This window comes from Vreelandella sulfidaeris Esulfide1, from assembly GCF_054072535.1.
The window spans coordinates 1548053-1778738 of sequence record NZ_CM133364.1; the positions used below are offsets into that span (position 1 = coordinate 1548053).

Genomic DNA, 230686 nt, shown 5'->3' on the forward strand with positions numbered 1-230686 from the left:
GAAAGCCACTGAACAGCTCACTAGCATGGAAATGATCGGTGTTGATCCGTTGCGCCGCGTGGTGGCCCCAAGGCTGTGGGCAGGGTTCGTGTCCCTTCCCATACTAACGGTGGGGTTCAGTGTGGTAGGTATCTGGGGAGGCTATTTGGTGGGCGTCGAGTGGCTGGGTGTGTTTGAGGGATCCTACTGGAGCAACATGCAGGCCAATGTGGCGTTTATCAACGATGTTGGTAACGGCATGATCAAAAGCGCGGTGTTTGCGCTGGTGGTGACCTGGATCGCCGTCTTCCAAGGCTATGATCTGGTGCCGACGTCGGAAGGAATATCGCGTGCTACGACGCGGACGGTGGTGTATTCGTCGCTTGCAGTTCTGGGGCTTGATTTTATGTTGACTGCCGTCATGTTTGGCGGCCTTTAATGGGTGGAGCAGTTTCATGAAACGCAGTAAAACCATGGAGTTCGGTGTTGGTCTGTTTATGATCGCTGGCATCTTGGGGCTGGTATTTCTCGGCTTGCGTGTTAGCGGACTCACGCTCTCTGCGCCCGCACAGTCATTTGAGCTAGAGGCCAACTTTGCCAATATCGGCGGTTTGAAGCCACGTGCCCGAGTCACCATGGCTGGCGTGACGGTGGGGCGGGTAGAAGCGATTGAGCTAGACACTGAATGGTACGATGCGCGGGTGGTACTGAGTCTCGATAGTGAGCTGGAAGGCCAGCTTTCAAGAGACTCAATTGCCTCTATTCTAACGGCGGGGCTGTTAGGCGAGCAGTACATCGGTTTAAGTGTGGGTGGGGACCCCGATATGCTGGAAGATGGCGATACGATTCGTGATACCCAGTCGGCGCTGGTGTTGGAAGAACTTATTCAGCAATTTGTGTCCAATATGGCAAGTAATTAATGTTGCAAATAACGAAGCATTCATCCAGTGCATTAACGTGTACGGGTAGGGAGATACGGTTATGAATGGAATTAAATCAATGCTGGGTCGCTGGTTAGTGGTTGTGGCAGCAACAATGGTAATGCTAGCGCCATTGCAATTACATGCGCAGTCTCAATCGCCAGAGGCGTTGGTTCGCGATAATGTTGAATCGCTGATGGCTGATCTTGAAGGTCGCAAAGATTATTACGCCAATAACCTAGGTGAGCTTGAAGCATTAGTGGACCGCAATCTCGACCAGGTGGCGGATTTTCGTTACATCGGCGCCAGCGTGATGGGTAACTATTTCCGCAATGCTACGCCCGAACAGCGCAGCCGTTTTGCCGATGTGTTTCGTCAAACCTTAATTGACACTTATACCCGTGGGCTGGTGACATTTGATTATGACGAGTTGCGGGTATTGGATGCCCAGCAGACTCAGCGCTACGACGATCAAGCGAGCGTCGCCATGGAAGTGGTCGCTAATAATGGGCAAGTATACCCCGTGAGCTATAGTCTACGGCTTTCAGACGGCGAATGGCGGGTTGTTAATGTGATCGTCAATGGCATTAACCTTGGCCTGACGTTCCGCAATCAGTTTGACCAAGCTATGCGCGATAATAATCGCGACTATGACGCTGTTATCAATGGTTGGTCGCCCGAGGTAGGTGTTGAAGAGCTAGAGCAGGGAGGCGATGCGTGATAGCGCTGTTTTCAGACCCTAGCGTTACCGTTAATGTAGAAGACGCAACATTAATGGTAGTGGGCGATGTTGATGTAACGCTGGCGGCCGATTTGGCCGCCAGTGGCGTTAAATGGCTCAAGCATACCGAACTAACCGCAATTAGTTTCGACTTTAGTCGCGTCGAAAGAGCTAGTAGCGTTGCCATCAGCGTACTGTTTGAATGGTTGCGCATCTGTCAACAACGCGCTATTCAGGTTCAAACTATCCACTTTTCAGCACCGCTTCGCCGACTTGCCTCATTGGCTGAGTTGGATGATTTGATTGAGCAACCCGCGGCTACCATGGTTGTTTGACGGAGTGGCATCGCCAAGCGCGCTGCTTTTCTTTATTATGTCGACCCAATTACGCTCATTAATAAAGATGACCACCAAAGGAGTTTTGTGCCATGCAACCCAACGAGGTAAAAGCACTGCTTGAATCCCGTATCGACGGATGCCAGTTCTATATCCAGGGTGAAGGCTGTAACTTTCAGGTGATTGCGGTTGGCGATGCCTTTGAAGGTCTCTCTCCAGTCAAGCGTCAGCAGCTTGTCTACGCTGCCCTGAGTGACGAGATCGCCTCCGGTGCACTCCACGCTATTAGCATCAAAACGTTTACTCCGGCGCAGTGGCAAACTGCGCCGGAAAACGTCCAATAACGGTTGCTCCATGGATAAATTAATCATTACCGGCAACGGATCGGTAGACGGTGAAGTGTGGGTGAGTGGGGCCAAAAATGCAGCGCTGCCTATTCTATGTGCCAGCCTGCTGGCCGATGGCCCTGTAGTGATTGGTAATTTGCCTCACTTGCAGGATATTACCACCACCCTGGAATTGTTGGGTCGCATGGGTGTTGAGCCGGTAATGGGAGAAAAGCTGAGTATACAGCTAGATGGCTCCCAGGTTACCCAGTGCCATGCGCCTTACGAACTGGTCAAAAAGATGCGGGCTTCCATCCTGGTGCTGGGGCCTTTGCTTGCCCATTTTGGTAAGGCCGATGTATCGCTACCCGGCGGCTGCGCCATTGGCTCACGCCCTGTGGATTTGCATATTCGTGGCCTAGAAGCCATGGGCGCGGAAATCCGAGTTGAGGCTGGCTATATACGGGCCCGCGTGGATGGCCGCCTAAAAGGGGCGACCATCTACTTCGATACCGTGACGGTGACGGGTACCGAAAATCTGCTGATGGCCGCGACGTTGGCCGATGGCAAAACTGTTTTGGAAAATGCTGCCCGCGAGCCGGAAATCGTCGACTTGGCAGAGTGCTTGATCAAAATGGGTGCCAACATCAGCGGGCATGGAACAGATACCATCACGATTGAGGGTGTCGAAAAACTGCACGGCTGCGAACATGATGTAATGCCTGATCGTATCGAGACGGGTACGTTCTTAGTGGCAGCTGCCATGACCGGGGGGCGAGTGAAGGTCAAGCGTACCCGCGCGGACATCTTGGACGCAGTGATTGCCAAACTGGAAGAAGCGGGGGCCGATGTCACCAGCGGCGATGACTGGATTGCTTTGGATATGCACGGTAAGCGACCAAAAGCGGTGAATATTCGCACCGCGCCATATCCTGCTTTCCCTACCGATATGCAGGCCCAGTTCGTGGCGATGAATGCAGTGGCTGTGGGGCACTCACGGGTGGTTGAAACCATCTTTGAGAACCGTTTTATGCACGTTCAAGAGCTTAACCGTATGGGCGCCAATATTGTTCTGGAAGGGAACACTGCCTTGATTGACGGGGTTGAAAAGCTTTCCGGCGCGCCGGTGATGGCGACCGACCTACGGGCCTCTGCCTCGTTGGTCATTGCAGCGATGATGGCCGAGGGCGAAACGTTGGTGGATCGCATCTACCACATTGATCGTGGCTATGAATGTATCGAAGAAAAACTACAGTTGCTGGGTGCGCGTATTCGCCGTATTCCCGGCTAAGCCCTGCTATAACGCTCGCTTACTATTATTTCTGCATGCTACTGGCGCTTGCATGCTATTAACCATTGGCCTAAACGATGAGTAAGCAACTGATTTTAGCCCTCTCGAAGGGTCGTATTCTGGAAGAAACGCTGCCTCTATTAGCCGATGCGGGGATTACCCCCGCAGAGGATCTAAGCAAAAGCCGTAAGCTGCTATTTGATACTAACTTGCCAGACGTAAAGCTGGTGGTTATTCGTGCAACTGACGTGCCCACCTATGTGCAGCTAGGCGCTGCCGATGTAGGTATTGCTGGTAAAGATGTACTGCTTGAACACGGGGCCGAAGGGCTTTATGAACCGCTAGATCTTGAGATTGCTCGCTGCAAGCTGATGACGGCGGGCGTCACCGGCCAACTGCCTGCGCGTGCGCGACGCCGGGTAGCTACCAAGTTTGTGAATGTGGCGCGTCGTTATTACGCCGAACAGGGCATCCAGGCCGAGGTGATTAAACTCTATGGTGCTATGGAGTTGGCGCCGTTAATGAATTTAGCCGACGAGATTGTCGATATTGTTGATACCGGCAATACCTTACGGGCGAATGGCATGGAGCCGCGTGAGCTTATTGCCCATATCAGCACCCGGTTGGTGGTAAATAAAGCGGCCATGACCATGAAGCATGAGCGTATCAAACCACTACTGGCCCGCTTGGATAGCGCCGTTAAGCAGCGTCAGAGACAGCTTGCCGAATGATAGGAGGTGACCTATGAGCGATCCCAAAAGCGAACAACGTGCTGCCACGGTTTCGCGCTTGTCGACAAGCGATGCCACTTTCCATCATCAGCTCGATGCGCTGTTAGATTGGGAAGGTGTTTCGGATAAGGCGGTTCAGGCGCGTGTAGAAGAGATTCTTGCCAGCGTTAAGCAGCGCGGTGATGCAGCAGTCATTGAGGCTACCAACCGCTTTGATCGGCTCTCAGCGACCTCCATGAAAGAACTGCAGCTAACACCTGAGCAGTTAAAGCAAGCGTTTGAGAACTTGCCTTCCGAACAGCGTGAAGCGCTCTCCAGCGCCGCTGAGCGCATTAAGCGCTACCACGAACGTCAAAAGCCTAGCTCCTGGCAATACGAAGAGGCTGACGGCACGGTGCTGGGGCAGAAAGTTACGCCACTGGATCGCGCGGGTATTTATGTCCCGGGTGGTAAAGCGGCTTACCCTTCATCGGTATTGATGAATGCGATTCCTGCGCACGTGGCCGGTGTTCGTGAAATCGTGATGGTCGTGCCTACCCCTGATGGCATATTAAATGAATTGGTGCTGGCTGCGGCACATTTAGCCGGCGTCGATTACGTTTTCACTATCGGTGGCGCCCAGGCGGTCGCTGCGCTTGCTTATGGCACTGAGAGTGTTCCTCGTGTCGATAAGATAGTGGGGCCGGGTAATATTTATGTGGCCACCGCAAAGCGTGCGGTGTTTGGCCAAGTGGGGATCGATATGATTGCCGGGCCTTCAGAAATTATGGTGGTTTCTGATGGGCAGACCGATCCAGACTGGCTGGCAATGGATTTGTTCTCGCAAGCCGAACACGACGAAGATGCCCAAGCGATTCTGGTTAGCTGGGATGCTGAACACCTGGATGCCATTGAGGCGGCGATTGAGCGGCTGCTTCCAACGTTAGAGCGCGAAGAAATCGTGCGTGAGTCGCTGCAAGCGCGGGGTGCCTTGATCCATTGCCAGGATATTCAAGAAGCCATTACGCTGATTAATCATATCGCCCCCGAGCACCTGGAGCTTTCGGTCGCTGCCCCAGAAACATGGGTAGACGATATCCGACACGCAGGTGCGATCTTTATGGGACGTTACACTGCCGAAGCGCTTGGTGATTACTGTGCGGGTCCCAATCACGTTTTGCCTACCTCTGGCACGGCGCGCTTCTCTTCACCGCTGGGCGTTTACGATTTCCAAAAGCGCTCTTCCATTATTCACTGCTCTGCGGACGGTGCTTCTGAGTTGGGTAAGATCGCTTCGATATTGGCGCGGGGAGAGTCGTTAACCGCTCACGCCCGCTCAGCCGAGTACCGTATTCGAGACTAAAGAAGCCCGTGTGGTTTACACCGTGCCAACGCGCCGTGACGCATTCAGGTCGTGACGCATTCAGGATGCTAGCGATGTGTTCGTCGTAATATATTGTTAGTCGTACTATGAATCGCGTTGGCCGGATATATTTTCATTAATCGGAATAGCGGGAAGCGGGCGTTCGCCAACTTCTAGCGTCATTTCCATGCGCTCACCGCTACGTACAATGGTTAGCGGGAGTGATGTGCCCGGCGGTATGGAGGCAATTTCACTCATTGTGGAGCGAGCATCTAAAATTGGCTGTCCGTCGACGGCAAGGAGTACATCCCCCGGTTCCAGCCCTGCTTGTGCCGCTGGGCCGCCGCTCACGACACCTGCAACGATGACGCCTTGGGGTGTTTGCAAGCCAAAGGACGCCGCCAGTTCTCGTGACAGCGCCTGTGCTTCAATGCCTAACCAGCCGCGAATGACCCGCCCCTGTGTGACCAGTTCATCGAGTATGCTGTGAGCAAGGTTGGCGGGGATCGCAAACCCAATGCCCTGAGAGCCTCCCGAGCGCGAGAAGATCGCGGTATTAATGCCGACCAAAGCGCCCTCTGGGTTGACCAGCGCGCCCCCGGAGTTACCTGGGTTGATAGCGGCATCCGTTTGAATAAAATCTTCGTAGGCGTTAAGCCCGAGATGATTGCGCCCTGTGGCACTAATAATCCCCATGGTGACTGTCTGGCCGACACCGAAAGGATTGCCAATGGCAAGCGCTACGTCACCCACTGCTACATCGGCTGAGTCCGTCAGTTCAATGACAGGCAAGTCGTCCAGTGCAATCCTCAGTACAGCCAAATCACTTTCAGGGTCAGTGCCGATCACTTCGGCAAGCGTTTCCCGCCCATCACGCAAAGCGACCTGGATTTCATCGGCGCCATTGATGACATGGTGGTTGGTCAGTACGTACCCGTCCTCGCTGACAATAACACCAGAGCCCAGGCTGGAGAGCATGCGTTGATGGGTGGTGGCATCATCCCCCTGGCTATTGAAAAATTGCTGGAAAAAGGGATCTGACATCAACGGGTGTTGGTCGCGCTCAACAATACGTGAAGAATAAATATTAACCACTGCAGGGGCGGCTTGCTCCACTGCCCGTGAGTAACTCACTGGCCCCTGGTGACGAGATAGTGGCGCTGCCTGATGTATTTCAGGTTCAGGGCGGTTAGGGACTGGCTCTACTGCTGTCGGCACCGAAGAAACAAGGGGAGCAGGTGCCTGAGTTGGTGAACTGCTAAATGGATTGGGCAATTCCTCTGGGAGTGCAAGCAAGATTAATACAGCAAGCAGCACGCCAGCAATAACGGGCCAGAGGTAAGGCAACACATAGCGTCGCATGCAATAAGTTCCTTGGCAGGTCGATCACGTGTTCGCGATAAAAAGCAGCGAGTTTTACAATGGTTTTATGGTAACACTTTCTTAGCATGTTCCTCACGGGTGCAGTTAAATCAATAAAGGAGTCAATATGATCTGTCGTGACCAGCTAGTAGCGGCCTGTGACCATCAACTGCGTGCTGCACAGTTTAAAGATTTTACCGTTAACGGTTTACAGGTGTCGGGTAGTGAGCAGGTGAAACGTGTGATGACGGGCGTTACTGCCTGTCAGGCGCTACTGGATGAAGCGGTCGCCTGGCAGGCGGACATGGTGCTGGTGCATCACGGCTATTTTTGGAAAAACGAGCCTGTTGCGATTACTGGCATGAAGCAGAAGCGGATCAAAACATTGCTGGATAACAACATCAGTCTATTGGCGTATCATTTGCCTTTGGACGCCCACGCTGAAATGGGTAATAACGCTGAGCTGGCCAGGCGGCTGGGGTGGAAAGTAGAGGGTTGCCTGGATGGTGAGCTGGGTGAAGGGTTGTTGTGGTCGGGGCGATTAGCCCAGCCGCTCTCAGTCAAAGCATTGGGCGAACAAATTGCGCACACGTTACAACGCCAGCCGTTGATCATTGAGGCGCCGCAGGTAGGGGATATCGAGCGCATCGCGTGGTGTACCGGCGGCGCGCAAGACATGATTACTGCTGCCTTTGAAGCGGGTGCGCAGGCGTTCGTATCGGGCGAAATATCGGAGCGAACCACACATTTAGCGCGCGAAATGGGTATTCACTATATTGCCGCAGGGCACCATGCTACTGAGCGTTATGGAGTTCAGGCATTGGGAGAGTGGTTAAGCGATGAGTACGATGTTGAGCACCGCTTCGTAGACATTGATAACCCAGCCTAAGTCTAAAGAAGGGGCCCCGAGTTGCCGTTGAGGATTTATGGGCAGCTATTCGGGGCTGGGTTTGTCAGTTTCAATCGGTCAATTTCAATCAGTGCTAGTAGCGTGGGGGCTGGGGTGTTGCCGCCTCGTGGCTTTTCAAGCCAAAGTCTTCGGATAATGTGCCGCCCTTGCCATCAGCGTAGTCGCGGGGCATGGCGGGGGGGCTGGTACTTTCTGTTGCCTGCTGTTCTGGCGTGGAATTGATGCCGGAAAGATCAAGGCTGGGCTGAATGGCTGCATCGCGAATATTCCATTCTGCTGCATCTTCCTTGAGCTGAAGTTCCAGTTGGCTCGCTTCCTCGCGTATGTTGTTAAGTCGCTGGTAAATACCATTTAAATGACTGCCCACGCTACTCTTCATTTCGGCAATTTGGTGTTCGCGCTCGAGTAGCTTTTGGCGCATGGAAGCAGCCTCACGCTGGCTCTTGCTGAGTAAGCGATAAGCGACCATTCCAACGATCAAACCGACGATGAAGCCGATCACGGCAAAAAATATTGGTGAGCTTGCGTCCACAGTGTTCCCCCTGGCGCCTTAATAAACAGTTAGGCTGCATTAACTAGCAGCTTAAGAATCGAATCAGGTTGCCATTATAGGCGTCAGTCAGCCGGTTGGGTCAATCCGCTCATGCGCTTAGAAGTCTCTCCGGGTATAATCACAGGCTAATCTTAGCTGTCAGTGGTTATGCTGGCTGCTGCCTTACAGGCTGTAGGAGGCGAGTGCATGTCATCAATATCTGCGGGTAGGGCAGCGTCAAAATCGCGCCCTGCATCGCCTATGGAGCGCTATCAAGCGGACTTGGAGCGCGATGATTTTCAATATGACCCGGCGCAGGAGTTGGCGGTAAAGCATCTACAGCGACTTTACGATGAGCTTGTTTCCGCGCCGACGCCAATGCCCAAGGCATTGGTCGCTAATAAAGGTCTAAAGGCCAAAATGGCGGGGTTAATCGGCAAAAAGGCGTCATCAACTGATGAGCCTGTCGTGCCTCGGGTTAAAGGGCTCTATTTTTGGGGTGGGGTGGGGCGTGGAAAGACCTACTTAGTTGATACGTTTTATGAAGCATTGCCCTTCCCCGATAAAATGCGCACGCATTTTCATCGTTTTATGCAGCGCGTCCATAATGAATTGACCCACTATAAAGGTGAAAAGAATCCATTAACGCTAATAGCCAGCAAGTTCGCTACTGAGGCACGGGTAATCTGCTTTGATGAGTTTTTTGTCAAGGATATTACCGATGCAATGATCCTTGCCAACTTGTTGGAAGCGTTGTTTGAGCGTGGGGTGGTGCTGGTAGCCACTTCAAATATCGTGCCTGATGATTTATACAAAGAGGGGCTTCAGCGTACCCGCTTTTTGCCCGCCATTGAGCTTGTAAACCGCCACTGTGAAGTGGTTAACGTTGACTCGGGTGTTGATTACCGACTACGCGCATTAGAGCGTGCTGCGATCTTCTACTCGCCACTGGATGAGGCGGCAGAGCAGGAGTTGTCAAGGAGCTTTCGAGCCATAGCGGGGAATGAAGGCGAGGCGGAGGCGTCGCTAGAAGTGAATCACCGAGTGCTTAAAACACACCGCCTGCATGACGATGTTGCTTGGTTTGAATTTCTGGAGCTCTGCGATGGACCGCGTAGTCAGAATGACTATATTGAGCTAGCCAGGGAATTTCATACTGTGCTGGTTTCTAACGTCAGTCGTATGGATGCCAAAAAAGATGATCAGGCGCGTCGGTTCATCAATATGGTGGACGAGTTTTATGACCGCGGCGTCAAGCTGCTAATGTCAGCGGAAGTGCCAATTGAGCAACTCTATAGCGGTGGAAGGCTGACGTTTGAGTTCCAGCGTACCCTCTCGCGTCTGCAAGAAATGCAATCGCAGGAGTACCTTGCGTTGGCGCATAAGCCTTAGGATTTGTGTCTTTAAAAATTGACCAGCGGGATGGCTAAGAAAAATCTCGATACGGCTTAACTTGTCAGTATCTTTACTGTAGAATGCCGCCTCGCTGCATGTTGCTAGCGTAAGCTTGCAACCAAAAAGAATAGGGATGGTGCTTCGCCGTACAACGGTGTAAGTCACCCAATACATTTAATCTGGTGATTTCATCCATGAAGACGTTCAGTGCTAAGCCGCAGTCCGTCCAGCGCGACTGGTATGTAGTCGACGCTACGGACAAAACGCTCGGTCGTCTGGCAACCGAGATTGCTCGCCGCTTGCGTGGTAAGCATAAGCCCGAATTTACCCCTCACGTTGATACTGGCGATTACATCGTCGTGATCAACGCAGAGAAAGTCCATGTAACTGGTAACAAGGCGAAGGCTAAAACCTACTACCGCCACACAGGTTACCCGGGCGGTCTGCGCTCAATGACATTCGACAAGATGCTTGATCATGCGCCCGAGCGTATCATTGAGTCTGCCGTTAAAGGCATGTTGCCGAAAGGTCCTTTGGGCCGTGCCATGTACACTAAATTGAAAGTGTACGCTGGCGCCGAGCATCCGCATGCTGCCCAACAGCCGCTTGAACTGAACATCTGAGGAAATCTTCGCCATGACACAGCAGTATTACGGTACCGGGCGCCGCAAGACTTCCACCGCTCGCGTGTTTATGAAGCCGGGCTCTGGCAAAATTACTGTCAACAACCAAGACCTCGACCTCTACTTTGGTCGCGTTACCGGTCGCATGGTTGTTCGCCAGCCGCTTGAGTTGACTGAAACGCTAAGCCAGTTCGATATCTTCGTGACTGTCGCTGGCGGCGGCGGCTCTTCTCAAGCAGGCGCTATTCGCCACGGTATTACCCGTGCCCTGATGAACTACAACGAAGATCTACGTCCTTCGCTACGTGCCGCTGGCTACGTAACACGTGACGCACGTCAAGTTGAGCGTAAGAAAGTCGGTCTGCGTAAAGCACGCCGTCGTCCGCAGTTCTCTAAGCGTTAATTTTTTACGCTATGCGGCAAAACGCCCAGGTCACCGACCTGGGCGTTTTTTTATTGGAATATCAAAAAATTATATCGCTTGTACCACCATGGTCACGGGCGGTAGTTCTTGTGCATGACGCTTTGTTTTTTTACCATAGAGCGTATTTAATATTCGTCGCCGCAAGACGCCTTTGCGGCGGAACGGGTAAGCTGATGGGAGAAACCTTAAATGGCAGATAACGGCGTAAACAAAGGCCGACGCCGTTTCCTCGTAGGCGCCACCTCCGTTGTGGGTGCGGTAGGTGCTGTCGGGGTTGCGGTCCCCTTTGTGGCTTCTTGGCAGCCTAGTGCCAGGGCAAGAGCGGCGGGTGCTCCCGTTCAAGCGGATATATCCAAGCTTGAGCCTGGGCAGCGGATGACCGTCGAATGGCGGGGACGTCCAATTTGGATTATCCATCGTACACCTGAGATGATCGAGCGCACTGAGTCGCTAAGCGATGAGCAATTGGCTGATCCTAATTCGGAGGTGCCACAGCAACCCGCTTATATCGAGGGTGAGCTACGCTCCATTAGACCCGAAATTGGGGTGCTGATCGGTATTTGTACGCATCTAGGCTGTTCGCCGCTATTCCGGCCAGAGCCTGACGCTGAGGGTGTTGGCGTTGAAAACTGGCCGGGGGGCTTCTTTTGCCCTTGCCACGGTTCTCGCTTTGACTTGGCTGGTCGCGTGTTCACTAATGTTCCTGCGCCGACTAACCTTGAGGTGCCACCCTATCGCTTCGAAAATGATGACATCATTATCGTTGGCGAAGATGAGGAGACTGCCTAATGGGTAATCCGATTAAAGCCAAGGCGGAAAAAGGCGGCTTCATGCGGTGGGTGGATGACCGCTTTCCTGCGACACAGATGTGGGAAGACCACATATCCAAGTACTACGCGCCGAAAAATTTCAATTTTTGGTACTTCTTTGGCTCATTAGCGATGCTAGCGTTGGTTAACCAGATCCTGACTGGGGTTTGGCTAACGATGAGTTTTAATCCCTCAGCAGAAGGTGCTTTCGACTCAGTCGAATACATCATGCGTGATGTGGAGTGGGGGTGGCTGATTCGCTATATGCATACGACAGGCGCCTCTGCTTTCTTTGTCGTTATTTATCTGCATATGTTCCGTGGTCTTTTGTACGGTTCTTACAAAGCCCCGCGCGAACTGGTGTGGATCTTCGGCATGGCCATCTACCTGGCGCTGATGGCAGAAGCCTTTATGGGCTACCTTCTGCCATGGGGACAAATGTCCTATTGGGGTGCCCAGGTCATTATCTCGCTGTTTTCCGCTATTCCTGCAATCGGCCCCGACCTGGCACAGTGGGTGCGCGGTGACTTCCTGATTTCAGGCATTACCCTGAACCGTTTCTTTGCGCTGCATGTCGTTGCGCTGCCGATCGTTATTCTAGCGCTCGTGGTGCTGCATATTATTGCGTTGCATGAAGTGGGTTCCAACAACCCCGACGGTATCGATATCAAACAGAAAAAGGATGAAACCGGTAAGCCATTAGACGGTATTCCTTTCCACCCTTACTACACGGTTAAAGACATTGTCGGTGTAGCGGTGTTTCTGTTTGTCTTCTGCGTGGTGGTGTTCTATTTCCCTGAAGGTGGTGGCTACTTTATTGAGAAGCCCAACTTCGAACCAGCGAACCCGCTGCAAACACCTGATCATATTGCGCCCGTGTGGTACTTCACACCGTTCTACGCGATCCTCCGAGCGATCACCTTCTCGGTGTTTGGTCTGGACGCCAAGTTCCTGGGTGTTGTGTTTATGGGTGGCGCTATTGCGGTGTTATTCGTGCTGCCTTGGCTGGATCGTAGCCCTGTGCGATCAATGCGTTATAAAGGCTGGATCTCGAAAATCATGCTGCTGCTATTTGCTATCAGCTTCGTTATTCTCGGTATTTTAGGTGTATTGCCATCCACTGCAGGGCGAACCATTCTGGCGCAAGTATGCACCGTCATTTATTTCGCCTTCTTTGTCTTGATGCCTGTCTACACCAAGCTGGAGAAGACTAAACCCGTTCCGGAAAGGGTGACTGGCTAATGAAAAAGTATCTATTTGGACTCCTTTTCGCGTTAGCGCCAGTAACAGCGATGGCTGCAGGAGGCGCAAGTGTGCCTCACTCGATGGATCCTGATCTGCAAGATCAGGCCTCGCTGCAAAATGGTATGAAACTCTATGTTAACTATTGCATGGGTTGCCACTCGCTAGAGCATCAGCGCTTTTCGCGAGCGGCGGAGGACTTGGGAATTCCTCAGGATTTGGTTGAAGAAAATCTCATTTTTTCGCCAGATTTGGCCTATAACGACCAGATGCATAATGCCATGGATAGCGGCAATGCAGAAAGCTGGTTTGGCGCGCCACCACCAGACTTAACGCTAGAAGCGCGTCTGCGTGGAACTGACTGGATTTATTCCTATTTGCTCGGTTTCTATAAGGATCCGAGCCGTCCAACGGGCGTTAACAACACGGTGTTTGATTTGGTAGCGATGCCTAACGTGTTGGAGCCTCTGCAAGGTGTACAAGAGTTGGTGTGCGCTGAAACTGACCATCCAGTAGAAGGACAAGAGCCGGATGCGTTATCAGGTAAGTACCAGTCTTGTAACGTGCTGCAAGTGACCGAGCCGGGTCGGCTCGAGCCTGCTGAGTTTGAGGAGGCGATGTATGATCTTACCAACTTCCTGGCTTACGTAGGCGAGCCTTCCAAGCTTCAGGCTCAAGCGTTGGCGCCTAAAGTGCTGATCTTTATATTTATTTTTGGTGTGATTGCTTACCTGCTCAAGCGTGAGTACTGGCGAGATATCCACTAATTAGCAGCTGCTGATGGTCAGTAAGGCGCACGGCGTAAGCCGTGCGCCTTTTGCTTGTTAGCATGGCAATAAAGCAAAGCAAGCTAGCTTCCCCTAAGGGAGTGCTGGCGTGTTATTATCCAAGATTGTTTTGATGTGAGGATGCTTTCATGGGTGTTGTGGCCAAGCGGTCGTCGATGATCTTTTACTCAGGTAGTGATGATCATTTCAGTCATCGTGTGCGCATTGTGTTGGCCGAGAAGGGGGTTGCCGTCGATATTGTCGATGTTCTCGACGAAAAACCACCGGAAGAGCTGGCAGACCTCAACCCGTACAACAGTGTGCCTACGCTGTTAGATCGTGACTTAGTGCTGTACGAGTCTAAGGTCATGATGGAGTACTTGGATGAGCGTTTCCCTCATCCTCCGCTATTGCCTGTTTATCCAGTAGCGCGTGCACAAAGTCGCTTATGGATGCATCGCATTGAGCGTGAGTGGTGTCCAATGGTCGATCAGATCCGTAGCGGTGGAAAGAAAGAGGCGGACAAGGCGCGTAAAGAGCTGCGCGAAAGCCTGATTGGTATATCGCCTATTTTTGAAGACATGCCTTACTTCATGAGCGAAGAGTTTACGCTGGTGGATTGCTGTTTAGCGCCTGTTCTTTGGCGTTTGCCAGAACTCAACATTGAGCTACCTGAAAAACAGGTGAAGCCGTTGTTGGCATACATGTCACGAGTATTCGAGCGTGAAGCGTTTAAGGCATCTTTAAGCGAGCGTGAAAAAGAGATGCGCGCTTGAATTCATTCGGCTCCTTTGTGCTTGATAAAGGCTGGGAGCCTTACTTGTAAGGAGGAGGGAGTCTAGATGAAATCGAGTCGACCCTATCTCGCCCGAGCACTCTATGAGTGGTTGTTGGATAATGAGTTAACGCCTTACCTAGTCGTTGATGCTACCTTGCCAGGTGTAGAGGTGCCTCGCCAGTTCGTTCAGAATGGCCAGATTGTCTTGAACGTGGCGCCGACAGCCGTTCGCGATCTATTCATGGAGAATCAGGCAATAGGCTTTAATGCGCGCTTTGGCGGGCAGCCGATGCAGGTGATGATTCCGACGCCGGCCTTGATTGCTATCTATGCCCGGGAAAATGGCGCTGGAATGGTCTTTGGCCAGGAGCCCGAGCTGAGTGACGGGGCCGAGACTTTTGGGGATGTGGAAGACGAGGAGAGTCCCTCTAGCAAGCCAGAGTTATCGCTTACTGAGCCTGTTACCGAAAAGAGCAATGATCAATCTGAAACGCCAACGGCAGGGTCTGAAAAAGAGGCTCAGTCGAAGGGCAAGGCGAAGAAGAAGCCAACCCTGCGAGTTGTAAAGTAACGAGCCAGAGTGTTCAGTAAAAGCCTCGCTTATTAAGCGAGGCTTTTTTTATAGCGGCTGGAACGTGGTGGGGCGGGGTTGCTTAATCAAGGTAGTCAAATACTTTGACGATCCGTTGTACGCCGCCCACGCCGGAGGCTGCGTTGACGATTCTGTCAGCCTCTTCACGGGTAACGCGACCCATCAAATATACGCTGGCGTTTTCGGTGGTGACTTTGATTTTGGAGGAGTCGATGCGGTCATTGGTGGCCAAGTGGCTAATGACGTTAGTGGTTAGCCAGGTGTCAGTTAAGCGCTGACTGGCCGGTAGGCGGGCGGCAATGGTGAGTTCGTTATGAACTTCATTGACCCCACGCAAGCTTTCGGTGACTTCTTCTGCCATGGTGCGTAGCTCTTCACTGGGTACTTGACCTACCAGTAGTACAACACCGTCAAATGCATGAGCACGAATACGGGCGTCGCCCAGTCGCGCATCGGCACGCTCAAGTGCGTCATCAACTTCACGCTCAATGGTGGCGTCAATGGCTTCAACGTCGTCGCTACGTTGGGCATAGTTTGACTGATTGGAGGCTGAGTTGTTGGCGCAGCCACTGATAAAGAGTACCGCGCAAAGCGCAACGGCCATGAAGCCGCGAGAGGGAAGACGTTGGGTCATCGGTATGACTCCTTGGTGCTGGCAGTTAAATCATTGAGTGAAAAGCGTTCAGGTAAAGATAGTGTTCATGGCAGCGCAAAGAAGCGTTGTAGGACTTTTAAGCGCTGCCAAACAGTTGTTCGTCAATAAGATCGCATAAGCAGTGAATCACCAGCAAGTGAACTTCCTGAATGCGCGCTGTTGAGGTGGCAGGGACGCGGATCTCACAGTCATCCTGGCCTAGGAGAGATGCCATATCTCCACCGTCGCGGCCGGTTAGGGCGACCACGGTCATGTCGCGGTCATGCGCAGCTTGAATAGCTTGCACAATATTGCCCGAATTGCCGCTGGTGGAAATAGCCAGTAATACATCTCCCGGCTGCCCCAAGGCGCGGATTTGTTTTGAGAATACCTCATTATAGCTATAGTCGTTAGCAATTGAGGTTAGCGTAGAGGTATCGGTGGTGAGCGCCAACGCAGGCAGGCTTGGCCGTTCACGTTCGAAGCGATTGAGTAGCTCAGAAGAAAAGTGTTGGCTATCTCCAGCACTACCACCGTTACCGCAGGTAAGAATTTTTCCTTCGCTAACAAGGCACTGCACCATCATTTGGCTTGCTACTTCAATAAAAGGCGGAAGTACTTCGCTGGCATAAGTTTTGGTATCGATGCTGGCGTTAAAGTGGCCGAGTATACGAGCTTGAAAGTCCATCAGGGCTTCCCGGTTATAGAATCAAAAGGCATCAAAAGCAGCTTTCGCCCAGTTAAATTCGAGATTGGGCAGCTTGCCAGTAATCGCCAGGATATCAAAGCGGCAAGGCGATGAAAGTCCATTGCGGGCGATATAGAGTCTTGCTGCGCGCACCAAGCGTTGCTGCTTCTGGTAAGTGACGGTTTCCAGTGGATGGCCATAGCGCGTTGTGGTGCGATATTTGACCTCGATAAAGACGAGAATATCGCCATCTCGCATTACCAAGTCAAGCTCACCCCCTTTCACGTAATGGTTTTGTGTAATAAGGATGAGCCCTTGTTGGGCTAACCATTGAGCGGCAATTTGCTCAATGGCAGCGCCACGTGCCCGGGCGGTGTGGGCATTATTCGTCACTGTCATTCAGATTAGGGATTAAAATAGGTGACGGAACGCCGTTCTGGAATTTTGCCCAGGGTAGCTCGCGGTGAATGCGCCCATCATCGCTTAAGTAAAGCGTTCCGGTGCTGCCCTTAAGGCCGTTCATTGCGCCCAGGTTGGAAAAGCGAGTGGCCAGTTCATAGGCATCTACGCCCATTGCCATTAGTCGAAACATGGAGGCGTCGGACTCGTCGCGTAAGGTCTGGTAAGTTGATGCAAAGGGAAGGGCTTCTTCGCCACCAACAGCAGCATCGGGAATCTGCCAAGGAATATCCATAAACACGACGTCGTTTAAATCTTGGTCAAGGCGAGTTTGCAGGCGCCCTTCATGCAAATGTGACGTGGCGTAGATAGGCAGGTTGGGGGCGTAGTAATAGTCCATAGTCGGCGGTACTTGACGCGCATATTCCGGCAAGGCTAGCAGGAAAAGAGCATCAATATTGCTTAGGCGTGCGCGCTCACCACTAACGTTGAGGGCGGTCTGGACGGCGTTAGAAACAGAGCTATCCGGGTTGTAGCGTACGGCGTTGGTGATTTCACCGCCCTGGCTCTGCCACTCATTCCAGAAGGCTTCGCCTACACGTCGGCCCCAATCGTTATCCGGGACCATCATGGACATTTGGCGATGACCGTCCTGCCAGGCGCGGCGAGCAGCTTGACGCGCCTCGTCTTCAGCTGAAAGGCCGTACTGGAAGAGGCGCTGTGCTTGGTTGCTGTCGCTGCTACCGTAGTTTAACGCCAGTGTCGGGAGGGGCACGCTGTCGCGCTGCTCGAGTTGGGTGACTTGGTCCTTATCGAGTGGGCCAATAATTAATTGAGAGTTCATCTGCTGAGCGCGATCATAGAGCTCATCTAATGTGTAGCGTGAAGCGTCCAGGAAGCTTAACTCGACATTGCCACCTTTGACTTCGTGGTGCTGACGCATGGCGGTAGCGATGGTGTTGGCTACACTGCTTAGCGGGCCAGATTCTGGTAAGGCAACGACGATACGACGTACTGTCTGACCTTCAAGTTCGGGTAGCGCAATGCTAACCGCGCTAGGCTGATCAAGCGCTTCGCGGGCCCAGCGCTGGCGTTCTGCCAACGTTTTTTGCTGATTAGCCTGCATCGGTAGCTCGTCGTCAAGCACCTGAGTAGCACGTAGCACTGCACGCGGTTCATTTAAGGCGCGGGCAAGTTCAGAGAGCAGTAAGGCCCAGCGCACACGATCCGCTTCAGATAGCAAGCTCTCCTCAATTCCATCGGCGGTTTCGAAGGCTCTATCACGCTCACCTTGCCGGGCTAGAATATTGGCCGCTTCCAGACGCGTTTTAGCGGCTTGCTCTGGTGCTTGCTGTTCTGCTTGGCTAAGCAGTTGCCCGGGGTCTTCAGCAGGCACGCGATCCACTACGCTGGGCGGTTGCATTGCACAGCCAACAACGAGAAATGCCATGAGGGTAGTGGCGAGTAAGCCACGTAATGACTGTTTCATGTATCCTTCCTTAAAGTTTCCATTTGCGTTGTAGCTGCTTATCAATGATTGCCGAGGCTTCTGTGAAAGCATAGCGCACCGGCAGAGCAGGTCATCAACGAACCAAAAGTCATCAACGAATCGAGAGTCAACAATGACAGACCATAATCCGGGCACATTGTACGTGGTTGCCACGCCAATTGGGAATTTGGATGACTTAACCGCACGTGCTGCTCGGGTCTTAGGGCAAGTAACACGGGTTGCCGCTGAAGATACCCGTCATAGCGGCCGTCTGTTGGCGCACTTAGGGCTAAATAAGCCCATGCTCTCTTTACACGAGCACAATGAAGCGCGCCGTGTGGATACCTTGGACAGCTATCTCACCGCAGGTGAAGATATTGCCTTGATTAGCGACGCAGGAACACCGTTGATTAGCGATCCTGGATTTGTGCTGGTACGCGAATTGAGGGCGCGCAATCGCCATATCGTGCCTATTCCTGGTCCTTGTGCGCTGATCACTGCGCTGTCGGGCGCAGGGTTGCCCACCGACCGGTTTGTCTTTGCTGGCTTTTTGCCCGCAAAGCCTGGCGCTCGACGTCAAGCGCTAGATGGTTGGAAAACCCGTGAAGAGACGCTGGTTTTTTACGAATCGCCTCACCGTATCGTGCACACTCTCGAGGCGTTGCAGGAGCAAATGGCCGATCGCGATGTGGTGTTGGCACGAGAGCTAACCAAAACGTTTGAAACATTTCTGCATGGCACGCCTGCATCGTTACTTGAACAGTTAACCGCTGACCCTAACCAAGCGCGTGGTGAATTCGTGGTGATTGTTGCCGGAGCCCCACCGGTTGAGCAGGGTGAACACCAGGATATATCAGCGGAGGCTTTGTTAGAGGCGCTGCTGGCAGAGGGCGTGGGCGTTAAGCAGAGTGCTGCGATTGCAGCGCGAATACTCGGTGGACGCAAGCAAGCTTGGTATGCTCGTTTGCAAGCAATTAAAGGCGAGCATTGAGGCAAGTCGAGGGCGCTGGTATGCTTGCCGCCGGAGTTGGCCAGACAGTCGCCGCTAATGCCCCTCAAAAGGCATTGGGGGAGGAAAGTCCGGGCTCCATAGGGCAGAGTGCCAGGTAACGCCTGGGCGGTGTGAGCCGACGGAAAGTGCAGCAGAGAGTAGACCGCCTAAGCCCCTGAAATAAACCTCAGAGGCCGGTAAGGGTGAAAGGGTGCGGTAAGAGCGCACCGCGCGCCTGGTAACAGTGCGTGGCATGGTAAACCCCACTCGGAGCAAGACCAAATAGGGACCCAATGGCGTGGCCCGCGCTGGGTCCGGGTAGGTTGCTTGAGCGCTGTGGTAACGCAGCGCCTAGAGGAATGGCTGTCCACGACAGAACCCGGCTTATCGGCCGACTCCCCCATATCCATATTAGGGCGTGCCTGCACGCCCTTCATTACCTTATCTCTAACATCTTGTGTGAGAAAAAAATGCCTTCTCCTGACGCTGAACAGGTTGCTTCCCGCTTTCACCATACCAGCGTACTACTGGAGGGTGCTGTTGATGCCCTGGTTCACGATGGTCAGGGCATCTATTTAGACGGTACTTTTGGGAGAGGGGGGCACTCTCGGGTAATTCTTGACCGTCTTAGTGAGCAGGGTCAGCTACTCGCCATGGATCGCGATCCGCAAGCCATTGCCGCCGCCGCTGAAATTAACGATCCACGTTTTCAAATCACCCAGCGTGAATTTGCCCAGCTTGGCGAGTTTGCCCGTGAGCAAGGCGTATTCGGAAAGCTCTCCGGCGTGCTGCTGGATGTCGGCGTTTCCTCCCCTCAGCTTGATGATCCCGAGCGTGGCTTCAGCTTTATGCGCGATGGCCCGCTGGATATGCGCATGGATCCTACGCAGGGGCAAAGTGTGGCTGATTTCCTGGCCCGGGCCAGTGAAGCGGATATCGCCTATGTGTTTAAAACCTACGGCGAAGAGCGCTATGCCAAGCGTTTAGCTCGGGCGGTAGTGACTCGCCGAGTTGAGAAGCCATTCACCCATACGGTGGATTTAGCCGAGGTGCTGAAAGTGGCCCACCCGGCGTGGGAAAAGGGCCGTCACCCAGCAACCAAAGCGTTCCAGGGGCTGCGCATCTTCGTCAATAGCGAACTTGAGCAGTTAGATAGCGCACTTGAAGCCGCACTTGAGGCGTTGGCTCCCGGTGGTCACCTGGTGGTGATCAGTTTTCATTCATTGGAAGATCGCCGGGTGAAGCGCTTTATTCGTCATCATGTCCGTGGTGATACTGATCTTCCCCGCGGCGTGCCCATTCGTGACGATCAATTGAATCGACGTCTTGAGGCGCTAGGCAAGGGGATGCGGCCAAGCGACGATGAAGTGGATGCGAATCCTCGTGCACGAAGCGCCGTCATGCGGGCTGCACGCAAACGGATGTAAATGAAATCATGAGCATGGATCGGATTGAGCAGTGGGCAACCACGTTACGCGCCGAATGGCCTTTCAAGTTGCGTCTGCGAGCCTGGCCTTTGGTTATTACGCTGCTTTTTTTACTTTGCATGGTTTCTGGTCTAGGTGTGGTCGTCACGACGCATATGACGAGGGTTCAATTTGCTCAGTTACAACAGCTAGAGCAAGAGGAGAATCAGCTGCAAACGGAATGGGGGCAACTGCTGCTTGAAGAGGGCGCATGGTCAACGCCTGCCCGTGTCGAGAAAATTGCCACTGAGCGCCTGGGCATGCGTATCCCCGATGTGCACGATGTTGAGGTAATTCAGCCATGAGAAGCGAGCGTCGAGGAGGTACCTCGCGTCAGGCGCCAATTGCGCCTCCTCTTGGCGGCGGGCGTTTCATGTTTATTTTATTCGCGATCGGTTTGGCCTCCATTATCTTGATTGGCCGCATTACGCTTCTACAAGTCATTGATCGCCCCTTTCTACAAAGTCAGGGGGATGCACGTACCCTTCGCCATGAAGCAATCCCGGCTCACCGCGGCATGATCACGGACCGCAATGGTGAGCCGCTAGCCATTTCTACCCCGGTGGTCACGCTCTGGGCCAATCCGCAAGAGCTACCTCAGGATGCTATCCAGCGCGTTATGTTAGCTCAAGCGCTAGGGATGACGCTAAACGATTTTGAGGCGCGGGTAGCACGCTTTAGCGAGCATGAGTTTATGTACCTGCGCCGTCAGATGACCCCAGCAGCTGCCCAACAGATTCTCGATTTGCGCACGCCCGGCGTTTATCCGCAGCGCGAATATAAGCGCTACTATCCCGCCGGTGAAGTGGCCGCGCAATTATTAGGGGTCACCAACGTTGACGATATCGGTCAAGAAGGTTTGGAGCTCTCCTACCAGCCCTATTTAGCAGGTCACCCAGGACAGCGACGCGTTATTAAAGATCGCCGTGGTCGCTTGGTACGTGAGCTTGGCGTCATTAACGAAGCCCAACCAGGGGGCGAGCTAACACTGGCAATTGATCAGCGCATTCAGTATATGGCGTACCGCGAACTGCGCGCGGCGGTTGCAGAAAATGAAGCTGACGGCGGTGTGCTGGTGATGATGGATGCTCGCACGGGAGAGGTGTTGGCAATGGCTAACTTGCCTTCCTATAACCCCAATAACCGAGCCGGGTTGGATCCACGCGGGCTACGCAATCAAGCGCTGGTAGATGTGTTTGAGCCGGGGTCGGTAATGAAGCCGTTAGCCATGGCAGCTATTTTGGAGAGCGGCGTTGTTGACCGGGACGTAATTGTCGATACATCGCCCGGTTGGATGCGACTAGATCAGTTCACGATCCGCGATTTTCGAAATTACGGCGAACTGGATTTAGCGGGTATTTTAGAGAAGTCGTCGAATATCGGTATGTCGCGTTTGGCACTGCAGCTAAGCGAGACGGCGATTTGGGAAAAGTATAACCAGTTAGGATTAGGGCAGGCGCCGGGTACCGGCTTCCCTGGCGAATCAACGGGTAGCTTACCGGCACCGGTGCGCTGGTCACGCAGCGAGCGGGCTGCGCTTTCTTATGGCTACGGATTGTCAGTGTCAGCGGTTCAACTGGCGAGTGCTTACACGGCGTTAGCCAATGAGGGTGTGCGTTTACCCCCTTCTCTACTTCGCCTTTCTGAGCCTCCTCAAGGCATTCCTGCGATATCGCCTACTGTGGCTAATGATCTGCTCAATATTTTAGAAACCTCGGTAGCGGCCTATACCGGCGGACGTCGGGCCCGAGTAGAAGGCTATCGCGTGGGTGGAAAGACGGGCACGGTGCGTAAAACAGGCCAGCAAGGCTATACCACCGATGCCTACCGCAGTGTTTTTGCGGGCATCGCGCCCATTTCTGATCCGCGTATCGTCACGGTGGTAATGATAGATCACCCTAAAGCGGGTGAGTTTTATGGCGGCGCTGTCGCGGCACCGGTTTTCTCTAGTGTGACGGGGAATGCTTTACGCTTGTTGGACGTTCCGCCGGATCACGAGGCAGAGTAACTATCAAAGGAGATTGCATGACGCTGAGTCCTGGCGATGTGTTAATGGCGCTCGCCCAAGTCTGGCCCCATTCACCGCTACCCGAGGAGCTGCCTAAGCTGCCGGACCAGGTACGCATTGAAATGAATTCCCGTAAGCTCATGAAGGGAGACATTTTTGTAGCAGTGCCAGGTAGCCAGCGTGACGGGCGCGATTTCATTGAGCAAGCGCTTGATGCTGGCGCTTCGCTTGTTTTAGCGCAGGGGGCCGATAGTGATGTGCGGCTTGAAGGGCGTGTGCTGCAACTGCCGCACCTGTCAGTGCGCTTAGGGGAGTTAGGACGTGCACTGTTTAAAGTGCCGACTGATCTGTCAGTCATTGCGGTGACCGGTACCAATGGCAAAAGCTCGGTCACTCACTACATTGCGGCTTTGAGTGAAGCGCTGGGAGTGCCGACAGGCCTTATTGGCACGCTTGGAGTAGGTCGCCCTGGCGCGTTGAGTGACAGTGGCTTGACTACGCCAGGGCCCCTGGCGCTTCAAGCGGCATTGGGGGAGTTGGCACAGCAGGGCGTACGATGTGTTGCCCTTGAGGCCTCTTCCCATGCCCTGGACCAGCACCGTTTGGACGCGGTCAACATAAATGTGGGTGTATTTACCAACCTGACCCGTGATCATTTGGATTACCACGGCAGTATGGCTGCGTATGCTGCATCGAAAGCAAAACTGTTTCGCCGCACTGAGCTAACCCTGGCCGTAGTGAATGGCGATGATCCCCTCGCGCGCTTAATGCTCGCAGGGTGCACGAGCAATGTTCGCGTGCTGGCCACTGGCCAAGACGAAGCCGTGACGTTGCGGGTGCTCGATTGGCAAGCCTTTGAGCAGGGACAACAGGCAATGATTGCGACCCCTGAAGGCGAGAAAATGCTCAGTCTAAATCTAATGGGACGCTTTAATTTAGATAACGTACTGCTGGCGTTGGCCGTGCTGTATGGGTTAGGCAAGCCGCTTGATGCGCTCTTTGCCGCAGCCTCCTCCCTTGCGCCAGTGCCGGGCCGGATGGAGCGCCATGGTGATGCCAACACGCCCAGCGTTGTTGTGGACTATGCGCATACGCCGAATGCTCTTCATAGCGCACTCCAAGCGCTGCGCGCCCACTTAGGTGATGCAGGTAAGCTGTGGTGTATATTTGGTTGTGGTGGTGAACGCGATACGGGCAAACGAGCCGAAATGGCCAATGCTGCTGAACAGTTGGCGGATTATATCGTGGTCACTGACGACAACCCTCGACACGAGTCCGCTGAGCAAATTCGCCAGCAGATTTTGGCAGGTTTCTCAACGAAGGTGGAGCCTATGGAAATCGGTGATCGTCGCGAGGCCTTAGCAACGGTTATTCAAAAGGCGTCTGCGCAAGATGTGGTTTTGATCGCTGGGAAAGGCCATGAAAACTATCAGGAAATACAGGGGGTACGCCACCCCTATGCCGATAGCGAAGAGATCCAGCGTGCCTTTGCCCTGCGGAGTGCCCAGTAATGCATTGGACACTCGGTCAGCTCGCCTCAGTGCTGGGCATTGATGCGCCTGCTGAGAAGGGGCAACTGGTAGTCAGTTCAGTCGTGACCGATAGCCGCAAGATTGAGCCTGGCTGCCTGTTTGTTGCCCTTAAAGGCCCCAATTTTGATGGTCATAACTTTGTTGCGCGCGCAAATGAGCTCGGCGCAGTGGCGGCCTTGGTTGACGCCCCCGTTGCTAATGACCTGCCCCAGTTGGTATGCCCCGATACACGCTTGGCCTTAGGACTGCTTGCTGGCGCGCACCGCCGCACATGGCAAGGCCCGCTGGTAGCGGTCACCGGCAATAGCGGCAAGACGACGGTTAAAGAGATGTGTGCCGCATTGCTAGCGCCTTTGGGCAATGTATTGGCCACTCAAGGTAACCTGAATAACGACTTTGGCGCGCCGCTGACCTTATTGCGATTGCGACCACATCATCAAGCCGCTGTCATCGAACTGGGCGCTAACCATTTAGGTGAGATTGCCTGGACGGCGCCGTTGGCCCAGCCTGATATCGCCATTATCACCAACGTAACCGGTGCTCATGTGGGCGAGTTTGGTGGCATGGGCCAGATCGCCCAGGCGAAAAGTGAACTGCTGGCCGGGCTGGGTGAGCAGGGTACGGCCGTTCTGAATAGAGATGACCACTATTACTCGTTTTGGGCTGCTCGCGCAGCTCCACGGCGGGTCGTGAGCTTTGGTTTTCACCCCCAGGCGGATGTGAGTGCCTCAGCGCTTTCCTGTGATCCGCAAGGGCGGTATGCTTTCACGCTATTACAGCATGGCCGTGCCTTGGGCCAGTTGCGTTTGCCGCTACTAGGTAAGCACAATGTCAGTAATGCGCTGGCAGCCGCTGCGGCGGCGTTAACACTGGGCGTGCCAGCAGAAGAAATCATTACACGCTTGCAGTCGTTGCAAACGCTGGCAGGAAGGTTGGCTGTGGTGCCTGGTTTGCGTAACGCCATCGTATTGGATGACACTTACAATGCCAATCCAGGGGCGGTTAAGGCGGCGCTGGATACCTTGGCCAGTTTTCCTCCACCACGCTGGTGCGCGCTAGGCGCGATGGGCGAGCTGGGGGAAGCATCGATTGCGCTACACGCTGATATCGGTCGTTATGCTGCTGAGCTGGGTATCGATGAGCTACTGACGCTGGGCGATGCTGCACGCGCTGCTAGCGAGGCCTTTGGTCGTGGGCTGCATTTTAACGATCACGAGGCGCTAACGCGTCATGTCACTAATACTTTGCCGCCGGACACCACCTTGCTGGTGAAAGGATCGCGCAGTGCCGGCATGGAACATGTCGTTAATGCACTGCGTTCGGATGAAATAAGGTAAACGCCGTTCATGTTACTCCACTTGGCGAATTTTCTGTCGCAGTACCAGTCTGATTTTCAGGTAGTTAACTATTTAACGCTGCGCGTGATTTTAGGTGCCCTTACCTCGTTAATGCTTTGTTTGTGGTTAGGGCCATGGATGATTCGACGTCTGGTCGAGGGCCAAATCGGCCAATCCGTGCGTGACGATGGACCTCAGTCTCATCTTTCCAAGGCGGGCACTCCGACCATGGGCGGGGCGATGATTTTGTTGGCCATCGCCATAAGCACTTTGTTATGGGGGGACTTAACCAACCTTTATATCTGGGTGGTGTTGGGTGTCACACTAGGTTTTGGTGCCATCGGTTGGGTCGATGACTATCGAAAGGTGGTGGAGAAAAATCCCCGCGGTCTACCCGCTCGATGGAAGTATTTTTGGCAATCAGTCGTTGGCCTGGGGGCAGCTGTATTGCTCTATCTAACGGCCTCCACGCCGGTTGAAACCAGCTTGCTGGTGCCGCTGTTTAAAGAGGTGGCTCTACCACTGGGCGTTTTCTATATCGTGCTTACTTACTTTGTCATTGTAGGTAGCTCCAATGCGGTTAATCTAACCGATGGGTTAGATGGTTTGGCCATTATGCCCACAGTACTCGTGGCCATGGGCCTGTCGGTCTTTGCTTACGCGAGTGGTAATACCGTTTTCGCCGCGTATCTGCATATTCCGTTTATTGCCGGAACCGGTGAATTGGCAGTGTTCTGCGCCACAATTGCCGGTGCGGGGCTTGGTTTTTTATGGTTTAACACCTATCCCGCTCAGGTCTTTATGGGCGATGTGGGTGCCTTGGCGCTAGGCGCTGCGCTGGGCGTAGTGGCGGTGATCGTACGTCAGGAAATCGTGCTGTTTATCATGGGCGGTATTTTTGTCATGGAGACCGTGTCGGTCATCCTTCAGGTGGGTTCCTATAAGCTCACCGGGCGACGCATTTTTCGTATGGCGCCTTTGCACCACCACTATGAATTAAAAGGCTGGCCAGAACCACGGGTGATCGTGCGTTTTTGGATTATTACCGTGGTGCTGGTACTGCTCGGTCTCGCAACGCTCAAAGTTCGTTAATCATATGGCCAAGACTTCGCCTAGTGATCATTGGCATGATGCGAGAGGGAGCCTGTGATGGTTCGAGTAGCTAAAAGATTGACGCTGGTCGTTGGGTTGGGCGTGTCTGGCCGTGCTATTTGTCGGCATTTAAGTCGATTGAATGTCCCTTACATGGTGGCGGACACGCGTACTGAACCACCGGGATTAGACGACTTCCGATCGGCTCATCCTGGTATTGCGATCCACTGCGGTTCGCTTACATCGCTTGATCTGAGCGATGTAGAAGAGGTGGTGATTAGCCCTGGACTTGACCCGCGAATGCCGGGATTAGCGGCGTTGGCGGATCAGCTTAATCCTCGCACAGGCGAGCCCAGGGTAGTGGGCGAAATAGCGTTGTTTGTTCGTGCCACAAACACGCCGATAGCCGCTATCACCGGTTCTAATGCAAAGTCGACTGTGACCACGCTGCTCGGTGAAATGGCGGCGGCCGCAGGCGTGAATGCAGCCGTTGGCGGTAATCTGGGCACCCCTGCGCTGGACCTGCTGGCCAGCCACCCGGATGCCGCACTGTATATTCTTGAGCTATCGAGCTTTCAGCTTGAAATGACGCCCCACCTGAATGCCCGTTGTGCTGCCTTTCTGAACTTGTCGGAAGATCACCTTGATCGCCATGGCGATATGCACGGCTATCGCGCTGCAAAACAGCGTATATTTATCGGTGCTCGTCACGCCGTTGTGAATGCAGATGACTCTTCCACTTGGCCTGATTACCCCGTGGAGCAGGTGGATTACTTTTCGCATCGTGCGCCGGAAGCGGGTGAGTGGGGGTTAGCGCTTCACCAGGATAAGCTGACTTTGATGCAAGGTGCCCAGCCTTGGCTTGCTATTGATGCGCTAAAAATCACCGGGCAACATAACTACGTCAATGCCTTGGCCGCCTTGGCGATGGGGGAGGCATTGGGGTTTGCGGCAGCATCCATGTGCGTAGCGCTGCGTGACTTCAAAGGGCTGGCACACCGCAGCGAAGTGATTGCATGTATCAATGGAGTCACCTGGGTCAACGACACCAAGGGCACCAATGTAGGGGCTACGCTGGCGGCCATTAATGGCATTGGCGCAACGTTGAAAGGACGCTTAATTTTATTGGCAGGCGGGGTTGGCAAGGGGGCAGACTTTGCGCCGTTGGCAAAGCCTTTAACAGCGTGCGCGCGTCATGTGCTGCTGTTCGGGCTTGATGCTTCGCGAATAGCCGCGGCGCTGCATGGGCAAGTAGTAACTCAGCAAGTGGACGATCTAACCCAGGCCATGCAGGTAGCTTCTGAGCTAGCCCAGCCGGGAGACTGTGTGCTGCTGTCACCCGCCTGTGCGAGTCTGGACCAGTTTGCCAATTACCAAGAGCGCGGCGAGGTGTTTCGTCGCTGGGTGCAAGATAAGGCCCAGTCTGTTGCCGGGGGAGCGTTATGAGTCGACTGCAGCGTTTGCGTAATAAGCTTACAACACGTGATCTCCCTTGTGATGTATGGTTAATAATGGCAGCGATTGCCCTGGCGGGCTTGGGATGGGTAATGGTAAGTTCAGCATCGATCGGCTTGCTGGAAGATACCTACCACTACTCACGCCAACATGGCATCTTTCTTGTGCTCGCTATTTTGGCCTGTGTTTTTATGCTCTGCGTGCCGCTTGAAGTTTGGCGACAGAATGCAGCGCTGATACTGCTAGCCACTATTTTTCTGTTGGTATTGGTGCTTATTATTGGTCAGGAAATTAATGGCAGTAAGCGCTGGATAGCGCTGCCGGGGCCCTTGCCTAGTTTACAAGTCTCTGAATTTGCCAAAATAGGGCTGATTTTTTATATGGCGGCATTTATGTCGCGATTCACCTATGACCTGCGTCGCCGTGCGTTCAGTATGTGGCGTCCATTGGCAGTGCTGGCTGTTCCAGCAGGGCTGCTGTTTTTAGCACCTGATTTCGGTGGCATGGTGGTCTTTACCGTTTGCGTCATCGGTATGCTGATGATGAGCGGCGCATCGCTTTTTTTACTGGTAGGCAGCGGAGCGTTACTTGGTTCTGGGGCGGTAATGATGGTGGTGATTGAGCCCTATCGATTAGCACGGTGGACCAGTTTTCTTGATCCCTGGGCTGACCAGTTCGCGACAGGCTACCAGTTAACCCAGGCGTTAATTGCCTTTGGGCGGGGGCATGTGACGGGCACCGGCCTGGGCAACAGTGTACAGAAATTGCATTACCTGCCTGAGGCGCATACCGACTTTATCTTTGCGGTAATCGCTGAGGAGCTGGGTATGATTGGCGCGATAATGGTCGTGCTGCTATTTACCCTGTTTATTGCACGCGCCATGTGGGTAGGGCGCAAAGCTGAACTGGCAGGACACCTTTTTGGCGCTTACGTAAGCTATGGCATTGGTTTTGTTGTGGCCGCACAAGCGTTTATTAATATGGCGGTTAGCTCCGGCCTGTTACCCACGAAAGGGTTAACTTTGCCATTAATGAGCTACGGTGGCTCTAGCTTGCTAGTCACTGGAGTCATGGTGGGATTGCTGCTGCGTACAGATGCTGAAACCCGTCATCGGCCCCGGCGTGCATCTACCCCGTATAAATCGCGCTATGAACCGCGTTTATCCTAATGTTATGCCGCTGGGTGTTATCAGGAGTTTGATGTGACGACTAACGTTAGGCGGCGAGTGCTAATCATGGCAGGTGGCACCGGCGGCCATGTTTTCCCAGCGCTTTCGCTCGCCAAAGCATTGCAGGCACAGCGGGTTAACGTCGAGTGGCTAGGCAGCCCTAGAGGAATTGAAAACCGCTTGGTGCCTGAAGCGGGCATACCATTGCATACCATTGCAATTAGCGGTTTGCGTGGTAATGGAATGGCGGGCTGGCTAAAGGCACCGTTAAATCTTAGCCGTGCTATCTTGCAGGCGCGCGCTGTCATTCGCGAATTCAGGCCTCAAGTGGTGGTCGGCTTGGGCGGCTTCGCTAGTGGCCCCGGCGGGTTGGCTGCATGGCTGTCAGGCGTTCCTCTGGTTATTCATGAGCAGAATGCCGTTGCAGGGCTCACTAATCGCGTTTTATCCCGGCTGGCCAAGCGTACCTATGCTGCCTTCCCAGAAGCATTTGGGGCGCGGGCCGAGGTGATTGGCAATCCAGTACGTGACGATATTGCTGCCTTAGGGAGTACGCCGCGAGATGCCGAAACGCTCTCTATTCGGCCTCTTCGCCTATTAGTGGTGGGTGGCTCGCTCGGCGCGGTTGCATTGAACGAGCGTTTAGCGCCTGCACTTGCGACACTGCCTGTTGAACAGCGCCCACAGGTGCGCCATCAGGCGGGTAAGGATCGAGACGGGATTACAGCTGAAAATTATCAGCAGCATGGCGTGAGTGCGGAGGTTATCCCTTTTATTGACGATATGGCCGCTGCATACGAATGGGCCGATTTAGTAGTATGTCGCTCCGGCGCGCTCACTGTCGCGGAGTTAGCGGCGGCTGCTAAGCCAGCACTGCTGGTGCCATTCCCTTTTGCAGTCGATGATCATCAACGTATCAATGCGCAAGTGTTAGTGAAGGCGGGTGCTGCGAAGTGTGTTATTCAGTCTGAGCTAACCGAAGAGCGTTTAAGCGAATTTTTAAATGAATTGCTCGTCCCCAACACCCTGGCTGCGATGGCGGCAAATGCACGTCAGGCCGCGCATTTAGATGCAACTGAGCGCTTGGCTGAGGGATGTTTGGCGATGATGCCGTTAGGAGACCCTGTGTGACCGATACAGATAAAACCATGACAACCCCAAGTGTTACTGCCATTGGCCCTGGTATGCGTCGAATTCGACGTATTCATTTTGTCGGTGTCGGTGGCGCAGGGATGTGTGGAATCGCAGAAGTATTGGCAAACCAGGGATACGCCGTCAGCGGTAGTGACATGAAAAACTCTTCCGTCGTAGAGCGGTTGCGTCGGTGCGGTGTATGCGTGGCGATCGGCCATGCCGAAGCTAACGTTGAAAGCGCTGATGTAGTGGTAGTGTCTAGCGCCATTGATGAGAAAAACCCGGAAATACGTTGGGCGCATGAGCATCGTGTACCGGTTGTGCGTCGGGCTGAAATGCTTGCTGAGTTGATGCGATTTCGACATGGCATTGCCGTGGCGGGCACTCATGGAAAAACCACGACGACTAGCTTGACCGCGACTCTCCTGGCAGAAGGGGGATTAGACCCAACCTTTGTTATCGGCGGCAAGTTAACCAGTGCCGGCGCTAATGCCCGTTTGGGGGAGGGGGACTATCTTGTTGCCGAAGCTGATGAGTCCGATGCTTCGTTTTTGCACCTACAGCCCATGGTGTCGATTGTTACTAATATTGATGCTGACCATATGGCGACCTATGGCGGTGACTTCGAGCGGCTAAAAAGTACCTTTATCGAATTTCTGCACAATTTACCGTTTTATGGTCTCGCGGTGCTGTGTATTGATGATCCCCACGTACGCGTGCTGTGTGAGCAGGTAAAGCGACAGTTTGTTACCTATGGGTTTGATAGCGATGCTGATTATCGCATTGTTGATTTTACCCAGCGCGGGGGTGAGGTGTCGTTTACTGCGTTACGCCCAGGTGGCGCTGAACCTCTCGCGGTGCGCTTAGCTATGCCAGGTCGCCATAATGCCTTGAATGCGATGGCAGCGATTGTCGTAGCGACGGATGCAGGCGTTAGCGATAGGGCTATTTTAAGCGGGCTGGTGGGTTTTGCAGGCGTAGGTCGCCGCTTCCAGGTGCATGGTCATTTCCCTGCACCAAAAGGGGGGGGCGACATTATGCTGGTGGATGACTACGGTCATCACCCGCGTGAAGTTGACATGGTTATCCAGGCGATTCGTGCGGGATGGCCCGACCGTCGTCTAGTCATGCTTTATCAGCCTCATCGCTACAGCCGTACTCGCGATCTATACGAGGACTTTGTACGGGTGCTTTCTCAAGTCGATACGTTAATACTGCTTGATGTTTACAGTGCCGGTGAAACGGTTATTCCTGGCGCTGAGGGTAGAACCCTGGCGGGATCTATTCGTCAGCGCGGTGAAGTCGACCCACTCTTTGTCGAACATAAAAGTGAGTTACCTGTGCTGTTAGCCAATGTGTTACGTCCCGATGATATTTTAATTACCCAGGGCGCTGGCGATGTAGGTGGTATTTCTCTGAGCTTGGCACAGGCACAGCTAGCGATGAACGAGGTGGTACTGTGAGCGCTGAAGTAGCAACAAACGTATCCTTTGAAAACGTCGTGGTGGTTTACGGCGGGACGTCTGCTGAGCGCGAGGTATCGCTTAAAAGCGGTGCTGCAGTGCTTGAGGCGCTTCAGCGTAAAGGCGTCAATGCCTCTGGCTATGACCCTAGAGACAATGGTTTGGTCGGTTTAGAACAGTTGGCTCCTTCTGTGGTCTTTGTGGCACTGCATGGACGAGGCGGCGAAGACGGTACGCTGCAGGGAGCGCTGGAGCTGCTCGATATTGCTTATACCGGCAGTGGCGTGCTTGCTTCGGCGCTAGGGATGGATAAGCAGCGCACCAAACAGGTATGGAGCGCCGTTGGCTTGCCGACACCTGAAAGTATTATGTTGGATGAAGCGGCGGACTGGTCAGCCGTGGTGGCGCAGCTTGGCTTGCCGCTGATCGTGAAACCCGTGCATGAAGGCTCTACGCTGGGTATTAGCATTGTAAAAAGTCAGGCGGCGCTTGAGGCGGCGTATCGTGAGGCGGCGCAGTTTGATGCGCGTGTGATGGCGGAGCGATTTATAGTAGGCGAGGAGTATACGGTCGCGCTGCTTGGTGATCAGGTGTTGCCTGCGATCCGTGTTGAAGTGCCTGGCGGTTTTTATGACTACGAAGCCAAATATATTGCTAACACCACTCAGTACCACTTGCCGTGTGGCTTGTCTTCCGAGCATGAAGCAGAGCTGGCCGTACTCTGTCAGCAGGCATTTGCGGCTATTGGTGGGGCAGGGTGGGGTAGAGTTGATGTCATGCGCGATAACGATGGACGCTTTTGGCTGCTAGAAGTCAATACAGTCCCTGGTATGACCGATCATAGCCTAGTGCCCCAGTCGGCGGCACATGCGGGCATATCCTTCGACGATCTAGTGTTAAAAATACTGCAAACCGCAGGCGGGCAGTAATCGCTATGGCGCGTTTGTTATGAAGGGTGCCTTATGAAAAGGCGTAATGCTTGGCTGGGTATTCTCTTGCTTGCTTTGCTAATGGGGGCAGGCAGTCGTGCCCTTTGGCTGTGGTTAGACCGCCCGATTGAGCGGGTGTCGATTCGTGGTGAATGGGAATACGTAAGTGCCGATTACCTACGTACTCAGTTAGCGCCATTAGTGGTCAACGCCACTTGGCTTTCGGCAGACCTTGGTGAGTTGCGCGACCGAGCGCTACAGGTGGGCTGGTTGAATGAAGTACGTATTTCCCGTGAATGGCCTAATGCACTTGTGTTTGAACTAGTAGAGCAGCAGCCCGTCGCGCGCTGGAATGATGATTTCTTGCTTAATCCTGAAGGCGAGCCTTTCGCATTTGCGCCATTAGCATCCCCCTCTGGTTTGCCTGACTTGGCAGGTCCCAACGGTAGCAGTGAAGAAGTGTTAAACTATTATCATCGACTAAAACTTCACTTTGAACAGTTATCGCTTGATCTTACTCAACTTCGTTTAGAACCACGCGGAGCGTGGCGGCTGCAATTAAATGAAGGTGCTTGGGTGATGTTAGGGCGACGGCAGCATGAGGTTCGCTTGGCACGTTTATCGGCCTCATGGCAACGCGAGCTGTATACCCTTAGCGAGCAAATCCGCTATATTGACCTGCGTTACCCTAATGGGGTCGCTGTTGCTTGGCATGGAGAAAGTGAATTTGCAGTGCAAGATGAGTAACTCTTCTATTACTTGAAGCAAATAAGGTGTAAAAGTAAGTGGTTGCCATCGTTGAAAAAGCTAATAATGGGCTTTAAATTGCTTTCCCGGCCCATTATTGTGGGTTTGTAGTAGTCGTATTGAAGCTGTTGTTTCTATACTATGGGTTAGTCGCGGGTTAAATGGTTTTTAATTTTGGCTATTTGTACTTGGCGAATGTCTCGGTAATAGCACTGATTATTTTGGGTAGCACGTTTTCAATGTTAAGCGTTGGATTAAACGTCACCCTATTTATAGTTACTTTTAACAATGACGCAAGGAGATTTCCCGACTCATGGCAGGCTCACCTAACGCATCCAATATGGTGGTCGGGCTGGACATTGGAACGTCCAAGGTCGTCGCGATAGTCGGTCAACCTACCGATGACGGCGGAATTGAAATTGCCGGTATTGGCTCGCATCCTTCGCGGGGTATGAAGCGCGGCGTCGTGATCAATATTGAATCAACAGTGCAGTCAATCCAGCGAGCTGTTGAAGAAGCCGAGTTGATGGCTGGCTGTGATATTCACTCGGTATATGTGGGTGTGGCCGGTAGCCATATTAGTTCAATGAACTCGGATGGCGTAGTGGCCATCAAAGAACGCGAAGTCACTCCCTCCGATATTGAACGAGTTATTGATTCGGCACGTGCGCGTGCTATTTCTGAAGGGCAGCGTGTGTTACATGTGCTGCCTCAGGAGTTCTCAATCGATGCTCAAGGCGGCATTCGCGAGCCGCTAGGTATGTCCGGTGTGCGTTTGGAAGCCCAGGTGCATTTGGTGACAGCTGCCTCAAACGCAGTGCAAAATATTGAAAAGTGCGTGCGCCGCTGTGGATTGGAGGTTGATGCTATTATTTTGGAGCAGCTTGCTTCAAGTATGGCTGTTCTAACTGAAGATGAGCGTGAGCTGGGTGTCTGTATGGTAGATATTGGTGGTGGCACCACGGATATGGCCATTTTCAGCGAAGGCGCGATTCGCCACACGGCAGTTATCCCTATCGCCGGTGACCAGGTCACTAACGATATTGCGATGGCATTGCGTACACCAACGCAGCACGCTGAAGAGATAAAGGTTAAATATGCTTGCGCGCTAACCCATTTAGCGGCAAGTGATGAAATGATCAAAGTGCCTAGTGTAGGCGATCGTCCTGCGCGTGACCTATCACGGCAAGCACTTGCCGAAGTGGTAGAGCCACGCTATGAAGAGCTGTTTACGCTAGTACGTGATGAATTGCGCCGTAGTGGCTATGAAGACATGGTGGCTGCCGGGATAGTGCTTACTGGTGGCACCTCGCGCATGGAAGGTGTTAGCGAATTGGCGGAAGAGATTTTTCATATGCCTGTTCGTATCGCATGTCCGCAGAATGTAAGAGGTTTGGCGGATGTCGTTCGTAACCCAATTTATGCGACGGGCGTTGGTCTGCTGCATTATGCCTTGCAGGAAACGCGTCATGGGCAAGGTCTTAAAAGCCAAGGGGGGGTGGTTGCAGCTCATAAGGGCCGCAATGAGCTTGCCCGGCGTGATATCAAGGAAGACTATTCGGCGCTAGCAAGAATGAAAGGCTGGTTCAAAGGAAATTTCTGACAGGGCCGCAAGCGCGGTTCAGGAGACGGGGCTTATGTTCGAATTGGTAGATAACGCACCCTCGAGCAGTGCGGTCATCAAAGTGGTTGGTGTTGGCGGCGGTGGCGGCAATGCTGTTAACCACATGGTCGAAAGTAATATTGAAGGCGTAGAGTTTATCTGCGCTAACACGGATGCACAGGCGCTTAAGCGTGTGTCGGCGAAAACCGTGTTACAGCTAGGCAGTGAAATTACCAAAGGGTTGGGTGCAGGTGCCAATCCTGAGGTAGGTCGCCAAGCGGCAATGGAAGACCGCGAGCGCATTGCGGAGTTACTGGTCGGCGCCGATATGGTGTTTATCACTGCCGGTATGGGCGGTGGTACAGGCACTGGAGGCGCGCCCGTTGTTGCTCAGGTCGCCAAAGAATTAGGTATTCTAACTGTCGCAGTCGTCACGCGTCCCTTCCCCTTCGAAGGGCCGAAGCGTATGCGTGCGGCTGAAGAGGGCATGAAAGAGCTCTCTGAGCACGTCGATTCGTTGATCACTATTCCCAACGAAAAACTGCTGTCGGTGCTGGGCAAAAATGCCACGCTGCTAACGGCGTTTAGCGCTGCTAACGATGTGCTATTGGGAGCGGTTCAAGGGATTGCCGAGCTGATTACCAGCCCCGGTATAATCAACGTCGACTTCGCTGACGTGCGCACCGTTATGTCAGAAATGGGCATGGCGATGATGGGCACCGGCGGGGCGACGGGTGAAAACCGCGCGCGTGAAGCTGCCGAAAAAGCCATTCGCAGCCCGCTACTGGAAGATATCGATCTTCATGGCGCACGCGGCATTCTGGTCAACATCACTGCTGGTCCTGATTTGTCGATCGGCGAGTTCAATGATGTCGGTGCCACCGTACAAGAGTTTGCGTCGCCAGATGCTACCATCGTAGTGGGCACTTCCATTGATATGGAAATGTCCGACGAGTTACGCGTCACGGTTGTTGCTGCAGGCTTAGACGGTAACAAAGCCAAAACGGCCGCACGTGAGCCAGCGCGTCGTTCGGCGGCGGAAACATCATCTGATTATCGCAAGTTGCAGCAACCGACTGTTATGCGTCAGCAGGCGACAGCCCGAGCTGAAGCGCCCGAAGCTGCCGCGAGCCCTCGCCCTGAAAAGCGTCGCGCTACAGAAGCCGATGACTATTTGGATATCCCTGCCTTTCTTCGTCGTCAGGCGGATTGATCCTCTGCATCCGGTTCATGGCTTCAGCGAGCGAGCGTTTATTGGCTAAAACGCTCGTTTGCTGTTAAAGTGAACACTGTTTGATAACTTTTTTCCTACGGTCATCGCCGCCACAAGAGTACGACTACTACCCATGATCAGACAACGCACCCTACAAAACGTCATTCGCGCCACCGGCGTGGGTCTGCATTCTGGCAAAAAAGTCCACTTGGCTTTGCGTCCGGCGCCCGTCAATACGGGGATTGTATTTGTTAGAACCGATCTGGATCCTGTTGTACATGTGCCAGCGCGTGCTGAATTGGTTGAAGATACCAAGCTGTGCACGGCACTGTCATTCAGTGGGGTAAAAGTAGCCACGGTTGAGCACCTAATGTCAGCATTTGCCGGGCTGGGTATTGATAATGCTTATGTAGACATTAGCGAACCTGAAGTACCCATTATGGATGGGAGTGCGAGTCCGTTCGTGTTTTTGATTCAATCGGCGGGTATTTTAGAGCAGGATGCGGCGAAGAAATTCATTCGTATTAAGCATCGCGTAGCGGTTAGTGATGGCGATAAAGAGGCTGTGTTCCTGCCTCACCAAGGATTCAAGGTTTCCTTTGCGATTGATTTTGATCACCCTGTTTTTGACCAGCAAAAACAGACTGCACTGATCGATTTTTCGACCACATCTTTTGTTAAAGAAGTGTCACGGGCACGTACCTTTGGGTTTATGCGTGACTTAGAATTTTTGCGCTCTAATAACCTAGCGTTAGGCGGAAGTTTAGACAACGCCATTGTGGTTGATGATTACCGAATCGTTAACGAAGGTGGTCTTCGCTATGAAGACGAGTTTGTTAAGCATAAAGTTTTGGATGCAATAGGTGATTTGTATCAATTGGGCTATAGCTTGATCGGTGAGTTTCGTGGCGTGAAGTCAGGACACGCCCTGAACAACCAGCTTTGCCGTGAATTGATGGCGCAGCCAGATGCCTACGAAATAGTCACCTTTGAAGAAGAAAAAGCGGTAGCGCCAATTTCTTATGCTGCGCCTGCAATGGCATAGTCTAGGTTTTCATTGGTGATTGGCGCGCTTGTTAAGTAAGCAATTTGCTAACTTGCTAGTACTCTCAGCAGTGTGTCAATATAAATAAAGCATCGCTTAGGCGGTGCTTTATTTTTTATAAGCTATTGATATTTAATAGAAAGTTATTGGCGGAAAAGTATTACTTATTAGATGGCCGGGCATGGGACGCAAGCCGTTCCAGAGCGCGTTTTAGCGCCGGGTTGGTAGTGTCATCCGCACACTCCGCCAGTGTTTTGCCAGCATCTACCGATAGGCTACGTGTGTTGCGTGGTGGTGTCACAATAGGGCGCACTGGACGTACCTTGAAGGTAAATCCGTTTACTCCCTCAAAGCCGGGCAGTTGATGTAGCAGGTCTAAGAGGAGGCGCTGCTCAAAGCGCAACCACGTTAACCAACTGGCTTGGCCGCTAATCAATGTTAATCGACCTTCGCGAAAACCACCGACAAAAATATGTTCACGCATCTCTTCGGGTAGATGAGCACGCAGGTGCCGTTGGGCCTGATCGATTAAACGAGAAAGGCGCATTAACTGATTAATATCACCCGAGTTGGTGAGCAAGCGGGCGATGGGCTGGGCGCGAGAACGCTTAACCTTTATACTCATACGCTTAATTCCTAGGGTGCTGCTGTTTTAGGCACCACTACTAATGATGTCGGCTACCTTTGCCGATGGCTGATTAGTCAACTTTACCACGCTCAGGAGCCGGTCTACAGCATGCCATCTACGCTTGATTGCCAATCAGCTTTGCCACGGCGTCAGCGCCGCTACGGTATAGCGCGTTGGTGGCTGGCGGGTCTGCTAGTGAGCTGCCTTTTACCCGCCAATTTAGGCCCCGCCGATGCTTTTCGCAACGGTGAACGCAGCATCACTATTTGCTTATGGGTGCCCGCGGTTTTACGTGCGCAATCGCACTGGATTGCCAAAAGACGCCGAGCGCTACGTCGCTGGATACAAATACCCCGACGGTTTGCCCCTATACGGCGCCTAAGTAGCTGGCTACCGCCGTTGCCACTGCTAGTTGCTGCGCGAGATGTTTTGACCCAACGCGGCCCGCCCTCCTATCAATTCGGCCATTAATATTGTCCCTACTATGGTAGGAAAAGGCTCGCAGAAAAGGGCCAGCGTAAAGGGCAACGTCCGATAGGACGCTCGTGAATACTTGGATATGTCATGCTTAATAATTTATTACGTAAGGTTGTCGGTTCTAAAAATGATCGCGACGTCAAGCGCATGCACAAAAATGTGCCGCAAATTAACGCGCTAGAGGCAGAATTTGAGGCAATTAGTGATGCTGAATTACAAGGGAAAACGGCTGAGCTGCGCGAGCGTTTAGAAGCTGGTGAGTCCCTTGATGCGCTATTAGCTCCCGCCTTTGCAATCGTTCGTGAGGCCAGTAAGCGCGTCATGGGCATGCGTCACTTTGATGTGCAGATGGTGGGTGGCATGACCTTGCACCGTGGTCGTATCGCTGAAATGAAAACAGGTGAGGGTAAAACACTGGTCGCAACGCTGGCGGTGTACCTGAATGCGCTACCGGGTAAAGGCGTGCACGTGGTTACAGTGAACGACTACCTGGCTCGGCGCGACGCTGAGTGGATGCGTCCGCTGTATGAATTTCTGGGTCTTACTGTTGGCGTCATTTTCTCTGGTCAGACGGGTGAAGAGAAGCGTCATGCGTATAAGTGCGATATTACCTACGGCACCAATAACGAGTTCGGCTTCGATTATCTGCGCGATAACATGGCATTCTCGTTAGAGGATAAAGTGCAGCGTGGCCTACATTTTGCGATTGTTGATGAAGTTGACTCGATTCTTATTGATGAGGCGCGTACGCCGCTGATTATTTCCGGCGCGGTAGACGAAAATACCGACCTCTATAAAGTGGTCAATCAACTGGCCCAGCAGCTTGAGAAAGGCGAAGAAGTTGAAGATGAAGAAGCCACGGTTGTGGGTGACTTTTTAGTCGACGAGAAGCAAAAACAAGTAGAGCTGACGGAGCAGGGGCACAATAAAGTAGAAGAGTTGATGCGCGCTGAAGGGTTGTTGGGCAATGATGAATCGCTCTATGCTGCGCAAAACCTCAATTTGCTTCAGCACATGCACTCGGCACTGCGCGCCCGCTATCTCTATAACCGTGATGTCGACTACATCGTGTCTGACGGTCAGGTGGTGATCGTCGATGAACATACTGGCCGTTCCATGCCAGGGCGCCGCTGGTCGGAAGGTTTACACCAAGCTGTCGAAGCCAAAGAAGGCGTCACGGTACAGCGAGAAAGCCAAACGCTCGCCTCGACCACCTTCCAGAACTATTTCCGTCTGTATGAAAAATTAGCTGGGATGACCGGTACAGCGGACACTGAAGCCTTTGAGTTTCGTCAGATTTACGGCCTCGATGTGGTGGTTATTCCCACCAACCGGCCCTTGGCCCGTAAAGACCTGAATGATTTGGTTTATTTAAGCGCTGAAGAAAAGTACGAAGCGATCATTAAAGATGTCAAAACCGAGACTGAAGCCGGGCGTCCGGTTCTGGTAGGTACTGCCTCTATCGAAACATCGGAGTACCTCGCCAAACTGATGCGTGAGGCAGGCTTAGTATTCAACGTGCTTAACGCTAAGCAGCACCAGAGCGAAGCCGAAATTATTGCCCAGGCCGGCCGTCCAGGGGCGATTACTATCGCCACTAATATGGCTGGTCGGGGTACTGACATTGTACTGGGGGGCAACTGGGAGGCCGAGTCGGCCAAATTGCAAAACCCAAGCCAAGAGCAGATTGATGCGCTAAAAGCTGAATGGCAAGCGCGACATGATGCAGTATTGGCTGCTGGCGGCTTGCATGTAGTGGGGTCTGAACGCCACGAATCCCGGCGTATCGATAATCAGTTGCGTGGCCGTGCCGGCCGGCAGGGCGATCCGGGCTCTACCCGGTTCTTCCTGTCGCTCGAAGATAGCCTGATGCGCCTGTTTGGCTCTGATCGTGTGAAACGCTTGATGCAGGCGTTGGGTCTTGAACACGGTGAAGCCATTGAGCATAAAATGGTTTCCAATGCCGTTGAGCGTGCCCAGAAGAAGGTCGAGGGTCGTAACTTCGATATTCGTAAGCAACTGCTTGAATATGATGATGTTGCCAATGACCAGCGCCGAGTGATCTATGACCAGCGCAACGAGATTCTTGCAGCAGATGATGTCGCAGATGCCGTCATCGGTATCCGCGAGGAGGTGATGGAGACGGCAATAAGTGATTATGTGCCTCCCCAAAGCCTGCCCGAACAGTGGGATCTGCCTGGTTTGGAAGCGCACTTGAAAACGGAGTTCAACCTTGATGTGCCTGTGGTTAAGTGGGCCGCTGAGGATGAACGCTTTAGCGAGGAGCAGTTACGTGAGCGGCTGCAGACAATGCATCGTGAGGCCTATGCAGCGAAAGTGGCGGCTGCAGGCGAGAAACTGATTCGTCGCTTTGAGAAGCAAGTAATGCTGCAAGTGCTGGACACGCGCTGGAAAGAGCATCTCCAGTCGATGGATCATCTCCGCCGAGGTATCCACTTACGTGGTTATGCTCAGAAAAATCCCAAGCAGGAGTACAAGCGTGAGTCGTTTGAGCTCTTCCAGCATTTGCTTGAGCATATTAAAGAAGATGTAACACGGATTCTGAGCCATGTTCAGGTTCGTCAGCCCGAGGAAGTCGATGCGCTTGAGCGTCAACGTCGTGAAGCGCTGGAACGTGAAACCGCTACAGCGGCCAGCCGCCACGACGCCCCAGCCCAGGAGCCATCCGAGAATGATCAAGCAGCACCGGGTATTGATGGGCGCCCGATGCGCCGCGAAGGCCCTAAGGTTGGTCGTAACGACCCCTGTTCTTGTGGCTCGGGTAAAAAATATAAGCAGTGCTGTGGAAAATTAAGCTAACGACGATCATGTCTGAGATGGCATCTGACTAAGCGTCTGCCTACAGGAGAGAATCATGGCGGTGGGAAACATTCCCTTTCCAGAGTTGCCACCCCTTAAGGGGGTGCGCCTTGGGGTTGCAATGGCGGGTATCAAAAAGCCGGATCGCCGTGATGTGGTGGTAATCGAGTTGCCCGATACAGCGACAGTGTCGGGGGTTTTTACCCGTAATGCATTTTGCGCAGCGCCCGTCATAGTGGCGAAACAGCACCTAGAGCAGTGTCGTGCAGAAAATCGTTCGCCACGCTTTTGGCTGATCAATACTGGCAATGCTAACGCGGGCACTGGCAAAGCTGGCTTGCGTGATGCACGAGCAAGCTGCGCTGAGCTGGCCAAACAGGCTGGGGTATCAGTCGAAGACGTGTTGCCGTTTTCAACCGGCGTGATTGGTGAACCGCTGCCGATGGATCGTCTGTTGGCGGGTTTAGCGCCAGCGCTTGGAAACTTGGCCAGCGACGCGGTTGCTTGGCAAGAGGCAGGCCAGGGCATTTTAACCACCGATACTCGCGCTAAAGGCGCCACCGTGACGCTGGAAATTGGTGACCAATCGGTGACTATTAGCGGCATTGCAAAAGGGTCGGGCATGATTAAGCCCAATATGGCGACCATGTTGGGGTTTGTGGTGACCGATGCGATGATAGAAACGCCACTGCTTGACCGACTGTTACGACAAACCGTAGATCGCTCATTTAACTGCATTACGGTAGACAGTGACACCTCGACCAACGACGCATGCATGCTGGCGGCGACCGGCACCGGCCCGAAGATCGTGGATGATGAGCAGATTGCCGTGTTCAGTAACGCCTTGCAGCAGGTAATGACCGAGCTGGCGCAAGCGATTATTCGCGACGCGGAAGGGGCGACCAAGTTCGTCACCCTTCAGGTGGGCGAAGCGAAAAGCCGTCAAGAGGCGTTGGATGTAGCGTTCACGGTCGCTCATTCACCGTTGGTCAAAACAGCGCTTTATGCGTCCGATGCTAATTGGGGGCGTATTTTGGCGGCTGTCGGACGGGCGCCGGTGAGTGATTTCGACGTCAACCGGGTAGTGATAGATCTAGGCGATGTGCGCTTGGTCGAGCACGGTGGGCGCGCTGCCGGCTATACCGAAGCGGCGGGAAGTGCTGTCATGGCGCAGTCAGAAATTACCATACGCATTAACTTGGGGCGGGGCGAAGAAAGTGCCACGGTATGGACGTCGGACCTCTCCCATGACTATGTGTCCATCAACGCGGATTACCGCAGCTAGTCATCGCCCTATCGAGGGCGTCTACTGGCCGTGGTAAAGGGCATACGCAGCGAGATAGCACCGACGCAAGCGATGTAGGTGCGCACACAGTGGATAAAGACGTAATGAGTGTAAAGGTAAAACGACGGGTTCACGTCGCAGCAGCTGCGATTATCAGCGCCGATCAACAGCAAGTACTGATTGCTCGTCGGCCGTCAAACGTTGATCACGGCGGGTTGTGGGAATTTCCCGGTGGCAAGCTGGCTCCTTATGAAACCGGTCTTGAGGGCTTGAAGCGCGAGTTGCACGAAGAATTGGGCATTGAAATCGTTTGCGCCCAGCCACTGATTCGCGTCCATCATGAATATCCAGACAAGCATATTCTGCTCGATGTATGGCAAGTGCACGAGTTTGCCGGTGAGCCGTTTGGGCGTGAAGGACAGGCGGTGCGCTGGGTACCGATGAGTGAGCTCTCAAACTATCCCTTCCCGGCGGCTAACTTACCTATCCTACGGGCGGTAAGGTTACCCACCGAGTATTTGATTACCGGTGAAGAGGCCGATGAGGCGCGTTTTGATGCGTTTCTTGAGCGTGCGTTACGCGAAGACAAGATTCGCTTGGTGCAACTGCGTGCCAAGCAGTTGGATGAGGCTGCTTACCTAGCCCGTGCCCAGCGTGCCCTGAGTCTGTGCCGTGAACACGGTGCACGACTGCTGCTTAATGGCGAGCCTACGCTGCTTGATCGCATTGACGCCGATGGCATTCATTTGACCAGTGAGCGTTTAATGCAGCTTGAACGTCGCCCAATAGCTGAAAACAAGTGGCTTTCTGCATCGACGCATAACCAAACGCAACTGACTCAGGCAGCAGTGTTAGGCTGCGATTTTGTCAGCTTGTCGCCGCTGCGAACCACCCCGTCGCATCCCGAAGTCTCGCCGCTCGGTTGGCATGATTTTCAACAGTTGGTTGAGCGTGCCGGCATGCCGGTATTCGCACTCGGTGGCATGACGCGCTTTGATGCCAATCATGCGCGTGCCGTGGGTGCCCAAGGTATCGCTTCTATTCGCGATTTCTGGAAGTAACACGCCAAGCCAGATCGTATAAAAAGAACGGCATGCAATGAAAAACGCCTGCCTGGGTATTTCCTAGGCAGGCGTTTATTTTCTTGGAGTCACTTTTTTAGGCAAGCTTAGTCACGGTAACGGCGAGTTAAGTCTCCGTAGGCGTCGACTCGGCGATCACGGAGATAGGGCCAGATGCGGCGGGTATTTTCACTGCGCGCCATATCAATCTGTACCACTAACTGCTCTGTTTCTTCGCCCGCATGGGCCAATAACTCCCCTTGAGGTCCGCAAATAAAGCTGCCACCCCAGAACTGAATGCCATCACCAACGCCGGAGTGATCCGCTTCAAAGCCCACCCGGTTGGCCGCGAGCACGGGTAAACCGTTGGCGACGCCGTGGGCGCGCTGAACAATCGTCCAGGCATCTTTCTGGCGTGTTTTTTCTGCGGCATCGTCGTTAGGGTCCCAGCCGATCGCGGTGGGGTAGAGCAGTAAATCGGCACCGGCCAGTGCCATCAAACGGGCAGCTTCGGGATACCACTGATCCCAGCAGACCAAAACTCCAAGTCGGCCTAAAGACGTCTCTATCGGGGTGAAGCCTTCGCCGCGGGCGCTGTCGTGATCGCCTGGCGTAAAGTAAAACTTCTCATAAAAACCCGGATCATCGGGGATGTGCATTTTACGGTATTGCCCAACACGCCCTTCGGCGCCGTCATAAACCACGGCGGTATTGTGGTAGAGACCCGGCGCGCGACGCTCAAATAGCGATCCTACCAGGACAATATCCAACTCTTTGGCGAGTGCCGCGAGGCGTTGACCGGTAGGGCCATCGAGTGGCTCTGCTAAATCAAATAACGCGGGATCTTCGTATTGGCAGAAATAGTGGGTGGCGTGCAGTTCCTGAAGCAGTATCAGTTGGGCGCCTTGCTCAGCAGCACTGCGGATACCTTCTTCGCTTGCTGACAGGCTTTGAGCTTTGTCCGGCCAAGCGGGTTGCTGCACCACACCGACGGTTAGCCTCGAACTAGGTTTAATCGACATAATGGCTCCTTTATTCAGTCAGTATCGCCTGAGCGCTGGGCAGGTGCGCCTTGAGCAAGCGTGCCTTGTGGAAGTTGCATGGTTAAACAGTGCAGGCTGCCGTGTTGGCGAATAACGCTCGTGCACTCAATCGGGATCAGCATATGCTCGGGAAACGCATTTGCTAGCGCATGCAGTGCAGTGACATCCGCCGGGTCGCCGTAAGTAGGGACCAATACGGCCTGGTTGATAATAAGGAAGTTGGCGTAAGTCGCTGGCAGGCGATGACCATCATCCGGATCAAAACAGGCTTGAGGCCAAGGCAACGCGATAAGCCGGTAAGGCTCACCGTTGCGCTGACGAAACGCCTGTAACTCTTGCTCCATGGCCGCCAGTGCCGAATAGTGGGGATCGTTAGGATCATCACAGCGAACGTAGGCAATAGTACTCGGATCACAAAAGCGTGCCAGAGTATCAATATGACTATCGGTGTCATCGCCTTCTAAATGGCCGTTGGACAGCCACAGTACGTGGTCAACCCCGAAATCCTCACCAAGCTGAGCTTCTATCTGTGCTCTGGATAGAGTGGGATTACGGTTGGAGTTAAGCAGGCATGCTTCGGTGGTGAGCAGGGTGCCTTCACCGTCGGTTTCGATACCGCCGCCTTCTAATATCAGGTCTCGTGGGGCCACTGGACATGCCCAAGCCCCTGCATCGGCAAGCCTTTGGGTAAGTTGATTATCGCGCTCTGCGGGAAATTTACCGCCCCAACCGGTAAAGGTGTAATCAAGTATCACCATCTGGCCTTTTTCGTCGATGACACTGATCGGTCCATGGTCTCTCGCCCAGGTGTCATCGGTGGGTGCGACAATAAGCTGCAGCCGTGAAGCGGGTACGCCGTAGGCCTCAAACGTAGCTGCCAAGCGCTGTCGTGTTAGCTCATCGGGCACGCAGATCAACGCCCGCTGAAAACGTGTGGTGGCCATCACGATACGCTCGAGTGTAGCCTCAATACGTGCGAGTAATGGGGCCCAATCGCCGTCATGGCGTGGCCAAGTCAATTGTATGCCGTCTTGCGGATACCATTCGGGTAGCAGACGATAAGTCATAGTTGCCAACGTCATGAACGCCTTTGTTGAATTAAAAACTAAACAACGCTTAGTAAAGAGGACTTTCCCAGAGGAAATTGTAAATCGGCGCAATGTAGGCGGTGGCTGGGCAAGTTGCAAGCGTAACGTTTTAATCTGAACGCTCGCAGTGCCTGGCTGCTCTAATGGCCGTTTGAACATGCAGAGACACTAAAAAAACCGTACCATGAGCGCTTATTAATAAGGAATGACGCCATGCTTGATCGTTTGCCTTTTCTGGTGGGGCTGCGCTACGTGCGCGCTAAACGCCGGAACCACTTTATTTCGTTTATTTCGCTTACCTCGATGCTGGGGTTAATGTTGGGAGTCGCCGTACTTATTCTGGTGTTATCGGTGATGAATGGCTTCGATCATGAGTTGCGTACACGCATTTTAGGCATGGTCCCACACGCCAAAATCGAGTCCCGGGAAGGGATGGTCGAATGGCAGGCATTGGCTGAAGAGTTAATGCAACGCGAGCATGTTATCGGTGCAGCGCCCTTTGTAGAGCAGCAAGGCATGTTCTCTGTAGGTGGGCGTAATCAGGGTGCCATGGTGAACGGCATTAACCCTGATTGGGAAGACCGGGTCTCGATTATAGGCGAGCATATGATCCAAGGCGAGCTCGAGGATCTGGTTCCCGGTGAGTGGCACGTAGTGCTTGGTTCGATGCTAGCGCGAAACTTGGGCGTTGGTGTGGGAGACCGAGTAACGCTATTGGTTCCCGAAGCATCGATAACTCCCGCCGGTGTTTTCCCGCGCTTAAAGCGTTTTACCGTCAGCGGTATTTTCAGCGTCGGTGCTGAGCTGGACGCTAATTTAGCTTATGCCAATATTGAAGATATGCAGACCCTCGCCCGGTTAGGCGATGCGGTGGGTGGGCTTCGCCTGCAGATGGATGATTTGTTTGCCGCTAGTAGCGAAACTCAGTCGATTCTCAATGAGCTTGGTCCTGGGTACCGTGGGAGCGACTGGACATACACGCAAGGCAATCTATTCCAGGCGATTCAAATGGAAAAGCGCATGATTGCGCTGTTGCTCACCGTGATTATCGCCGTGGCGGCCTTTAACATCGTTTCGACATTGGTCATGGTGGTCACTGATAAGCGCGCCGATATCGCCATTCTGCGCACCATCGGCGCTACACCGCGCTCGATTATGGGTATTTTTATTGTTCAAGGGATGGCTATCGGACTGATCGGTATTGCCATTGGTGTGGCGGTAGGGGTGCTGCTAGCACTGACCGTGGCTGATTTGATCGGTTGGGTCGAAGGAACACTGGGCATTCAGTTCTTAGATGCCGGGGTGTATTTCATTAGCGATCTGCCTTCTCGACTGCAGTGGAATGATGTCAGCCGTATCGTCTTGGCTGCCTTTGGTTTGACGTTCCTGTCCACGCTCTATCCCGCTTGGCGGGCGGCAAAGGTTCAGCCAGCGGATGTATTGCGCTATGAATAATGGCTTTAGGAATAAGGATGACATGATGTCTACGAATACGGTGTCTAAAAATACAGTAGAAGCGGCCATCATGCTCGATTGCCAGTCGTTGACACGAACCTACAGCGAAGGCCCCCAGGATCTGACAGTGCTCGACAAGCTCAATTTGCAGGTGCGCGCCGGGGAGCGGGTCGCTATCGTAGGCAGCTCGGGTTCTGGTAAAACGACACTACTCAACCTGCTGGGCGGTCTTGACCGCCCCAGTGAAGGCAGTGTGGTTATCGCCGGTCAGCGACTGTCAGGTTTGAATGAAGCAGCGTTGGGCCGTTTTCGGAACCGCTATATCGGCTTCGTATACCAATTTCACCATTTGTTGGCAGAATTTACCGCACTGGAAAATGCCGCATTACCGTTAATTATTCGTGGCCAATCGAAAAAGGTGGCAGAGCAGCGCGCGATGCAAATACTTGAGCGGGTAGGTATGCAGCCTCGGGCGGATCATAAGCCTGGTGAATTATCGGGAGGGGAGCGCCAGCGAGTGGCGATAGCCCGGGCATTGGTCACCGATCCCAGCTTGGTATTAATGGATGAGCCTACGGGCAACCTTGATCAGACCACCGCAGCGACTATTTTGGCGCTAATGGACGAACTGGCCAAAGAGAGTGCTTGTGCGTTTGTGATTGTAACCCACGATGTAGGCCTTGCTGCTCATCAAGATCGCGTTCTTAAGCTGGATGCAGGTAAATTGGTGGAGCAAATGCCAGCGCTTTGATCATTAGGCTGGGCCTTTAAGCCTCGCCAACAAGCTTAATTGTCGAGTTCTGCTTCGATTTGAGCACGCCGCTGCCGACGTTTCTGGCGGCGGCGTTTCCAATGGTGTGAGACATGCCAGCGCCAAATCAGGCGAACGCCAATATTGGCGACGATGGCGACGATAATGCCCGTTACAAGTGAGCCAATGATGAGTGGCGGCATAATGTCGTGCATCTGTTCGGCCAGCCAGCGTGTCGAAATGCGCGAGGGTGCTTCCCGCACTGGGGCGCCGAGTATGAACGTGCCAATTCGGTAATTGCTGTAAAAAATCAGTGGCATCGTTAGGGGGTTGGTAATCCATACCAAACCTACCGATAGGGCTAAATTGCAGCGCGTTAGGCGAGCACCCAGCGCAGCCACCACCATCTGAAAAGGGATGGGGAGCATGGCACAAAACACGCCCACGCTAAACGCATTCGCAACGCTTCGGCGAGTTAAAAGCCACAAACCCGGGTCGGCAATCAGCGGCGCCATAAACCGTAGCGAGCGCTGTTTCCTGATGGTGTCGGGTTTGGGCATGTAGCGCTGCAGGAACCGGCGCGGCATGGCGGATACTCTTGCCTATCAATGTTGCCCATTATCCATATAGCGTTGCCCTTCGGCTATGCTAGGCCACCAATGAACGTTCGCCAGGGAGGGTCCTATGCGGTTAGGTGTCGCCATGCCGGCTGCTTTAGCGGCTCTCACTGGAGGGGGCTTCGCGTGGTATAGCCACACTGCAGGCATGACATCTAATGCGTTTGGGTGGGTGTTGGTGGCTGCTTTATTTGTCGTCGGCTGGCGGCCACGCCTAGGCGTATGGCTGTTGATTGGTCTATGGGTGTTTGCTGGCGTGCAGCGTGAATGGACGAGCCGTTTACCGGCGGGGTTAAGCGGTGAAGATGTTGTTGTTGAGGCAAGCGTGTTGACCGCCCAGCCAGCAGGGGGCGCAACGCGTCTGCTATTAGCTGTTGATCATTGCCAAGCCCCGGCCCAACGGCCGAGTTGCTCTGCACTCGCTCACGTGCGCATAACCGCTTATGGCGATAATCGATTCCAGCCCGGTGAACAGTGGCGTATGACGCTGCGTTTGCGTCCTCCGAGTGGCTTTGCCAATCCGGGTACATTCGATTATGAGCAATGGCTTTGGCGCGAGGGAATCCATGCGACTGGCTACTTACGCCAGGATCCTCCGCCGGTTCGGCTCTCTTCCTCCGGCCCTTCGCTTCGCCAGCTTGGGCTGGACTTCTTAGATCAACAGGCGTTTGACGAACGCACGAAACGCTGGCTGGCAGCGCTAACGTTAGGGGATAGCGAGCAGCTCACCCAGGATGATTGGTCATTATTGAATGCTACCGGCACTACACACCTGGTCGTAATTTCAGGCTTGCACGTTGGTTTGGTGGCATCGTTTGTACTGATGCTAGCCAAGCTGGGAGCTCGTTTAACGACACCCACCAACTGGCGAATGCGCACCTGGCCATGGTGGTTGGCGGCCATCGCGTGTGTCAGTTATGCCACTCTTGCCGGGATGGCGCCACCGGCTATGCGGGCTATGGTAATGACGCTGATTGGTTTATGGGTGTTGAGTGGTCGACATGCACCGGGGCCATGGCAGGCTTGGTGGCTAGCCATTGCATTGGTACTCATAGTTGATCCAATGGCGCTATGGCGGCCGGGAATGTGGTTGTCATTTTTAGCTGTGGCATGGCTGATTATAATTTGGCAGGGGCGACGGCGCCCTCAGGGAATAAAAGGCTGGTGCTGGGCGCTGGTTAGGTCGCAATTGCTACTAGCACCGTTAATGGCTGCCGCGGTGTTGGTTGCGTTTGGGCGAGTAGCGCCCGCCGCGCCATTGATCAATTTAGTCGCAGTGCCCTGGGTGAGTTCGGTGATGGTACCCACCGCCCTGTTGGGGTGGTTGCTAGCACCGTTCCCCTTTTTAGGTGGGGCTTTTTGGTGGCTATTTGAGGCGTCGCTTAGCGTTTTCCACCTGCTGCTGACGGTCTCTGTACAGCGTTGGCCATTGTGGGAGCCCGACCGGCTGCTGACGATGCCGCTAGCCCTCGCTTTGCTGATGATGTCCTTGAGCTGGGGGCTGCCTAGTGTATTACCAGGATTGAGGCTGGCCTCTACCTTGCTGGTTCTAGCCCTTCCTTTTTGGTCGCTTTCGCCGCCTAGCTTTCGTAGCACGGTGAGCGTTAACGTATATGACGTGGGGCAGGGGCAGTTGATAGAACTGCGCAGTGAGCATTATCGCCTTCTTTACGATACCGGGCCGCAATTTCGCAGTGGCTTTATGCCGCTAGAGACGCTTTGGTCGCCGGGACAGCAGTTTGATCAGGTGATCGTTAGTCACGGCGATAATGACCATGCGGGGGGTGTGGAGGCGTTGCTTGACAACCATTTGGTTAGTCAGTGGACAGCTCCTGCGGGTGAAGCGCTGCCAGTTCCAAGTGTTGCCTGTCAGCGTGGTCAGGCATGGCAGCGTGATGGGGTTAGCTATCGATTCTTATGGCCACCTGCTGGCGAGAATACGCTATCTGCGAATGATCGTTCCTGCGTGTTGGAAGTGAGTGTCGGCGAACAGCGATTGCTGATTACGGGGGATGTGAGTGCCGAGATAGAGCGGCGCTTTCTGCGCGAAGTAGGTTTACCCATTAGTGCGTTGGTGGCAGGTCACCATGGCAGCGACACCAGTTCAGGTATTCAGTTTGTGCGTCATGCTATGCCTAAGCATGTCATATTTAGCGCTGGGCAAAGTAATTCTTTTCAGCACCCAGTGGACGCCGTCGTGCGCCGTTTTCGTCAGCAAGGGAGCTGTTTATGGAGCACGGCACAGGATGGAGCGCTGCGTTTTAGTCTAGGCGCAGCCGATTCCATTGAAATCAAAACGACGCGACAACTGCCAGGACAACGTAACCGGTGTTGAAGCGTGGCGCCATAAGGTAGAATTCAGCGCACTGCACACTATTGCCAGGAGCGCGTGTGACTGATTCAGGTTGGGTTATCTACAAACGGTTGTTGGGTTATGTAAAGCCGCATTGGCGTGCCTTTGGGCTGGCGGTGGTGGGGTTTGTGGTCTATGCCGCGTCGAGTACCGCTCTGGCGGAAATGATGAAGCGTCTTATTGACGGCATTCAAAACCCAGACGCAGCCTTTCGGTTATTGCTGCCATTATTTGTGATTATTATGTTCTCTGCCCGAGGGTTGGGTACTTTTCTAAGCACTTATTTTATGGCCTATGTGGGCCGTTATGTCATTCATACTCTGCGCTGCGATGTGTTTGCCCATCTTCTCCATCTGCCCGGCCGGTTTTTTGACCACCACTCTAGCGGTCAGCTGGTATCACGAGTGACCTATCATGTTGAGCAAGTAGCCGGGGCTGCCACCAAGGCGGTAACGATTATTCTTCGTGAAGGTCTGTTTGTGGTCGGGTTAGTGCTTTATCTACTCTGGACCAACTGGTTGTTAACGCTGCTTTTTTTGGGCGTGACTCCGATTATTGCCGTGGTAGTGAGCTATGTTAGTAAACGCTTTAGGCGGATCTCCAAGCGCATTCAGCACTCTATGGGCGATGTCACCCATATTGCGTCGGAAGCGTTGTCTGGCTATAGAGTGGTACGCACTCATGGTGCTGAAGACTATGAAAAACAGCGCTTTGAGAAGGTGAGTGAAGAAAACCGTCGCCAAAGTATGAAAGAGGCGATGACACGAGCAGTCAGCTCTCCAGTGATTCTGATGCTCGTAGCCATTTCCATGGCGTTATTGGTATGGCTGGCAATGGCGCCTTCGTTAATGGCGAGTATGACGCCCGGGGAGTTTGTCGCCTTTATTACCGCTGCAGCACTAATGATTAAGCCGGTGCGTCAATTAACCGAAATTAATGGTGAAATCCAGAAAGGATTGGCGGCAGCAACAGAGCTTTTCGGGCTGCTTGATACAACGCCTGAGCAGGACAATGGCAAGCGCATCGCAAGCCGCTTAAGCGGCGAAGTGGTCATTGACCAAGTAAGCTTCCGCTATGCCGACGAACAGCCCAACGTGCTGCATGATATTAACTTGCGCTTGGCGCCGGGGGAGCTGGTGGCGATAGTTGGCCGCTCGGGAAGTGGAAAATCCACCCTGGTCAGTCTGTTGCCGCGTTTCTACCGGCCTAGCCAAGGTCGTATCACCATTGATGGTATCAATATCGATGAGTATGCCCTGGGTCCGCTGCGCCAACAGATTGCATTAGTGTCACAGCAAGTGACGCTATTTAACGCCTCAATTGCCGATAACATTGCCTACGGGATCGCCAATCCTGATCTCGAGGCTGTTAAAGCGGCGGCTAAAGCCGCCTATGCGCATGAATTTATCGACAAGCTTCCCAATGGCTATGCCACTACTGTGGGCGAAAACGGCGTGATGCTCTCGGGTGGGCAGCGCCAGCGACTGGCGATTGCTCGGGCCATCTTTAAAGACGCACCGTTGTTGGTGCTAGATGAAGCCACTTCGGCGCTGGACACCGAATCAGAGCGGTATATTCAAAAAGCCCTAGAGCGCGTCTGTGAAGGACGGACCACGCTGGTTATTGCTCACCGCCTGTCAACTATCGAACGCGCTGACCGCATCATCGTGATGGACCAAGGGCGAATTATCGAAGAGGGCACACACCAGGCGTTGTTGGATGCGGACGGCGCCTATGCGGCGCTATACCAGCTCCAGTTTCAAGAAGCGCTATGACCGGGATAACGCGAAACCTGTCAAAAAGAGCGGGGGCAGAGAGAACTTTGTCAGCACGCTGGCTTAAAGGCGCTTATCAGGGCAGCCGCTGGCTGTTGCCGCTGAAACCCTTGGGCGCACTTTACCAATGCATCATGGCGCGAAGAGAGCAGGCATACCGAAGCGGCAATAAGGCAATCTGGAAGGCGCCGGTGCCGGTTATCGTGGTGGGTAATATTACCCTCGGTGGCACAGGTAAATCGCCGCTGGTAGCGTGGTTGGCTCGTTGGTTGGTGGCGCAAGGCTGGTCGCCGGGTATCGTGACTCGCGGTTATGGCGGTAAAGCGTCCAGTTACCCATTATTTGTTACCGCCAGCACCAACGTGTCCGAAAGTGGCGATGAGCCGCTAATGCTGGCACAGCAAACGGGGTTACCCGTGGTGGCGGACCCCAAGCGTGTGCGCGGTGTTCAGGCGTTAGTAGAGGCGGGGTGCGATATTATTCTCAGCGATGACGGCTTGCAGCACTTGGCGTTGTCCCGTGATATAGAATTGTTAGTCGTGGATGGTGCCCGAGGTCTTGGTAACGGACACTGCTTACCTGCAGGACCGCTAAGAGAGTCGCCTAATCGGCTCCATCGAGTCGATGCCGTAGTCGTCAATGGCGATTTACAGCACGCGTTGCCTGTCACTTCTGCAACATTTATGCAGTTAGCACCGCAGTGCTGGCGCCGCTTGAAAGATGGCGTGCGTTTTCCCCTTGTGCCTCTGCCGTTTACGCTGCCGGTGCATGCAGTAGCGGGTATTGGAAACCCTGAGCGCTTTTTTCGCACGCTTTCTACATTGGGTATCAAGGGCGACTGGCATCCACTAGCGGATCACCAGCAGTACGGTGCTGACGCGCTAAACTTTGCAGAGCCTCGCCCAGTGATTATGACCGCCAAAGACGCCGTTAAGTGTAACGCCCTGGCGCCGCCCGATAGCTGGGTACTAGAGGTAGAAGCGGCCCTTCCACCTGAGTTTGAGTATTGGCTGGCAGCGCGGCTGTCAGCAATTTCCTAAAGGAGATACCGCATGGATAAGGAACTACTGGCAATGCTGGTTTGCCCGTTGTGTAACGGTAAGCTGAAATACGACCGCGAGGCTCAAGAACTGCGTTGTCACTACGATGGCTTAGCCTACCCCATTCAAGAGGGCATTCCTGTCATGTTACCGGAAGAGGCCCGCGCGATGGATGCCGATGAAAAGCTGCCTAGCTCTCCGGGGCGCTCACCAGGACGTTCTCCAGGTCACATCGGAGACGCTTGATGGATTTCCCAGACTCCATGGCGTCTGTTCCCACGGTGCCTGACTTTACGGTAGTCGTGCCCGCTCGCTACGGCTCCACCCGGTTGCCCGGCAAGCCACTGCTTGAGATTGCTGGGGAACCGATGGTCGCTCACGTATGGCGACGCGCTTGTCAAAGCCACGCTAGCCGAGTCGTAGTGGCGACAGACGATAGCCGCATTCGTGATGCTATGTTGCCTTACGGCGCCGAAGTGATCATGACCCGAGATGATCACCCATCGGGCACTGACCGTTTAGCTGAAGTAGCCGACATTCTGACGTTGGCGAATGATGCGCTGTTGGTCAATGTCCAGGGCGACGAACCACTGATCCCGCCCGCCTTGATTGATCAAGTAGCCCTGCGCCTAGCCGATGATCCCGAGGCTTCGATAGCGACGCTAGCGGAACCTATTAATAATGTTGAAACATTGTTTAACCCCAACGTGGTCAAGGTGGTGCGCTCCTTGCAAGGTCGAGCGTTGTATTTCTCCCGTGCACCGATTCCTTGGGATCGCGAACAGTTCAAAGAGCCACCCACGTTACTGGCGACCGATGCCTGGCTGAGACATATTGGTTTATATGCTTACAGGGCCGGTTTTCTGGCAGCCTACCGCGATTGGCCAGCCTCAAGCCTTGAGCAACTTGAGCAACTTGAGCAATTGCGTGCATTACAGAATGGCCACACTATTCAAGTGGCGTTGGCCTGCGAAGTAAATCCCGCTGGCGTCGATACCGCCGAAGATTTAGCGCGTGTGCGGGCGCTACTGGCTCAGCCCAGTCGTTAAAGGACTCAAGGAGCGCCGCTGTGAAAGTGTTATTTGTATGTTTGGGAAATATTTGCCGCTCACCCACCGCCGAAGGTGTTTTCCGTCGCGCTGTCGAGCAAGCGGGGATGGCCGATGATATTGAGATAGACTCCTGTGGCGTTGGCAGCTGGCATGTGGGCAAAGCACCGGACGCACGGGCTCAACAGGCTGCACTATGTCGTGGTATCGATTTAAGCAGCCTATGTGCTCGTCAGCTAAGCGAGCAGGATTTTGCTGAGTATGATTACGTGCTGGGCATGGATCAGGATAATGTACGTGCCATTCGCGGCCTAAAACCCGCTAACAGCCAAGCCTACGTTGGTCTGTTTTTGGATTTTGCCGGTACGCCGGGTGCTGAGGTGCCGGATCCCTACTATGGCGGTGAAGAAGGTTTTGAAAACGTTTTGAATTTAATCGAAGCTGCATCAGCAGGGCTCGTTCAACACCTTAAGCGTGAGCGCTGAGGTGGCGGCTTTGAATCTGCAAACCGATGTTGATCTAACGCTTGCCAACACACTGCGGCTACCCTGCAAGGCCGAGCATTTTGCGGCGCCAGCTACCTTATCAGCGCTGCGCGCTTTACTCGCTCAGGCACGCCAGCAGGGATGGCCTACCACGATACTCGGCGGTGGCAGCAATGTACTGCTGCCTGATCAGTTGCCGGGCTTGGTAGTGCGGCCAGCGTTGGATCAATGGTGGCTGACCGCTCAACAAAGATATTCAAAGGACCATGTGTTTGTCCACGTGGGTGCTGGGGTTAATTGGCACACTTTGGTAATGGCAACTGCTGAACGAGGGCTATGGGGAATTGAAAATCTAGCGTTGATTCCTGGTAGCTGCGGGGCAGCGCCGGTGCAAAATATAGGCGCCTATGGCGCTGAGCTTGCCGATACGCTGCAAGCGGTGCAGGTAATGGAGCTTGCAACAGGACGTGTCGATTGGCTTGACGCCCAGCAATGCAAGCTGGGGTACCGCGACAGTATCTTTAAACGCGAGCTGGCTGATAGGGTGGTGATCACCCAATTGGTGTTGCGTTTGTCGCGCACGCCAGCTCCGCAGCTCGGTTACGGTGATCTTGCTGAGCGACTATCCAATTCACCTACACCGCTAGCAGTCGCCAACGCGGTATGTGCCATTCGGCGCGAGAAGCTGCCTGATCCTGAGTTGCTTGCCAACGCAGGGAGTTTTTTCAAGAACCCGCTGGTGGAGGATCAGCAGGTGACGCGACTGCTGCGTCGGTATCCCACGATGCCTCACTTTCCCCAGGGAAAAGGGCAAACAAAGCTGGCGGCGGGTTGGTTAATTGACCAGTGTGGCTTGAAAGGAATGCAGGATGGCGTCTTTGGTGTGCACCAGCATCAAGCGCTGGTGCTGGTACATTTTGGCGGTGGTGATCGCCATGGCTTGCTGAAAACAGCGAACTATATCGTTGACCAGGTTGCATCACGCTTTGGCGTTCGGCTGGAGCCCGAGCCGCGGTTAGTTAATCCGTAGCTATATTGGCCGCTTCTGCTGTTGTTTAAAATGCGCCTGCTAAAAGACAAAATCCCCGCATAAGCGGGGATTTTGCTATTCAACACATGCAACACACGTGCCCGAATTACTCTGAGTAGGTGTCTTGCTGTGCCTGCTTACGTTTCTCACGCGGGTCATTGTGGGCCCGGGTGCGACGCCGCCGCGGTTTAGGCGCGTCTTCAGTTACTGCGTCTTCAGCAGGCGCTTCACTGGCGATCGGCTGAGCGAGCTGAGGCGCTGCTTCGGTAGCAGGGGCTTCAGTCATTATCCGTTCGTCGCTACTCTTTTCAGTGCTGTTTTCTTCAGCACTATTCTCTTTAGTACTACTCTCATCAGTACTATTTTCTTCAGTGCTATTCAGTTCACCGCTGCCTTCTTTAGCGCTGCTTTCTTCGTCGTTACTCTCTTTGACATTCTTTGGCTCATCGCCTTTTTCCGCTGCTTCTTGCTTCGGCTCGCTGTTGGAGAGTTCTTCAACCGAAGGAGCCGCGGCGACGCTCTTAGAATCGCTTGGGGTTGCTGATTCCTGGTGAGCTTCCTGAGCGTTTGCGGGTGTTTCGGGCTGACGCTCTTCGTTACTTTGATAAGTATCCTCAGCATCCAAAGCAGCCGGGGAAGCGGCCTCATCGATACTCGCCGCAGGATCCACAATGTTGCCCGCAGGCGGCTCGATGGCTTCAGGTGTTACCGACTCGCTATCACTGACTGGTGGTTGGCTATCGGAAACCTGATCAGTTGCTGCTGGCTCTGTCTTCGCTTCAGATAGCAGAGTCTTAGGCTCGTTCTCTTCGGAATCAGCCTCAGTTGACCCAGTGGTTGGCGTTTCCATTGGCTCATCGTTAGCTGTTGATTCCGGTTCGCTGGGCTTTGAAACGGCCTCTTTTTCCACGTCGGTGGCAACCGCTGTCTCGGGCGCTACTTTAGGCTGACGGCGCTGATGCGTCGACTTACTTGCCTTTGCGTTGTCTGCCACAGGCCGGTCTGCCGTTGTGGCGTTGTCCGCTTTTTCAGACGTTTCTGAAGGGCTCGTTATGTCAGCACTGTTAGGTACGTTGGCATTCGGAGCTTCATCAGCAGACACTTCACTCGGCTGTGTTACGGCTTCTGGTGCCTCACTCGGTGCTTCGGCTTGCAGTTTTAACTGCTCAGCTTCTGCCTGAGGATTGATAGCCTGGGTACGTGTGCGGTTACGGGGGTTGTTACGCGTACGCTTTGGCTTGCCGTCGTCTTTGGCCTCAGTATTATTGACCGCTTCATTACGCTGATTGTCACGGCTGCTATCGCGGCGCGGTTCTTTTTGCGCTGCGTTTTTGCCCTCTTTTTCTTTCGCCGAACTGTCTTTGCTAGCGTTATCTTTAGCAGAGCTATCCGTCTGCGTCTCTTTGCGAGGCACTTTATTGGCCGGCTCTTGCCCGTTGGCATCGTCTTGCTGAGGATGACGGCGACGGTTACGGGTGCGGCTAGGGCCACTGCGTTTGTCGTTACTGTCCTCATTGGCAGCACGCTGAGTGGTGTTGCGCTGATCGCTCTTCTGTTCGGTTTTTTGCTCCGATTGAGGACTATTGTCACTGCGAGCGTTACGGCTGGTGGTTTCGCCGCGTTCGCTGCGTGATGGTTTCTGCCGCGACTCATTGCTGCGCTGATTGGTTTTGCGCTCGCTTGGCTTACGGGGCGCGGGCGTTTCTGCCTTCGGGGCAGGCGCAGGCTCGGCACTGCTTTCGTCGCTGCCTAATAGCTTGGCGAAACCTCGAATAAAGCGGCCGATGACGCTGGGTTGTTCACTGGTCGCCGGTGTTGCTTTCGCCGCAGGCGCTGAGGTCGCGGCAGGTGCTTTCTCTTCGGTTTGCAGCGATGCTGGTGCAGGCGCGTTGTGCGTAACGCTTTTAACGGCGGCTTCGGCACGCTGAGCAGGAGGCACAAAACTAGGCGTTGGCTCTTTGCCTACTTCGGTATCGGTGGAGAGTTCAAAGCTTGAAAGGCTTTGGGTGTCATCTTCGTCCAGATGATCGTCGCGCAGACGCTGAACATCGTAGTGCGGCGTGTCCATATCAGGGTTGGGCAGCAGTACGACGCGCACACCCTGGCGAGATTCTAGATCTGCCAGCACGCTACGTTTTTCGTTAAGCAGGTAAGTCGCTACCGGTACCGGCAGGATGGCGCGGATCTGCGCGCTATTCTCTTTCATGGCCTCTTCTTCAATCAGGCGCATGATGGAGAGAGAGAGAGAACGCACATCGCGAATGGTGCCCTGGCCATTACAGCGGGGGCAGACCACGCCGCTGGTTTCACCCAGAGAGGGGCGCAGACGCTGGCGAGACATTTCCATCAAGCCAAAGCGTGAGATACGGCCAATTTGTACCCTAGCGCGATCCAATTTAAGCGCATCGCGCATGCGGTTTTCAACTTCACGCTGGTTGCGCGCTGGCCCCATGTCGATGAAGTCGATCACGACTAAGCCGCCGATATCGCGCAGGCGCAGCTGGCGTGCGATCTCATCGGCGGCTTCAGAGTTGGTTTGCAGTGCCGTTTCTTCGATATCACTGCCGCGGGTGGCACGCGCGGAGTTGATATCGATAGAGACCAGTGCTTCCGTATGGTCAATCACGATCGAGCCGCCAGAAGGCAACTTCACTTCGCGCTGATAGGCGGTTTCAATTTGCGATTCGATCTGGAAACGCGAGAATAGCGGGACTTCGTCCGCGTAAAGTTTGATCTTTTGCTGGTAGGAGGGCATGACCTGGCGAATAAAGCCCAGTGCCTCAGCATGAATCTCAGGGCTATCAATCAATACCTCGCCGATGTCCTGGCGCAGGTAGTCGCGCATGGCGCGAATGATGACATTGGATTCACGATAGATCAGGAACGGAGCAGGGCGTTTGGCGGCTTCAGTGGTAATAGATTCCCACACTTGGACCAGGTAATCCAAGTCCCACTGCAGTTCCTCTGGATTGCGACCAATACCTGCGGTGCGTACGATCAGGCCCATTTTATCGGGTACAGTTAATTGGCCCATGGCATCTTTGAGCTGACTGCGCTCGTCGCCTTCGATACGACGCGAAATACCACCTGCCCGCGGGTTGTTGGGCATCAGCACCAAGAAGCGGCCCGCCAGACTGACAAAGGTGGTTAGCGCAGCGCCCTTATTGCCACGCTCTTCTTTGTCAACCTGAACGATGACTTCTTGGCCTTCCTTAAGTACTTCTCTAATGCTCGGACGTCCGGAAACGTCTTTGACAAAGTACTCTTTAGAAATCTCTTTGAGCGGCAAAAAACCGTGGCGGTCAGCGCCGTAATCGACAAACGCAGCTTCAAGAGAGGGCTCTACACGGGTGATTTTGCCGCGATAAATATTGGCTTTTTTCTGCTCTCGAGCGCCGGATTCGATATCTAGATCGTACAGGCGTTGTCCATCAACTAAGGCGACGCGCAGCTCTTCAGGCTGTGTCGCATTAATAAGCATCCGTTTCATGTTGTCTCGCATAGCGTTGCGTGCCGGCGAACTGCCTATGGGGTGACGTAGGCGAACCGCTGGGTGCTGCGTGCTTGTGCTCGGCGCATTGCAATGCTGACGCGTCAAGCCGGGAAGGCGTCATCGCCAACCCGGCCAGTAGGGCGTTGAGTACGTGGCGGAGGCAGGACGTGTTCCGGTGATTGTCACATCCATCCGGCCCTGCTGACACCGCCGACACCTGGCATTCATCGATTCACCAACGCCGGCCACCGGCACAGCGTTGAACTTGTCGCCCAGAGTCAGCCAGCGCCTTGTGACGAGAAAGGAGGGGCTGCTCAGGGCGTGGCGTTGTTTCGTTACTGCCTGCCGTTGAGGGCGAGGCTTAGTTACATCTGTCGGCATAAAACGGCCGGCAGAGTTACCGCATTTTTAAGATCATATTTGGTGCTAAAAAAAACGGGCAATGCGTACACTGGTGCCGTTTTTCGTGTCCAGGCCTGCGTGTTAGTCGGGCAGGCGCATTAACCGAGCTCAGTGATGACGCTTTCTGCTACCGAATTTAACCGAGTAGCTAGTTATCAGCTAGTCGCTAACGCTAGACGAGAAAGCATTCTGCACTTGGCTGGTGGACGTTTTGGAATATAACAGTAAAGACAACGACCAGCAATTGACGCAATGCCCTTGGGTCTACGTTAGAATGCCGTTTTAGGCTGGTGTCATCGAGCTACAGCAGGAGTAAGCGGTAATGTCCGAAGGGCGTGAAGTGCAGTGGGTGGATATCGCCCCGGAGCAGGCTGGACAGCGAATTGATAATTTTCTCATGACGCGCCTTAAAGGTGCGCCACGTGCGCTTATCTACCGCATTGTACGTAAAGGGGAGGTGCGCGTTAATAAAAAGCGCGTAAAGGTCGATTATCGTTTACAGGCGGGGGACCTCGTGCGTGTGCCACCGTTGCGCTTGGCGCCCCGGGAAGCGGTTAAAGATGTCAGCGATAATTTGCGCGACCTGTTGGTGGGTAGCGTGATCATGGAGGGCCCTGATTGGATGGTGCTTAACAAGCCTTCTGGCCTGGCGGTGCACGGTGGAAGCGGGGTTAAAATTGGTTTGATCGAAGCGCTGCGTCAGGTGCGTGATGATTTGAGTTTCCTGGAACTGGTTCACCGTCTTGACCGTGATACTTCGGGTTGCTTGTTACTGGCCAAATCCCGCGATGCGTTGGTGACGCTCAATGAGTCGCTGAAAAAGCACGGTATGGATAAACGTTATCTGGCCTTGGTGAGCGGGCGCTGGCCGGCGCGTAAAACCTACGAAAGCGCTCGCTTGGACCGTTTTGATGCGGGAAATGGTGAGCGGCGGGTAAGGGTCGACCCCAACGGCAAAGTGTCGCGCACTCATTTTTCGGTGGTTGAGACGTTTGAGAAAGTCACCTTGATCGAAGCCGAGCCAGTGACGGGACGCACCCACCAAATTCGTGTGCATGCGGCCCACGCGGGCCATGCGTTGTTGGGTGATGATAAATACGCCACACGAGAAAGCGGGTTGCTCACCAAGCAGTTGGGGCTGGGGCGGCTGTTTCTGCATGCGCGTGCATTAACGTTTCCAGAGCCCGGTAATGGGCGTCCGGTAACCGTCAAGGCGCCACTGCCAGAAGCGCTTGAAGAAACCCTTAAGCGTGCTCGTCAATAAGCTGACGCGCCCTTCAGCAAGGAGCTGCCATGCAGTACGAACTGATTATATTTGATTGGGACGGAACCCTGATGGACTCCGTGCCGCGTATTGTATCGTGTATGCAAGCCGCGGCTCTGGAAGCCGAGTGGGGAGAGCTTTCAGCGGCTGAGGTGGAAGATATTATTGGCCTGGGGCTACCTGAAGCCATTGCCCAGCTTTGCCCAGGTATTTTGCCTGCTCAGGCCGAGCGCCTTCGTGAGCGTTACTCGCACCACTTTGTTACCGCGGATGCTACGCCGATGCTTTTTTTTGCTGGGGTTGAGGCGCAGATTGCCCGTTTGCGTGGCCGTGAACAGCAGCGGTTGGCGGTGGCGACCGGCAAAAGTCGCCGTGGTCTTGACCGCATTTTTGCTGAGACCGACAGCGGTGCCTGGTTTCACGCCAGCCGTACCGCCGATGAAACCCGCTCGAAGCCCCATCCACAAATGCTTTCGGAACTGCTGGCCGAGCTAGAGGTGCCCGTCGAACGAGCCGTTATGGTCGGCGATACGGAGTATGACCTGGAAATGGCCCGCGCCATTGGTATGGATCGTGTTGGCGTCACCTATGGCGTACATACGACGGAGCGTTTGGCGCGCAGCCAGCCCAAATGGATTGCCACTAGCATAAATGAGCTTTTCGATCGGTTGTACGGTGAGTAGCCAGTGTTTACTTAAGGACATTTTATGAGTGACGACCTAACCCGCCCCGATGACACAGGCGACGGGCGTGCAGAACCAACCCGTAATAGTCGTAGCAAGGAAGAGGATCGCTGGACCCAAGGGCCAGAAGTCCCCCCTGGTAAACGCGCCAGCCAGGTGTCAGGCGCGCCTGACGATGATGCTGAAACCCTGCGCGAACGACAGCGGCTAGCGCAGTTGGAGATGATGGATCACTGGATAGGAGGCGTATTAACCGAGCAGCGCCGCAGTCGACGTTGGAAATTGTTTTTCCGGCTAACAGTGCTCGCCATTGTGTTGGTGACGCTGTTTGCCACTCTGTATAGTCTGTTTTGGGACTCTCCGAGTGTTACCCCGCCCGCTCAGCGTCACTTGGGAATTGTTGAAGTTAATGGAGTGATTGCCAGTGATTCACCGGCCAACGCTGAGCGCATTATCAAAGGGCTAAACCGCGCCTGGGAAGCGGAGAGTGCGGCCGCTGTGGTGCTGCACATTAATAGCCCCGGCGGTAGTCCAGTGCAGTCTCAGCGTATCTATGCAGAAATTATGCGTCTGCGCGAACAGGGCGATAAACCGGTTATTGCCGTGATCGAGGATATCGGTGCCAGCGGTGCTTATTATATTGCCGCAGCGGCAGACGAGATTGTAGCGTCACCGGTGAGTCTGGTGGGCTCGATTGGTGTGATTTACGCTGGTTTCGGCTTTGAGGAGGCTATTGAGCGCATTGGTGTTGAGCGCCGCGTGCTTACGGCAGGGGAGAATAAGGCTTTTCTTGACCCATTCCAGCCGCTGGATGAAGAGGCGGAGCAGTTTTGGCAGAGCGTGCTCAGCCAAACCCATCGCCAATTTATTGAAGACGTGCGCGCAGGGCGGGGAGAAAGGCTCAGCGACAGTCCGGATATTTTTTCGGGTCTGGTCTGGAATGGTGAGCAGAGTATTGAGCTAGGCTTGGTTGATCAGTTGGGCAGCCTTGAGCAAGTGTCTCGCAATCAAGTGGGTAACACCGATTGGCAGGATTATACGCCCAGCCTTGATCCGTTTGATCGCCTGACACGTCGTTTCTCCCAGGTCGTCGCTGAGGTGTTGGGCGTGAGTACACCCAATACCCCGCTTCGCTATTAGGCTCGATTGAGTTAGCGCGCGCCAAGCGGGTCAAAGCCCGCTTGGCGTAGCATGTCGCAGAGCGCAATCAGCGGAAGCCCAATCAGGGCATTAGGGTCGCGGCCTTCAAGCTTTTCAAACAGCGCAATGCCTAACCCCTCCATTCGAAAACTGCCTGAGCTGTCTAGCGGCTGCTCTTTGGCGACATAGTTTTCGATTTCTTGTGTGCTCAAGTTGCGAAATACCACCTCAAAAGGCTCTACATGGACATGGTGACGCTGGTGACGTGTATCTAGCAGCGCTAGGCCGGTTAGAAAGGTGACGCGTTGGCCAGAAAAGCGGGTCAGGTTGGCGCGGGCCTTGGCTTCCGTATGTGGTTTGCCAAGAATCTCGCCTTCGAAAACTGCAACCTGATCGGAGCCTATGATGCAGTGATGAGGAAAGTGCGGTGCAACGGCGTTGGCCTTGCTAAGCGCAAGTCGGTGCACCAGTGCGTGGGGCGTTTCGTCATTGTGAGGCGTTTCATCAATATCAGGCGAATGGCACTGATAAGGAAGTTGCAGGCGATCCAACAGCTCGCGCCGCCAGCGCGAGCTGGAAGCAAGTACCAGTTCGGTCGGTGATGTCTGGGCGCTCGGTGGCTCGGCCATTGAGGATGAGGTCACAATTAACTCCTGGCTGCATGGTTTTTCTAAGGCAACGTTGTGCTTGTGCAACATTACACAAATGCGATTTCAAGGCATGAGAGTGTAGCGAAAGCAGGCAGAGGTGCCTACATTGACGGATTGTTGAGGTCTACGTCGGTTGTTTATTGAAGAAGGTGTGAATAATTATAACGACAGCTTTGACACCAGCAGGGGGAGTGCCTATCATTGCGCGCCTATGTTGACCTCACAACTCCCCAGTCGGGTCGAGCCTTATAAGCTTGCAGCCCGCCACGAACGAATCGAAGGCTTGGTAGCGCTTGATAAGCTACCGCGTCTTGCCGAAGAAGCGGGTCTCCAAACCGGCGACTGCCATGTCGTGCTCGAGTTTGGCGTCGATGCTCAAGGTCGTCGTGAAATTCGTGGCCACTTGCAAGCGACATTGGCGCTTGCATGTCGTCGCTGCCTGGTGCCGCTGCCTCAAGAGGTAAGCAGTGACTTTTTGCTTGGAATGGTCACTGATGAAGCCTTAGCGGCCGAGTTGCCTGCTAGTCATGAACCGGTGCTGGTGGAAAAGGAACAGCTGGACCTACTGACAGTGGTTGAGGATGAATTAATCCTTAGCCTGCCACAGGTGGTCTATCACGAAGAAGCCGAATGTCATGTCTCGGCGGAGCAGCTGGTCAGCAAAACAGAAGGCGCGGCGTCAGAAACAACGCCAGCGACGAACCCTTTCGCGGTGCTCAATGTCTTGAAAGGCAAAAAATAAGCACCCTTTACCTTAAATACCTTGGAGTAAATACCCATGGCAGTTCAACAGAACCGTAAAACTCGTTCCAAGCGCGGCATGCGTCGTAGCCACGATGCGCTGACCGCTCCGACGCTGTCTCAGGATAAAGAAACGGGTACGACTCACCTGCGTCACCACGTTTCTCCAGACGGTTTCTACCGTGGACGTAAAGTGGTCGAGGTATAAGCCTCAGCTGAATTACTAAGCGGCTAAACGGACTCAGTGCGGTATGCGCCTAGCGATTGATGTGATGGGGGGCGACCAAGGTCCTCATGCGATTATTGCAGGCTCCGCAAAGGCAGTGGTGGAGCATCCAGGCCTTGAGGTGATTCTGTTTGGCCCGCGTCAGCAAATACTTGCTGAGATTTCACGCTTGCCGCAGCCTCTGGCTGCGGCAGCGTCACGTTTGGCGGCGCGTGATGCATCCGCCAGCATTATGCCAGCGACAACGGCTGCCTGGGCGTTACGCCGAGGCCATGCAACGAGCATGACGCAAATGCTTCGAAGCGTTGCTGAGGGAGAGGCACTGGCTGGGGTTAGTGCCGGTAATACGGCAGCGCTTGTTGCCTTGTCAAGGCGCGAGCTGGGGATGATCGAGGGGATTTCCCGGCCGGCGATTAGTACGGCGATTCCAGCACGCCAAGGGCGCCGCTGTTATCTGCTGGATTTAGGCGCCAACGTGGATTCCCCCGCCCATCGGTTGGTCGATTTTGCATTGATGGGGGCGGCGATGGCGCAGTGTATCGATGGTACTGCTTTGCCACGTGTGGCGCTGCTTAATGTTGGCGCGGAAGCCACCAAGGGTAATGCCAGTGTGCGTGAAGCCGATCGTTTGTTGCGCCAATACGCAAGTGGCCAATATGCCAGTAATAGTGCCTTCGACTACCAAGGCTACGCAGAGGGTGGGGATCTATTCAAAGGTCAGCTTGATGTGGTGGTGTGCGATGGTTTTGTCGGTAACGCCGTCCTCAAAGCAAGCGAAGGCTTGACAAGCATGTTGGTTGAACGCGTGCAAATGGCCTTTGAGTCGCGCTTAAGCGGACGTTTGGCAAGCCTGCTGGCCAGGCCTGTGTTAAGACGATTAAAGCAAGAGCTCGATCCTGTTCGTTATAACGGGGCCAGTTTGTTGGGGTTGCGCGGTATCGTGGTGAAAAGTCACGGTAGTACTCACGCCGATGGCTTCTACTACGCTATCCAGCGTGCCCTGCAGGAAGTAGAGCATAACTTACCTGCGCGGATTGCAGGCCGCTGGCAAGCGCCGTCAAGTGATGGCGATGGTGCGCGCCAGCCATGATCAGATAATAAATAAGCTATTTTTTTTGCGGGTTATAGGTGGCATCAGGATGTGCCAATAACCTCGCCTATCGCTCATATGAGCAAATGCCTACTAGAGCAAAGGTGAACGACATGTCTCAACCCCTTGCCCTCATTTTTCCCGGGCAAGGCTCTCAGCAGCTTGGAATGCTGCGAGAGCTAGCCGAGCGCTATAGTGTGGTGGGAACGACATTTGAGGAAGCGTCGGATGCTTTGGGTTACGACTTATGGAAAGTCGTCCAAGAGGGTCCTGAAGCAACGCTGAATGCAACTGCGTGCACCCAGCCCGCGTTACTCTCTGCAAGCATTGCCATTTGGCGTGTTTGGCAAGAGCTGGAAGGACCACGACCTACCGTCATGGCGGGCCATAGTCTCGGCGAATACAGCGCTATGGTATGCGCAGGTGTCTTGAGTTTTGCCGAAGGTGTTAATTTGGTACGCCAGCGGGGTGAAGCGATGCAGGAAGCGGTGCCCGCGGGAGAAGGTGGCATGGCGGCTATCCTGGGACTTTCAGATGACTCGGTTGAAGCCGCCTGTGAAAAGGCTGCCCAAGGTGATGTTGTTTCTGCAGTCAACTACAATTCCCCGGGGCAAGTGGTTATAGCGGGTGCCAAAGCGGCCGTTGAACGAGCGATAACTGCTTGTCAGGAGGCGGGAGCCAAGCGCGCCATGGCTTTACCCGTTTCAGTGCCTTCGCACTGTGCCCTGATGCGACCTGCTGCCGAGCGCTTGGCAGATGCCATGCAGGCCATTGAGCTACGGGCGCCACGCTATACAGTCATCCAAAATGTTGACGCTCAGGCTCATGCCGATACGGCTACACTGCGCACACGCCTAGTCGAGCAGCTTTACCAACCAGTGCGTTGGAGTGCTTGCGTTGAGGCAATGGCAGACCAAGGTGTGGAAGTATTTATTGAGTGCGGGCCAGGAAAGGTGTTGACTGGCCTCAATAAGCGTATTGTGAAGGGTAGTAAGGGGTTGGCTGTGAATGATCCTGATAGCCTGGATGCTGCGCTCGAACTAGCGCGTGAGACGTTGGTTGATAAGGCGTGACCAAGGATTGTTTTATTTCGCTATCCTTGCTTGATTACCCGGTTAAAGGCAGAACGTTATGACACAAGAACGTAGAGTTGCCCTGGTAACAGGGGCTAGTCGTGGTATTGGCCAGGCAATTGCACGTGAACTCGGCCGTCAAGGCCGTATCGTGATTGGCACGGCGACCAGCGAAGCCGGTGCTGAGAAGATTGATGCTGATTTGCAGGAAAACGGCATTGAGGGAGCCGGTCTATGTCTGAACGTGACCGACCAGGCCAGTATTGATAGCGTATTGAAAACCATTACTGAGCGCTTTGGTGCGCCGACTATTTTGGTTAACAATGCCGGTATCACGCGAGACAATTTGCTGATGCGTATGAAGGAAGATGAGTGGGATTCTGTTATGGATACCAACTTAAAATCTGTCTATCGTGTCAGTAAGGCGTGTTTGCGGGGTATGACCAAGGCGCGTTTTGGGCGTATTGTGTCAATTAGCTCCGTAGTGGCAACCATGGGCAACCTGGGCCAAACTAACTATGCTGCAGCTAAGGCCGGTATGGAAGGTTTTAGCCGTGCGCTTGCTCGTGAGGTATCCTCGCGTGCCATTACGGTGAATGCGGTGGCCCCTGGCTTCATTGCTACCGATATGACCGAAGCACTGCCTGAAGCGCAGCATGAAATGCTGCTAAAGCAAATTCCGTTGGCCCGTTTAGGGGCGCCGGAAGAGATCGCCGCAGCGGTGGGTTTCTTGACCAGTGATGCAGCAGGTTATATCACTGGTGAGACGCTACACGTTAATGGCGGTATGAATATGCGATGATGGCCTTAGGCTTGGCGGTTGCGTCGACCCAAGGGCGTCTATAAACTACCCCGCAGCTTTTGGCTTGCGGTTTCCAAATAGCTGGTTATCTAAAACGGCTAATGTGAACGACTGGAGTACGTTAATGAGTACTATTGAAGAGCGCGTGAAGAAAGTTGTAGCAGAGCGCCTGAACGTTAAAGAAGAAGACATCCAGAACAGCTCTTCTTTTACAGAAGATTTGGGTGCTGATTCGCTCGACACCGTTGAGCTGGTAATGGCTTTGGAAGAGGAATTTGATACTGAAATTCCTGATGAAGAAGCTGAGAAGATCACCACGGTTCAAGAAGCTATCGATTACGTGAACGCCCACCAGTAAGGGCTGCGTCGATGCATCGAACCAGGGTGGGGTGCTAGTCTAGTCACCCGCCTTAAGAGCCGTCCTTTCGCAGGGCGGCTTTTTTGCTTTGCTGCCACAATGCTTATAACGTTCAATCTCCGTTATACTGTTGACCAAATTTAAGCAGCAAATGACCCAAGTGGGTCGCGTCACCATGGATGCCTGGAGGAAAGCTGATGGCACGGAAAAGGGTAGTGGTAACTGGGTTAGGCCTGGTGACCCCAGTGGGCAATAATGTAGATGAGTCGTGGGCAAATATTGTTGCTGGCAAAAGCGGTATTACACCTATTGATCACTTTGACACCAGCGGCTTTAACACCCGCTTTGGTGGGGCGATTAAGAACTTTGATATCAGCCCATATCTGAATCCTAAAGATGCTCGCAAGATGGATCTGTTTATTCAGTACGGAATGGCGGCGGGCGCCCAAGCGGTTGAAGATTCCGGTATCGAATGTACTGAAGAGAATGCAGATCGCATCGGTGTGGCTATCGGCTCAGGCATTGGTGGCCTTCCCATGATTGAGCATAACCATAACGCGCTCAATAAAGGCGGTGCGCGAAAGGTGTCGCCATTCTTTGTGCCCGGCTCAATTATTAATATGATCTCAGGGAATATGGCGATTCAGCACGGCTTTAGGGGCCCCAATATCGCTATCACCACCGCCTGTACGACAGGTACTCACAATATTGGTTATAGCGCACGCACCATTGCCTACGGTGATGCGGACGTCATGGTTTGTGGTGGTGCTGAGATGGCCACTACACCGTTAGGCCTAGGCGGTTTTTCTGCTGCTCGCGCACTCTCTACGCGTAACGATAACCCAGAAGCGGCAAGCCGTCCTTGGGACACAGACCGCGATGGTTTTGTGTTGTCCGATGGCGCTGGCGTATTGGTGCTTGAAGAGTACGAGCATGCCAAGGCGCGCGGGGCTAACATCTACGCTGAGCTGGTTGGGTTTGGCATGAGCGATGATGCTTATCACATGACATCGCCGCCAGAAGATGGGCGTGGGGCAGCGCTCTCCATGCGCAACGCGATAAAAGATGCCCAAGTTGATGTGTCAGAGGTTCACTACATCAATGCCCACGGCACTTCAACCGCGGCAGGCGATCTGGCAGAAAGTCGTGCTATCGAGAACGTACTGGGTGATGCAGCCAATAAAGTGGCAGTGAGCTCAACGAAATCGATGATCGGCCACTTACTAGGCGCTGCTGGCGCGGTAGAAGCGGTGTTTAGTATCCTGGCTATTCGTGATCAGATTGCACCGCCGACTATCAACCTGGATAACCCACAGGCAGGCTGTAACCTGGACTATGTACCGCATACCGCGCGGGATATGCGTATTGATATAGCGCTTTCCAACTCCTTTGGCTTTGGTGGTACCAACGGCTCGCTGCTGTTTAAGAAAGTGTAGTTGGCGATGTTGCCACCCCCTTTATCGAGCGATCACCAAGTACCGTTTGATGATCGCGGGCTAGCCTACGGGGATGGTCTCTTTGAAACAGTACTGTTGCGCGCAGGCGTGCCAGTACTGTGGCGCTATCACGTAGAGCGTTTGGCGAAAGGCTGTCAATGCCTCGGTATACCGTTACCTTGCCAGTCGGCACTGAACGCGACATGGCAGGGTAAACCCAGCGCAGAGTTGGAAGTACTCAAGTTGATACTGACTCGGGGCAGCGGCGGGCGTGGCTACGCTCAGCCAGAGCCGGTAACGCCGCGTTTACTCAGTCGTCGGGCGCCGTTTCAACCATCGGTGCAGCGCTGGCAACAGGGTGTAACGGTGCGGCTTTGTAACTTACGTCTTAGCCGCCAACCACGGTTGGCGGGGGTCAAGCACCTTAATCGGTTAGAAAACGTACTGGCCCGTCAAGAGTGGAGCGATGCCACTATTGCCGAAGGCGTGCTCACCGATAGCGAAGGCTTGGTTGTGGAAGCCACCAGTATGAATATTTTTTGGCAGCAAGCGAGAGAGGTGTTTACGCCTAGGCTTGACCAGTGCGGCGTGGCTGGCACGCTGCGCGCTGGATTGATTGATAAAGGTGCCGTCGCCCAGGCTTCACTGCCGCTTGATCAATTCCCAGATGTCGAACGGCTATGGGTAGCAAACTCTGTCCAGGGCGTATGGCCAGTCACTACGCTGCTTGCAGCGGATGGCTCGTTGCTAAAGCGCTGGCCGGTGAACGAGCCTGACCCAATCCAGCGCTTGGCGCATCAGCTGTTAGGCTATGCCTAAACGTCGTTGTTCTTTGAGTTATCGCCGCGCAATTTTCTAGAGGTGTCATGGTGAAACGGTTATTAACCGCTTTATTGGTTTTAGTAATAGTGGGTGCTGTAGGTGCTGCGGGCGGTTACTTCTATTGGCAGAACCGATTAGAATCGCCGCTTACACTTGAAGAGCCAACGCTTTACCAAGTGCCTTCTGGCGCAGGGTTCAATCAAGTGGTGGCGGAGTTAGAAGCTCAGGGCATACTGGAAGATGCCTGGGCGTTTCGCCTATTAGCGCGGGTTGAGCCTGAGCGGGTGCCGCGTCTGCGTACTGGCGAATATCAACTACTGCCGGATATGAGCGGACTGGAAATGATGGCGCTGTTGGGCAGTAATAACGTGGTCACTTACCCACTGACGATTCCGGAGGGGTGGACTTTTCGCCAGATGCGCGACTTGCTTAATGCGGCGCCGAAACTTGAGCACCGCACGGCTGATTTGAGCGACGAAGAGGTGATGGCGCTACTCGACCGAGAAGGCACTTTTCCGGAAGGCTGGTTTTTCCCGGATACCTATCGTTACCACCTGGGGATGAGCGATGTCGATATTCTGCGTCAGTCGCTTGAGCGAATGGAGCGGATGGTCGATGAAGTGTGGGAACAGCGCGCCGACGACCTAACCATTGATTCGCCCTATGAGGCGTTGATCATGGCTTCTTTGATTGAACGCGAAACCGGTGCGCCGGAGGAGCGGCGCGAGATTGCCGGGGTGTTTAAGCGCCGCATGGAGCAAGGGATGCGCTTACAAACAGACCCGACGATTATTTATGGTATGGGCGAGCGCTATGAAGGGCGCATTACCCGTGCCGATCTGCGCGAAGCCACACCTTACAATACCTACGTGATTGATGGGATTCCGCCCACGCCGATTGCTCTGCCGGGGCGCGCTTCGCTAGAAGCGGCGGTAAACCCGCTCCCCGGCGAAACGCTTTATTTTGTCTCCCGTGGCGATGGCACGCATCACTTCTCGCGCACGTTGCGGGAGCATAATAATGCCGTCAATCGCTATATTCGCAACCGGTAATAGCCATGACCCATCATCACAGTCATCACCTTAGTTATCAGCCCAGTTATCACCATAGTAAGGAAGCATGATGAATCAGCGTGGTCGCTTCATTACGCTGGAAGGCGGCGAGGGAGTGGGAAAATCCACTAATGTGAGCTTTGTCGCCGAATGGTTGGAAGCCCAGGGGCTGGACGTCGTGCTCACACGAGAACCGGGTGGGACTGAGCGTGGCGAAGCTATTCGTGCGTTGCTGCTGGATCCCGCTCCCCAAGAGCCGCTGCATGTGGACGCAGAGCTTCTACTCATGTTTGCCGCCCGCGCACAGCATTTAGCCGAAAAAATCCTGCCCGCCCTGGCAAGAGGGGCATGGGTGGTGTGTGATCGCTTTACCGACGCTACCTTCGCCTATCAGGGCGGCGGGCGAGGTATTGCCAGTGAACGGATTGCTGTGTTGGAAAAATTCGTTCAGCAGGGGCTTTCGCCTGATCTCACCTTATTGCTTGATATGCCCCAAGAGGCCGCCAAGCAGCGCTTAGAGTCGCGCCTTCGTGATCGCCATGAGCAGCGTGATCGCTTTGAACAGGAGCAGGCCGATTTTTTCCAGGCTGTGCGTGAAGCCTACTTGGCGCGTGCTACAGAAGCGCCCGAGCGTTTTGCGGTGATTGACGCCCAGTGCGCGCTTGAAAAGGTCCAGGAGCAAATTAGCCAAGCACTAACGGCACGAGTAACAGCATGGCGTTAACCGATGTAATGCCGTGGCATCTCGCCACTTGGCATCAGTTAACCCGCTTGGCCGATGGGGGACGCATGCCCCATGCGCTATTGATTCACGGTGCGCACGGCGTTGGTAAACAGCAGTTGGCAGAGGCGTTAATTGCGCGAATGCTATGTGCCAAACCCGCTGATAAAGCCTGTGGTCACTGCCATAGCTGCACTATGCTAGGGTCGGGTTATCATCCGGATTTGCTGCGTGTCTCTCCGGAAGAAGGCAAGCGCCAGATTCGCATTGACCCCATTCGCGAGGTTAACCGATTTGTCTCGCAAACCGCTCAACAGGGTGGTTATCGGGTGATTGTAATCTCACCTGCCGAGGCAATGAACATCGCCGCCGCCAATGCGCTACTTAAAAGCCTTGAAGAGCCCGGTGATAAAACACTCTTTATCCTGCTCTCGGACGTACCTTCGCGGATGTTGCCGACGATCCGCTCCCGCTGTCAGCAGTGGTCCTTGCCTAGTGTTCCCTTTGAGGCTTGCCGAGGTTGGTTAATTGAACAGCTTAACAGCGCCGATGAAGCCTATTTCTGGTGGCAGGTGGCGGGCGGTTTGCCATTGCTCGCGGTAGAGTTGGCTGCGCCTGAAGAGCGCGCATTACGCCATCAAATTCATGACAGTTTCGAGCAACTGGTGCGCGGTGCCGAGCCTGTCTCTGAAGCAGCGCGCCTGGACCGCCAAGCGATTGATGCCATCTTGTGGTACGGTATCGCTTGGCTGGAAGACCTTATCCGCCTGGGTTTATCCGGTGAAGCAGCGGTGTTGCATAATCCTGATCTAGAACCGCTCTATCGTCAGGCGGTTAAAAATGGCCGGGTGCAAGATTGGTTTCGCCTGCTCGACTATGCTCGTGAACAGCGGCGTCTGCTGGCGGTGGGGGCTAACCCCAATCCCCAGTTAGTGCTTGAAGCATGGTTGGTTCGCTGGGCGGCGCTGTTGCGTTCATAGCTGCGACAGTATTTTCCATTGCGTTCTTATCTTAACGCGCTTACTTACGGCAATGCAGCGAGGTCGTCATGGCAGCTCAAAAAGCGCTCTCTCTTACCGTTCCCGATGTGCCGACACTGCTCTCAGCGTATATGCCATTTCTGGATCGCGGGGGGATTTTTGTTCCCACGCAGACCCCTTACGCGCTTGGCCAGCAAGTATTCTTATTGCTGACACTACCGGGTGAAAGTGAACGCCTCTCGATCACCGGGCAGGTGGTATGGGTCTCACCCGAGGGTGTTAGTGGTCGCCGTATGCCAGGCATTGGCCTACATTTTAGCCAACAAGATTATCCTGTACGTGATCGTATCGAAACGCTGCTTGCCGGACAATTAGATAAAGCAGCCCCGTCGTTCACGCTTTGAATAAAACCGTCGCTTACGCTTTGCAGTCAATGCCCATTGCGTTGGTGACCTATCTGTTGTCGAGACCTGCATGTTTGTCGATTCACACTGTCATTTAGATCGTTTATCCGAGCAGACTCACGGCGGGGATATCGCCGCCACCCTAGACGCTGCGCGCGCTGCCCACGTTAGTCAGTTTCTTGCTGTAGCCGTCACCTTGGATGATATGCCGCAACTGGCGGCCATCGCTCGTGCGCATCACGATGTGGTGATCTCTGCTGGCTTACATCCCTTACATAGCGCTGGAAAAAATAGTACTGAGAAACATGGCAGCGGGAGCGAGCCCAGCGTTGCGGATATAAAAGAGGCTGCCGAACAGTATGGCGCGGTAGCCATCGGCGAAACTGGTCTGGACTACCACTACCGGGACAGCGTGCCGGTAGAATTGCAGCATGAGCGTTTCAAGCGCCATCTGATCGCTGCACGTGAATTGGAACTGCCGGTGATTGTTCATACCCGGGAGGCTAAAGAAGAAACGCTGGCCCTGTTGCGTGAATATAGCGACCCTCGAGTGGGCGGTGTATTACACTGCTTTACTGAAGACTTGGCGATGGCCCGGGAAGCAGTGCGGCTGGGCTTTTATATTTCGCTATCGGGTATTATCACTTTTCGCAACGCCGCTCCGTTGCGAGAGCTAGCCCGCCAACTGCCGCTGGATCGCCTGCTGATTGAGACCGATAGTCCTTATCTTGCCCCTGTTCCTTATCGCGGCAAGCCAAACGAGCCTGCTTGGGTAGTGGAAGTGGCAGAGTGCATCGCTCAAGAGCGGGGGATCAGTGTTGACGAAGTTGCCATGCAAACGACCGTCAACTTTTATCAGCTCTTTCGTGCCGCCGCTCCTGATGCTCCGGAACATGTTAAAGAGGCATTGGTACAGTCAGGGCTTTTATAGCCTGATGTGCGTTGAATACGCTCAAGCGAGGTGGGCGAGATGAATATTGATAGATTGCTGCAGCAACGCGACGAAGAGAAAGGACTTGCAGGCGCTATCCCTCCACTTGATCAGTGGCAACCTCCTCTTTCTGGCGATATGAACCTACGAATTCACGCCGATGGTAGCTGGTGGCACGAAGGCCGGCCATTTGCCCGTCCTAAGGTGGCGCGCTTATTGGCGTCTCTGCTGCGTCATGACGAAGATGGTTACTGCTTAGTGACGCCAGTAGAGCGCTGGCGGATAGAGGTTGAAGATCTGCCGCTAGTCGCAGTAGAGGCTGACTTTCGTGATGGGGCCTGGTGGTTCACCACGCAGTTTGATGATGTCATTCGCCTGGATGGCGAGCATCCACTTTCTATCACCTTAACGCCACAAGGTGAAGCGGTGCCGCAATTGCCGTTGCGTTTCGGGCTGGCTGCACGTCTGCATCGTAATGTTTATTATCAGCTGGTCGAGGCTGCAGAAACCCGTGAGGTAGACAACGGTGTGACTGAAGTTGGGCTGATGAGTGCCGGGCAGTGGTTTGCGCTAGGCCAACTTGATGATGAATCTTTAGGCGAGGCGCCGTGAAGCTGACTGCTGAACAGCAAGCCGTTGTGAATCACGCAGACGGCCATGCGCGTGTGGCGGCGGTAGCGGGAGCAGGTAAAACCACCACTATGGCCGCTCGGGTGCTGCACCTGTTGGCCTGCGATGTGCCGCCAAAGCGTATTTTGGTGCTGATGTTTAACCGCTCGGCCAAAGATGACTTTCAACGTCGCTTGGCGTCTATGGCGTCTACCGGACAGGCGCTGCCCGATGTACGCACTTTTCACTCGCTGGGACATCGCTTAACCCAGAGCTTTTGCCGCTGGGGGGCGCTCGCGCCGCGCCGATTATTATCCGCAGATTGGCAGTTGGAGCGACTGCTTCGCCAGGCGAGTCTCAATGTGCTGCGTGATGCTGTTGAGCGTCGTGACGCTGCCGTGGAGGGGGAAAGGCTTGAAGCCTTAGCGCACTTCTGCGGCTTGGTGAAGGCGGAGATGATCACTCCGGAAGCACTTTACGAGCGACTCAATTTCGACCCGGATACCGACTATTTCCCGGCGGCCTTTGCCGAGGCGGAACGGCTATTAGAGGCGGAAGGGATGATGACTTATGCTGACTTACTCTATCGTCCTCTTCAGGTACTAGAAGCTGATAGCGCCCTACGGGCTCGCGTTGAAGGCTTTCTGGATCATGTCATTATTGATGAATACCAGGATATTAACGCCGCTCAGCAGCGCCTTTTATCCGTGTTGGTAGGTAATCGTGCCGAGGTAATGGCTGTCGGCGATGCCAACCAGTGTATTTATGAGTGGCGTGGCGCTAAGCCCGATACCATGCTGGAAAACTTTATCGCCACTTTTGGTGACGCTACCGACTATCCGCTATCAACGACTTTTCGTCATGGTCACGCTTTGGCGCTTGCTGCTAATCATGCCATTGCCGCCAATCAGCGTCGCCCCAACCAGCTATGTCTCGCGGCAGCCAATAATCCAGAGACACGCGTCTCAGTGGGGCAGGGTAGCCGCTTGTTACTCGATGCATTGATCGATTGGCAGGCCCAAGGACGGGCTTTTAACGAGGCCAGTTTGCTAGTGCGTAGCTGGGCGCTGTCGGTGCCTTTTCAACTGGCGTTATTGCAGGCGGGCATCCCTTTTCGGCTTCAGCGAGAGGATCGTTTTGTATTTCGGCTGCCGTTAGTACAGGCTCTGGCAGGGTATTTGAAAATGTCGCGCCGTCCTGGCCTGCTTCGCGATCCGCAGCAACTCTTATTGCTGCTTTCTCAGCCGACCCCCTTCGTTGCTCGTGAACGGCTACAGCGTTTAGCCCACCAACTAGCGGCTACCCAGCAATGGCCTGAGCGGCATGATCCAGTCTTGACGGAATTAAAGCCAATCCAGCGACGTACGCTAAAAAAACGTTGGGTATTGCTATGCGAGTTGCCCCAATTGAGTGCATGGCCACCTGCCAAGCTATTAAGGCATGTGGTGGAAAGCATCGAGGCGGAGAAAACGCTCAAACGCGCAGCCGCGCGCCGCGACAAAGGCGAAGAGGACGTTCGTTTACTTGACGTGCTAATTGAACAAGCGCAAAGCGTGCACGACCCCGACGCCTTTATCGAATTACTTGAGCGTCCGGTAGAGAATCAGGCCGGTGGCATACTCATTAGTACGGTGCACGGTGCCAAAGGGCTTGAGTGGCCATTGGTAGCCGTTGCAGGCGTCAATGAAGAGGATTTCCCTCACTATAGCCGCGATAATCCGCTTAGCGATGAGCGCTTGGAAGAGGAGCGGCGGCTTTTTTACGTAGCCATAACGCGTGCTCAAGAGCAGCTATTAGTGCTCCATGATGGGGGCGTGCACCGTCCTAGTCGCTTTATTGCTGAGAGCGCCTGGCAAGACAGCATGCGTGTCGCCGCTTGTTTAGCGAGTTCCAGCGTGCCAACGGCTTCGTTAAAGGTTACCTCGGTTGAGCTGGTAAAACGCTATTTAGATCGGCTTGGACGTGATGATATTGTGCTTGCAGCGGCGCAAGTTGAAGAGGCCAAAGTGGTTTATTCAGCCAACACAACTTTTTACCCTGGTCAGCGGCTACATCATGCAGTGTTTGGTGAGGGTGAAGTGGCTGCGGTAGAGGGAAATGCAAGCGATCCGGTGATTGATGTGCGCTTTGACCAGGCTGGTCGCAGGCGGCTTATTGCCCGTCGTGCCCCTATTGAATTGTTAGAAGGCTCACAAAGCGCGCTACATTCTTAGCGTATGAGATGGGCGTTAAAGAGGGAGAACGTTACGGCTAGTCAGAACGGTTGCTCTCTTTTAGCCGTAACGTTAATGCTGCTTCTTACATATTGGGGTAATTAGGCCCGCCGCCGCCTTCTGGTGCTACCCAGGTAATATTTTGCGCCGGATCTTTGATATCGCAGGTTTTGCAGTGTACGCAGTTCTGGAAGTTGATCTGGAAGCGAGGCTGCCCTTCGCTATCTTCGACTACTTCGTAGACACCGGCTGGGCAGTAGCGCTGGGCCGGCTCGGCGTACTCGGGCAAATTGTGCTGGATAGGTATTTCCGGATCGTCCAAGCGTAGGTGACACGGCTGATCCTCTTCGTGGTTGGTATTGGAGAGAAATACCGAAGAGGGTTTGTCGAAAGAGAGCTTGCCGTCGGGCTTGGGGTAAGTAATCTTTTCAAACTCAGACGCCGGTTTCAGCACACCATGATCAGTGTTGGTGTCGTGCACATTGGGTAGCTTGTTGCCCAGCAACTGATTGACAAAGTTGTAGGCGCCGCCGCCCATCGTGCCGTACTTATGCATGGCGGGGCCGAAGCTTGCGCTCTCTTTAAGTTCTTGATAGGCCCAGCTGGCTTCCCACTTCTGGGTAAAGCTTGTGAGTTCCTGGCCACCCTCGTCGCCCGCCTTGAGCGCTTCAAATACGCTTTCCGCCGCCACCAAGCCAGACTTCATGGCAGTGTGCAGGCCTTTAATCTTGGAAAAGTTGAGCGTGCCGGCATCGCAGCCGATCAGCAGGCCGCCGTCAAAGGTCATTTTGGGTAGGCAATTAAAGCCGCCTTTGGTCAGCGCACGTGCGCCGTAAGCCACCCGCTTACCGCCCTCCAGATATTGGCTGAGCGCCGGATGATGTTTCATGCGCTGGAATTCATCAAAGGGTGAGAGCCACGGGTTCTGGTAGGAGAGATCCATGATCAAGCCAACCACCACCTGCTGATTCTCAGCGTGATATAAAAACCACCCGCCAGCGGTGTTTTTATCCAGCGGCCATCCTGAACCATGAACCACCAGCCCCGGTTCGTGCCTGTCGGCCGGCACATCCCAAAGCTCTTTCAGGCCAATGCCGTAGTGCTGCGGGTCGCGTCCGGCATCAAGGGAAAAGTGCTCTATCAGGCGCTTACCCAAGTGCCCCCGGGCGCCTTCGGCAAACAGGGTATACTTGGCGCGCAGCTCCATACCCGGCATATAGCCATCTTTGGGGGTGCCATCAGCGGCAACGCCCATATCGCCGATCTGGATGCCGCGTACCACGTTATCTTCTATAATCACTTCCTGAGCGGCAAAGCCGGGGAAGATTTCAACGCCCAGCTCTTCTGCCTGCTCGGCCAGCCAGCGGCATAGATTGCCTGCGCTGATCACGTAGCGGGTCATGTCGCCGCCGGTGTTGTGCATGCTTTTGGGTACCAACGCGTTGGGCAGCTTTTGCGCCTTCTGGGCGTCTTTTAGCAGGTAAACATCGTCGCGAATGGCGGGCGTATTAAGCGGTGCGCCGCGATCTTCCCAGTCAGGGAATAGCTCTGCCAGAGCGCGGGGTTCGAATACCGCACCTGATAAAATGTGCGCGCCGACTTCTGAGCCTTTCTCAACGACGCAAACGGTTAATTCTTGCTCCGCCTCGTTGGCTTGCTGCATCAGGCGGCATGCGGCGGAAAGCCCGGATGGGCCCGCACCGACAATGACAACATCAAAGTCCATTACATCGCGTTCAACAGTTTCCACCCGGTTTCTCCTTACTCTCTAAGTGCCATTGTGTGCAAACGCTAGCCTATGGCTTTGTTGTAAGCACTAACTGTTGTAAGTACTAGCTTATAAACAGATGGCCTTAATTTAAAACGGTCGTTTGCTTCTGGTTATACCCCATAATAGGCATAATACCTGTGTCAGGTCACGCCTACGATGGTGAAAGCAGCATTTCTCGGCGGTAAATTTCGCCCATCGCTGTTCAGTGCTACGACCAAGGCTGTAGTTATCAACTATTGTTGCTAGCAGACAGGCTATGGCAAATTAATAGGGTTTTTCAATTGCGTACCTATCAAACGCTTGAATGAATTTGAATGTGCCGCCATTGTTGGCACCGCATGTGTTAAAAACGTTTTCGCTAACAAAGTATTCAGTCGCTCTTTAATGGCAACTGTCCAATAAGAGGTATCCGCTGGGCGGGTGCCGTCTCAGGTTAACGGCTTTTACTACAAGCCAAGCGAGGAACCTATGAAAGTACTCGTCGCGGTAAAACGCGTCATCGACTACAACGTCAAAATCCGTGTTAAAGCGGACCACTCGGACGTCGATCTGACCAATGTCAAAATGGCCATGAACCCCTTCTGCGAAATTGCCGTGGAAGAAGCGGTGCGCCTCAAAGAGAAGGGCACCGCCACGGAAGTGGTCGCCGTCACGGTCGGGCCCAAAGCCGCCCAAGAGCAGCTGCGTACCGCGCTGGCGCTGGGCGCCGACCGCGCGATCCATATCGAAACCGACGAGCGCGCCGAATCGCTGGCGGTCGCCAAGCTGTTGGCCAAGGTTGTCGAAGAAGAGCAGCCCGGCCTGGTGATCCTGGGTAAACAGGCGATCGACACCGACAACAACCAAACGGGCCAGATGCTCGCCGCGTTGACCAACCTGCCCCAGGGCACCTTCGCCTCGGAAGTGGAAATTAGCGGTGACGGAAGTGATAAAAAGCTTAACGTCACCCGTGAAATCGACGGCGGCCTGCAAACCGTGGCACTCACGCTGCCCGCGATTGTCACCACCGACCTACGCCTGAACGAGCCGCGCTACGCCAAGCTGCCGGACATTATGAAGGCCAAGAAAAAGCCGCTGGATGTTAAAACCCCCGCCGATTACGGCGTCGAGGTAGCGTCCAAGGTCACGTTGCTCAAGGTGGAATCGCCCGCCGAGCGTAAAGGCGGTATCAAAGTGGCCTCGGTAGACGAGCTGATCGACAAACTGAAAAACGAAGCCAAGGTGCTTTAATAGGAGCTGATCTCATGAGCATTCTGGTACTTGCCGACCTCTATGAAGGCCAACTGGCCGGCGCCACCGCCCACGTGGTCGCCGCCGCTCAGGCCATCGGTGGTGAAATTGATATTCTGGTCGCCGGCGAAGGCGTCCAGGCAGCGGCAGACGCCGCCGCAAAACTCGACGGCGTCAACAAAGTACGCGTTGCCGATAACGCCGTTTACGCTCATCAACTGGCTGAGCCCATGGGCGCGCTGCTGGTCGAACTGGCCGATGGCTATACCCACGTGCTGGCCAGCGCCTCCACCACCGGCAAAAACGTCCTGCCGCGCCTCGCCGCGTTGAAAGACGTCAGCCAACTGTCGGACGTGCTGGGCGTCGAAAGTGCCGATACCTTCCTGCGCCCGATCTACGCCGGCAACGCCATTGCCACGGTGAAAAGCGACGACACGCTGAAAGTGATCACCGTGCGGACCACCGGCTTCGATGCGGTGGGTACCAGTGGTAGCGCTACGATTGAAGCGGTGGATTTCGTCGCTGACAATAGCCAGTCCCGCTTTGTGAAAGAAGAGCTGGCCCAGAGCGACCGTCCGGAACTTGGCGGTGCCAAGGTGGTGATCTCCGGTGGCCGCGGCATGGGCAACGGCGACAACTTCAAACTACTCGACGGCATTGCCGACAAGCTGGGCGCCGCCATCGGTGCTTCCCGCGCGGCGGTCGACGCAGGCTTTGTGCCCAACGACATGCAGGTCGGCCAGACCGGTAAGATCGTTGCACCCGACCTGTACATTGCGGTAGGCATCAGCGGGGCGATTCAGCACCTGGCGGGGATGAAAGACTCCAAGGTGATCGTCGCGATCAACAAAGACGACGAAGCGCCGATCTTCCAGGTGGCCGATTACGGCCTGGTGGGGGATTTGTTCGAGATCTTGCCGGAGCTTGAAAGCAAGCTGTAAGTGTTTGAGCAATCGATAAGCATTAAGCCGACTTCGCCTGAAGTCGGCTTTTTTGTGTCAGGTGTATTAGGTAAACTGCCAATAGTTGACTAAAGTACTGGGGCAAAGGGTAAGAAAAACTGCCCCAGAGGTTGAAAAGCTGCGGATTGACCGCACATAAGTAAGTGAAAGCAACGAAAGCCACTCAAGGAGATGATGATATGGCACATACACTACCCGAACTGCCGTACGCATACGACGCTCTCGAACCAAATATCGATGCAATGACGATGGAGATTCACCACTCTCGTCACCACCAAACCTACATCAACAACCTGAACGCCGCGCTGGAAGGTACAGGCCTTGAAGATGTACCGGTTGAAGAGTTGGTCTCTAATCTGGATCGTGTTCCAGAAGCCAAGCGTCAAGCCGTTATCAATAACGGTGGTGGGCATGCTAACCATTCTATGTTCTGGCAGATGATGTCACCCAATGGTGGTGGCAAGCCCCAAGGTGATGTTGCAAAAGCTATCGATTCAGAACTGGGTGGCTTTGAAGCTTTCCAAGAAGAATTTAAAAAAGCAGCTGTGGGTCGTTTCGGCAGCGGCTGGGCGTGGCTCTCCGTCACCCCTGAGAAGAAGCTGGTCGTCGAAAATACGCTTAACCAAGACAGCCCGCTGATGCACGGCAACCAGCCGCTTCTCGGTCTGGATGTTTGGGAACATGCCTACTACCTGAAGTATCAAAACAAGCGTCCTGACTATATTGCAGCGTTCTTTAATGTGGTTAATTGGGAAGACGTAGAGCGTCGTTACCAAGCTGCCATTAGCTAATATAGCGATGATCCGCTAGCAGTGCCCGTTCACGGCACTGTCAAAAAACCGCCCACTTTTTAGTGGGCGGTTTTTTTATTGGTTGGGATATTGCTGGGTAATAGCTGTCAATATCCTGTGGATGAAAAATACCACATATGCTTGAATTGATTTTCTTATGGGCTATATATAGTATGCGTTGTGTCTTCTAAAGGGTGCGGGCACTAGATGTGCTCTACCCGAAAAACGCCGCTTTGAAAAGGGAAATCACCATGGAAATTCAAATTTATAGCAAGCCAGCCTGTGTTCAATGCACTGCGACTTACCGCGCGCTGGACAAGCAGGGCCTTGAGTACACCGTGATTGATATTACCGCTGAGTCCGGTGCTCAAGAAGAAGTCGAAGCGCTAGGCTATCGCCAGCTTCCTGTCGTGGTCGTGGGTGAAGATCACTGGTCGGGTTTCCGCCCCGATCGCATTCAAGCCCTCGCGTAAGCGATTACCATGCTGGCAAGTTGTTCAACACCTGTCGCCGGCAGTTTGGTGTACTTCTCCACGAAGTCAGGCAACACCCATCGTTTTGTAGAAAAGCTTGGTTTTGCAGCAACGCGGTTACCCCTCAAGCAAGGCGAGTCGGCACCACAGATAACGCAGCCATATATTTTAATTACCCCCACTTATGGCGGGGGCGAGACACAGGGTGCGGTACCCAAACAGGTTATTCATTTTCTTAATGACCCGCAGAATCGGGGCCTCCTGCGGGGGGTGATTGCTGCTGGAAACACTAATTTTGGCGACGCATACGGTCTTGCTGGCGATATTATTGCGAAAAAGTGCCACGTGCCGCTGCTGTATCGATTCGAACTGTTTGGCACCGACGATGATGTGGCCAACGTCCGTAAAGGAGTAGAAGAGTTTTGGAAACGACTAACGTAGCCACGAAAAATGACGCCGCCAACAGCGTGGTAGGATCAAAAAGACCAGCAGCAGGCGAGACGCGTACACTGGATTACCACGCCCTCAATGCCATGCTTAACCTGTATGGTGCCAACGGCGAACTGCAGCTGGATAAAGATCGCGAAGCGGCACGTCAGTACTTTTTGCAACACGTGAACCAAAATACGGTGTTCTTCCACTCGTTGAAGGAAAAACTCGATTACTTGGTGGAAGAGCAGTACTACGAAGCGGAAATGCTTGCTCAATACAGCTTTGAATTTGTGAAGGCGTTATTTGAGCAGGCGTATGCGTATAAATTTCGCTTCCCCAGTTTTTTGGGTGCCTTTAAGTACTACACCAGCTATACGCTGAAGACGTTCGACGGCAAACGCTATCTAGAGCGTTATGAAGACCGAGTTTGCATGGTGGCGCTGACCCTGGCACGGGGTGACGAAGCCTTGGCCAAATCGCTGGTGGACGAAATCATTAGCGGCCGTTTTCAGCCCGCGACTCCCACGTTCCTGAATTGCGGTAAGCAGCAGCGCGGTGAACTGGTGTCATGCTTTTTGCTGCGTATCGAAGACAACATGGAGTCGATTGGTCGCTCCATTAATTCGGCGCTTCAGCTCTCCAAACGGGGCGGCGGTGTCGCCTTCCTGCTCACTAATATTCGTGAGTCCGGCGCGCCCATCAAGCGAATTGAGAACCAGTCATCGGGCATTATCCCGATCATGAAGCTGCTGGAAGACGCGTTTTCCTATGCGAATCAATTAGGGGCTCGTCAGGGGGCGGGAGCGGTATATCTGAACGCTCACCACCCGGATATTCTGCGCTTTTTGGACACCAAGCGAGAAAACGCCGACGAGAAAATCCGCATCAAAACGCTGTCGCTGGGCGTGACGATTCCGGATATCACCTTTGAACTCGCCAAGCGTAACGACGATATGTACCTGTTCTCGCCCTACGATGTGGAGCGTGTTTACGGCGTCCCATTTGGCGATATCAGCGTTACCGAGAAATACCAGGAAATGGTCGCGGATGCGCGTATTCGCAAGCATAAGATCAACGCCCGGGCTTTCTTCCAAACGCTGGCTGAGCTGCAGTTTGAGTCGGGCTATCCTTACATCATGTTCGAAGATACGGTAAATCGTGCCAACCCGATTGCTGGCCGCATCAATATGAGTAACCTGTGTTCGGAAATCCTGCAGGTGAATACGCCCACAGAATATGACGATGATCTGGGCTACCGTCAGGTGGGTCAGGATATATCCTGCAACCTGGGTTCCATGAATATCGCCAAGGTGATGGACTCAGGCGATATCGGCACCAGCGTGGATATTGCCATTCGCGGCCTCACCGCCGTGTCTGAAATGAGCAACCTGCGCAGCGTACCCTCGATCGCAGAAGGTAATGCAAAGTCGCGGGCCATTGGCTTGGGCCAGATGAACCTGCACGGCTATTTGGCACGGGAGCATATCTACTATGGCTCTGATGAGGGGTTGGATTTCACCAATCTCTACTTCTACTGTGTGGCGTTTTATGCACTGCGTGCCTCTAATCGCCTGGCAATCGAAAACAACGATACCTTTTCAGGCTTTGCGGACTCTACCTACGCCTCGGGAACGTTCTTCGATAAATACACGGATCAAGCGTGGCTGCCGCGCACCGATAAAGTGCGTGAACTGTTCGAGCGTAGCGGTATTGCGTTGCCGACTCAGGAAGATTGGCAGGAGTTGAAAGCGTCGGTCATGGCCCATGGTTTATACAACCGTAACCTTCAGGCCGTACCGCCCACGGGGTCAATCTCCTACATCAATAACTCCACCTCCAGTATTCACCCGGTGGCGGCGAGAATCGAGATTCGTAAAGAGGGCAAGTTGGGGCGTGTTTATTACCCGGCGCCTTTTCTTAATGAAGCCAATTTCGACTATTTCCAGGACGCTTATGAAATTGGTCCGGAAAAGATCATCGATACCTACGCCGAAGCGTCGCAGCACGTTGACCAGGGGCTGTCGCTAACGCTGTTCTTCCCTGACACGGCCAGTACGCGGGACATCAACAAAGCGCAGATTTACGCCTGGCGTAAAGGTATTAAAACGCTTTACTACATTCGCCTTCGCCAAAGTGCCTTGGAAGGCACCGAAGTGGAAGGCTGTGTGTCGTGCACGCTGTAGTCAGCTAGCACCTTGTGTCTGTTATTGAAAGCCCGGCGTTAAGAGCCGGGCATTGAACGCTACGTTTTGAGAGCAATGCCATGAACACCATGCAACGTTTATCGCGGGTTGACGCGATTAACTGGAACCGGCTTCAGGATGATAAAGACCTGGAAGTGTGGAACCGCTTAACCAGTAATTTCTGGCTGCCTGAAAAGGTGCCGCTATCGAATGATATTCAGTCATGGAACACCCTGACGCAGCAGGAAAAACAGCTGACGATCCGCGTGTTTACTGGCCTGACACTGCTGGACACCATTCAAAGCAGCGTGGGCGCGCCGGTGTTAATGGAAGATGCCCGCACTCCTCACGAAGAGGCGGTTTACACCAATATCGCTTTTATGGAGTCGGTGCATGCGCGCTCCTATAGCTCGATTTTCTCGACGCTCTGCACCACGCGTGATGTAGACGACGCATTTCGCTGGAGCGAAGAGAACCCTACGCTGCAGGCAAAATCGCAGCTGATCTTAGAGCGCTACCGCTCTGATGATCCGCTGATGCGCAAAGTGGCCAGCGTTTTTCTTGAGTCGTTTCTGTTCTATTCCGGCTTCTACCTGCCGATGTACTGGTCAAGCCATGCCAAGTTGACTAACACCGCCGACCTGATCCGCTTGATCATTCGTGACGAAGCTGTGCACGGCTACTATATTGGCTACAAGTTCCAACAGGCACTGGCGGAAGCGACGCCAGAGCGGCAGCAGGAAGTCAAAGATTACGCCTACGAGCTGCTGCTGGAGCTTTACGACAACGAAGTGCGCTACACCGAGTCGCTGTATGACGAAGTTGGCCTAAGTGAAGACGTGAAGAAATTCCTTCACTACAACGCCAATAAAGCACTGATGAACCTTGGCTACGAGCCACTATTTCCCAGCAGCGTTACCGATGTGGATCCGACTATCATGGCGGCGCTTTCACCCAATGCCGACGAGAATCACGACTTCTTCTCGGGCTCCGGTTCCTCCTACGTGATCGGCAAAGCCGTCGCCACAGAAGATGACGACTGGGCGTTTTAATATTGCCATGAGCTGTGGCGCAGAGTGTAAAAAGGAGGAGGTATGCCAGGAAATGCAGCTAACGTATTGAAAATTGCCGCAGCGGTAGTGAGCGACCCTGACGGTCGTTTGCTATTAGTGCGCAAGCACAACACGTCTTTTTATATGCAGCCGGGCGGCAAGATCGATGAAGGTGAAACCGCGTTAGAGGCAGTGTGTCGTGAGCTGCAAGAAGAGCTTGGTTTGCATGTTAGCGAAGATCAACTGATCCCGTTGGGCATGCATTCTGCTCCCGCTGCTAACGAGCCCGGCGTGACGCTAGAGGCGGATCTGTTTGGCCTTGTTATTGACGTGTCTGTTAAGGCAGCAGCGGAGATCGCCGAAGCAATATGGGTCACCCGCGAAGAGGCTTGGCAACTGCCGCTGGCGCCGCTGACCAAAGAGTACATAGCAGTAAATCATTAAATTGCTCATTGTGATAAGAGGCGCCTATAGGCGCCTTTTTTTTATGCTTCAGAGGTCAGTAACAGCTGTGTTTGGTTAATGATAAATATTGTCATTTATTATATTAGTGGTAGGCTAGTCAGCGTAAAAGATAAACGCAAATCGTTCTAATACCCAATTAGTTTCTAGTGGGGCGGTGCCCGCCGCCCGCTACTCAGTGACGGAGAGTCGACGTGCTGAACAGGCCTTTCTTTGCCTTGCGTGGATGGTGGCTAGCGGGAGTGCTGGCCAGTGGCACGCTGTTGGCAAGTGAACAAGCAGTGGCTCAAGCGGCCGAAAGTGTAGAAGCCCAGCAAACCCAGGCAGCGCTCCAGGAGCAGATTGATGCCGCCGATGAACAGACCCGCGAGCAGTTGGAAGAGCTGCGTCGTCTGGAACGTGAGACTCGCCGGTTAGAGGCTGACAATGCTTCATTGGCTGGAAGTTTAGCGGAAGAGGCCGAGCGCCAGCAGCGGCTGGCGACGGCGCTGGATACGCTGGAAGAGACCCGTGCAGCATTGCCCGTGATTGAACAAAATATGGCCGAGCAGCTTAGCAACTGGATTGAGGGTGACTTGCCCTTCCTTCGCGATGAGCGGTTGGCGCGTGTCGAACGTCAGCCAGGCGAACAGGGTGAAAACACCATTGAGCGTATTAATGGTCTGCTCGAAGCGTGGCGCGTAGAGCTCGACTATGGCCGAGAGATGGATAGCTGGCGAGGCCGTTTACGCCAAGAGAACCGTGAACGGGAGGTGGATTTTTTACGCATCGGGCGTGTCGGTTTTTATTACCTTACTCCCGATGGCCGCGAGGGTGGTGTATGGAATGCCGAGAGTGGTGAGTGGCAACCGCTCAATGACGAGTATCTGCGTGAAGTGCGCAGTGGGTTGCGCATGGCAGAAGATCAACGTGCGCCAGAGCTATTAACGTTACCGCTCTCGGTTAGCGCGAATGATCAGCAGGGAGAGCAGCCATGAGGCGTATTCGTTTAGCGCTGCATCGCCTGGTTACGGTCGGCATGCTGATGGCGCTGATGGTGTTCAGTGGGTTAGCCACCGCGCAAAATGATAGTACGACTTCTTTACGTGAAGCACGCGAAGCTGCACAAGCGCGCGACCAGCAGCGTTTAATGAGTTTTCTAGATGACCAGCAAGCACTAGAGACTGCCTTGGAGCAGGCTCGAAACGACTACGAGAGTGCCCAACAACAGCATGACGCCCTTGAGGCCCAGCAGGCAGAGCAAACAGATCAAGCTAGCCAATTAAGTGAGCGCCAAGCGGAGCAGGGCGAGGCGCTGGCAGGTCTACTATCTAATCTTGCCCGGCATAGTTCTGAAATACGCAATGCGCTGGGTGAAGAGAGCTTGCTTACCCTCGAAGAGGGCTCACTGCCGCCGCGCTTGGATGAAGTCGAGGTGCTTGAGCGCCATCAGTTGGAAAATGTAGTTGACGGCTTAGCGACGCTGACTGCGCGCACCGGTCGTGCTGAGCGGCTTTCAATGCCGGTCGCTGACGCTAATGGGGAGGTGGCCACTCGCGAGCTAGTACGGTTGGGCGATTTCGCGGCCTTTACCGAGAACGAGCTTTTAGAGCGCGGTGAAAACGACGGTAATCTGGTCGTGTTACCCCGCACACCCAATGATATAGGCGCGTTACTAGCGGATTATTACCACGGCGAAAGCAACGTGTTTGCGGTGGACCCTACCCAGGGCAGCGTTTTGGAGGCCTTGGCCCAGCAGCCTAGTCTGTGGGAGCGTTTCCAGCAGGGTGGTTACGTCGGCTACGTGGTCGTTGCATTAGGCATTTTAGGTTTGCTCATAGGGTTAGGGCAGTACCTCTATTTAGTCGTCGTCAGTCTGCGTGTTAACCGGCAGCGTCAGTCGCTCAACCAATTAAAAGCTAACAACCCCCTGGGACGTGTATTGCTGCGTTTTGAGGGCATGGACAAGCATCAGACCCCGGAAGCGCTAGAAGCGCGCCTGGATGAGGCGGTGCTGGCTGAGCTGCCTAAGCTCGAACGCAGCCAACCCATGGTCAAGCTACTGGCGGCGATTGCGCCGCTGCTCGGCTTGCTGGGGACGGTGACCGGCATGATCGTGACTTTTCAGGCAATTACTGTCTTCGGTACGGGGGATCCGCAAACCATGGCCGGCGGTATCAGCCAAGCGTTGGTGACCACCGTGCTGGGCCTGATTACTGCAGTCCCCTTGCTGTTTGTGCAAACAGCGCTGTCGGGTCGTAGTCGCTATTTAACCCATGTCATCGAAGGGCAGGCGAGTGCGACATTGGCGGACCATCTAGAGTCTCACTCGCCCGCTTATACGTCGGCGGTGAACTGAAATGTTCGCTTTTCCACTTTGGCTCGAGCCCGTTGAGCGCTTGGTTGAGGCAGGCGGTGCCGTGTTGGTCGTGTTGGCAGTCGTGGCGGTGCTCGTGTTTGCCATGGCCATGGAGCGCTGGTGGTATTACCGGATTACCTGGCGACTGGCGCGACGACAGCTGTTACGCCGCTGGGCGGCGCGCAGCGATCATACGAGCTGGAGCGCCCGTACACTACGTCATGTATGGGCGGACGCGTTAGTGGCCAGGCTACGCAAACCGCTGCCATGGCTGAAGCTGTTGGTCGCGCTTTGCCCCTTGCTAGGCTTATTAGGCACGGTGACGGGCATGATCAGCGTATTCGATAGTCTTTCGCTCAGTGAGACTCATCAAGCACGCGCCATGGCAGACGGTGTCGCGCGGGCGACGCTGCCGACGCTAACCGGTATGGCCATTGCTGTGGTTGGGCTTTTATTTATTAGTCGTTTAGAACATGTCATTCGTCGTGAAGACCAGCGGCTGCATGATCGCTTGGCGCGGGCACTGGAGGACAATGATGCGTAGACGTCGTTCCATAGAAGCGGCTGCTGAGGGCAATGAGGTCAATTTGACTCCCATGCTCGACGTAGTGTTTATCATGCTGATTTTCTTTATCGTAACCACTAGCTTTGTCAAAGAAAGTGGCGTCGAAATCGATCGACCTGAGTCTAATGCCGCCACGCCTCGCCCAGACGCCCAGGTACTGGTGGCAGTGTCTCCTGATGGCGCGGTGTGGGTAGATGGCAGCCCGGTGGATGTCCATCGGGTCGGACAACAGGTTGCCAATATGCTGAGTGAAGATGGTTCAGTGGTGATCCAGGCTGATCGCGAGTCCACGACAGGGCTACTGATTGAGGTGATGGATCGCCTACGTGAGGCGGGCGTTGATCAAGTGGCGGTGGCAGCGAGTCGGAGTGGGTCATGATGCGTCACCTGCTGTCGTTATTGGGCGGCGTCGTGCTGGCAGTAGGCTTGTTCTGGTTGCTTGCGCAACTTGTAGCACCCCCTGAACGGGAGCCCGAAGAGCTGACCATGAGCATGGCGATGACAATGGTCGATGCGCCGGAGGTGGCTCCGGAACAGGAGGCGCCTACGCCTCAGCCTGTTGAAACGGCGCCGCAACAAGCACCGCCGCCTATGCCTGCTCCTGAGCCGCCCCCGGTAGTGGAAATCACGATTAGTCTGCCCGAGGTAGAGCTTCCGGATGAGCCCGTTGAACCGGTTGAAATGGACAGTGAGCTCCCTGAGCTCACCGAAGTAGAACCTGAGCCGGAACCCGAGCCTGAGCCTGAGCCTGCTCCAGAACCCACGCCGGAGCCAGCTCCGCAAGAAGCGCCTGCTGAGCCAGCGCCCGCCGCTACAACTGCTGAGCAGAGTGAACCTGCTGAGCGCGAGGCAGCTCCAGCTGCGGAGCCCGCTCCCTCTAACGAGCCGGTGAGCGTTGGCCAAGCTACCCCGACTAGCCGGGTCAACCCAAGCTATCCGCCGCGCGCGCAGCGGCGGGGTATGGAAGGCTTTGTAGAGGTCGCCTTTATGATTCGCCGTGATGGTAGTGTCGATGCCTCTTCGATACGCATTACCAATGCCCAGCCGCGCCGTGTATTTGACGATGCTGCGAGGGATGCGATTGCTCAGTGGCAGTTCGAACCCAGCGATCGGTTACGCAATGCCACCCAGCGGATCGAGTTTCAGTTGAGGTAGCCGTATGAAGCGTTCTTTAATGTGTTTGTTACTCAGTATCTGGTCGTTTTCGGCGTCAGCCAGCCCAGCACTGCAAGGCGACGTGATTGCCGACCTCAACGCACTGCAGAGCCAGTTACAAGAGGGCGCGCTGGCTCAAGTTATTGAACGGGCCACCGCCCAGGCTGAGCGGTTGGCATCCGGCAACCAATCGGATCAATGGGCGAGTGCGCTCTATCAACAGCTGGCGGCAGGCGCCTTGGCGCGCCAGGATCAGCCTGCGGCAGCAGCAGATCGGCTGGCGATTGCGCGTGGTTTAAATGGTGTTGATGACGACCAGGCAGCCCGTTGGCTACGGGAAGAGGCTTCGCTGCGCCGCGCGGCTGATCAGCGTGACCAAGCCATTGAGCTCCTCACTGAGTGGTTAACCAGTCAGCAAGATATTGATACTACCTGGCAACTAACCCGCCTGCTGGCGCAACAAGAGCGCTGGGAGGAAGCCGCCGAATGGCTTGAACAGGCGCTTAGCCAGACACCAGAACCAAGCGACGCGCAACAGGCGTTAACGCTGGCGATTTACCGCAATGCTGGGCAAAGCGAACAGGCATTGAGCTGGCTGCTGGATGGTTTAAATGCGCAAAGCAGTGCCGCCGATTGGCGCCAAGCCGCCGGGCTTGCCCAGCAGGCAGGTCAGTCGGGCGTGGCTGCCGGCTTGTGGGAAACAGCGTGGCAATTAGGCAAATTATCCGAGCAGGAAGATTTCTGGTTGTTGATTCAACTTCATTTGGCAGGCGGAACGCCCGCACGGGCGGCAGAGCATCTAGAGCAGGCATTGAGTGAAGGTGATATTGTCCGCGATGAGACCAACCTGCGTTTGCTTGCCAGCGCTTGGCGGCAGGCTAAGGATGTTGAGAAGGCCTTAAGTGCTTGGCAAGCCTTAGCGTTGCACACCCAGGCAGCCGCCGACTGGCGAGCTTATGGCCAGCTTGCGTACGCCTGGGGTGACGAAGGGCAGGCGAAACAAGCTTTTGCTCGCGCCTCGGCGCTGGGAGACGATGAGGCGGAGCAGTGGTTAGCCCACTTTGACTAAGCGTTAAGCATCTCTGGTGCTGCAGACTAAGATTTAAGCGTTAGCGCAAAGTCGCTCCAGGTGGGCGCATGATCAGAAGGTCGTTCCATGCCGCGCAGTTCGTAATCGATGCCAGCACCGCTGATGTGTTTGGCAAGTGCCTGGGTGACTAAAATATAGTCAATGCGTAGGCCGCGCTTGGGCTTTTGATTAAACCCTTTGGAGCGGTAATCAAACCAGCTAAAACGATCATTGTCGTGCGGATAGCAGAGTCGGTAGCTATCGGTTAGCCCCCACGCTTTAATCCCATTGAGCCATTCCCGCTCGATGGGTTGAAAGCTGGTTTTGCCCTCGCGCAGCCAGCGCTTGCGGTTGGCTTCGCCGATGCCAATGTCCTGATCTTCCGGCGAGATATTAAAATCACCCATGACGGCTAGTCTCTCATCAGGGCGGTGCTGTTCGTTAAGCAGTCGCGCTAGCTGGCCGTAAAAGCGCTCTTTATTGGGAAATTTAGTGGGGTGGGTAACGTTTTCCCCTTGCGGAAAATAGCCATTCCAAACGGTAACGGCTTCGCCATCTTCCGCCAGTAGGCGTACGCCAATCATGCGGCGTTGAGCATCTTCTTCATCGTCGGCGAAGCCATAAAACACTTCTTGAGGAGCCTGACGGCAAAGTAAAGCAACGCCATAATGGCCTTTTTGTCCGTGATAAAAAACGTGATAACCCATGGCTTCAACATCGGCAATGGGAAACTCGCTATCCTGCACCTTGGTTTCCTGCAAGCCAATCACGTCAGGTTGCTGGGTATCGATCAACGCCTGTAGCTGGTGAAGGCGGGCTCGGATGCCATTGATATTGAAAGAAACCAAACGCATTACGAGTCGTCCCCCTTAGGTTTGCTAGCATCGCTGCTCGATTTGTCAGGGTGTATAGCAATATCCTGTCCGCTCTGCTGGCGAGCGAGTTTTCTCACCGCCTGAAGCTTGCGCTGCTGTTGTTTTTTGGCCACAAAGCGGCGTGAAGGGGCAACTTGGTCAGGATTGTCGTGACGCCATTTTTTGTAATCCTTGCGCCGACCGGTACGTATAGTCACCTTGTCGGCCAGTGAACGGGTTTTTTTCTTACGCGTCATGTCGCGCTCCTTACGTCGATTTAACGGCTATTCTAACAGGCCTTGGGACTCCTTCGACAGCAGGACGCGCTCTTATCGCCAAGCCCTGTTACAATGCGCACGTCAAGAAGCCAACTTCCACAGCAATGGACAGATAGACAGCCTATGAGCGAGTCGGAACAGACCACAGCCCCGGCCCAGAACCGCAAGCCAAAACGCCGCCGTCGTAAACCGCGTCGTCGCCAGTCGAACTGGGATCTTCGTCAGTTTCAGGTGCCCGCCGTGGCCGGCAAGTGGCGCTTTCATGACTTTGATCTGCCGCTGCCCTTAATGCGAGCTATTCATGCCCAAGGGTTTGAGTACTGCACGCCTATTCAAGCCGAGGCCTTGCGCCAAACGCTGTTAGGTGGCGACATTGTCGGCAAAGCGCAAACGGGAACCGGTAAAACCGCAGCCTTTTTGATTTCCGTGATGGCCTACTTCCTGGAGGAGCCAACACCTAACGGTCAAAAACCGGGTGCGCCGCGCGCCTTGATCATTGCGCCCACCCGTGAGCTGGCGCTGCAGATCGAAAAAGATGCTAAAGCACTAGCACGCTTTACCCAGCTTAATGTGGCAAGCGTAGTCGGCGGTATGGACTACCAGAAGCAGCGTGAAAGCCTGGGTAGCAAGATCGATATCCTGGTGGCAACACCTGGGCGCCTGTTGGATTTCCATCAGAAGCGCGATATCGACCTCAATGAAGTCGAAGTATTGGTGTTAGATGAAGCCGACCGCATGTTGTCGATGGGCTTTATCCCCGATGTGAAACGGATCATTCGCTACACGCCGAAGAAAGAGGAGCGTCAAACCTTCCTTTTCTCGGCCACCTTTACTGACGATATCTTGAATCTTGCCAGTCAGTGGACGCAGGATCCTGCCCACGTTGAGATCGAAGTGACCGTCGAGAATCAGGCCGATATCGATCAGCGTGTCTACATGGTGTCCGATGACGATAAACAGCGCTTGTTGGTTAATTTACTCCAGCAAGAGAGCTTTGAGCGCGTGATGGTATTCGGTAACCGCCGTGATTTGGTGCGCAAGCTAGACGACGTGCTCAAGAAAGCCGGTGTTAGTGTGGCGATGCTGTCGGGCGATGTGCCTCAGAACCAGCGCATCAAGACACTCGAAAGCTTCCGCGAAGGCGAAATCCAGGTATTGGTCGCCACAGATGTTGCTGGCCGTGGTATTCATATTGAAGACGTCAGCCACGTCATCAACTACACCCTGCCCGAAGACCCTGAAGACTACGTGCACCGTATTGGCCGTACCGGTCGTGCCGGGGCCAAAGGCGTTTCGATTAGCTTCGTTGGCGAAGAAGATGCCTTCTCGCTGCCGGAAATCGAGCGCTATATCAACGACAAGCTACCCTGCGTGCATCCGCCGGAAGGTATGCTCTAAGCCGCATGCTTGATACAACCCTCAAAAGCGAGATTCAAGACGCTTACCGTCGCGTGGTGGAAAACCTTGAACTAACGCCACGCTATGGCCAGCGTATGATGATCGCTGAAATTGCACGTACGCTGGGAAATATCGAGAGCGACAGTGAGGGTAAGCGCACAAGTGATACCCACGTCTGTGTGCTTGAAGCTGGCACCGGTACGGGTAAAACGCTGGCTTATTTGATCGCCGCTTTGCCGATCGCTAAAGCGCGAGGCAAGCGGCTGATCATCTCCACGGCCACGGTCGCACTTCAAGAGCAGGTGCTTAACCAGGACTTACCTTCACTCGCCAGCCACAGCGGTATCGCCTTTCGCTACGCACTAGCCAAAGGGCGCGGTCGCTATGTGTGCGTCGCGCGACTGGATCAGGCGCTCGAAGGGACTGAACCCAACCCAACGCTGTCGCTGTTTGAGCAGTCGCTGCAAACGCAAAGTAGCGACTTCACTGTGATTGCCAGCGATATGGCGCAGGCTTACGGGCAGGGCGAGTGGGAAGGGGACCGCGATAACTGGCCGGAAGCGATTGAGGATGCCCACTGGCGGCGGCTAACGGTGGATCATCGCCAGTGCACGGGCAGGCGCTGCGGGCACTTTGGTGCCTGCGCGTTTTTTCGCTCCCGTCGTGAGCTTGAGAATGCTGACGTTATCGTCGCCAACCACGACCTAGTGCTGGCTGACTTGGCCTTGGGCGGCGGCGCTATTCTCCCCGATCCGGCGGACTGCATCTTTGTGTTTGATGAAGGCCATCACTTGCCTGAAAAAGCGCTCTCCCACTTTGCCCACCGCTTTGCGGTACACGGCTGTTTGCGCTGGCTGAAAACGCTAAAAAGCAGTTTGACCGATCTTCATCAAGCGTTAGCAATTCAACCAACTGTGTCCCGCCTATTAGTGAGTTTGCCGGAGCTGATACATAACCTGGAACCCGCGCTAGGCGATGTGTTCAGCATGGGGCATCAACTGGCGGACAGGCCCAACGGCCTAGCCGATGAAGAGACTACTCACCAATCGCGGTTTGAAAATGGTCAGGTACCCGACGCTTTACGTGAGCAGGCACAGCAGTTGCTGGTGATGTTTGCGTCGCTTTCACGCTGTTTGGAAAGTATCAGCGATATTCTGCGCGAAAGCCTCGACCCTGATAAGCAGACCGGCCTTGATCGTGAGCAGGCGGAAGCTTGGCTGCCGCTGGTGGCGCTGCTCCATGGGCGTGCCTTAGAAGCGCACGCGCTTTGGCAGGCGTTTAGCGAACAGGATATGGCTAACGAAGCGCCCAGCGCCCGTTGGATCACCCTAAGCCGTGTAGCGGGCGAGCCGGAAGTTGAGTTTTCGGCTAGTCCCGTTTCAGCTGCGCATACGCTAGCTAAACATTTATGGGGGCGCTGCCACGGTGCGGTGGTCACCTCGGCGACCTTAACGGCCTTGGGGCGCTTTGAACGTCTTCAGGAGCGTGCAGGCTTAGCCAACCGTTATCGCTACCAGGCATTACCCAGCCCGTTTGATTATGCTAATGCAGTGCTGCGAGTACCTAAGGAAGCCACCGATCCTGGTGACCGCGACGCTCATGAAAGGGCTATTGTTGCTTTCGTATCGCAGTTAGCTGACAAAGAGGCAGCGTTGGTGCTGTTTTCTTCTCGCGCCCAGCTTCGAGCGGTGGACAAGGCGCTGCCGGTCGAGATTAAAGCTCGCGTATTGGCTCAGGACGCTCTTCCTAAGCGTGAGTTGATCGAGCGTCATCGTTCGGCAGTCGATAAAGGCGAGGGGAGTATTATCTTTGGCTTGGCGAGCTTCGCCGAGGGGATCGATCTCCCCGGCGACTATTTGACGCATGTGGTGATTACGCGCCTGCCTTTTGCGGTGCCGGACGATCCGATAGGGGCGACGTTAGCGGAGTGGATAGAGAGCCAAGGTGGCAATGCGTTTATGCGCATCAGCGTACCCGATGCGTCTATTAAGCTGGTGCAGGCCTGTGGGCGCTTGATTCGCAAGGAGAGCGACCGAGGAACTATCACATTGCTGGATAAGCGGGTCATTACCCGTCGCTATGGGCAAGCCTTGCTGGATGCGTTGCCGCCATTTCGACGTGAAATTAGCCGTTAGAAGGTCATTAAAAACCCCGCCATAGCGGGGTTCAGGACCTACTTGGAGATACGTTTGGCTAGCGTGTCGGCCAGTTTAGTGTTCATACGGTTGAATGTTTCCACCGTAGTATCCCAGTCAATGCAGGCATCGGTAATGGAGACGCCATACTGCAGTTGGCTGAGATCCTGGGGTAGCTTTTGATTACCCCAGCCAATATTGGATTCGACCATTAGGCCAATAATGGACGTATTGCCTTCCAGAATCTGGTTGGTGACGTTTTCCAGCACCAGCGGCTGCAGTGCAGCATCTTTGTTGGAGTTGGCATGGGAGCAGTCAATCATGATGTTGGGTGATAACTTGGCTTTCTCAAGCTCTCTCTCTGCCAGGGCAACGCTGACGCTGTCGTAGTTGGGCTTACCATTGCCACCACGCAGCACAACATGGCCGTAGGCATTGCCACGGGTACGGATGATCGCCACTTGGCCTGCCTGGTTAATGCCCAGGAAATTGTGAGGGCTAGCGACGGACTGAAGGGCGTTGATGGCCACGTCCAGGCTGCCATCGGTGCCATTTTTGAAACCGACCGGACAGGAGAGGCCAGAAGCCATTTCGCGGTGTGTCTGCGACTCGGTAGTACGAGCACCAATCGCTGACCAGCTAATGCAGTCTTGCATATACTGGGGCGAGATGGGGTCGAGTGCTTCGGTGGCGAGCGGTAAGCCCATTTCAGCGAGATCGACCAACAGTTTTCGTGCGATATGCAAGCCTTCATCGATCTCAAAGGAGTCGTTGAGGTGGGGGTCGTTGATTAAGCCTTTCCAGCCGACCGTTGTGCGCGGTTTTTCAAAATAAACGCGCATCACAATATACAGGCTGTCGCTGACTTGGTCAGCCAGCGCGCGGAGGCGGCGGGCATAATCAAGTGCAGCTTCCACGTCGTGAATTGAGCAAGGGCCGACGACCACGAGCAGTCGCGGATCGTTGCCATCTAGAATATTCTGAATGGTTTGGCGTCCTTCGATAACCGTGCGCTCTGCCGCATCAGTCAACGGTACTGCGTTTTTGAGCGCTTCTGGCGTGGTAAGAACGTCTTGAGCGAGGACGTTAAGGTTATTAACCTGCTGTTCTGACATCTTGCTACCTGTGCTTGCATAATGGCTGAAAAAGAGAGGGGGGCGATAAAAGTGGCATCTACTATCGCTTGCCGTGGAGGTAAAAATCAATTGCTGTGGAACTATAGCGAGATTAAAAGTGTCAGCCGCAGGATTTTGAGATAGGGGTATGCAGCGCTTGATGCGCCGCTCAGAACGCGTAACACTGCTATTAATGTCGTTATAATCGTCGTAAAACATAGCCTAGTCATAATAGGTGGCAACATTCTCGGGCGACGTATTTGCCCTTTATTTCACTCGATTATTAATCAATGCCCAAGGGACGCTATGCTGCTTGCTGTGAACGCCCACGTGTTAGGGCTAATAGGAATGGAGCTCGGCGCGCGCCGTACGAGCTGGAGGGGCGTGTGAATGGGCACTCGGGAAACAGATCAACAACTTGTGGAACGTGCTCAAAAAGGCGATACGCGCGCTTTCGATTTGCTGGTAAAAAAGTACCAGCACAAAATTATCGGTCTAATCGGTCGTTACGTTCATGATCATTCAGAAGTTCAGGATGTAGCCCAGGAGGCTTTTATTAAGGCGTATCGCGCCTTAGGCAAGTTTCGTGCAGAAAGTGCCTTTTATACCTGGATGTACCGTATTGCCATCAATACCGCGAAAAATTATCTGGTCTCGCGAGGACGACGCCCACCGGGAAGCGATTTGGATATCGTCGATGCTGAAATTATCGACCAAAGCGGACGGCTAGCAGATTCAGAGTCACCGGAAGCGGCAATTGCCAGGGATCAGCTAGAGGCAGCGGTTTATCAGGCGATCGAAAATTTGCCTGATGACCTACGTACGGCGATAACGCTTCGTGAGCTGGATGGGCTGGCTTATGAAGATATCGCGCAGGTGATGCAGTGTCCGGTGGGAACCGTTCGCTCTCGTATTTTTCGTGCCCGTGAGGCGGTTGATGAACATATTCGACCGTTAGTATCAACGGCACGGAACAGTCGTGATGAATAACGGTCAGTAGTTGCAGTGTTGAATGACGTTCGTAAATGACCATCACAAGGAATGAAGATTTTACTTTTTTTGTGAACTGTCTGGCTTGTAAGGCGTCATACAACTTGATTATCTTGATGCGCATGTTTGATCTATGTGTGAAGCGTCATGAGCTTAGCGTTGTTGCCTAATTGGTTTTAAAACGCATTAGTTTGCAGCGGAGTCTTGGCCTTGGAAGTCGTCGGTGTGAAGGTGTCTATTAAGATTATTCATCACGCCAGTACTTCTTTTAAACAGTGTGAGGGTGTGAAGTATGAGTCAAAACACACGGGAATCACTTTCGGTGTTAATGGATGGCGAAAGTGATGAGCTTGAGCTTCGCCGAGTGTTAAAGGCACTGCCTAATGATGACGATGCCGCAGATACTTGGCGCCGTTATCACCTTGCGCGCAGCATGATGCAGCGTGAGCAGGGTGTCGATGTCAGTGTTGATCTTTCAGCTGGTATTATGGCCCGATTGCGTGAAGAACCTGCTCCGGTAATGCAGGATGTCGACCATGTGGCTCACCGCGCGGGAGGTATTTCGTTTGCTCGTGGCGCAGGCGTTGCTGCCGCTGTCTCATTGATGGTGATCACAGGCGTACAGTTCTTTGGCAATAACTCATCGGTTAGCCAAAGTGGCGGTGAGATGGCAACAGCAGCGCAGGGGGTTAATGGAGCTAGCGTAAACGGGGCTAACCAAGTGCAACCCGTTAGTTTGGCGTCTCAACCCGCCGTGGCGTCGCGTGCTGATATGCCCATGTTTGAGCCTACACCGTTTAGGCTTAGTGGCCAGACGGGGCAAAGTGGCTTGATGAATATTAGCGAAGCCAGCTTCTCAGCGCAGCCCCCCCAAGGGGTTACCGCCTCTCAGGGTACGAACATTGATGTTGACCAGATTGGCTTGCTGCAATCCTACTTAGAACAGCATACCCAAAGTGCCGCTTATGGTAGTGGCGATAGCTGGATGCCGTTAATGCGTTCATCAGCGGTAACTGAGCCATTAGGCCAACGCTAAGTCAAACCCTTATTAACGATCTGGTCAGGTGAGTAGGGAGTGCGCGGGATGGGTGTGCGCAAAAAGGGTCTGTTCAAAAAGGGTCTGTTCAAAAAGGGTCTGTGCAAAAAGATAGTACCCAAGCACGCTAAGTGTGCATGGCTACTGGCGGTAATGATGGGGATTCTCTCATCGCAAGCGCATGCAGTGAGCACAGATGACCCAGAGGACAGGCAGAATGACAGCCGCACGACGGGTTATGAGTGTACAGAAGCTCCCCAGGCGACGCCCAGTAATGCAACGCAGTGGCTTGAGCGAGGCTTGTGGGCTAGCCATTGTTACGCCTTTCAGGCGAGAGCGGTTGCGATCGATGCTATTAACGTACGTACATTAGCGCTCTCTCACCGCATTCGAGACGGTATTCGACAGCAAGTAGTGCAATATTTAGACGGTCCCTCCGTCAGTATCGAGCGCCGCTCGCCAGTGGGGCAGTTGGCGTGGACCCAAAGCCATAATGGTGAGTTGCCCTCTCCCGCGAGGTGGGCGGCACATTTAGAACAATTTTATACTGTTTCGCTTGAAGAGGATGCCCGGGTTGCAGGTCGCGACGCCGTCAAGCTGATTTTTGAGCCCCTTGATCAATGGCGTTTTTCTCATGAGTGGTGGCTAGACCGTGATACGGGTCTGCTACTTAAGCATGTGCTTATTGATCAGCAGGCGCAAATCATTGAAACTTTTCAAATTACCCAGCTTCAGTCGCCTCAAAAGTATAAGGGCCGTGTTTGGGTTGACTCGCCCCAGGTTATTCTTAACACCCCTTGGCATACCACATGGCTACCCGATGGGTTTGTCGCTCAGCCGGTGACCTTCGCGGGCAATGACGTCCATAAGCGTGTTTATAGCGATGGCTTAACCACTGTCAGCCTCTTTGTTGAATCCCTTGAGTCTGCTGAAACCACCCTGCTGCAAGAAGGCGTACATCAGTTGGGCGTGTCTGCAGTGGCTGTTCAGCACTTGGTTACCCCTGAAGGCCGTTGGCAATTAGTGGCTATTGGTGAGCTGCCGATAGCCACCCTGCAGCGAATTGTCCGCTCAATTACCTTTGACGTGGGTGATGAGACACAAACGCAGGAAAGTACCGACGACTATGAAGCACTTAAGCCTGAGCATTAGTAGTAGTCATTCATGCCAGTAGTCATTCATGCAAGGTAAGAGAAAAATGATGGCGTCTGCTTACTGTGCTTCTTTGCTTCGCGAAGGCATTATTGTCGACTATGCCCCTCGGCATCTTATTGTAGAGATTTCATCTCAAGAAAATTGTGAGCAGTGCGCTCAGGGTCGAGGGTGCGGGGTCGGATTGCTGGCGCGTCGTCGAAGCCAGCGCATTGCCGTAGCGTTACCCGTTAAAGCCCACGGTATTGAAGAGTGTTATCCCCTCGGAAACCAAGTCACCATAAGCCTGCCTCGTGCTTCCGTCACGCTGCTGGCTTTTTTTGTCTATGCGCTGCCGTTAATGCTCGCATTGCTGCTATCCGGCATAGCTTCATTCGTTAGTTCCATGATTTGGCTAGCGCCGCTGGTTTTTTTCATTGCCTTGGGTGGCGGTGCTCTCGGTGTGAAATGTCTTTTGCACGGGCGAAGGGAACGCTTTCGCCCGCGCTTGGTCAGTTAGTTCGTCAATTTAGATCTCCGGAATCACAGTGTGAGTTGTTGATCTGCCTTTGATTAATATTACCTTAAGTAGGAGCTCCTGGATGAAGCGCTTGATTCTCCCTTCCACGCTATGGGTCTGTGTGATGGCGTTGCTAACCTTCGGTCAAGCAGCCAATGCACAGGGTTTACCTGATTTTACCGAGTTGGTTGAAGAAGCCGCCCCTGGGGTGGTTAATATTTCTACCAGCAGGACCGTGCAAAGAACCAGTACACCTGGGTTTGGTGGTCAGGAAATTCCCGAAATTTTCCGTGATTTTTTTGGAGATAACTTCGGGGACCGTTTTCCCGCACCGCCCGGCAACGGGCAAGGACGTTCTGAAGAACGTCAGTCGTTAGGCTCGGGTTTCGTCATCAGTGAAGACGGCTACGTAATGACGAACGCGCACGTCGTGCAGGATGCCGATGAAATACTGGTACGTCTCAACGATCGTCGCGAACTGAATGCTGAGGTGATTGGCAGCGATCCACAAACCGACGTGGCGCTACTAAAAATCGATGCAAGTGACCTGCCCACGCTTACCCTGGGAGACTCTGATGAGCTCAAAGTAGGTGAATGGGTCGCTGCGATTGGCTCACCTTTTGGTTTTGATCACTCTGTCACTGCGGGGATTGTCAGTGCGATTAACCGTACGTTGCCGCGCGATGCCTATGTGCCGTTTATTCAAACAGATGTAGCGATCAATCCCGGCAACTCCGGTGGTCCGCTGTTTAACTTAGACGGTGAAGTGGTGGGTATTAACTCGCAAATCTTCACTCGTAGCGGTGGCTTTATGGGCGTTTCATTTGCTATCCCTATCAACGTTGCCATGGATGTTGCTGAGCAATTACGTGAAGATGGCCGAGTTAACCGTGGCTGGCTTGGTGTCATGATTCAGCCCGTGTCTCAGGACTTGGCAGAATCTTTCGGCATGGAAAGTGCCGTTGGTGCATTGATTGCAGATCTTGATCCCGAAGGCCCAGCGGCTCAGGGCGGTCTCCAGGCGGGTGATGTTATCCTTGAGGTTAATGGTGAAGAGGTTGAGCGCTCAAGTTCGCTGCCGCGTCTGATTGGCAAGGGCGCGCCCGGTAGCGAGGTGGAACTTACCGTAATGCGAGACGGTGAAGAGCTGACAGAATCAGTCGAGTTGGGCAGTTGGCCCGATGCCGAGCAGCAGGTTGAACAATCCGGCGGCAATAACCAAGCGCAATCACCGCTTGGCATGGTAGTCGCTGAAATTGATGACGCAATGCGTGAGCAACTGAATGTTCAGGGCGGTGTGGTCGTTCGCCAGGTTGAGTCTGACAGCGTGGCTGCCAATGCGGGGATTCGTTCAGGCGATGTGGTGGTTAGCATCGATCATCGCAGCGTCTCCTCTTCTGAGGAATTGGTAGATATCGTCGACGAGTTGCCAACTGACCGTGCCATTCCTGTCCGGTTATTCCGCGATGGACATTCACTGTTTGTAGCGCTACGTCTGGAATGACACGTTTTAAATAACATTGCTATTTACGCTCCTGGTCCGGCGGTTGTCGCCGGACCACGGTTGTTAGCCAGCGCTCATCGTATTGGCGGCTCAACTAACCGCGCCTTGTTCCCCCACCTCGCTTTCCTGCCTCTTTTAATCAGTCCTCAGGCTTCTTCTTACTTTCATCTCTACGAACCTTTTTCTCAGCATGGCTCTCTAAAATTTCTTGCTCGAACCGACCTAAAACCACCATGATGATCAATCCTATGATGGTGACCATGCCAGCCAATGGGAAATTGTTGGTACCTGCGGCAACGCCGATGGCGCCCGCCAGCCAGATCGAAGCGCCTGTCGTAATCCCTTGAATGTGAGCGCCGCTGCGAATAATACTGCCAGCGCCCAGAAACCCAATACCTCCAACCACACCCTCAACAACGCGATTTGGATCAATACTTGCCGCGCGTCCCCCTTCATCGCTGCCAAACAAAACACTCAAGCCAACAATGATGAAAGCGGATGAGCCCAGTGATACCAACATATGAGAGCGGAGACCCGCCGGTTTGCCGCGAAGCTCTCGCTCCAAGCCAAGGCACAGTGCCAGGCCGGTGGCAACCAATAGGCGGGTGAGCATATCTAGTATGGGAATTTCAGTCTCCATGTCGCTCCTTTCCTTACTTGTTTTTTATCCTGTTCTGATCTTATCCGTTAGCATACTTAGCATAGATACAAACCTATGCAATGAAATAGACGAAACTGGCTTGCTTTATGCGTACATAGACCTGGAAGAAAGCGGGGTGCAGGCGGTTAGCAAGTGAGTGGAGAGTAGTTATTTTTTACATTTTTTGATGAACATAGCACCGGCACCCCGCTAACGGTACAATGTCATCAAATTTCGACTGCGCAACTCATCATCTTATTTTTAATTGTACAACGTTGCGGACACACCCGGATTAAAACGGCAAATGACCCAAGAAAACGATAGCAAGATCAAGCACATCAGAAATTTCTCTATCATCGCCCATATTGATCACGGTAAATCGACGCTCTCTGATCGTCTGATCCAGACCTGTGATGGGTTGACTGCGCGTGAGCTTAAAGAGCAAGTGCTCGATTCAATGGACATCGAACGCGAACGCGGCATCACTATCAAAGCGCAGTCGGTTACGTTGGACTATACCGCTGCCGACGGTCAGGTTTATCAGCTGAACTTTATCGATACACCGGGCCATGTTGACTTCTCTTACGAAGTTTCACGCTCGCTCTACGCCTGTGAAGGGGCGCTGTTGGTCGTCGATGCAGCGCAAGGAGTCGAGGCGCAGTCGGTTGCCAACTGCTATACCGCGATTGAACAGGGGCTTGAGGTACTACCTGTACTGAACAAAATCGATTTGCCTCAAGCCGACCCCGACCGAGTGGCCCAAGAAATCGAAGAGATCATTGGTTTGGATGCTACCGATGCCTGCCAAGTCTCGGCTAAAAGCGGGATCGGTATTGATGCGTTGCTTGAACGCTTAGTACGTGATATTCCGCCGCCGAAAGGCAACCCGGATGCACCCTTGCAAGCGCTAATTATCGACTCCTGGTTTGATAACTATCTTGGCGTGGTCTCATTGGTACGTTTATTTGATGGCACGCTGCGCAAAGGCGATAAAATTCGCATTAAATCGACGGGGCGCGACTGGGGTGCGACGGAAGTCGGTATCTTTACGCCGCTACGTAAGCAAACTGATATTCTGCGCGCTGGCGAAGTCGGCTTCATAGTCGCCGGTATCAAAGAAATTCACGGTGCGCCGGTGGGCGATACGATTACCCACACCAAAACACCTGATGTAGAACGTTTGCCGGGTTTCCAAAAAGTGAAGCCGCAGGTCTATGCCGGGATGTTTCCGGTCAGTGCCGACGATTATGAAGATTTTCGTGATGCGCTTGAGAAGCTTGCGCTCAATGATGCCTCGCTTGCGTATGAGCCCGAGAACTCCGATGCACTAGGCTTCGGTTTCCGCGTGGGCTTTCTGGGCACGCTGCACATGGAGATTGTTCAGGAGCGCCTGGAGCGTGAGTATGATATTGACCTGCTCACCACTGCGCCGACGGTTGTCTATGAACTCGCGATGAAAAATGGCGACGTACAATACGTCTCCAATCCTTCCAAACTGCCCGACATGGCCGACGTGGACGAAATGCGTGAGCCTGTGGTGCGTGCCAGCATCCTGGTTCCCCAAGAGTACGTGGGTAACGTGATTACCGAGTGCGAGCAACGTCGTGGTACACAGCTGGATATGCAGTTCTTAGGTAACCAAATTCAGCTGGCTTACGAACTGCCTATGTCAGAAGTGGTCATGGATTTCTTTGATCGTCTGAAATCGATCTCGAAGGGGTATGCGTCGCTTGAATACAACTTCGAACGCTTTGAAGAAGCCAAGTTGGTGCGTCTTGATGTGCTTATTAATGGCGATAAAGTCGATGCGTTAGCGGTGATTATTCACCGTGATCACGCCCACCAGCGTGGCCGTTTGCTAGTGGAAAAAATGAAAGAGCTGATTCCACGGCAAATGTTTGACGTCGCGATACAGGCCGCCATCGGTGGTCAAGTAGTGGCGCGCTCAACGGTGAAGGCACTGCGTAAAAACGTCACGGCTAAGTGTTATGGCGGCGATGTTAGCCGTAAAAAGAAACTGCTCGAGAAACAGAAAGCGGGTAAGAAACGCATGAAACAAGTAGGGCGTGTGGAAATTCCCCAGGATGCCTTCCTTGCTGTGCTCAAGGTTAACGACTAGGAAAGAACGCCACTCATGGATTTTTCATTACTGCTGGTACTTGCCGTTGCGCTCTCGGGCGTTGTTTACCTGTTGGACGTGTTGTTATTAAAGCCCAAGCGCCGCCAGCGTTTTGCTACAGCGGAGGCCAATACCCAGGAAGGGCTGGATCCAGCAACGAGCGAAAAGCTGCTTAAAGAGCCTTGGCCAGTTGATTACGCCCGTTCGTTTTTTCCGGTGCTACTGATAGTACTTATAGTACGTAGCTTTATCATTGAGCCTTTTCAGATTCCCTCGGGCTCAATGCGACCGACGCTTGAAGTAGGTGATTTTATCCTGGTCAACAAGTTTGCCTATGGGCTGCGGTTGCCGGTGGTAAACACCCGCTTTATCGAAATAGATGACCCCGAGCGTGGCGACGTAATGGTGTTTCGTTTTCCTGATGAACCCTCGGTGAATTTCATCAAGCGAGTGGTTGGTGTGCCGGGAGACCGTATCCGTTATGAAGGCAAGCAGCTTTACCTCAATGGTGAACCGGTCGCCAAACAACTGATCGAAGAAGGGCCTGACGCTTCGCCCGAGCAGTTATTATTAGAAGAGCAGTTGGGTGATGCCGAACATTTTATTTACAACAATCCACGAGACCCTGGACCGCAAATGCGTGAAGTGCAAGTCCCAGAAGGGCACTACTTTATGATGGGCGATAATCGCGATCACTCCAATGACAGCCGTTACTGGGGCTTTGTCCCGGAAGAGAATATTGTCGGACGTGCCTTTGGTGTGTGGATGCATTGGGATGGCGGGTTACCAAGTTTCACCAGCGTGCGACGCATTGAATGAAGTGCCTGCTTACGTTGTGTTTAGTCAGTTATGTCACTTTAGTTAACGTCAATGACGTAGGAGAGCTGTGAGTAATTCCTTGAACGCTTTTTGCCGACGAATCGGCCATACCTTTGGCGACGCTACGCTATTGGAATTGGCCTTGACCCACCGCAGCTTCGGTGGTCGTAACAATGAGCGCCTGGAATTCCTGGGTGACTCCATTGTCAACTTTGTGATCGCCGAAGCCTTGTTCCAGCGTTTTCCCCAGGCGCGAGAAGGACAGCTCTCTCGCCTGCGCGCGAGGTTGGTGAAAGGCCAAACCTTGGCAGAACTGGCCCGGGAAATGGAATTCGGTGAGTGCTTACGGCTTGGTTCTGGCGAGATGAAAAGCGGTGGGCATCGCCGTGAATCGATCTTGGCGGATGCGGTTGAAGCCATCATCGGTGCTATCTATCTAGATGCTGGTATGGATGTCGTGCGCGACCGGGTATTGGATTGGTACTTCGAGCGGCTGGGGAATATCTCTCTACAAGATACCCAAAAGGATCCAAAAACGCGGTTACAAGAGTTTTTGCAATCGCGCCAAGCCGCATTGCCGCGGTATGAAGTTGTCTGCGTGAAGGGCGAGGCGCATGCCCAGACCTTTACCGTGGAGTGCTACATTGACCTCTTGGTTGAGCATACCACTGGTAAGGGGCCTAGCCGACGCCATGCTGAACAGCAAGCGGCAGAAGAAGCATTGTCGTATCTCGAAAAAAGCCCCGGAGAAAAATCATGAGCCAAACTTGCGGCTTCGTTGCCATTGTCGGCCGTCCCAACGTGGGCAAATCGACCCTCATGAACCGTATTTTGGGGCAGAAGATCTCCATCACCTCACGGCGTCCCCAAACCACGCGCCACCAGGTAATGGGGATTAAAACGGAGGATGAGACCCAGTTCATCTATGTCGATACGCCGGGCATGCACATCATGTCCAAGGATCGTAATAAAGCCATTAACCGCTTTATGAACCAAGCGGCTACTCAGGCACTGCGCGACGTAGATTGCGTGGTGTTTATCATTGACCGCACTCGCTGGACCGAAGAAGACCAGGCAGTATTGAAACGCCTGGAACACGTCAAAGCGCCGGTCATTCTGGCGGTTAATAAAGTCGACCGCCTGGGCGAAAAAGGTGATTTGTTGCCGTGGCTGGCCGAGGTAGGTGCCCGTCGCGATTTTGCCGCCATCGTGCCTATTTCTGCCAAGCATGGTACTCAGGTAGATACGCTTGAAGAGGAGGTGGCCAAACATCTTCCCGAAAGCGTTCACTTCTTCCCTGAAGATCAGATCACTGATAAAAGCTTGCGCTTTATGGCCGCGGAACTAGTGCGTGAAAAGGTGATGCGCCAGTTGGGCGATGAACTGCCTTACCAGATGACCGTTGAGATTGAAGAATTCCGCGAGACAGAGCGGGTGACGCATATCAGCGCGCTCATCCTTGTCGAGCGACAGGGGCAGAAAGTTATTTTGATTGGTGAAAACGGCGATCGACTCAAGAGCATTGGTCGTGAAGCGCGTCTGGATATGGAGCGTGCGCTGGGTACCAAAGTGATGCTCAATTTGTGGGTGAAAGTGAAGCGTGGCTGGTCGGATGACGAGCGCGCACTGAAAAGCTTGGGTTACGATCTCGATTGAGTGTAGCAATGTCGCCAGAGCCGGCTTTTTTACTCCACCGTCGGCCATACCGTGAAACCAGTGCACTGGTAGATTTGTTAACCCTTAATAACGGCAGAGTGCGCGCTGTCGCCCACGGTGGTCAGCGGCCCGGTTCAAAATCGCGCCAACGTTTGCAGCCTTTTACTCCGCTTTTCGTGACGTGGCAGGGCAGCCGTGAGCTAAAGCGGCTCACGCTGATGGAGTCACGCGGTCAGACGGCATTGCTGGCGGGTGAAGGTTTATTATGCGGGCTTTACGCTAACGAAATTGCCACACGGCTATTGCCGCTCGAACTGCCTGCAGCCGATGTGTTCGCGTTTTATACGGCGTTACTGGAAGCCTTACCAGCCCCTGCGGAAAGGGCGTTGGCATTGCGTCGCTATGAGTGGGCGCTGCTAGAGGCGCTTGAGGCCACGCCGCAGTTTACGACACCAGAGGGTAGCGTTTTGGATCCTCAGCTCCGCTACCGCTTTGACGCCGCCAGCCGGGCATTTATAGCCGCCGAGCGCGGGCTCGATGGAAGAACGCTACGCTACATTGAGCAGGGTGATTGGCAGCATGAAGGGCTTGCCAATGCGTTAAAAGCGGTAATGCGCGCCGCGCTGGCGCCACATCTGGGTTCCACTGTTTTACGCTCGCGGGAGCTAATGCTCGACTTAGCTCGGCGTCGTCATCGCCCATAAACGGATACTCGGATACTCATATCCCTAACCTTTTTTCTTTATTGCATTGGAGGCACCATGCACCCCCCTCGGATCCTGTTAGGCGTCAACATTGATCACATTGCGACACTTCGCCAAGCCCGAGGCACCCGCTACCCTGATCCCGTTCAAGCCGCCTTAGTGGCTGAAGAAGCGGGGGCTGACGGCATTACGGTGCATCTGCGTGAAGATCGTCGGCATATCCAGCTTCGTGATGTGCGCATTCTGGCCGAAGTGCTTAATACGCGCATGAACCTGGAAATGGCTGTCACCGAAGAGATGCTGTCTCTGGCCGAGGAGATACGCCCCGCGCATGTCTGTTTAGTGCCCGAAAAGCGCGAGGAACTGACCACTGAGGGCGGTTTGGATGTGGTTGGCGGCTTCGATGCTATTGCCAGCGCTTGCCAGCGGCTGAGTGCAGCTGGCTGCGATGTATCTCTGTTTATCGACCCTGACATTGAGCAAATTGATGCTGCCCAGCGGGCCGGGGCACCCACCATTGAGCTGCACACAGGGGCCTACGCAGAAGCCCGGCCAGGCAGCCATGAAGCGAATGCGGAGTATCATCGGCTAACGACAGCGGCCACCCATGCCGTCACGTTGGGCTTGGTGGTTAATGCGGGGCACGGTTTGCATTACCATAACGTGGAAGCGATTGCGGCCCTACCTGGCGTTAATGAACTTAACATTGGCCATGCCATCATCGCCCGTGCACTGTTTGTTGGTTTGAAAGAAGCCGTGCAGGAAATGAAGCGCTTAATCATCGCAGGCCAGGAAGCAGGTTTGATGGCGGCACTGGATGCGCATGACCTTGAACACGATCACGAGCATGCCGATCATGCTGAGCACGTACATAATGGCTGCTGCGGGCATTAACCGATGATCGTTGGGATTGGCTCTGATATCGCGCGTGTTGAGCGTTTTAAACGAGCCGTGCAACGGCACGGCCCGCGCTTTGCTCAGCGCATTTTAGGGCCCGATGAACATGCGCTTTGGCTGCAAAAATCTCAACCTACAGCATTTTTGGCTAAACGCTTTGCTGCCAAGGAGGCATTCGTTAAAGCCCTGGGACTAGGCTTACGCCAAGGAATGCAGTGGGGCGAAATTCAGGTTATTAACGATGCTCTGGGTAAACCGTATTTTCTGCTTAGTGGTGAAGCCGAGCGACTACTGACGGTGGCAGGCGTCACAACCAGCCATATCACTTTGAGTGATGAGGCGGAGTATGCAATCGCCTTTGTTGTGCTGGAACGTTAACAGTCTCGTGATTGAACTTCCGTAATTAACTTCTATTCGTTATTAACTTCTGTTCGTTGTTAGCTCTCGTGGATTAGTGCCTGAGAAGAAGCGGGCGGTGCGTGCGTAGCCTTGCCATTGCCTGGTATAGATCCTCCAGTAGTTGCTCGACGTGTTCCAGGCCAGTGGTGCGTAGCCGGGTTTCCAATGTCTCGACCAACAAGGCCAGCTCCGGCGCTCCGCAGTAGCGGCTGGCGCCATTTAAGCCGTGTACCCAATCGAGCAATGTCGGCAAATTTTGTTGCGCAAAAGCAGAGCGCATATGCTGTTCACTTTCATCTAAGCTATCGATGAGCCGTTTTAGTTGCTCGCGCGCCAGGTATTCTTTGCCCCCTGCCAGGCGCGCGCCCATCTCAAGATCAACGACAGGTAGCGTGGCGGGAGCCGTGTGGCTAAATCCCGGCTTATGGGCGGCTTTGCTGTTGGTTTTTAGTGTAGGTGTTGAGTGACTAGCGGTTAGCCGGTGGGTAACCCCCAAAAAGCGCTGAAGTAATAGATGTAGCTGTTCTTCATCAATGGGTTTCGTCAGTACGTCATCCAGCCCCTCCGCAAGCCATTTCTGTCGCTCGCTAGTAAGCACATGCGCAGTGACCGCAATAATCGGACAGCGGGCCCAGGTACTGCTAAGTCGGCGCAGCGCCTGAGTTGTTTGCACGCCATCCATCCCCGGCATGCGGATATCCATCAACACCATGTCAACATTTTGAGTTCGTGCAAATTCCAGCGCTTGGTAGCCGCTTTCCACCGTGGTCACGTGCAAGGTCGGGTCTTCAAGCATCGTTTTGAGCAGCTCACGATTCGACGCATTATCGTCGACAATCAATAGCGTGAGAGACTGAGAAGCATTGGGCAGCGCTAATAACGTCTCGGCAGTTTTGTTTTTCGCTGCGCCAGGTAATAGAAGCTGCTTCAGCGAGGTGACTAACTGGGCGCGAGAAAAGGGTTTGTAAAGAATCTCGCCGCCATGAGGTAAGTGTAGCGACGGCAGATCGAAACTATTGCCGCTGGCTAAAATTAATACCGGGCAAGATGTTTGGTCAATGATTGTTTGCCAGTGGCTGTGGCGTTCGGGGCTAAAATCGCCGATCTCCAATCCTAATATGAGCAGTTGCGCTTGCTCAGGATCATTGAATGCGATCGGCTTCGCTTCCCAGCGTTGTAGCAGATGTTCGAGTACATGTCGGGTAGGCGCATGGGTTTCATATAAGCGAATAGTCGGGTAAGGCAGGCTAATTTCCGGGGGGCGTTCGATAGCTTTGTGAGCTAGCATAGGCAGTGTGAAGGAGAGGGTAGTGCCTTTACCCAACTCACTTTCCATCTCTATTTCGCCCCCCATGCGCTCAATAAGTTGGCGGCAGATAGTAAGGCCGAGGCCACTGCCGCCAAAGTGGCGTGAATGACTGGGTTCAGCTTGGGAAAAAGCTCTGAATAACGCCTTTTGGTGATCGTCGCTAAGGCCAATCCCCGTGTCGCTAACGCTGAGATTAAGCACCACATGCTGGCCTTCCTGGTTATCCAGCATAACACGGACAATCACTTCACCTTCCTGAGTGAACTTGAGCGCGTTACTAATCAAATTATTTAACACTTGATGAATACGCAGCGGGTCACCGCATAGCGGCGTGGGAACATCGTCATAGACCATCGCCACTAGGTGTAATTGTTTGCGCTGAGCTTCTGGAGCATGCAGCCCCACCACTTCATCCACCAGTGCCACGATGTCGATATCCGCCTCTTCAAGGGTAAGGCGATTAGCTTCCAGTTTGGAAAAGTCGAGTACATCGTTCACTAGCATGAGCAGGTTGTCGCAAGCCCGGTGTACGTGCTGTAACCACTCCTGCTGACGTTTGTCCAGAGAAGAGCGACCCAGTAATCGGCAAAAGCCGATAATGCCGTTGAGTGGGGTGCGTATCTCGTGACTCATATTAGCTAAAAACTCGGATTTCACCGCATTAGCGCGCAGTGCACTGCGGTGTGCCAAATCAAGCTTGATATTCTGCTCTTCAATGGTTTCCATTGACTCTTGCAGCTCGCTGGTTGCTTGCTCGATTTGGGTTTGCATATCCCGCTGAGCCTGCTGAAAATGCTCAGCAAGCGCATTAATATGGCTGGTCAGGTGATGAAGCTCTGGGGTATTAGAGGGCGCCAGATGTAGCCGATAGTCACCACGAGATAAGCGGTAAAGAGCCTGGTTGGCTTCCTCTATAGGGCGAGTGGCATAGCGGCTAATGGAGAAAGCGATTAAAAACATCAGCAGGCCCAGTAGCATGCCGCCCAAGCTAAGGCTTGCAATCAGTTTATAACGCCCCAGGGTAAGCGCCCGCGTATCGACCTCTATGTCCAGCCAGCCAATGTAGCCAGCGCTTGCACTAACCTGATCCGCATTGAATTGATTGGCATGGTTGCTGGGAACACCCAGGGGTAAACGCAGTCGCCAAGCGTCTTCCTCCAACAGTAATTGTTTTTCGGCAGGTGCGTGAAGGGGTGGTGGCGTGGTTTGGCCGGCTAATAACACACGATTGCCTTGCTCGTTAAACAGCCCAACCGTACGCACCCCTTTTTGATTGAGTAGTTGTTGCGTCATCGTTTCCAGGCGCTGTGAATCACCTTCTGCAAGCGCCTCAGCTAAGCTTGGAGCAAGTAACTCGCTTGCAGCTTCCAAGCGCTCTTGCAGTGCGGTTCGAGCTTCCGTATCACTCTGTATAACTAGTAATACCGCCATCGTGGCGTATACCAGAAGCGGGAAACCGAGCAAGGCAAACAGAAGACGGGTGTTCAAGGACATGAAAAGAAGCTCGCTGATTCAATAAGGTTGCCTGTCAAGCTCAAGGCAGCACCGATATAATGCAGCATAATGGTGACGATAAGGAATATTCATGAATGATCTTAAGGGCTATCTCAAGAGCTATCCCACGTTAGAAGAGGTGGTAGGCAACACGCCTTTAGTGCGCCTGAAGCGTATTAGCGCCGGTCGCAACAATACGTTGTTAGCCAAGCTTGAGGGCAATAATCCTGCTGGGTCGGTCAAGGACCGCCCCGCACTCTCCATGATTAGCGAGGCAGAAGCCCGTGGCGATATTACCCCCGGCGATACGCTAATTGAGGCGACCTCAGGCAATACCGGCATTGCGCTAGCGATGGCAGCGGCGATTAAAGGCTACAAGATGGTATTGGTAATGCCTGAAAATGCCTCGGAAGAACGTAAACAGGCAATGGCAGCCTATGGCGCTAAGTTAATTTCTGCCAGCAAAGCGGGGGGCATGGAAGAAGCGCGCGATATAGCGGATGACATGATCGCCAAAGGTGAAGGTAAACCGCTAAATCAGTTCGCTAACCCGGACAACCCGCTAGCGCACTACCGCACCACCGGTCCTGAAGTATGGCAACAAACCGGGGGTGAGGTGACTCACTTTGTGAGTTCAATGGGCACCACGGGCACTATTATGGGTGTGTCCCGCTATTTAAAAGAGCAGAATCCGTCGATTCAAATTGTCGGTTTGCAGCCTGCCGATGGTGCCAGTATTCCCGGTATTCGCCGTTGGCCCCAGGCGTACCTGCCGGCCATTTTTGAAGCGCCGCGGGTGGATGTCACCCTGGATATCGGCCAGCAAGAGGCCGAAGAGCACATGCGGCGTTTGGCCCGTGAAGAGGGCATCTTGGCCGGGGTTTCATCGGGTGGTAGCTTGGCCGGTGCGTTGCGCATTGCTGAGCAAACGGAAAACGCAGTGATCGTATTTATCGTCTGTGACCGCGGTGATCGCTACCTATCGACTGGCCTTTTTGCCCCAGGAGTATAACGATGGCCATGTTGGGAAAACGGCGACCGCCCAGGCCCGCGTCAGGTCATTCGGGGTTAGCACGCACGCCGGGCGGCAAAGCACCGCACACGGCAACTGAAGATGCTTCACCGCTTGTCATTGAACGCTTAGCGCATGATGGTCGTGGCGTTGCCCATTCTGCCAACGGTAAAACCGTATTTGTTGATCAGGCATTGCCCGGTGAGCATGTCGACGTGGCAGTTCATCTGACCCGCAAACGCTTTGACGAAGCGCATATTAAATCTCTGCTGACAACGTCGGAGCAGCGGGTCACGCCGCCTTGCCCACATTTTGGCCACTGCGGCGGCTGCGATTTACAACACTTAAACGTCGATGCCCAGCGCGCCCATAAGCGAGACGTCGTGCGCGACCTCTTTGCTCGCCAAGGTATTACGCTCAAGGACATCGGCTCGATTCAAGGCGATGACCAAGGCTATCGCCGCCGTGCGCGGCTGGGCGTCAAAGTCGATAGCCAAGGCAATACGCGCCTCGGTTTTCGCGCCGCGCATAGTCACCGGTTGGTGGATATCGAGCGCTGCCCGGTGTTGGTGGATTCCTTACAGCAGTTATTAACGCCACTGCGTGAATTGCTGGAAAGCTTAGATGCTCCGCGCCAAGTGGGGCATATCGAATTGCTGGCAACAGCGACCACTCAGGTGGTGTTAGTGCGTCAGTTAAAAGAGCATTCGCAAGATGCCGAGCGCTGGCAAGCCTTTGCCCAACACCAGCAGGTGGCCCTAGGCACTTGGTTGGGGCGTGATACCCCCACATTGCACTGGAATAGCGCAGCGCCTGTGCTGGAAGAGTCGCTAGTGCTCGATGGCCAAACACCACTTAGCTTAAGTTTTGCACCGGGCGATTTTTTACAGGTCAACGCCCAGGTTAATCAGCAAATTGTCGCCCGGGTCATAGAGTGGTTAGCGCCGCAGCCAGAGCAAAAGATTCTCGACCTGTTTGCGGGTATTGGTAACTTCAGCCTGCCCATCGCCGCCGCTGGCGCTAAGGTTCACGCAGTGGAAGGAAACCCTGCCATGGTGGCGCGGATTGCTATCAATGCGAAGCATAACGAGCTGATGGTTAGTGGTCAGCAGGCCGACTTGAGCGACCCCGGCAGCGTTAAGCAGCTACTGGATGAACATGCTGATTCCGATGCGCTCGTGCTTGATCCCCCGCGCAGCGGTGGTGAAGCGATTTGTCAGGCGTTGGCACGTCACCCGGTCGCCAAGGTGGTCTATATTTCCTGTGACCCCGCAACGCTTGCCCGGGATGCGGCACATCTTGTGCATGCGGGTTACCGGGTTAAGCAAGTAGCAGTGGCGGATATGTTCCTTCACACTGCGCATATGGAAACACTGGTGCTTTTTGAAGCTGATGTGGATTAAAGCCGGGGCCAGCCGTTGGACTATTGCTTCAAACCACGGTGCAGGCCGTGTGGAGGCCGTCTCCCTGAAAGGATGAGTAATTGTCATGGTGAAAGTGCGTGAAGACCAGCCGCTAACCGCTAGCGGAAAGGTGGATATACAGCAATGGTTAACACGTCTTCAAGAGGATGTGCGTCTACGTGATCCTGAGCGCTTAGCCGATGCCTGCGAGCTTGCCGAGAAGTTAGAACTTGAGGCCCCACGCCATCATCGCGTATGGCTGACACCTGGCTCTAGCTTCCGTATGGGCCTGGAAATGGCCGATATACTGGGTGATTTGAAACTGGACCAAGCCACCCTGGAAGCCGCCGTGCTCTACCGCGCAGTGCGGGAGGGGTTGCTGAGTCTTGACGCAGTCACAAAACGCTTCGGTGCTGAAGTGGCCAGCCTGATTGACGGCGTGCTGCAAATGGCCGCTATCAGCTATCCGCTGGCGCCTGATCATGGCATGGGCCAACACAACCAGCAGGAAAACCTGCGTAAGATGTTGGTCAATATGGTGGGAGATGTACGCGTCGCGCTGATCAAAATTGCCGAACGTACCTGTGCGCTGCGCCAGGTAAAAGACGCTCCACGGGAAAAATGTTTACAGGTTGCCAGAGAAGTTGCTGATATTTACGCACCTCTGGCTCACCGCCTTGGCATCGGCCAGCTTAAGTGGGAGCTGGAAGATCTATCGTTTCGTTACTTGCACGAAGATGAATACAAAGCGATTGCCAAGCTGCTGGCGGAAAAGCGCCTCGACCGTGACCGCTATATTCACGATGTGGTGGAAACTATTAAAGGCTTAATGGAGGCCCAGCACATTCACCGTTACGACGTGGATGGTCGGGCCAAACATATTTACTCGATCTGGCGCAAAATGAAGCGTAAACGGATCGATTTTTCACAGGTTCACGACGTACGCGCGGTGCGTATTCTAGTACCGGAGGTAGCCGACTGCTACACCGTGCTAGGCATCATTCACTCGCGCTGGCACCACGTGCCGAACGAATTTGACGACTATATCGCCAACCCCAAAAAGAATGGCTATCAGTCATTGCATACCGCCGTGATGGGCCCTGAAAACAAGGTGCTCGAAATTCAAATTCGTACCTTCGCCATGCACGACGAAGCGGAGCTGGGCGTCTGTGCCCACTGGCGATACAAGGGGCACGATACCAACGCCAAAAGCCGTAGCTACGAAGAGAAAATCGCTTGGTTGCGCCAGGTATTGGAGTGGCAGGACGAAGTGGGCGGTTTTGGTGACCTGCGCGAAGGTCTCTCCAGCGATGTGGCCCCTGACCGTATCTATGTCTTTACCCCCGACGGCCACGTCATTGATTTACCGCGCATTGCCACGCCTATCGATTTTGCCTACCGCGTGCATACCGAAATCGGTCACCGTTGCCGTGGCGCCAAGATTAATGGACGCATCGTACCGCTTACCTACAAGTTGAAAACTGGCCAGCAGGTGGAGATTCTTACTGCTACCAAAGGTGGCCCAAGCCGCGACTGGTTAAACCCCAGCTTAGGGTATGTGCGCACCTCCCGGGCGCGGGCCAAAATCCAGGCGTGGTTCAAGCACCAAGCGAGGGATCAGAATCTTGACGAAGGGCGCGCATTGTTTGAACGCGAAATGCGTCGCCTGGATGTCGAGGGGCTCGACCTGCCCAAGCTGGCCAAGGCCGTTAACTACCTTAATGCTGAGGATATGTACGCCGCGATTGGTGCCGGTGACCTGCGTATCGGCCAAGTGCTGCATCAGGCCCAGCAGTTGTTTGGTGAAACCGACGACCAGGATCAGCTTAATCGCCTACTTGCCAAGCCTAAGCGGCAATCCAGCAAAGCCACCAAAAGTGACATTACGGTACTGGGCGTCGGCAACCTGAAAACCAGTATGGCGAACTGCTGCCGACCGGTGCCCGGCGAGCCAATCATCGGTTTTATTACCCAGGGCCGCGGTGTCACCGTACACCGCCAGGATTGCAGCAATATTCTGCAATTGCGCCTGGACGAGCCTCAGCGCATTATCGAAGTAGAGTGGGGCGAACGCGCCCAGACCCGCTATCCGGTGACCATCGAAATTCAGGCCTGGGACCGCTCGGGGCTGCTTCGTGATGTGACGGGTCTGCTCGGAAATGAAAAAGTGAATGTACTTGCCGTGAATACCTTAACCGATACCGATGAGGGCATTGCCCGACTGCGCATAACGCTGGAAGTCGACGGGCTGGAATCTCTAGGACGACTGTTTTCACGCATCCAGCAATTGCCCAACGTCACCGAAGTCCGCCGCTTGCGCAATGCCGACCCGGAACAGCAAGTACGTAAGGGAGGGGCATGATGCGCCATCGTATGGAGGACCTGCTGACGCTCATGCAAGTACTACGCGACACTGAGCAGGGCTGCCCGTGGGACTTGCAGCAGAACTGGGATAGCATTGTGCCGCACACGCTAGAGGAGGCCTACGAGGTCGCCGATGCCATTGAGCGGCGCGCCTTTGACGAGCTACCCGGTGAACTGGGCGATCTGCTTTTTCAGGTGGTCTATTACGCTCAGTTTGGGGCAGAAGAGCAGCGCTTCGACTTTGACGATATTGTCGATACGCTTACCGCCAAGATGCTGCGTCGCCATCCGCACGTCTTTCCTGAGGGCACCCTGGCTTCCCGCCGCCCGCCAGGTGTAAGCGCCGAAGAGGTGCAAACTCAGCAGGTCAACAGTCGCTGGGAGTCGTTGAAGGCTGAAGAGCGTGCGGAACGCACGGCCAATACGCCCTCAGTTCTCGACGACGTACCGCGCACACTGCCTGCTCTCAGCCGCGCCGCCAAACTATCCAAACGTGCCGCACGGGTAGGGTTTGATTGGCCTGATGCTCGCGGCGTAGTGGCAAAAATTCGTGAAGAGCTGGCGGAGGTAGAGGAAGCGCTCGCCGCCGGTGACCAACAGCATGCTCAAGAAGAAGTCGGCGATTTATTGTTTGCGGTGACCAACCTTGCACGCACCCTGAACGCTGACCCGGAACAGTGCCTGCGCAAGACGAATGCCAAGTTTGAGCGTCGCTTTCGTTATGTCGAGGGCGAGCTGAGCGCTGCTGGTCGGCCGCTAGTGGAGGCCTCTTTAGACGAGATGGAAGCCCACTGGCAGGCAGCCAAAGCACTAGAAACCCAGCCACAAGAAAAACAACCTACCCAATCCTGATCTAATAATGACGCGACCCCTGCAAGGAGGCCATGCTAATGAGTCACGACCTACACGAATCTCTGCGCGATAACGTGCGTATTCTGGGCGATAGCCTGGGGCGAACCATTGCCGACGATTTGGGCCAAGCATTTGTCGATAAGATTGAAACGATCCGTGCGCATGCCAAGCGCGGTCGCCAGGGTGATTCTCTACAGCAACGAGAATTGATCGAATATCTTCGCCAGTTACCTGAGCATGACCTACTGCCGGTCACCCGGGCGTTTAACCAATTCTTAAACCTCGCCAACATTGCCGAGCAGCACTATCGGGCACGCTTTCGTCGAGTCGAGGATTACAAGCCCGGCTCTCAGCCGGTGCTGGGCGAACTGCTAAAGCGTGCCCAGCAAGCGGGTAACTCACCGCGTAAGCTGGTCGAAACTCTCGCCAATATGCGCGTCGAGCTGGTGCTGACTGCGCACCCTACGGAAGTTATCCGCCGAACGCTGATTCAAAAATATGACGCTATTGACGAGTGCCTAACCGCTATTGAGAGTTCGGACGATTACCCCGAACGTGGTACTCGCGCCCAAGGACGTTTGGAAGAGCTGATTAGCCAGGCATGGCACACCGATGAAATTCGCCATGAGCGGCCCACCCCGGTCGATGAAGCCAAGTGGGGCTTTGCCGTCATTGAAAATTCACTCTGGCAAGCAGTGCCGGACTTCCATCGGGATTTGGATAACCTGTTGTTGGATACGGCTGGCGAGCGCTTGCCTCTGGATGCCGCACCGATTCGCTACGCCTCGTGGATGGGCGGCGACCGGGACGGCAACCCCAACGTGACCGCCCGGGTAACACGCGAAGTATTGCTGCTGGGCCGCTGGATGGCCGCCGATCTTTACCTGCGCGACCTTGAGCAGCTGAAAACCGAACTCTCCATGTGGAAAGCCAACAGCGCGCTAAAAGCCGAGGCGGGCGATGTCACCGAGCCGTATCGTGAAGTGCTGAAGCGCCTGTTGGCAAAAATGGAAGCGACCCGCGATTGGGCCAAAGCAGAGCTTGAAGGGTATAACTATGATGGTGGGCCGATTATCGAAACCCGCGATCAGCTCTACTCACCGCTGCTCGCCTGCTACCGTTCACTGTGTGATGTCGGCCTCGATACCATCGCTAACGGCGCGCTGCTCGATACGCTACGCCGGGTGGCTGTATTCGGCGTAACGCTGACCAAACTGGATCTCCGCCAGGAGGCCAGCCGCCACGCACAGGTGATTGAAGAGCTGACCAGCGCCCTTGGCCTGGGCCATTACCAGGAGTGGGATGAAACCAAACGTCAGGAGTTTCTGCTTGCCGAGTTAGCCTCGCGCCGGCCACTCATTCCGCGTCGCTGGGAATGCTCGGCTGAGTCTCGCGAAGTATTGGATACCTTTAAGGTGATCGCTCAGGAGCACTCCGAAGCCCTGGGAACCTACATTATTTCCATGGCTGCTGAGCCCTCGGACGTGCTCACCGTGGCACTGCTAATGAAAGAGGTAGGCGGACAGGTCACGCTGCCTATCGCACCGCTGTTCGAAACCCTCAACGACCTGGACCACGCAGGCGAAGTGGTAGATAAACTGCTCTCAATCCCTGGCTATCGTTCGCTTATCGATGATCGCCAAGAAGTCATGATTGGCTACTCCGATTCAGCCAAAGATGCCGGTCAGTTAGCTGCTGCTTGGGCGCAGTACCGGGCTCAAGAATCGCTAGTCAACGTATGTGAGCATCATGGTGTCGATTTAACCTTATTCCACGGTCGTGGTGGTACCGTTGGCCGGGGTGGCGGTCCGGCTCACGCAGCGATTCTCTCCCAGCCCCCCGGTTCGGTAAACGGTAGCCTGCGGGTGACTGAGCAAGGCGAGATGATCCGCTTCAAGTTCGGCCAGCCGGATATTGCGCTGCGTTCTATGGAAATCTACGCCTGTGCGGTATTGGAGGCCACGTTATTGCCGCCTCGCACGCCTGAACCCCACTGGCGTGATGAGATGGACCAGCTGGCCAAGGTCGCACATGGCGCTTATGTGGGCGTGGTACGGGAAGATCCTGATTTTGTTCCCTACTTTAGGGCAGTAACGCCGGAAGGTGCTTTAGGCAGGTTGCCGTTAGGCTCGCGCCCCACCAAGCGGCGCCAGGATGGCGGTGTTGAAACCCTGCGGGCGATCCCATGGATCTTTGCGTGGACGCAGATTCGCTTAATGCTGCCCGCGTGGCTGGGCAGCGGTGAAGCATTCTCAACACGCTTAGAACAACCCGGTGGGCGCGATGTGCTGCAAGAAATGCGCAATGAGTGGCCTTTCTTCGGCACCTATTTAGACATGCTTGAAATGTTGCTGGCCAAAGCCGATGTGGCGATTGCCGCTTACTACGAGCACCGTCTTGTCGACGAGCCCTCGCTTAAAGCATTGGGTAAAAAACTGCGTGAACGCTTTGAGCGCTTGGAAGAGGCCGTACTGGATATATTGCAGCAGGAAAAGCTGTTGGAGAACACGCCGCTGATTCGCCAGGCTATCGATGTTCGTAACCCCTACATTGATCCGCTACATGGCTTGCAGGCGGAGCTGCTGCAGCGTAATCGCGACGCCGATGGGGCGATTAGCGCCGATCTTTCCCGGGCCTTGATGGTTACCATGGCAGGGATTGCCGCTGGCTTACGTAACACGGGCTAAATTTTTAAATTCACCGCGCGCTAGCGCAACTTCCACTGAACAGGATGGCGACAATGTCCTCAGATGCTCAAGCGGTACTCGACTTTTGGTTTGAGGCGTTGACGCCCGCTCAGTGGTTTAAAAAAGACCTTGAGATGGACCGTAAGATCCTGGCACGTTTTGGCACCGTGCATGCCCAGGCTGCACGGTGCGAGTGCTTCGCTTGGCGGCAAACGGCTCATGGGCGACTGGCGGAAATCATTGTGCTGGATCAGTTCTCGCGCAACATCTACCGAGACGATGCCCGCGCCTTTGGCAATGATGCCTTAGCGCTGGCGCTAGCCCAGGAGGCGGTGGCTGCGGGGGCAGACGCAGAGCTGACCAGTCAGCAACGGGTATTTTTATATATGCCCTTTATGCACAGTGAGTCGGTGGTCATTCATGAGGCTGCGATGCAGCTCTTTGATCAGCCAGGGTTAGAGGAAAATTTCGATTTTGAAGTCCGTCACAAGGCGATTATTGATCGCTTCGGGCGCTATCCACATCGAAATGCACTGTTGGGGCGGGCTTCTACTGACGAGGAGCTGGCTTTCCTGAAGCAGCCTGGCTCCTCCTTTTAATCGTTAATTACCTCTTAATCGTTTTTTACCTCTCTATAGCCACATGGCGTTTTATGTCGTTACGAAAATCTACCCGCATTAATAAGTACATTAGTGAAAGTGGCATGTGTTCTCGCCGCGAGGCCGACCGCTTTGTTGAGCAGGGCAATGTGTGGATTAACGGACGCCGTGCCACGACCGGCGACCAAGTGGTTGCGGGAGATCTGGTCAAGGTTAATGGCCAGGAGATCGAGCCACAGGAAGAGGAGGATCTTGTCCTTATTGCGCTGAATAAGCCGGTGGGAATTGTGAGTACCACCGAATCCAGCGAAAAGGACAATATTGTCGAATTCGTCAAACATGGCACGCGTATTTTTCCCATTGGTCGGCTCGATAAAGACTCCCAAGGGTTAATCTTTTTAACCAATAATGGCGATCTGGTTAACAAGATTCTGCGCGCCAATAACAACCACGAGAAAGAGTATCAGGTAACGGTGAACAAGCCGATTACCGACGAATTTATCGACGGCATGCAGCGTGGCGTGCCGATTCTGGGCAAGGTGACCAAACGCTGCAAGGTGCACAAAGAGTCCACCTTTGTGTTCACGATTACCTTGGTGCAGGGGCTCAACCGGCAAATTCGGCGCATGTGCGAATACTTCGGTTATGAGGTCACCCAGCTTATTCGTACGCGCATTATGAATGTGCCATTAAAGGGCTTAGCACTAGGCGACTGGCGCGATCTTAGCCCTAAAGAGATCGACACCATTATCGCGTTGACCGAAAAATCAGAAGCCGTGCCGGAAAAGAAAAGCAAACCGGCAAGGCCCAACTATAGCGGGCGTTCAAACGCAGGAAAGACCAACCAACCCGCCGCCAAAGAGCGCCAGAAACCTGCAAAAGCTGGCGCAAAGGCTGCTGGAACTAAAGCCGCTGGGGCTAAACCGCTTCCCAAGGGTAAAAAGGCCGCCAGTGGAAAAGTCAGCGCAAAAAAAATTGCCGGCCCGAAAGGCAATACGCCAGGCAAGGGCGCTAAAGGAAAAGCAGGTGTTAAGCCCGTTGGTAAAGGGCGTGTTGGGCGCGGTAAGCCAGCGGGTGGAGGTAAGCCTTCCCCGCGGCGCAAGTAGCTCCTCATCGTTTAAGAGTCTTTACTGTGATTTTAATCGCCACTTTTTACGTTGTGGTTAGCGTTCTCGCTTACGTTACCTACGCTATTGATAAACAGGCCGCTATCAAACAGCGACGGCGAGTGAGCGAGAAGTCGTTACACCTGCTTGGGTTGTTGGGTGGCTGGCCGGGCGGGCTCTTTGCTCAGCAGCGGCTGCGGCATAAAACCCAGAAAACTGCCTTTCAAGTCATTTTCTGGCTGACGGCGGGGACAAATCTGGCATGTTTGCTTGCTCTAACTCTCTACCCTTACGACGGGTGAAAAAATGACAGCCTATTTTGTTCAGGCGTTTATCTACCTTCTCGCTGCCGTCATTGCGGTTCCCCTCGCCAAGCGGTTTGGACTGGGATCGGTACTGGGCTATCTGGTTGCCGGCGTAGTCATTGGCCCGATCCTAGGATTGGTGGGCCAGGAGACCACCACCATTCAGCATTTTGCAGAATTTGGCGTCGTGATGATGCTGTTTTTGGTGGGCCTGGAGCTTGATCCCAGAGGGCTTTGGGCCATGCGTGTGCGGCTGCTTGGTCTGGGCGGGCTCCAAGTCGTGTTAACGACGGTTGCTGGCACTGCCATCGCCTTATGGCTGGGGCTAGTGTTGCAAACCGCTCTAGCGGTGGGGCTGATTTTTGCGCTTTCATCCACAGCCATTGTGCTGCAAACACTGAATGAAAAAGGGCTGGCCAAAACCGAAGGCGGTCGCAGCGCCTTCTCGGTCCTGCTGTTTCAGGATATAGCCGTTATTCCGATGCTGGCGTTAATACCTCTGCTGGCGCTGCCTGAGTTAATGGGCCCGGTCAGTGAGGAGGGGCATGCCAGTTTAAATTTGGTATCGGATCTGCCCGGCTGGGCGCATGCTTTAGTGGTCGTGGCGGCTATCGTGAGCGTTATAGCCGCGGGCTACTATTTAGTGCCGTTGTTGTTTCGCTATGTGATTGGCTCTGGCCTGCGCGAAATATTTACCGCCACCGCCCTAATGCTGGTGATAGGTATTGCCGCCCTGATGAGTTTAGTCAATTTATCCCCCGCCCTTGGCGCATTTTTGTCGGGGGTGGTGCTTGCCAATAGTGAGTTCAAGCACGAGCTGGAAGCCAATATTGAACCCTTCAAGGGGCTGCTGCTGGGGCTGTTCTTTATTACCGTGGGAGCGGGTATCAACTTCGCTGTGCTGGCAGCGGAGTGGGAGACGATACTGCTGTTAGGTGCGACGGTTATCGTCGTAAAAGGAATAATACTGTTTGGCCTGGCGCTGCTGTTTCGGCTTCATGGCAGCAACGGCTGGCTATTCACCTTAAGCCTTGCCCAAGCGGGTGAGTTTGGCTTTGTACTGTTGACCTATAGCGTACAAAACAGCGTGATCCCTTCGGATACTTCCCAAATTCTCTCGCTCGCTGTGGCACTTTCGATGTTCTTAACCCCCTTGCTGTTCATCGCCTACGACCGCTTGGTGCTACCGCGTTACCGTAGTGCTAAAAATGATGATCGTGAGGCCGATACGATAGAGGAGCAGGCCCCGGTTATCGTTGCGGGGGTGGGGCGGTTTGGGCAGATTATCTGCCGCTTGCTGCGTGCCAATAATATTCCCATTGTTGCCCTGGATCATGAGATTGAGCAGATCGAGAACCTGCGCAAAATAAGTATCAAAAGCTACTTCGGCGATGCCAGCCGCTCCGATTTGCTCGAAACCGCAGGTATTGAGCAAGCCCGGTTACTGGTGATTGCGTTGGACGACCGTGACCGTGCTGTGCAGATGGTCAGGCACGTAAAACAGTACTATCCCCACGTTTGGGTGCTGGCCCGTGCCTTTGATCGTGGTCATGGCTACCAACTGCGAGAAGCGGGCGCCGATGATACGGTCAGCGAAACCTACCATTCAGCGCTTGAGTTGGGTGGCCACGCGCTCACCGCCATGGGCGTTCACCCCATGCGTGCCAAGCAGATGACCTGGTCGTTTGTGCAGAATGAAGATGCCCACGAAGACGAGTTGTTCGAAGCCTGGAAAGAGATAGAGGGCGGTATTAGCTTTAGTCCGCGCTATGGCGAGCTGTTTATGAAACTGGAAGAGTCGCTGAACAGTGCTATGAAGCAAGATTGGCAGGAGCCGCAGCGCGAAGATGTGCCTATCTGGACGCCACCCGATCAGAAAAACGATGCCCTTTAAAACGGCAGGTGCAGCGAGGCGCTGAGTATATTGAGATGCTCAAGGCTTGGGGCATCAATGCGCTCATACTCTAGACGGCTGACGAGCCGATTAATCGTCACGGTAGCACCGAAGCCTTGCAGCATCGCGGTGCCACTTTCATCGGCACCTTCCACCTCGCTGTCACCGCGCCATTCAGTAATGCCGGACTTCGCATAGACACTAAAGGCGCCCATGCGAACACCGGCTACAAGGGCGCCCCCCAAACTTAACGTATCCATAACGAGCGGATTAACACTGGACGTGGTGGAGATTTCTTCGCTTTCCCGATAGGCGATTTCAGCGCCAATATCGAGTTGAGGGAGCCGCCAGGGGCTGAAACCTGCGGTTACGCGGAAACCACTGGAATAGTTATCAAGGCTCTGAAGGTCACTACCTTCTAGGATAACGCCGTTATCAAGTTGCATGAGTTCACTATCAGGGGCGGTATAGGCCATCACCGGCGGTTTATCGTCGGCGTAGCTGCTAAACCAGGGAACTGAGCAACAGAGCAGGGTGCTTGCCAAGCGTGCCATTGGCATTTCTCGTACGCCTATCGGTAGGAAGAAAGAACGGTACTTATTGAGACTAGCAACGGACGTCTATCTCTACCACTTTAATTGCGCCCTCGGCCAAATTTTTTAGCAAATTACTCCCCATGGTCAGAAATTGCTTTCCAAACACCCACTGAGGTGAGAGCACCGATTGCCGGGCGGCTGACTGCTCTTTCTGGCGTTGGCGCTGACGCCACGCCAAGGCTATTTCGCTCCAATCCTCCACGTGCTCAAGTACAAAGCCGCTTGTTTCGAGCAAGCGGGTTAGCGTCGTTAGGGGCAGGAGGTGCGAATGTTCAGGAGAAACCGCCCAGGGCACCGGGTAGTGAAGTTGTGACACGTTGGGGCCGCTGACGACTTCGTGCATCACCAACTGCCCGCCAGGGCGCAGCACGCGGAAGCTGTCAGCCAGCACCTTGGTGGGGTCGGGCATGTTGAGTAGGCTGTGCTGAAACAAGACCGCATCGAAGCTATGATCGGCAAACGGCAGCGCGCGCGCGTCACCCGTTACCCAGGCAAGCGATGACACGGCAGTTTGATTAACCCGCGAGCTCAGTGCTTTGTTTAACGCACTAAACCCATGGGTAATATCCAGACCAGTCATGTGAAAGCCCAGCGACGCGCCCTGGCGCATTAATCCGCCCAACCCAGCACCAATATCCAATACCTGGCCATGGGTGTCAGGGTTGAGCCGATCGAGTAACCGAGCGGAGGCCGCCAAGCCACCGATATGTAGCTGATCCAAGGGGGCTAGTTGATGCAGAGTAGGGCCATCGGGGTAGTGAGCATCAATTTGTGCCAAGACTTCATCAGCGCGCAGGGCGCGCTGATAATGGTCTGCCAAAGGGTGAGAGGTAGACATGGTCAGTTATGGTTCTTGATCCAGGCCTAACTCCTGTATCGAAATTTCGCGCATTTTAAACTTCTGAATTTTGCCGGTAACGGTCATTGGGAACTCGTCAACGAATTTAAAGTAGCGCGGAATTTTGAAGTGAGTGATTTTGCCTTTGCAGTACTCGCGCAACTCTTCGCCAGTGACTTCGCCCGCTGAGCTGTTGAGTTTTACCCAGGCAATCAACTCTTCACCGTACTTTTTATCAGGTACACCAGTGACCTGTACCTCTGAAATGGCCGGGTGGGCGTACAGGAATTCCTCGATCTCTTTGGGGTAAACGTTCTCTCCGCCGCGAATCACCATGTCTTTAATGCGCCCCACGATCTGGATGTAGCCCTCTTCATCCATGGTGGCGAGGTCACCGGTGTGCATCCAGCCCGCTTCGTCAATGGCTTCAGCGGTGGCTTTGTCGTTGTTCCAGTATTTGAGCATCACGCTGTAACCACGGGTACACAGCTCGCCGATTTCGCCGCGAGGCAGAATGCCGCCATTGCCGGGGTCGACAATCTTATTCTCCAGGTGCGGTTGAGTGCGGCCCACCGTGGAAACGCGTTTCTCGATGCTGTCGTTGGCACCTGTCTGGGTAGACACCGGGCTGGTTTCGGTCATGCCGTAGGCGATCTGTACGCCTTTCATGTTCATCTTGCTGATCACCTGCTTCATGATCTCAGCGGGGCAGATCGAGCCCGCCATGATACCGGTGCGTAGCGATGAGAGATCGGTGCTGGGGAAATCAGGGTGGTCAAGCTCGGCAATAAACATGGTCGGCACGCCGTAAAGGGCGGTAGCTTTCTGTTCATGAACGGCTTTCAGCACTTTGCCGGGGTCGAAGCCCTCGTCCGGATAAATCATGGTGGCGCCATGGGTCACACAGCCTAAGTTACCCATCACCATACCGAAACAGTGGTAAAGCGGTACGGGGATCACCAGGCGATCTTCGTGGGTGAAGCCCATGCTTTCAGCCACAAAAAAACCGTTATTGAGAATATTGTGGTGAGAAAGCGTAGCACCCTTGGGGAAGCCAGTGGTGCCCGAGGTGTACTGAATGTTGATGGCGTCATCGAACTGTAGGGTCGCTTGCAGGTCATCAACGTCGGTTTGGCTAACCTTGTTGGCCTCGCTCATCAGGTCTGCCCAGCGCCACATACCGCTGAGCTTTTCGCTGCTTAAATTAATGATGCACTCAAGGTCGGGCAGTTTCTGGGATTTCAGCTCACCTTCGTTGTAGGCTTTTAACTCGGGAGCCAATTCGTAGAGCATGCCGCTGTAGTCAGAGGTTTTAAAGCTGTTGGCGGTGACCAAAAAACGCGCACCGGATTGATTCAGCGCATATTCCAGTTCATGAGTACGGTAGGAAGGATTAATGTTGACCAGAATGGCGCCAATTTTAGCGGTCGCAAACTGGGTGAGTGTCCATTCGCTGCAATTGGGCGCCCAAATGGCGACGCGGTCGCCTTTTTGAACACCGATAGCGAGCAGGGCGCGGGCGCAGCGATTGACCTCTTCCTGAAGCTGGCGATAGCTCCAGTGAATATTCTGGTGAAGCACAATCAGCGCGTCGTTATCGGCATATTGCGTGGCGATCTGGTCAAACTTGTCGCCAATGGTCATACCCAGCAGTGGCTTGTCCGCCATGCTGCTGGAGTAGCTGGGTAACGTGAGTGCTTGTGACGTCATGTTGAGACTCTCCGATATTTTTTTTGTCCGAACGGATAGGCAGCGGTTGGTTAGCTGCTAGCGCCTTTTGCGAGGGCAACTTTGGAACTGGGTTTGCGGCCTAGCTCGCCGGTGATCCAATAGCCGGTATCAATCACGGCCTGCAGGTCGATGCCCGTTTTAACCCCCAACCCTTCAAGCAGGTAGAGTACGTCTTCAGTGGCGACGTTGCCGGAGGCGCCTTTCGCATAGGGGCACCCCCCGAGTCCGGCGGTAGCGGCATCAATCACGCTAACGCCTTCTTCCAGTACGGCGTACAAATTAGCCAACGCCATGCCGTAAGTATCGTGGAAATGCGCCGCTAAATACTCAATGGGCACCTGCCGTCGAACGGCTTCGATCATACGCTTGGCGGCCAGCGGCGTGCCCACGCCGATCGTATCGCCCAGTGACACCTCGTAACAGCCCATCTTATAAAGCGCGTTAGCCACATCGGCGACTTTGTTCGCGGCAATGTCACCTTCGTAAGGGCAGCCCAGTACACAAGAAACATAGCCGCGAACCCGAACGCCAGCCTCTCGGGCGCGCTCTAAAACAGGCTCAAAACGCGCAAGTGATTCGGCAATCGAGCAGTTGATGTTTTTCTGCGAGAAGGCCTCCGAGGCGGCACCAAACACCGCGACCTCTTCAACTCCCACTGACAGGGCATTTTCCAGCCCTTTCAGGTTAGGCGTCAGTGCGGAATACACCACACCTGGCTGGCGCTGAATGTTGGCCATGACCTCAGCGGCATCGCCCATCTGAGGCACCCACTTGGGTGAGACAAAGCTGGCGGCTTCGATATGCGTGATCCCCGCCTTGGCAAGCCGCTCGATCAAGGCAATTTTAGTCGCGGTCGGTACCATCGCCCCCGGCTCGTTTTGCAGGCCGTCACGGGGGGCCATTTCAAATAGTTTGACGGACGTCGGCAGTGCCATGGGGAGCTCCTATTCGCTGGGGACAAAGTCGAGAAGTACTGCACCTTGGCTGACCGTATCGCCCGCCTGGAAGTGGAAGGTTTCCACGCTGCCATCGGCGGGTGCGGTCATGGTGTGCTCCATTTTCATCGCTTCCATCACCATCAGCGGCATGCCTTTTTCAACCGCCTTACCGGGCGCCACCAGCAGTGCCACCACCGTGCCGTTCATCGGCGCAGTGAGTGTCGATTCAGCTTCGTGGTGGCCGTGGTCAATCGCATCGATGCGACGCCAGAACAGGCGAGTTTCACCGCTTGGGTCGGCCATTACCACGACATGGCCGTCACGGCGCGCCTGGAGGCGGCGACGATAGCCGTTTAAAGTAACGGCGACTGCATCGCCAGTGAGCGGCTGCAGGCTTGCAGTAAGGGTTTCATCACCTATGGTAAGGGTCCAAAGCGATTCGCCTGCGCTGCGTTTACCTTCAACGATGACGACTGCTTCATCGCTATCATCAGCTTGCACATTGGCTGGGTCGCACAGCGCAATACGAATGGTGTGCGGCGCGTTTAGCCGGAAGCCGTCGTGGCGATCCCAGGGGGAGTCGCTTTCACACTCTTGGGCGAGCTGGTGTAGGCCGATCAGCGCCGCGCTGGCGTAGGCGTCCATGTTGTAGGTGCGTGGCGCAAACAGCGTCGCTTCGTTGCGTTCAATGAAGCGTGTGTCCAGTTCCACATTCTTAAAGCCCGGGTGAGTCGCCAAACGCATCAGGAAGGCACGGTTGGTCACCACGCCTTGCACATCCAGTGCCGCCAGGGCGCGGTTAAGTGTGGCCAGCGCTGCGTCGCGGTCAGGCCCATGTACAATCAGCTTGGCCAGCATTGGGTCGTAGTGCATAGATACCGCATCGCCGCTCTCTACGCCGCTGTCCAGGCGCACTTGATCAGCACTTAAACCGGCACCCACTAAATCCAGCGCGAACCGGTTCAGCAGGCCGGTGGCGGGCAGAAAGTCCTGTTCCGGGTCTTCGGCGTAAATGCGCGCTTCAAAGCTGTGACCGGTGATGGTCAGTTCGTCTTGGCTGCAGGGAAGCGGCTCGCCCATGGCCACGCGTAGCTGCCACTCGACAAGATCCTGACCGGTGATCATTTCGGTCACCGGATGCTCGACCTGGAGACGGGTATTCATCTCCATAAAGTAGAACGAGCCGTCCGCATCTAATAAGAATTCGACGGTACCTGCGCCCACATAGCCGATCTCCTGGGCGGCACGTACCGCGGCATCACCCATGGCGCTGCGCAGCTCCGGCGTCATTCCGGGGGCGGGGGCTTCCTCGATCACTTTCTGGTGACGGCGCTGAACGCTGCAGTCACGCTCGAATAGGTAGACTCCATTGCCGTGACGGTCGCAGAACACCTGCACTTCCACATGGCGCGGCTGCACCAGGTACTTTTCGATCAGCATGCGGTCATCGCCGAAGGCGGCTTTGGATTCACGGCGGCAGCCCTCTAACGCAGCCTGAAAACCATCGCTAGATTCCACCACACGCATGCCTTTACCACCGCCGCCCGCGCTGGCTTTAATCATGACCGGATAACCGATCTTGTCGGCTTCAGTGCGCAGCAGGGCGTCGTCCTGATTATCCCCGTGATAGCCAGGCACCAGTGGTACGCCCGCATTGGCCATGCGCGCTTTGGCGGCGGATTTATCGCCCATGGCAGCAATGGCAGAAGCGGGCGGGCCAACAAAGGTAATGCCCGCTTCTTCAAGAGCTTTGACGAAGCTGCCGTTTTCGGAAAGAAACCCGTACCCGGGGTGGATAGCACCGGTGCCGGTGCGCTTGGCGGCGTCGATGACCGCATCGATATTGAGATAGCTTTCGCGCGCAGCGGCAGGTCCTAGGCGCACGGCCTCGTCGGCTTCGCGTACGTGGCGCGCGCTGGCGTCGGCATCGGAGTAGACCGCGACGGTTTTCAGGCCCATCCGGCGGGCAGTGCGCATCACACGGCAGGCGATTTCACCGCGGTTGGCGACTAACAGCGTGTCAAAAGGCGTCGTGCGAGCGGCGTTTTCAGCTTTTTCGGCTTTTTCAATAGGGGGTGAATGACTCATGAGCGACGCTCCGAAGCGTGATGTGTGTTATTAGATTCGACCCAATTCGGGCGGCGCTTTTCAAAAAAGCTGGATAAACCCTCTTGGCCCTCTGGGCTTACCCGCAGCTTGGCGATGATCTGGCAGGTATGCTCGCGGGTGGCATCAGAATCCGGCGCTTGGGCGACGGTTGCCATCAATGCTTTAGTGGCACGCTGCGCTTGAGGCGAGCCCGCTAATAGCGTTACCAGCATGGCGTCGATCGCGCTATTTAACGCCTCGTGTTCTACCACTTGATGGGCTAGGCCGAGCGCGAGCGCGGTTGGGGCATCCATCACTTCGGCCGTTAGCGCATAGCGGCGCATCTGACGCTCGCCAAGGGCGCGCTGCACATACGGGCTGATGACCGCAGGCGAAAGGCCAATCTTGACTTCTGAAAGGCAAAATTTAGCTTTATCCGAGGCAATCACCACATCGCAGCAGGCGGCAAGGCCTACCGCGCCACCAAAGGCGGCGCCTTGAACCCGGCAAAGCGTCGGGCAGGGCAGTGTATCCAGGCCGTGCATCAGTGCGGCAAGCTTGCGGGAATCGGCGAGGTTATCGTCAAGGTCGTAATCGACCATGCGCTTCATCCAGTTGAGATCGGCTCCTGCCGAGAAGCTTTTACCTTCGGAACCGAGCACCACCACGCGTACATCGCCTGTTTCAGCAAGCCGATGAAGTTCGTTGAGTTGAGCGTTTAATTCGGCGATCAGGCTGTCGTCAAAAGCGTTATGCACCTCTGGGCGGTTTAAGGTAAGACGCGCCACGCCGTCTTCGATTTTCAGTGTTGAATAAGCCATGGTAATTGCCCCTACATCCTGAACACGCCGAAGCGCGTCTCTTCTACTTCAGCATTCATTGCGGCGGCCAGTGAAAGCCCAAGTACATCGCGGGTCTGCAGTGGATCAATCACGCCGTCATCCCACAAACGGGCACTGGCGTAATAGGGGTGTCCCTGGTGCTCGTACTGTTCACGGGTAGGCTGCTTGAAGGCTTCTTCTTCCTCTTTACTCCACTCGCGGCCGTCGCGCTCGTGCTGCTCACGCTTCACCTGAGCCAGTACGCCTGCTGCCTGCTCACCGCCCATGACGGAAATGCGTGCATTGGGCCACATGAACAGCAGGTGGGGGTCGTAGGCGCGGCCACACATGCCGTAGTTGCCCGCACCGAAGCTACCGCCAATCAGGACGGTGTATTTGGGTACCTTGGCGCAGGCCACAGCGGTGACCAGCTTGGCGCCGTGTTTGGCGATGCCTTCGTGCTCGTACTTGGAGCCGACCATAAAGCCGGTGATGTTCTGCAGGAAGATCAGCGGTATCTTGCGCTGAGCGCAGAGCTCGATAAAGTGCGCGCCTTTTACCGCGCTTTCAGAAAACAGCACGCCGTTGTTGGCGACGATGCCGACCGGGTAGCCATGAATATGCGCAAAGCCGGTGACCAGGGTTTCGCCGTAGTAACGTTTGAACTCGTCGAAATCGGAGTCATCGACGATGCGACCAATCACTTCGCGTACGTCATAGGGCTTTTTCAGGTCGGTACCGACAATGCCATACAGCTCGGAAGGGTCGAGTTTCGGCGGTTTGGGCGCTTTCATGGCCAGTTTGCCGCGCTTCTGCCAATTCAGGCGAGAGACACAGGCGCGGGCAAGTTGCAGTGCGTGGGCGTCATTTTCAGCGTAGTGGTCGGCCACGCCGCTTACCTTGGCATGAACATCCGCACCGCCCAGGTCTTCGGCGCTGATGCTTTCACCGGTGGCGGCTTTTACCAACGGTGGGCCACCCAGGAAAATTGTGCCTTGCTCTTTAACAATGATCGATTCGTCTGCCATGGCGGGTACGTAAGCGCCGCCGGCAGTGCAGGAGCCCATCACCACGGCGATTTGCGGAATGCCTTCGGCTGACATGGTTGCCTGGTTATAGAAGATGCGGCCGAAGTGGTCGCGGTCGGGGAAGACTTCGTCCTGACGGGGCAGAAAGGCGCCGCCGGAATCGACCAGGTAAATGCACGGCAGACGATGCTTGCGGGCAATCTCCTGGGCGCGAATATGCTTTTTCACTGTGAGCGGAAAGTAAGTGCCGCCTTTCACCGTAGCGTCGTTGGCCACAATCACACATTCAACGCCGGAAACCCGGCCAATGCCGGTGACGACACCCGCTGCAGGAATCTCGCTGTCGTAGATGTTGTGTGCCGCCAGGGCGGAAAACTCCAAAAACGGTGAGCCTTCATCAATCAAATGATCGATGCGGTCGCGTACAAACAGCTTGCCGCGGCTTACGTGGCGCTCGCGGGCCTTGGTGCCGCCGCCTTGGGCGATGGCAGCGGTTAGCTTACGCAGGTTGTTCACTTCACCGAGCATTGAGGCTTCGTTGGCTTGAAACACATCGCTACGCGGATTGACTTGGCTATTAACAGTGCTCATGGCGCAACCTTGCTGATTTGTTGTTAAAGGCTTTCAGTAAACAGTTCGCGACCAATCAGCATCCGCCGAATCTCGCTGGTGCCCGCACCAATTTCATACAGCTTGGCATCGCGCAGCAGACGCCCGGTGGGGTATTCATTGATATAGCCATTGCCGCCGAGTAGCTGAATGGAGTCCAGCGCGACCTGGGTGGCTTTTTCAGCGCAGTAGAGAATCACCCCAGCGGCATCTTTACGCGAGGTTTGGCCGCGGTCGCAGGCACCGGCGACCGCGTATAAATAGGCGCGGCAGGCGTTCAGGGTGGTGTACATATCCGCTACTTTGCCCTGCACCAGTTGAAACTCTCCAATCGACTGGTTGAACTGCTTGCGCTCGTGGATATAGGGCATCACCACGTCCATGGCGGCCTGCATAATGCCTATCGGGCCTGCGGCCAATACGGTGCGCTCGTAGTCCAGGCCGCTCATCAGTACGCGTACGCCTTTACCTTCCGCACCCAGAATGTTTTCAGCGGGCACTTTGCAGTCCTGGAAAACCAGCTCGCAGGTGTTGGAGCCACGCATCCCCAGCTTGTCGAGCTTCTGGGCGGTGGAGAAACCGGGCATACCTTTTTCGATAATAAACGCGGTGATGCCTTTGGAGCCGGCTTCCGGATCTGTCTTGGCGTAGACCACCAGCACATCGGCATCGGGACCGTTAGTGATCCACATCTTGTTGCCATTAAGAATGTAATGGTCGCCATCCTTCTTAGCGCGCAGTTGCATCGAGACCACATCAGAACCCGCGCCGGGCTCGGACATGGCCAGCGCACCCACATGGTCGCCGCTAATCAGCTTAGGCAGGTACTTGGCTTTCTGTTCGGGGGAGGCATTGATCTTGATTTGGTTAACGCAAAGGTTGGAATGGGCGCCGTAGGAGAGTGCGACCGATGCGCTGGCACGGGAGATCTCTTCCATGGCAATACAGTGGGCGAGGTAGCCCATGCCGCTGCCGCCATCTTCTTCTGAGACGGTGATGCCCAACAGGCCCATATCCCCAAACTTCTTCCATAAATCGTTGGGGAATTCATTGTTGTGGTCGATTTCGGCAGCGCGGGGCGCTATTTCGCTGGCCGCAAAGGCGTTGACCTGCTCGCGCAGCATGTTCAGTTCGTCATCGAGGCCAAAATTAAGTTCTGAGTAGTGTGAAAACATGGTCAATCACCTATTGCTAATTATTTATAGTGGCTAGTTATAGTGGTTAGCTGTGGCGGCTAGCCGAGCTGGCGGTATTTGGAATATCGACTCAGTGCATCGTGGCAGAAGAGGGGGACGAGGACTGATCGGTTGCTCCCGCTCGTTCTTCTTCGTTCTGTTTTTCATGCAATTCTTCCAGCGCTTGGCGGCAGCGTATCTCCGCGCTTTCAAGTTCTAGTTGCACCATTGTGATGTCTTTCATTTGCTGGTCGAGAGCCGCCCGTCGCTCGGCTATTTTGCTGAGCATTAAATGCAGCTGCTTTTTACTGCCGCTGCGGGTTTCGTCCCAAAGCTCGAACAGTTCACGAATTTCTGCCAGTGAAAACCCCAGACGCTTGCCACGAATGGTTAGCTTAAGCCGCACTCGGTCTTTGCTGCTGTAAACCCGCGTTTGTCCACGGCGGGTGGGGTGAAGCAACTCCTGATCCTCATAAAAACGAATGCTGCGGGTAGTTAAATCAAACTCGTTGGCCAGTTCACTGATCGAGTAAGTTTTGCTCATGGTGACGTTCTCTCAAAAAGGCGTTGTTCTTAAGGACAGTTTCTTAGAATTAGTCCCAAGACATGACACCCATGGAACACTGCCACTGAGGCTAAAACAAGTTTACGTTAACGTAAAGCGATAGTTGCTAGCAGTTGAAAAGCGTTGAAATGCCATAAATAGCTGATTTTATTATTTTCGATGCGACTGTTAATTCAGCAAATTATCGTCGATAGACCAAAGTTGTAATTGTATTGCCATAGCTAGAGTTGCTAGTTTGCACGTACACCTTACGTTCAGGTAAGGCAGTGGCAGGCGCTTATGCTACTTCATTGATTACCTGTTAAAGAGTCAGCGCTAAAATAATCAGTACTAAGATAATCAGCGCTGCAACAGTCAGTAATACAACAACAAGAGGCTTGCCACTCTATGAGTGCAAACGATGTCCTTCAGGGACCTGTCCTCGAAACCCGAGGACTAACCAAAGAGTTCCGTGGGTTTACCGCTGTGGACGACGTCAATCTGCAGGTGCAGGAAGGGCATATCCATGCACTGATTGGCCCCAACGGCGCAGGCAAAACCACCGTATTTAATCTATTGACCAAGTTTCTACCACCTACCCGCGGCGATATTTTGTACCGGGGAAAGTCGATTACCAGTAAAAAATCTAACGAAATAGCTCAGTTAGGACTGGTGCGTTCGTTTCAGATTTCAGCGGTTTTTGCCCACATGACCGCACTTGAGAATGTGCGGGTGGCACTTCAGCGCAAGCTGGGTACCTCGTTTCATTTCTGGAAGTCCGAGAAATCTCTGGACCATCTCAATGAGCGAGCCCTTGAACTACTGGAAGAAGTGGGCCTGCGCGAATACGCCGATACATTGACCGTCGAAATGCCTTACGGTCGCAAGCGGGCGCTTGAGCTCGCCACGACCCTAGCGCTTGATCCGAGCATGATGCTGTTGGATGAGCCCACTCAGGGGATGGGGGCAGAAGACGTTGATCGTATCGTGGCGTTGATTAAACGCGTCTCGGCAGGGCGCACTGTCTTGATGGTCGAGCATAATTTAAGCGTTGTTAGCCGCCTGTGTGACCGCATCACCGTGCTGGCACGTGGCGCTGTACTAGCCGAGGGCGACTATCAAAGTGTGTCGCGTAATCCACTAGTACGCGAAGCCTATATGGGTAGCGACGCCGATGAAGAGGAAGGGACTGGAAAAGAGGGTGTTGCCGTATGAATACTGCTGAAGCGCAGGCGCCAATCGAGAACACCCAAACCCTGGAAATGTTGCGCGTACAGGATCTGCACGCCTATTACGGCGAGTCACATATTCTGCACGGGGTTAATTTTGATGTTAAGCGTGGCGAGTTGGTAACCCTGTTGGGTCGCAACGGCGCTGGGCGTAGCACCACGTTGAAATCAATCATGAACATGGTAGGGCGTCGCACGGGCTCTATCGTGATTAATGGTAATGAAACCCTGCAGATGAAGCCGCATCACATTCCTCGCCTGGGGATTGGTTATTGCCCTGAAGAGCGCGGTATTTTTTCCAGTCTTGATGTACACGAAAATCTTTTACTGCCGCCCACGGTTCGCTCGGGGGGGATGAGTCTTGATGAAATCTACGCCATGTTCCCCAATCTTTACGAGCGGCGCAAAAGCCAGGGTACACGGCTTTCCGGTGGCGAACAGCAGATGCTGGCCATGGCGCGCATTTTGCGCACCGGTGCACGCATGTTGTTGCTGGATGAAATCACCGAGGGGTTGGCCCCGGTCATTGTTCAGAAGTTAGCCGAAGTGCTGGTTCAACTAAAAGAGCGCGGTATGACCATCGTGCTTGTAGAACAGAACTTCCGCTTTGCGGCACCGCTTGCGGATCGCCACTTCGTGATGGATCACGGTCAGATTGTCGAGGAAATTAGCGCCGCGCAGTTGCCATCGCGTCGGGAACATCTCAACTCAATGCTAGGGGTATAAAGCACGCACGATTATACGCTCACAACACAAGCGCAAACTGCTCAAAAATTACAAGACTGTTATTAAAAAACAATAAATTGCACGTCGTTAGACAACAACAAAGGCCCCAAGGGCCAGGAGACGAATATGACTTTTATGAAAAAAACGCTGGCTACCAGCATCGCCGTCGCTGCAGCGTCTAGCCTCGCTGTGTCTACCGCCCAGGCGGATATGAGCGATGGAGAAGTGCGCATTGGTTACCTGGCCGATATGTCCGGTACGTATCGCGACCTGGCTGGCCCTGGCGGCTTAACCGCGATGGAGATGGCGGTGGCCGATTTTGGTGGCAGCGTTAATGGCGCTCCGATCGTGATTTCCAGCGCTGATGATCGCAACAGCGCTGACGTTGGCGCAAACACGGTGCGCGGCTGGATCGACCAGGATAACGTCGATATGGTCGGCGGCTTGGTGGCTTCCTCGGTATCGATCGCGGTCACCAAAGTGCTGGAAGAGAATAACGGCCTGGGCATTGTGTCCGGTTCAGCGGCTTCTAGTATTACCAATGAACACTGCACGCCCAACCACATTCACTGGGTATACGATACTTATCCGCTTGCTAACGGTACCGCTAAAGCGGTGGTTGAACAGGGCGGTGATACCTGGTTCATGCTGACGGCTGACTATGCCTTCGGTCATGCGCTTGAAGCCGACGTGACAAAAGTCGTGGAAGAGAGCGGCGGTGAAATTGTTGGCGGTGTGCGCCATCCATTCCCGACTAACGACTTCTCTTCTTATATCCTTCAGGCCCAAGGCTCGGGTGCCAAAATCATTGGCTTGGCTAATGCCGGTGCGGATACCGTGAATGCAATCACCACGGCCAGTCAGTTTGGTTTGACGCAATCCGGACAGCAGTTAGCGGGTCTGTTGATTTTCTTGAACGACGTTCACGCACTTGGCCTGGAGGCCACTCAGAATCTGCTGCTCACCACCGGCTGGTACTGGGATATGGATGAACAGTCGCGTGAATGGGCGCAGCGCTACTTCGATGAAGTCGGCCGCATGCCGACCATGGTACAAGCAGGTATTTACTCAAGCACCATGCATTACCTGAAAGCCGTCGAAGCCGCTGGCACCGATGACCCTGAAGCTGTTCGTGCACAAATGGCTGAAATGCCCATCGATGATTTCTTCGCACGTAATGGTCAAATTCGTGAAGATGGCCGCATGATCCACGATATGTACCTGGCCCAGGTGAAAACACCTGAAGAGTCCACTGGTGAGTGGGACCTTTACGAGATTCTCAGCACGATTCCCGCCGAAGAAGCCTACCGCCCGCTGTCTGAAAGCCAGTGCAAGTTGGTGCAAAACTAATTTCCAGACAGCGCTTGGATCAGACAACAATCGCAAGAGACGTGTAGAACCGGTTGGCGGCACATTGCCGCCAACTGCTTGACGGCGAGGAGAGTCGCGTTATGACGATGATATTCGGCGTGCCAATGGCCGTCTTCATGGGGCAGCTAACGCTGGGCCTTGTGAATGGTGCCTTTTACGCACTGCTTAGCCTGGGCCTGGCGGTCATCTTCGGCCTGTTGAAGATCGTCAACTTTGCCCACGGGGCGCAATACATGCTGGGGGCCTTCGCCGCGCTGTTAGGCTTTCGTTATCTAGGTATTAATTATTGGCTGGCGCTGTTTTTGGTGCCCTTGGTGGTCGGTGCGTTTGGGGTGCTTTTAGAGCGTTTTTTACTACGCCGGATTGCTCACCTGGACCACCTTTATGGACTGCTTCTGACTTTTGGCCTAGCGCTGATTTTCGAGGGCACGCTGGTCAACTTTTTTGGTGTTTCCGGCTCACGCTACGCAACGCCTGAAATACTGCAAGGCGGTTTGAACCTTGGTTTTATGTTCTTACCCACTTACCGCGCATGGGTGCTGGTCGCTGCTTTGGCCATGTGTCTATTCACCTGGTTTATGATCGAACGCACGCGGTTGGGGGCTTACCTGCGCGCGGGCACGGAAAACTCGCAGTTAATGCAGGCCTTTGGCGTTAATGTGCCGCTGCTGATTACGCTTACCTACGGTTTCGGTGTTGGCTTGGCAGCGTTTGCTGGGGTGCTGGCTGCGCCGCTCTATCCGGTATCGCCCACCATGGGGTCGAGTTTGTTAATCGTGGTGTTTGCAGTGGTCGTCATTGGCGGAATGGGCTCGATTCTAGGCGCGATTATTACCGGCCTGGCGATGGGTATTATCGAAGGAATGACCAAGGTGTATTACCCCGAAGCCTCCAATACGGTGATCTTCCTCGTCATGATCCTCGTACTCATGTTGCGCCCTGTCGGGCTGTTCGGTAAGGAGGCATAAGCATGACGGAATCTCAAACGATGGCGGCCCCGTCCGCCGTGCTGGAACGTCAGAAGCGTGCGAAATTTCGCCGCAATATGTTCTATCTGGCGTTAATCGTGGTGGGGCTGGTGGCGCCATTTCTAGCCTACCCTGTGTTTTTAATGAAAGTGCTCTGTTTTGCGCTGTTTGCCTGTGCGTTTAACCTGTTGCTGGGCTATGCGGGGTTGTTGTCCTTCGGGCATGCGGCTTTCTTGGCGACCGGTGGCTATGTGACCGGCTACCTATTGGCAAGCTACCCAGGGTTAACGCCAGAATTGGGGATTATTGCCGGTACCTTGCTGGCGACGCTGCTTGGCGCGCTATTTGGGGTGATCTCCATTCGTCGCCAGGGTATCTATTTCGCGATGGTAACGTTGGCGCTGGCGCAACTGGTTTTCTTTATGTTTGTTCAGGCACCGTTTACTGGCGGGGAAGACGGTTTGCACGGCGTACCGCGCGGCGAACTCTTTGGGGTCATCAGCCTGAGCAGCAATCTAGCGATGTACTACTTTGTTTTCGCGATATTCATAGCTGGCTTCGCGCTCATTCAGCGCACGGTGCATTCACCGTTCGGCCAAGTGCTAAAAGCGATTCGTGAAAACGAACCCAGGGCAATATCGCTGGGCTACAACACCGATGCCTACAAGCTAGTGGCGTTCGTGATTTCCGCAGGTCTAGCGGGCTTGGCGGGCTCGACTAAAACCGTGGTTTTTCAGCTGGCTTCGCTGACCGATGCGCACTGGCATATGTCGGGTGAGGTTATTTTGATGACCCTGCTGGGTGGCGTGGGCACGCTGCTTGGTCCCTTAATGGGCGCAAGTATCGTGGTCAGCCTCCAACATATCCTGGCGCAATCTCCCTTGGGGAACTGGGTGAGCGTAATCCTCGGGATTATCTTTGTGCTCTGTGTGCTTAGCTTTCGCAGTGGGATTATCGGCGAGCTGGATAAGATGTATCGCAAGAACTTTAAGTAGCTGTTTCTCTGTCAGTAGAAGATTCTTTATCTCGGACTTATTGATCCTTACTGTTGGGCGCCGCTTGGCGCCCTTTTTTTACCTATTCATTGAAGACCTACACCTAAGGTAGCAAGCGCTGGCATGTTGCTTGTGGGTGGGTAAATAGATAAGTTAACGTTAACGTCAATTACAACGACAACAGCCAGTGCGCTAGCGCATTAGCGGAGATACGCCATGAATTTTGAACTCAATGAAGACCAGGTCGCCTTTGCCGATATGGCGCGGGCTTTTGCTCAAAATGAACTAGAACCTCACGCCGCAGAATGGGACCAAACCTCTTTTTTCCCTGTCGATGTGATCCGCAAAGCAGGCGAGCTGGGTTTTTGCTCACTCTATGCACCTGAAAGCGTAGGCGGGTTAGGGCTTTCTCGGTTGGACGCCAGCATCATTTTTGAACAACTTTCCATGGGCTGCACCTCTACCACGGCTTACCTGACGATTCACAATATGGTGACCTGGATGTTGGCGGATTTCGGTACGCCTGAAGCGGTAGAGCAGTGGGGCGCAAGGCTCGCCACGGGTGAACTACTGGGTTCCTATTGTTTAACCGAACCCAATTCAGGCTCTGACGCCGCCTCGTTGAAAACCACCGCCAAGCGCGATGGTGGCCACTACGTATTAACCGGCAGTAAAATGTTTATTTCTGGCGCCGGCAGCACGGATTTTCTCGTGGTGATGGCGCGTACCGGTGGGGAAGGTGCAGGCGGCGTCTCGGCGTTTGCGGTAGATGCCAAAAGTGATGGCATCAGCTACGGGCGTAAAGAGGAGAAAATGGGCTGGAACAGTCAGCCCACCCGAATGGTCACATTTGAAGACGTACGGGTGCCCGCCAACCACCTATTGGGCAACGAAGGTGACGGCTTCAAGATCGCTATGAAGGGCCTGGATGGGGGGCGAATCAACATCGCCACCTGCTCCATCGGTACTGCTCAGCAGGCAATAAACAAAGCGCGGGAATACATGCTTGAGCGCAAGCAGTTCGGCAAGCGCTTGGCCGAGTTTCAGGCGCTGCAGTTCCGCCTGGCTGATATGGTCACCGAGCTGGTCGCCGCACGGCAGTTGGTGCGCATGGCCGCCACCAAGCTGGATGCAGGCCACGCCGATGCACCGACCTATTGTGCCATGGCCAAGCGCTTCGCCACCGATGTGGGTTTCAAGGTATGCGACGAGGCGCTTCAGCTCTACGGCGGCAACGGCTATATCAAGGAGTACCCGATGGAGCGCTACGTGCGCGATACGCGGGTACACCGAATACTGGAAGGCACAAACGAAATCATGCGACTGATCATCTCACGCCGGGTACTGGCAGACGGTGCCACCGAGCTGTAAGAAAATAAGGAATACCAATGAGCAGCGTACTGTTTAACGAACACCCTACCCACGATGGCCACTTCATTGCTGAGATTAAGCTCAATGCCGAACGCTCGCTCAATGCGTTAACGCTTGAGATGTGCGAAGCGATGTTGCCTCGCCTGCACGCCTGGGCCACCGATGAGCGAGTCGTGGCGGTACTACTCGATAGCGAAGGCGAAAAAGCCTTTTGTGCCGGTGGCGATGTCGTGAACTTGTATAAGGCGATTACCGGCGACGGCGATCCCAGCTTCCCCGAACGCTTTTTCGAGACCGAGTACCGGCTCGACTTTCTCCTCCACACTTACCCCAAGCCCGTCATTTGCTGGGGCAATGGCATAGTGATGGGCGGCGGCATGGGGTTGTTAAGTGCCAGCAGCCACCGCGTTGTAACCGAAACCTCGCGCCTGGCCATGCCGGAAGTCACCATCGGCCTTTACCCGGATGTGGGGGCCAGTTGGTTTTTGAACCGCTTAACCAATGGCACAGGGCGCTTTTTGGCGATGACCGGCAGCCAGATCAACGCACCTGATGCCGTGCATTTTGGTTTGGCCGACCGCTGCATTGCCAGCCACCACCGTGAGGCCTTGTTGCAGCAGTTGGCCGACGCACGCTGGGGGAAAGGGGAAAATACCGATGCCAACGGTGTGGTCAACCGCATCATGCGTGAGCTTGAGCAAACATCGCAGCCAGTCTTCAGCGAGCTGGAAGCCCCCGTTTACCAGCACTCACCGCTGATTCGCGAATTGATGGACCACGATAGTGTCGAGCAAATCGTCGCGGCTATTGCCGCGGTGAAAAGTGACAATAAGTGGTTTAACAAAGCACAGAAAACGTTGGCCCACGGTAGCCCGGTTTCGGTCAAACTGATCGATGAGCAGCTAAAGCGCGCCAAGCATATGTCGCTAGCGGAGGTGTTTCAGTCCGAGATGGCGCTTTCGGTACAGTGCTGTCGCCACCGTGAGTTTCCCGAAGGGGTGCGCGCGCTGCTGGTCGATAAAGACGGCCAACCGGCATGGACGTACCCGGATGTCGCTTCGGTCGAGCAGCACTTTATTGATGAGCTGTTAGCTTCGCCGTGGGAGAAGAACCCGCTTGCAGATCTACAGTAAATATCAGACCTAGATGCAATCTATATAACGAATAAGGACAATACAGATGACTACCGTCGCGTTTATTGGTTTAGGCAATATGGGTGGCCCGATGGCTGCCAATCTGGCAAAAGCAGGCTTTACTCTTCGCGCCTTCGATCTTTCTCAAGAGGCGTTAGACGTTGCCAAGTCCAATGGTTGTGAAGTGGCTTTTTCGGCCCAAGAAGCTGCCACCGATGCGGATTTTGTCATCTCTATGCTGCCAGCGGGAAAACATGTGCGCGGACTCTATGTAGAGGGTGAGACGCCGCTGTTTGATGTGATCAAGCAGAGCGCGCTGGTCATCGATTGTTCCACTATTGATGCCGATACCGCCCGCAGTGTCGCTGCCGCTGGCGCGGAAAAGGGCATTGGCTTTGTGGACGCGCCGGTGTCAGGCGGGGTAGGTGGCGCCCAAGCGGGCACGCTCACCTTTATTGTCGGCGGCTCCGAGGCCCAGTTCGAACAGGCCAAGCAGGTGCTGGACGTAATGGGCAAAAACATCTTCCACGCCGGAGACCATGGTGCAGGGCAGGTGGCTAAAGTGTGTAACAACATGCTGCTCTCTATCCTGATGGCGGGCACCTGCGAAGCGATCAATATGGGCGTTAAAAACGGCCTCGACCCAGCGGTGCTTTCAGAAATCATGAAGCAGAGCTCCGGCGGCAACTGGGCGCTCAACCTTTACAACCCCTACCCAGGTGTCATGGAAAACGCCCCCGCCTCCAAAAACTACCAGGGCGGCTTCCAAGTCGACCTGATGATTAAAGACCTGGGGCTCGCCATGGATGTCAGCCAGCAAAGCGCTTCTGCGGTGCCCATGGGGTCCGCTGCTCGTTCACTGTTTACCCTTCATAAAGCTAAAGGCAACGGCAGGCTCGATTTCTCAAGTTTGATGCGGTTTTATCAAGATAAAGAAGGCGAGTAGCCAACGGTGAAAGAGGAATGGTAGGGGCAGCGCGCCTGCCCACTACTTGTCACACCCAAGGCTTGCGGGCAAACTCAAAAAAACCACTAAAAAAGGATTGCCATGATCACGCTTTGGGGCCGCAATAATTCCACCAACGTTAAAAAAGTGCGGTGGGTGTTTGAAGAGCTGGAACTGCCTTTTGAACAAATCCCGGCTGGCCTTCAGCATGGGGTCAATAACACGCCGGAATACCTGGCCATGAACCCCAACGGGCTGGTGCCGCTATTAAAAGATGATGCTACCAATAGCGTACTTTGGGAATCCAATACCATTATTCGTTATCTGGCTGCGCAGTATGGGCAGAGCAAGCTCTGGGTTGATGCCGCGGCCGAGCGGGCGCAGGTGGAAAAATGGATGGACTGGTCGAACAGTACGCTATCGCCCAAGCACCGGGCGATCCTGATGGGCTATGTCAGAACCCCAACAGAAAAGCGCGATAACGCCGCGATTGATACGGCTGTGCAAGAGTGCGAAGCGCTATTTGAAATTATGGATAACGCGTTGGCAAAGCAGCGCTGGTTTTCCGGTGCAGCCTTTGGCCTGGGCGACATCGCCATCGCACCCTTCGTATATAACCTGTTCAACAGCGGCTTAACCTGGAAAGCCCACCCCAATCTTGAACGCTGGTACCAACAACTCACCGAACTGCCCAGCTTTCAAAAAGTGGTGATGATCCCCGTTACCTAGTGCCCATACGCCGCTTCCAGTTCCGCTATCTCTGCATCCAGCGCTTGCAACTCCTTACTCGTTAACCCATGGCGCTGGGCGCTTTCAACCAATGGCGCCATTATTGCTCCGCGCTCGGTGGGGCGAAGGGCCTCAATATCTTGCAGCATCGACGCTTTATTGCTCGCAGTGTTCTCCACCACTTTCCATACTAATGCTAGCCAGGATTTTTCGCCTTGCTCACCCTCTGGCGGGGCAATACCTTCTGCCCGCATAATCGCCGCGACTTCCTTTACCACCGTCACCACACGGCCCGCATAAGCTTCACCGCGTAACTCACCGTTACGCACACCGTTCAACGCCACTAACGGATTAATCGTCGCATTCACCGCCAGCTTCTGCCACAAGCGTTGGCGTATATCATCCACTGCCGTGGCAGTAAGCCCCGCCTGGGATAATGTCTGCGCCAGTGCTTCCGCTAATTCAGCGTGCTGGTTATTCAAATCGCCAACATAGGTATGCCCATGCCCGGCATGCACGACGCCATCATCGTCCGTCAAATAAGCACCTTCTGTTGTGGTGGCGCAAAGCACGGGGCCCGGCCACAACTGGGTAATGCGCGGCTGCGCCAAAAAACCGTTTTGCCACAGCACCAGCGGGGTAGTGGGAGGAATGACTTCTGCAATGCTCGCAAGCGCTGCTTCAGCTGCCATCGCTTTGGTGGTGATATGCACAAAGCCGGGCGGCTCAGGCGTTTCAGCAACTAGCTGATCAACCGTTAATACATTAAGGAGCCGCGTTTGTTGCTCGCCTTCGGGAGAGGTGAATATTTGCTGATCAGGCAGTGCTCTGCGACCGATTAATGCAGTAGCAGTAAAAGGCGATAGCGAGTGGGCCAACAGGCGGCCAATGGCCCCAGGGCCTAGAATCCAGTGTGAAGACATAGTGAATACTTTACGGTGGTGAAAGCAGAAATTCAGGATGACAGATAACGTTATCAAGCCAATAGCAAAATACTTAATCTTTCTGCGTCTTATGCTAACTTAGCATTTAACTCCCTTAGGGTAGCGCCCCATGACTATCGAAATCTGGTTTGCCTTTGCCCTCGCCTCCGTGGCCTTGCTCGCGATACCTGGGCCAACGATATTGACCGTGGTCAGCTACTCCATTGCCCAAGGTCGACGTGCCAATATTCCGCTTGTCGCCGCGGTGGCATTGGGTGATTCAACGGCACTGCTCTTTTCGCTACTTGGCCTGGGGGCGGTGTTAGCCACGTCGGCCTTTTGGTTCACCGTTATCAAATGGATCGGCGGTTTATACCTGCTCTATATGGGCATCAAGCTGTTGCGTGCCGGTATCTCGTCGGTAAAGCCGGTAACACCCGCCGTATCTGGTACTCGCTGGAAGCTCTTCACCAATACCTATCTCGTTACTGCGCTCAATCCGAAGGGCATTATCTTCTTCGTCGCCTTCTTGCCACAATTCGTTAACCCGAATGCTGGCACGGGCCAACAGCTTTGGATTCTTGCGGCCACGTTCGTGGTGTTGGCCACACTGAATGCCACGCTGTATGCCGTGTTCGCGTCATCGGTACGTAAGGTGCTGGCATCGCGCCGTGCGCAGCGACGTTTTAACGTTGTTGGCGGAACGTTACTTTCCTCTGCTGGTATATGGGCGCTGCTTGCTAAGCGGCCTGCATAGTTGGCGTTCGGCGCTCTTCAACCGTCAATATATAAACGGAATTAACCATGATCAGAGATGCCGTAAAAGGTGATTCGGAAGCCATCGCACAGATTTATAATCATTACATTGAAAATACCGCTATTTCATTTGAAGAAAAACCAGTCTCGGGTTCGGATATTCAGCATAGGATCGAGAGCGTTCAGGGAGCCGGTTTACCCTGGTTGGTGGCAGTGGAAGGGGGTGGAGTCGTGGGCTACGCCTATGCGACTCAATGGAAAGAAAGAAGCGCTTATCGGTTTTCAGTCGAAGTCAGCGTCTATTTTTCCAGCCAGGTGCAAGGCAAAGGCTTAGGGGCAAAATTGTATGAAACGCTCTTTTCCAAGCTCAATGAAAGCGGACTTCACACAGTGATTGGTGGCATCACATTACCAAACCCAGCCAGCGTGGCGCTGCATGAAAAAATGGGCATGAAAAAAGTGGCCCATTTTGAAAAGGTGGGGTTCAAATTCAATCAATGGCATGACGTGGGCTACTGGCAGCTAAATCTGGGTAGCTAATTTCTAATGGTGGCATCAATCACCATCTGTTAGCGTTGAGGCTAAACAAATTTTGTGAAAGGTTTATTGAATGGATAAAAGTTTGCTGTGCGTGGTGTTTTAGGAAGCGTTGGTGACGGGCTGCTTTCGACCCTGGCCGTGTGAAAACAGAAAAACCTGGCCCGACTCAAGAACCTTTGCCTTCAGCTGCCCATTAGCCTCATATGAGCCTTGGCTTCTATAATTGCCGACCACTGATGTTAAAAATCATGGAGTCATCACAAACCAGCTACAGTCGCTATCACGGCCCTAGAATAAAGAGAAAAAGGGCTGTTACGCCCTCGCAGCCCTCATTATCTCATTGACTCCCAAAATCTTTATGACGCGCTTCATGTTGTACGCCAGCACATGAAGACTCATTTCCGTGCTCACATTTCTAAAACGCTTTGTCGCGAAGTGTGTCGCACCCATCCACGCCTTTAGCGTGCCGAACGGATGCTCCACGGTTTGTCGCCTTAGACGCATCACCTCTGGATTCCAATCGAGACGTGACTGTGCAGATTCAAGCACATCTTCATGCTTCCAACGTCTGATCCGTCGTTGCTTGCCAGTTGTGCATTTTTCTTTCATAGCGCAGCTTGCACATGCTGAGCTCCAGTAAGTATCTAGCTTCATTCCCTTTTCTATCGTTTCATATCGCCATATCAGCCGCTGACCAGCAGGACAGGAATATTCATTGCTTTCAGGGAAGTATCGGAATGCGTCTCTTGGGAAAAAGCCCTTTGCCTGGTTTGGAGATGTCATCGGCTTGGGGAGATAGGTCGTTATCCCTTCTTTATGGCAGGCGAGAATTTCTTCACCTTTGAAGTAGCCTCTGTCAGCTACGACCTTCAGCTCCTTGATGCCAGTGGCTTCCCGAGCTTGCTTCGCCATATTGAAGAGCTGCCCACGGTCATGTCCGACTTTGGTCACCTCATGAGCCACAATTAAATGGTGCTGACTATCGACTGCTGTCTGCACGTTGTAGCCTACTGTCCCGGTGCCTCTGCCACTGGTGGCCATTGACCTAGCATCTGGGTCCGTCAAAGATACTTGCTGATCCGGAGATTGCAGCCGCTGTTCCTCAACAGATTGTAATCGTGCCGTTTCTTCCCTCAGCTTTATAATTTTCTCCTTTAAGTGTTTCGTCTTGGCCTCGGCCAGGGCGGGCTCCGTGTGATCGGCGGTATCTAGCTGACTGAGATACCGGTTGAAGCTTTCTTCGATCTGCTCAAGGCGACGCTTCATCTTGGTCGCTGTGAAATTGCGATTACGGTTGTTGACGGCTTTGAACTTGCTGCCATCGATGGCCACGATGGCTTGGGAGAACAGCTCCAGTCGCCGGCAAAGCACGATGAACTCTCTACATACACGGCGGATGGCATCGCCATTGTCCTTTCGAAAATCGGCAATCGTCTTGAAATCGGGTGTTAAACGCTCAGTCAGCCACATTAGCTCGACATTACGCTGGGTCTCGCGCTCTAACCGGCGGCTTGATTGAATACGATTGAGATAACCATAGATGTAGAGCTTCAGAAGAACAGCCGGATGATAAGCCGGTCTCCCGGTAGCGTGCGGATCAACACTTTTGAAGCCCATATCTTTAAGGTCGAGCCCCTCAACAAATGCCTCAATGGCACGAACCGGGTTATCCTCGGCGATGAAGTCGTCCAAAAGCGTAGGGAATAACGTGCTTTGGTCTCGGGCCTCGCCTACCACGAATCGCTTCATCACCATTTCCTCTGGGGACCTTGGCAAAGTATAGCTGCCACTACGTTTTCACACAGCCTCGACCCAGAGCGGACTTTCCGCAAAGACAGCAGACGCGTTCATTCAATATCTGAGGGTTCCATCCAATATCTGTTATGACTGAAATGGCGCTTGTGTACTAGAGGAAAATTCTTGAGATTACATCTAAGTAACTTGGACGAATTGATTCAGAATGTTCGTAACGTTCATGCGAAAAATTATCTAAACGAAGCCATTGCTGCATACCGGACAGGCGCATACCGAGCATCCCTGATCGCAACATGGATTGCCGTGTGCGTAGATATAATCGAAAAGATCCGAGAGCTGAGCCTTAGTGAAGACTCTGCAGCGAAAAAATGGGAGCAGCAGCTTGATAAAATTCGACCTGATGATCCAAGAGCAATGCTGGATTTTGAAAGAAACTTACTCAGTATTGCTTGCGATGAACTGCAGCTTATTTCCATGATCGAAAAGTCTCATTTAGAACGCTTAAGAGATGACCGAAATATATGCGCACATCCGACATTTTCAGATGATGGTAGTCAATTCTCGCCACCTGCGGAATTAGCTTTAGCGTACATCGTTCAGTCGGCAAATTACCTTCTAGTTCATCCGCCAGTGAAGGGAAAAGTAATTGTTCAAAGAATGTACGAGTTAATTAACGAACCCTCTTTTCCAGAAAGTGAGGAAAAAGCTTTTACCTTGCTTTCATCGGAGAATAATTTAGGAAGAGTAAAGGATAGTGGTGTAAGAAACCTAGCTATTATCATTCTAAAGAGGATATTTCGTGACGAGACGGGCATTTCGCAGGAACTATTAAATCGTTTGTCGGCTTCTTTGAGCGCTATACAAAGAATGTATCCTGTAGTTTATGAAGAAGTTGTATCTAATAAACTTGTGGGAATGCTATCTGAAGCGAATGATACACGGCTTAAAAGAATATTCCCATTCCTGAATTTGAGAAGTGAACTCTGGGCTAAACTTGAACATGCAGAAAGGGTACGTATCGAAGGCCTAATTAATGCAATGGATTCTGAGGAAATTTCAAGATATCAAGTTGCTAGGCTTGTTGAGTTAAACCCAGAAATAAGAAATCAAGTTTTTGAAAAAATAGATGGATTAAGCCATGTTGAGATGACCAAAGTTATAGCAGCTTATCCATCGGCCTTTTTTAAAGACAGGTCTATCCATCTGTTTGCTGAGTCGCTCAGCTTTAATTCAGCAGAGCTTCGAGGAAATCAGCTGCTGCTACCCATTAGCTCAACTTTCAATGACAGAGACTTAAAAGATGTTTTTAATGGTGCACTAGAAAATACTGGGTCGCATGGTATTAATCAAGTGCTGAATGCTGGAGCGATTGATGAATTCTTTTCTGGACTTTACACTGAGACTAAAGCGGCGCCAGTAAATCATCGAGCGCTTTGGATAGATTTCTGGGAAAGAATTTCAGAAAGAGGATTCTCGTATAATATACTGCGGGAAAAGCTAATAGCAGACCAGTACCTTGCTCCCAAAGAAGAGGGCGAAGAGGGCGAAGAGGGCGAAGAGGACGATGATGAAATTCCGTTTTAAGAGGAATAACCATTGCGTCAACGAAGCCGATTTTCCACTAGAACTACGAACCAGCCCGAAACTCTAGCATTACATAACGGTTTTCTGCATATCCGCTCCTGGCCGGACAACGACGGCCCAAAATAGGCCGTCGTTTATAACCATGAAACTTCTGTCTGTTCTGCCATTTCTAACGCGCCATCTACCTCTATCCCTAGATACCTGACAGTGCTTTCCAGCTTCGTGTGACCCAGAGCAGTTGAACTGCCCTCAAGTTTTTCGTACGGCGGTATATCAGCGAAGCTTTTGTACGACGCATCGTGTGCGTGCCATACGTTGACGCATCTAGACCTATTTCGGTGATCCAGGCTTTTACAATACGGGCATATTGGCGCGTTGAAAGATGCTTTGCGCTATTGATTTGGCTGGGAAACAGGAAGTCTTCGCTTTGGAGCTGAGCAAGCTGTATCCAGTCGATAATAGCGATGCGAGTTTGCTCGGTAATTTCGAACTGGACAGGCCGATGAGTCTTTTGCTGCATCACAATGGCTCGTGGGGATATGCACGCACCATGGGCTATATCCCGTACTCGTAAATTGACAAGCTCGTAGCCCCGTAATTTGCTATCGATGGCTAAATTGAAGAGGGCAAGGTCTCTCGTCTTTTTCGCAAGTTGTAGCCGAACACGGATGGCCCAGATATCTCTGAGACGTAGAGGTGTCTTCTGCCCAACCAACTTGCCTTTATTCCGAAGTGTAAAGGACATTTCAGTCGAAACGTTCATGGCATGATCCTCCATCAGGTGGAGGTCAAAGAATGGCTCAATAAATGCTCGTCATGTGCTAAGGTTAATTTACAGTCGGGGCTCGACCCTGAGAGGACATGCTGGCACAAGCAGCTGCCAGTGTAAGCATCAGGCCAAATGATGGTATTTATACTGCCAAGCATAACTATAGTTATTTTTTGGCGGCACATGGTACGGCCTAATTAACAAGCAATCAAATTCAAATCAAAAAACATGCTGGGTAACTAACTATCATATAAAATCATTAGCCATCTACATTAAATGTAATTTTTGCAGTATTCTAATTTCTGGTAGTTAAAAAAATAGTACTCCGACGGTTTGATGCTATCTTTATACGAGACTATAAGAAATAGTGCGTGATTTATAAATGTAAGTAGATAAAAAACTAGAGAGGATTTGACGGTGAGCGATAAAGGGCTACTTCTAGTGCGTCTACGGAAAAACTAAGAGAGGCCATGTTTATGCACCCACTAGGTACGTACCTTCGGCTCGCATTGATTATTGCCATTGTATCCGTTCTTACTTCTGCGCTGCTCTTGCTGTTTGGTCTAACCCCTCTTGGGCCTATGGATCCACCCGAAGAGGATTTTATGGAGCACGTAGGATACGTTGCAACGCTATCTGCTGCCGTATCAGGAATATTTGCTCTAATGGTCGGCGCTGTTGCAATTATTGCTGTTATTATCGCTGAGCGAGCAGAAACTAGAGCTATAGAGCAATTAAAGGTCGACATATCACGACTCTGGATGACTTTGCATTCTCTTAGAAATAGAGGAATATTGTATACCTCACCTGAAGCGGTGAATGGTGACATCGATCTATTTGCAGAGGAACGAGAAGCGCTTCATAGCGTTCTAAATAGTCCCACCGGGTTCTCTTTGTATGCGTGGCAGGCTAAACACTCAGAGCGTGGTTTTAAAACGCTGACGGCAGACCTCGCCGGGTTAATAAACTTGTTAACTTTGAAGCAGGATGGCGGTCAAGCACTATTTAATACCATATCCATCAGGGCGAATAAGACAGCAGACTTAGTCGCTGCATTGACTGACCATGATATGGCCGAGATGGCCGCAGTCGTCAAAAAACTAGGCACTGGGTTAGATCAGGCTCGCAGCGTTGCACAGTCTGATTTTATTGCCGATTTTTTACGAGAGTGGGTCAGATCTTCTAATGCGGATCTGCACCCGCCAAGCCAAAAGAATATTGACGATGCGGCGGCTGTGGCTTTAAGGACTATTGGTGGTGAAGCAGACAAGACGGTAAGGCACTTTGGAGAAAAGGCTATGACCGGTGATGAAAATGATGTGGCGACATGGCATAAGTTGATTTCGAAGCTAGACCTAGATGAAAAGCGCGAAAAGTAAGTTCATCAGGAGAGATGTACAGCTCTCACTGCAACCGACCATTCGCTGCGTGTCCGGCGACAATAGTCCGAAGTTGAACGGCAGAATTAGGACGCGCGCAAGGAATTGAAAATAGTATGTCAGAGTCGATTTGAGTTATTTACCCAATAATTGCAAAAAAGCAAGTAAATGACATCCTCTTTCGTGCCGAACGCCTTTTGACAGCTCACGCAAAACACTATATTAGTTTTAACTAAATAGCCGCTTCTGGCCGGAAACGGAGGTTAGGTCTATGCTGATCAATGGTAGTTATAGTTCATGTTTCTTATGGTCTTCCTGGAAGTTTCTTGCCTATTTACCGATCTTAGGTTTTAAGGTTTTGATAAATATTAATTATAACAATACATTGATTTTATGAAAAAAACGCGAAGTTGCGTATATTGGTCTTAGATCTGGATGAGGTTTTAAAATAATTCCCATCGCGCTTTAGGAGATTGCGATGAAATTATCGATTGCAAATATTTTTTTGATATTCATTGTCGTCTTGGCGCTTTAGGCTGCCGTATCCTACGCGGCCTACTTTTATTTCCAAGATTGGGTTGTGCTTGGACAGTTTGGGAGTTTGTTTGGGGCTGTTAACGCTCTTTTTGCTGGCTTGGCATTTGCTGGGGTTGTGACGACTTTGTTACTTCAAATGAAAGAGATTGATGCGACACGCAAAGAGGTATCAATAACAGCAGAGCTGCTGCACAAGCAAACAGCGATCTTGGTATCCCAAGCACGTTTTCTAGAGCTTCAAGAGGGTGTTCAATATAGGCAGTTGCAAACTTTAGGTAATCAGCTTCGTGCTGAAATACTCCAGTTTATGTGGCAAGCGGAGAAAAGTAAGTTAGAAGGTATAGAAGACCCTAATCAAGAAAAAGTTATTCGGCATAATATGAAGCTATACGAGGACAAACTTAATTCAATATTTTCATCGCCATTTGGCTAATGTTTTAGATTAATTGACTATAGATGTTATGCCCAATAGATATCGAAACTGGGTGGCGCATATAGAGAGCCGACTGAGTGTATAACAAGGTCAGGCACCACGACGGTTTTGCCTCGACTAAAAAGCCGCGCATGCTGGCAGCATTATATTATTTTCGCCTAAAAAGACCGCTTCTGATCGATAACAGATATAGAAATTACTCACCAATCATGATCATAAGTCTAATTGCTGCAACTTTGTCAAAGCGCAGCTAGGGGCTCATTATGACGCTTTCCTTACAGAATATTTTTTACGCTTGCTTTGGCGCGAGGATGGCACACGCAAAAAATAGGGACCTACGCGTTAACGTTAGCCCTCGATATTCTGGTGCGCCCGCAGGATGAACCTACGAGACTCGGCTTCGGAGGTTGCCTTTGAGTGCGATTTCCATGGGCATCGTCACTGGAAGGTAATTTAAATAATATTAATTCAATACTTAAAATGAAAATTGCTATCTATCGGCTATGTATATCACACCAATTAACACTCGGTTGCATCCATCTATAACTCAAAAGGGAGACATAGCGTGATTTTAATAAATATTAATTCAGAAAATTTGGCCCTTGGCCATCATGCAAAGCAATAAGATCTTATCGCACAGTTACACTGCCCGAAAAAAAGCGAAGCAGTATAAACATTGGGGCCTTGATGGTTGAATGCCGTCGAAATTCAGTAGCTTAGCTTCGTACGAACACTGCCTGAGCTAGACAATTCGGCGTTAATAATCGCTTCATAAGCTCATTTACACCCCGTAAACTCCGTTTTTTCGCTGAATTTTCCTTGTCTAATCTTTGCTCGCCAGCTTTTCGCACAAATCCTAGAAAGGTATCCACTCCGAGAGCTCCTTCCGGCAATCTCTGCCTACTCTCAATTAAATATTTTTAAACCTTTATTAAAGTTGTGATTAGTAGCTAACATTAACATGCGCAAACCCAATAAAAAGATAGCCATAATTTGCTGACTCTATTTGTGAACACTACACTGATTTTTGTGAGCTTAATTGCTACGTAATAGCTATTGGTCAATTACTTACTATTGGCTTTAAGTCCAGAATCATATGTTAATTATTGTGTTATTAAACACAATAATAACTTAGGTATTGGATAAGCCACATGTAAAACAAGGAGATTTTATGAAGGATTATAAATTGTTAAAAAAGCTGAGTATAAGCCTTACAAGTCTTGGCGTAGCCAGCACATTTATTCTCGTTTCTGCAGCGCAGGCCCAGACAGATGATATAGCCAACCGGGCCGAAGCCGAGTTTCAGGAACTAGATCAGAACTCTGATCAGGTGCTGGATTGGAATGAACTCAGCCCGCGCCTCGAAGAATCCCAAGTACAGGGTGGGCGCGAGGAGATTCTAGGTGAATATGATCAGGATGATGACCAGGCTTTGGATCAAGAGGAATATCATCGGCTTTTGGTCTTCATTACTGAGCAAGAGCGTGATGGGGAAGGGGAAGTCGTTGTTCAGGCTCAGCAGCCTCGGGTAGCCGTAGAAAGTGAACCGCCCGAAGTAAACGTAGACCCCGCCGAGCCACAAGTTTCTGTGCAGCAGATCTCGCCAAACGTAAGAGTGGAACCAGCCGGTCCAGACGTTACAGTCGACCAGAAACGACCAACCGTTATCGTTAGACAGCCTCGACCTGAAGTTACGGTGAACATACCCCAGCCTGAAGTCGAAGTGATTTTGCGTGATCCCGACGTGGACGTAGAAACGGGCCGGCCTGACGTTTCAGTTGAGCTACAGGAGCCTCGTGTCAATGTGAGCCAGGGGCAGCCTGATGTCGACGTCCAGCGCTCCGAACCGGACGTGGCCGTACAACCGGCAAAACCGCGTGTTGTGGTTGATGAGGAAGGCGAGGCCCAAGTATCAGTACAGGATGAAGGGCAAGCTCAGGTACAAGTAGAAGAGGCACAGGCTGATGTCGAAGTAGCCGACAACGCCGAACCTAACGTTGAAGTGGAATCCGCTGAAGGTGCACGCGTTCGTATCACTCAAGCCCAGCAGCAAGCCTTGGATAATGTGCAAGTGGATACAATCTTGGATTCGATGATCTTGAACCAAGAGGGTGATGAGCTTGGTTCCGTTGCACTAATCGTGATTGAACGTAGCACAAACAACCCCGGCTTCGTTGTCGAATCTGATGAAAAGCGCGTCGTAATACCGCTTAATGAAGTGAGAGTTAATGATGACGACCAGCTTGTTTGGGCATCAAACAATACACTGGAGCAAATGTCAGATTATCAATCTCAGAATTATACTGAAGTCCCTTCACAGGATGTCGACACCTTAGGCCAGCTAAGAACTGCTCAGCAATAATTCATTGCTATAGGCTAGGCGCTCCCCTTCAAAAGTGCTGCAACAGAAGCCTTTGAAGGGGAGTCTCGCTATTGCTGCATAGTAGTAACGTGGCCTTGCTTAAAAGACACGACAGTCGAGGTTTGTGAGTAAATAAAAGGAAGTCGATATGACGGATCATAAATTAGCAAGAAAGCTAAGAATGACGACAATGGGGGCTGCTAGCATTTTATTACTAGCGCCATTGGCGAATGCGCAATCGGAGGACACGGATAACGCCAAGGTCACGGTTGAATCTTCTGAGCCACAGGTCACGGTCCAAGAAGCCGAGCCTGAGGTGACGGTTGGTGACTCGGATCCTGACGTGACAGTCACTGATGAGCAGGAAGAAGCCGAAGTTGTCGTCGAACAACCCGAGCCTGAAGTTAATGTAAACATGCCGGAGCCGGAAGTAGAGGTTATAGAGGCTGAATCTGCGGAAGATGGCGAAGTTTCCCAAACTACCGTAGATGCGCAGGATGCAGATACTCAGGAAGAGCAGAAGTCCGAAGCCCAAGCAGAACAGCAGGCCGATACTCAAGCAGAAGAACAGCCTGATGCTCAATCAGAGCAGCAATCCGATGCTCAAGCAGAGCAGGAGCAGCCTGAGGTAATGGCTACCCAGGAGCCATCAGAACCTGAACCGCCGGAACAAAGCCCCTTGGACAAGATGCGTGTTGCACAACTTGAAGGGGAGACTGTTTACAGCACAGAAAATGAAGAGCTTGGCTCCATTGAAAATGTAGTAATGGCCTATGACGGTAGCAATGCTGGCGTTGTCATCAGTATGGGGGGCTTATGGGGATTTTTTGAAAGTCAGGTCCTGATTCCCTTCAGCGAGCTGGAACTCACCGGTGATCAACTTGTATGGCAAACAAATAAAACCACGGATGAAATGGAGGATTCTGGTTACGAGGAAGAGGACTACGCCGACGTTTCCCCCGCCGAGTACGAGCAGGTAAGCGATTTAAGAAATTCTCAGTAAGACACCGTCAGAAATCTGGAGGAGACATCCTACGATGCGTCTCCTCCAGATTAAAGGTATCGCGATAGAGATCAGCTACTGGTTTTGCCGGAAGCGACCAGCGTTGAAGGCATATTATTGTTCACGATGGACGCCACGATGGACGCCACGATGGACGCAAGAAAACTGATGCCAACGATCGCGATGAAACCACCTTGTCTTGCCGGCCACGCAAGCACTTGTTGGGCACCGTAATGGGTCAAGCCTGCGTACCGCCAGTAATATGCCCATTCACAGGATGAGGCTTGCTAAAGGCCAAGGAACATGGCTCGGGTAGTATTGAGAACATGCCCGTTAGCATAGCTTGCAAAAAATAGTGAGCAAGATTAGCCCTATTTCTAGACGTCCTCTCGATGTTGATGCATTCGATAGGCGCGATAGAAATTGGCGACCCCGCCAGCAAGGAACAAAAGGCTGGCGAAAATAAACTGGCTAGCCGAGTAGGTAAACAATGTCTGCGTGAGGCTTGATTGCTTGGCGGGCCAGAGGTAGGGAATCGATGGGACCAGAAACAAGATTGAGCCTATAACGAAACAGATGGCAGTGGCATTTAAAAGTTGCAGGCCAACCAGTGTGCCGGCCTCGGTAATCTGAGTCACACTTATCGTCGCGCAGGCGGCAAACAGAGTACTGCCGATGATAAAACACCAAGCTCCCCAGGCTTCCTTGAGCACGCCGGGCAGGAAACAGATGCTACCGAGCAAGAACAGCAGGCTAGCAATCACGTAGCCTGTCGAAGTCAGGAACTCAAATATAGTCTTACGGCTAGATTGCCTGTTATGCCGGTAATAATTGATTGTCTCTGCCAGGTCCTGCAGCGTCACCCCTAGGTATATCAGCGAACCGATGATGAACAGCCAAGCGGCTGCCGCGGAATACTTCTCAAACATGGGCAGAAAAAAGATGCTGCCCACGACGAAGCAAAGCGCGCCGGCGATGTAGGTGGAGGCATTTAACCCCTCCCAGAAAAAACTCTTCGTTCCAGTCTTATAGCTACGTCTTCGATTCGTGAAGTGATGGGCCATGAAAAATCCTTGTTGTCACTTCCGGGTCGTTTTTCCTGAAAAGCCCTCTGAAAAAGCCATGTGAGCAAAGGGTAGTATAGTGGGTGATTTGTCATCCACTTCTATCCCAAGGCATCTAACAGTGCTTTAAAGCTAACGTATCGTTTGTGTATTGACGCTGCGGCAGCAGGTGGAAACGCAAGCCTGCGACAGCGGCTGGGTAGGCTTGCCGGCCCTTGTGAGCCGGCTTAGTCGGGGAAGGTCCCTGAGACTAGGGAGCGATGCGGGTACTGGCGTCGGTAAAGCCGATCAGTGAAATATCCAGGTCTATGCGGTCACCGCGTGGACCAATCATGCTGAGGGTTGCCGTACTGCCACTGCGGAGTTGTTGCAACATCGACGGCTCAATGGGCACGTCAGCACGGCACCCTTGCTCCAGGCAGACCTGATAGGGGAACTGGACTGGTTCACCGTTATCCACACTCAATTGCAGGCCCGCGGCCAGACGTACCCCCAGCGGCACGAAGAAGCTCATCACCGGGTCATCGATCTGGGGCGGATAGTCGAGAATTACCTGCATCAAGGGCTGGTCGCTGTCAGGTTGAGTGACCATTTGCACCATCGCACAAGGGGTCGGACCCTCGGCATTACGCTGACAACGAACCTCCCAGTCCTGGAACGACTCGGTGGTGACACCCTCACCGGAAGCTGCCCCCGGTTGTTGTTGACTGAAGGCGTTGGGTGAAAACATTGAGATAGATAATAGCCCCATCATGCATAGGCTTCGCGTAAGACAGTGTGGCATTGGCGTAATCTCCCGTTGGTTCGCTAATGGTTAATAATAATACCTACCATGCCTGTTTGTTCGCTTGAGGTCGAGTCCCGTTGAAAGAGCAAGCCTCTGTTCGACGCTTGACGCTAAGGTCTAGTAAGCTTTGTTTTACTTTTGACAGTCGTGAGGATCTATCACCATGACGCACGCGAGAATTCTGCAGCAAGGAACTATCCACTGCTTTCCTGCTGGGTTACGCGATGAGCAAGGAAGGCTGGTCAATGCCGAGGTATCCGCGGTGCTCTATGACGGCAAGCGGCTTATCTTGGCCAGTGATAAGCCGGTCCCTGGTGAGGGCCGCTCGGCGGTGTTTGCCATGCCGATGACTGAGCAGGGGCCGGATGACAGCCAGCTAGAGTACTTCACAACGCCGCTCATCAAACAAGCCGTCAAGTACGAGGACCTTTCCCTTACGGCGGATGGTCGTTATGTACTGGCGACCACTGGCTTTGATCGAATCGACAACGAGAGCCATTCCCTGAACGACTACAACCATTTGCTGATTTGGCCGTTGGGCGAACCTGAAAAAGTGCAGGTAGTAGATCCCGACCCACGCGATGGTGTTGAGGGTTCCTTGGAGCTACGCACTAAGCTCGATGAAGCTGTTGGCTACCCTTACTACAAAGTTGAGGGGCTTGCCGCGGTACCTGGAGAGCGCGGCGATGGCTTGTTACTGTTCGGTATTCGCGAACAGGGGCAGGCACATGATGACTTCACCTACGTAAGCCGTATCGTGGGTGCCCATTACGAAATTAGTGAAAGTGGCAACCTGGTGTTCATCGATAAAATGCGCGTGCACTATGCCTTCGACCCGGGCAACCATCCGGCGGTTCGTTACGACTGCGGCCTGTCGAGTCTGGAGTATGACCCTTACCATGGGCGCCTTTACTTGCTAAATAGCTTCGAGGTTGAAGAAGCGGGGGAGGAACGCATCGGTGGCTATCTCTGGGAAGTCAGCCTGGGTGATTTCCATGCTGGAAGCAGTCCAACGCTGGTGACCACTCCCTCGGGGCAGCCGCTGGAATTTGAGCATAAGGCAGAGGGGCTTGCCGTGCTGGACCATGATCGACTGTTTGTTGTTTACGACAACGATCGCCACCTCGGACTAGGGAGCGTCGACGAGCGCGACGAACGGCACGCCTGCGAGGCACCCTATACCTTGTTACAGGCTTCCTGACTCCATGCCATCCCATCCATGCGTCTGCGCTTACTGTTACATCGATTGATCAAGTGCCGCTCGCAACTATTGAGGAGACATCGTGCCCATACCGATTCTGGCCATTATGCTGGGGTTTGTTCTGCTCCTGTGGAGTGCTGACCGCTTCATCGATGGTGCCTCGGCTGTAGCCGGGCACATCGGGTTACCCACTCTGGTGATTGGCATGGTAATCGTCGGGTTCGGCACCTCAGCCCCGGAGATCGTCGTGTCCATCATGGCGGCCCTGGATGGAAATCCCGAGCTGGCCCTCGGCAATGCGCTGGGATCCAATATTTACAACATTGGCCTGATCATCGGAGTGACGGCTCTAATCGTGCCGATCGCGGTGCATTCGAAAATCATCCGCCGTGAGTTGCCGCTGTTATTGCTGTTTGGAGTCTTGGCAGGGGGATTTTTCTGGAACGACCAACTTGGCCGGTGGGAGTCGCTGATGCTGCTGCTGGGGTTCTTCGGTCTGATGGGCTGGACGACCTGGGCAGCGCTGCGTAGCAAGGGAGACCCGTCAGCCGAAGAAACTGAACAAGAGCTTTCCTCGCCTGCCATGACGCTTGGCCGAGCTATCTTTTGGCTCTTGGTTGGGTTGACGCTGCTGTTGGTAAGCTCGCGGATGCTGGTCTGGGGTGCTGTGTCCGTGGCAAGTGCCTTGGGTGTAAGCGATCTCATCATCGGACTCACGATCGTGGCTCTTGGTACCTCGCTGCCAGAGTTGGCGTCTTCAATCGCCGCGGTGCGCAAGGGGGAGCACGATATTGCCATTGGCAATGTCGTTGGCTCCTGTATGTTCAACCTATTAGCGGTGGTAGGTATTGCCGGCGTTATCGCACCGATGGAGGCGCTTTCAGCGGAGATCATGCTCCGAGACTGGCCGGTGATGATGGCCATGGTAGTGGGCCTATTTATCATGGGCTACGGGGTTCGCGGCGAGGGGCGCATCAATCGCATTGAGGCAAGCGTGCTACTGCTGGGGTTAGTCGTCTACAACGGCTGGCTGGTCAACACTGTGCTGGCAGTCTGATTAAGGCAAATACCCGTTATGGTGAGCGGATTTCTGTTAATGGTGGCAATGCTGCCTCCCGCCGAATCACGGTCGTACAGAAAGGGGGGCGCCGAAGCTTACGTATACGCCTTTCGTTGCTGAGGCGCCTTGGAGTTGCTTGTTAGTATGTAAATAAACCAAGGCTTCTTGGCCATTAGGGTTAGCCTCTGTCGTCTCGCCGATAAATACGCCGGGCATATCGATGTTTAATTGCGCCACTATGATAATTTTCACATTAACTCTTATCCCTTTACTCTATACAGGTAAAAATTTTAATCTGATTTGAGGGAGGCTTTTATTACCATACGTAGCTTACGTTTTTATCCAATGGCCAAAATGAGCATTTTTGGCACTGTTACTTAAGATCTTTCTTAACTCTTAGGCCAGCAACTGACGCCTCTTGTTACTCAAGAAGGCTCTCATATCTTTCGTAGTCGAAGGGCTGCATTTCGCCAATTTCATCTTCATCATATTGCAAAGAGTAAGTGGCGTAGCTGGGGGCCCATCCATGCCCATAACCGTAAAAAGGAAAAGCGTAAGGTCCACGGCTATCAGTATCGACGACTACGCCTTGAATCTCGCCATTACGCGAGAACAATATATTGTCGATATAACCATAGCCGACACCTTCTCCAACCGATGCATAGTCGTCGAGCACATCAGTGAGCTTCCAAATATCCGAGCCAGTGCCGATGTCATCGTCAACTTGCTGGGTCTGGCTGAGACTTTGTTCGGTAATGTATTCATCAGAAGCAAAGAGGCCGTATTCATCGACATTATCTTCTGTTACTGGAAGCTTTACACCGCCTTCATGCAGTTCAATGTTTTCCCATGGAACCAGGACATGCGTATCCCCAATATCCCAGAGCCCGCCTACCTGGGCGATGATGGCAGCTATATTATTGTCCTGGGTAAGAAGCACATTTTCGACGCTACCGATTTCTTCCTCATTATCCCCAAAGACCTCGGCATCCATTAATTTATCAGCTCTTATGCCACCAGCTTCATAAATATCTTCATAATTCCAGTCGCTTAAAGGCGTTATTTCTTTATCTTGCGCGTGGGCTTGGAGCCCAACAGTAGTAGTGGCGATGGCTAGCGTGGTGACATAAATATTACGTTTGATTAACATGCCAACTCTCCTCACTTTTTACTTATCTGCAAGTTAGAAGCTAACCCCCTAGTTGTAAAGGAGGCGTGTTGGGGGCTGCTGCAAATATTTTTAAATCAAGGGAAACAATATGTTGCTAGGAATGTTGGCGTATCTTCTATGCCTAGGTACTTACAAAACGTCAACAGCCCCTGCTAGCTAATGTTTCGTAAGAAACTGTTACCCTTGCACAATAAAGATTAAAGAAACGTGATAACGCTTTACCCCTCCAAGAACGGTTACTAGGGTAATATGAATGTGTGTAGGAAGTTCAAACTATGCTGGAGGAAAAGTGATCGAAATTATAAAGCCAGTTGCGGAATTGGTAGTGGCAATTCTGGAGTTGCTTGGTATCTTCGTTATTGTCGGGTTCGCATTTTATGCTTTAATTATTGAGCCGATTATTCTTTTAAAGAAGAATAAAAATGAACCCATATTTCGCCAGATCCGTCACCGTCTCGGGCGTGGTATTCTACTCGGCTTAGAGTTTCTCGTTGCGGCAGACATCGTTCATACTGTTGCAGTTGAACTAACATTTAAAACGGTTGGTGTATTGGCAATTGTTGTCCTTATACGCACCTTTCTTAGCTTTACACTGGAAGTTGAGCTGTCTGGGCGGTGGCCTTGGCAGCAAAAGTGACCTTTCCTCCAAAACTAACACCATGGCAAGACGATACGCCTCGCGCTCGGCCAGCATCATCTCAAACATCAAGTTTCGCGACTATATGACGGGTTCGACTTTGGTCATCGTGCCGGGGCTGGCAGCGGTTTCGCTGTTGGGCAGGCGCTTTCATCTCAAAGCGGCCACTTGAGAAGGGAGCCGCAGCAATAACGAAGATACATGAGCTAGCCCAAATCCACTGGAGAGACGCAGGCAATTAGCATTATTGGACTGTTCTGTCATGCAGCCAATTTTCGAATACCAGGGGCAATAGTGGCTTAGCGATAAAGTATCCCTGGGCCTCGTCGCAGCCTAGTTCCATAAGGCGGCGGTAGGAGATATCGTTTTCTATTCCTTCGGCCACCACTCGGTAGCCTAGGTCATGGGCCATTGAGATCATCGAATTAACCAGCGTCTCGGTGCGCGCGTCCTGACCAAGCTCGGTAATAAAGCGGCGGTCTATTTTTACGGTGTGGGCAGGAATCTCATGCAGATAGGAGAGGCTGCTATAACCGGTACCAAAATCGTCGATAGCGATCTGCAGGCCAGCCGCGATTAGCGCCTTAAGCTGGTTAGCCGCCATCTCCCCCTGGCCAATCAGAGCGCTTTCGGTAAGTTCCACTTCTATAGCGGTGCTCGGTAGTGCCGCATACGCCATTTCATCCAAAAGCCGTATGGCAAAATCCTCCTCCTCAAGATTGGTTGCTGATACATTAACCGAAATCTGAAGCGTTTTTCCCTGCCGATGCCAAGCTGCCGCTTGTCGAACGGCATGACGCAACACCCACTGCGTTAGTGGTTTTGCCATGGGCGTATTTTCGATCAATGGAATAAATTCGCCAGGCGATACGTCACCCAGGGTTGGGTGTTGCCAGCGCAACAGTGCTTCCGCCCCCAAGCACTCTCCGTTCGTCAGGGAGACGCGTGGCTGGAAGACCAGATAAAGCTCGTGCTCGTTTTCAAGTGCCCGGCTGATGTCGCCCAGTAGGGTAAAGCGCCGTTGATAATGGGCATCAAGGTCCAATGAAAAGAGCCCGGCAACTTTTCCTGCCTGGCGAGCATCGAGGCACGCGGCGTGAGCGGTTCGCAAGACATCCTCTGCCGTGACGTCGCTCAGGCAAAATGGAGCGATGCCCATGGTGGGACGTACCAATACTGGGACGGCTCGAGTGGATTCAAGCATGAGCAGCGCTTGGCGTAAACGAGTCGCTTCTTCCAGCAGATCGGCATCACTCGTTTGGTTCACCAGGTGCACAAATTGACATCCGCCCAGGTGATAGAGCTTCGATTTCGAACCGATGGCCTGCTGCAGGCAATGAGCAGCAATCCGTGCCAGCTCATCAAGAAAAGCGGGTCCCATGGTGCGGTGAAGCGTACTTAACTCACTGGCATGGACCACCTCGGTAAAGATGGCAACTCTTTGTCCTTTCGGTGTATCTCGCTCCATGTCCTGCAAGTCTTCGGCAAACTGATGGCGGTTGGAAAGGCCCGTCAACGGGTCGATCCGGCCGAAAGCATGCTGTAATTCAATCTGTGCCATTACCATGGCAGCCAGATCGTAAAGCGTCGCCTGCTCTTGTTCGGACACCTCCCGTGGTTGAGTGCCCAGGACGCACATCGCGCCCAAGGTATACCCCTCTCGCGTCACTAGCGGTGCGCCCGCGTAGAAACGAATGCCCGAGTTCGCTAAATAGCTATTCCGGTAGCAGTTCGAGGCAAGAAGATCCGGGATAATAAGGATTTGAGATGAGTCACAGACATCCGCGCAGGGCGCCGTTCCACGAGGTATCTCCCACTGATCAACACCTACTCTAGATTTAAACCATTGGCGGTTCTCATCAGTAAGCGACACGGCTGCGATCGGCAAACCGAAAAGCTGGCTGGCCATCCGTGTGATCCGGTCAAAACTTTCACTGGGAGAGGTATCCAGCAAGTTTAGCTGGCGGAGCGCGAACAAACGGTCTTGTTCTTGGGTGTTCATTATGCGTTGCACTACCCTGTGGAGAATATTGATCCTTGGGTAATGATTATACTAGTCAAATGTGGATGTAATTAATTAATAAAATACACTTTTTTATGCTTTTTGAATTAAAGGGGCATTAATGACTTAGATATCGACAGGTGCAGAATTTACCCTTTGAACTGGATCAGAAAATATCCTCCATTTCCTATGCAGCAGTGGTGACGCGAGGACAAGAGGGGGAGTCAGCCGAATTTTGGGGTAGCTGGACAATACTCATTGGTGTTGTCCAGCTCTGCTTGAGCTAATTATTTCGTGTCCGACAAGTTCTTTTCCGGCTCTACCTGCCCGCGCCGCTGCATCCAGCGCATCACGATCCAGCAAAGCGCTGCCCAACTCGCCCCGGCCGTCCAACCGGCAAGCACATCGGTCGGCCAATGCACCCCGAGATAGACGCGGCTCATGCCTACCAGCAAGGTCAGCAATATCGCCAGTATCAGAAGGTAAGCCTTCAGCCTCAGCGCAGGCTGAACGCGAATGAGTAGAGCGGCCAGGGTGAGGTAGGTCACGGCAGACATCATTGAGTGCCCGCTGGGAAAGCTCGCGGTGTAGACCATGGCTTCATGAGGCACGAGATCCGGGCGAGGGCGATCAAAGCCTATCTTCATCACAGTGCTGAGGAGTATGCCGCCAGGCACTGCAATCGAGGCAAAGAGGGCCGCGCGATAGCGTCTGGCAAGTAACAGATAGCCCAGGGCGCCCAGCGTGATGAGTACCAACACGCCGACACCGCCAAGCGCGGTAAAGTCCCGGCCCATTTCTTCGACCCAACCCGGCCCGATCGGGTCGCTAAGATCTGCTGGATTGCGAAGGGCCAGCAGCAGGCTCTCATCGATGCTGTGGGTGTCCCCCTCAATAACTTCGTCGGCCAGCGCGATGAACCCCCATATTCCGCCGGAAAGTACCGCGACGCATAACAGCATTGTAAGTTCGTAGCGGCCGAGCCGAGCCAGCAGAGAAAAGCTATGGCGTCCAACGTGTCCAATTTTTTTATAGTGCTTCATTTGCAACTCCTTTGCTTTGTTCCTGAATTCAACTAATAAATGATACACAACGTCGGTTCAGGCGGTCCTATTGCGCTATGTTATCAATAGCGGGAAAACGACGGCTGAAGCCTTGCTCTGCCATCCAATGAGCTGCCGCCCGCTTGCCGAATACATGCAGGAAGAAGGGGTCCAGGGTCATGCCTTGATTCCCGCCGACGGCGAAGTTATCTCTTTCTAATATCCCGAGAACGATGACGCTAAACCGCATGGCCGGTTAATTCAAACGCTATATGGCAAGTGTAAATAAGCGCACCTAGCCGAACCAAGAACTTTCCTCCATATTAACAATGGGTCAGACGAAGACCCGTTGATGACCATACGTTAGCTACTTCATTAGCGATAGCGCTTAAGCGAGAGGATTGCACCAATGACAGGGACAAATAAACCATCAACGACATTTTTGGGCGATAACCGGGTAAAGGTACTCTTGGTCATCGCGCTTATTGCAGTGGTCTGGGCCGTGGTGGCACACATTATTGCCGATTCACGAGAAGACACCATGGAAGCGCTTGAAGCTCGGTTAGCTGAAACTGAACGTGAGCACCAACTGATTCAGGCGCAGATGTCTGAGGTTGAGGCAGCAGAGCTTGACTTAGCAACCCTGCAACAGCGAATGAGCGACCTAGAGGTTGAGCAAAGCGAAGCTGAAGCTGAGCTTGCTTCAACGCGAGCCGACATTGCCAATGCCGAGCAAGAGTTGACCGCTTTACGGGGTGAGCGTGAAACCCGCGAAGAAGAAATAGAGACCCTCAACGAGCAGATAGACGAAAGACAGAACCGCCTTGAGGAACTGAATGAGACATACGCTGAGGTAAAAGAAGAGAAAGAAGAGGCTGAAGCCGCCCGCGATGCCGCTCAACAGTCGCGCCAAGAGGCAGAAGAGGCCCGGAACCAGGCCGCATCAGAGCTTGAAGCGCTAAACGCTGACCTTGACGAGGTCAATAACCAGCTTGCTGAAGTCAATAACCAACGTGATGAGGCCAATAGCCAACTTGACGCAGTCGTTGAAGAGGTAAGGGCGTTAGAAGAAACGCGTGAAGCGCTCTCTATTGAAATCACTGCGCTTAGAGTGATGCGCAACGAAGTACAAACGCCTTAACGAATATCACCTCGCAACGCAGCGATTTAAAGGATGCCAGCGGAGCGCTGGTCGATTTAGAGACGCTTTTTCCTCTCAGTTTAGGGGCGACTGGAATGGCCGGTTTGCCCCCTATACAGATACCGGTACAGCCGATGAAAGCGGTGCCCGCTTTTTTATCGTAGCAGATGTCCGAAACATAATGCGTACGGGCCGGGCTGTCGGAATTTGGCGGTAACGATACAGTTTTTGTAAATTTCTCTGCTAAACAGTTTCTTGATAGGGGTCAAATTAAACATTCATTTTTGATGCTACTTTATCCTTGTAAGCAAGGGAAAACATTAATCCTCACGAGGGGATACAAAGATGAAAGCTAAAGGTAGCATTTTTCTCAAAACCGCTGCGGCATTGATCTCCAGCGCAGCGCTCGCCACTCCCGTTATGGCAGCACACGGCGAAGTACTCAGTCCTGCCGAGATCACGCCGGATGTGACTTATACACTGCGTACCGCCGTGCAGGATGGCAAGCTGGTGTTCATTGGCGACAAGGGCAGGATCAAGGACATCGTCAACCCCGACCTGCACGCGCCGGTCGGTGCCGTGGTACAGATCAACCTGATCAACGGCGATGGCGCTCTGCATGATATCGCGCTGCCCGAGTTCGAGGTCGACTCCGACGATATCGGCGGCCAGGGCTCGGCCACCGCCGTGGCATTCCGGGTCGATGAAGAAGGTAACTTCGAGTACCTATGTAGCCTTCCCGGGCACAAGGCGGCCGGCATGGTGGGTAATTTCATCGTCGGCGACCCTGAGCCGGAAGAGCAGGCTGAAGCCGCCCAGGATCTGGCTAAAGACCCCCATGACGTGGGCGAGCCGGTCGGTGATCGCGGCCCGCAGGAAGTCACTGTCGATCTCGAGAGCACGGAAGTGGAAGGCTACCTGGCGGACGGCTCCAGCTACAAGTACTGGACCTTCAACAACACGGTGCCTGGCCCCCTCGTACGAGTCCGCGTAGGTGATACCGTCAACGTCAACCTGAGCAATGCCGAGGATAGTGCACACATTCACTCAGTCGATTTTCACGCCGTGACTGGCCCCGGTGGTGGTGCCGCGGTGACCCAGGTAGCGCCCGGCCAGAACAAGAGCTTCTCGTTCAAGGCGCTGGCACCAGGGCTCTACGTCTATCACTGCGCTACGCCGATGGTTGCACAGCACATCTCCAACGGAATGTATGGCATGATCCTGGTCGAACCCGAAGGTGGGCTCTCGCCGGTGGAGCGCGAGTTCTACATCATGCAGGGCGAGCTCTACACCGCCGAACGTCACGGTAGTCAAGGGCTGCAGGAGTTCTCGCTCGACAAGCTGCTCGATGAGCAAGCCGAGCACTTCATGTTCAACGGTAATATGGATGCCCTGACCCAGACGTACAAGATGGAAGCCGATGTAGGCGACGATGTCCGTATCTTCTTCGGTGTGGGCGGCCCTAATGCCACCTCCAGCTTCCACGTGATCGGCGAGATCTTCGACAAGGTCTATGACCAGGCCTCGTTGACCAGCCCGCCCTTGACCGATGTGCAAACCACCTTGGTACCCCCGGGCGGTGCGACCATGGTTGAGTTCGAGGTCGATTATCCCGGCAAGTTCATCGTGGTGGACCATGCACTATCGCGCTTGGAGAAGGGATTGGCTGGCTTCCTCCATGTCAATGGCGAGGCGAATGCCGACGTGTTCCACACTGAAGAGGCCCACGACCCCAACTCTGGCCACTAATCGGTTCATATAGGCAGCACCCAGCGCGTGAGCCCCATACCGAACGGGACTCACGCTTTTCTGGTTTTATCCTAATGCCCTTTACGTTGGCAGCTTCTTCGAATAGCTTTTTTAATGCCTTCGATGGGGGCGTTTTCTTCTATCACGTACGCGCCCATACTTGCTGTCGAAGCAGGGCCATTCTTACTTTATCGGCAGGAAATAATGTCCGATGTCCTCCACGCTGCTACGCCTGTTCGCCGACGCCATTCTGATCATCCACGTGCTGTTTGTGGCCTTCGTGGTGCTGGGTCTATTCGCTGTGTACTTGGGCTATTTTTTAAACTGGCGTTGGGTTCGTAACCGCGCCTTTCGGATTATTCATCTATGCGCCATTGGTTATGTGGTGGTGCAAGCATGGTTGGGGGTCGTCTGCCCGTTAACTACTTGGGAAATGGCGTTGCGGGCTGAGGCGGGCGCAGACACCTATTCGGGCTCGTTTATACAATACTGGCTACATAGCCTGCTCTATTTCGCTTTGCCAGAGTGGGTGTTTGTGGTGGTTTATACCCTTTTTGGTAGTTTGGTGCTGGCGAGCTGGTTTGTGGTGAAGCCTCGTCGACGTGGCAGCTTAACGTAATAGGCTAGCCTTGCTGTCAGCACATGTCGGATATATGATTCGTATATGTATCATATTCGTTTCATATATTAGGTGCTGTGATGGGTATAGTGAAAATCGATGATCAGTTACATGAAGATATCCGCAAGGCGAGCTCGGTGATGGTGCGCTCAATCAATGCCCAGGCGGAGTATTGGATAAAGATAGGTATGCTGGCTGAGGCCAATCCGAGCATGACCTTCTCTGACATTATGCGCGAGCAAATGAAGCAAGCCGACGTTGATGTCAGGAAGGTGATTGGTGGCTAAGGTAATACTTAAAAGCGTAGAGGAGTTGAGCGTAATGCGTGAAGCCGGGCGGCTACTCGCATTAGTTTTCCAGCATCTCGATAAGCAAATAGTGCCGGGCGTGTCCACCATGGAGGTTAATAATTGGGCCGAGCGTTACATCGTCGATCATTTGCAGGCTCGCCCTGCGAGCAAGGGCCAGTACGATTACCAGTATGTATTGAATGCCTCCGTGAACTATGTGGTGTGTCACGGTATTCCCTCCGATACGCAAACCCTCAAGTCGGGCGACATCGTCAATGTCGATATTACCCTGGAGAAAAACGGTTTTATTGCTGACTCTAGCAAGATGTACCTAATAGGTGATGTTAATCCTTATGCAAAACGGCTGGTCGATAAAACCTACGAAGCCATGTGGCAAGGGATACAGGCGGTTAAGCCCGGTGCAACGCTAGGGGATGTTGGTTACGCGATCCAGCAACATGCTGAGCAGCATGGCTACTCGATGGTTCGTGAGTATTGCGGCCACGGGATTGGCCGGGAAATGCACGAAGAGCCCCAGGTGTTGCATTATGGCCAGAAAGGAATGGGACTGGTTTTACAGGAGGGCATGGTGTTTACCATTGAGCCCATGATTAACCAGGGCCGGGCCAAAATTAAAACCAAGCGGGATGGCTGGACGGTCGTGACGAGTGATAAGAAATTGTCGGCGCAGTGGGAGCATACGGTGGCTGTCACAGCTTCCGGTTTCGACGTTCTCACGCTCCGGGAAGATGAGCATATTCCCGCTTAATTCAATTCGTCTGGCGAAGATCATTAGGTGCGTTAAGCTGAAGCCACACGTTTCTGCCTGAAGACGCTGGCTTTCTATGGTTAAGCGCTTGAGCAGTAACCCTTGAAGCCAGTCGAAAAGGAGGCCAACGATGGCTAAAAAACCGACAGGTAGCGGAAGCGGCGGCACACCTTCTGGTGGAAATGGAACGCTTGCTACCGTTTCGTGCGGTATCGAAAAGCTTTTGCTTGCGGCCTTGGCGCGGGGTGGCAGTTGCCTGGAAACAGGGCGTTTTCTTATTAGCTACCGTGAAGGACGGGTAGAAGAGGGTATCAAGTCGTTAAAAGCCCAGAACTTTCGGGTCGCTGATGCACGTGACTTTACCGATCAGGCCGTCAGTCTGGAAGATGCCGGGGATGCTGAGGCGATGGTGTTCCCAGAGCTCGGTGTAGCCCTCGTTGGTGGCGACGCTTTGCAGCAGCATGGAATGAACGTTAAAGACAGCATCTCAGCGGACAGTCCGATAGAGATCATTGAGCCCGAGTATTTTGCATTTGCAGAAAGCTCGGAGTATCTGCGGGGCTTTTTGCGGGCTGCGAGTACGATAGCTCACGATCTAGGCGCTGACCGCGGCATTAGCGAGGAGGAAGAGGATACTGACGCTGACGTTCTAGGGGTGACGTGGGGATTAGCCCGATGCAAGGTACCGCAAAGCAGATGGAGTGGTGCTGGCATTAAGGTGGCCGTGCTGGATACTGGGATGGACCTTGGGCACCCGGATTTCGCCGATCGGCAATTTGAGACGCGCTCATTCGTAGGCGAGCCGGTTCAAGACCTCAACGGGCACGGTACCCATTGTATTGGCACGGCCTGTGGCCCAAAGGCGCCTATCGGCAGCACTTCGCGCTACGGCATTGCGTTTGGCTCTCACGTATTCGCGGGGAAGGTGCTGACAAATTCAGGCAGCAGTTCAGGGGCGGGCGTGCTCGCCGGGTTGAACTGGGCTATCGCCAATCGATGCGAGGTTATCTCGATGTCGCTGGGTAGTCAGAGCCCTGCACAAGCAGCTTACACCCATGCTGGCGCTGCGGCCCTGCGTAATGGGTGCCTCATTATCGCCGCCGCAGGAAATGCATCGTTGAACACGGGGGCTCCCGCCAACTCGCCAACCATTATATCCGTTGCTTCTCTTGATGCGAACTTGAAACCCTCTCGTTTTTCGAACTTTGGTAAAGTTGATATTGCAGCGCCCGGGCGCGATGTCTTTTCGTCATGGCCTCGGCCAACGCATTACAAATCGATTAGCGGCACCAGTATGGCGGCACCACATGTGGCAGGCTGCGCTGCTCTTTGGGCGGAATCTGACGCCTCTTTGCGTGGAATGAAATTGTGGCAACAACTGGTGGCGTCAGCGCAAAGGCTTCCATCGCCTGAGTCACGCGTTGGGGCGGGGCTGGTACAAGCGCCTTAGGGCATGCTAGGAGATAACATCAATGCCGAATATTGCGCTATGGATCATTACGATTTCTGGCGATCAATCGATCAATGACATCGCCACACGTCTTAGTGCAGAAGGGTTAACCATCAGGGATGTGCTTGAGGAGATTGGCTGTATTACCGGATCGGCAGATGATGCCACGGCTGAGCGGTTGAAAAAGGTCAATGGTGTGGTGGATATTTCGCCTGATAGGCAGATTGATATAGGACCGCCAGGCGCCGACGAAACCTGGTAATTGGGCCGGCAAAACAATCAAAAGGGCGATCCAGGGCGAAGCTATTCTGTGGTTAGGAGGAGTAGAGGGTGAGCGAATCGTTACAAGCATTGCTAACCGAGTTAGAGACGTTTGGCCAGGAAAATGATGCCGCCATTTCTGACCGTCCACGTCGCATGTTAAATATCACACGCGATACGGGGGAGTTTCTTTTAGTGCTTATCCAGGCGACCAACGCCCAGCGTGTGCTGGAGATTGGTACCTCCAACGGTTATTCCACTTTATGGCTTGCCCAGGCAGCAAAGCAGGTTAATGGGCATGTCACGACGATTGAGCAATCTGAACTCAAGCTTGAGTTAGCTGCCAAAAATTTCGAACGTTCGGGTCTCTCTGAATTCATCACGCAGCTTCGTGGGGAGGCGGGTGGCCTGCTTCAAGATATGCCAGACGCCAATTTCGATCTTATTTTCCTCGATTCTAAACGCTCTGAGTATTTTCAGTGGTGGCCCACCCTTAAGCGTGTCCTTCGAAAGGGCGGGGTTCTTGTCGTGGATAATGTCATTTCGCACGCCAGCGAAATGGCGCCTTTCATAACGCGGGTATCGTCAGATCCTGATTTCACAAACTGCACTGTACCGGTGGGGAAAGGTCAATTCATGGCTGCTCGTGCTACAAAAGGGACGGAGATCCTGATTTAGCAATCTCCGCACCTAACGCCATCTGCAATTCATCAATAAGAATGTCGACTTTCCGTATCGCTTCAGTCACCGACTTGGCCAATACCTCGCCACCCACTTCCTGACCTTCGATGGCAATGTAGTGAATACGAGTGATGCCGATAAATGCCAGTGCCGTGGCCAGGTGTGGTTCCAGGTGGTTCATATGGGCCATTTCTTCACCTGGCGCCATATTCACGCCGCCTCGAGCGGTGAGCACAACGGCGTGCCTTTCTCGGTCCGTAAGCATAGGAACGTATGGGTCAATCGGGTTGCTGTCATCGAACTCCACTGTTCGTTCGGGGCGCACTATTTGGTCGATCCATGCTTTAAGGGCGGCTGGCATTCCGAAGTTGTAGAGTGGCGTGCCGATCACCACAATATCCGCGGCGATCAACTCATCAATCAATTGATCGCTTTCCTTCAGAACCTCCTTCATCCAACCTTCTCGTTGAGCGTCTGGCGTAAACGATGACGCAATCCAATCGTGATTGATGATAGAAGGCGAGTGTTGGCCAATATCGCGATAGGTGAGCGTGTCTTGGGGCCGGCGTGCTCGCCACTGGCTGGCAAACTGATGAGTTAGGTGGCGGCTGTGCGAACCGTGGTTGTCGACTCCGGCAATACCGGGGCGAGCGCTAGTGTCTATCTGCAGTATATGTGACATGGTGAACTCCCGTTCTGAAATGAACTCATCTATGATTAACAACAGACTTAGCGTAGGGCTCTGTTAATAGGCAGAACAAACGATCTTTTTTTGCTGTTATAGATGAGTGAAATTCATCCATGAGCACGCGACGATTACCCTCACTTTCTGCACTCCGTGCCTTTGAAGCGGCTGCTCGCCATGAAAGTGCCAAACAGGCGGCATTGGAGCTTTCGGTGACACCCACCGCGATTAGCCATCAAATTCGTGGGCTTGAGGAGACGCTTGGTTTTTCTCTGTTTCTGAGAAAAACCCGTCAGTTAGAGCTGACTTCTCAGGGGCGCGAGCTACAGCAGGTGTTGGAAACCGCCTTTAATAGCATCAACAATGTCGTCGCACGGCTAAGTGCTATACCAGTTCGCCAAACCGTTACGCTCTCCACCACACCGGCTGTCGCGGTGCGTTGGTTGCTGCCATGGGTGTGTATGCTGCGGGACTCTCATCCCGATATCGATCTACGCATACATGCCTCTCATGAGCCGGTAGCATTGGACGGGATAACCGCAGACGTGGCCATCCGTTATGGCGATGGTCGCTGGCCCGGATTGGCAGCAGAGAAACTGTTTGATAACACGTTTATCCCCACCTGCAGCCCTCGCCTTGGATTGCACGATGCAACCCAGTTGCCTACGCATCCGCTGATCCACTTCCGCAATCAAGGAGCTGTCTCATCGCCTTTGGATTGGGCTGTTTGGCAGAAATGGGCAAAGGTCCCTGGGCTCGATGTGAGTGCCGGATTGGTGTTTTCTGACGAGACCCACGCCATTTCGGCCGCCATTGGTGAGCAAGGTGTAGCCCTGATGAGCCGCCAGTTGATCAAAGATGAGCTGGAGGAGGAGCGCTTGGTACAACCTTTTGGCCCCGAAATGGAAGGTAAACCATTCTTTTTGGTCTATCCGGAAAGCCGCCGGCATGATCCAACGATTTTGGCCATTCGTGAGTGGGTGCTGGCGGTGCCGGGTGGCTTGGGCCCATTATCATAGTGATAATTTGCAGCAGTATTTATACCGTTATCTTATTTATCACTATAACCAGATAACCTCATGCCACCAGCCCCGTTCAGAGCGAGCTTGTGGTGGCAAAAGGTAAGCATAGGCAGGGAAAGCTGCCCAGCCTTGGCAGCGAGCGCTTTTCATCAATACACCTACAGGAACGATGCAATGGAAGTGGTCAAAGATGTTCTCGTCGCCGAGTTTTCGGATTTTAACGACTTAAGTGAGTTCATCGTTGTAGTAATCCGGTTACTGCTGGCGGCTGTTCTAGGGGGGCTGTTGGGTCTCGAACGAGAGCAGCGAGGCAAGGCGGCCGGAATACGAACCCACATGCTGGTCTGCATGGGCGCCGCTGTATTTATCTTTATTCCCGAGCAAACAGGCATTTCTGATTCAGAGATGAGTCGGGTTATTCAAGGTGTCATTGCGGGCATCGGTTTTCTGTGTGCTGGCACTATCATCACCCGTAAAGATGAAAAAGGTACGTCAGGGCTGACCACGGCGGCGGGGGTTTGGTTAACGGCTGCTATTGGAATAGCCGTTGGTCTAGGGCGTGAACAGACAGCGGTACTGTGTACGGTGCTGGCCTGGATGGTGCTTTATTTAGTGCCTTTCTTTTCACGCCCTATCAGTAAGAAAAAGGCTTCGCACTTAGAGGATGATGACGATATCACCGATAGTTGATTTCCACTTGCAAAATATTAAATGGCGCAATGGAGTGAAGGCTTAGCTCAAGGTTATAGGTCAGTCTTTTTCGACATCCTTTAAGTAGTCAAGTGAAGAGGTTCAATCTTTACTGGCTGTCTTCCTTCTTCCCCCGCTGCTTTTCGGCTTGCTGTACCGCTTTCTTGTCTTACCCCCTTTTTTTATATGGCCACCGGCTTCGCCTTGGGCGGTCTGCAAACTCTGCCGAAGCTTAGCTGCATCGCTATGGGTGAGCAGGCCGCGTAAGTCGTCCAGCAGCGCTTGCTGAAAAGCGCCGGGGTCGTCTTGTTGTTCGGAAATCGCCCGCAGGCGCTGCTCCCAAAGGGCGGTTCGTTCTGGCGTGCTGACGGCGCTGGGCAGGGCGGTAATCAGGGCGCTACCGAGTTTGGTGGCGCGTAGGGCTTTCTGCTGGCGCACTAAGTAACCGCGCTGTACCAGGGTTTCGATAATGCCCGCCCGGGTGGCTTCGGTGCCCAGGCCGTCGGTGTCGCGTAGGGTGCGGCGCACTTCCGGGTCGTCCACATAACGGCCAATGTTCATCATGGCTTTAATCAGGCTGGCGTCGGTGAAGGGTTCCGGCGGGCGGGTTTCCTTCTCTTCAACGCCTGCGTCTACTGCTTGGCAGGGCTCCCCTTGGGTGAGCGGCGGCAGCGGTGGAGTTTCATCGCGGGTGGTAAAGAGTGGCTTCCAGCCGGGGTCGAGAATACTTTGACCACGGGCGCGGAAGGCTTCGTCTAGCAGCGTAAACTCGGCTTTGACTTCGAAGGTGCGCAGCGGGCGATAAAACTGCGCCATGACGTTGCGCACAATTAAGCGGAACACGTGGCCTTCGGTGTCGGAAAGCTGACTGAAATCCGCCGGTTTGCCGGTGGGTGCGATCGCATGGTGTGCGCCTACCTGCTTGTCGTTCCAGGCTTTTGAGCGCAGCGTGAAGTCCGCCCCATTTAGCCACTGCTGTAGCGCTGGATCGTTTTCGCAGGCACCGGTTAAGCTGCGCTGGGCTAATTGAAGGTGCTCTTCGGGCAGGTAGCGGCAGTCTGAGCGCGGGTAGGTGATCAACTTGTGGCGCTCGTAGAGCCGCTGGCAAATATCCAACACCATCTGTGCGGAAAGCCCATGGCGGCGGGCGGCATCTACCTGAAGTGCGGAAAGCGAGTAGGGCAGCGGCGGCGCTTGGCTTTTTTCTTGCTGGTCGAGCTTGGTTAGGTGACCTGAAGCGCCGGGCAACTGAGCCGCTAGCGCGTCGGCAGGGGTGCGATCAATCAAGCGGCCTTGGTCATCAAGTGGTTGGTGCTCTTTGGGCGCCCACCAGGCGCGCAGTTGGCCCTGGGCTACCTTAAGGTCCACCCATAGCGGGTAGAAGGGATGCGGCTTGAAATCTCGGATGGCGTTATCGCGGCGCACAATCAGCCCGAGTACTGGCGTTTGCACGCGGCCCACAGAAAGCACGCCGTCATGACCAGCCTGGCGGCCAGTGAGTGTCCAGGCGCGAGTTAAGTTAATGCCGTACAACCAGTCAGCGCGCGAGCGCGCCTGGGCCGCCTGAAAAAGCGGTTGATAGTCGGCGTTGGGGTTCAGTTTTGCCAGTGCCCGGCTGACCGCAGGTTTGTTGAGATCGCTAATCAGTAGCCGCTGCACCGGGCCACGATACTTCATGTACTCGATGACTTCTTGCACCAACAGTTGACCCTCGCGGTCAGGGTCACCTGCGTGTACCACATCGGTGGCTTGTTTTATCAGCTTGCGAATCACCGCTAGCTGGCCCCGTGCCTTGGGGCGCGGCATCAGTTTCCACTGCTGCGGCACGATGGGAAGCCGATCCAACCGCCACTGTTTATCGGCGGGGTCGTAAGCCTCTGGCGGTGCTTGCTCCAGTAAGTGGCCGAGGCACCAGGTAACCGTGGTGTCGCCACAAACCATGGCGCCATCCTGGCGTTTGCTATAGCCCGGTAATGCCTCGGCAATGGCTTGGGCGAGGCTGGGTTTTTCGGCAATTATCAGGCGCATAGCAGCGAAGCCTTTATCGTATCCGTTGATGGCGCTTATGGTAGCAGACGGCGCCCAGCATTGGCGCCAGCGGGAGCAGAGCAATAGAGTGATGCGGTAGATGGCTATTGCTGTTAAGTTGTATAGATTATGTATAAATATTTTTATTGATAGCAACCAGTTTGATAGCGATGTGCTTGATAAACGCGTTGCTAGTTAAGGGGCGTCTACAATGCGCGATCGAGGCAGAACACGGCGTTTAATGGGATTAGGCGCACGCACCGGTGGGGCGATGCTAAAAACACGTCTAGGCGGGCAGGCGGATTGGCGCGCGCTTGGCGAAGCGTTATTCGAAGGGCTATCAGAATTGAAAGGGCCCGCCATGAAGCTGGCGCAGATCATGTCGCAGTGGGATGACTTGCTGCCCCCTGATCTCGCTGAGGAGCTTGCCCGCCTGCAGCGCCAGGCTGAGCCCATGCCGTGGCCGCGTATACGTGAAGCATTGGTATTACAATATGGCGATATTGACCACTATTTTAGTCAGTTTGAAGAGCGACCATTCGCCAGCGCCTCCATGGGCCAAGTTCACCGGGCGACGACCCACGAAGGCGAAACGATCGTTCTTAAGGTGCAATATCCAGGTCTGGCCGACGTGTTAGAAAGCGACCTGATACAGGTGCGGCGCATCATGCGCCTGGGTCGCTGGTTTAAAGTTCCGCAAGCACGACTGGATGCGCTATTTGAGGAGCTTGCCGAAAGCCTGCGTGGGGAGTTGGATTATCACGCCGAGGCCGCTGCGCTTGCGCGCTATCGTGAACGCTATCAGGATGACCCGCGGCTGGTGATCCCCGAGCCGCTGCCCGCGCTTTCCGGCCAGCATGTGTTGGCCATGCGCTATGTCGCTGGTACGCCGCTGCGTGAGTTAGCGGAAGCCGATGATACGACGCGTCAGGGGATCGCTCAGGCATTGGCGGACTGGATTACAGAAGAGCTGTTTACTTACGGCGAACTGCACGCCGACCCCCATGCGGGCAACTTTGCTGCCGATGCCGAAGGGCGGCTGGTGATTTACGATTTAGGGGCGGTCATCAGTGTGCCGGAGGGACGTATTAACGCCATGATGCAACTGCTCGATGCGACGTTAAAACACGACGCCATGGGGATGGATGAAGCACTGATGCAAATGGGCGGTCGCCAGGGCCAGGGCGCGCCGTTGGCGTTGTATCGCGAATCGGCAGAGTGTATCGCGCCGCTGTTTGCGCCAGGTGAGCAGGATTTCATTGATGTGCGGGTGCACCGCCGGTTACGCGAACTAACCCCCAAAGTGTGGGCAGCGATGGACCGTTTGCAGCCCCCGGCGGATACGCTGCTACTCTCGCGGGCGTTGAACGGCCATTATTGGAATCTGGTGCGTTTGGGGGCACGACTCGATATGCATAAGCGCACGCTACCACTGCTTCAGTGGGCGCATAAACGATAAATTGATTGCCACTGCGGTGTTGTCGGCCTTCGTGATAAACTATGTCGCCTTTAAACACAGTGGAGACGGCAATGCTGGCGGTATGGGTCGATCAGCTGCTGGGATTTGCCTCCGGGGCACTCTCGGCAATCAGGCAGCAAGAACATTATCCGGATTTCATGACCTGGGTGCGTGCCAAAGGCGCAGACGCATTCGAAGGTGATGTGGCAATGGCCCAAGCGCTGGCGCCGGTGCTGTGGTCACAAACGCCGCTGGAACGGCTAAGTTTTGCCTGTGAGCCGCTGGCGACGCCGGGGCGTAATGAACCATGCTGGTGTGACTCGGGGCGTAAATTTAAGCAGTGCTGCTATAAGGTTGAGTTTCCCACCGACATTCCCGACCAGATGATGTGGATGCTCTCGCTGCGTGAGTGGAAGGGTGCCACCCTAAAAGCGGCCCTGGATAGTCAGCAAGCGCCGCCGCAAGCATTGTTGGAAGCTGGCTTAATCGCGGCTGAAAGTGGCCAGACGGGGCGTGCTATGCAAATCCTTGAATCGCTGTTTGATGGCAGCGATTGGTCACGATTGCCCGAACAGGCCGAGCCAGCCTTTGAAATTCTGCTGGATATTTACCAAGAGCGTGGCTTTACCCGCAAGCGCGCCGACCTGCTCGATGAGGTGATGGAGCGCGGGCCGATGTTTTTGCGCGGCGTCGCCCTTGAACGCCTGTGCTTGATGCATCTTGATAATGATGACTTGGATAGCGCCCGCGGTGCCTTTGTAAAAGCTCAGCAGGCGCTGCCCGATTCGCCCACCTTGGCTTATATCGAGGCCATGTTGCTGCTTCATGAAGGCCATGAGCAGGAAGCTAAAGAGCGTGCCAACTTCTGGTATCGCCGCTTGGTTCGTCAAGGAGAACTGGACGAAGACCAACTCGATTTCTTAGCTGCCCTGGCGGAAAACCCCGGCGCAACGCTTGCCGATCAGCTGCTCAGTGCGGAAGAGGATCTTGCCACACCCCTGGTGTCGCTTCAGGCGCTGCTGGCTGCGTTGCCCACCGCCCCCAAAATCGATATTCAAGCCGACCCTGACAGTGGCCGGTTGCTTTATAACACCAGTGCGCGTGAAGCGACGCTATTTGCCGCTTGGCATGAGCAGTTTCAGGTACTGGTTGACGAAGACGTAGCGCTGGGCTTCCGCGATGACCCTTGGGGCAACGCGATTGAATGGATGTCGGCGCTCTGCGCGCATCCCGAGTGGCTGGATGCCCCGCAGGTGGTGCAGGATTTAACTTTGGCGCTTACTAGCCGCTTTGGTAGCTTGCCGTGGATGGCACCCAGCCTGCTGGAGCCGCTGGCATTACGCCTTTCACGCTGGTTGGAACAGGCCCGCGCAGAAGGCGATGGCAATCTTTGCTGGGACGATGCTGACAATGCCATATTGCTACGCACTGGCTTGGCGCTGGTGGTCGGTATGGAGCGAGGTGCGCGCCAGCACTCCCGCGAGTTGGCCGAAGAGTTGCTGTTGATCGATCAGGAAGACAGCTTGGGGCTTCGCGAGCTGGTGTTGGACCAACTGCTGCGGGACGACCGTAATGAAGAAGCGCTCGCCTTGGCCGAAGAGAATGACGACGACGGTTCGCTGGTGCTTGGGTTGTTAATGGGCAAAACCCTAGCGCTCTATCGGTTAGAACAGTATGAGGCTGCTGAAACGGCGCTTGGCGATGCAGTGGGTCATAATCGCTATGCGTTAGAGCTGATTTGTGCCGAGAACCCAAGGCCCTCCATGCCCCATCCCGATGGTCAGGTAGATCCCGGCTCCCGGGCTGAAGCGTGGCAGTATCGTACGTTGATGCGCGACCAGTGGCGTACGACACCAGGGGCCTTGGACTGGTTAGAAGCTCATCGCTAAGTTATCTCTTCAAGCCTGCTTAAGCAGGCTTGGGGGTCGGCACTAACTGCTGGTCTCGGCTGATCCAGATGGCTAAGACAATGGCGGGGATGCCCAGTAGCGTCGCAATGACAAAAAAGCTCGGGTAGCCCTGAGCAGTGACGACCAGCCCGCCAAAACCGCTTAAGAATTTTCCCGGCAACGTCATCAATGATGAGAACAGCGCGTACTGCGTCGCGGTATAAGCGCGGGATGTTAGGCTGGAAAGAAAGGCGATAAACACCGCGCTGGCTAAGCCATTGGCGAGATTGTCACCAATAATTGTGACCACCAGCATGGGAAGCTGATTGCCCATGACGGCAAGGGCCGCAAACAGCAGGTTGGTCAACATCACCAACCCTGCACCGAAGATGAGTAAAGGGCCGATACCGTAACGCGCCACTAACAGCCCACCTAAGATTCCCCCCGCAATGCTCATCGCGATGCCAAATATATTGGTCACGTTAGCTATTTCTGCCAGCGAAAATCCCAGGTCGATATACAGCGGATTGGCCATGGACGCCATGGCCAGGTCACTAATTCTAAACACTGCAATAAAGACCAAAATCCACAGCGCCTTGACCCCGAAACGGCGAAAGAAATCGGTAAACGGGCATACCAGTGCACCAATGCTCCAGGCACCCAAACGGCGTAAAATTTTGGGTTTACCGCGGCTGGCACGAATAAAGGCACGCACCTTGGGTTCGTGAATCAGTTGAATGGAGAGTGATGCACGTTTGGGTTCTGGGCGCAGCAGTACGGTAAGTACACCAACGCTCATTAACGCCGCCATGCAAAGATAAGCCACGTCCCAAGAGGCGGATGCCGCGATATACAGCGCCCCCGCCCCGGCGGCGAGCAAGCCACCGCGATAGCCAATGATATAAGTGGAGGCCATAGCGGCCTGGACGTTGTCATCAGCGGACTCGATGCGATAAGCGTCGATAGCAATATCTTGCGTCGCCGAGCCAAAGGCCACGAGCAGTGCAAACAGGGCCACCCAGCCAAGATTCCCGACGGGGCTTAAGCCCGCCAGCCCTACCAACCCAGCGGCAATCATCCCTTGCGCTAACAGCATCCAGCCACGACGCTGGCCAAAGGCACGGGTCAGCAGTGGTAGCGCTAATCGGTCAACCACCGGCGCCCAGAAAAACTTGATCGAATAGAGCATGCCAATCCAGGCAAAAAAGCCAATCGCAGCGACTTCCACCCCATCGCTGCGCAGCCAGGCTGAGAGGGTTGAAAATACCAGTAGAAATGGCAGGCCTGCAGAAAACCCCAAAAAAAGCATGGTGATAACGGGCGCACGACAATAAATCGCCAGTGCAGCAAGCCAACTGCGCTGGGGGGTGGGGCTGGGCATTAAACAAGACTCCTGGAAAGACGTTAGCGATAACCAAGTGATAAACTGAGGAGATGTTCTATTACAAAGTTCTATTACTAAGTTCTATCACAAAGTTCTATCACAAAACCGACAGCTTACCGGAGAGGAGTTTTCCATGTCGATTACGGCGCATCAGGTAGTTACCTTGCACTATGTCCTCAGCGATGTGCTCAACGATGGCAGCAGGCAAGTACTCGATGATTCCCATGCACGTAATAAGCCACTGGAGTATCTTCATGGGCACGACAATATCGTGCCGGGGCTAGAGCGTGCACTTGCGGGCCAAACGGCCGGGGCCGAGCTAAGTGTTCAACTAATGCCCGCCGATGCCTACGGTGTACGCAACGAGGCGCTGGTCCAAGAAGTGAGCCGCGGATCGTTTGGCAACGCTGAGTTGGCGCCGGGCAGTCGCTTTCAAACCGAAGGCGAAGCCGGGCCACAAATCGTGACGGTACTGGAAGTGGAAGGTGACCGTGTCACCGTTGATACCAATCACCCCCTTGCTGGGCGAACACTTAATTACCAGGTAACGATTCTAGACGTGCGTGACGCCACCCGCGCCGAATTGGCAAAAGGCCACCCGTTGCCGCCAGGGACTGAACACAGTAAGGTCGAAGACCGCAAGGTGCTGTAGCGCTAATAACCCCTAAAAATTGATCGGTATCAATTTCCTGTTTAACCGCTTTCCCCCGCCTTCCGTTACTTGACCCAGGTCAGCATTCTTCCGCCATTGAGTGACTAGTATGAACGCATACATCACGGCGGGAGGATTGACCATGTATTGGGATGACACAATTATCTTTGGCTTAGCCACCGTCGCGTTGGTAATCGCATTTATGGTGGGTTGGGTGGGCTTCGTGATTCGCGATCATCTACGTAAAGGTGGGCGCAAGAAGTAGCTTCCCAGTTCATGTAAACCTTGTCAGGGGAGGGGGTTTGCGAGCTTAGTAAACCTCCTGTTGCCAGCCCTTTTTGGGCTGGCTTTTTTTTGGCTGCTTTATAGAGGCGGTATGCATTTTAATAGCTGATAAACAGAGCCAGCCTATTGGCGTCGCATAACATCCGCATACATAGGCGCTAGCCTGCCAAGCAGTTCATTACGGGCCCCAAGGGCAATGCCTTCCTCTTGCATAGCTGCGTCGAGATGTTCAACTAAACGATTAAAATGCACATCTGTCAGCCCCATATGTTGATGAGCACGATCCATCGGCGGGCCTTCATAGCGGCAGGGGCCGTCGCTTACATCGCATAGCTGGCTGGCCAGAGAATCTGCAAATAAATCGATATTCGTGTTAGCAAAAAACACGACCACTTCGGGATCATCCGCAATTCGGTATAAAAGGTTCTCAACGACTGCATCAATCTTGACCGCCCCGCCAAGTCGCTCGTACAGCGTTATTGAATGAGTTGCTGATTGATGAGCGCAGCCTGCAAGCGAAAACGCTGCCGCTACAAACGTTAACGCTCTTAAATACCGGCGTGTACGACGGTGTTTGCGTGGATAGATCATAGCGCCCCGCTTAAAAAGCTGCCTGAAGTGAAAGGTAACCGCCGCGCTGGGAAGGCAGGCCGGCAATATTGCCTAAGTCCAACCACGCGCCCGTTAGCGATAGGTGCTTATTGAAGAAATAGGCACTGTAGAGACTTTGCCAATCGTCTTCTCTGGCTGCGCTTAAGTTATCGGGCTTCTGGCGATATTCAGTGCCAATGATCCATTGTGGGGTTACAAAAACGCCCACGCTGCCCTCAGCTACCCAGGAGTGATTACCTTGGTCACCGCCAAAGCCTAGTAGGCCGCCCTGGTTGGCATCGGTATTACGTAGGGTGGCGTTGAGCAGCACATTACGACCTGCCAAAGCGCCAAACAACAATTTACTGGCACTGAAATACATATCGTTGCCGCGTGTGTTATCGGCGCCTAAAGCCGTCGGAATAGCGCCATCGACTAGACGTTTATGCTGTACGCCGACACTCCAAATCCCCCAAGGGTGATAGAGCACATCGCCGAGTAAGCGTAGTTTCACACCATAAATGTCTTGGCTTAATTCGCCACCCAAGGTTTCTAGGTCTAGCGTTTGGCGTGCCACCGACAATTCTAAGCGGTCGTAAATGTTCACGCTGGCGCCGGTCACTGTTAGTTGGTAATCATCAACCCAGGCGCGGGAAGCCGCGGCGGTGATGCCCACTTCCTGTTCGCTGGCCGTGCTTGAAAGTACAGCCCAGGGGGATAAACCACCACCTGCGGCTCCTTCAATGGCACTAACTGCCCCCGTGCCGAGGATGCGACTACCGGCTAAGGTGGGTGTGGCAATAAGTACAGAGCAAACCGCTAGACAGAGTGCAAGATAGACAGCCAGGGAGTGTCGGAAGAGGGGGCTGATCGTTGTTAACGTAAGTTGAAATACCGTCATAGCTTTCTCTGAGCCGTCTCAAGTAAAGACGATGTTGGGTGTGGTAATAAAAGCGGCGTAAAGTTATCCAGCCAGCCGGGGAGTTCATCAGCCGGCATGGGTTTAGCAATCCAGTAACCTTGTAAAAAATCACAGCCAAGCTTGCTTAAAAGCTCGGCGCTGGCTCGATTCTCAACGCCTTCAGCAACAAGGCGCAGTCCTAAGCTGTGGCCCATCTCGATCGTTGAGCGGACAATTGTTAAATCATCTTTTTGTGAGTCGATGGCCAGCACGAAGGATTTATCAATCTTGAGTTCACTGACGGGCAGACGTTTGATTTGCGCCAATGACGAGTAGCCCGTGCCGTAATCATCAATCGCGATGCTCAGTCCCAGTTGATTAAGCTCAAGTAGCGTAGACATGGCCGCATCAACATCTTGCATGACTGCGCTCTCGGTGACTTCTATGCTCAATTGCGCCGGATTGAGCTGATAGCGCTCAAATAAGCTCGTCAGGTGAACGGATAACTGGCGGTCGACTACATCACTGGCAGAGAGGTTTACCGCTATCGATAGGTGATAACCTTGCTGCTTCCAAGCGTGCAGCTGGGCACAGACATTAGCCAGCATCCACTGGCTAAGCATGCGGATACTGCCTGAACGTTCGGCTAAACCAATAAACTCATCCGGCGGTATAAAGCCCAGCGAAGGATGGCGCCAGCGCATTAAGGCCTCGCACTGATTAACACGACCCGTCATTGCATTTACTTTGGGTTGATACGCCATCCATAGTTCACCGTTGCTAACCGCATCCTGTAAATCACGAATCAGCGTGAGCTGTCGCAAGTGGTGTTCATCTTGCCCTTCAAGATAACGTTGGTGGGTGTAGCGGTGGCGGCGCGCCATATCAAGCGCTATATCGGCGCGACGTAGCAGCAATTGCGGACTATCACCATGGTCGGGATAATTAGTCTCGCCTGCCGACAATGATGGCGTAATGGGTGATTTATCAAGATCTATAAGAAGGTGCAAGGTGGTGAAAAGACGTGCGCGCCAAGCAAAGTCGCTTTTTGATTGCTTGACGAGTAGCAAGAGTTCGTCGCCATCTAACCGGTAGGCAGTGCTTTCCGGGACGTCTAAATGCTGCAAACGTTTAGCTAGCGTCACCAACATATGATCCCCCAGCGCGTAGCCGAAGGTGTCGTTAATATCGCGGAAGTTATTAATCGCAAGGCGCAACAGAGTGAACGGCTCGCCGCGTTGAATCAGGAGAGTAATATCCTCATGGGCGCTGATACGGTTGGGTAAATCGGTGAGTAAGTCGTGGCGTGACTGGTGATGTAGGGTGGCTTCGCGCTGAGCGATTGCTTCTTGCATTGCATGCAATGTAGACGCCAGTAGCCCCGTTTCGCTGCGTTCATTACCTTTCGGTAGCTCGGTGAAACGCTCTCCCCGGCCAATCCGCTGTGCCGCTGTGGCTAGTTCCATTAAGGGTTTGCTTATGCTCCGCGCTAACCACGTGGCAAGTAGCACGGTAAATAGTAAAATTAGGGCTATTATCCCTAGCAGTTGCCACTGTAGTGAGCGGTAAGCACCCAGCAGTTCGTCACGGGAAATTTGCAGCAGCGCGTAAGTGTGATTCGAGTCATCGGCGTAAAGTGCACTGGCATAAGAGAGATACTCTGCATCAGGTGTCATTTGACTATTCGATGCGTATTCGCCTTTCAATAATTCGTCGATACTACCGCTTATTAATTGTTGGGCTAATTGTTCGTGATGGGTACTGGCGAGGTAGCTTATTTCGCCATTATCTTGGTAGTTGATCACGCTAATGTTTAGCCCGGTGAGTGCATTAATCTCCCTGGTCACGGTTTCATTGATTAAAAATCCCATGCCCACCCAGCCAATGAGGTTAGGAGCTCGTACGGGCAGTAGGGCAAACTCGTATGGCTGACCTTCAACAATCACCACGCTTGCCGCAGAGCCATTGTTACGAGCGTTTTCGAACAATTGTGGGAACGGCATAGGGCTATTTTGAGCGTGATGGCTACTGGCTAAAATACGGCCCTCCAAGTCATTAAGTAACACGATATCGGCTTTGGCACGATCACCGTGGTTGGCCAGCACGGAGTTGAGCGTGTCGGTATTTTGAGTGGAGACGGCGCTTTTAAAACCGAAATCATCAGCGAGGATGGCGACGTTATCGCTTAATTGTTCACCACGAGCATCTAGTAACTGGCTGAATACTTTGGCGCCCACATCTAAACGCTGAGCGCCTTTGGCAAGAGCGTCGTTTTGGGTGGCGTGTAAAAAAGCCGCACCCGTGGCGATTTGCGAGACAATCACCAACGTAAGCAGTACTAGCATCAGGCGCGTTCGAAAGCGCATAGCAACCTCACCGAGTAGCGGATCGAAAAATCCTGCGCACCTGTCTGCACTTACGTGGCATCTCTAAAACGCTGCTGAAGGGGGGAAAGCGGCTGCGTTGAAGGGGGCAGCGCATTTAACTCCAGACGGACGTCCAGTTGGTCAGCGCCGCTAATGCTACCTTCCCACCAGACTTGCTGGCTGTCGTCGAGGCGAGGATGCCATACACGTATACGATGTTGGCCCGGCGGTAAATTGGCAAGATTAAGCGTGCCATCAGCCTTCGTTGTTGCCGTATAGTGAGCATCACTGACAACAATAAACGCCTGCATATGATCGTGAATATTGCACCCCAAAACGACAATGCCCGGCTGGTCAAAATGAACGGGCGGTGGGGTTTCCTTAAGGTAAAGGTTTAAATCGAAGGTTTTGGCTGGCGAGAAGGAGTAGACATGGTGGCGCGTTGTGTCCTGGTTGGGGAAAGCCACATAGCTGCCGGTGGGAACTGTTAATACCTTAGGATAAAAGGCTGCATCGCGTTGGTACACGTTTTGCTCTTGAGGTTGATTAGCGGGTACCGCTGTATCGTAGTAAATCTCAACAACCGCATTTTCAAGAGGCTGTCCTTCGATGCTGCTAACCATCACTTGGGCGGCATGAATCATTGGGCTGAACAGCGTCAATAGCAGGGCAAATGTCAGGGCAGCTCGCTTAGCTTGATAATCAAAATAAGGGCGACATTGTTTTTTTAGCATTACCATTTATACCCTACGAGAAGCGTGATAAATAATGGGAATGATAATGTAGGGATTAATCAAAAAAGTCATGCTGATACTTTAACGATGCGCCAACACTTATCTGCTCACGGGAATCATTACCGTAAAACCATCAGTATAAAGAGTGCCTACGATAGGAGCTGTGTTAGACAGGGAAGCTTAACGCAGTATTGTTTGGCGCTATGGTTGGCGCCAGGTATCTCGCCAGGCCCGCATGACTCGCTCCGGGTACCACGTTTCCCCCAAGCTGCCGTTATAACGCGCTAATGCACGGGTAAAGTCGCCGTTTTCGATCGCAAGGTAGTGCGCCAAAATCGTACAGCCATAGCGCAAATTGCGTGGCGGATGGGTTAAGTCATCTATCGGAAGCCCTAACTCGCTGACCCAGAAGGGCATGATTTGCATTAAGCCGACAGCGCCTGCCGAGGAAATCGCATCCGCTTTAAAGGCACTTTCCACTTGAATTAAGGCTAATATCAGTTCGGGAGGTAAGCCTGCCAGCCTGGCTTCTTGGTAGAGGTGCGTCAGTAGCGTCTGGCGCTCTGCTGCGTCATCCATAAAACGCGCTAGCGCTGTGTCCATGCGTAAACGCCATTGGCGCGCTAGCCATTGCTGTTGAGCTGTTTGATGATGCTGATTAACGGCTCCTAGGGTTGGGCGCAGGCCCGGTGGTAGCGGTTGTGCTGCTGCCGCCAGTCCTGCGTGTCCCAGCAAGAGCACGCTAAGCGTCATTGCAACGCTTAGCCAGCGCCGCGCCATGATAATAGACGCAGCGGCTGCCTTGGCGAGTTTAGCGGGCCTTCTCAAGTAGGAAGTCGATAATTTGATCTGCAGACACCATCGTCGCTTCGCTATCCCGGCGACCTTTATATTCCAGCTCACCGTTGTCTAAACCTCGGTCGCCGATCACCAAGCGATGCGGAACGCCCATTAGTTCCAAGTCGGCAAATTTAACACCGGGGCGGGTGTCACGGTCATCCAGCAATACGTCTAGGCCAGCGGCGGTTAATGCTTGGTAAAGTCGCTCAGACTCTTCGCGAACACGCTGGGATTTATGCGCATTCATGGGTACCAGGGCCACTTGGAATGGCGCAATAGCGTTGGGCCAGATAATGCCCGATTCGTCGTGATTCTGCTCAATGGCGGCGGCAACCACACGGGTCACACCGATGCCATAGCAGCCCATCCACGGGTGGCTGGTCTTGCCATTATCGCCTAGTACGTTAGCGTTCATGGCCTGGGAATATTTCTGGCCAAGCTGGAATACGTGGCCAACCTCAATCCCACGCTTGATAGAGAGCGTGCCTTGGCCATCTGGGGACGGATCACCTTCAACGACATTGCGTAGATCAGCTACGTCTGGCAGGGCAACATCGCGCTCCCAGTTAATGCCGAAGTAGTGCTTGTCATCCACATTGGCACCAGCGCCGAAGTCGCTCATCAGCGCCACGCCGCGGTCGATAATCACAGGCATCTTCAGGCCTACCGGGCCAAGCGATCCAGGACCGGCGCCTACCGCCGCGCGAATCTCTTCTTCGCTGGCCATGGTTAGCGGCTTGGCAACTTGGGGCAGGTTTTCTGCTTTCACTTCGTTCAGCTCATGGTCACCGCGGACCAGTAATGCGATTAAGCCACCCTCCGCTGCGTGAACCATCAATGTTTTAACGGTTTTTTCAATCGGCAGCTTGAATTGCTCAACCAAGGTGGCGATGGTTTTGGCATCGGGGGTATCGACCAAACGCAGCTCTTCGCTGGGTTCGGCGCGGGTAGCCTGGCTGCCAAGGGGGGCAGGCAACGCCTCGGCTTTTTCCATATTGGCCGCGTAGCCGGAAGAGGTGGAGAACACAATATCGTCTTCGCCCGAGTCCGCAAGTACATGGAATTCATGCGAGCCGGTGCCTCCGATGGAGCCGTTGTCGGCAATAACCGGGCGGAAGTCGAGTCCTAAACGCGTGAAAATACGCGTGTAGGCGTCATACATATCTTGGTAAGTCTGCTTCAGCGAGGCTTCATCAAGGTGGAAGGAGTAAGCGTCCTTCATAATGAACTCACGTGAACGCATGACCCCAAAACGCGGGCGAATTTCGTCGCGAAATTTCGTCTGAATCTGATAGAAATTGACCGGTAATTGCTTGTAACTGGCGATCTCTTTGCGCACCAGGTCGGTAATGACTTCTTCGTGGGTCGGGCCGACACAGTAATCACGGTCGTGACGATCTGTTAAGCGCAAAAGCTCAGGGCCGTACTGCTCCCAACGGCCAGACTCCTGCCAAAGTTCAGCCGGCTGCACAGCGGGCATCAATACCTCTTGCGCGCCGGCACGGTTCATCTCTTCGCGTACAATGGCTTCTACTTTGCGCAATGTGCGCAGGCCAAGCGGCAGCCACGTGTAAAGCCCTGATGTTAAACGACGGATCATCCCGGCGCGGAGCATTAGCTGATGGCTAATGACTTCGGCGTCGGCCGGGGTTTCTTTCAGAGTGGCAATCAATAATTGGCTGGCGCGCATGGGGCGAGTATTCCTGGGTGCGTGTTAGTTTAATAAGTTTTTAAGAATCGTTTTTAAATCATCGTTTTACATCATAGCTAAATAGCGATGCTTACCATCAGGGCGATGCCCCGTAGCGTTGAATGATGCCATTGTACGGCCTCGTGGCTAAAGCGGCAAAATAGAGTGGTCTGTAAACTACCTGCGCTTTTGGATGACTGTGTTAAACTAAATGCGCTTTAAGGCGCGTTAGCCAATAGCAGGATTGGTCGGAACAAAAAAATAGGCTGACGACCGTTTTTTCATCTTGAGGGAACCTTCATGCACCATGCCGTTCGTCGCTGGTTGACAGGCGCCGTAGTGGGCGTCTCCATTGTGTCACTGAGTGGTTGCGGTACGCTTTTTCATCCTGAGCGCAAAGGCCAATTGAGCGGTGATATCGATCCGGTTATCGCCATCGCCAACGGGGTGGGGTTACTGTTTTTTATTGTACCTGGCGTGATCGCCTACGCCGTGGATTTCTCTAATGGCACCATCTATCTGCCCGGCCGGGATAGCGCCTCAGTAGATGTTCACCAGTTAGACGACGCTATGGATGTAGCTTCCCTGGAAAAACTGTTATCTGAGAAGGCCGGTCAGCCAGTGAGCCTTGAAAGCGAATTGGTCATGATCGAAGAAATGGACAGTCTCGATGAAGCGCTTGCCATGGTGCGTATGTCAGGCATATGGGATGAAGAGAAGCTTTCAGCAATGTAATGTCGGTATTAATTTCAAAAATAGCATCGTTCTTAAAACAGTACTCGCAAAAAACAGTATTGATCACAAAAAACCAGCCAAGTGTAAAGCTTGGCTGGTTTTTTTCATCCTGAGCAAGCATTAAGCAGGCTAGGCGGCATTAGGCGCGCTGGGAAACCGCGGTGGGTGTGCTTCCATATAGGCGTGACAGGCGCGCAGAACACGAACATCATCGTACTTACCACCTGCGAGCTGAAAGCCTACCGGCAAACCGTTTTCGGTGAATCCACAGGGCACCGATGCGGCGGGTTGCTGGCTAAGGTTAAAGGGGTAGCTAAAGGGTGCCCACTCTTCCCAATCCCGCATGTCACTGCCTGGGGGGACTTCGTGGTTGATTTCAAACGGTGAGATAGCCACCGAGGGTGTCATTAGCAAATGATACTCTTGATTGAAATGCTCCAGGCGCTGCGTTAGTTCTGCGCGATCCGCCCAGGCACGAAACAGCTCAACCGCTTTCCAGGGTTCCGCTTCACGGGCATTGGTGACCATGCCTGGGTCCAGAAGCGTGCGCTGATGTTGATTCATTTGTGACCACTGCTCTAACGAGGCGGTAAACCAAAGCTTACGGAAAGTCTCCAATGGGGACAAAAAACCTGGGCTCACTTCGATTATTTCAGCGCCCAATGCCTCTAGCCTATCTGCCGCTACGCGCACGCGTTCAGCGATCTGCGGATCTACCTTGGCATAACCAAGATCGGCGGAGTAACCAATCCTTAACCCGGCTAGACCTTTATCGAGGTCCACTCCCCAGCAATCGGGCTGCCCACGTGTGGCGTAGGGGTCACGGTAGTCGTAGCGGCCTATCACGTTCAGCATACTGACGGCATCGCGCACGGTGCGGGTTAATGGCCCTAGATGTGAAAGGCTGGGTTCTTTCGCGGGCGGCCACTGGGGCGTCCAGCCATAGGTAGGCTTAAAGCCAAATACACCGGTGAAAGCGGCAGGAATACGAATGGAACCACCTGAGTCGCCTCCCTGGTGGAGTACTCCCATGTTGAGCGCTGCAGCCACAGCGGCACCGCCGGAAGAACCGCCCGGCGTTAGGCGCGTATCCCAGGGATTGGCCGTAGCGCCAAAGAGACGATTATCGGTGACCGCTTTCCAGCCGAATTCGGGCGTGTTGGTTTTGCCCAGTATCATTGCACCTGCTTCGCGTAGCATACGTGCTGGGGGCGAATCGGTATCACATAATGCGTCAGACGAAGTAAGCGACCCCTCGCGACAGGGCATGCCCGCCACTTGGGTCAAATCTTTAAGTGATACCGGAATGCCATCAATGGGACTTAGCGGTTTTCCTTCGCTCCAGCGCCGGGTTGAAGCGCTTGCCGCGGCCTCTGCGCCGTCAGTATCTACATAGACATAGGCATTAACCGCTGGATTGAAGCGCGCAATTCGCTCAAGCGCTGCGCGGGTTGCTTCAATCGGGGAGGCGTCTCGACTTTTAAACAGGCGGGCTAAGGACTGGGCATCCAAACTACCGAGATCGGTATCGCTCATTGCACACTCCTTAGGTGGTTGGGATCTGCTTCGGGCGCTTGAGCGCGCAGCCAGCTAATTTCCTCAGCCCATATGTCGGGTTCGATGGTTTCTAAAATCATGGGAATGCCGCTAATCCGCGCATCTTGCATGATAGTAGTAAAAGCAGGCAGGCCGATGTTGCCTTTCCCAAGGCTATGATGGCGGTCAACCCGGCTGGCAAAGTCGCTCTTGGCGTCATTTAAGTGCATGCCGCGTAAGTACTCAAACCCCACCACACTAGCGAACTCATCAAGCGTTGCTTGTGTAACGTGGGCGCTGCGCAAATCATAGCCTGCTGCAAAGGCGTGGCAGGTATCAATGCATACGCCCACGCGGGTTTTATCGTCTACGTGCTCAATGATCTCGGCTAAATGCTCGAAGCGCCAGCCTAGGTTAGTGCCTTGCCCAGCGGTATTCTCAATCACTGCGGTAACACCCTGGGTATGCGTAAGCGCTTCATTAACGGACTCGGCAATACGCTTCAGGCAGTCGCTTTCGCTGATTTTGTTCAGGTGGCTACCAGGGTGAAAGTTGAGCAGCGTCAGGCCGAGCTGTTCGCAGCGCTGCATTTCATCCAGAAATGCCGCCCGAGACTTGTGCAGGCCTTCCTGTTCAGGGTGGCCAAGGTTGATCAGATAACTATCGTGGGGCAGGATCTGCGCCGGCGCGAAGTTATGCTCAGCGCAGGCGTCGCGAAACGCTTGAATAGCCTCATCGGTGAGTGGTTTACCCTGCCACTGGCGCTGATTTTTAGTGAACAGTGCAAAGGCATTGGCGCCGATTTCTACCGCCCTTTGAACGGCTTGGTCTGCGCCACCCGCAGCGCTCACATGGGCTCCTAGGTACTTCACGGTAGATTATTCCTTGTCATTTATTTGAACATATTGAGCATTTGCATCGATCAATGGCTATCTAAAAAGCGTTTGAACGCGGCGGGCTCGTCGGTGATCACACCGGCAATGCCCCACGCCCAGCGGCTATGGAATGCGCTGGGGTCATTGGCGGTGTAGCACAATATTTGGTAGCCATCGCGCTGCATGGCATCGGCTTGAGCGCGCTTCAAGCGTGGCCAGTCGGGGTGCACGCTGAAAGCCTCAATGGCTTCACACTGCGCTCGCCAGTTTTTGGGTACGCTGCCAAACAGCACCCCTAGTGCCAAGCGCTCTTTGCCTGCAAACTGACGGCAGTGGGCAAGAGCGCTGGCATTGAAGGAGGAGATAATCAGCCGCTCGGGAGGCAGCGTATCCAACATCTCTGGCAGGGCGCGCTCAACCAGCGCAATAGGGTCGCGACCTTTATTGACTTTGATCTCCATGTTGACGCCCATTTCCAACTCGTTAAGCAGCGCCAGCATGGCCTCTAAGCTGGGCATTTTTTCACCCGCAAAGCTATCGCCAAACCAGCTGCCTGCATCCAGCGTTTTTGCCGTTGCCCAATTCAGGGAAGCGAGATTGCCTCGCCCGTTTGAACAACGCGCCACATCGGCGTCGTGCCAAATGACCGGCGTGCCGTCCCCCAGTAGTTGAACATCCAATTCTACCCATGTGGCTCCCGCCTGGTGGGCGGCGCGCACCGCTGCCAAGGTGTTTTCAGGGGCAGCGGCAGAGTAGCCGCGGTGGGCGATCAGCGCAGGAACTTGAATAGCGGGATGCGTCATGACAAATCTCTAAGCCTTAGACGATAAAAGAGACATAATTCTAGCATGGGTGCATGACAGCGGGATTTCATCCACTCCTGAATCTTAGACCAATATCCAAGTCCAATATTCAAGTCCAACAACAGACGCTAGCGTGCTAGCTTGATTTATAGCCCCTGACGCGCTTGTATAGCAGCACCTATTGTCATGGCTAGCATTAACAAGCCGAATAAAGAGAGGAAACCTTAATGTCTCAGCGTATCCAGTTTGCTCGTACCGGCGGTTCTGATGTTCTCGAACTGGCCGATGTTACGCCCGCTGAACCCGGCCAGGGTGAGGTGCGTATTACCAATAAGGCCGTTGGCCTTAATTTTATTGATATTTATGTCCGTACCGGACTTTATCCTGCGCCCTCTATGCCTTCCGGGCTAGGCACCGAAGGCGCCGGGGTGGTCGATGCCGTTGGTGCGGGTGTCACGCACTTAAACGTTGGTGATCGAGTGGCCTATGCCCAAGGACCGTTGGGCGCCTATGCAGCACTTCACACGCTGCCTGCGGCTAAAGTGGTCAAGCTCCCTGACTTCGTCGATTTCGAGACGGCGGCAGCCAGTATGCTCAAGGGCCTGACCGTGCAGTATTTGCTGCGCCAAACTTGTGAACTGAAAGGCGGAGAAACCATTCTGTTCCACGCGGCTGCGGGTGGGGTGGGGTCGATTGCCTGTCAGTGGGCGAAGTCGTTGGGCGTTAAGCTGATTGGTACCGTTAGTTCGCAGGAGAAAGCAGACCTCGCGATGGCTAACGGCGCTTGGGCAACGATCAACTATAGTGAAGAGAGCGTGGTCGAGCGTGTGCGTGAGCTAACTAACGGCGAAATGTGCGATGTCGTGTATGACTCAGTAGGTAAAGACACCTGGGAAATGTCGCTGGATTGCCTAAAGACCCGCGGGCTTATGGTCAGTTTTGGTAACGCCTCTGGCCCGGTCGAGGGCGTCAATATCGGCATTCTCAACCAGAAAGGCTCTCTTTTTGTAACCCGCCCGAGCCTTAACGGCTACGCTGATACCCGCGAGCGCTTGGAAATGATGAGCAATGACTTTTTCTCCATGCTTGAAAGCGGCAAAATCAAAATAGATATCGCCAACCGTTACCCGTTAGCAGAAGCAGGCAAAGCCCAAGACGCGGTGCAAAGCCGCAAAACCACCGGCTCCACCATTCTCTTGCCATAGTCAGTGAGTTGTATCCGAAATTTCTCACTCGCTTAGGCTCTTTAATAGCTCGGCAATGCCGGGCTTTTTGTTGGTAAAGGCTATAGAAATATCGAGTTTAAGGGCATGCAGGGGTTAAGGGTATTCAGGGGCTATACGTGTGTATAGTAATCGTCTAATGTGCAGGGCAATGATCATGTTGTGAGTGTGGTGTGCACCAATAATATGTTGCCCCTATAAAGCGGCGGCCAGGGAGTAGGAAAAGGATGTCTGCTGAGGGCTTAAGTGTTGAAAGTTCAGGCGCCGATGGCACAGGTGTTGAGACACTGAATATCGAAACGATAGATCTCGGATGGTTAGCGCTAACACCAAGTACATTAGTGTTTATTGTGCTTGGATTAACACTCGTCGCCTTTGTCTGGGGCAGGTTTCGCTACGATTTAGTCGCATTGTCAGCGCTTCTGGGATCAGTCATGTTGGGGCTGGTGCCAGCCGAAGAGGCCTTCACCGGTTTTGGCCACCCGGCGGTGATTACCGTTGCCGCAGTACTGGTACTCAGCCGTGGCTTTGAGCGTTCCGGTGTGGTCGATATTATCGCCAAACAAGTACTCAAAGTGGGTGAGAACCTGCTGCTTCAGTTACTAGTGTTGGTGGGTACCGTCGTATTGCTCTCGGGTATTATGAACAATGTCGGGGCTTTGGCGTTGCTGCTGCCGGTGGCCATGCGGCTTGCCCGTGAACATAACACCTCGCCTTCTTTACTGCTGATGCCACTAGCATTTGGTTCCTTGCTGGGTGGTTTGACGACCTTAATAGGTACCCCGCCCAATATCATTATTTCCAGTTATCGCCGTGATGTGACCGATGAAGCATTTAGCATGTTTAGCTTTGCTCCGGTCGGCATTGCGGTAGCGCTGGCGGGATTAGCGTTTATTGTGCTGGTGGGCTGGCGCTTCACGCCAAAGCGAAGCGGCCAAGCATCGGCTGACGAAATGTTCGATACCGCCAACTATTTAGTCGAATTGAAAGTGGGTGAAGAGTCGAAAGCCAAAGGCTTGACGCTTCAGCAACTGCGCGATGAGCTGGACGAAACGATTCCCGTATTAGCGGTAGTGCGCGATGACAACCGTCGCGCTGGCTATAACTTCCATGGGGCCTTGGAAGAGGGCGATATCCTGCTGTTAGAAGCAGGACCCGACGAGCTCCAAATGCTGGAAGACAAAGTGGGGCTTAGCGCAGTTGCAGAATTAGAAGAAGCGCCGGAAGATGCCGAAAATCCCGTCAGTGACGACGCCGATAAGGCGAAAAAGGAAGTCGCCGCACAAGAGCACCAGCCGGTGGATACTGAGGGCCTGCAACTGATAGAGGCCGTGGTCCGTAATGATTCCATGATGATCAACCGCAGCGTGCGACAGTTACGCTTAAACCATCAGTTTGGGCTGCACTTGGTAGCGGTTGCCCGGGATGGTGGGCGTTTGAAACAACGCTTGCGCGATATCCGCTTTAAAAACGGTGACGTTTTGTTGCTTCAGGGCAATGAAAAAGAAATTTCAGAGAGTTTGGCCTCACTGGGGTGCCTACCGCTGGCTAACCGTGAGTTGCATCTGGGACAGCCGCGTAAACTGGTGTTGTCTATCGCCATTTTTGCATTAGCGATCATGGCCATGCTGTTTGATTTCCTCCCGGCCGCAGTGGCTATGAGCACCGCCGCATTGATTTCGCTACTGATTGGCGTGTTGCCATTGCGCGAAGGTTATCAAGCCATTGATGGCCCCGTGCTTGTGCTGTTAGCTGCAATGATACCCGTCGGTGAGGCGCTGGAAACGAGCGGCGGTGCGGATTTGATCGCCAATGTGCTGCTACGGTTTGGCAGCGACTGGCCAGTGGTGGTCACCATGGTCGGGCTGTTTCTACTTTCCATGCTGCTTTCTAACGTGGTCAACAACGCAGCGGCGGCGCTACTAATGGCGCCGATTGCGTCAAGCTTAGCCAATGGTTTTGATGTCTCGCTTGATCCGTTCTTGATGGTGGTCGCTGTTAGCGCTTCCTGTGCGTTTTTAACCCCAATCGGTCACCAATCGAATACGCTGGTATTAGGGCCTGGTGGTTATCGGTTCGGCGATTATTGGAAGTTGGGACTGCCGCTTTCACTGGTGGTGCTAGCTGTCGCTATCCCTCTCATTCTTACGGTATGGCCGCTTTAAAACAGAATGACACGGCTTGGCCTGTGCGTTTGATATCTGACGTATTAGTTGATAAGTGCTATTAGGTTTCGAAAATTTTGCTAGATTATGTTGAGATATCAATAAAAATCGAACAGGCCGTGCTTATGAATCAACAATTTCGTCAGGATGCCATTGTCGAGCTAGTCCGTCAGCATGGCTATATGAGCATCGAGCAGCTCACTGATCATTTTGCGGTAACGCCCCAAACCATTCGTCGCGATTTGAACACCCTGGCCGATGAAGGGCGAGTTCGCCGGGTGCATGGCGGTGTGGGGATTGAGTCGAGTACGGTGAATACTGCCTACAGCACGCGCAAGTCGCTCCATTTGGAAGAGAAAGAACGCATTGCCCGCTGTTTGGCTCAGCACATACCTAACCACTCCTCGCTGTTTATTAACATCGGTACCAGTAATGAAGTGATTGCCCAGGCGTTATTAGAACATCAGGGCCTTGAGATCATTACTAATAACCTTAATGTTGCGGCCATCTTGCAGCATAAAGAGGACTTTACGGTGATCATCGCCGGTGGTCAGGTGCGCTCTCGAGACGGGGGGATCATAGGAGAGGCCACTATCGACTTTATCAACCAGTTCAAAGTGGACTATGGCATTATCGGTATCAGCGGTATTGACGAGGATGGGTCGCTGCTGGAGTTTGATTACCAGGAAGTACGCGTCGCCCAAGCGATTATTGCTAATTCACGGCGCATTTATTTGGCAGCCGACTATTCTAAATTTCACCGTAATCCGGTCGTCCGACAAGGCAATCTGGAACAGTTGGATGCGCTATTTACCGATCGCAAACCTCCAGAAGCGATTCAGCGCTTGCTCAATCAGCACGATGTGGCGCTCTATATCGCCTAGTCTCAATGTCGTTCAATAACTCAGCCAAGCCCTCAATAGGTTGGGTAGCAGTTTCATCCTTGAGCATTGTGGGCAGCTGGAGTAGCCTTGGATCATAATAAAGCGAAAGCAAGTATATAAAACCGAAAGCTCAAACAACAAAGCGAACTTGTTATGTCCTCTTTTATACTCGCCATTGATCAAGGTACCACCAGCTCGCGGGCCATTCTCTTTAACCGCCAAGGCCAGGTTACTGCGGTAGCCCAGCAAGAATTTACCCAGCACTTCCCCCACGATGGCTGGATTGAACACGACCCAGAGGATATTTGGGAAACGGTGGTGGCGACCTGTCGGGACGTCATGCATAAAGCTGAAATTAGCGCTGATCAAATTACCGGTATTGGTATCACCAACCAGCGTGAAACCACGCTTCTGTGGGATAGAAAAACGGGGAAGCCACTTTATAACGCCATCGTCTGGCAGGATCGTCGCACGTCGGATTTGTGCCAAGCGCTGAGAGACGAGGGGCATACCGATATTGTTCAAGCAAAAACAGGCCTACTGATTGACCCCTATTTCTCGGCGACTAAGCTTGCCTGGATGTTAGAGAACGTACCGGGCGCACGTGAGCGAGCCGAACAAGGCGAACTCGCTTTCGGCACGGTAGATAGCTTTTTAATCTGGCGGTTAACCGGTAGCCAGCAGCACGTGACCGATGCGACCAATGCGTCTCGTACGGCGCTGTTCAATATCCATACCCAAGAGTGGGATGAAGAGCTACTGACGCTTTTTAACATACCCGCGAACCTGCTGCCCGAGGTGAAAGACTCCAGCGACGATTTTGGTACCACCGAAGCACACTGGCTGGGCGCTGCGTTGCCGATTGCTGGGGTAGCCGGGGATCAGCAGGCCGCGTTAGTCGGACAGGCGTGTTTTCAGCCGGGCATGGGTAAGAGCACCTACGGCACCGGCTGCTTTATGATCGTGAATACCGGTGAAACGCCGTCGCTCTCGCGAAATCGATTACTGACCACGATTGGTTACCGGCTAAACGGCAAGCCAACCTACGCAATGGAAGGCAGCATTTTCGTGGCGGGGGCGACGGTACAGTGGTTGCGCGATGGGTTAAACCTGTTTGCCGATGCGTCAGAAACCGAAGCGTTAGCCCAGGAAACGCGCAGCGGCCATAGTGTTTATCTCGTACCCGCCTTTACTGGCTTAGGCGCGCCGCACTGGGATCCGAAAGCACGTGGCGCTATTTTTGGTTTAACCCGCGATACGGGGATTGCGGAAATAGTCGCGGCTGGACTGCAGGCGGTGTGCTACCAAACCCGCGATCTACAGCACTGTATGAACGATGATATGGAAGCGCCGCCGGGTAATTTAAGGGTCGACGGGGGTATGGTGAAAAACAGCTGGTTGATGCAGTTTCTTGCCGACATGTTGGGTGTGCAGGTGGATCGTCCCACTATTTTGGAAACCACTGCGCTAGGCGCTGCCTATCTGGCGGGGCTGCGTTTAGGTTGGTATCAAACCCTGGAAGAGATCGAACAACTGTGGCGCTGTGAGAAAAGCTTTATACCAGCAATGGAGGAAGCCACTCGTGAGCAGCTTTATCAGGGCTGGTTGGATGCGGTTTCCAGAGTCCGTTCCCAGCCCTAGGCTTTTCGTACACAGCCAGGTTACTCGACTTAAGCCCACTAGTAAGTTACGCAACTTCTTCTTACTCTATGGCGGCCAATTTAACGATTGGTCGCCATATTTGCGCTTTTAGCGCCCCTTATGAAAGTCTTTAACATCTTTAGTGCTTAATAAGCGCTTATGTAGTCGAGTTACAACCACCCGTGCTGCCAATGACGCATTGTGAGCTTTCCCGCTGTGACCCATAGTGAAGTCATGGATCAGGAGGGTGTTTCGTTATCCCGAGCCACTGAACTGATCCCTGCTACAGAACCCTAGCACTTCAGTATTACCCAAGTGCTAAAGGCGAAGGTCTTGTAACGCTTGTGACCGTTTCGCAGTTACCGAACTGGGCACTTATCCGGCCCAGCATGAGTAGCAACGTCACCATTCGTCGTTAATTAAGATGGCTGCTTTAAAACCGATGGTCGGTTAGGCAGCGGATGACCATACCATGAGGTATTACTAATGAACTGCATCGAACTGAGCCAACAAGCCAACAGTATCGCCAGCTCTTTCAGCAAGCAAGATCTCGCCAGGCTGGTTGTGGCACTGAAAGGCAATCGTGAGTCGTTACAACATGCGGTCGAAGTTATCGATACCGTAGATAGCCGCTCAGGCTACACATTGGAAGAAGCGTGGGACGAAGTGCTGGCTGGGGATTCTCAGTTACGCATTGAAGACGAAGAATAAAGCAAGAAACTACTTAATTAGAAACTGGTTAAGTGAATAAAGCCACTATTAGCCCCCTCGTTGAGTTAAGGGGGCTTTTTCGTTTTATAAACGATTAAGCATTTGCCGCCGGTGTAAAAGGCTGTGATGTGTCCCTGTTTTGTTTAAAGTAATTGTTAAAGTGCTCATCCGCATCGTCGCCAAATAACACTCGACAAGCCTCTTTTAAACCCTTTGATTGGCGTAACTGCTCATGATGAACCACCAACGAGACTTTGGCACGGCGGCGTAGAAAGTCTTCAAGCTGGGTGATCATCTCGTGGTCGCGGGCATGCTCAAGCTCGCAGCGAATATATTCGGTGCCTTCAATTAAGATTTCGCCTTGCGCAGGGTCCTGACGTATTTTCTCAAGCATCGGTAAGGCTTGATCGGCGTAGCGCCGCCATAGCCGAGTGGAAAGCAGCTCCGATGAGGTAGAGGCTGTCATGGCATCCAGGTTCATACGCTTGGCCTGATCCATAAACTGCTGTTTCACGGGCTTAGCAGGTTCTCCGTACCAGTGAAAATTGGGATCTGATAGGGTAACGCCCAAACGGCTAACTTCTTCAGCAATCTCATCGCCAACATTCAAACAGTCGGTTAGCTTGCCGCCAAAGATACTGATATGGGCACTTTCGGTATTGGTATCGACCACGTGCTTGCGCGAGAGCTGAAGAAAGTCGCGGTCATTGCCCTGGTCATCTTTGATCGCTAACGGACGTACGCCGCAACGGGTTGAAATAATGTCCCCCTGAGTGAGTGGTTTATCCAATGTCAGGCGTTTATTGATGTTCTCCAGTACAAAGGCGATATCATCGGCGGTAACGTCGACCTCGGGGTTCTCCATATGGGTATCAGTGGTGCCGATGCAGGTTCGATTACCCATGGGAATAACAAAAAACAGACGGCCATCGTCGGCAAAAAATGCCAGCACCCGCTGAGAGTCAGTTAGTTGAGGGACGATGAGGTGAATGCCTTTGGAATAAAGATGATGATGGGTGGTTTTTTGGCCGGTTAGCTCATTATGTTGATCGACCCAAGGCCCCGCAGCATTGATAAGTACCTTGGCTTTGATATCGAAAGTACTTCCGTCCATCACGTTGCGTGCCTTGGTTACCCATAGGTCACCCTTGCGCTCAGCGCCGAGCGATTCGACGTAGTTAGCGGCAATCGCCCCATAGTTAAGCGCTTGGCGCACAAAGTTAAATACAAATCGTGCGTCATTATCGTGGAGATAGGCGTCGGAATACTCGAAACCGCCGACAGCCCCCTCAACATCAATAATCGGTTCTTCTTGCTTAATTTTTAACGGCGAGAGCAAACGCGGCAGTTTGGTGAAGCCGTTGCCCATCAGCCAGTAAAGCCAGGTGCCCGCCCATAGATAACGTGGCGAGTGACGGAAACCTTTTGAAATAGTGGTCAGGAAGCGAATTTCCTGTACCGTGGAAGGGTAACTCTTTATCAGGTGGTTGCGGCTTTTGCAGAGCTTGCGAACCAGTGAAAAATCCTTGCTTTCCATGTATTTAATGCCTCCCCACACTAGGTTGGAGGAGTGCATGCTAGTGCTGCCAGCGAAGTCGCCACGATCAATCAATGCGACTTTTGCGCCTTTTCCTGCCAATGCCGCTGCTGTGGCTGCGCCATTAATGCCGCCCCCGATAATAAGCGCATCAAAGGTATCGGTAGGTAGTTTTTCAATGTTTCGATTTCGCAGTTTCATAGCGGATCCAATTAACCAATAAATAGCCCGGCTGCAGTGGGTGTTGTCTTTTTTGCTTTGGCATACCGCCAATGAAACCCTTGGCAGGGCAGGCGGTTGCCCGCCCTGCAAGCTTGTCTAATGGTTACTATTGGCGCGAACCAGCTTCCATCCAGGCTTCCATCATTTCATCGTAAGGAACGGTGGTGCCTTGCGGCATTTCGTTATCCAGTTTGGCTTTTGGCGCGCCTTCCTGGTCCAGCCAGTACTGAGGGTCGCGCTCTTCGTTAAGTACTGGAGCGTAACTATCGAAGACATTGGCACGGGCCAGACGATTCATCGTGCTGTCTAAGTCTGCCGCCAGCTTATCGAGACCTTCTTGTGGCGTTACTTCACCACTCATGACCGGTGCCAGGTTCTGCCACCACAGTGGGGCCATACGTGGGTAATCAGGTACGTTGGTACCGGTGGGGGTCCAGTTAGACTCGTTGGGGCTACGATAGAACTCTACTAAGCCGCCAAGCTTAGGCGCCATTTCGGTCATCTGTTCAGAGAAGATGTCAGACTCACGAATCGGCGTTAGACCGTGCATTAGTTTTTCCAGCGATACCGTTTTAGACACGGTGAACTGACCGAACAGCCATGCCGCAGTGCGACGATCCTCCGGCGTCGAGTCAAAGAATGTCCATGCCCCTACGTCCTGGTAGCCAACCTTCATGCCCTCTTCCCAGTAAGGGCCGGTGGGCGAAGGCGCCATGCGCCATAGCGGATTGCCTTCATCGTCGGTCACTGCAACGGCGGGGTCGGTCATGTCAGCGGTAAAGGCGGTGTACCAGAAGATTTGTTGAGCGATATGGCCTTGCGCGGGCACGGGGCCTGCTTCACCAAAGGTCATGCCCTGAGCTTCTTCAGGTGCGTAGTTGCTTAGCCAATCCACTGCTTTTTGCATCGCAAACACAGAGGCTGGCGAGTTAGTGGCACCGCCACGGCTAACGCTAGCGCCTACCGGCTGGCTGTCTTCGTTAACGCGAATACCCCAATCATCCACCGGGTTGCCGGACGGTACGCCTTGGCTACCCATGCCCGCCATAGAGAGCCAGGAGTCATGGAAGCGCCAACCCAACGATGGGTCACGACGTCCATAATCCATATGGCCGTAAACTTTGGTGCCGTCGATTTCACCTACGTGCTCGGTGAAGAACTCGGCGATATCTTCATATGCCGTCCAGTTAGTGGGAACCCCTAGGTCGTAGCCGTAAATTTCACGGAACTGTTCCTGGAGGTCTTCGCGCTGGAACCAGTCATGGCGGAACCAGTAAAGGTTAGCGAATTGCTGGGTGGGCAATTGATAGATGCTGCCATCCGGCCCGGTGCCGTATTGCAGGCCGATAAAGTCATCCAAATCGAGAGTGGGCAGTGTGTAGTCGGCCCATTCGTTCTCCATCGCCTCGGAAAGGTTGATCGTGGTGCCATAACGGATATGCGTGCCGATCGAGTCGGTATCGTTGACGAAACCGTCGTAGATACTGTTTCCCGACTGCATCTGGTTTTGCATGGTGTCCACGACATCGCCTTCACCAATGATGTTGTGGGTCAGGTTGATACCGGTAAGCTCACTGAAGGCTTCCGCCAGCACTTCACTTTCATACACGTGAGTCGTTAAGCCTTCGGCGACGGTTTGGATATCCATACCTCGAAAGGGCTCGGCGGCCTTGGCAAACCACATCAGCTCTTCGATCTGCTCTTCACGGCTCAGGGTGGAGTTTTGGAAGTGCTCGTCCACCAGCCGTTCAGCGATGGCTCGGGTGTCCTGCTCCTGCGCTGACAGCGTACCCGATGCCAGCAACAAGCCAGCAGCGAGGGTTGTCAGTTTGAATTTAATCAGTTTGGATTTATTGTCGTGCTTTTGCATGGTGACCTCGTTTTGTTGTGTTCTTCCATGATGGCTTGGCCGTCCTTGATACCGATTAATCGCTGGTGAGATTTTTTAAAGCCCCTTACGAGCTAGCCCCAGCGCATTAAAACCAGCAGCCATACGGCTGATACCGCTAGTGCTATCCAAATGGATAATGAAGTGAAACCAATCACTCCCAGGTGGATAAAGGCCGCCGAGAGTAGGCCGATAAACAGCCGATCTCCGCGGGTGGTGGCAATGGGTAAAAACCCTTTGCGCTCAATAGTGGGCGACAAAATCTCCCATATCGTCATACCTGCCAGCATGGCGGCAATGGATGAAAAGAATATGGCGGTGGGCATTGTCCATACCATCCAAGACATAGTGTGCTCTCCTCAGGTACGGCCCAGGGCAAAACCCTTGGCGATATGGTTACGGACGAAATAAACCACCAGGATGCCGGGAATAATGGTCAGTACACCGGCGGCGGCCAAGGTACCCCAATCAATTCCAGAAGCCGTCGAAGTGCGGGTCATGATCATGCCGATAGGTTGGGCATCGGTAGCTGTCAAGGTGCGTGCCAGCAACAGCTCCACCCACGAGAACATGAACAGGAAGAATAACGTGACGCCGATCCCCGAGCGGATCATCGGGATGAAAATCTTGACGAAAAAGCGCGGAAAGCTATAGCCGTCGATATAGGCCGTTTCATCAATTTCTTTGGGGACGCTGCTCATGAAGCCTTCTAAAATCCAAATCGCCAGCGGAATATTAAACAGGCAGTGCGCCAGTGCGACGGCAATGTGGGTATCGAAAAGGCCTACCGAGTAGTAGAGCTGAAAGTAGGGCAGAAGAAAGACCGCGGGGGGCGCCATTAAGTTAGTCAGCAGCCAGAAGAACAGGTGCTTGTCGCCGATAAAGGTATAGCGGCTGAAGGCGTACGCGGCCGGTAGCGCCACGCAGATGGTAATCAGCATATTCATGGCTACGTAAAGCATCGAATTGACGTAGCCCATGTACCAACTTGAATTGGTGAAAATGCCGATGTAGTTATCAAAAGTAAGGTTCTGTGGCCACAGCGTCATGGAGCCTAGAATTTCGCTATTGGTTTGTAACGACATATTGATCAGCCAGTAAATGGGCAGAATCATTAGCGCCAGATAAAGGCCAAGCAGGATGCGCGAGCGCCAGTGGGCACGGGCAGTGCGGTTGCGCCGTTTAGCGGGAGAAATATTGCTAAAAATCGAATTGTATTTCTCGCCACGCTGGGTGTTTTCGAGTTGATAGCTCATGTTAGGCACCTCCGTGCGGGGGCTTGTCTTTCTGCATGTTCATGATGGTGGTATAGAACACCCAACTCACCAGCAAAATGACGAGGAAGTAGATAAGCGAAAACGCTGCAGAAGGGCCTAAATCCTGCTGGCCGATTGCCATGGTGGCCAGCGATTGACTTAAAAAGGTCGTAGAGCTGCCGGGGCCGCCGCCCGTCAGTACAAAGGGCTCGGCGTAGATCATAAAGGAGTGCATAAAGCGCAGCAGTACGGCGATAACGAGTACGTTGGTAAGCTTGGGCAATTGGATATAGCGAAACACCGCCCACTTTGAGGCACGGTCGATAAGCGCAGCCTGATAGTAAGCTTCAGGAATCGAGCGCAGGCCACTGTAACAAAGCATTGCGACCAGCGGAGTCCAGTGCCACACATCCATGAGTACGATCGTTACCCAGGCGTCGCTGGCATTGCCTGTGATGTTGTAATCAATGCCTAACTCGCGAAGTCCCCAGCCCATTAAGCCTATATCGCCACGGGTAAAGATTTGCCAGATGCTGCCAACGACGTTCCACGGAATCAGCAGCGGCAGCGTGATTAATATCAGCACCGCCGAGGCCTGCCAGCCACGTTTGGGCATGATCAGGGCAATACCGATTCCCAGCGGAATCTGGATAGCGAGAATAATCAGCGAGAACGAAATTTGACGTAGAAACGCTGCTTGCAGCGCCTCATCGTTGAGCATGGTTTTAAACCACTCGGTACCGGTAAAAAAGCTCGCGTTGGGACCGAGTACGTCCTGCACTGAATAGTTGACTACTGTCATTAATGGGATAACGGCAGAGAAAGCCACCAATACCAGCATGGGAAGTACCAGCAGCCACGCTCTGTTGTTGGGTACTTTGTTATTCATGGCTGGTCTCCACTAAATATTCATCGATATAGAGCGCTAACTTTGCATTATCGAACTCAGCAAACGCCGCTTCGCCCACGGGCGGATGTCCCTCAGGGAGTCGAGCCTTAAAGGTTTGTTCATTAAGTGAGAAAGTCACCAGGGAGTATGTACCTAGGTCTTGCACGCTGATGACCTGGATCGGCACGCTTTCGGCAGTCGGGCTCGTGGAGATCGCAATAAATTCCGGGCGGATGCCCAGCTTAATATTGCTGGACGTCGCTGAAGCAACTGCTCTTCTTAGCTGAGCGTTAATCGGTAGGGGTTGTGCACCAAACATTACCTGGTCGGCCTGGTGCTCCACGGCCATAAAATTCATACCGGGGCTGCCAATAAAGTAACCCACAAAGGTATGCGCAGGCCGTTCGAACAGCTCCCGAGGCGTGCCGAATTGAACCACTTGACCGTCATACATCACGGCAATTTTATCCGCGAAGGTAGAGGCCTCCAACTGATCGTGAGTCACGTAGATCATGGTGATGTTGAAGCGCTCGTGGATCTCTTTGAGCTTACGGCGTAATTTCCACTTGAGCTGGGGATCGATAACGGTCAGTGGTTCATCAAATAGGATGGCCGTTACGTCATCACGTACCAGGCCACGCCCCATGGAGACTTTCTGCTTCTCATCGGCGGTGAGGTTTTTCGCTTTGCGGTCTAATAGAGGGGTTAGCTCAAGAATGTCGGCAACTTCGAGTACCTTGGGCTTTACCCGGTACTCGGGGGTGTTCATATTGCGCAGCGGGAAGGCGAGGTTGTCGAACACCGTCATGGTGTCGTAGATCACCGGAAACTGAAAAACCTGGGCAATATTGCGCTCTTCAGGCGGTAGCTCGTTAACGCGGTGGCCGTCAAAAAGAACGTCACCCTCCGAGGGTTCAAGCAGGCCGGAAATAATATTCAGAAGGGTCGATTTACCACATCCCGATGGGCCCAATAACGCATAGGCGCCGCCCTGGTGCCACACGTGGTCCATCTGGCGAATGGCGTAATCTGCTGCACCCTTGGGTGTCTTTTCATAGGAGTGCGCCAGGCCCTTTAAAGTGATCTCAGCCATGGGCAGCTCCTCCCTGACGGGCAGGAATATGTACCGTATGTCCCTGCTTGTCGAAGGCGTAAAGTTGATGGGTGGGGAAGTAAACTTTCAGAGGTTCGTTAACATTAAACTGGTGAATGCCGGCTAAATGTAGCACTAGCGGAAAGCGCTCGTGGTGGACATGCAGAAAGGTTTCAGAGCCGCTAATTTCCGCCACGTCCACATGGACATCCAGCGCCAAATCATCGGCCTGTTGCGGCTGCAGCGTTAGATGCGATGCCCGTACGCCGAAGTCATAGTCTCCCGGTTCCAGGCGTTTCAGCTTTTCGTCGCAGGGGAAGTGCAGCGTTTGATCGAAGGTGATCTCGGTGTCGGTCAGTTGGCCTGGAACGATATTAATGGGCGGTTCGGAAAACATTTCAGCGCTGAAGCGACCGTTAGGTTCCCGATAAACCTGTTCGGTAGGGCCGTACTGAAGCAACTTGCCCTCATGAAGTACCGCTGTATTGCCGCCCAGTGCTAACGCCTCATTAGGTTCCGTCGTGGCGTAAACGGCAATGCAGTTGCGCGCTTTAAACAGGTCGCGCAGCTCATCGCGTAGCTCTTCGCGGAGTTTGTAATCCAAGTTGACCAGCGGCTCATCAAACAAGATTAAGTCGGCATCTTTGATCAATGCACGGCCCATAGCGGTGCGCTGCTGTTGACCGCCCGATAATTCTTGAGGGTAGCGTTTCAGCAAATGCTCGATATGCAGCATTTCGGCAATTTCGCCAACGCGTCTATCAATGTCACTTTTGGGATGCTTGGCCAGTTTCAAAGGTGACGCAATATTGTCATAAACGGTGAGGCTGGGGTAATTGATAAACTGCTGATACACCATTGAGACATTGCGTTTACGCACGGAGACGTTGGTGACGTCTTTACCATCCATGATGATTTTGCCGCGGGTAGGGGGCTCAAGCCCTGCCATCAGACGCATGAGAGTGGTTTTCCCGGCCAGCGTACGCCCAAGCAGTACATTAAAAGAGCCCGGCTCAAGCGCAAGGTCTATCCCACTGATATGAGGCACACCGTTAACGATGTGATCGATATTTTGCAGATGTAAGGACATGCCGATCTCGCTAGCGTCATTGTTATTGGAAATAGCGTTATTGGAAATAGCGTTTGGGTAATGCTGTTGGAAATATGAATAATTAAAACTGATCGCTTTCGATTACGAAAGGCTAGTTGATCGTTTGCGAACTTGCAACGCGTTTGTTGTTCGTTGGACTACACATTTAGGCGTAGAAAGTGAAGGTCGAAAAATTGCCAACTATCAATTACCAACTATCAATTGGCAACTATAAAAAAAACCGGCCCCTGATAAACAGGAGCCGGCTGATGACCTGCAAAGCAATGGTTATTTAATGTTTGCTTCTTCCTGCTTCGGCGACGCTGTTGCTTTGCCGTTATGGTCGATTAGTGTGGATTTGTTCTTGGCGAATGCATCGTAAGCGAAATCATCCACGGTGAGCATTTCCAGAACCTCGGCTTCAAAGGTGCGCATGAATGCGGCATCCTCTTCGCTGATCAGGCCTTTTTCTAAGCCAGCCTCAACGCGTGCTTCGGGGTGTAGCGCCGTTTGCGGTAGCTCGCCTTTGGCATAGGCTTTATTCAGCGTACGGTAGATCGCTTCAGCGCGGTCATAATCCACCAGCAGGGCGTTATAGCGCGCCAGCGGGTTGCGCTGTTCGCCATCGTCCGCATCCCAGGTATTTTCCAGTAGCTTCGAACGTAGGGCGCTATGGGTGGAAATACGCTTGGCGATGTCGCGTGCCAAGTCGTCGTGGGGCTTGTTCCAGCGACGACCGGTGGGCATTACGACGGCATTAAGCGTTTTGCCCAGGGCGCGGTTGGGAAGATTGTCGAAAATTTCCACAAACGCCTGCTCGGCACGCTGGAGTAGGAAACGGCAGCTGTAGTGGAGCAGCGCTTCTTCACCTTCTACCTTGCTGCCTGCTTGCCACTGCTTGAGTACCATGGAGGCAAGGTAGAGATTGGAGAGCACATCCCCCAACCTCGCCGAGATCATTTCACGCTTCTTAAGCGCAGAACCTAGGCTTGCCATGGCGGCGTCGGCGCACAGGCCAAAGCCAGCCGAGAGGCGAGTAATGTCCTGGGCGTAAGCGGTGGCGGGGCCATCAAAAGGCACACTGGCTTTACCGATGCCAAAGCCGAGAGTAAAGGCACGGGCTGCGTTACCGAAGATTAAGCCCGCGTGACCGAAGAAGGCTTTATCGAAAGCCTTCATGTCGTTGGCGTCTTTGGCAGCCAGCTCTTCAAGCACGTATGGATGGCAGCGAATAGCGCCCTGACCAAAGATCATCAGGTTGCGGGTCATGATGTTGGCGCCTTCCACGGTGATCGCCACCGGGTTGGCGCTATAGCCGATACCCAGGTAATTGCGTGGGCCAAGAGTAACTGCCTTGCCGCCGTGAACATCCATGGCATCGCTGAGCAGCACACGCTGGAACTCGGTCAACTGGCTTTTCAGGATGGCCGAGGGCACGGCGGGTTTTTCACCGTGGTCGATCATATTGGCGGTTTGATACACGGTGGCCTGGGATATATAGGCCAGCGCCGCCATGCGGGCGAGGGGCTCTTGCACGCCTTCCATTTCGGCGACCGGCACGTTGAACTGGCGACGAACGCGGGTGAAGCCGCCGCTCCAGCCCAGGGCGTAACGCGCGGTGCCGGTAGCGCCAGACGGCAGCGTGATACAGCGGCCAATCGACAAGCACTCCACCAGCATCCGCCAGCCCTGACCGATCATGTCCGGACCGCCAATGATGGTATCCAGCGGTACAAAGACATCTTTACCGATAATCGGGCCGTTCATAAACGGGCTGCCGATCGGGTGATGGCGGCGGCCGATTTCCATGCCGTCGGTGTCACGGGGAATCAGCGCCAGGGTAATGCCACGGTCTTCTTCGTCACCCAGCAGTTTTTCAGGGTCAAACAGACGGAAGGCAAGACCCACCACAGTGGCGATGGGCGCCAGGGTGATCCAGCGTTTTTCGAAGTTAAGGCGCAGGCCAAGCACTTCTTCGCCATTAATGGTTTGCTTGCACACTACGCCGGTATCGGGCAGTGAAGTGGCATCAGAACCAGCGCGGGGGCCGGTCAAGCCAAAGCAGGGGATCTCGCGACCATCGGACAAGCGCGGCAGGTAGTGATCTTTCTGCTCTTGGGTACCGTATTTCAACAGCAGCTCGCCAGGGCCGAGCGAGTTAGGCACGCCCACGGTGACCATCAGAGTTTCATTGGCGGAGAGCTTTTGCAGCACCATTGACTGAGCTTTGGCTGAGAAGCCAAGGCCGCCGTACTCCTTCGGAATGATCATGCCGAAGAAGCCTTCTTTTTTTAGATAGTCCCAAAGCTGCTGGGGGAGGTCAGCGCGTTCCTGGGCAATGTCCCAGGCGTTGCACATACCCGCTGCTTTAGCACACTGATTGGCCAAGAAGGCTTTTTCATCGTCGCGCAGGCCATCGTCTTTAAAGGCCAGCAGCTTTTCCCACTGAGGTTTGCCTGAAAATAGTTCGCCATCCCAGGAAACACTGCCGGCTTCCAGTGCCGTGCGCTCGGTAGCCGACACTTTGGGCGCCACTTTTTTAAAGGTGGCGAACAGGCGCGGCGTTAACCATTTACGGCGTAGAGCGGGCAGGCCAGCCACTGCAACGGCGGCAGCGCCAATCAGCAGTAGTACGCCAATCACTTCGGCGTCAAGCAGCAGGCCAACAAGGCCCAGTACGCCAAGCACTGCTAGCGCCGCAGGTGCACCTGCTTCGCGACGCATAACCACGAGCAAGCCGGCAATGGCGAGCACGATCAGGAGTAGGGTGAGCATAATATCTCTCTCTGTTGCGGGCCTTTATAACTGCCCAGCTGTTGTTGGTAACGCGTTTCTAAAATCGCTGTTGGAAAGACAGTCGAACACTTGTTTGAATATTGGCAGATGGGGGTCGCCTCACGCAAGTTTTTAGGTGTGTTTGAGACCGCTCGATGTTGTTAGCGCCACCAAAAAAAACGCCATGGCGATAAGCCATGGCGTTTGGAGTGACAAAGCGACTAAATGTTCAGGCGCATTTGGCCGGTGTTCCGTTAGCAACGTAGTAGTCGACGCTGGCGCGGGGAAGGGGCTCGTGACCTTTGATACGATCGGCGATTTTTTCCGCCAGCATAATGGTGGGTGCGTTCAGGTTGCCGGTGGGAATCACCGGGAAGAGCGAGGCATCGACGACGCGTAGACCCTCAATGCCATGAACACGGCCCTGGCCATCGGTGACCGCCATTTCATCATTTCCCATGCGGCAGCTACCGCAGGGGTGGTAGGCAGTTTCGGCATGTTGTTTGACGAAGGCATCAAGCTCAGCATCCGACTGTACGTCGGGCCCCGGGGCTATCTCACGACCGCGATACTTATCAAACGCTGGCTGGGCGATGATATTGCGAGTGAGCCGAATGGCATCGCGAAACTCTTGCCAGTCTTTCTCTTTAGCCATGTAGTTAAACAGGATGCTAGGCGCGGCTTTGGGGTCCTTCGAGGTTAGCCGAATACGGCCACGGCTTTCTGAACGCATAGACCCAACGTGGGCCTGGAAGCCATGGGCCTGCACCGCGCTTTTACCGTTATAGCTAATCGCGATGGGCAGAAAGTGGTACTGCAGGTTAGGCCACTCTTCCTCATCGCCGCTGCGAATAAAGCCACACGATTCAAACTGGTTGCTGGCGCCCACGCCGGTACCATTGAACAACCATTCAGCACCAATTTTCGGCTGATTGAACCACTTCAGCGCCGGGTAGAGCGAGATGGGCTCTTTGCACTCGTACTGAATATACATTTCCAGGTGATCCTGGAGGTTTTCGCCCACGCCTGGCAGGGCATGTACCATCTCGATATCCAGCTCTTTCAGCAGTTCAGGGTTGCCGATACCTGAGCGTTGAAGAATCTGCGGGGAGGCGATGGCACCACCGCACAAAAGCACTTCACGACGTGCGTAGGCCTGCTGTTTTTCGCCTTTCTGTTCATAACGAACACCCACGGCACGCTTCCCTTCAAACTCAATAATGTCGGTAACGGCATGAGTTTCGATGGTCAGGTTATGACGCTTCTTAGCGATATCCAGATAACCACGGGCAGTAGAAGACCGGCGTCCCTTGGGCGTGACGAAGCGGTCCATCGGGCCGAAGCCCTCTTGCTGGTAGCCGTTGACGTCTTTGGTTTCCGGGTAGCCTGCCTGTTTACCGGCTTCGATAAAGGTGCGATATAGCGGGTTGTTGCTGCTTTTCGGCGTGGTCACGCTGACCGGGCCGTCACCGCCATGGTAACTATTGGCACCAATATCGCGGCTCTCGCTTTTTTTGAAGTAGGGCAGACAGCTCAGGTAATCCCAATCTTCGAGGCCAGGCTGTTTGGCCCAGTTGTCGTAATCCAGAGCATTGCCGCGGATGTAGCACATGCCGTTAATCAGTGAGGAGCCGCCTAGCCCTTTGCCGCGGCCACACTCCATCCTGCGGCCATCCATGTAGGGTTCGGGATCGGTTTCAAATGCCCAGTTGTAGCGCTTACCCTGCAGCGGGTAGGCCAAAGCAGCGGGCATTTGAGTGCGGAAATCAAAGCGATAGTCTGGCCCGCCCGCTTCTAACAGCAGTACGCTGACGCTACTGTCTTCGGTGAGGCGGGTAGCGAGCACATTACCTGCCGAGCCAGCACCGATAATGATGTAATCAAATTCGCGTGGTTGAGACATAAAAACTCCTTAAAACACCGACTCAAACGGCCCCATCTCGATCTGTACCGACTTGGTCTGGGTGTAGTGATTGAGTGTCTCGATACCGTTCTCGCGCCCAATGCCCGACTCTTTATAGCCACCTACCGGCATCTCGGAGGGTGATTCACCCCAGGTGTTGATCCAGCAGATACCTGCTTCCAACTGATGAATCACGCGGTGGGCACGGTTCAGGCTTTCGCTGAAGACGCCGGCAGCCAGGCCATAGTTTGTATCGTTTGCGCGACGAATCACTTCCGCCTCGTCATCAAAAGCAAGTACTGACATCACTGGGCCGAAGATCTCTTCGCGCACGATACGCATATCGTCGGTGCAGTCGGTAAACACGGTGGGGGCGGCCCATGCACCCTCTGCAAAGCTGCCGCTGTCCCAATTGTCGCCACCCACTAGCAAGCGAGCGCCTTGCTCTTTGCCCAGGGCAATATATGAAAGCACTTTTTCTTGGTGTTCAAAGCTAACCAGCGGGCCAAAGTTGACGCTCGGATCCATCGGGTCGCCCGCCTTGATGCGCTTGACGCGCTCGACCAGCTTGGCTTCAAAGTCATCTTTTACGCTGCGTTCAACAAATACCCGTGTGCCGTTGGTACAGATTTGGCCGCTGGAGTAGAAGTTGGCCATCATGGCGGCGTCGGCGGCACGGTCGAGATCGGCATCCGCGAAAACCAGCAGGGGTGATTTGCCGCCCAGTTCCATGGTGACGTCTTTTAAGGAAGAGCTGGCCGCCGCAGCCATGACTTTTTTGCCCGTGCCTGCTTCCCCTGTGAACGACACCTTGGCGATACCGGGATGCTCGGTGAGCATGGCACCCACGCTGCCATCACCCTGCACAACATTAAAGACGCCGTTAGGCAAGCCTGCCTCGGTGAAGATCTCTGCCAGTTTCATCACGGTGAGCGGGGTCACTTCGCTGGGCTTGAACACCACTGCGTTACCTGCGGCTAGCGCGGGCGCGGCTTTCCAACAGGCAATCTGAATCGGGTAGTTCCACGCACCAATCGCACCAATCACGCCTAATGGCTCGCGGCGGGTATATACAAAAGAGCTATCGCGCAGGGGTATCTGGCTTCCCTCAATGGCAGGTGCTAAACCCGCGTAGTACTCCAACGCATCAGCGCCGGTGACAATATCGACGCTGGCGGTTTCACTGATCGGCTTGCCGGTGTTGCGGGTTTCAAGCTCAGCGAGCTCATCATTACGCTCTCTTAACAGCGCCACGGCGCGCAATAGAATGCGCGAACGCTCCATGCCTGTCATGGCGGCCCATTCACGCTGGCCCCGCTGTGCGGCGTCGACGGCGGTGTCGATATCCGCTTGGCTGGCTTGGCCAATAGTGGCCAGCAAGCTGCCATCAAACGGGTTGGTAACGGTAAAGGTCTCGCCTGACGTGGCGTTCACCTGGCGACCATCAATATAAAGCGGCTGTACATCTTGAGCGGCCATGTCAGTCTCCATGAATACGTAAATTTAAGGGTGCGTGTTGGATGCTGTCTGGGTGCATCCATAATGAGCAAAAAGTTGATCGAGATAGGTGTGTGCAAGATGGCGCGCTTCTTCCGCGTTAAGGCCTTCTGGCGTTAACGCGCCGCGCAGCCATAGGCCATCGATCATGGCGGCTAATCCTCGGGCGGCATTGCGTGCCTCGGCGCGAGGCATTACTCGCCGAAATTGGTGGCATAAATTGGCATAGAGGCGTCGGTCATTGACGTTTTGCAGCCGTTGCAGCATGGGTTTATGCATACTGCTGGCCCAAAATGCTAGCCAGGTTTTGGCGGCAGGGCCGGTGACCTGCGTGCGGTCAAAGTTGCCCTCGATAATGGCACCGATATGCGCACGGGGAGAGTCGTCTTCCAACGCTTGGCGGCGAACCGCAACAGCATCCGTAAGGTCAGTCAGGATTTGCCGCATAGTGGCTTCAAGTAGGCCATCTTTGCCGCCAAAATAGTGACTGATAATACCTGCTGAAACACCCGCATGGCGTGCAATGCGCATCACCGTGGTTTCGGCTAGGCCGACTTCATCAATCGCTACCATCGTTGCGTTAATTAATTGCTGGCGGCGTATCGGTTCCATTCCCACCTTTGGCACAGCGTTCTCCTAATCCGTTGAATGCCATACGTGGGTAGATGCTTGAAACCCAGGCGTAGGCATGGTTACCTATCCATGATGGCATTTTTTTATTGAACGTTCAATCAATAAAAAGGCGCCGATTATTTCCACTGCTTGCGACCACTACAGCAATGGAGTGTTCGCAGCGGACGCTTTAAGGGGAGCATGATCATGAGCAGATTTTCTACGCGTTACGCAGGTGCTTTATTGTTAGCGGCTGGTTTACCTACGGCGGTTTATGCCGATGAGTGCAGCACTGTGCGCTTTGCCGAAGTGGGTTGGACCGATATTACCGCGACGACAGCACTGGCCAGTGAAGTACTCGAAGGGCTTGGTTACGAGCCTAGCGTGGACACGGTTTCCGTGCCGATTGCCTATGCTGGTATGAAGAACAATGATTTTGATGTCTTCCTGGGTAACTGGATGCCTTCAATGGCTTCTATTAGCGACCCTTATATTGAGCGTGGAGAAGTCGAGCGCTTGGTGGCCAATTTGGAGGGGGCAAAATACACCCTGGCAGTGCCCCAATACGTTTACGATGCGGGCGTGACCTCGGTTAATGATCTGGCGGAGCATGCGGACCAGTTTGAGCGCAGCGTGCATGGCATTGAGGCAGGTAATGACGGTAATGAGCTAATTGAGCAAATGATCGATGACGATGCCTATGGGTTAGGCGATTGGCAGGTGATTGACTCAAGTGAAGCCGGAATGCTGGCAGAACTGCGCGCCCGGGTGCCCAACGAACAGTGGATGGTATTTTTGGGCTGGGAGCCGCACCCCATGAATTCCAACTTCGAGATGGCTTATCTCTCTGATGCCGATGACTACTTTGGCCCCGATTTGGGCGGTGCGACGGTGCACACCAACACCCGTGCGGGATTTGTGGAAGAGTGCCCTAATGTGGGGGCGTTATTGCGCAATATGACGTTTACACTGGAAATGGAAAACCAACTCATGAGTTCAATCATGGATGATGGTGAAGCGCCCCGTGACGCGGCTCGTGACTACCTGAAGGCCCATGATGATGTGCTGGACGAGTGGTTAGAAGGGGTGACCACACGCGACGGTGAGCCTGGTGCAGAGGCTGTACGTGCCGCTATTCAATAAAACCATTTAGACGCGAAAGGCAAGCCGGGTTCCGGCTTGCCTTTCGTCATTAAGATAGGCATAATCTGCACCCGTTGATGAGGCAAAGGCTACGTAGCTCAGCTGGTTAGAGCACATCACTCATAATGATGGGGTCCCCTGTTCAAATCAGGGCGTAGCCACCACATCAGCATTAGCACACTTACTTAATAACCGAGTGTGCCGTTATGGTGGCCCCTTAGGTCCTCCCGCAACGCTAAACTGCGAACCCCGCCAGGCCCGGAAGGGAGCAACGGTAGTGGTGGCTGCGTGTGCCGGGATGTGGCTTTTGGGGCCGCCTCCATTTCGGCTGTTTTCCCTTCTGTTTGGCTTAAAATCCGATCAACTTGTCGTCGGGTCGTAACATCCTGGGTGTTAGCACGCTCGGATCGTCTTCGGCAGATTTTTACTTGCTGTTTATCGATAGGTATTTCATTGTTTTCTTGTTATTCCAATAGGGTCTAGGTTTGTGACTAAAATGGAGAACGAGGAAGGCTATGTCTAATTTCCGACACTCACCAGGCAGGCCGGACGTAGCCGGCTTTTATGATCCAAGAACCTCAAGCGTTCAATATGTCATCAGCGACCCTGCCACACGCCGCTGTGCCATCCTTGACCCTGTCTTAGACTTTGATGAGAAGTCGGGGGCAACTGCTACCCACCATGTCGATGAGTTATTAGATTACGTCGCACGGGAGGGGCTCTTTGTTGACTGGATTCTCGATACGCATCCACACGCCGATCATTTTTCGGCAGCACAGTATCTTAAGGAAAAGACAGGGGCACCAACGGCCATAGGAGCGTACGTTACGAAAGTGCAGGCGCTATGGAAGGAGATATACAATTGGCCGGACTTCCCGGCTGACGGCCGTCAGTGGGATCATCTTTTTGCCGAAGGTGATCCGCTTCGGATTGGAGAGATAGAAGGCCGCGTCATGTTCTCGCCTGGACACACGCAGGCTTCAATCACTTATGTCATCGGCGATGCGGCCTTCGTCCACGACACGTTATTCCAACCGGATGGCGGCACTGCTCGCGCCGACTTCCCCGGCGGTAATGCCCATAGCCTTTGGGATTCTATTCAAGCAATTTTATCTCTACCGGATGAGACCCGGCTCTTTACCGGTCACGACTACAGGCCCGATGGGCGTGAACCGGTGTGGGAAAGCACCGTACGTCAACAGCGTGAAACCAATATCCATCTGAGTAATGGCCAGACAGTCGAGGACTACGTTTCTATGCGCAACGAACGAGATGCGGGATTACCCATGCCTAAGCTGCTTCTCCCATCGTTGCAGATCAATATCAATGGTGGTGCATTGCCTAAGCCGGAGGATAACGGCCAGCGTTATCTGAAAATCCCACTCAATGCGCTGACTGACGCCGCATGGGACTAACCGCTCAGTTGAACGGCAAATGAGGAAAGGGAGCTAATGCGGCAAGAAGTTTTGTTCGACTTTCTTGCAACCTCGATAGCCTTAAAGGCGAGGCACAGCCATGGAACGTAGGGGGACAGGGTTTGAGGCTTTAAGCGAGGATTGATACTGGCTCTACTCCACCGCAGAGTTAAAATAGTATGCGGTGGAGTTTTCATTTGACGCGTTAGGGCGCTTCACTGCCCATCATTTCTATTAAGCGCGACTCGCTGGGCATGCCTTCTATTCGGTCGATTCGAAGAGTGCCGTTGTCTGTCTCACGTTGGAAGGCGCTTGTCGGCGTAGCGTATAACCCCAACTCTTCAAATAGCTGATTATTGGCGTATACCTGCTCTTCGATCTCACGAGATTGAGCGCTGGCCTCTATCTCTTGGTCGCCGCTTTCATGTGCATGTAACGTTGCGGAAGGATCATCGGCACCTAAGAGAGCGGCTGCTTTGCCGGGGCTGTCAGGGGCTAAAATACCCACCATGATATGACGTAGCTGTACCTCACCGGCTTCGACCCAAGGACGAACGGCATGCCAGAGCTGACGACAGTAGGGGCAGTTTGGATCCGTAAAGGTGTAAATAGTCCGCGGTGCATCCACGTCGCCATCTTGAATCCAGTGGCTGGCCTCCAATGTCTGCCAGGTTTCAGCTTCCAAGGGCGCTCGTACATGCTCATCCAGCTGCGCTTCAGTAAGATCATTGCCTTGGCTATCCATTAATGTGCCGATAATGGCATGCTCTTTATCCGGCGTTAGGTAGATCGCCATGTCACGGCCCTGGGCGCTGGCGCCATAGCCGCGTAGCCCGCCAGGGGCATCAAACTGTCCGTGAATTTCTAACCCTTGGTTGGCGAGGGCTTGCACCGGGGCGGGCAAGTCATCGGCGTAGCTAGTAGAAATGCCCACAAGCCCCGTCAGTAGGAGAGAACTGCTAATAAAAGCGTATCGATTCAAGCGCATTACTACATCCTGTTTAAGTGGAACTTTGCCAATTAGCTCATAAAGGGTAAATGATAAGCGTACGGGGCAGTACAAACGTTCCAGGCGCCGTTGCAAGTTTGCGCTGGAAAACTCACCAACGTACGTATTGATCAGTTGGCCATCGGGCCAAAGGCAATGCGTTGCTGCAACATGAAAAGTTTATCCCCGAGAATGTCGTGCCGCGATCCTGATAGCACAATATTATTGAAAGGTTATCTGTAGGCCATGTAGGGCGTTATGTCCCAACAAGCGAGGCTGGTCAAATGGAAGAGGGAGCAGAAAATGTTAGCTGTTTAACAATTGTTTTATAGTCACTGAACCTAATCTTATCAAAATAACTGGCTTTAAGATTTAAAGTAAATTCACCATTGTGATAGCGCTCATGCTACCGGTCTACACAAGATAATGCTGTTTTAACAATACTTAATTATATAGAGCTGACTAAATAGCCTCTTAAGTAAGCAGCTTTGGTATTAAATCTTAATTAGTCATTAGCTTAAAAGTGCTCTGATACTGTAGCTGAAATAAAAATATATTAATGTCTACGCAATTGATGATAAATAACCCTTATGGGTGTGAGGTGCTAAACGGGTGTTTTTCGATGGCCGATCAAGCTGGTAGGGCATATGTGGCCTGGCCGCTACTATTTAATAAAGAATGCTGATGTCCATCAATGATGCTCGTCAGTTCGTTCACCTTAATCGTTAGCGAGCTTATGTTTAGTTTTAGTTAATATTAATTTCAGCCTCTTAATATATGTTTAGTTTTTTAAATTTCTAAATTAAATGAATAATGCTAGCGCAGTAGCGCCGCTTCATCTGTTTTCCTTCTTTCCTGCATGATCAAAACCACCTAGCTTTTCGGTGAATATCAGGTGTCTAACTTTCTGATATCTTCTTAGTATTGTTAAAACAGGTTTCAGCACATGTCGGATAGTGTTTTTAGGTTATTTATAGTAACAATTTTGTAACGGTAAATATTCGGGCTGCAGGTAAATAGCGATGATTTCGAAACAGGTGACTGCCAAGCTGAAGCGTGATCAAGAGATTGGTAGTTGTCTTGGATTTAAGAGCCATGCATGCCCGGCTAAACGCACCAAACGCAAAGGGGTGCTAAAGACGGGGTCTCCGCTAGCAAAAGGAGTGTTGGCTCTGGTTATGACGAGTTCCATTGCTAGTGTCTGGGGACAAGAAAGCTCCTCGGATGACAGTTTTCATCGGGTTTTCACCACTACCTACCGGGCCTCATCCTTCATTGATGGGTACTCCCTCAGCCATGTGCAGGGGGCCATCAACATTAATATGGCCTCAGGCCACGGCAATCTGCAGAGCAATTCTGGTGTTATTGCCATGGGAGACAACGCCTTGGCCAATAACATCGTGGTGCAGATCGCCACTTCAAACAATCGCCTCGAGCCCGAACTGGCCAATGCCGTGATTAAAGATCAGGCACTGAGCCAAGCGGTGGGCTGGATATCCGTCAATCAGGCGGCGGGGCAATCGAATGTACAGAGCAACACGCTGAGTGTCGCTTTGGGCATAAGGGGCAGCTCTCTGACCAGCGAATCGCTGAGCCAAGTCCTGTCCAACAAGCAGGAGTCGATGGAAGATTCTGAGGGTAATGCTCAGTCGCGGCGGGTCGAGATTGAGGAATCGGCCTTTGCTGGGGCACGTGGTGTCATTCAAGTGAATCAGTCGGCTGGAGTGGGCAATGCTACAGGGAACCATGTCGGTATCCGCATGACATCTGGGGCTTTTAGGTAGCAGCGCCTTTGTAAACTAATAGCAAGGCTCGTAGTTCCATTCAGGAGAAAGACAATGAAAACATTCACAAAAGCACCTCTTGCAGTGGCTATCGCTGCTCTTCTAGCGGCTCCCTATGCGCTGGCCGAGTTCAATGGCAGCAATGATTTCGACACCGACGCCTATCTAGACGTTGATGTTGAAAACGATATCAAAGTAAGTCTAACGCACGAAGTTTATAACAACATCGATGTGGAAATTGATTTGGACATAACTGCCGATGACGCGGATCATTTCGCTGCGGCCACCATCGACCGCAAGCAGTTCACCGACGATAATGCAGTATATTCTGACAAGAATGTAAACAATGCCACTGTCACTGGTTCTGGAAACGGTGCGACCGGCAATATTGGTATTAACGTAGCGTCCGGTGACCTCAACAAGCAGGCCAACGATACGGCCATCGCTAACGACGGGGATGCTTTTAAGGACCTAACAGGGAGCGACCGCCGCGATCGTCCCGGCAGTGATGAAGACATGGTCTTTGCCAAGGCAGCGACTTTCGCGATTCAGTCCTCCTCCAACAATAGATACGATAACGATGGCACCACAAACAATGCGTCGCTTAGCGGTTCGCTGAACGAGTCTTCGGGTAATATTGGCGCCAACATTACCGCTGGGGCAGGTAATATTCAAAACAATGCTATGACGCTTGCGGTAGGTCAGGGTAGCTCTGCTGAGGCTACCACCGGTGGTGTTCAGGTGTCCTACAATAATGTGTCAGATAATGACCTTTACACAGTCAATGCTCCATATCGCACAGTATATGTACGTAACAACACAAATAATGCGTCGCTAAGCGGTTCATTGAACGGGGCCAAAGGCAATGTGGGCGTTAACATCGCCTCTGGCAACGGCAATATGCAAAGCAATACCTTGTCTATCGCTAGCGCGCAGTAAGCCGCGTGGGGTGATTGAACCCGGCCCGCGAAACGGGCCGGGTTTTTTCAAATCTGCATGCTTTGCAGGAGAGTCTATGAAAACCGTGGCGATATCGCTGCTCAGCTTGACCTTGATAGCCGGTACCACTCTACCCACAAAACGGGCGGAAGCCTCGCCGATTCGGCTCGGCAATATCGTGCCTGGCACCTTGGTAACCAAAGAAGTGCAGTCGATTCGTGAGCTTCGCTTTGAGAACCTCATAGCGCAGGAAACAGACTTCTCCTGTGGCGCGGCATCCCTGGCAACCATTCTCAAGTATGCCTACGGCTGGTCAGATGTGACCGAGGTAGATGTTCTTGAGGGAATGTTTGCCGTTAGTGACCCTGAGCTAGCGCAGCGCATGGGGTTTTCGCTACTCGATTTACGTAACTATGTGGAATCCATTGGCATGCGGGCCAGGGGGTACGAAATCGAGGAGGACGCCCTGGATGCCGTATCTATTCCCGTCATTGTGTTACTCGACCTAGCCGGCTACCAGCACTTCGTCGTGATGAAGAAGGTCGTGGGAGACCGCGTCTATATCGGTGATCCCTCTCTGGGCAACACTATCATGCCGCGTTCCGATTTTATGGAAGCCTGGAACAACATCATCTTTGCTGTCATCGGTGAGGATTTTGATACGCATACAGTCCTGCTCGATCCGTCTCAGCCGTTGACGGCACACCGGCTAACGGATGTCTTTTCCCCGGTACCCAAGCAGCAACTACTGGATTTTGGGTTCCGCCATGCAGAGGTGTTCTAACCGTTTGTCGCAATAATTAAAAGGATAAAAGCATGAACGGGCATGCAAAAAAGCAATATTGGTTTAACGTGTTTACCTTATCGCTGATGGTTGTCTCCATAATAGTAGTAGTTTCACCGCGGGCGCAGGGGGCAACTTTGGCTACTGACTTCAACGATCCGGCTTTCCAGCAGGGGAGGCAGTTGGCGGATCATGAGCTAGCGCAGCTGCGTGGCAAGGCGGTCAATAGCCGGGAAATACTCTTTTTCGGCGTAGAAATGTCAACGCGTTGGCAAACCTCGACAGGGGAAGACCTTCATGCGCGGGCGAATCTAGGTATCGACTTGAGGGGAGGTCAGCCATCTCCTCAGTTCTCAACGCATATTACCGCTACTACGCATGCGGAGTATGCTGCCTATCAGCAGGCAATGAGCGATACAGCGCCGGTCATTAACACTGGCGGTTTAAATGCCGAGGGGGTCGTGCAACTGGTACAGGCGGGTGGTAACTTCAATAGCGCCAACAACGCTTTCTGGGTTGATGTGGGGCACGAAGTGGGGAGGGGCAACGTTCAGCCAGCTAATAATAAATTAACAGAGACCACACCGGGCGGTGCCCAGGTAACCATTGGCAAGCACAGCGGGGGGCTGGGTATGTCGCTATCCGTACCCGGCGCAGGCGTGGTAAGCCAGGAAATACGCTCACGGCAAGGGTTGCATCAGACTATTCAGCTCACCAGTGACCATCAGCAGATCAGCAACATGACTCGCTTACACGTACAGTTGGGGAAGAGTTCAAGCGCCAGTATTAACGAAGATTTCAAACATTTACTGAACTCAGTTCGCGCATTAGAACATCTCCAGTGAAACCTAGTTTTAACCTGCTTCATGTATAACAGGCCGATAATTATCGGCCTTTTTCATGCTTATATTGCCAACGCTATTGCCTGATGGATTGACGGAGGGTATCAATAAGTTACGCCATCCTTCTTGGGCGAAGGAGTGGAGGCGAAATGGTCGTACCGAGTTTACATTTAAGGGAATCAATGATGCTGTATAACAAAACGAAAAAACAGGTGCAGTCTGTCGGCTACCCACTATCGATGTCGCTACTTTTTCTCGCTGCGGTGTATGTATCACCAGAGGCTATGGCTCAAGGAGCAAACGATGAGGTGGTTCGAGAAGCCCAGCCCAGTCAAAGTGTCCAGAATGTTTTACGTGAGGAGCATGCGCTGTTCTCAGATCGCTTGACGATCGAGCCTGGCATCAGCTACTCATATTCCGACCGCAGCAATCTAGCCCTAAGTGGATTTCTAGCGCTGGATGCGATCTTTCTGGGCAATATAAATGTCGATACCGTAGAGAGCCACACTACCACTTTCGATTTAAGCACACGCTACGGGATAACAAATCGGCTGGAAGTAGAGCTGATGATTCCCTACGTCTACCGTAGCAGCCAGTACGAGACCATTGGTGCCGGTGCGTCAACGGGTGGGTTAGTCGAAGAAAGCGTTAGCCAGGGCGACCTTGGAGACATCAGTGCTGGTATATATTATCGACTTTTACCCGAAGCCGAAGTTAGGCCAGATGTTGTTTGGAATTTCTCCGTTCGGGCACCGACCGGCAAGCATCCTTACGATATTAGAACGAATAGCAGGATTGTAGATGATGGTGAGGGTGGATTCGAGAATTTGACAGTACCGACCAGCCTTCCAACGGGAAATGGTGTATGGGGCGTGAGCTCTGGCTTGTCGTTTCTTAAAACCGTGGACCCAGCCATTATTTTCGCCAATATTGGTTATACCCATAACATCAAGCGAAGCTTTGACGATATAGGCTCAAGCGAAGAGGATGTACCAGGTGAAGTGAATCTTGGCGACAGTATTCGTCTGGGCTTCGGTACCGCTTTTGCCTTGAATGAGCGCTTCAGTCTGTCCATGTCGTTTACGCATCAGCACGCTTTCGAAACAAAAGTCACCACCGATGGGGGGCCTGAACAGACTGTCATCGGTAGCAGTGCCAATGCGGCCTCTGTCAATTTTGGTGCTACCTATGGCCTGTCGGACACCACGTCGATTGTTACGAGTGTCGGTATCGGATTGACTGACGATGCCCCCGACTTAACCCTTGATTTCCGTATGCCTTTCCAAATCTAGTCTTTACACATCTAGTCTATTTAAAACTATTTTTTCAAAAAGCCCCCTGCGCCTGACTAGGTAATGGGGGTAGCCGAAGTAGACGCGATACGCTTGAGCATTTGCTCCTCTAGCAACGACTCACTGGTACTCACCCTGATTTATCAGCTTTTGCCCCACCATTCAGTTCCTTTGGGTAATTTAAGATTATTTTTTTAATATCATATTTTTTAGTTTGGTGCTTTTTATTAACAATAATAGATGAGGTATCCAATGTTTATGATAATTAAATATTTGCAAATAGGACTCTAGTTAGCATTAAAATTAATTTTAAATGGTAAAAATAGCTTTAATATATATTAACTTCGTAATGGCTATTGAATAGCTAACATATATTATAGTAAGTGAGCTTTGCTTCGCCCTAGGATTGCCCTTTATGAACCCATTTATCAGTGGGTTTTGGTTATAGCACTAAAGGGGTTTATGTATGGTCACCTCAAAAGAATATAATTTTTTGCCTCAGGAACAGCTGAACTTAGCCTGCTTACAAGAGGCAAAAGAGCTGAATCGCTATCGCGGCTTGTCGTTGAGCTTCCTGCCTTTTGATTCCTCTATTAGTCGTTTGATGAATGCAATCGGTATGGAGTGCGATCACAGGCTTCATAGTTTGCAAGCAGTCGCTAGTCAGATGAGGCTTGATGTGTTTGCTAACGTTAGCCAGCTAAAAGAAACGCCGTTTTTTAATAAAAACAGTCAGCATTTTTTTGTAGTAGATGAAAATATGGGGAGGCAGCTTCTTGTAAATGCTGAGGAAGCCGCTGAAGCGACGTATATATTCTTTAGTTGGTTGCTGGAAACGAATGCCACGCCTGAGTTACATCAATTATTGACCACCTTTGTAACGCAGAAAAACAGCGAATATCGTGTACTTCAGGAGTGCCGTGAGCAGTGGAAGGTGGGTTTTTCCGAGCTAAGTTTCGCTTCTTAAGAAAAATTAAAGCTTTTTTACTGGTCAATACTCCCTGCTAGGAGAGCGTGTCTATGATCATGCCTATGCAGCACAGCCCAGATTTTTTAAGTTATTTTAGCGATGATGCAGGTTCTATGCTGCAGATTCTCTGGGATTTTTTTCCTACCCCAATGATGGTTGTGCGCTTTGAAGGGCAGGATAATTTCGTTGTTGAGTCCATCAATCCCTCTCAGCAGGCTGCGTTGAGCGGTCGACACGTTTATGTGGGCAATCACCTTGCTGATATGTTTCCAACATCGTTTCGTGCTGAACTAATTGAAAATTGTGCTCGCTGTATGAAAGAAAAGGTGCCCGTTCGGTATGAAGTGGGTGGTGGGTGCATTAATAGCGAGCGCTATCAAAGCGCTTGTCAGGTTCTTTTAATGCCTATTAATAACTATCAAGGCATAGCGACCCATTTGCTCTGCATTGTCCATCCCTCTAGCCTAGGCGGCTGTTCGGAAATCGGTAACCATTCTGAACAGGAATTAGAACGCCGTGTGATGGAGCGCACCAACGAATTAACGTCCATCAATCGACAATTAACTTACCTAGCCACACACGATTGGTTGACTGACGCGTACAATCGCCGTCACCTCCTTGAACTGGCGACGACTGAGTTCAAGCGGGCTTCTCGCTATGGCCTATCGCTCGGCCTGTTAATGCTCGATATTGACCATTTCAAGTCACTTAACGATGAACAAGGACACAGCGCAGGCGACCAAGCGCTGAAAACGGTTGCGCGCGCAATGCGAGAGACGATTCGTGATTGTGATCTACTCGGTCGTTATGGCGGTGATGAATTTATCATCGTGTTTCCCGAAACGGATATCCAAGGTGCTCGCGCGATTGCTGAACGGCTAAGTAGCAAGCTAAAAGACGCTAATCTATCCGTCAGCGTCGGCCTCACTACACTGGAACGTAATGACCAAATGATTGATGATTTGATTAACCGTGCCGACCGGTTGTTATTGAATGCTAAGCGCAATGGCCGTAATCGAATTGAAAGTGCTTCCCTGACACTCATAAATTAAAGGCTGGGGGGAGTAAGTTGCGAGTCTGAAAGCAGGGCGTGGCCAACCGCAATCAGGTGTTGATTTTTTAATCTTAATTAGAAGATTTAGCCTCGACGCCTGGTATGGGCTGTGTTGGTCTTGGAAATTCGCCTTGCAAGGTATCTATGCCAGACTGCGGTTTGGCTAGTGGCACTAAATCTTGCCGCGCTTTTCGGCGCTGTTCTGTGTCGATTCCCATACGCTGGTCGCGTTCCTCGATCAGGTCTGGATTCGCTTCACTATTACGATTGAATGACCATGCCAAAGATGGCTCTCCAAGGGGCAATGACGCTTCGCCTCCTTCGCTCTGCGCGCCATGTGCGGTATCCCACGTATGCCATGTTTTACCGTAGCTGTTTATTTTACTTTTCATCAGTTCATGTTCGGCAGCAACAGGTAAATTAGGAGCTACTAACTGGCCTGAAAGGATTTCTCCGTTATGAGGATGCCAGAACTGTTTCTCTTCCTCTGGAAGCTGCTCGAAGAGTTCTTCAGAAATGATATATTCAATACCATTTAGCTTTGCATCCTCCGTATTACCGTCATAAAGAGCGCATTGCAAGAAGTCTTCATTTACCTGATCACAGAAATGGTGGGCTTCAAATTGATGTAGTGGGTCTTTTTTAAGCGGATGAAAACCTACCAGGTAAACATCGAGTTGTGATGGGGGCGTGTCTGTCTGCATCACGCTTGCGCCTGCTTCTAATAGTTGGGCTTTTGCGCTCTCAGGTTCACCAGGTACATCAACGCTCGAACGGGTCTCTCCCATGCCGGTGCAGCCAGACAGAGCAAGCATCGACGTGGCAAGCGCTGCATGAGGAAAATGAATGTTTTTGAGCATACAACCTCTTGGGAATTGGCTGTAAAAATATTGTTTTATTTTCTGAGATTAGCCTATTTAAAAGGGTTTTCAACTCATTGTTACGCTCATTGAGCAAGCAGACTTGGTCAGCGATCAGTATCACATGACCGAACTTTATCTCGTACGGCCTAGCGTTAACACCAACAGTTTTACTGTCTCTTGGATTCTATATATCGGTAGTGTCAAAGGAGACGCTGACGTTAATGCTATCGGTTTCAACGCTGCTATTTCTGCTGCTCAGTAAAACGCTGCATGATGGCCAGCGTTTCATCACTGACATGGTGCTCCATGCCTTCGGCATCAATACGCGCCGTGGCGTCTTTAACCCCAAGAGCCCGTAAAAAATGCAGCACGATATCATGGCGAGTGCGTGAGGTTTCCGCCATTTTTTGGCCTGCTTCGGTCAGAAATAAAGAGCGGTAGGGTTTGCTGGTAACTAATTCCAACTCATTTAATCGACGAATCATTTTCGATACTGTCGCCTGACTGACTGCCATACGATTGGCAATGTCTGCTGCTCGCGCTTCGCCGCGGTGCTTTAATAGGTCACCAATGAGTTCAACGTAGTCTTCAATTAGCTCTGTTTCATGCGCATTGCGTACCGTTGCATACTGCTGCGCATGCTGCTCCACGGGAGGCAGGGCATCACTTGGAATGCTTGAGGCGGTCAACGAATCGTTCGGATTAGAATCAGTCATTGGCAAATTATATCGGAGACAGTGGTAACAATCATTGGATAGTTCTTGAGATAGCTTTTGAAATAGCCCTTGGAATAGTACTTGAGATAGCTTTTGAAATGGCCCTTTGAATAGCTCTTACGATAGTCGATGGAATTGTAACGTGTTTTTGTGCAACATTGTTAGCCAAGGCTAAATTATTTGCCTAAAGCTGTATTGTTGAGCTACAGTCTACTGACTAGGTAAGGCATAAGGGAGCGACAATGAATAAGCGCAATCTGGGTATCGCGTTAAGCTTACCGTTATTGCTGAGCGCCGTAATGGCTAGTGCTGAGACGGAAGAGAGTGCATCGTCTCCTCTGAATGTTGCCGTGACTTTTTCGGTACTAGGTGACTTAGTCTCACGCGTCGCAGGGGATGATGCCAATGTCTCTGTATTAACCCCAATCGGTGCAGAAGTGCACGAATGGGAATTGACCCCGAGTAACTTCGCAGCGTTGGAAACGGCAGATATAGTGTTTTACAACGGCTACCAGTTAGAACAGTGGATGCCGCAAGTAGAAGCCACGTTGCTTGAAGGTGTGCCGCTCGTGGCAGTGGCGGAAGCTTCCGATTACCCCACTCAGTCTATTGTCACTGGCGACTTGGCTGGCGATACCGACCCGCATTTGTGGATGGATCCACGGGCAGTCTCGGCGTACATCAGCGTTATTGCTGATGAGTTAGCCAGGGCCTTGCCTCATGAAAGCGAAGATTTTCAGGAGCGTGGCAGCGTTCTTGCTGATGAGCTTGATGCCCTTCATGTGGAACTACAAGAGCGCTTAGAGGTGATACCCGAAGAACACCGTGTACTGCTTAGTAGTGAAGCCGCTTTTTTATATTTCTCAGATGCTTACCACTTTGAGCACGATGGTATCTGGGGCACCAATGCCGAAACTGAAGGCTCCCCCCGCCAGCTGATGCGTGTGGTGGATATGATTAATGAACGCCAACCGGCGGCGCTGTTCTGGGAAAGCACTATTTCTGACCGCCACGTGACCAGTTTGGCACGCGATACAGGCGTAAAGGTGGCAGGGCCCTTGTATGTGGATTCACTCAGTGAGCCCAGTGGCGAAGCAGGTGATTATTTCACCATGATGCGTCATAACGTTGAGCTGTTACGCCAAACCTTGGCAACCGAGTAAACGATCATGGCAACGACATTAGGCGATGCCCCTGTGGCGATTGACATCAAGGGCCTATATGCGGCCTACCAGCGCCAACCCGTGCTGGAAAATATTAATCTTCAGTTTCCCGCCAATAAATGGACGGCCATTGTGGGCCCGAATGGGGCAGGGAAATCAACATTGTTTCATGTGCTTACCGGCAGTATGAAAGCACTGCGCGGCAAGGTGCAGGCATTTGGTGAGCCAATTTCGACGCACCGTAAAGCGGGGCACATCGCCTATATGGCTCAGCGTGAAGCGATTGAATGGGATTTTCCTGTTTCGGTGTGGGAAACCGTGATGGGCGGCCGTTATGGGCATATGCGCCATGATCCCTTGTGGCGCCGTTTGCTTCCTTCGCGCTGGTACGATAGCCGACATGGCGAGGCCGTCTATAACGCGTTGCAGTCCGTGGATATGCTGGGACTGGCTGAACGCCCGATTGGCGCGCTTTCCGGGGGGCAGAAAAAACGCGTACTACTGGCGCGTACACTTGCCCAGCAGGCCAATATTTTACTCCTTGATGAACCATTGGCGGGCGTAGACCCACCCAGCGAACAATTGATTTTAGACGTGCTTGCCCGTGAGCGGGAGGCGGGGCGTACGGTGATAATGGTAACTCATGATATGCCCGGCGCCCGTCGTCACGTTGATCACGTCGTGTTGATCAATCGCTTTATTCGCGGGGTTGGAACGCCGGAGGAGATGCTCAGCGATGGAAAATTGGCCGAGCTGGCAGTGAGTTCAACCGAGCAGTCAGCGGATGATATGCCTATCGATAACGCATCAGTTTATAAGGCAGCCCAGGGGTAAACAACGTGGCAGAACTAATGATGGCATTTGGCCTGTTCGGCGATGCCTTGATAGCTTGGCTCACCTCGGCTCTGATGGTGGTGGTCAATCTATTGCCCGATAGTGTTTCGGATTCATTTCAATACGCTTTTATGCAGCGCGCCTTATTGACCTCGGTACTGGTAGGGGCCATTTGCGGCATTTTATCCTGCTACGTAGTGCTCAAGCGCTGGTCGCTTCTGGGTGATGCTATCTCACATGCGGTATTGCCTGGTGTTGCGATTGCCTACTTATTAGGCTGGCCGTTTTTTATCGGCGCATTTATTACCGGTGCGCTGACCTCG

At 53.3% G+C, this 230686-nt stretch carries 213 protein-coding genes, 1 tRNA gene and 2 other RNA genes (2 of these 216 cut by a window edge); 155 read left to right on the plus strand and 61 right to left on the minus strand.

The annotated features are described in order from the left end of the window. The 8 genes from mlaE to hisD all read left to right on the plus strand — a co-directional run. Positions 1 to 418 carry the 3' portion of a lipid asymmetry maintenance ABC transporter permease subunit MlaE gene (gene mlaE / locus ACW44H_RS07095; protein WP_113268182.1) on the plus strand. The gene continues 383 nt to the left of window position 1, outside the view, so only the last 418 of its 801 coding nucleotides appear in the window; the start codon falls outside the window, past its left edge; it ends in the stop codon at positions 416 to 418. A 16-nt stretch (positions 419 to 434) separates the two neighbouring features. Further along, complete coding sequence (gene mlaD / locus ACW44H_RS07100) at positions 435 to 899, plus strand: outer membrane lipid asymmetry maintenance protein MlaD (protein WP_457508043.1); 465 nt, start codon at positions 435 to 437, stop codon at positions 897 to 899. A 79-nt stretch (positions 900 to 978) separates the two neighbouring features. Next, positions 979 to 1620 (plus strand): MlaC/ttg2D family ABC transporter substrate-binding protein, encoded by a 642-nt coding sequence (locus ACW44H_RS07105; protein ID WP_457508961.1) that lies wholly within the window; start codon positions 979 to 981, stop codon positions 1618 to 1620. Further along, the gene (locus ACW44H_RS07110) at positions 1617 to 1955 is read left to right on the plus strand and encodes an STAS domain-containing protein (protein WP_457508045.1); all 339 of its coding nucleotides are present in this window, start codon (positions 1617 to 1619) and stop codon (positions 1953 to 1955) included. Before ACW44H_RS07105 ends, ACW44H_RS07110 begins: the two co-directional genes overlap by 4 nt. 92 nt (positions 1956 to 2047) lie before the next feature. Beyond that, positions 2048 to 2299, plus strand: coding sequence for a BolA family protein (locus ACW44H_RS07115; protein WP_113268179.1), 252 nt, complete (start codon positions 2048 to 2050; stop codon positions 2297 to 2299). Between the two features lie 10 nt (positions 2300 to 2309). Continuing rightward, a complete protein-coding gene (gene murA / locus ACW44H_RS07120) occupies positions 2310 to 3572 on the plus strand; it encodes a UDP-N-acetylglucosamine 1-carboxyvinyltransferase (protein ID WP_113268178.1) in 1263 nt (420 codons plus the stop codon). A gap of 77 nt (positions 3573 to 3649) precedes the next feature. Beyond that, positions 3650 to 4303: an ATP phosphoribosyltransferase gene (hisG, locus tag ACW44H_RS07125; RefSeq protein WP_113268177.1), complete on the plus strand. Its 654-nt coding sequence runs from the start codon at positions 3650 to 3652 to the stop codon at positions 4301 to 4303. 13 nt (positions 4304 to 4316) lie between these two features. Next, complete coding sequence (hisD, locus tag ACW44H_RS07130; protein ID WP_457508048.1) at positions 4317 to 5645, plus strand: histidinol dehydrogenase; 1329 nt, start codon at positions 4317 to 4319, stop codon at positions 5643 to 5645. 105 nt (positions 5646 to 5750) lie between these two features. Here hisD and ACW44H_RS07135 read toward each other — a convergent pair whose 3' ends face one another. Next, positions 5751 to 7007 carry a Do family serine endopeptidase gene (locus ACW44H_RS07135; RefSeq protein ID WP_457508050.1) on the minus strand — a complete coding sequence of 419 codons (1257 nt, stop codon included), beginning with the start codon at positions 7005 to 7007 and terminating at the stop codon, positions 5751 to 5753. Between the two features lie 127 nt (positions 7008 to 7134). Between ACW44H_RS07135 and ACW44H_RS07140 the strand changes: the two genes are divergently transcribed. Further along, complete coding sequence (locus ACW44H_RS07140; RefSeq protein WP_457508052.1) at positions 7135 to 7896, plus strand: Nif3-like dinuclear metal center hexameric protein; 762 nt, start codon at positions 7135 to 7137, stop codon at positions 7894 to 7896. Between the two features lie 94 nt (positions 7897 to 7990). Here the strand turns inward: ACW44H_RS07140 and ACW44H_RS07145 are convergent, their stop codons facing one another. Beyond that, on the minus strand, positions 7991 to 8449 hold the full coding sequence (locus ACW44H_RS07145; protein WP_457508054.1) for a YhcB family protein: 459 nt from the start codon (positions 8447 to 8449) through the stop codon (positions 7991 to 7993). 207 nt (positions 8450 to 8656) lie between these two features. Here ACW44H_RS07145 and zapE point away from each other — a divergent pair, with 207 nt between their 5' ends. The 8 genes from zapE (at position 8657) to ACW44H_RS07185 (ending at position 15058) form a co-directional block, all read left to right on the plus strand. Beyond that, a complete protein-coding gene (gene zapE, locus ACW44H_RS07150; protein WP_457508056.1) occupies positions 8657 to 9841 on the plus strand; it encodes a cell division protein ZapE in 1185 nt (394 codons plus the stop codon). Positions 9842 to 10038: 197 nt separating this feature from the next. Then, positions 10039 to 10467 (plus strand): 50S ribosomal protein L13, encoded by a 429-nt coding sequence (gene rplM / locus ACW44H_RS07155; RefSeq protein ID WP_113268171.1) that lies wholly within the window; start codon positions 10039 to 10041, stop codon positions 10465 to 10467. Between the two features lie 13 nt (positions 10468 to 10480). Next, complete coding sequence (gene rpsI / locus ACW44H_RS07160; protein ID WP_008958669.1) at positions 10481 to 10870, plus strand: 30S ribosomal protein S9; 390 nt, start codon at positions 10481 to 10483, stop codon at positions 10868 to 10870. 210 nt (positions 10871 to 11080) lie between these two features. After that, positions 11081 to 11680 (plus strand): ubiquinol-cytochrome c reductase iron-sulfur subunit, encoded by a 600-nt coding sequence (gene petA / locus ACW44H_RS07165; protein WP_113268170.1) that lies wholly within the window; start codon positions 11081 to 11083, stop codon positions 11678 to 11680. Beyond that, positions 11680 to 12942, plus strand: a complete 1263-nt coding sequence (locus tag ACW44H_RS07170) for a cytochrome b (RefSeq protein WP_113268169.1) — start codon at positions 11680 to 11682, stop codon at positions 12940 to 12942. The genes petA and ACW44H_RS07170 overlap by 1 nt, the downstream gene beginning before the upstream one ends. After that, positions 12942 to 13709 (plus strand): cytochrome c1, encoded by a 768-nt coding sequence (locus ACW44H_RS07175; protein ID WP_113268168.1) that lies wholly within the window; start codon positions 12942 to 12944, stop codon positions 13707 to 13709. The genes ACW44H_RS07170 and ACW44H_RS07175 overlap by 1 nt, the downstream gene beginning before the upstream one ends. A gap of 149 nt (positions 13710 to 13858) precedes the next feature. Further along, the gene (gene sspA / locus ACW44H_RS07180; RefSeq protein ID WP_113268167.1) at positions 13859 to 14485 is read left to right on the plus strand and encodes a stringent starvation protein SspA; all 627 of its coding nucleotides are present in this window, start codon (positions 13859 to 13861) and stop codon (positions 14483 to 14485) included. Between the two features lie 66 nt (positions 14486 to 14551). After that, a complete protein-coding gene (locus tag ACW44H_RS07185; protein WP_457508059.1) occupies positions 14552 to 15058 on the plus strand; it encodes a ClpXP protease specificity-enhancing factor in 507 nt (168 codons plus the stop codon). Between the two features lie 82 nt (positions 15059 to 15140). Here the strand turns inward: ACW44H_RS07185 and ACW44H_RS07190 are convergent, their stop codons facing one another. The 4 genes from ACW44H_RS07190 to ACW44H_RS07205 all read right to left on the minus strand — a co-directional run bounded on the left by ACW44H_RS07190 (position 15141) and on the right by ACW44H_RS07205 (position 18289). Then, a complete protein-coding gene (locus ACW44H_RS07190) occupies positions 15141 to 15713 on the minus strand; it encodes a BON domain-containing protein (RefSeq protein ID WP_457508061.1) in 573 nt (190 codons plus the stop codon). A gap of 97 nt (positions 15714 to 15810) precedes the next feature. Continuing rightward, positions 15811 to 16401: a phosphoheptose isomerase gene (locus tag ACW44H_RS07195; RefSeq protein ID WP_113268164.1), complete on the minus strand. Its 591-nt coding sequence runs from the start codon at positions 16399 to 16401 to the stop codon at positions 15811 to 15813. Positions 16402 to 16422: 21 nt separating this feature from the next. Beyond that, on the minus strand, positions 16423 to 16794 hold the full coding sequence (locus tag ACW44H_RS07200) for a YraN family protein (protein WP_457508063.1): 372 nt from the start codon (positions 16792 to 16794) through the stop codon (positions 16423 to 16425). Next, positions 16784 to 18289, minus strand: coding sequence for a penicillin-binding protein activator (locus ACW44H_RS07205; RefSeq protein ID WP_457508065.1), 1506 nt, complete (start codon positions 18287 to 18289; stop codon positions 16784 to 16786). The genes ACW44H_RS07200 and ACW44H_RS07205 overlap by 11 nt, the downstream gene beginning before the upstream one ends. A gap of 133 nt (positions 18290 to 18422) precedes the next feature. On the opposite strand from ACW44H_RS07205, the gene rsmI reads away from it, so the two are divergent. The 17 genes from rsmI (at position 18423) to lpxC (ending at position 37473) form a co-directional block, all read left to right on the plus strand. Continuing rightward, positions 18423 to 19280, plus strand: a complete 858-nt coding sequence (rsmI, locus tag ACW44H_RS07210) for a 16S rRNA (cytidine(1402)-2'-O)-methyltransferase (RefSeq protein WP_113268162.1) — start codon at positions 18423 to 18425, stop codon at positions 19278 to 19280. A gap of 32 nt (positions 19281 to 19312) precedes the next feature. After that, an RNA gene (gene rnpB, locus ACW44H_RS07215) (RNase P RNA component class A) lies at positions 19313 to 19683 on the plus strand. 67 nt (positions 19684 to 19750) lie between these two features. After that, positions 19751 to 20707, plus strand: a complete 957-nt coding sequence (gene rsmH, locus ACW44H_RS07220) for a 16S rRNA (cytosine(1402)-N(4))-methyltransferase RsmH (RefSeq protein ID WP_113268161.1) — start codon at positions 19751 to 19753, stop codon at positions 20705 to 20707. 8 nt (positions 20708 to 20715) lie between these two features. Next, positions 20716 to 21051, plus strand: a complete 336-nt coding sequence (ftsL, locus tag ACW44H_RS07225) for a cell division protein FtsL (RefSeq protein ID WP_113268160.1) — start codon at positions 20716 to 20718, stop codon at positions 21049 to 21051. After that, entirely contained in the window at positions 21048 to 22754 is a 1707-nt protein-coding gene (locus tag ACW44H_RS07230) for a peptidoglycan D,D-transpeptidase FtsI family protein (protein ID WP_113268159.1), read from the plus strand. The genes ftsL and ACW44H_RS07230 overlap by 4 nt, the downstream gene beginning before the upstream one ends. A 17-nt stretch (positions 22755 to 22771) precedes the next feature. After that, positions 22772 to 24265, plus strand: a complete 1494-nt coding sequence (locus ACW44H_RS07235) for a UDP-N-acetylmuramoyl-L-alanyl-D-glutamate--2,6-diaminopimelate ligase (protein ID WP_457508068.1) — start codon at positions 22772 to 22774, stop codon at positions 24263 to 24265. Continuing rightward, positions 24265 to 25623: a UDP-N-acetylmuramoyl-tripeptide--D-alanyl-D-alanine ligase gene (locus ACW44H_RS07240; protein ID WP_457508070.1), complete on the plus strand. Its 1359-nt coding sequence runs from the start codon at positions 24265 to 24267 to the stop codon at positions 25621 to 25623. The genes ACW44H_RS07235 and ACW44H_RS07240 overlap by 1 nt, the downstream gene beginning before the upstream one ends. A 9-nt stretch (positions 25624 to 25632) precedes the next feature. Further along, the gene (mraY, locus tag ACW44H_RS07245) at positions 25633 to 26715 is read left to right on the plus strand and encodes a phospho-N-acetylmuramoyl-pentapeptide-transferase (RefSeq protein WP_457508072.1); all 1083 of its coding nucleotides are present in this window, start codon (positions 25633 to 25635) and stop codon (positions 26713 to 26715) included. A gap of 57 nt (positions 26716 to 26772) precedes the next feature. After that, positions 26773 to 28161 (plus strand): UDP-N-acetylmuramoyl-L-alanine--D-glutamate ligase, encoded by a 1389-nt coding sequence (gene murD, locus ACW44H_RS07250; protein WP_457508074.1) that lies wholly within the window; start codon positions 26773 to 26775, stop codon positions 28159 to 28161. Continuing rightward, positions 28158 to 29339: a putative lipid II flippase FtsW gene (gene ftsW / locus ACW44H_RS07255; RefSeq protein ID WP_457508075.1), complete on the plus strand. Its 1182-nt coding sequence runs from the start codon at positions 28158 to 28160 to the stop codon at positions 29337 to 29339. The genes murD and ftsW overlap by 4 nt, the downstream gene beginning before the upstream one ends. Before the next feature lie 66 nt (positions 29340 to 29405). Then, positions 29406 to 30470 carry an undecaprenyldiphospho-muramoylpentapeptide beta-N-acetylglucosaminyltransferase gene (gene murG, locus ACW44H_RS07260; RefSeq protein WP_457508963.1) on the plus strand — a complete coding sequence of 355 codons (1065 nt, stop codon included), beginning with the start codon at positions 29406 to 29408 and terminating at the stop codon, positions 30468 to 30470. Between the two features lie 17 nt (positions 30471 to 30487). Next, positions 30488 to 31936, plus strand: a complete 1449-nt coding sequence (gene murC, locus ACW44H_RS07265) for a UDP-N-acetylmuramate--L-alanine ligase (protein ID WP_457508965.1) — start codon at positions 30488 to 30490, stop codon at positions 31934 to 31936. Continuing rightward, positions 31933 to 32865, plus strand: a complete 933-nt coding sequence (locus tag ACW44H_RS07270; protein WP_457508077.1) for a D-alanine--D-alanine ligase — start codon at positions 31933 to 31935, stop codon at positions 32863 to 32865. The genes murC and ACW44H_RS07270 overlap by 4 nt, the downstream gene beginning before the upstream one ends. A 33-nt stretch (positions 32866 to 32898) precedes the next feature. Further along, on the plus strand, positions 32899 to 33612 hold the full coding sequence (locus ACW44H_RS07275; protein WP_113268151.1) for a cell division protein FtsQ/DivIB: 714 nt from the start codon (positions 32899 to 32901) through the stop codon (positions 33610 to 33612). A gap of 313 nt (positions 33613 to 33925) precedes the next feature. Next, positions 33926 to 35215, plus strand: a complete 1290-nt coding sequence (gene ftsA / locus ACW44H_RS07280; protein WP_113268150.1) for a cell division protein FtsA — start codon at positions 33926 to 33928, stop codon at positions 35213 to 35215. A 34-nt stretch (positions 35216 to 35249) separates the two neighbouring features. Beyond that, a complete protein-coding gene (gene ftsZ / locus ACW44H_RS07285; protein WP_113268149.1) occupies positions 35250 to 36428 on the plus strand; it encodes a cell division protein FtsZ in 1179 nt (392 codons plus the stop codon). Positions 36429 to 36561: 133 nt separating this feature from the next. Next, entirely contained in the window at positions 36562 to 37473 is a 912-nt protein-coding gene (lpxC, locus tag ACW44H_RS07290) for a UDP-3-O-acyl-N-acetylglucosamine deacetylase (RefSeq protein WP_113268148.1), read from the plus strand. A 160-nt stretch (positions 37474 to 37633) separates the two neighbouring features. Here lpxC and ACW44H_RS07295 read toward each other — a convergent pair whose 3' ends face one another. Next, positions 37634 to 38098 carry a DUF721 domain-containing protein gene (locus ACW44H_RS07295; protein ID WP_457508080.1) on the minus strand — a complete coding sequence of 155 codons (465 nt, stop codon included), beginning with the start codon at positions 38096 to 38098 and terminating at the stop codon, positions 37634 to 37636. Between the two features lie 111 nt (positions 38099 to 38209). Between ACW44H_RS07295 and ACW44H_RS07300 the strand changes: the two genes are divergently transcribed. The 4 genes from ACW44H_RS07300 (at position 38210) to ACW44H_RS07315 (ending at position 43744) form a co-directional block, all read left to right on the plus strand. After that, positions 38210 to 38572: a hypothetical protein gene (locus tag ACW44H_RS07300; RefSeq protein WP_457508082.1), complete on the plus strand. Its 363-nt coding sequence runs from the start codon at positions 38210 to 38212 to the stop codon at positions 38570 to 38572. 93 nt (positions 38573 to 38665) lie between these two features. Then, positions 38666 to 41398 (plus strand): preprotein translocase subunit SecA, encoded by a 2733-nt coding sequence (gene secA, locus ACW44H_RS07305; protein ID WP_457508084.1) that lies wholly within the window; start codon positions 38666 to 38668, stop codon positions 41396 to 41398. Between the two features lie 55 nt (positions 41399 to 41453). Beyond that, entirely contained in the window at positions 41454 to 42683 is a 1230-nt protein-coding gene (gene argJ, locus ACW44H_RS07310) for a bifunctional glutamate N-acetyltransferase/amino-acid acetyltransferase ArgJ (protein ID WP_457508086.1), read from the plus strand. A 104-nt stretch (positions 42684 to 42787) separates the two neighbouring features. After that, positions 42788 to 43744 carry a Nudix family hydrolase gene (locus ACW44H_RS07315; protein WP_457508088.1) on the plus strand — a complete coding sequence of 319 codons (957 nt, stop codon included), beginning with the start codon at positions 42788 to 42790 and terminating at the stop codon, positions 43742 to 43744. 107 nt (positions 43745 to 43851) lie between these two features. On the opposite strand, the gene ACW44H_RS07320 is transcribed toward ACW44H_RS07315, so the two are convergent. Both ACW44H_RS07320 and ACW44H_RS07325 read right to left on the minus strand, forming a co-directional pair. Next, the gene (locus ACW44H_RS07320; protein ID WP_457508090.1) at positions 43852 to 44766 is read right to left on the minus strand and encodes a carbon-nitrogen hydrolase; all 915 of its coding nucleotides are present in this window, start codon (positions 44764 to 44766) and stop codon (positions 43852 to 43854) included. Positions 44767 to 44780: 14 nt separating this feature from the next. Next, the gene (locus ACW44H_RS07325) at positions 44781 to 45854 is read right to left on the minus strand and encodes an agmatine deiminase family protein (protein WP_457508967.1); all 1074 of its coding nucleotides are present in this window, start codon (positions 45852 to 45854) and stop codon (positions 44781 to 44783) included. 234 nt (positions 45855 to 46088) lie between these two features. Here ACW44H_RS07325 and ACW44H_RS07330 point away from each other — a divergent pair, with 234 nt between their 5' ends. Both ACW44H_RS07330 and ACW44H_RS07335 read left to right on the plus strand, forming a co-directional pair. Beyond that, positions 46089 to 47330: a lipoprotein-releasing ABC transporter permease subunit gene (locus ACW44H_RS07330; protein WP_113268141.1), complete on the plus strand. Its 1242-nt coding sequence runs from the start codon at positions 46089 to 46091 to the stop codon at positions 47328 to 47330. Positions 47331 to 47355: 25 nt separating this feature from the next. Further along, on the plus strand, positions 47356 to 48081 hold the full coding sequence (locus ACW44H_RS07335) for an ABC transporter ATP-binding protein (protein ID WP_113268140.1): 726 nt from the start codon (positions 47356 to 47358) through the stop codon (positions 48079 to 48081). A gap of 35 nt (positions 48082 to 48116) precedes the next feature. On the opposite strand, the gene ACW44H_RS07340 is transcribed toward ACW44H_RS07335, so the two are convergent. After that, a complete protein-coding gene (locus tag ACW44H_RS07340; RefSeq protein ID WP_113268139.1) occupies positions 48117 to 48668 on the minus strand; it encodes a DUF2062 domain-containing protein in 552 nt (183 codons plus the stop codon). A gap of 97 nt (positions 48669 to 48765) precedes the next feature. Between ACW44H_RS07340 and ACW44H_RS07345 the strand changes: the two genes are divergently transcribed. Genes ACW44H_RS07345 through murB form a run of 7 tightly spaced genes read left to right on the plus strand, consistent with a single transcriptional unit; the run spans position 48766 to position 56430 of the window. Continuing rightward, complete coding sequence (locus ACW44H_RS07345) at positions 48766 to 51033, plus strand: DNA internalization-related competence protein ComEC/Rec2 (protein WP_457508093.1); 2268 nt, start codon at positions 48766 to 48768, stop codon at positions 51031 to 51033. 56 nt (positions 51034 to 51089) lie between these two features. After that, complete coding sequence (gene msbA / locus ACW44H_RS07350; protein WP_457508094.1) at positions 51090 to 52826, plus strand: lipid A export permease/ATP-binding protein MsbA; 1737 nt, start codon at positions 51090 to 51092, stop codon at positions 52824 to 52826. After that, the gene (gene lpxK / locus ACW44H_RS07355; RefSeq protein WP_457508096.1) at positions 52823 to 53866 is read left to right on the plus strand and encodes a tetraacyldisaccharide 4'-kinase; all 1044 of its coding nucleotides are present in this window, start codon (positions 52823 to 52825) and stop codon (positions 53864 to 53866) included. The genes msbA and lpxK overlap by 4 nt, the downstream gene beginning before the upstream one ends. 12 nt (positions 53867 to 53878) lie before the next feature. Beyond that, complete coding sequence (locus ACW44H_RS07360) at positions 53879 to 54112, plus strand: Trm112 family protein (RefSeq protein WP_457508098.1); 234 nt, start codon at positions 53879 to 53881, stop codon at positions 54110 to 54112. Beyond that, positions 54112 to 54915, plus strand: a complete 804-nt coding sequence (gene kdsB, locus ACW44H_RS07365; protein WP_457508100.1) for a 3-deoxy-manno-octulosonate cytidylyltransferase — start codon at positions 54112 to 54114, stop codon at positions 54913 to 54915. Before ACW44H_RS07360 ends, kdsB begins: the two co-directional genes overlap by 1 nt. A 20-nt stretch (positions 54916 to 54935) precedes the next feature. Then, positions 54936 to 55400 (plus strand): low molecular weight protein-tyrosine-phosphatase, encoded by a 465-nt coding sequence (locus ACW44H_RS07370; RefSeq protein ID WP_113268134.1) that lies wholly within the window; start codon positions 54936 to 54938, stop codon positions 55398 to 55400. A 10-nt stretch (positions 55401 to 55410) separates the two neighbouring features. Continuing rightward, complete coding sequence (gene murB / locus ACW44H_RS07375) at positions 55411 to 56430, plus strand: UDP-N-acetylmuramate dehydrogenase (RefSeq protein WP_457508102.1); 1020 nt, start codon at positions 55411 to 55413, stop codon at positions 56428 to 56430. 106 nt (positions 56431 to 56536) lie between these two features. On the opposite strand, the gene rne is transcribed toward murB, so the two are convergent. Continuing rightward, on the minus strand, positions 56537 to 59920 hold the full coding sequence (gene rne, locus ACW44H_RS07380; RefSeq protein ID WP_457508104.1) for a ribonuclease E: 3384 nt from the start codon (positions 59918 to 59920) through the stop codon (positions 56537 to 56539). A 727-nt stretch (positions 59921 to 60647) separates the two neighbouring features. On the opposite strand from rne, the gene ACW44H_RS07385 reads away from it, so the two are divergent. The 3 genes from ACW44H_RS07385 to sppA are packed head-to-tail and all read left to right on the plus strand — an operon-like array spanning position 60648 to position 63412. Continuing rightward, positions 60648 to 61589: an RluA family pseudouridine synthase gene (locus ACW44H_RS07385; protein WP_457508106.1), complete on the plus strand. Its 942-nt coding sequence runs from the start codon at positions 60648 to 60650 to the stop codon at positions 61587 to 61589. A 29-nt stretch (positions 61590 to 61618) separates the two neighbouring features. Continuing rightward, positions 61619 to 62272 (plus strand): HAD family hydrolase, encoded by a 654-nt coding sequence (locus tag ACW44H_RS07390; RefSeq protein ID WP_457508108.1) that lies wholly within the window; start codon positions 61619 to 61621, stop codon positions 62270 to 62272. A 24-nt stretch (positions 62273 to 62296) separates the two neighbouring features. Further along, complete coding sequence (gene sppA, locus ACW44H_RS07395; protein WP_457508110.1) at positions 62297 to 63412, plus strand: signal peptide peptidase SppA; 1116 nt, start codon at positions 62297 to 62299, stop codon at positions 63410 to 63412. A gap of 11 nt (positions 63413 to 63423) precedes the next feature. Here sppA and ACW44H_RS07400 read toward each other — a convergent pair whose 3' ends face one another. Beyond that, complete coding sequence (locus ACW44H_RS07400) at positions 63424 to 64041, minus strand: Maf family protein (protein WP_457508969.1); 618 nt, start codon at positions 64039 to 64041, stop codon at positions 63424 to 63426. A gap of 232 nt (positions 64042 to 64273) precedes the next feature. Between ACW44H_RS07400 and ACW44H_RS07405 the strand changes: the two genes are divergently transcribed. The 15 genes from ACW44H_RS07405 (at position 64274) to ACW44H_RS07475 (ending at position 77520) form a co-directional block, all read left to right on the plus strand. Beyond that, positions 64274 to 64804: a YceD family protein gene (locus tag ACW44H_RS07405; protein ID WP_113268416.1), complete on the plus strand. Its 531-nt coding sequence runs from the start codon at positions 64274 to 64276 to the stop codon at positions 64802 to 64804. 36 nt (positions 64805 to 64840) lie between these two features. Then, positions 64841 to 65011 (plus strand): 50S ribosomal protein L32, encoded by a 171-nt coding sequence (gene rpmF, locus ACW44H_RS07410; RefSeq protein ID WP_007114757.1) that lies wholly within the window; start codon positions 64841 to 64843, stop codon positions 65009 to 65011. 43 nt (positions 65012 to 65054) lie between these two features. Next, positions 65055 to 66119 carry a phosphate acyltransferase PlsX gene (plsX, locus tag ACW44H_RS07415; RefSeq protein ID WP_457508112.1) on the plus strand — a complete coding sequence of 355 codons (1065 nt, stop codon included), beginning with the start codon at positions 65055 to 65057 and terminating at the stop codon, positions 66117 to 66119. A 113-nt stretch (positions 66120 to 66232) separates the two neighbouring features. Next, the gene (gene fabD / locus ACW44H_RS07420) at positions 66233 to 67192 is read left to right on the plus strand and encodes an ACP S-malonyltransferase (RefSeq protein WP_457508114.1); all 960 of its coding nucleotides are present in this window, start codon (positions 66233 to 66235) and stop codon (positions 67190 to 67192) included. 58 nt (positions 67193 to 67250) lie between these two features. Further along, the gene (fabG, locus tag ACW44H_RS07425; protein WP_113268125.1) at positions 67251 to 67994 is read left to right on the plus strand and encodes a 3-oxoacyl-ACP reductase FabG; all 744 of its coding nucleotides are present in this window, start codon (positions 67251 to 67253) and stop codon (positions 67992 to 67994) included. A gap of 124 nt (positions 67995 to 68118) precedes the next feature. Next, entirely contained in the window at positions 68119 to 68352 is a 234-nt protein-coding gene (gene acpP / locus ACW44H_RS07430; RefSeq protein ID WP_008956801.1) for an acyl carrier protein, read from the plus strand. A gap of 197 nt (positions 68353 to 68549) precedes the next feature. Then, entirely contained in the window at positions 68550 to 69788 is a 1239-nt protein-coding gene (fabF, locus tag ACW44H_RS07435; protein WP_457508117.1) for a beta-ketoacyl-ACP synthase II, read from the plus strand. Between the two features lie 6 nt (positions 69789 to 69794). Further along, a complete protein-coding gene (gene pabC, locus ACW44H_RS07440; RefSeq protein WP_457508119.1) occupies positions 69795 to 70607 on the plus strand; it encodes an aminodeoxychorismate lyase in 813 nt (270 codons plus the stop codon). A gap of 47 nt (positions 70608 to 70654) precedes the next feature. Beyond that, positions 70655 to 71662 (plus strand): endolytic transglycosylase MltG, encoded by a 1008-nt coding sequence (gene mltG / locus ACW44H_RS07445; RefSeq protein WP_113268123.1) that lies wholly within the window; start codon positions 70655 to 70657, stop codon positions 71660 to 71662. Positions 71663 to 71732: 70 nt separating this feature from the next. Further along, on the plus strand, positions 71733 to 72386 hold the full coding sequence (tmk, locus tag ACW44H_RS07450; protein ID WP_457508121.1) for a dTMP kinase: 654 nt from the start codon (positions 71733 to 71735) through the stop codon (positions 72384 to 72386). Next, positions 72377 to 73363, plus strand: a complete 987-nt coding sequence (locus ACW44H_RS07455; RefSeq protein ID WP_457508123.1) for a DNA polymerase III subunit delta' — start codon at positions 72377 to 72379, stop codon at positions 73361 to 73363. The genes tmk and ACW44H_RS07455 overlap by 10 nt, the downstream gene beginning before the upstream one ends. 68 nt (positions 73364 to 73431) lie before the next feature. Next, entirely contained in the window at positions 73432 to 73767 is a 336-nt protein-coding gene (locus tag ACW44H_RS07460; protein WP_113268120.1) for a PilZ domain-containing protein, read from the plus strand. Between the two features lie 70 nt (positions 73768 to 73837). Next, a complete protein-coding gene (locus tag ACW44H_RS07465; protein WP_457508125.1) occupies positions 73838 to 74698 on the plus strand; it encodes a TatD family hydrolase in 861 nt (286 codons plus the stop codon). Positions 74699 to 74737: 39 nt separating this feature from the next. Then, a complete protein-coding gene (locus ACW44H_RS07470) occupies positions 74738 to 75310 on the plus strand; it encodes a DUF1285 domain-containing protein (protein WP_457508127.1) in 573 nt (190 codons plus the stop codon). Beyond that, a complete protein-coding gene (locus tag ACW44H_RS07475) occupies positions 75307 to 77520 on the plus strand; it encodes an ATP-dependent helicase (RefSeq protein WP_457508129.1) in 2214 nt (737 codons plus the stop codon). The genes ACW44H_RS07470 and ACW44H_RS07475 overlap by 4 nt, the downstream gene beginning before the upstream one ends. A gap of 85 nt (positions 77521 to 77605) precedes the next feature. Here the strand turns inward: ACW44H_RS07475 and ACW44H_RS07480 are convergent, their stop codons facing one another. Continuing rightward, positions 77606 to 79270 (minus strand): electron transfer flavoprotein-ubiquinone oxidoreductase, encoded by a 1665-nt coding sequence (locus ACW44H_RS07480; RefSeq protein WP_457508131.1) that lies wholly within the window; start codon positions 79268 to 79270, stop codon positions 77606 to 77608. Positions 79271 to 79759: 489 nt separating this feature from the next. On the opposite strand from ACW44H_RS07480, the gene ACW44H_RS07485 reads away from it, so the two are divergent. From ACW44H_RS07485 to ACW44H_RS07550, 14 genes are all read left to right on the plus strand, one after another. Further along, positions 79760 to 80521, plus strand: a complete 762-nt coding sequence (locus tag ACW44H_RS07485; RefSeq protein ID WP_113268115.1) for an electron transfer flavoprotein subunit beta/FixA family protein — start codon at positions 79760 to 79762, stop codon at positions 80519 to 80521. 14 nt (positions 80522 to 80535) lie between these two features. Next, on the plus strand, positions 80536 to 81462 hold the full coding sequence (locus ACW44H_RS07490) for an electron transfer flavoprotein subunit alpha/FixB family protein (protein ID WP_457508133.1): 927 nt from the start codon (positions 80536 to 80538) through the stop codon (positions 81460 to 81462). A gap of 200 nt (positions 81463 to 81662) precedes the next feature. Further along, positions 81663 to 82274 (plus strand): superoxide dismutase, encoded by a 612-nt coding sequence (locus ACW44H_RS07495; RefSeq protein WP_113268113.1) that lies wholly within the window; start codon positions 81663 to 81665, stop codon positions 82272 to 82274. A 251-nt stretch (positions 82275 to 82525) separates the two neighbouring features. Next, the gene (gene nrdH, locus ACW44H_RS07500) at positions 82526 to 82747 is read left to right on the plus strand and encodes a glutaredoxin-like protein NrdH (RefSeq protein WP_035578578.1); all 222 of its coding nucleotides are present in this window, start codon (positions 82526 to 82528) and stop codon (positions 82745 to 82747) included. 9 nt (positions 82748 to 82756) lie between these two features. Beyond that, on the plus strand, positions 82757 to 83188 hold the full coding sequence (gene nrdI, locus ACW44H_RS07505) for a class Ib ribonucleoside-diphosphate reductase assembly flavoprotein NrdI (RefSeq protein WP_113268112.1): 432 nt from the start codon (positions 82757 to 82759) through the stop codon (positions 83186 to 83188). Then, positions 83170 to 85362, plus strand: a complete 2193-nt coding sequence (gene nrdE, locus ACW44H_RS07510) for a class 1b ribonucleoside-diphosphate reductase subunit alpha (protein WP_457508136.1) — start codon at positions 83170 to 83172, stop codon at positions 85360 to 85362. The genes nrdI and nrdE overlap by 19 nt, the downstream gene beginning before the upstream one ends. A gap of 80 nt (positions 85363 to 85442) precedes the next feature. Further along, complete coding sequence (nrdF, locus tag ACW44H_RS07515; protein WP_335597034.1) at positions 85443 to 86414, plus strand: class 1b ribonucleoside-diphosphate reductase subunit beta; 972 nt, start codon at positions 85443 to 85445, stop codon at positions 86412 to 86414. Positions 86415 to 86456: 42 nt separating this feature from the next. Next, on the plus strand, positions 86457 to 86858 hold the full coding sequence (locus tag ACW44H_RS07520) for an NUDIX hydrolase (RefSeq protein WP_457508138.1): 402 nt from the start codon (positions 86457 to 86459) through the stop codon (positions 86856 to 86858). A 212-nt stretch (positions 86859 to 87070) separates the two neighbouring features. Beyond that, positions 87071 to 87853 carry a DUF3450 domain-containing protein gene (locus ACW44H_RS07525; protein WP_457508140.1) on the plus strand — a complete coding sequence of 261 codons (783 nt, stop codon included), beginning with the start codon at positions 87071 to 87073 and terminating at the stop codon, positions 87851 to 87853. Continuing rightward, entirely contained in the window at positions 87850 to 89214 is a 1365-nt protein-coding gene (locus ACW44H_RS07530) for a MotA/TolQ/ExbB proton channel family protein (protein WP_457508142.1), read from the plus strand. The genes ACW44H_RS07525 and ACW44H_RS07530 overlap by 4 nt, the downstream gene beginning before the upstream one ends. Position 89215: 1 nt before the next feature. Beyond that, complete coding sequence (locus ACW44H_RS07535; protein ID WP_457508144.1) at positions 89216 to 89758, plus strand: MotA/TolQ/ExbB proton channel family protein; 543 nt, start codon at positions 89216 to 89218, stop codon at positions 89756 to 89758. Next, positions 89751 to 90158, plus strand: coding sequence for an ExbD/TolR family protein (locus tag ACW44H_RS07540; RefSeq protein ID WP_457508146.1), 408 nt, complete (start codon positions 89751 to 89753; stop codon positions 90156 to 90158). Before ACW44H_RS07535 ends, ACW44H_RS07540 begins: the two co-directional genes overlap by 8 nt. Then, complete coding sequence (locus ACW44H_RS07545) at positions 90155 to 90934, plus strand: TonB family protein (protein ID WP_457508148.1); 780 nt, start codon at positions 90155 to 90157, stop codon at positions 90932 to 90934. The genes ACW44H_RS07540 and ACW44H_RS07545 overlap by 4 nt, the downstream gene beginning before the upstream one ends. 4 nt (positions 90935 to 90938) lie before the next feature. Beyond that, complete coding sequence (locus ACW44H_RS07550) at positions 90939 to 92003, plus strand: tetratricopeptide repeat protein (protein ID WP_457508150.1); 1065 nt, start codon at positions 90939 to 90941, stop codon at positions 92001 to 92003. A 26-nt stretch (positions 92004 to 92029) separates the two neighbouring features. Here the strand turns inward: ACW44H_RS07550 and xthA are convergent, their stop codons facing one another. Together xthA and ACW44H_RS07560 are read right to left on the minus strand one after the other, a co-directional pair. Further along, complete coding sequence (gene xthA, locus ACW44H_RS07555) at positions 92030 to 92857, minus strand: exodeoxyribonuclease III (RefSeq protein WP_457508152.1); 828 nt, start codon at positions 92855 to 92857, stop codon at positions 92030 to 92032. After that, complete coding sequence (locus ACW44H_RS07560) at positions 92857 to 93114, minus strand: hypothetical protein (RefSeq protein ID WP_022523848.1); 258 nt, start codon at positions 93112 to 93114, stop codon at positions 92857 to 92859. Before ACW44H_RS07560 ends, xthA begins: the two co-directional genes overlap by 1 nt. Before the next feature lie 144 nt (positions 93115 to 93258). On the opposite strand from ACW44H_RS07560, the gene rhlB reads away from it, so the two are divergent. Together rhlB and dinG are read left to right on the plus strand one after the other, a co-directional pair. Continuing rightward, positions 93259 to 94533, plus strand: coding sequence for an ATP-dependent RNA helicase RhlB (gene rhlB / locus ACW44H_RS07565; protein ID WP_457508154.1), 1275 nt, complete (start codon positions 93259 to 93261; stop codon positions 94531 to 94533). 5 nt (positions 94534 to 94538) lie between these two features. After that, positions 94539 to 96668, plus strand: a complete 2130-nt coding sequence (gene dinG, locus ACW44H_RS07570; RefSeq protein WP_457508156.1) for an ATP-dependent DNA helicase DinG — start codon at positions 94539 to 94541, stop codon at positions 96666 to 96668. 38 nt (positions 96669 to 96706) lie between these two features. Here the strand turns inward: dinG and ACW44H_RS07575 are convergent, their stop codons facing one another. After that, positions 96707 to 97783: a 3-deoxy-7-phosphoheptulonate synthase gene (locus ACW44H_RS07575; RefSeq protein ID WP_457508158.1), complete on the minus strand. Its 1077-nt coding sequence runs from the start codon at positions 97781 to 97783 to the stop codon at positions 96707 to 96709. A gap of 390 nt (positions 97784 to 98173) precedes the next feature. Between ACW44H_RS07575 and rpoE the strand changes: the two genes are divergently transcribed. The 5 genes from rpoE to ACW44H_RS07600 all read left to right on the plus strand — a co-directional run bounded on the left by rpoE (position 98174) and on the right by ACW44H_RS07600 (position 102964). Then, a complete protein-coding gene (gene rpoE / locus ACW44H_RS07580) occupies positions 98174 to 98773 on the plus strand; it encodes an RNA polymerase sigma factor RpoE (RefSeq protein ID WP_113268100.1) in 600 nt (199 codons plus the stop codon). A gap of 292 nt (positions 98774 to 99065) precedes the next feature. Further along, the gene (locus ACW44H_RS07585; RefSeq protein ID WP_457508160.1) at positions 99066 to 99809 is read left to right on the plus strand and encodes a sigma-E factor negative regulatory protein; all 744 of its coding nucleotides are present in this window, start codon (positions 99066 to 99068) and stop codon (positions 99807 to 99809) included. A gap of 48 nt (positions 99810 to 99857) precedes the next feature. After that, entirely contained in the window at positions 99858 to 100961 is a 1104-nt protein-coding gene (locus tag ACW44H_RS07590) for a MucB/RseB C-terminal domain-containing protein (RefSeq protein WP_457508162.1), read from the plus strand. 46 nt (positions 100962 to 101007) lie between these two features. Beyond that, on the plus strand, positions 101008 to 101460 hold the full coding sequence (locus ACW44H_RS07595; RefSeq protein WP_457508164.1) for a SoxR reducing system RseC family protein: 453 nt from the start codon (positions 101008 to 101010) through the stop codon (positions 101458 to 101460). Positions 101461 to 101542: 82 nt separating this feature from the next. Next, positions 101543 to 102964: a DegQ family serine endoprotease gene (locus ACW44H_RS07600; protein WP_457508166.1), complete on the plus strand. Its 1422-nt coding sequence runs from the start codon at positions 101543 to 101545 to the stop codon at positions 102962 to 102964. A 139-nt stretch (positions 102965 to 103103) separates the two neighbouring features. On the opposite strand, the gene ACW44H_RS07605 is transcribed toward ACW44H_RS07600, so the two are convergent. Next, positions 103104 to 103604, minus strand: coding sequence for an MgtC/SapB family protein (locus tag ACW44H_RS07605; RefSeq protein WP_113268096.1), 501 nt, complete (start codon positions 103602 to 103604; stop codon positions 103104 to 103106). A gap of 304 nt (positions 103605 to 103908) precedes the next feature. Here ACW44H_RS07605 and lepA point away from each other — a divergent pair, with 304 nt between their 5' ends. From lepA to acpS, 7 genes are all read left to right on the plus strand, one after another. Beyond that, complete coding sequence (gene lepA, locus ACW44H_RS07610; protein WP_113268095.1) at positions 103909 to 105723, plus strand: translation elongation factor 4; 1815 nt, start codon at positions 103909 to 103911, stop codon at positions 105721 to 105723. Between the two features lie 15 nt (positions 105724 to 105738). After that, positions 105739 to 106542 (plus strand): signal peptidase I, encoded by an 804-nt coding sequence (lepB, locus tag ACW44H_RS07615; RefSeq protein WP_457508169.1) that lies wholly within the window; start codon positions 105739 to 105741, stop codon positions 106540 to 106542. A 67-nt stretch (positions 106543 to 106609) separates the two neighbouring features. After that, positions 106610 to 107302 carry a ribonuclease III gene (gene rnc / locus ACW44H_RS07620; RefSeq protein ID WP_113268093.1) on the plus strand — a complete coding sequence of 231 codons (693 nt, stop codon included), beginning with the start codon at positions 106610 to 106612 and terminating at the stop codon, positions 107300 to 107302. After that, on the plus strand, positions 107299 to 108198 hold the full coding sequence (gene era / locus ACW44H_RS07625) for a GTPase Era (RefSeq protein WP_457508171.1): 900 nt from the start codon (positions 107299 to 107301) through the stop codon (positions 108196 to 108198). Before rnc ends, era begins: the two co-directional genes overlap by 4 nt. A gap of 8 nt (positions 108199 to 108206) precedes the next feature. After that, on the plus strand, positions 108207 to 108902 hold the full coding sequence (gene recO / locus ACW44H_RS07630) for a DNA repair protein RecO (protein WP_113268091.1): 696 nt from the start codon (positions 108207 to 108209) through the stop codon (positions 108900 to 108902). A 57-nt stretch (positions 108903 to 108959) separates the two neighbouring features. Further along, positions 108960 to 109796 (plus strand): pyridoxine 5'-phosphate synthase, encoded by an 837-nt coding sequence (gene pdxJ / locus ACW44H_RS07635; protein WP_457508173.1) that lies wholly within the window; start codon positions 108960 to 108962, stop codon positions 109794 to 109796. 3 nt (positions 109797 to 109799) lie between these two features. After that, on the plus strand, positions 109800 to 110177 hold the full coding sequence (gene acpS / locus ACW44H_RS07640; protein ID WP_113268089.1) for a holo-ACP synthase: 378 nt from the start codon (positions 109800 to 109802) through the stop codon (positions 110175 to 110177). A gap of 73 nt (positions 110178 to 110250) precedes the next feature. Here the strand turns inward: acpS and ACW44H_RS07645 are convergent, their stop codons facing one another. Further along, positions 110251 to 113001, minus strand: a complete 2751-nt coding sequence (locus tag ACW44H_RS07645) for a response regulator (RefSeq protein WP_457508175.1) — start codon at positions 112999 to 113001, stop codon at positions 110251 to 110253. Positions 113002 to 113092: 91 nt separating this feature from the next. Here ACW44H_RS07645 and cysM point away from each other — a divergent pair, with 91 nt between their 5' ends. From cysM to ACW44H_RS07690, 9 genes are all read left to right on the plus strand, one after another. After that, positions 113093 to 114013: a cysteine synthase CysM gene (gene cysM / locus ACW44H_RS07650; RefSeq protein WP_457508177.1), complete on the plus strand. Its 921-nt coding sequence runs from the start codon at positions 113093 to 113095 to the stop codon at positions 114011 to 114013. Between the two features lie 2 nt (positions 114014 to 114015). Next, positions 114016 to 115416 carry a 23S rRNA (uracil(1939)-C(5))-methyltransferase RlmD gene (gene rlmD / locus ACW44H_RS07655; protein WP_457508179.1) on the plus strand — a complete coding sequence of 467 codons (1401 nt, stop codon included), beginning with the start codon at positions 114016 to 114018 and terminating at the stop codon, positions 115414 to 115416. An 85-nt stretch (positions 115417 to 115501) separates the two neighbouring features. Next, entirely contained in the window at positions 115502 to 117778 is a 2277-nt protein-coding gene (relA, locus tag ACW44H_RS07660) for a GTP diphosphokinase (RefSeq protein ID WP_457508181.1), read from the plus strand. Further along, positions 117778 to 118632 (plus strand): nucleoside triphosphate pyrophosphohydrolase, encoded by an 855-nt coding sequence (mazG, locus tag ACW44H_RS07665; RefSeq protein ID WP_457508971.1) that lies wholly within the window; start codon positions 117778 to 117780, stop codon positions 118630 to 118632. Before relA ends, mazG begins: the two co-directional genes overlap by 1 nt. A gap of 38 nt (positions 118633 to 118670) precedes the next feature. Continuing rightward, the gene (gene ppc, locus ACW44H_RS07670) at positions 118671 to 121319 is read left to right on the plus strand and encodes a phosphoenolpyruvate carboxylase (protein ID WP_457508183.1); all 2649 of its coding nucleotides are present in this window, start codon (positions 118671 to 118673) and stop codon (positions 121317 to 121319) included. Positions 121320 to 121372: 53 nt separating this feature from the next. After that, positions 121373 to 121918 (plus strand): DUF924 family protein, encoded by a 546-nt coding sequence (locus ACW44H_RS07675; protein ID WP_457508185.1) that lies wholly within the window; start codon positions 121373 to 121375, stop codon positions 121916 to 121918. 53 nt (positions 121919 to 121971) lie between these two features. Then, entirely contained in the window at positions 121972 to 123024 is a 1053-nt protein-coding gene (gene rluF, locus ACW44H_RS07680; RefSeq protein WP_457508187.1) for a 23S rRNA pseudouridine(2604) synthase RluF, read from the plus strand. Positions 123025 to 123050: 26 nt separating this feature from the next. Beyond that, entirely contained in the window at positions 123051 to 123326 is a 276-nt protein-coding gene (locus ACW44H_RS07685) for a DUF1294 domain-containing protein (protein ID WP_457508189.1), read from the plus strand. A gap of 4 nt (positions 123327 to 123330) precedes the next feature. After that, positions 123331 to 125223, plus strand: coding sequence for a monovalent cation:proton antiporter-2 (CPA2) family protein (locus ACW44H_RS07690; RefSeq protein ID WP_457508191.1), 1893 nt, complete (start codon positions 123331 to 123333; stop codon positions 125221 to 125223). Here the strand turns inward: ACW44H_RS07690 and ACW44H_RS07695 are convergent. The 9 genes from ACW44H_RS07695 to ACW44H_RS07735 all read right to left on the minus strand — a co-directional run bounded on the left by ACW44H_RS07695 (position 125220) and on the right by ACW44H_RS07735 (position 135591). After that, on the minus strand, positions 125220 to 125783 hold the full coding sequence (locus ACW44H_RS07695; protein WP_447043842.1) for a hypothetical protein: 564 nt from the start codon (positions 125781 to 125783) through the stop codon (positions 125220 to 125222). The genes ACW44H_RS07690 and ACW44H_RS07695 overlap by 4 nt on opposite strands. Before the next feature lie 46 nt (positions 125784 to 125829). Next, positions 125830 to 126657 (minus strand): class I SAM-dependent methyltransferase, encoded by an 828-nt coding sequence (locus ACW44H_RS07700; RefSeq protein ID WP_457508192.1) that lies wholly within the window; start codon positions 126655 to 126657, stop codon positions 125830 to 125832. Positions 126658 to 126663: 6 nt separating this feature from the next. Further along, the gene (locus tag ACW44H_RS07705; protein WP_457508194.1) at positions 126664 to 128367 is read right to left on the minus strand and encodes an AMP-binding protein; all 1704 of its coding nucleotides are present in this window, start codon (positions 128365 to 128367) and stop codon (positions 126664 to 126666) included. A 50-nt stretch (positions 128368 to 128417) separates the two neighbouring features. Further along, a complete protein-coding gene (locus ACW44H_RS07710) occupies positions 128418 to 129323 on the minus strand; it encodes a hydroxymethylglutaryl-CoA lyase (RefSeq protein ID WP_457508196.1) in 906 nt (301 codons plus the stop codon). Between the two features lie 9 nt (positions 129324 to 129332). Further along, on the minus strand, positions 129333 to 131414 hold the full coding sequence (locus ACW44H_RS07715) for an acetyl/propionyl/methylcrotonyl-CoA carboxylase subunit alpha (RefSeq protein ID WP_457508198.1): 2082 nt from the start codon (positions 131412 to 131414) through the stop codon (positions 129333 to 129335). Further along, on the minus strand, positions 131411 to 132235 hold the full coding sequence (locus ACW44H_RS07720; RefSeq protein WP_457508199.1) for an enoyl-CoA hydratase/isomerase family protein: 825 nt from the start codon (positions 132233 to 132235) through the stop codon (positions 131411 to 131413). The genes ACW44H_RS07715 and ACW44H_RS07720 overlap by 4 nt, the downstream gene beginning before the upstream one ends. A gap of 11 nt (positions 132236 to 132246) precedes the next feature. Next, a complete protein-coding gene (locus tag ACW44H_RS07725) occupies positions 132247 to 133854 on the minus strand; it encodes a carboxyl transferase domain-containing protein (RefSeq protein ID WP_457508201.1) in 1608 nt (535 codons plus the stop codon). A gap of 23 nt (positions 133855 to 133877) precedes the next feature. Continuing rightward, positions 133878 to 135047, minus strand: coding sequence for an isovaleryl-CoA dehydrogenase (locus ACW44H_RS07730; RefSeq protein ID WP_457508203.1), 1170 nt, complete (start codon positions 135045 to 135047; stop codon positions 133878 to 133880). 91 nt (positions 135048 to 135138) lie between these two features. Then, on the minus strand, positions 135139 to 135591 hold the full coding sequence (locus tag ACW44H_RS07735; protein WP_457508205.1) for a MerR family transcriptional regulator: 453 nt from the start codon (positions 135589 to 135591) through the stop codon (positions 135139 to 135141). 408 nt (positions 135592 to 135999) lie between these two features. On the opposite strand from ACW44H_RS07735, the gene ACW44H_RS07740 reads away from it, so the two are divergent. From ACW44H_RS07740 to ACW44H_RS07780, 9 genes are all read left to right on the plus strand, one after another. Continuing rightward, positions 136000 to 136806: an ABC transporter ATP-binding protein gene (locus tag ACW44H_RS07740; RefSeq protein ID WP_113268070.1), complete on the plus strand. Its 807-nt coding sequence runs from the start codon at positions 136000 to 136002 to the stop codon at positions 136804 to 136806. Continuing rightward, entirely contained in the window at positions 136803 to 137546 is a 744-nt protein-coding gene (locus tag ACW44H_RS07745; RefSeq protein WP_457508207.1) for an ABC transporter ATP-binding protein, read from the plus strand. Before ACW44H_RS07740 ends, ACW44H_RS07745 begins: the two co-directional genes overlap by 4 nt. A 126-nt stretch (positions 137547 to 137672) precedes the next feature. Continuing rightward, positions 137673 to 138896 carry an ABC transporter substrate-binding protein gene (locus tag ACW44H_RS07750; protein WP_447043853.1) on the plus strand — a complete coding sequence of 408 codons (1224 nt, stop codon included), beginning with the start codon at positions 137673 to 137675 and terminating at the stop codon, positions 138894 to 138896. 101 nt (positions 138897 to 138997) lie between these two features. Continuing rightward, positions 138998 to 139885, plus strand: a complete 888-nt coding sequence (locus ACW44H_RS07755; protein WP_457508209.1) for a branched-chain amino acid ABC transporter permease — start codon at positions 138998 to 139000, stop codon at positions 139883 to 139885. Between the two features lie 2 nt (positions 139886 to 139887). Further along, positions 139888 to 140880 carry a branched-chain amino acid ABC transporter permease gene (locus ACW44H_RS07760; protein WP_457508211.1) on the plus strand — a complete coding sequence of 331 codons (993 nt, stop codon included), beginning with the start codon at positions 139888 to 139890 and terminating at the stop codon, positions 140878 to 140880. A gap of 216 nt (positions 140881 to 141096) precedes the next feature. Next, entirely contained in the window at positions 141097 to 142251 is a 1155-nt protein-coding gene (locus ACW44H_RS07765) for an acyl-CoA dehydrogenase family protein (protein ID WP_457508213.1), read from the plus strand. Positions 142252 to 142268: 17 nt separating this feature from the next. After that, positions 142269 to 143384 carry an enoyl-CoA hydratase/isomerase family protein gene (locus ACW44H_RS07770; protein WP_457508215.1) on the plus strand — a complete coding sequence of 372 codons (1116 nt, stop codon included), beginning with the start codon at positions 142269 to 142271 and terminating at the stop codon, positions 143382 to 143384. 46 nt (positions 143385 to 143430) lie between these two features. Next, a complete protein-coding gene (mmsB, locus tag ACW44H_RS07775; RefSeq protein ID WP_457508217.1) occupies positions 143431 to 144330 on the plus strand; it encodes a 3-hydroxyisobutyrate dehydrogenase in 900 nt (299 codons plus the stop codon). Between the two features lie 102 nt (positions 144331 to 144432). After that, positions 144433 to 145059: a glutathione S-transferase family protein gene (locus ACW44H_RS07780; RefSeq protein WP_457508219.1), complete on the plus strand. Its 627-nt coding sequence runs from the start codon at positions 144433 to 144435 to the stop codon at positions 145057 to 145059. Here the strand turns inward: ACW44H_RS07780 and ACW44H_RS07785 are convergent. Further along, positions 145056 to 145982 carry a ketopantoate reductase family protein gene (locus ACW44H_RS07785; RefSeq protein ID WP_457508221.1) on the minus strand — a complete coding sequence of 309 codons (927 nt, stop codon included), beginning with the start codon at positions 145980 to 145982 and terminating at the stop codon, positions 145056 to 145058. The two genes, ACW44H_RS07780 and ACW44H_RS07785, sit on opposite strands and share 4 nt — an antisense overlap. Positions 145983 to 146112: 130 nt before the next feature. On the opposite strand from ACW44H_RS07785, the gene ACW44H_RS07790 reads away from it, so the two are divergent. Further along, complete coding sequence (locus ACW44H_RS07790) at positions 146113 to 146739, plus strand: LysE family translocator (RefSeq protein ID WP_457508223.1); 627 nt, start codon at positions 146113 to 146115, stop codon at positions 146737 to 146739. Between the two features lie 47 nt (positions 146740 to 146786). Beyond that, complete coding sequence (locus tag ACW44H_RS07795; protein ID WP_457508225.1) at positions 146787 to 147278, plus strand: arsinothricin resistance N-acetyltransferase ArsN1 family B; 492 nt, start codon at positions 146787 to 146789, stop codon at positions 147276 to 147278. A 312-nt stretch (positions 147279 to 147590) separates the two neighbouring features. On the opposite strand, the gene ACW44H_RS07800 is transcribed toward ACW44H_RS07795, so the two are convergent. Next, complete coding sequence (locus ACW44H_RS07800) at positions 147591 to 149027, minus strand: IS1182 family transposase (RefSeq protein WP_457508227.1); 1437 nt, start codon at positions 149025 to 149027, stop codon at positions 147591 to 147593. Between the two features lie 171 nt (positions 149028 to 149198). Here ACW44H_RS07800 and ACW44H_RS07805 point away from each other — a divergent pair, with 171 nt between their 5' ends. Further along, positions 149199 to 150617, plus strand: a complete 1419-nt coding sequence (locus ACW44H_RS07805) for a hypothetical protein (protein ID WP_457508229.1) — start codon at positions 149199 to 149201, stop codon at positions 150615 to 150617. A gap of 193 nt (positions 150618 to 150810) precedes the next feature. On the opposite strand, the gene ACW44H_RS07810 is transcribed toward ACW44H_RS07805, so the two are convergent. Further along, entirely contained in the window at positions 150811 to 151380 is a 570-nt protein-coding gene (locus tag ACW44H_RS07810; protein WP_457508231.1) for a tyrosine-type recombinase/integrase, read from the minus strand. 476 nt (positions 151381 to 151856) lie between these two features. On the opposite strand from ACW44H_RS07810, the gene ACW44H_RS07815 reads away from it, so the two are divergent. The 4 genes from ACW44H_RS07815 to ACW44H_RS07830 all read left to right on the plus strand — a co-directional run bounded on the left by ACW44H_RS07815 (position 151857) and on the right by ACW44H_RS07830 (position 157100). Next, a complete protein-coding gene (locus ACW44H_RS07815) occupies positions 151857 to 152765 on the plus strand; it encodes a hypothetical protein (protein WP_457508233.1) in 909 nt (302 codons plus the stop codon). 580 nt (positions 152766 to 153345) lie between these two features. Next, complete coding sequence (locus ACW44H_RS07820; protein ID WP_457508235.1) at positions 153346 to 153735, plus strand: hypothetical protein; 390 nt, start codon at positions 153346 to 153348, stop codon at positions 153733 to 153735. 1171 nt (positions 153736 to 154906) lie between these two features. Then, the gene (locus ACW44H_RS07825) at positions 154907 to 156097 is read left to right on the plus strand and encodes a hypothetical protein (RefSeq protein ID WP_457508237.1); all 1191 of its coding nucleotides are present in this window, start codon (positions 154907 to 154909) and stop codon (positions 156095 to 156097) included. Positions 156098 to 156245: 148 nt separating this feature from the next. Next, positions 156246 to 157100: a PRC-barrel domain-containing protein gene (locus ACW44H_RS07830; RefSeq protein WP_457508239.1), complete on the plus strand. Its 855-nt coding sequence runs from the start codon at positions 156246 to 156248 to the stop codon at positions 157098 to 157100. Between the two features lie 377 nt (positions 157101 to 157477). On the opposite strand, the gene ACW44H_RS07835 is transcribed toward ACW44H_RS07830, so the two are convergent. Together ACW44H_RS07835 and ACW44H_RS07840 are read right to left on the minus strand one after the other, a co-directional pair. Further along, on the minus strand, positions 157478 to 158164 hold the full coding sequence (locus tag ACW44H_RS07835; RefSeq protein WP_457508241.1) for a YrhK family protein: 687 nt from the start codon (positions 158162 to 158164) through the stop codon (positions 157478 to 157480). A gap of 250 nt (positions 158165 to 158414) precedes the next feature. Continuing rightward, on the minus strand, positions 158415 to 158948 hold the full coding sequence (locus tag ACW44H_RS07840; RefSeq protein ID WP_457508243.1) for an invasion associated locus B family protein: 534 nt from the start codon (positions 158946 to 158948) through the stop codon (positions 158415 to 158417). 166 nt (positions 158949 to 159114) lie between these two features. On the opposite strand from ACW44H_RS07840, the gene ACW44H_RS07845 reads away from it, so the two are divergent. Together ACW44H_RS07845 and ACW44H_RS07850 are read left to right on the plus strand one after the other, a co-directional pair. Next, complete coding sequence (locus ACW44H_RS07845; RefSeq protein ID WP_457508245.1) at positions 159115 to 160152, plus strand: hypothetical protein; 1038 nt, start codon at positions 159115 to 159117, stop codon at positions 160150 to 160152. 82 nt (positions 160153 to 160234) lie between these two features. Next, a complete protein-coding gene (locus ACW44H_RS07850) occupies positions 160235 to 161209 on the plus strand; it encodes a calcium/sodium antiporter (RefSeq protein WP_457508247.1) in 975 nt (324 codons plus the stop codon). 424 nt (positions 161210 to 161633) lie between these two features. Here the strand turns inward: ACW44H_RS07850 and ACW44H_RS07855 are convergent, their stop codons facing one another. Next, a complete protein-coding gene (locus ACW44H_RS07855) occupies positions 161634 to 162362 on the minus strand; it encodes a PRC-barrel domain-containing protein (protein ID WP_457508248.1) in 729 nt (242 codons plus the stop codon). Between the two features lie 310 nt (positions 162363 to 162672). On the opposite strand from ACW44H_RS07855, the gene ACW44H_RS07860 reads away from it, so the two are divergent. Then, complete coding sequence (locus ACW44H_RS07860) at positions 162673 to 163020, plus strand: DUF1622 domain-containing protein (protein ID WP_457508250.1); 348 nt, start codon at positions 162673 to 162675, stop codon at positions 163018 to 163020. Positions 163021 to 163264: 244 nt separating this feature from the next. Here the strand turns inward: ACW44H_RS07860 and ACW44H_RS07865 are convergent, their stop codons facing one another. Then, on the minus strand, positions 163265 to 165022 hold the full coding sequence (locus tag ACW44H_RS07865) for a sensor domain-containing phosphodiesterase (protein WP_457508252.1): 1758 nt from the start codon (positions 165020 to 165022) through the stop codon (positions 163265 to 163267). A 287-nt stretch (positions 165023 to 165309) separates the two neighbouring features. Beyond that, positions 165310 to 166065, minus strand: a complete 756-nt coding sequence (locus ACW44H_RS07870; RefSeq protein ID WP_457508254.1) for a phosphatase PAP2 family protein — start codon at positions 166063 to 166065, stop codon at positions 165310 to 165312. Positions 166066 to 166474: 409 nt separating this feature from the next. Here ACW44H_RS07870 and ACW44H_RS07875 point away from each other — a divergent pair, with 409 nt between their 5' ends. The 8 genes from ACW44H_RS07875 to ACW44H_RS07910 all read left to right on the plus strand — a co-directional run bounded on the left by ACW44H_RS07875 (position 166475) and on the right by ACW44H_RS07910 (position 173022). Beyond that, positions 166475 to 167206 carry a hypothetical protein gene (locus ACW44H_RS07875; protein ID WP_457508256.1) on the plus strand — a complete coding sequence of 244 codons (732 nt, stop codon included), beginning with the start codon at positions 166475 to 166477 and terminating at the stop codon, positions 167204 to 167206. 345 nt (positions 167207 to 167551) lie between these two features. Further along, a complete protein-coding gene (gene nirK / locus ACW44H_RS07880) occupies positions 167552 to 168955 on the plus strand; it encodes a copper-containing nitrite reductase (RefSeq protein ID WP_457508257.1) in 1404 nt (467 codons plus the stop codon). A 211-nt stretch (positions 168956 to 169166) separates the two neighbouring features. After that, on the plus strand, positions 169167 to 169574 hold the full coding sequence (locus ACW44H_RS07885) for a DUF2784 domain-containing protein (RefSeq protein WP_457508259.1): 408 nt from the start codon (positions 169167 to 169169) through the stop codon (positions 169572 to 169574). An 80-nt stretch (positions 169575 to 169654) separates the two neighbouring features. Beyond that, entirely contained in the window at positions 169655 to 169861 is a 207-nt protein-coding gene (locus ACW44H_RS07890; protein WP_113268040.1) for a ParD-like family protein, read from the plus strand. Continuing rightward, positions 169854 to 170633, plus strand: coding sequence for a type I methionyl aminopeptidase (map, locus tag ACW44H_RS07895; protein WP_457508261.1), 780 nt, complete (start codon positions 169854 to 169856; stop codon positions 170631 to 170633). The genes ACW44H_RS07890 and map overlap by 8 nt, the downstream gene beginning before the upstream one ends. A 130-nt stretch (positions 170634 to 170763) precedes the next feature. Then, entirely contained in the window at positions 170764 to 172083 is a 1320-nt protein-coding gene (locus ACW44H_RS07900) for a S8 family serine peptidase (RefSeq protein ID WP_457508263.1), read from the plus strand. Positions 172084 to 172105: 22 nt separating this feature from the next. Next, entirely contained in the window at positions 172106 to 172345 is a 240-nt protein-coding gene (locus ACW44H_RS07905) for a hypothetical protein (protein WP_457508264.1), read from the plus strand. A gap of 68 nt (positions 172346 to 172413) precedes the next feature. Beyond that, on the plus strand, positions 172414 to 173022 hold the full coding sequence (locus tag ACW44H_RS07910) for an O-methyltransferase (RefSeq protein ID WP_457508266.1): 609 nt from the start codon (positions 172414 to 172416) through the stop codon (positions 173020 to 173022). Here ACW44H_RS07910 and ACW44H_RS07915 read toward each other — a convergent pair. Then, complete coding sequence (locus ACW44H_RS07915) at positions 172994 to 173707, minus strand: FMN-dependent NADH-azoreductase (protein WP_457508267.1); 714 nt, start codon at positions 173705 to 173707, stop codon at positions 172994 to 172996. The genes ACW44H_RS07910 and ACW44H_RS07915 overlap by 29 nt on opposite strands. Before the next feature lie 119 nt (positions 173708 to 173826). Between ACW44H_RS07915 and ACW44H_RS07920 the strand changes: the two genes are divergently transcribed. Then, a complete protein-coding gene (locus ACW44H_RS07920; protein ID WP_457508269.1) occupies positions 173827 to 174729 on the plus strand; it encodes a LysR substrate-binding domain-containing protein in 903 nt (300 codons plus the stop codon). Between the two features lie 177 nt (positions 174730 to 174906). Beyond that, positions 174907 to 175422, plus strand: a complete 516-nt coding sequence (locus ACW44H_RS07925; RefSeq protein ID WP_457508271.1) for an MgtC/SapB family protein — start codon at positions 174907 to 174909, stop codon at positions 175420 to 175422. A gap of 102 nt (positions 175423 to 175524) precedes the next feature. Here ACW44H_RS07925 and ACW44H_RS07930 read toward each other — a convergent pair whose 3' ends face one another. Beyond that, positions 175525 to 177450, minus strand: a complete 1926-nt coding sequence (locus tag ACW44H_RS07930) for a DNA topoisomerase III (RefSeq protein ID WP_457508273.1) — start codon at positions 177448 to 177450, stop codon at positions 175525 to 175527. A 211-nt stretch (positions 177451 to 177661) separates the two neighbouring features. Between ACW44H_RS07930 and ACW44H_RS07935 the strand changes: the two genes are divergently transcribed. Next, a complete protein-coding gene (locus ACW44H_RS07935; protein WP_457508275.1) occupies positions 177662 to 178909 on the plus strand; it encodes an ABC1 kinase family protein in 1248 nt (415 codons plus the stop codon). Positions 178910 to 178980: 71 nt separating this feature from the next. Continuing rightward, the gene (locus ACW44H_RS07940) at positions 178981 to 180798 is read left to right on the plus strand and encodes an SEC-C metal-binding domain-containing protein (protein ID WP_457508973.1); all 1818 of its coding nucleotides are present in this window, start codon (positions 178981 to 178983) and stop codon (positions 180796 to 180798) included. A 19-nt stretch (positions 180799 to 180817) separates the two neighbouring features. On the opposite strand, the gene ACW44H_RS07945 is transcribed toward ACW44H_RS07940, so the two are convergent. Next, entirely contained in the window at positions 180818 to 182179 is a 1362-nt protein-coding gene (locus ACW44H_RS07945; RefSeq protein WP_457508277.1) for an AmpG family muropeptide MFS transporter, read from the minus strand. A gap of 136 nt (positions 182180 to 182315) precedes the next feature. Between ACW44H_RS07945 and ACW44H_RS07950 the strand changes: the two genes are divergently transcribed. Continuing rightward, on the plus strand, positions 182316 to 182834 hold the full coding sequence (locus tag ACW44H_RS07950) for an FKBP-type peptidyl-prolyl cis-trans isomerase (protein WP_457508279.1): 519 nt from the start codon (positions 182316 to 182318) through the stop codon (positions 182832 to 182834). Positions 182835 to 182943: 109 nt separating this feature from the next. Then, entirely contained in the window at positions 182944 to 183099 is a 156-nt protein-coding gene (gene ccoM, locus ACW44H_RS07955; protein WP_457508281.1) for a cytochrome c oxidase subunit CcoM, read from the plus strand. Between the two features lie 143 nt (positions 183100 to 183242). On the opposite strand, the gene ACW44H_RS07960 is transcribed toward ccoM, so the two are convergent. The 6 genes from ACW44H_RS07960 to ACW44H_RS07985 all read right to left on the minus strand — a co-directional run bounded on the left by ACW44H_RS07960 (position 183243) and on the right by ACW44H_RS07985 (position 190241). Continuing rightward, positions 183243 to 183710 carry a group I truncated hemoglobin gene (locus tag ACW44H_RS07960; protein WP_457508283.1) on the minus strand — a complete coding sequence of 156 codons (468 nt, stop codon included), beginning with the start codon at positions 183708 to 183710 and terminating at the stop codon, positions 183243 to 183245. A 10-nt stretch (positions 183711 to 183720) separates the two neighbouring features. Continuing rightward, positions 183721 to 184611 carry a DUF3034 family protein gene (locus ACW44H_RS07965; protein ID WP_457508285.1) on the minus strand — a complete coding sequence of 297 codons (891 nt, stop codon included), beginning with the start codon at positions 184609 to 184611 and terminating at the stop codon, positions 183721 to 183723. Further along, on the minus strand, positions 184608 to 186977 hold the full coding sequence (locus ACW44H_RS07970; RefSeq protein WP_457508287.1) for an EAL domain-containing protein: 2370 nt from the start codon (positions 186975 to 186977) through the stop codon (positions 184608 to 184610). The genes ACW44H_RS07965 and ACW44H_RS07970 overlap by 4 nt, the downstream gene beginning before the upstream one ends. Positions 186978 to 187027: 50 nt before the next feature. Continuing rightward, positions 187028 to 187711 (minus strand): carboxypeptidase regulatory-like domain-containing protein, encoded by a 684-nt coding sequence (locus ACW44H_RS07975; RefSeq protein WP_457508289.1) that lies wholly within the window; start codon positions 187709 to 187711, stop codon positions 187028 to 187030. A gap of 201 nt (positions 187712 to 187912) precedes the next feature. Then, on the minus strand, positions 187913 to 188464 hold the full coding sequence (locus ACW44H_RS07980) for a lytic transglycosylase domain-containing protein (protein ID WP_457508975.1): 552 nt from the start codon (positions 188462 to 188464) through the stop codon (positions 187913 to 187915). 58 nt (positions 188465 to 188522) lie between these two features. After that, positions 188523 to 190241, minus strand: a complete 1719-nt coding sequence (locus tag ACW44H_RS07985) for a proline--tRNA ligase (protein WP_457508291.1) — start codon at positions 190239 to 190241, stop codon at positions 188523 to 188525. A 300-nt stretch (positions 190242 to 190541) separates the two neighbouring features. Between ACW44H_RS07985 and ACW44H_RS07990 the strand changes: the two genes are divergently transcribed. After that, a complete protein-coding gene (locus tag ACW44H_RS07990; protein ID WP_457508292.1) occupies positions 190542 to 190976 on the plus strand; it encodes a hypothetical protein in 435 nt (144 codons plus the stop codon). Positions 190977 to 191105: 129 nt separating this feature from the next. Here the strand turns inward: ACW44H_RS07990 and ACW44H_RS07995 are convergent, their stop codons facing one another. Genes ACW44H_RS07995 through ACW44H_RS08005 form a run of 3 tightly spaced genes read right to left on the minus strand, consistent with a single transcriptional unit; the run spans position 191106 to position 194190 of the window. Beyond that, positions 191106 to 192512 (minus strand): amidase, encoded by a 1407-nt coding sequence (locus ACW44H_RS07995; protein WP_457508297.1) that lies wholly within the window; start codon positions 192510 to 192512, stop codon positions 191106 to 191108. Further along, entirely contained in the window at positions 192509 to 193384 is an 876-nt protein-coding gene (gene nfo, locus ACW44H_RS08000; protein ID WP_457508300.1) for a deoxyribonuclease IV, read from the minus strand. The genes ACW44H_RS07995 and nfo overlap by 4 nt, the downstream gene beginning before the upstream one ends. Positions 193385 to 193434: 50 nt before the next feature. Continuing rightward, positions 193435 to 194190, minus strand: coding sequence for a glycerophosphoryl diester phosphodiesterase (locus ACW44H_RS08005; RefSeq protein ID WP_113268021.1), 756 nt, complete (start codon positions 194188 to 194190; stop codon positions 193435 to 193437). Positions 194191 to 194417: 227 nt separating this feature from the next. Here ACW44H_RS08005 and ACW44H_RS08010 point away from each other — a divergent pair, with 227 nt between their 5' ends. The 5 genes from ACW44H_RS08010 to ACW44H_RS08030 all read left to right on the plus strand — a co-directional run bounded on the left by ACW44H_RS08010 (position 194418) and on the right by ACW44H_RS08030 (position 200814). After that, entirely contained in the window at positions 194418 to 195395 is a 978-nt protein-coding gene (locus tag ACW44H_RS08010) for an NADPH:quinone reductase (RefSeq protein ID WP_457508303.1), read from the plus strand. Positions 195396 to 195640: 245 nt separating this feature from the next. Continuing rightward, positions 195641 to 197578, plus strand: coding sequence for an SLC13 family permease (locus ACW44H_RS08015; protein WP_457508305.1), 1938 nt, complete (start codon positions 195641 to 195643; stop codon positions 197576 to 197578). Between the two features lie 125 nt (positions 197579 to 197703). Then, the gene (locus ACW44H_RS08020; protein ID WP_113268413.1) at positions 197704 to 198462 is read left to right on the plus strand and encodes a DeoR/GlpR family transcriptional regulator; all 759 of its coding nucleotides are present in this window, start codon (positions 197704 to 197706) and stop codon (positions 198460 to 198462) included. A gap of 153 nt (positions 198463 to 198615) precedes the next feature. Further along, positions 198616 to 200103: a glycerol kinase GlpK gene (gene glpK / locus ACW44H_RS08025; RefSeq protein WP_457508308.1), complete on the plus strand. Its 1488-nt coding sequence runs from the start codon at positions 198616 to 198618 to the stop codon at positions 200101 to 200103. A gap of 486 nt (positions 200104 to 200589) precedes the next feature. Next, positions 200590 to 200814 carry a hypothetical protein gene (locus ACW44H_RS08030; protein WP_101145347.1) on the plus strand — a complete coding sequence of 75 codons (225 nt, stop codon included), beginning with the start codon at positions 200590 to 200592 and terminating at the stop codon, positions 200812 to 200814. A gap of 94 nt (positions 200815 to 200908) precedes the next feature. Here ACW44H_RS08030 and ACW44H_RS08035 read toward each other — a convergent pair whose 3' ends face one another. From ACW44H_RS08035 to betI, 11 genes are all read right to left on the minus strand, one after another. Then, positions 200909 to 202552, minus strand: a complete 1644-nt coding sequence (locus ACW44H_RS08035; protein WP_457508310.1) for a glycerol-3-phosphate dehydrogenase/oxidase — start codon at positions 202550 to 202552, stop codon at positions 200909 to 200911. 127 nt (positions 202553 to 202679) lie between these two features. Then, positions 202680 to 204443: an ABC transporter substrate-binding protein gene (locus ACW44H_RS08040; RefSeq protein ID WP_457508312.1), complete on the minus strand. Its 1764-nt coding sequence runs from the start codon at positions 204441 to 204443 to the stop codon at positions 202680 to 202682. A 92-nt stretch (positions 204444 to 204535) separates the two neighbouring features. Further along, positions 204536 to 204808, minus strand: coding sequence for a DUF2160 domain-containing protein (locus ACW44H_RS08045; RefSeq protein ID WP_008956665.1), 273 nt, complete (start codon positions 204806 to 204808; stop codon positions 204536 to 204538). 12 nt (positions 204809 to 204820) lie between these two features. Beyond that, the gene (locus ACW44H_RS08050; protein WP_457508315.1) at positions 204821 to 205717 is read right to left on the minus strand and encodes a carbohydrate ABC transporter permease; all 897 of its coding nucleotides are present in this window, start codon (positions 205715 to 205717) and stop codon (positions 204821 to 204823) included. 1 nt (position 205718) lies between these two features. Further along, entirely contained in the window at positions 205719 to 206606 is an 888-nt protein-coding gene (locus ACW44H_RS08055) for a carbohydrate ABC transporter permease (protein WP_457508317.1), read from the minus strand. Then, the gene (locus ACW44H_RS08060; RefSeq protein ID WP_457508318.1) at positions 206599 to 207699 is read right to left on the minus strand and encodes an ABC transporter ATP-binding protein; all 1101 of its coding nucleotides are present in this window, start codon (positions 207697 to 207699) and stop codon (positions 206599 to 206601) included. Before ACW44H_RS08060 ends, ACW44H_RS08055 begins: the two co-directional genes overlap by 8 nt. Further along, positions 207692 to 208789 carry an ABC transporter ATP-binding protein gene (locus ACW44H_RS08065; RefSeq protein ID WP_447043903.1) on the minus strand — a complete coding sequence of 366 codons (1098 nt, stop codon included), beginning with the start codon at positions 208787 to 208789 and terminating at the stop codon, positions 207692 to 207694. Before ACW44H_RS08065 ends, ACW44H_RS08060 begins: the two co-directional genes overlap by 8 nt. A gap of 288 nt (positions 208790 to 209077) precedes the next feature. Next, a complete protein-coding gene (locus ACW44H_RS08070; RefSeq protein ID WP_457508320.1) occupies positions 209078 to 211564 on the minus strand; it encodes an acyl-CoA dehydrogenase in 2487 nt (828 codons plus the stop codon). 229 nt (positions 211565 to 211793) lie between these two features. Next, the gene (betA, locus tag ACW44H_RS08075; protein ID WP_457508322.1) at positions 211794 to 213467 is read right to left on the minus strand and encodes a choline dehydrogenase; all 1674 of its coding nucleotides are present in this window, start codon (positions 213465 to 213467) and stop codon (positions 211794 to 211796) included. A gap of 9 nt (positions 213468 to 213476) precedes the next feature. Then, positions 213477 to 214946 (minus strand): betaine-aldehyde dehydrogenase, encoded by a 1470-nt coding sequence (gene betB, locus ACW44H_RS08080; RefSeq protein ID WP_113268008.1) that lies wholly within the window; start codon positions 214944 to 214946, stop codon positions 213477 to 213479. Positions 214947 to 214970: 24 nt separating this feature from the next. Beyond that, on the minus strand, positions 214971 to 215591 hold the full coding sequence (gene betI / locus ACW44H_RS08085; protein WP_457508325.1) for a transcriptional regulator BetI: 621 nt from the start codon (positions 215589 to 215591) through the stop codon (positions 214971 to 214973). A 186-nt stretch (positions 215592 to 215777) separates the two neighbouring features. Between betI and ACW44H_RS08090 the strand changes: the two genes are divergently transcribed. The 4 genes from ACW44H_RS08090 to ACW44H_RS08105 all read left to right on the plus strand — a co-directional run bounded on the left by ACW44H_RS08090 (position 215778) and on the right by ACW44H_RS08105 (position 218134). Continuing rightward, entirely contained in the window at positions 215778 to 216719 is a 942-nt protein-coding gene (locus ACW44H_RS08090; protein ID WP_457508327.1) for a choline ABC transporter substrate-binding protein, read from the plus strand. 87 nt (positions 216720 to 216806) lie between these two features. After that, positions 216807 to 216883, plus strand: a tRNA-Met gene (locus ACW44H_RS08095). Between the two features lie 52 nt (positions 216884 to 216935). Beyond that, positions 216936 to 217032, plus strand: an RNA gene (gene ffs / locus ACW44H_RS08100) — signal recognition particle sRNA small type. Positions 217033 to 217234: 202 nt separating this feature from the next. Further along, positions 217235 to 218134, plus strand: coding sequence for an MBL fold metallo-hydrolase (locus ACW44H_RS08105; RefSeq protein ID WP_457508329.1), 900 nt, complete (start codon positions 217235 to 217237; stop codon positions 218132 to 218134). Between the two features lie 205 nt (positions 218135 to 218339). Here ACW44H_RS08105 and dsbG read toward each other — a convergent pair whose 3' ends face one another. Further along, positions 218340 to 219122 (minus strand): thiol:disulfide interchange protein DsbG, encoded by a 783-nt coding sequence (dsbG, locus tag ACW44H_RS08110; RefSeq protein WP_457508331.1) that lies wholly within the window; start codon positions 219120 to 219122, stop codon positions 218340 to 218342. A gap of 1022 nt (positions 219123 to 220144) precedes the next feature. Here dsbG and ACW44H_RS08115 point away from each other — a divergent pair. The 7 genes from ACW44H_RS08115 (at position 220145) to ACW44H_RS08145 (ending at position 226785) form a co-directional block, all read left to right on the plus strand. After that, complete coding sequence (locus ACW44H_RS08115; protein ID WP_457508333.1) at positions 220145 to 220906, plus strand: hypothetical protein; 762 nt, start codon at positions 220145 to 220147, stop codon at positions 220904 to 220906. Between the two features lie 54 nt (positions 220907 to 220960). Beyond that, positions 220961 to 221845, plus strand: coding sequence for a hypothetical protein (locus tag ACW44H_RS08120; protein ID WP_457508335.1), 885 nt, complete (start codon positions 220961 to 220963; stop codon positions 221843 to 221845). A gap of 76 nt (positions 221846 to 221921) precedes the next feature. Continuing rightward, positions 221922 to 222629: a C39 family peptidase gene (locus tag ACW44H_RS08125; RefSeq protein ID WP_457508337.1), complete on the plus strand. Its 708-nt coding sequence runs from the start codon at positions 221922 to 221924 to the stop codon at positions 222627 to 222629. A 32-nt stretch (positions 222630 to 222661) separates the two neighbouring features. Further along, the gene (locus ACW44H_RS08130; protein WP_457508339.1) at positions 222662 to 223474 is read left to right on the plus strand and encodes a hypothetical protein; all 813 of its coding nucleotides are present in this window, start codon (positions 222662 to 222664) and stop codon (positions 223472 to 223474) included. Between the two features lie 146 nt (positions 223475 to 223620). Next, positions 223621 to 224763, plus strand: coding sequence for a hypothetical protein (locus tag ACW44H_RS08135; RefSeq protein ID WP_457508340.1), 1143 nt, complete (start codon positions 223621 to 223623; stop codon positions 224761 to 224763). 466 nt (positions 224764 to 225229) lie between these two features. Beyond that, positions 225230 to 225730: a hypothetical protein gene (locus ACW44H_RS08140; RefSeq protein ID WP_457508342.1), complete on the plus strand. Its 501-nt coding sequence runs from the start codon at positions 225230 to 225232 to the stop codon at positions 225728 to 225730. A 53-nt stretch (positions 225731 to 225783) separates the two neighbouring features. Beyond that, positions 225784 to 226785, plus strand: a complete 1002-nt coding sequence (locus ACW44H_RS08145) for a GGDEF domain-containing protein (RefSeq protein ID WP_457508344.1) — start codon at positions 225784 to 225786, stop codon at positions 226783 to 226785. Between the two features lie 73 nt (positions 226786 to 226858). On the opposite strand, the gene ACW44H_RS08150 is transcribed toward ACW44H_RS08145, so the two are convergent. Together ACW44H_RS08150 and mntR are read right to left on the minus strand one after the other, a co-directional pair. Continuing rightward, on the minus strand, positions 226859 to 227647 hold the full coding sequence (locus ACW44H_RS08150; protein WP_457508346.1) for an OBAP family protein: 789 nt from the start codon (positions 227645 to 227647) through the stop codon (positions 226859 to 226861). A gap of 245 nt (positions 227648 to 227892) precedes the next feature. Next, positions 227893 to 228366 (minus strand): manganese-binding transcriptional regulator MntR, encoded by a 474-nt coding sequence (gene mntR, locus ACW44H_RS08155; RefSeq protein ID WP_447043921.1) that lies wholly within the window; start codon positions 228364 to 228366, stop codon positions 227893 to 227895. A 242-nt stretch (positions 228367 to 228608) separates the two neighbouring features. Between mntR and ACW44H_RS08160 the strand changes: the two genes are divergently transcribed. The 3 genes in view from ACW44H_RS08160 to ACW44H_RS08170 are tightly spaced (at most 17 nt apart) and all read left to right on the plus strand, a layout consistent with a single transcriptional unit that may run on beyond the window. Beyond that, on the plus strand, positions 228609 to 229529 hold the full coding sequence (locus ACW44H_RS08160; RefSeq protein ID WP_457508348.1) for a metal ABC transporter solute-binding protein, Zn/Mn family: 921 nt from the start codon (positions 228609 to 228611) through the stop codon (positions 229527 to 229529). A 6-nt stretch (positions 229530 to 229535) separates the two neighbouring features. Further along, positions 229536 to 230363, plus strand: coding sequence for a metal ABC transporter ATP-binding protein (locus ACW44H_RS08165; protein ID WP_457508350.1), 828 nt, complete (start codon positions 229536 to 229538; stop codon positions 230361 to 230363). Between the two features lie 17 nt (positions 230364 to 230380). Continuing rightward, positions 230381 to 230686: the start of a metal ABC transporter permease gene (locus tag ACW44H_RS08170; RefSeq protein ID WP_457508977.1), read on the plus strand. Its footprint extends 618 nt past the window's final position; only the first 306 of its 924 coding nucleotides appear in the window; it begins with the start codon at positions 230381 to 230383; its stop codon lies beyond the right edge, outside the window.

Coding starts and splice junctions, on each gene's coding strand:
- mlaD (WP_457508043.1), top strand. CDS start 435: ATGAAACGCAGTAAAACCATGGAGTTCGGTGTTGGTCTGTTTATGATC.
- ACW44H_RS07105 (WP_457508961.1), top strand. CDS start 979: ATGCTGGGTCGCTGGTTAGTGGTTGTGGCAGCAACAATGGTAATGCTA.
- ACW44H_RS07115 (WP_113268179.1), top strand. CDS start 2,048: ATGCAACCCAACGAGGTAAAAGCACTGCTTGAATCCCGTATCGACGGA.
- murA (WP_113268178.1), top strand. CDS start 2,310: ATGGATAAATTAATCATTACCGGCAACGGATCGGTAGACGGTGAAGTG.
- hisG (WP_113268177.1), top strand. CDS start 3,650: ATGAGTAAGCAACTGATTTTAGCCCTCTCGAAGGGTCGTATTCTGGAA.
- hisD (WP_457508048.1), top strand. CDS start 4,317: ATGAGCGATCCCAAAAGCGAACAACGTGCTGCCACGGTTTCGCGCTTG.
- ACW44H_RS07135 (WP_457508050.1), bottom strand. CDS start 7,007: ATGCGACGCTATGTGTTGCCTTACCTCTGGCCCGTTATTGCTGGCGTG.
- ACW44H_RS07140 (WP_457508052.1), top strand. CDS start 7,135: ATGATCTGTCGTGACCAGCTAGTAGCGGCCTGTGACCATCAACTGCGT.
- zapE (WP_457508056.1), top strand. CDS start 8,657: ATGTCATCAATATCTGCGGGTAGGGCAGCGTCAAAATCGCGCCCTGCA.
- rplM (WP_113268171.1), top strand. CDS start 10,039: ATGAAGACGTTCAGTGCTAAGCCGCAGTCCGTCCAGCGCGACTGGTAT.
- rpsI (WP_008958669.1), top strand. CDS start 10,481: ATGACACAGCAGTATTACGGTACCGGGCGCCGCAAGACTTCCACCGCT.
- petA (WP_113268170.1), top strand. CDS start 11,081: ATGGCAGATAACGGCGTAAACAAAGGCCGACGCCGTTTCCTCGTAGGC.
- ACW44H_RS07170 (WP_113268169.1), top strand. CDS start 11,680: ATGGGTAATCCGATTAAAGCCAAGGCGGAAAAAGGCGGCTTCATGCGG.
- ACW44H_RS07175 (WP_113268168.1), top strand. CDS start 12,942: ATGAAAAAGTATCTATTTGGACTCCTTTTCGCGTTAGCGCCAGTAACA.
- sspA (WP_113268167.1), top strand. CDS start 13,859: ATGGGTGTTGTGGCCAAGCGGTCGTCGATGATCTTTTACTCAGGTAGT.
- ACW44H_RS07185 (WP_457508059.1), top strand. CDS start 14,552: ATGAAATCGAGTCGACCCTATCTCGCCCGAGCACTCTATGAGTGGTTG.
- ACW44H_RS07190 (WP_457508061.1), bottom strand. CDS start 15,713: ATGACCCAACGTCTTCCCTCTCGCGGCTTCATGGCCGTTGCGCTTTGC.
- ACW44H_RS07195 (WP_113268164.1), bottom strand. CDS start 16,401: ATGGACTTTCAAGCTCGTATACTCGGCCACTTTAACGCCAGCATCGAT.
- ACW44H_RS07205 (WP_457508065.1), bottom strand. CDS start 18,289: ATGAAACAGTCATTACGTGGCTTACTCGCCACTACCCTCATGGCATTT.
- rsmI (WP_113268162.1), top strand. CDS start 18,423: ATGACAGACCATAATCCGGGCACATTGTACGTGGTTGCCACGCCAATT.
- rsmH (WP_113268161.1), top strand. CDS start 19,751: ATGCCTTCTCCTGACGCTGAACAGGTTGCTTCCCGCTTTCACCATACC.
- ftsL (WP_113268160.1), top strand. CDS start 20,716: ATGAGCATGGATCGGATTGAGCAGTGGGCAACCACGTTACGCGCCGAA.
- ACW44H_RS07230 (WP_113268159.1), top strand. CDS start 21,048: ATGAGAAGCGAGCGTCGAGGAGGTACCTCGCGTCAGGCGCCAATTGCG.
- ACW44H_RS07235 (WP_457508068.1), top strand. CDS start 22,772: ATGACGCTGAGTCCTGGCGATGTGTTAATGGCGCTCGCCCAAGTCTGG.
- ACW44H_RS07240 (WP_457508070.1), top strand. CDS start 24,265: ATGCATTGGACACTCGGTCAGCTCGCCTCAGTGCTGGGCATTGATGCG.
- mraY (WP_457508072.1), top strand. CDS start 25,633: ATGTTACTCCACTTGGCGAATTTTCTGTCGCAGTACCAGTCTGATTTT.
- murD (WP_457508074.1), top strand. CDS start 26,773: ATGGTTCGAGTAGCTAAAAGATTGACGCTGGTCGTTGGGTTGGGCGTG.
- ftsW (WP_457508075.1), top strand. CDS start 28,158: ATGAGTCGACTGCAGCGTTTGCGTAATAAGCTTACAACACGTGATCTC.
- murG (WP_457508963.1), top strand. CDS start 29,406: ATGGCAGGTGGCACCGGCGGCCATGTTTTCCCAGCGCTTTCGCTCGCC.
- murC (WP_457508965.1), top strand. CDS start 30,488: ATGACAACCCCAAGTGTTACTGCCATTGGCCCTGGTATGCGTCGAATT.
- ACW44H_RS07275 (WP_113268151.1), top strand. CDS start 32,899: ATGAAAAGGCGTAATGCTTGGCTGGGTATTCTCTTGCTTGCTTTGCTA.
- ftsA (WP_113268150.1), top strand. CDS start 33,926: ATGGCAGGCTCACCTAACGCATCCAATATGGTGGTCGGGCTGGACATT.
- ftsZ (WP_113268149.1), top strand. CDS start 35,250: ATGTTCGAATTGGTAGATAACGCACCCTCGAGCAGTGCGGTCATCAAA.
- lpxC (WP_113268148.1), top strand. CDS start 36,562: ATGATCAGACAACGCACCCTACAAAACGTCATTCGCGCCACCGGCGTG.
- ACW44H_RS07295 (WP_457508080.1), bottom strand. CDS start 38,098: ATGAGTATAAAGGTTAAGCGTTCTCGCGCCCAGCCCATCGCCCGCTTG.
- ACW44H_RS07300 (WP_457508082.1), top strand. CDS start 38,210: ATGCCATCTACGCTTGATTGCCAATCAGCTTTGCCACGGCGTCAGCGC.
- secA (WP_457508084.1), top strand. CDS start 38,666: ATGCTTAATAATTTATTACGTAAGGTTGTCGGTTCTAAAAATGATCGC.
- argJ (WP_457508086.1), top strand. CDS start 41,454: ATGGCGGTGGGAAACATTCCCTTTCCAGAGTTGCCACCCCTTAAGGGG.
- ACW44H_RS07315 (WP_457508088.1), top strand. CDS start 42,788: ATGAGTGTAAAGGTAAAACGACGGGTTCACGTCGCAGCAGCTGCGATT.
- ACW44H_RS07320 (WP_457508090.1), bottom strand. CDS start 44,766: ATGTCGATTAAACCTAGTTCGAGGCTAACCGTCGGTGTGGTGCAGCAA.
- ACW44H_RS07325 (WP_457508967.1), bottom strand. CDS start 45,854: ATGACTTATCGTCTGCTACCCGAATGGTATCCGCAAGACGGCATACAA.
- ACW44H_RS07330 (WP_113268141.1), top strand. CDS start 46,089: ATGCTTGATCGTTTGCCTTTTCTGGTGGGGCTGCGCTACGTGCGCGCT.
- ACW44H_RS07335 (WP_113268140.1), top strand. CDS start 47,356: ATGTCTACGAATACGGTGTCTAAAAATACAGTAGAAGCGGCCATCATG.
- ACW44H_RS07340 (WP_113268139.1), bottom strand. CDS start 48,668: ATGCCGCGCCGGTTCCTGCAGCGCTACATGCCCAAACCCGACACCATC.
- ACW44H_RS07345 (WP_457508093.1), top strand. CDS start 48,766: ATGCGGTTAGGTGTCGCCATGCCGGCTGCTTTAGCGGCTCTCACTGGA.
- lpxK (WP_457508096.1), top strand. CDS start 52,823: ATGACCGGGATAACGCGAAACCTGTCAAAAAGAGCGGGGGCAGAGAGA.
- ACW44H_RS07360 (WP_457508098.1), top strand. CDS start 53,879: ATGGATAAGGAACTACTGGCAATGCTGGTTTGCCCGTTGTGTAACGGT.
- kdsB (WP_457508100.1), top strand. CDS start 54,112: ATGGATTTCCCAGACTCCATGGCGTCTGTTCCCACGGTGCCTGACTTT.
- rne (WP_457508104.1), bottom strand. CDS start 59,920: ATGAAACGGATGCTTATTAATGCGACACAGCCTGAAGAGCTGCGCGTC.
- ACW44H_RS07385 (WP_457508106.1), top strand. CDS start 60,648: ATGTCCGAAGGGCGTGAAGTGCAGTGGGTGGATATCGCCCCGGAGCAG.
- ACW44H_RS07390 (WP_457508108.1), top strand. CDS start 61,619: ATGCAGTACGAACTGATTATATTTGATTGGGACGGAACCCTGATGGAC.
- sppA (WP_457508110.1), top strand. CDS start 62,297: ATGAGTGACGACCTAACCCGCCCCGATGACACAGGCGACGGGCGTGCA.
- ACW44H_RS07400 (WP_457508969.1), bottom strand. CDS start 64,041: ATGGCCGAGCCACCGAGCGCCCAGACATCACCGACCGAACTGGTACTT.
- ACW44H_RS07405 (WP_113268416.1), top strand. CDS start 64,274: ATGTTGACCTCACAACTCCCCAGTCGGGTCGAGCCTTATAAGCTTGCA.
- rpmF (WP_007114757.1), top strand. CDS start 64,841: ATGGCAGTTCAACAGAACCGTAAAACTCGTTCCAAGCGCGGCATGCGT.
- plsX (WP_457508112.1), top strand. CDS start 65,055: ATGCGCCTAGCGATTGATGTGATGGGGGGCGACCAAGGTCCTCATGCG.
- fabD (WP_457508114.1), top strand. CDS start 66,233: ATGTCTCAACCCCTTGCCCTCATTTTTCCCGGGCAAGGCTCTCAGCAG.
- fabG (WP_113268125.1), top strand. CDS start 67,251: ATGACACAAGAACGTAGAGTTGCCCTGGTAACAGGGGCTAGTCGTGGT.
- acpP (WP_008956801.1), top strand. CDS start 68,119: ATGAGTACTATTGAAGAGCGCGTGAAGAAAGTTGTAGCAGAGCGCCTG.
- fabF (WP_457508117.1), top strand. CDS start 68,550: ATGGCACGGAAAAGGGTAGTGGTAACTGGGTTAGGCCTGGTGACCCCA.
- pabC (WP_457508119.1), top strand. CDS start 69,795: ATGTTGCCACCCCCTTTATCGAGCGATCACCAAGTACCGTTTGATGAT.
- mltG (WP_113268123.1), top strand. CDS start 70,655: ATGGTGAAACGGTTATTAACCGCTTTATTGGTTTTAGTAATAGTGGGT.
- tmk (WP_457508121.1), top strand. CDS start 71,733: ATGAATCAGCGTGGTCGCTTCATTACGCTGGAAGGCGGCGAGGGAGTG.
- ACW44H_RS07455 (WP_457508123.1), top strand. CDS start 72,377: ATGGCGTTAACCGATGTAATGCCGTGGCATCTCGCCACTTGGCATCAG.
- ACW44H_RS07460 (WP_113268120.1), top strand. CDS start 73,432: ATGGCAGCTCAAAAAGCGCTCTCTCTTACCGTTCCCGATGTGCCGACA.
- ACW44H_RS07465 (WP_457508125.1), top strand. CDS start 73,838: ATGTTTGTCGATTCACACTGTCATTTAGATCGTTTATCCGAGCAGACT.
- ACW44H_RS07470 (WP_457508127.1), top strand. CDS start 74,738: ATGAATATTGATAGATTGCTGCAGCAACGCGACGAAGAGAAAGGACTT.
- ACW44H_RS07485 (WP_113268115.1), top strand. CDS start 79,760: ATGAAAGTACTCGTCGCGGTAAAACGCGTCATCGACTACAACGTCAAA.
- ACW44H_RS07490 (WP_457508133.1), top strand. CDS start 80,536: ATGAGCATTCTGGTACTTGCCGACCTCTATGAAGGCCAACTGGCCGGC.
- ACW44H_RS07495 (WP_113268113.1), top strand. CDS start 81,663: ATGGCACATACACTACCCGAACTGCCGTACGCATACGACGCTCTCGAA.
- nrdH (WP_035578578.1), top strand. CDS start 82,526: ATGGAAATTCAAATTTATAGCAAGCCAGCCTGTGTTCAATGCACTGCG.
- nrdI (WP_113268112.1), top strand. CDS start 82,757: ATGCTGGCAAGTTGTTCAACACCTGTCGCCGGCAGTTTGGTGTACTTC.
- nrdF (WP_335597034.1), top strand. CDS start 85,443: ATGAACACCATGCAACGTTTATCGCGGGTTGACGCGATTAACTGGAAC.
- ACW44H_RS07520 (WP_457508138.1), top strand. CDS start 86,457: ATGCCAGGAAATGCAGCTAACGTATTGAAAATTGCCGCAGCGGTAGTG.
- ACW44H_RS07530 (WP_457508142.1), top strand. CDS start 87,850: ATGAGGCGTATTCGTTTAGCGCTGCATCGCCTGGTTACGGTCGGCATG.
- ACW44H_RS07535 (WP_457508144.1), top strand. CDS start 89,216: ATGTTCGCTTTTCCACTTTGGCTCGAGCCCGTTGAGCGCTTGGTTGAG.
- ACW44H_RS07540 (WP_457508146.1), top strand. CDS start 89,751: ATGCGTAGACGTCGTTCCATAGAAGCGGCTGCTGAGGGCAATGAGGTC.
- ACW44H_RS07545 (WP_457508148.1), top strand. CDS start 90,155: ATGATGCGTCACCTGCTGTCGTTATTGGGCGGCGTCGTGCTGGCAGTA.
- ACW44H_RS07550 (WP_457508150.1), top strand. CDS start 90,939: ATGAAGCGTTCTTTAATGTGTTTGTTACTCAGTATCTGGTCGTTTTCG.
- xthA (WP_457508152.1), bottom strand. CDS start 92,857: ATGCGTTTGGTTTCTTTCAATATCAATGGCATCCGAGCCCGCCTTCAC.
- ACW44H_RS07560 (WP_022523848.1), bottom strand. CDS start 93,114: ATGACGCGTAAGAAAAAAACCCGTTCACTGGCCGACAAGGTGACTATA.
- rhlB (WP_457508154.1), top strand. CDS start 93,259: ATGAGCGAGTCGGAACAGACCACAGCCCCGGCCCAGAACCGCAAGCCA.
- dinG (WP_457508156.1), top strand. CDS start 94,539: ATGCTTGATACAACCCTCAAAAGCGAGATTCAAGACGCTTACCGTCGC.
- ACW44H_RS07575 (WP_457508158.1), bottom strand. CDS start 97,783: ATGTCAGAACAGCAGGTTAATAACCTTAACGTCCTCGCTCAAGACGTT.
- rpoE (WP_113268100.1), top strand. CDS start 98,174: ATGGGCACTCGGGAAACAGATCAACAACTTGTGGAACGTGCTCAAAAA.
- ACW44H_RS07585 (WP_457508160.1), top strand. CDS start 99,066: ATGAGTCAAAACACACGGGAATCACTTTCGGTGTTAATGGATGGCGAA.
- ACW44H_RS07590 (WP_457508162.1), top strand. CDS start 99,858: ATGGGTGTGCGCAAAAAGGGTCTGTTCAAAAAGGGTCTGTTCAAAAAG.
- ACW44H_RS07595 (WP_457508164.1), top strand. CDS start 101,008: ATGATGGCGTCTGCTTACTGTGCTTCTTTGCTTCGCGAAGGCATTATT.
- ACW44H_RS07600 (WP_457508166.1), top strand. CDS start 101,543: ATGAAGCGCTTGATTCTCCCTTCCACGCTATGGGTCTGTGTGATGGCG.
- ACW44H_RS07605 (WP_113268096.1), bottom strand. CDS start 103,604: ATGGAGACTGAAATTCCCATACTAGATATGCTCACCCGCCTATTGGTT.
- lepA (WP_113268095.1), top strand. CDS start 103,909: ATGACCCAAGAAAACGATAGCAAGATCAAGCACATCAGAAATTTCTCT.
- lepB (WP_457508169.1), top strand. CDS start 105,739: ATGGATTTTTCATTACTGCTGGTACTTGCCGTTGCGCTCTCGGGCGTT.
- era (WP_457508171.1), top strand. CDS start 107,299: ATGAGCCAAACTTGCGGCTTCGTTGCCATTGTCGGCCGTCCCAACGTG.
- recO (WP_113268091.1), top strand. CDS start 108,207: ATGTCGCCAGAGCCGGCTTTTTTACTCCACCGTCGGCCATACCGTGAA.
- pdxJ (WP_457508173.1), top strand. CDS start 108,960: ATGCACCCCCCTCGGATCCTGTTAGGCGTCAACATTGATCACATTGCG.
- acpS (WP_113268089.1), top strand. CDS start 109,800: ATGATCGTTGGGATTGGCTCTGATATCGCGCGTGTTGAGCGTTTTAAA.
- ACW44H_RS07645 (WP_457508175.1), bottom strand. CDS start 113,001: ATGTCCTTGAACACCCGTCTTCTGTTTGCCTTGCTCGGTTTCCCGCTT.
- cysM (WP_457508177.1), top strand. CDS start 113,093: ATGAATGATCTTAAGGGCTATCTCAAGAGCTATCCCACGTTAGAAGAG.
- rlmD (WP_457508179.1), top strand. CDS start 114,016: ATGGCCATGTTGGGAAAACGGCGACCGCCCAGGCCCGCGTCAGGTCAT.
- relA (WP_457508181.1), top strand. CDS start 115,502: ATGGTGAAAGTGCGTGAAGACCAGCCGCTAACCGCTAGCGGAAAGGTG.
- mazG (WP_457508971.1), top strand. CDS start 117,778: ATGCGCCATCGTATGGAGGACCTGCTGACGCTCATGCAAGTACTACGC.
- ppc (WP_457508183.1), top strand. CDS start 118,671: ATGAGTCACGACCTACACGAATCTCTGCGCGATAACGTGCGTATTCTG.
- ACW44H_RS07675 (WP_457508185.1), top strand. CDS start 121,373: ATGTCCTCAGATGCTCAAGCGGTACTCGACTTTTGGTTTGAGGCGTTG.
- rluF (WP_457508187.1), top strand. CDS start 121,972: ATGTCGTTACGAAAATCTACCCGCATTAATAAGTACATTAGTGAAAGT.
- ACW44H_RS07690 (WP_457508191.1), top strand. CDS start 123,331: ATGACAGCCTATTTTGTTCAGGCGTTTATCTACCTTCTCGCTGCCGTC.
- ACW44H_RS07695 (WP_447043842.1), bottom strand. CDS start 125,783: ATGCCAATGGCACGCTTGGCAAGCACCCTGCTCTGTTGCTCAGTTCCC.
- ACW44H_RS07700 (WP_457508192.1), bottom strand. CDS start 126,657: ATGTCTACCTCTCACCCTTTGGCAGACCATTATCAGCGCGCCCTGCGC.
- ACW44H_RS07705 (WP_457508194.1), bottom strand. CDS start 128,367: ATGACGTCACAAGCACTCACGTTACCCAGCTACTCCAGCAGCATGGCG.
- ACW44H_RS07710 (WP_457508196.1), bottom strand. CDS start 129,323: ATGGCACTGCCGACGTCCGTCAAACTATTTGAAATGGCCCCCCGTGAC.
- ACW44H_RS07715 (WP_457508198.1), bottom strand. CDS start 131,414: ATGAGTCATTCACCCCCTATTGAAAAAGCCGAAAAAGCTGAAAACGCC.
- ACW44H_RS07720 (WP_457508199.1), bottom strand. CDS start 132,235: ATGGCTTATTCAACACTGAAAATCGAAGACGGCGTGGCGCGTCTTACC.
- ACW44H_RS07725 (WP_457508201.1), bottom strand. CDS start 133,854: ATGAGCACTGTTAATAGCCAAGTCAATCCGCGTAGCGATGTGTTTCAA.
- ACW44H_RS07730 (WP_457508203.1), bottom strand. CDS start 135,047: ATGTTTTCACACTACTCAGAACTTAATTTTGGCCTCGATGACGAACTG.
- ACW44H_RS07735 (WP_457508205.1), bottom strand. CDS start 135,591: ATGAGCAAAACTTACTCGATCAGTGAACTGGCCAACGAGTTTGATTTA.
- ACW44H_RS07740 (WP_113268070.1), top strand. CDS start 136,000: ATGAGTGCAAACGATGTCCTTCAGGGACCTGTCCTCGAAACCCGAGGA.
- ACW44H_RS07745 (WP_457508207.1), top strand. CDS start 136,803: ATGAATACTGCTGAAGCGCAGGCGCCAATCGAGAACACCCAAACCCTG.
- ACW44H_RS07750 (WP_447043853.1), top strand. CDS start 137,673: ATGACTTTTATGAAAAAAACGCTGGCTACCAGCATCGCCGTCGCTGCA.
- ACW44H_RS07755 (WP_457508209.1), top strand. CDS start 138,998: ATGACGATGATATTCGGCGTGCCAATGGCCGTCTTCATGGGGCAGCTA.
- ACW44H_RS07760 (WP_457508211.1), top strand. CDS start 139,888: ATGACGGAATCTCAAACGATGGCGGCCCCGTCCGCCGTGCTGGAACGT.
- ACW44H_RS07765 (WP_457508213.1), top strand. CDS start 141,097: ATGAATTTTGAACTCAATGAAGACCAGGTCGCCTTTGCCGATATGGCG.
- ACW44H_RS07770 (WP_457508215.1), top strand. CDS start 142,269: ATGAGCAGCGTACTGTTTAACGAACACCCTACCCACGATGGCCACTTC.
- mmsB (WP_457508217.1), top strand. CDS start 143,431: ATGACTACCGTCGCGTTTATTGGTTTAGGCAATATGGGTGGCCCGATG.
- ACW44H_RS07780 (WP_457508219.1), top strand. CDS start 144,433: ATGATCACGCTTTGGGGCCGCAATAATTCCACCAACGTTAAAAAAGTG.
- ACW44H_RS07785 (WP_457508221.1), bottom strand. CDS start 145,982: ATGTCTTCACACTGGATTCTAGGCCCTGGGGCCATTGGCCGCCTGTTG.
- ACW44H_RS07790 (WP_457508223.1), top strand. CDS start 146,113: ATGACTATCGAAATCTGGTTTGCCTTTGCCCTCGCCTCCGTGGCCTTG.
- ACW44H_RS07795 (WP_457508225.1), top strand. CDS start 146,787: ATGATCAGAGATGCCGTAAAAGGTGATTCGGAAGCCATCGCACAGATT.
- ACW44H_RS07800 (WP_457508227.1), bottom strand. CDS start 149,027: ATGAAGCGATTCGTGGTAGGCGAGGCCCGAGACCAAAGCACGTTATTC.
- ACW44H_RS07810 (WP_457508231.1), bottom strand. CDS start 151,380: ATGAACGTTTCGACTGAAATGTCCTTTACACTTCGGAATAAAGGCAAG.
- ACW44H_RS07815 (WP_457508233.1), top strand. CDS start 151,857: ATGTTTATGCACCCACTAGGTACGTACCTTCGGCTCGCATTGATTATT.
- ACW44H_RS07825 (WP_457508237.1), top strand. CDS start 154,907: ATGAAGGATTATAAATTGTTAAAAAAGCTGAGTATAAGCCTTACAAGT.
- ACW44H_RS07830 (WP_457508239.1), top strand. CDS start 156,246: ATGACGGATCATAAATTAGCAAGAAAGCTAAGAATGACGACAATGGGG.
- ACW44H_RS07835 (WP_457508241.1), bottom strand. CDS start 158,164: ATGGCCCATCACTTCACGAATCGAAGACGTAGCTATAAGACTGGAACG.
- ACW44H_RS07840 (WP_457508243.1), bottom strand. CDS start 158,948: ATGCCACACTGTCTTACGCGAAGCCTATGCATGATGGGGCTATTATCT.
- ACW44H_RS07845 (WP_457508245.1), top strand. CDS start 159,115: ATGACGCACGCGAGAATTCTGCAGCAAGGAACTATCCACTGCTTTCCT.
- ACW44H_RS07855 (WP_457508248.1), bottom strand. CDS start 162,362: ATGTTAATCAAACGTAATATTTATGTCACCACGCTAGCCATCGCCACT.
- ACW44H_RS07865 (WP_457508252.1), bottom strand. CDS start 165,022: ATGAACACCCAAGAACAAGACCGTTTGTTCGCGCTCCGCCAGCTAAAC.
- ACW44H_RS07870 (WP_457508254.1), bottom strand. CDS start 166,065: ATGAAGCACTATAAAAAAATTGGACACGTTGGACGCCATAGCTTTTCT.
- ACW44H_RS07875 (WP_457508256.1), top strand. CDS start 166,475: ATGACAGGGACAAATAAACCATCAACGACATTTTTGGGCGATAACCGG.
- nirK (WP_457508257.1), top strand. CDS start 167,552: ATGAAAGCTAAAGGTAGCATTTTTCTCAAAACCGCTGCGGCATTGATC.
- ACW44H_RS07885 (WP_457508259.1), top strand. CDS start 169,167: ATGTCCTCCACGCTGCTACGCCTGTTCGCCGACGCCATTCTGATCATC.
- ACW44H_RS07890 (WP_113268040.1), top strand. CDS start 169,655: ATGGGTATAGTGAAAATCGATGATCAGTTACATGAAGATATCCGCAAG.
- ACW44H_RS07900 (WP_457508263.1), top strand. CDS start 170,764: ATGGCTAAAAAACCGACAGGTAGCGGAAGCGGCGGCACACCTTCTGGT.
- ACW44H_RS07905 (WP_457508264.1), top strand. CDS start 172,106: ATGCCGAATATTGCGCTATGGATCATTACGATTTCTGGCGATCAATCG.
- ACW44H_RS07915 (WP_457508267.1), bottom strand. CDS start 173,707: ATGTCACATATACTGCAGATAGACACTAGCGCTCGCCCCGGTATTGCC.
- ACW44H_RS07920 (WP_457508269.1), top strand. CDS start 173,827: ATGAGCACGCGACGATTACCCTCACTTTCTGCACTCCGTGCCTTTGAA.
- ACW44H_RS07925 (WP_457508271.1), top strand. CDS start 174,907: ATGGAAGTGGTCAAAGATGTTCTCGTCGCCGAGTTTTCGGATTTTAAC.
- ACW44H_RS07930 (WP_457508273.1), bottom strand. CDS start 177,450: ATGCGCCTGATAATTGCCGAAAAACCCAGCCTCGCCCAAGCCATTGCC.
- ACW44H_RS07935 (WP_457508275.1), top strand. CDS start 177,662: ATGCGCGATCGAGGCAGAACACGGCGTTTAATGGGATTAGGCGCACGC.
- ACW44H_RS07940 (WP_457508973.1), top strand. CDS start 178,981: ATGCTGGCGGTATGGGTCGATCAGCTGCTGGGATTTGCCTCCGGGGCA.
- ACW44H_RS07945 (WP_457508277.1), bottom strand. CDS start 182,179: ATGCCCAGCCCCACCCCCCAGCGCAGTTGGCTTGCTGCACTGGCGATT.
- ACW44H_RS07950 (WP_457508279.1), top strand. CDS start 182,316: ATGTCGATTACGGCGCATCAGGTAGTTACCTTGCACTATGTCCTCAGC.
- ccoM (WP_457508281.1), top strand. CDS start 182,944: ATGAACGCATACATCACGGCGGGAGGATTGACCATGTATTGGGATGAC.
- ACW44H_RS07960 (WP_457508283.1), bottom strand. CDS start 183,710: ATGATCTATCCACGCAAACACCGTCGTACACGCCGGTATTTAAGAGCG.
- ACW44H_RS07965 (WP_457508285.1), bottom strand. CDS start 184,611: ATGACGGTATTTCAACTTACGTTAACAACGATCAGCCCCCTCTTCCGA.
- ACW44H_RS07970 (WP_457508287.1), bottom strand. CDS start 186,977: ATGCGCTTTCGAACGCGCCTGATGCTAGTACTGCTTACGTTGGTGATT.
- ACW44H_RS07975 (WP_457508289.1), bottom strand. CDS start 187,711: ATGCTAAAAAAACAATGTCGCCCTTATTTTGATTATCAAGCTAAGCGA.
- ACW44H_RS07980 (WP_457508975.1), bottom strand. CDS start 188,464: ATGACGCTTAGCGTGCTCTTGCTGGGACACGCAGGACTGGCGGCAGCA.
- ACW44H_RS07985 (WP_457508291.1), bottom strand. CDS start 190,241: ATGCGCGCCAGCCAATTATTGATTGCCACTCTGAAAGAAACCCCGGCC.
- ACW44H_RS07990 (WP_457508292.1), top strand. CDS start 190,542: ATGCACCATGCCGTTCGTCGCTGGTTGACAGGCGCCGTAGTGGGCGTC.
- ACW44H_RS07995 (WP_457508297.1), bottom strand. CDS start 192,512: ATGAGCGATACCGATCTCGGTAGTTTGGATGCCCAGTCCTTAGCCCGC.
- ACW44H_RS08005 (WP_113268021.1), bottom strand. CDS start 194,190: ATGACGCATCCCGCTATTCAAGTTCCTGCGCTGATCGCCCACCGCGGC.
- ACW44H_RS08010 (WP_457508303.1), top strand. CDS start 194,418: ATGTCTCAGCGTATCCAGTTTGCTCGTACCGGCGGTTCTGATGTTCTC.
- ACW44H_RS08015 (WP_457508305.1), top strand. CDS start 195,641: ATGTCTGCTGAGGGCTTAAGTGTTGAAAGTTCAGGCGCCGATGGCACA.
- ACW44H_RS08020 (WP_113268413.1), top strand. CDS start 197,704: ATGAATCAACAATTTCGTCAGGATGCCATTGTCGAGCTAGTCCGTCAG.
- glpK (WP_457508308.1), top strand. CDS start 198,616: ATGTCCTCTTTTATACTCGCCATTGATCAAGGTACCACCAGCTCGCGG.
- ACW44H_RS08030 (WP_101145347.1), top strand. CDS start 200,590: ATGAACTGCATCGAACTGAGCCAACAAGCCAACAGTATCGCCAGCTCT.
- ACW44H_RS08035 (WP_457508310.1), bottom strand. CDS start 202,552: ATGAAACTGCGAAATCGAAACATTGAAAAACTACCTACCGATACCTTT.
- ACW44H_RS08040 (WP_457508312.1), bottom strand. CDS start 204,443: ATGCAAAAGCACGACAATAAATCCAAACTGATTAAATTCAAACTGACA.
- ACW44H_RS08045 (WP_008956665.1), bottom strand. CDS start 204,808: ATGTCTTGGATGGTATGGACAATGCCCACCGCCATATTCTTTTCATCC.
- ACW44H_RS08050 (WP_457508315.1), bottom strand. CDS start 205,717: ATGAGCTATCAACTCGAAAACACCCAGCGTGGCGAGAAATACAATTCG.
- ACW44H_RS08055 (WP_457508317.1), bottom strand. CDS start 206,606: ATGAATAACAAAGTACCCAACAACAGAGCGTGGCTGCTGGTACTTCCC.
- ACW44H_RS08060 (WP_457508318.1), bottom strand. CDS start 207,699: ATGGCTGAGATCACTTTAAAGGGCCTGGCGCACTCCTATGAAAAGACA.
- ACW44H_RS08065 (WP_447043903.1), bottom strand. CDS start 208,789: ATGTCCTTACATCTGCAAAATATCGATCACATCGTTAACGGTGTGCCT.
- ACW44H_RS08070 (WP_457508320.1), bottom strand. CDS start 211,564: ATGCTCACCCTACTCCTGATCGTGCTCGCCATTGCCGGCTTGCTCGTG.
- betA (WP_457508322.1), bottom strand. CDS start 213,467: ATGTCTCAACCACGCGAATTTGATTACATCATTATCGGTGCTGGCTCG.
- betB (WP_113268008.1), bottom strand. CDS start 214,946: ATGGCCGCTCAAGATGTACAGCCGCTTTATATTGATGGTCGCCAGGTG.
- ACW44H_RS08090 (WP_457508327.1), top strand. CDS start 215,778: ATGATCATGAGCAGATTTTCTACGCGTTACGCAGGTGCTTTATTGTTA.
- ACW44H_RS08105 (WP_457508329.1), top strand. CDS start 217,235: ATGTCTAATTTCCGACACTCACCAGGCAGGCCGGACGTAGCCGGCTTT.
- dsbG (WP_457508331.1), bottom strand. CDS start 219,122: ATGCGCTTGAATCGATACGCTTTTATTAGCAGTTCTCTCCTACTGACG.
- ACW44H_RS08115 (WP_457508333.1), top strand. CDS start 220,145: ATGATTTCGAAACAGGTGACTGCCAAGCTGAAGCGTGATCAAGAGATT.
- ACW44H_RS08120 (WP_457508335.1), top strand. CDS start 220,961: ATGAAAACATTCACAAAAGCACCTCTTGCAGTGGCTATCGCTGCTCTT.
- ACW44H_RS08125 (WP_457508337.1), top strand. CDS start 221,922: ATGAAAACCGTGGCGATATCGCTGCTCAGCTTGACCTTGATAGCCGGT.
- ACW44H_RS08130 (WP_457508339.1), top strand. CDS start 222,662: ATGAACGGGCATGCAAAAAAGCAATATTGGTTTAACGTGTTTACCTTA.
- ACW44H_RS08135 (WP_457508340.1), top strand. CDS start 223,621: ATGGTCGTACCGAGTTTACATTTAAGGGAATCAATGATGCTGTATAAC.
- ACW44H_RS08140 (WP_457508342.1), top strand. CDS start 225,230: ATGGTCACCTCAAAAGAATATAATTTTTTGCCTCAGGAACAGCTGAAC.
- ACW44H_RS08145 (WP_457508344.1), top strand. CDS start 225,784: ATGATCATGCCTATGCAGCACAGCCCAGATTTTTTAAGTTATTTTAGC.
- ACW44H_RS08150 (WP_457508346.1), bottom strand. CDS start 227,647: ATGCTCAAAAACATTCATTTTCCTCATGCAGCGCTTGCCACGTCGATG.
- mntR (WP_447043921.1), bottom strand. CDS start 228,366: ATGACTGATTCTAATCCGAACGATTCGTTGACCGCCTCAAGCATTCCA.
- ACW44H_RS08160 (WP_457508348.1), top strand. CDS start 228,609: ATGAATAAGCGCAATCTGGGTATCGCGTTAAGCTTACCGTTATTGCTG.
- ACW44H_RS08165 (WP_457508350.1), top strand. CDS start 229,536: ATGGCAACGACATTAGGCGATGCCCCTGTGGCGATTGACATCAAGGGC.